The sequence below is a fragment of the Marinobacterium mangrovicola genome (assembly GCF_004339595.1).
Taxonomy (GTDB): Bacteria; Pseudomonadota; Gammaproteobacteria; order Pseudomonadales; family Balneatricaceae; genus Marinobacterium_D; species Marinobacterium_D mangrovicola.
Genome location: NZ_SMFU01000011.1, coordinates 57672 through 288357, shown reverse-complemented (window position 1 = coordinate 288357; position 230686 = coordinate 57672). Strand labels below are relative to the sequence as shown.

Sequence of the window (230686 nt, the reverse complement as noted above, 5' to 3'; positions counted from 1 at the left end):
CGCCCGGCGGCGCCGTTCGGCGTGAACCTGATCGCCCACAGTACCAACCAGCGGCTGGAGCGGGACATCGCCATTCTGGTGAAGCACGAGGTGCCGATCTGGATCACCTCTCTGGGTGCGCGCACCGAAATCAACGATGCCGCCCACTCGGTCGGCGCCGTGGTACTGCATGATGTGATCAACAATAAATTTGCCAAAAAGGCGATTGAGAAAGGCGCAGACGGCCTGGTCGCCGTAGCCGCAGGTGCCGGCGGCCATGCCGGTGTGCAGTCTCCGTTTGCTCTGGTGCAGGAGATCCGTGAATGGTTTGATGGCCCGCTGTTCCTCTCCGGCGCCATCGCCAAGGGCGACAGCATCCTTTCAGCCATGGCCATGGGGGCCGACGGCGGTTACGCCGGCACCATGTTTATCGCCACCCAAGAGGCGAATGCTGTCGACGGCTACAAAAAGATGATCTGTGACAGCAGTGCGGACGATATCACCTACACCGATCACTTCACCGGCGTAAACGGCAACTACCTCACCCCCTCTATCCTGCAGGCGGGCATGGACCCGAACGCCCTGTCCGGCGACAAGGGCGATGTCACCAAGGTTTCCTCCGGTGAAGAATCCAAGACCTGGAGAGATATCTGGGGCGCTGGCCAGGGTATAGGCGTTATCCGCGATGTGCCGACCACAGCCGCGGTCGTGGATCGCCTGGAAAGCGAGTTCAACGCGGCCTACAAAGCACTGAACGAAAAACTGGGCTGATCACCCTGAAGATCTATTGTTGATCTGAAAAAGCGGGAGGTCGGTCTAAACTCCGCCCTCCCGCTGTTTTTTAAAGCCGTTTTAAACTACCCTCTCGAACAAGTCCCATCGCCGTACCTGCCAAAATAGCCGTAACCATCTTAAAACCCACTTATCTCCGCCTCTTGAAAAATTGATTTTGTTATAAACAATAAAAATTTAAAACGTTTATAAAAATTTTACAAAAAAACCAAAAATTAAAAAATCTTCAAACCGAAAAAATATAAAACCATAAAATTAGATTTTATTTAAAATAAAACAACCCCGTTAAAAAACCCAAAATAAACAAAATAAAAACAGGCCATCATATATTGAAAAAAGATCAAATCTGTGTATATTGTTCTTTATCGAAATTTTAATGTTGCATTATCGTTAATAAATGATCGCTATAGCGGTTTCATTTAACCGATTTTGCCGCGCCGCCAGGCTCTGCTTATAGATGCCAGGCAACCAACCTAACGACCTACTTGCACCTCATTGGCTCAAGATGACGACAAACAAACTCAGCCGCGACACCTGGATAAACGCTGCCATCAAGGTTCTCGCCACTGGCGGTATTGACCAGGTTCGCGTCGACCAGTTGGCCAAGAAGCTCAAGATCACCCGCGGCAGCTTCTACCACCACTTCGACAGTCGTAAAGATCTGCTTGAAGGGATCCTGAAAAAATGGCGTCTGCGGGCCACCGAAGAGATCATAGACCGGCTGCAGCGAGGCGCTGCCAGCCCGCTTGAACAGATCATCTACCTGATGAACCTGCCGGTAAAAGGCAGCAGCGCTGTGGAGGCCGCCTCTATCGAGATATCTATTCGTGCCTGGGCCAGACGCGATTCACTGGCACGCGAATGTGTCGAGGAAGTGGACAACTACCGGCTCTCGTTCATCAAGACGATCTTCAAGGAGCTGGGGCATACGGATGTGCGCGCGGATGACCTGGCCAATCTGGTGTACGCCTATATCGTCTCCACTTCGCTGATCCACTTCGACAAAGACTACAAGCATCGCCAGGAGATGGCCGAGCGTATCGCCGAGTTCCTGGTTTCCAACTGCCCGTTGATGAAGTGCCCGAAGCGGGATGAACTGGCCAACAAGCCATAAAAGAAAAGTGAAATAAAAAACGCCCTCTATCTGAGGGCGCTTCCTGTTAACCGCTTACGCATGGTTTGTGACGGCAGCTCGCCAAAATACTCTTTATATTGCTGAGAGAAGCGGCCCGGATTACTGAATCCATATTTAAAGGCCAGGTTAGTTATATTCTCACGGGTGCTGCAGTTTGATATTTCCTTATGTGCCGCATAAACGCGGACCTGTTTAAAGTATTGCCCCGGCGTCATGCCATAAAGATCACCAAATATTGTGTAGATCTGACGGTCGCTGACACCGATATAATCGGCCAAAGCCTCCACACTGAGATCACTGGTTATATTCTTTGAGATATACTCTTTAATACTGCCGACATACTCACCACTACCCGTATCGTTAAGCCGGTTTTTATGAGAGACAAAGGATTCGAGGATCAACATGCCGATAATGGCGTTGTAATGAACGCTTATCTTGTCGAACTCCCCCTGATCAGCCCGTGACATCAGCGCGTCGATATAGCGCCCGATATCAGAGCTCTCGCCAAAAGCAACCACACCTTTCTCGATGCTCAGACTAACAACGCTGGCCAGTATATCCATCTCGGCCAGCACCCGGTTCATGCTCTCGCGTCCGAAGGAAACGAAATAACAGATTTCACTGGCGCTAAATGAGAGCTCCGCCCTCTCTCCTGGCGAAAGCAATACCGCCTGACCGGCAGCAAGTGTCTCGATGCTTCCTGAGCGTTCAAATCCCAGCTCTCCGCTACCACTCAGCAGCAGGGTATAGGTTTTGGCACGTACGGCCAGCGCATCGCTGGCGAGAGCCCCTTTTAGACACAGATGAGAAACATCACCCAGTTTACGGTAGCGAGCCTCCAAGCCGCGCCCACTGGGCGCTGCACTGATATCCAGACCCGCATACTGGCTCAACATCGAGCGTAGAGAGTCAGCAGATGCCGCTCCCCCTTTCTCAGCATTCTGGTTCAGCATAGAGATCCCTTTTTGTTATGGCATCACACGCTTCGCTGGTTAACCTCCACCGGGTACTGATCTAGCTGATCAGTACCAGGGAGACCGACGGAAACAGCACGATAATTGCCAGTCGCAGCATGTCGGAGATCACAAACGGGAACACACCCTTGAAGATCACCTTCAGATCGATATCCGGCAGCACGGACTTGAGCACGAAGACATTAAGACCGACGGGAGGAGTAATCAGACTGATCTCGGTGGCAACGACAACCACGATACCGAACCAGACCAGGTCCATGCCCATGCTGCTCACCACCGGGTAGAACACCGGCACCGTCAGCAGCAACATGGAGATTGACTCAAGTACCGCACCGAGCACCAGGTAGATCAGGATGATCACCAGCAGCACACCCAGCAGGCTGAAACCCAGGCTCTCAATCCAGTCCACGATCACGAACGGGAAGTTCGACACGTTCACCAGGTTGGCGAAAATTAGCGAGCCGATCAGAATCGCGATCAGTGACACGCTGGTCGCGGCAGAGTCTTGCAGCGCCTCGTGTATTTTCTTGATGTCGAAACGTCCACGCAGTGCGGTCAGCAGGATGGCGCCGACAACACCCACGGCCGCAGACTCGGTAGGTGAGAACAGGCCGAAGTAGATACCACCCAGCACCAGGGCTACCAGCATGGTGAAGGCCCAGATCTGGCGTACCGCAGCAAAGCGCTCGGACAGCGACTGCTTTTCACCCGAGGGGCAGGAACCCGGCCGTGCATAAGAGATCGCGATAATGGTCAGGCAGTACATCAGGATACCGAGCAGGCCCGGGATGATACCGGCGATAAACAGCTCGCCAATATCGGTCTCGGTGATAATGCCGTAGAACACCAGCGCGATGGAGGGCGGAATCAGTATCCCAAGCGTGCCGCCGGCGGCGATGGTACCGGTGGCCACATTCTGCGAATAGCCGTAGCGGATCATCGATGGATAGGCGATCTTCGACATGGTCGCAGCAGTGGCGAAGCTGGAGCCGCAGAAGGTGCTAAAACCCCCGCAAGCACCGACAGTGGTGATCGCCAGACCGCCACGCAGGTGGCCGATCAGGGCATAGGTTGCAGCGTAAAGCTCATCGGCAAGGCCTGACTTGGCAACGATATTACCCATCAGGATAAACAGCGGAATCACCGCGAATTCATAGGACAGCACGGTATCGGTGGCGATACTTCCAAGCTGGCTGAAAGCCGCCGGCCAGCCCTGATAAAAAGCCAGGCCAAACACACCCACCATGCCGGTCGCCACTGCGATAGGCACCCGCAGGAACAGCAGCATAAACAGGACAACAAAAGAGATCAGCATTATCATTTTTTTAACCCACCACTCTTATTCTTCACGCAGATGTCGCTGCGGCGCAGCCACCAGCAGGCTGATCCAGGCGATCAGGGCCAATATTGCGATGCCGAGAATCACCTTCCACTTGTAAACACCCAGGAACAGGAACACGTCCCCGAACTTGTATGACTCGTAGGACTGCATAAATACGGTCACCACCAGCGCGGTAAAGAAAACGCACTCGATCAGATAGACAAACCAGAAAACAAAACGCCCTAAACCACCGACGAAGTATTTATCCAGCAGGTCGATCGTCACATGGCTGCGTGTTTTATGGACGTGGTAGAGCCCGGAATAAAACATCACCGCCAGTGAGATAGAGACCACCTCATAAGAGAAACCCAGAGATGCGTTAAAGATATTACGTCCGATTACGTCGACCACGATGATTAGCGCCATCAGGAGCGCAGCAAGTACAGCGACCCGGGAACAGAGACTCTCGAGAAGCTTTAGCACAGAGAAAGGCATAGGCGGCCTCTTCTATAGATCCGCAGAGGAAAAATAAGTGGTTAAAAAGAGCTCCCTGCCCTGAGGCGCAGGGAGCTACACAAGCGCTGGGGCTTACTGCAGGGAATCGATCTCGTTGCGGTAGAAATCCATCACCGCTTTACCGTCGACACCGTTCTCGTTAGCGACGTTGAACCACTCTGCACGCTGAGGGGCGAAGGCCTCGGCCAGCGCATCCATCAGCTCGGGAGACGCTTCACGATACTCTTCGCCGAGCTTGGCCTTGAGGAACTCACGCCCTTTCAGGTCGTTCTCGTCCCACAGCTTGCCCATCCGTGCAGACAGTACCTCGCCGGAAATTTTCCGGATCGCGGCCTGATCTTCCGGGCTGATCTGATCCCACTTGTCTTTGTTCATGATGATGAACGCAGAGTTGGAATAGAGGCCACCAGGAATACGGGTCACGTGATTAACATATTTGTCGATTTTGAAGCCGGTCACGAACTCATCAGAGAGCGCAGTGCCATCAATCACGCCGCGGGAAAGGAATTCACGCAGCTCAACCAAAGAGCCTGAGATCGGCGATACGCCCAGTTCCTGCAGTGCATTGGAAACCACCGGTGTCTGCACACGGATTTTCTTACCACTGAGATCTTCCGGAGTAACCACCGCGTCATCCTTCATATGGATATTGCCACCAGAGGTCACATGCATCGCCAGAGTGACCACGTCTTCCTGCATGCCGGTGGGCTGGAAGTGCTCTTTGAATGTACGCCAGTAAGCAATGGAGCTTTTTTCAGCATCGACGGTATCAAAGGGGAATTCGACCATCTCGGTCAGCGGGAAGGCGCCCGGCGTATAGCCGTGCGGGCCCCAGGCCACATCCGCTATACCACTGGTTACCGCCTGGTAGTTTCGGTTTGGCGGCGCCAACGGCTTGGCAGAAGGCTGGATTTTGACACGTCCATCAGTGACGGTTTCAACCTGCCGGAAGAAGTCCAGCAGACCATCAACCTGGGACCAGTGAGAAGACGGGAACCACTGGTTGTATCTCAGCGTCAGGGTATCGTCCGCCAGTGCGTTACCACCAACGGTGAGTGAGATTGAAGCACAGAGAGCTGCGGCTAGGTTACGACATTTTTTCATGTCTATCCCTCATATTTATTATTTTCCAGGAGTAGCTTTCAACCAAAAAGATACATTAATGTATCTTTTTTTCAACTTAATGTTTCCGGTTTTTAGTTCGATTTTATGCCTAAATATAGGCAAAAACCTATTATTAAAAACCTAAAACATACAGCTGTGAATGTTTATAAACAAAACATTACCCCGCACCGAAGAACATGTTTACGGCACGGGGTATCTCGCCGTCTTATAACAAGGCCGACTCAGAGGAAGGCATCACTATGGAAATTGGCCAGGTCCAGGCCGCATTTTTCTACGAAGTCTGTCCGCGCCGAGCTGACCACGATGGGCGCGCCACAGACATAAGCCTCATAACCGGACATATCGGGGATATCATCCACCACCGCCTGATGCACAAAGCCGGTACGGCCATCCCAGTCGCCCTCCTCTTCGGACAGCACCGGCACATAGGTCAACCAGGACAACTCTTTACCCCAGTCCAGACACATCTGGTGGTAATAGAGGTCCGCCTTACGACGACCACCCCAGTAGAGCACCACGGGACGGCTGTTATCCTCACGCACCAGCTGTTCGATGATCGCCTTGATCGGCGCAAAACCGGTGCCACTGGCGGTCAGAATGATCGGAGCCTCACCCTCGCGGATATAGAAAGTCCCGAACGGCCCTTCAGCGGTGAGGATCGCCTTGGCCTTAAGCTCATCGTAGATAAAGCCGCTAACCACACCACCCGGCATCTTGCGGATATGCAGTTCGATCTGGCCACTATCATCCGTTGCCGCTACGGAGTAGCTGCGCTTGTTGCCATCTTTCATCTGCAGGTCGATGTACTGACCAGGCATGCAGCGGAACTCGATACCGGGTGCCGGACCTAAACGCAGCACCACCACGTCGTCCGACAACACCTCTTTGGCCAGCACTCGGACCGGGAACTTCTGGATACTGATCCCTTCCAGCTCGGTAACCTCGGGGGCATCCACTACCAGATCACTGCTCGGGCGCGCCTGGCACATCAGGCCAGTGACGCCATCCAGGTCGGTTTCGACCAGCTTGTCTTTCACCTCATCGGCGTAAGCGACCTGCCCGGAGACGATGGTGGTGCGGCATTCGCCGCACTGACCATCCCGGCAGCTGTGCTTGAGAGTAACGCCGGCCTTCAGGCCAGCCTCCAGCACACTCTGCCCCTCTTCGACGCTGAAGCTCTTACCAGACGGCTCGACTCTGACTTCAACAGCCATCAGACCACTCCTTTCTGCTTCGCCATGGTCAGGGCCAGATCTTCGATCATGTCTTCCTGGCCACCCACGGTGCCACGACGACCCAGCTCTACCAGAATGTCACGGGCTGAGATGCCGTATTTTTTCTCCGCGCGCTGAGCGAACAGCAGGAAGGAGGAGTAAACACCGGCGTAGCCCAGGGTCAGGGAGTCACGATCGACACGGATCGGCTGATCCATCATCGGCGTGATCAGGTCTTCCGCCACATCCATGATCTTGTAGAGATCGATACCGGTTTCGCAGCCCATGCGATCCAGCACCGCACACAGCACTTCCAGCGGGGTATTACCGGCACCGGCACCGAGGCCCGCAACGGATCCATCGATACGGGCAGCGCCGGCTTCGATCGCCGCCAGTGAGTTGGCCACACCCATCGCCATGTTGTGATGACCATGGAAGCCGATCTCAATATTGTCCGGCAGTTCGGCACGCAGCAGACCGATCTTGGCGCTGACCTCTTCCGGCAGCATGTAGCCGGCGGAGTCGGTGCAGTAGATGCAGTTGGCGCCGTAGCCGACCATCAGTTTGGCCTGTTCGAGAATCTTCTCGGCCGGAACCATGTGCGCCATCATCAGGAAGCCCACGGTGTCCATATTCATCTCACGGGCGATGGTGATGTGCTGCTGGGACACGTCCGCCTCGGTGCAGTGGGTCGCCACACGGATGGTGGAGACGCCCAGCTCCTTGGCCATTTTCAGGTGATCGACGGTGCCGATACCCGGCAGCAGCAGCGCCGAAATCTTGGCCTGCTTCATCTTCGGGATAACGGCGCCCAGGTACTCCTCGTCTGAGTGTGCCGGAAAACCGTAGTTGACCGACGAACCGCCTAGGCCATCACCGTGGGTGACTTCGATCAGCGGCATCCCCGCCTCATCCATCGCCGTGGCTACATCCACCATCTCTTTCAGGCTGATCTGGTGGCGCTTTGCATGCATGCCGTCACGCAGGCTCATGTCGTGCAGACGGACTTTCTTACCTTGCAGATTCATTGTCTGTTCTCCTCCGTCCCAGGCTTATTGGCCGCGTGCCGGCAAATCGATAGCACCGCTCGCCGCTTCTTCGGCAAACATCTCGGCGGTACGCAGGCCCGCAGCGGTCATGATGTCCAGGTTGCCGGCGTACTTCGGCAGGAAGTCACCAAGTCCTTCCACTTCCATAAACATGGAAACGCGGTTGCCATCAAAGACCGGGCCGTTTACCAGGCGATAGCCCGGCACATATTTCTGCACCTCGGCCACCATCTGATGGACCGACTCGGTGATCGCATCCTGGTTCGGCTCGCCTTCGGTCAGGCAGTGCACGGTGTCTCGCATGATCAACGGCGGCTCCGCCGGGTTGATGATGATGATCGCCTTGCCTTTCTTCGCGCCGCCTACCTTCTCCACCGCGCCGGCAGTGGTACGGGTAAACTCGTCGATGTTCTGACGTGTACCCGGGCCCACGGAACGAGATGAAACCGTGGCGATGATCTCGCCGTATTCAACCGGCTGAACTCGGGAAACAGCTGCGACCATCGGGATCGTCGCCTGGCCACCGCAGGTCACCATGTTGACGTTCATCTCCAGGTTCTTGGCGTGCGCGGCCAGGTTGACCGGCGGCACACAGAACGGGCCGATGGCGGCCGGCGTCAGATCGACCATGATCACGCCAAGCTCATTCAGCTTGCGGCTGTTTTCGGCGTGGACATAGGCAGAGGTAGCATCAAACGCGACGCGGATATCATCTTCGATCACCTTGTCGAGAATGCCGTCGACACCCTCGGCAGAGGTTTTGATGCCCATTTCACGGGCGCGCTTGAGGCCTTCGGATTCAGGGTCGATACCCACCATCCAGACCGGCTCAATCCACTCTGAACGTTTCATTTTCATCAGCAGATCAGTACCGATGTTACCGGGGCCGATAATGACTGCTTTCAGTTTTTTGCTCATTAACCTATCTCCCGGTCACTTAATTAATCTGTGAACTCATGACGAGCAGGGCTCGATCCACGCTGAACGTTTCATTTTCATCAGCAGATCTGTACCGGCTTACCCCTGAAGAGCAGCCCGGGCCGATGATCACGGCATTAAGCTTCTTAGCCATATTGTTCTCACCCATTAAATGATGCTGATAACGCTCTCATGTACATCTGCGTCATAGAGCCGTTGCACATATTCGGCGCGCGTTTCTAGCAGCCGACGCTGATTCAGGTTGCCCTTATCGGTAACCTCGCCCTGCTCCAGAGACGGCGGCGTCTCCAGGATCAGTGCGCGGCAAACCCGCTGAGCTGAGCCTCGTGACTGCTTAGCCATCACGACCAGTTCGTTCTCAAGCGCACTGCGGACCGCCGGATTCGCCATCAGTTCGCTGCCGGTCATAGTGCCGTCCTTGTCCCCTGCCAGCTTGCGCATACCCGGACCGGGTACCAGCATCAGGCCCAGGTAATCCTGGTCATGGCCGGTGACGACCGCATCGGCCACCAGGTCGCCCAGGTACTTGTGCACATTGGCGCGGATCGTGGCGACACAGACCCAGGTACCGGTGCAGAGTTTGAAGTCTTCCGATACACGGCCGTCGAACAGGATCCCCTTGGAGGCATCTTCCGGGTCCACCAGGCGACCAGCATCGCCAATGCGGTAGAAGCCCTGCTCGTCAAAGGAATCCGCGGTGGTTTCCGGGTCGTTGAGATACTCGCTGAACACGTTCGGGCCCTTGATACGCATCTCCAGCTTGGAGCCGTTGGGCACAAAGCGGATCTGCACGCCCGGCAGCGGAATACCGATATTGCCGGCCTTTTCAAGACGCCAGTGAACGTTGGTGTTGGCCGGCGCGGTCTCGGTGGAGCCCCATTCAGTGGTGAAGAAAACGTCGTTCCCGGTCTCGGCACACATCTCCTTCAACTCATCCCAGATCGGGCCCGGCAGTGCCGCTGCGGCGTAAAACAGCATGTTGACGCTGGAGAAGAAGCTCTGGCGGAAGGATTCATCCTCGCGCAGATAACCCAGCAGCACTTCAAACCCCTTGGGCACGTTGAAGTAGAGGTTCGGCTTGATCTCCTTGAGATTGCGCACGCTCTCTTCGATCAGACCCGGCACCGGTTTACCGTTATCGATATACAGGGTGCCGCCGTTTCTGAGCACCAGGTTGAAGTTATGGTTGGTACCGAAGGTGTGGCTCCACGGCAGCCAGTCGAGGACACGCGGCGTATCACTTTCCAGGAAGGAGTAATACTGGGCCACCATCTGCTGGTTGGAGCAGAGCATACGCTGGGTGTTCACCACCACCTTGGGCACGCCGGTGGAGCCGGAGGTCAGCATGTACTTGGCGTGGCTTTCCGGCGTCAACGCGTTGAAACGCTCGGTTACCGCGTCGGTGGCCTGTGTATTGAGCAGCTGCTCAAACGGCAACACACCGTCGCTCTCCAGGTGATTGCGGGATGAGATAAATGTCTCGACACCCTCACAGGCGGCGAGCGCATCGGCAAACTGCAGCGCATCATCGGCATACACAGCGCAAGGGCGCAGCCGCTCAACAATTGATGCCAGTTTCTCGTGGGTTTTGGCCACCAGAGAATAGGCCACGGAGACCGAGGTCACCGGGATGCCGATATGCATGGCCGCCATCATGATCAGCGCGTGATCCACCGAGTTACCGGACAGGATCACCAGGGGACCACGGTCGGCCAGCCCCAGATTCAACAGCCCCTGGGCAACGCGGTGTACGGAGTTACGGAACTCACGATAGCCCAGCGCGCGCCAGCCCTCTCCCTGGCGTTCACCGATAAAGATCTGGTCGCCGCGCTCTTCAGCCCAGCGCTCCAGCCAGTCGCCGACGCAACGCTCATACGGCTTGAGCTCGGTTTGCGACGCCACAATGAAGGAACCATCCGGTTCCTGGGTTACCGACGTTTGGGTAGCCGGCAGCGAAGCGTAGATATTTTCACCCATAACTTAACCCTTCTTTTTGTACTTGTGGGCTTCTCAGCGCGAAGTGAGCACCAGACGTTCAAGTCCTTCGAAGTCGAAAGCGATCTCACTGTTTGGCGTAATCGGTACCATCGGCGCCATGGCCCCAGACAGCACGATCTGTCCGCGTTTGACCGGCACATCCAGCTCGATGAGCTTTTTCACCAGCCAGTGAGTGGCGTACAGCGGATTACCGAGACAGGCCCGACCGACACCCTTGATCTCGCCCTGAGGCGCACTGATCGTCAGCGGCAGTTCGCCGAAGTCGACGCCGCGCGGGCTGAAGGTTTTGGTACCGATCATGTAACGCGCGGAGGATGCGTTATCCGCGATGGTATCGACGATGCCGATCTTCCAGTCGCGCACCACGGAATCAACGATCTCGATCACCGGGAAAAAGAAGTCGATTTCGGCCTGCAGCTCCATCAGCGTGAGGTCACTGCGGTCGATATCGTTTTTGAATGCGAAGCCGATTTCACCTTCGGCCTTGGGGGCGATCAGGCCGCTGGTATCAAGTACCTCGCCCTGGCGCAGCTCCATATCCGCGAACAGCACACCGTAGTCGGGCTGGCCGACGCCGAGCTGCTCCTGAACCGCCTTGGACGTGAGGCCGATCTTGTAGCCGACCACGCGACCACCGTCGTCAACGCGGGCGGCATTGACCAGCTTCTGGATCGCGTAGGCATCATCCATATCGAAGTGGGGGTAAGCACCCGAGATGGGATCGATAGCGCAGGCTTCGGCTCTAGCTTTAATTATCTGCTGCGCAACAGCATTGAACTCTGAACTGGACATTAGAGGTACCTTTCTGACAGCTGGTTGACTCTCTGCAGGGACTCGACAAACTCTGTGTGCATCTCGTCGACGATGTCGAGGCAGCTCTTCACCTCTTTGGTCACGCCCACACCCTGGCCGGCAGACCAGACATCTTTCCAGGCCTTGTTGGCGGTGGAGATATCGCCGGAGAAGTCGATTACCTTGTCGTCGCCCTTGTCGTCCGGGGAGATGCCACACTTCTCGAGACTTGCGGTCATCCAGTTGGCCAGCACGCCGCTGACCGCCTTGGTTTCAACCACACCTTCCATGGCGGAATCGACCAGCATCTGCTTGTACTCATCGACAGCGAAGCTTTCGTCAGCAGCGATAAAGCGGGTACCGGACACCACAAAGTCAGCGCCTGCTGCCAGCATCCCGCCGATATCGTCACCCCGAGAGATACAGCCAGCGATGCCCAGTGGCCCATCCCAGAACTCACGTACTTCAGCGATAAAGGCCAGCGGGTTATAGCGACCGGTATGACCACCGGCGCCCTGGGTCACCAGGATCAGACCATCGACACCGGCTGCGATCGATTTTTTCGCCATGGCCGGGGTAATGACATCGGCGTAAACCTGGCCGCCGTAGCCCTTCACCACCTCCATCACCCGAGCCGGGGAGCCCAGCGCCGTGGAGACGATGGAGGGCTGATACTTGCGCACCAGCTCAATCTCACGATCAAAGCGGTCGTAGGTGGAGTGGACAATCATATTGAACAGCCAGGGCAGGCCTTCACCGCTGAGCTCGGCGTGGATTTCGGACATCCACTCATCGAGGGTTTCCACGCTGCGCGCATTGGCCGCCGGCAGGCTGCCAACAACCCCGGAACGTGCTGCAGCGATAGCCAGCTGCGGCGACGATACGAGAAACATGGGTGCCACCAGCAGCGGCAGTCGGGTGGTATCGAAAATACTCATTATTGTTATGCTCCCGTTTATTTCTTATCTGGCGACCCAACCGCCGTCACTGTGGATGACGCAACCGGTGGTCATCGGTGACTGCTCGTTGGAGGCCAGAACAACATAGAAGGCTGTGTGATCAGCAGGCGACGCGATCCGCTTCAGCGGCACCGCATTGGCGGCATTATCGCGGAAGCCCTGGATATGGTTCAGCGGCTGCGCCCGGTCGGAGATTCCGTCCACCGATTTCATCTCGGTATCGGTGGCTCCCGGAGATACGCCGTTCACCCTGACATCCGGCGCCATCTCGTAGGCCAACTGCTTAATCAATCCAACCACTGCGTGCTTAGCGGTAACGTAAAGAATGCCGCCGCCGCCGGGATAGAAGCCGGAGTTGGACACGGTGAGCACCACCGCTCCCTTACTCTTTTTCAGCTCTGCCATCGCGGCGCGAACGCCGTTCATGTAGCCCATCACGTTAACGTGGAACAGCTTGTCGAAGCTCTCTTCCAGCTGTTCCGGCGCGATCTTACGCAGCGGTACGAAGTAGTCGAACAGCGCGGCGTTGCCGACAAAGATATCGAGCTTGCCAAACGCGGCCACTGTTTCGGCAACGGCGCGCTCGTTATCTTCGTAACGGGTGACATCTCCGTGCACCGTGATCAGCTCATCCGGGTACGCGGCCTTCAGAGACTCCAGTTTCTCGGCGTTGATATCGAACACCGCGACCTTGGCGCCTTCAGCGATGTAGCGCTCGACCACGGCGCGACCGATGCCATCGGCACCACCCGAGACGAGCGCAACTTTGCTTTCTAGCGTTTTCATAGCGCCCTCACAGGAAGGTGTTGATGTTTTTGCAGCTCAGTGTCGCGTTCGGGATCAGGATCAGGCGTTTCTTCAGCTTGAAGCTGCCGCCCTCCTCTACCAGCACGTCGGTACGGCGCCCGTAGATGACATACTCTTCATCCATGCCGCGGCTACGCACGCTCTGAAACACCGAGTGGACCAGGTATTCACCGTCGGTTTCGCCGTAGTACACCTCGATATTGGAGACCTGGTGCACATTACGGGTACCCGGGTTTTCCGCCCAGGCGGAAGGCTGCTGGAAGCGCGCCACACGGCGCTGCAGGTCACGCAGCTTGTCGTCGAAGTAAGCCATGTGATCGCTGGCGTAGAAACCGTGCTCAAGCAGGTTTTCACGGCGACGGTTTTCGATGCCCGGCATCCAGTAGTGGACATCCTCGTGCATCAGCGCCAGCCATTCGTCGAACTTTTCCTCATCCAGCAGGCGGTACTCGCGAGCCAGGAAGCAGGACACCTTGTGGTGCTGCTCCATGGATACCGGGCGCAGCTCAACCTGAGTCTCAGTCTGGTTTGCCATGATTATTCAACCTCCGCCTTGCCAACGTTACGATCCGGGATCTCCGACCAGCTCTTCGCATTCAGATGGTCGTACCAGTGCTGGTAGTAGGCACGGGCGTTCGCCTCGTTAAGCTGCCCCTTGTAAACGTTGGCCGGCAGGTCGGTCTGTCGCTCCAGGGTGTTCATACCCAGGCCGATATAGAGATCCTGAGCACCGGTCACCTTGCCCTTGGAGGTCCGGGTGCAGTATTCCCAGTTCTCGCCATCGTCCATCTCGAACACGCCGGTGGGCGAGAAGGTCATCATTGCGCCCTTGCGCCACTTCTCTTTGATATCGTCCGGGGCGCTCTTGTTGACCAGCACCCAGCTGAACAGCTCGATCTTGTTCGGACCGCGCGGCTGCCAGACACGGATGGTGTTCTGCCCCGCCAGGAAGGAGAAGTTCGGGAAGATGGTGCAGGAGGACACCGACGCGACCATGTTGGAGCGGAACTCGCCCAGACGCTCTGCCACAGACGGTTTGATGGTATGGACATACTTGTTCAGCGCACTCTCACCGAGTACCGCCACGTTACCGACGGTATCCAGGGCAAATTCGTAGCCGTGACCGTTCCAGTTAACGGAGTAGGACTCTTCAAAATCGCTGACCTTGGCCACCGCACCGCCGAGCATGGCACGGGCTGCGGAGTCGTGGGTCCAGCCGGCGTGCAGGATATCGCCGACGAAGTTTTCCGCCGCGATCTTCCAGTTACATTCATAGGTGGAGCGGATACAGCCACCGGCAAACTCGGTGCCGCCTTCCTGGTTGTCGAACAGCGCATCCAGGTACCAGGTCATCGGACCGAGGTACTCTTTCAGGGTCGGTGCTTCCGGATCGAAGGTGGCAAATACCAGCCCCTTCCAGGAATCGACCTGGGCAACTTCCTTCAGACCCCATTTGGACTTGTCGAAGTCGCTGGCTTCATAGATGCCGGACTCATGCTGACCCACCAGGTTACCGGCGGTATTGAACGACCAGCCGTGGTAGTTACAGATAAAGCCACGGGTGCTGCCGGACTCGGCGAAACAGACCTTGTTGCCACGGTGCGGGCAGGCGTTAAGGAAAACCTTGATACCACCATCTTTCTGGCGCACGACGATCACTTCGTCTTCACCCATGGTGGTGGTGATGTAGTCACCGGTCTTCGGAATCTGTGATTCGTGGGCGACAAACAGCCAGCAGCGGGCGAAGATTTTCTCCAGCTCCTGCTCGTAAATCGCCTTATCAGAGAAGATCTTGCCGGAGATACGGCCGTTCTCGATATCACAGAATTCGCTCAGATTTTCCAGGCTATCCGTAACGTCTACAGTTTTTATTATGTTGCTCATCAGTCTCTATCCTCTAACCTTTGGCAATCAGAGCCGCATCCGCCGCTTCGACGAGGGCGTAGATATCATCGCCTTCCACCTCAACCGGGTAGGTGCGCAGATCGATTTCACAGGGGAAACCCATCGCCTTGCCGGTCGGGATATGGAACTGACCCCAATGCACCGGGCAGACGATCAGATCATCTTCCACATCGCCTTCCGCCAGTGATGCTGTTGCGTGGGTGCACAGATCCGCCGTTGCGTAGTACTGACCACCGAGGTTATAAACGGCGATATCACCGTGCTCGCTGTTATCGATTTTCTTAACTTCGTTTTCCGCCAGGTCAGATACCTTGCAGAGAAATACCTTATCCATCTCGCCCCTCACGCTACCTTGAGTTCAATGAATCCGAGCCCGGTCACCCACTCCGGCACCGGCTGGTATTCAACCAGATCGGTACTCACCGGATTGACGGCCGCCATGGCACACAGAAAGTTGCGGATCTCCATCGCACCGTTACCGCCCTCTTCGAGAATCTCTTCATTGCTCAGAGAGGCCAGGCCATCCATATCCAGGCTGCAGCAGCTGTCGATCACGCGGCGGTCAAACGCTTCGTTGACCTTGCCGGACTCTTTGGTACCGACCCAGTGGCTGATGCCGCCACTACCGATCACCGCAACCTTGTCATCACCGGCGAAGGCTTCAATCGCCGCATTCATCTGCGCACCCAGCTCACGGGAACGCTCGGTGGTGATGTAGGGGTCCACCGCGCTGGCCAGATACACCGGAATCGCCGCGATACTGCGACCGCTCAACTCTTCAGCGCGACGCACGATCAACTGGTGCGGAATAGAGAACGAGTGATCGGTGGTGAAAGAGCGGGCTACGGACCAGTCAAAACCGTTCTCTGCACCGTGCTCGGCAATGGCCGTTGCCAGCGCTTCGTTGTTCTCGATCTGGCCACGCTTGAGGCCAGGAAGCTGATCCAGCGGACCTTCCAGGTGACCGGTCGCGATGCAGTACTTCGGCAGACAGGTAGTGCCAAACAGCATGTAGTGATCGTTGCCGACGATGATCACGGTGGTTGCACCGCTATCCGCCAGACGCTGAGCGCAGGTTTCAAACGCGCCCCATACCTTTTCAGCCTTGTCCGCGGGCGCCGCATCACCGGCGACAAACATGACCGGATCATGCGGCACCAAAAATCCGCCAACTATCTGTGCCATATCTGCTTACCCCTTGATTGACGCTGAGTACTCGGATTCAGAGCCGAGCTTTTTGTTATAAGAAGACATCTGTCGATCGGGAGACATCTCGATCCAGTAACCCATTGTCAGCATCGGATTCACGCCAACCTCCTGGAGCTTTTTGACGTCAAACTCCAGGATCATGCGGACATCCTCGGCATCCAACGGGAAGCGGCCGAGGAACTTTTCCGGGTTTTCTTTGAATTTTTCTTTTGAGAACCGGTCGATCGACAGGCTCCACAACACCCGTTCCAATACATCTCGTTTCATCAGACTTACCCGCCAATAAAGCTGGTTACGATATTGAGAAACTTCTGTTTCTGTTCCGTCTGCACCCAGTGACCGCACTGTGCGAACACGAACAGGTCGGCATTGGGAATATTCTCTGCCAGGGCAAGGCCACACTGCAGCGGCACCACGCCATCCTGACGACCGTGCAGAACCAGGGTCTGGGCCTTGATGTTGCGAACTGCCTTTTCCGGGAACGCCTTGACCATGGTTTCGCCATCTTCAGACGGCTTGGGGATCAGCTTACGCAGCGCTTCCTGGGCACCGGCACGGGCGCTGGCCTCGTAGCGGGACTGCACCAGTTCATCGGTGATCAGGCTCTTGTCGTAGGGGAAGAGCTCCATCAGCGCACGCATGTTCTCGACGGACGGCTCATACAGCCAGGCGCCAGCCAGGCCCTTGGTCTGCGGGAATGTGCCTGCAGGCGTACCCAGCAGCACCAGCTTGTCGAGACGCTCAGGATTGAACAACCCAAGACCGAGACCAACAGCACCACCGAAGGAGTTACCCACCAGGGAAGCGCGATCGATACCCAGCGCATCCATGAACTCAACCAGGTGGTTTACCCAGAACTTGATGTCGTACTCGGTACCGTCTTTGAACTCGGTAAAACCGAAGCCGGCGATATCCGGAACGATGACGTGAAAGTTCTCTGCCAGCTGGTCCATGACACCGCCCCAGTTGGTCCAGCCTGATACGCCGGGGCCTGAACCATGCAGCAACAGCAGGGGTGCACCCTGGCCACATTCGAAGTAGGCAGTCTCATGACCCGCTGCCTGAACGTACTTGCGATCCGCTTCGACCATCTCTTCCTCCACACTCAACATACACAACTGTATGGCGAATATAATCACCCTATTGATGTGCGTCAATGCCTGGAGGCTTTCGAAAAAACGGGCCGGCAGGCGCTTTAAAAACACCGGAAAAATACAAATAAAACTATATATATCAATGAGTTGAAAAATTTAAGAAGAGCGTATTAGGCTGTGTTTTTCTCATCTAATAGATGAGTTTTTTTATTTATTTTTTTATCCTGGCCAGACAGCCACTGCAAAAGTCCGACAAAAAATACACAGATGTAGCGGGTTAAGGAGATTGTTTTGAGAACATCTATCAGTCGCACCGTCCATACAGGACTGCATTCTCATGAATTTTTCGCAACCGATGGAAAGACGGGAACTCTCGCCCTGATCTTTCCCACCTGGGCGGGTATCAGCGCATTTGAAAGGGAGGTCGCAAAGCGTCTTAACGGCATGGGGCTGGATGCGGTCATTGTCGACTACCACGGCAGTCGCACAGATCTCACCTCCATGGAGGGACGCCAAGAGGCGATGCAAAACCTGGTGGCGGACTTCGAAGCGTTGCGCCAGCATCTGCAGACACTGAAGTCAGAGATCGAGCGGGAGCTTGGCGCCTACGAGAACAAACTTAGCCTGGGCTATTGCCTCGGCGGGCTCTGCACCCTGCAACTCGGGCTTATCGATAGCGAGCTGCGCGCCTCGATCAGCTTCCACGGCCTGCTCTCTTTCCCGAAAGACCTGCCCGCCCTGACGAGCGGATGCCGCTTTTTGATCCTGAACGGCAGCGCCGACCCAATGGTGACGCGCCAGGAGATCGCAGAGACGCTGGACTACTTCGATCAAAACCAGCTCGACATGTCGTTTATCAGCTTCAGCGGAACCGCACATTCGTTCGCCATACCTGGCTCGAACAACCCTGCGGCCGGAGTCGCATACAGCCCTCTCGCGGACCGGCGTTCCTGGCGACTGGCAACCGATCTGATTGCAGAGGTCAGCGAAGCCAACAAGGCCAGTGAAGGAAAAGACGCTTAAGAGGAACCTTCAAGCAGACAGGAGGCGCCACAAATGATCAATGCCCCAAATACGGCGTACGCTGAGGCCCCGCTTAAACATAAAGTAGGGCCAGGTACGCCTGAAAAGCTGATTTTTTCGCAGGGGTGAAGCACTGCCAGGCAGGGCCAAAACGACAGGGAGTTAACTGAAAAACGCCCGCAGTGCCCGGGCCGTCTCTTCCGGCGCCTCTTCGGGCACAAAGTGACCTGCAGGTAACGCCTCGCCACACAAGTCTTTTGCCCAACGCGCCCAGATCTCCAGCGGCGATGCCTTGCCGACCGCTCCTGCAGCGCCCCAGAGCGCCAGCACCGGCATTTCGAGCTTACCCTTAGCAAGACTTTCCTGGTCGTGTAAACGGTCAAACAACCAGGCTGCACGGTAGTCGTCGCAGCCCGCTCGAACCACAGCAGGATTCCGGTTACTCAGCAGGTAATCTTCCAGCGCTTCCTCATCGAACTTGAAACCAGGTTTAACCCAGCGCTGCATCAGGGCGAGCGCAAAACGGTCACCACGTCCCTCGAGCAGCATCTCCGGCAATGGATAGGGCTGCGCCAGAAAACTCCAGTGAAACATCCCCATAAACGCCTCGCCGCTGGCTGCAAACAGATCCAGTGTGGGAATGATATCGATAACGGCGAGTCGTTTGACCGCTTCCGGCTGATCGAACGCCAGCCGGTAAGCGACCCTGGCGCCGCGGTCATGGCCGGCAACATGGAAGGAATCAAAGCCAAGATGCCGCATGGTCGCCAGCTGATCCCGCGCCATCTGCCGTTTGCAGTAAAGCTCCGGCCTGGCCTCATCGAGGGGTTTCTCGGAGCGACCATAACCGCGCAGGTCGGGGATCACCAGGGTAAAAGAGCGGGCCAGAACAGGCGCCACTTTCTTCCAGATCATCCGCGTTTGCGGATAGCCGTGCAGCAGCAGTAGCGGCGGCCCCTCGCCGCCCACCAGTGCATCAACTGTAATCCCATCACCGGGCACTCGAACCCGCTCGAAGCCTGCAATCAGGCCATCCTTTTCCATACGTCCACCAGAGTATTTTTTCTTACAGGCTAAAGAGATCAAGCCGGCAATCTATACGCTGAGTGAAAGGTTCAGACACTAAGAATATGCACTTTGATATTGCACAGGTTCATTATTCCGACGAAGTGGAAAGACTGAAAAGTAAGAAACTTAAAGGAGCTAGCTAGCCAGATTTAATATGCGGATTTAAAAACCACCTCACTGGGAGGTAGCTTTCTCGATAGCGGCCGCTCTTTTTTCCGCTTCTTCATTCATGTACTCGTTCATCTGTACACCAAACTCTTTGACCTGCTGGGGTGTCGTCGGCACCTGGGGAGCATCCTGGGATGAGAGCGCGTCAACCGTTTCGGATGGCTGCACGACACCAGGACCGATCTGCTTGTAAACGAGCAGCCCCACCAGCAATACGGCACTCAGTATGATGATTAGCCTCACAGAAGCTCCTCCTGCAACCCAATCATTGATCTTGCGGTCTGATAGCAAGTCACGCGGCACGCTCCTGGGCTTTTTCCTCAAGCAGATCGATCAGCATCCGCTCAACCCGACTTCCGCCTACGCCGATACGCTGCGGCTTTGTGATCTCCCCCAATAACTGAGCCGCACGCGAGAAATCGGCGCGGGCAAAGAGACCAACGGACTCCACTAGTTGAAGCGCAAGATCACGATTGTCGCTAGACTCCTTCTCGCGAATAAGCGCCGCACAGCCATCCAGTCCGCTAAGGCCTCCTGTCGCCGCGTGAATACCCGCCACATGCAAGGCGATAAACGGGTGTGCCAACATTCCTTCGAACCGCGCTGTCAGCTCCGCTACCGCCGGGGTCAGCGGCGAGGTTTCTCCCGTTTTCAGATAATCGCGCAGCAGAAAGCCGCCGCAATCCGCCAGTGTCAGTACCGGGCCGCAGGTGGTAGTTTCCGGGGCGCTGTAACGCTGGTAGCGCGCCCAGGCTTCATCCCGCTTGCCCACCTGCCACTCGGCCAGTGCCAAATGCCACTGCAGGTGCCCATACAGAGCGCCACCCTCTGCGGTCGCTTTATGCCGATCAAGCCAGGTATGAATCAGTGTCTCGGCCTCATCCGGCACACCCAGATCATGCAGAATGTGAGCATAGCCGTGGATGGTGTAGAGGGAATGCGGCCGCAGTTTCAGCGCCCGCTCCTGAACCTCCCGCCCCTGCGCCGGATCTCCCGCTTCACTGATGGCAAAACCCAAACGCGCCAGGAACGCCCAGTCATCACCCAACGTCGTCTCGGAAGCTTGAAGAATATTTAGAACCCGGGACAGTTTTTCCGGGCCACCATAAAAAATCAGGTAGCCGGATAACTGGGAGATGATCAGCAGATCACCGGGGTTAGCGGCAACATAGGCCTCGGTTTGCGCAAGGTTTGCGTAAGGATCGGTCAACAAACCGATCAGCGCTTCGATATGAGCCTGCTCCCAGGACGTCGCCTGTTGGGCCAGGAACTGGGCCTTGGCGCGCAGGTCATCAGCGGCAGGATCGTTTCCGTCCTTGGCGAGCATGTAGCGAGCAGCCATGGCCAGCGCAAATTCCGGGTCCTGCTCCAGCGCACTATCGAGCAGCTCTTTAGCGCCAGATTCGGAGCCCAGAATCCGATCTACTGCATCCAGGTAATTCTGCGCCGCCTGCTCCGAGTCGCTAGTGATCGCCATGCCGGAACGCGGATCGTTCATACTTCGAACCTCTGGAGTTAAAGACCAACAGGATGTTAATTGGCTGTGCTCGATAGCAGTGTAGTTCCATTCACACAAAGCGGACCGGCACCGAGGTTGCGCGCCATTTCAGTTGATTCACTCCTGCCTGACCAGCAATAGGAACAACCACTTCCGCACAGCGCCCCATCCTCTTTAGGGACTCCTTTTACCCTTAATTTCAAATCACAGGCCAGTTTTTCCATAACCGCATAGGAGTCTGACTAAAAAGGTGTTTTGGCCTTTCTGCTGATCTTGTCTAAGTTTCATAGGCCCCATCATCGAGGACAACCCGCATGGCCAGCAAAGCTTACGTCCCCCTTCTTCTCGGCACCGGTCTTTTCCTTTCCGGCATAGCAGCGGCACAAGACAGTGCAGATACCATCTATATGGGTGGCTCTATCCTGACGATCAATGACGCTCAGCCGAGAGCTGATGCCGTAGCCGTGAAAGATGGCCAGATTCTGGCAGTCGGCGACCTGGCCGAGGTCACTTCGTTTCAGACCGACACAACCCAACTGATCGACCTGGAAGGTCGGGCACTGCTGCCCGGTTTTGTCGACAGCCATGGCCATGTGGTGATGGGCGGCATTCAGGCCCTGTCAGCTAACCTGCTTGCGCCGCCGGATGGCAAAGTCACCGATATCGCCAGCTTGCAGCAGAGCCTGCTCAACTGGGCTGAAACCAATGCCGAGGCGGTCAAACAGGTCAAAATGATCATCGGTTTCGGCTACGACAACGCCCAGCTCAAGGAGCTCAGACACCCTACCCGGGAGGACCTGGACGCGGTCTCCACCGAATACCCAATAATGATCGTGCACCAGTCAGGCCACCTGGGTGTGGCGAATTCGAAAGCGCTGGAGATGGCCGGCATCAACGCATCCACGGAGAATCCCGCCGGCGGTGTCATTCGCAGGGATAGTAACGGCGAGCCAAACGGCGTGCTGGAAGAGTACGCTTTTTTCACAACGCTGGTGCCGATGCTGTCTGAGCTCGGCCCCGAGGGACTCCAGGCCTTTGCCGCGGCCGGTGCAAAGATGTGGGCACAGTTCGGCTATACCACCTCTCAGGATGGCCGCTCTTCCGGCGGCGTCGTTGAAGCGCTGAAAGCGGTAGACCTGGCCGGCAAGCTGCCGATCGACGTTATCGCCTTTCCCGACGTTCTCGAAGCCAAAGACTACCTGGAAGCCAATGTTTCAAACGACTACACAGGTCATGTTCGGGTCGGCGGCTGCAAGCTGACCATCGACGGTTCCCCCCAAGGCTTCACCGCCCTGCGTGACCGCCCCTATTACGACCCGGTAGGTGATTATCCGGAAGGTTATGCTGGCTATGCTGCAGTGACCATGGAGCAGGTACAGGACTCAGTAAACTGGTGCTACCAGCACGACATACAGGTGATCACCCATGCCAACGGCGAGGGCGCATCCGATATGCTTATCGATGCGTTGAAGAACGCGCAACAAACCTATGGCGATCCGGGCAACCGCCCGGTACTGATTCACGGTCAGTTCCTGCGTGAGGACCAGGTGGACAGCTACAAGGAGCTGGGCGTATTTATGTCACTGTTCCCGATGCACACCTTTTACTGGGGCGACTGGCACCGGGACCACACCGTCGGCCCGGTTAACGCCGAGAACATCTCGCCGACCGGCTGGGTACGTGCACGCGATATGATGTTCGGCTCCCACCATGACGCACCCGTAGCCTTCCCCGACAGCATGCGCATACTCGACGCCACAGTTACCCGGCGCACCCGCTCCGGCGATATCCTGGGGCCTACGCAACGCGTTGACGTGATGACAGCACTCAAGGCGATGACCATCTGGCCCGCCTGGCAGCAGTTTGAGGAAAACAGCAAGGGCAGCATCGAGAAAGGCAAGGTCGCCGACTTTGTCATCCTGTCTGCAGACCCGACCGCCATCGACCCGGAAACCCTGGATCAACTCCAGGTACTCATGACCATCAAGGATGGCGAAGTTGTCTATCAAGCGAATGGCGAGATGGCCGCGAACGCACTGCGACGCCCACCGTTGATTGCGGACCAGGAAAACGCACATCACCTGCTGGATGCCTGGCATCAGGGAGTCAACTGAGCTGGGCCGTTCATTAACCACCCCATAACGAAAAAGGCCGCATAACGCGGCCTTTTCATCGTGCTAGACAGACTGAATCAAGCTGCCTGAGCGCTCAGCTTCTGAGCCGCCAGCTTGGCAGCCGGGTGCAGCTCTTCGCCGCCCTGCTCTACATACTCGCCCAGCATCTGTTTCATCCGGCGTGACCAGAACTTCTGAACATGGCCGGCGATCATCTCAGCCACGGCGTTTTCATCGCCGGCGCTGATGTTGTTGATAGCGATCTGGTTGATCATCTGGACCAGTCGGTCCATTTCACTCTGCGACATTATTTTGCTCTCGCTAAGCTAATTTGTTCTTCGGTTATACCGCTCTGAGCGGCCGCACTGGTGGTATAAACCACATGGCGTCCGGTGCGGGCAAAGCCTACCAGGTTCATTCCGGCCATCGATGCATGCTCCACGGCCAGCGCGGTGGGGGCCGATACCGCCACCAGCGTCGAGATACCCATGGCATTGCACTTGTTGACCATCTCGTAACTGGCGCGGCTGGAGATCAGGACGAAGCTATCCTCATTAGCAGGATAATCATCGCGATCTTCTGCACGGGCGCCGATCAGCTTGTCCAGTGCGTTATGACGACCCACATCTTCTCTGAGCAGCAGGATATTGCCGCCCAGATCACACAGGGCCGCACCATGCACCGCGCCGGTGACGGACTGCAGCGGCTGATTCTGCCGCAGCTGCGCCAGGGCGTTTTCAATGCTCTCACCGTCTGGCAACGCCAGTGCTGGGACAGGCTTGGGCGTGGCCACCGCTTGCTGCAGCGACTCGGCACCGCAGAGACCGCAGCCGGTGCGACCGGCCAGGTTACGGCGGTGCTCCTTGAGCTTTGCAAAGCACTCGCTGGCGATCTCGATATGCAGCTCGATGCCCTGTTTCTGCGGTACCTGCTCCACACCGTAGAGCTGCTCCGGCCGCTCGATGATCCCTTCCGACAGGCTGAAACCCAGCGCAAAGTCGTCCAGGTCCATCGGGCTTGCCATCATCACCACATGGGAGAGGCCGTTGTAGACAAGCGCTACCGCGACCTCTTCCGCCAGCAGGTCCTGAGCCGTTGCCGACTCAGCACCCCGACGCTGCGTGACCCTGAACGCTTTGCGGCCCGGGTTGGCGCTCATTACTGAGCTTCCGCCGCCGCGGCAGCCGCTTCCTTGAGGAAGCTCTGCTGACGTTCGTGGTTGTCGTGGAAGTTCTTCTGCCATTCAGACGGCTGAGTCACTTTCTCGACCTGCACCGCGGTCACCTTGTACTCCGGACAGTTGGTTGCCCAGTCGGAGTTATCGGTGGTGATCACGTTGGCACCACTGTGCGGGTGGTGGAAGGTGGTGTAGACCACGCCCGGCTGCATGCGCTCGCTGACGAGAGCCCGCAGTACGGTATGACCTGCACGGCTGGAGATACCCAGCCAGTCGCCATCCTTGATACCACGCTCTTCCGCATCATACGGATGCACTTCGAGAATATCCTCGTCATGCCAGGCCTGGTTGTCGGTACGACGGGTCTGCGCACCCACGTTGTACTGGCTGAGGATACGACCGGTGGTCAGCAACAGCGGGTAGCGGCGGCTTGAGCGCTCGGTGGTAGCCACGAACTCGGTAATCGCGAAGTGAGCCTTGCCATCGCCGATCGGGAAGTTTTCCACGTGCATGATCGGTGAACCCACCGGATGCTCGTCGTTACACGGCCACTGCAGGCTGCCTTCCTGTTCCAGTTTTTCGTAGCTGACGTTCTTGAAGCTCGGCGTCAGGCTGGCGATCTCGTCCATGATCTCGGACGGATGGCTGTAGTCCATCGGGTAGCCCAGGGCGTTGGACAGCTCGACGGTCACTTCCCAGTCTTCCTTACCGGCGATCGGCGGCATCACCTTGCGAACGCGGTTGATACGGCGCTCGGCGTTGGTGAATGTACCGTTCTTCTCAAGGAAGGTGGAGCCCGGCAGCAGCACGTGTGCGAACTTGGCGGTCTCGTTAAGGAAAATATCCTGCACGATCAGGCAGTCCAGCGCGCGCAGCGCCTGTTCGACGTGCTGGGTGTTCGGGTCGGACTGAGCGATATCCTCGCCCTGTACGTACATGGCGCGGAATTGACCGGCGATAGCGGCATCGAACATGTTCGGGATACGCAGGCCCGGCTCGTGATCAATCTCTACACCCCAGACCGCTTCAAAGCGGCCACGGGCAACCGGATCAGCCACGTGCTGGTAGCCCGGCAGCTCGTGCGGGAAGGAGCCCATGTCGCAGGAACCCTGCACGTTGTTCTGACCACGCAGCGGATTCACACCCACACCTTCGCGGCCGATGTTGCCGGTGGCCAGCGCCAGGTTGGCGATACCCATTACCATGGTGGAACCCTGGCTGTGCTCGGTGACGCCCAGACCGTAGTAGATCGCAGCGTTGCCGGCGGTCGCGTAGGTGCGCGCAGCCTGACGGATGTCGGCAGCAGCAACCCCGGTTACCGCTTCCATGTGCTCCGGTGAGTGGCGCTCGTCGGAGATGAAATCACGCCATTTGCTGTAGGCATCGCCTTCGCAACGCTTGGCGATGAATTCCTTGTCTTCCAGACCTTCGGTCACCACCACGTGTGCCAGCGCGTTAACCAGGGCCACGTTGGTACCCGGTCGCAGCGGCAGGTGCATGGAGTCGTTCAGGTGCGGTGTATCCAGCAGGTCGATATGACGCGGATCAGCCACGATCAGGCTGGCGCCCTCACGCAGTCGGCGACGCATCAGGGAACCGAATACCGGGTGCGCGTCGGTGGGGTTGGCACCGATCACCAGCACGCAGTCGGACTGCATCACGGAATCAAACGTCTGGGTACCCGCGGACTCACCGAGAGTCTGCTTCAGACCATAGCCGGTGGGGCTGTGGCAGACACGGGCACAGGTATCGGTGTTGTTGTTACCGAAACCGGCACGGATCAGTTTCTGAACCAGGTAGGTTTCTTCGTTGGTGCAGCGAGATGAGGTGATACCACCGATACTCTCGCGACCGTGTTCAGCCTGGATCTCTTTCAGACGACGAGCGGCGAAGCCGATGGCCTCTTCCCAGCTAACTTCCTTCCACGGCTGATCGATGGAGTCACGAATCATCGGTGCGCGGATACGATCTTTGTGAGTCGCGTAACCAAAGGCGAAACGGCCCTTGACGCAGGAGTGACCGTGGTTCGCTTCACCGCCCTTATAGGGAGTCATACGAACAACCTGGTCGCCCTTCATATCAGCCTTGAACGAGCAGCCCACACCGCAGTATGCGCAGGTAGTGACAACGCTGTGCTCCGGCTGACCCATTTCGATGACGGAGTTTTCCATCAGCGTGGCGGTCGGGCAGGCCTGGACACAGGCACCGCAGGAGACACACTCGGAGTCGAGAAAGTCTTCGTCCTGGCCAGCAGCGACCTTGGAGTCGAAACCGCGGCCATCGATGGTCAGTGCGAAGGTACCCTGAACTTCGGAGCAGGCACGCACGCAGCGTGAGCAGACGATGCATTTGCTGGCATCGAAGGTGAAGTACGGGTTAGAGGTGTCTTTCGGCGCATCCAGATGGTTCTCGCCATCGAAGCCGTAGCGCACTTCACGCAGGCCGACAGCACCCGCCATATCCTGCAGCTCGCAATCGCCGTTGGCCGGACAGGTCAAACAGTCCAGCGGATGATCGGAGATGTACAGCTCCATGATGTTGCGACGCAGCTTGGCGAGCTTTTCGTTCTGGGTGGTCACCTTCATGCCGGCTTCGGCCGGCGTGGTGCAGGACGCCGGCGTGCCGCGACGACCTTCGATCTGCACTGCGCAGATACGGCAGGAGCCGAAAGACTCCAGGTTATCGGTGGCACATAGCTTCGGAATGTTGATATCGGCCAGCGCGGCGGCACGCATGACGGAGGTGCCTTCCGGCACGCTGATCTCAACGCCGTCGATCTCCAGTGTCACCAGTTTTTCGCTCAGTGACGCCGGGGTACCGTAGTCTTTGTTCGGATCAAAATGCTGCAACATGATCAGGCCTCCTCCAGCACGCTGTTAAGGTGCTCACTGGTTGAGTGTTTAACGAAGTCTTCCCCAAAGTGCTTAACCGCACTCTGAACAGGGAAGGGAGTCATGCCGCCCATGGCACAAAGAGAACCGTCCAGCATGGTCTCGCAAAGGTCGGAAAGCAGTTCCAGATTGGCATCCACATTCTGACCGGCGCGGATACGGTCGATTACCTCGACGCCGCGGGTAGAACCGATACGGCAGGGAGTGCACTTACCGCAGGACTCGGCAACGCAGAACTCCATGGAGAAACGCGCCTGCTCGCCCATGTCGACGGTATCGTCGAACATCACCACGCCACCGTGACCGAGTACGGCGCCGACCTTGGCAAACTCTTCATAATCCAGCGGTGTATCCCACTGGCTTTCCGGCAGGTAAGCGCCCAGCGGGCCACCGACCTGAACCGCACGCAGCGGACGCCCGTTACGGGTACCGCCGGCAAAATCAAACATCAGCTCGCGCAGGGTAGGACCAAACGCCAGCTCAACCAGACCGCCCTGCTTGACGTTACCAGCCACCTGGAACGGCAGCGTACCGCGTGAACGACCCATACCGCAGTCAGCGTAGGCCTGGGCACCCTTGTCGAGGATGAACGGCACCGCCGCAAGGGACAGTACGTTGTTGACCACGGTGGGCTGACCGAACAGACCCACGATGGCCGGTAGCGGCGGCTTGGCACGGACCAGACCGCGCTTGCCTTCAAGGCTCTCCAACAGCGAGGTTTCCTCACCGCAGATGTAGGCGCCAGCACCGACACGCACTTCCAGATCGAAGTGACGACCGCTGCCGAGGATATCTTCACCCAGCAGGTTGTTGGCGTAGGCGCTTTCGATGGCCGCATTCAGGTTCTTGTCAGCCAACGGGTATTCGGAGCGCAGGTAGATGTAACCCTGGGTCGCACCCACGGCGAGACCGGCGATGGTCATGCCTTCGATCAGCATGAACGGATCGCACTCCATCACCAAGCGGTCGGCGAAGGTACCGGAGTCGCCTTCGTCAGCGTTGCAGACGATATATTTCTGCTTCTGCTGTTCCGGGGAGTTGGCATCCAGCACGGTCTGCCACTTGATACCGGTAGGGAACGCTGCACCGCCACGGCCACGCAGGCCGGAGGCTTTCACAGCATCGACGATGCCCTGGGCTTCCAGTTTCAGTGCGTTGCGCAGACCCTTGTAGCCGTCATGAGCTTCATAATCACTCAGCGACAGCGGATCGGTAACACCGGCTCGGCTAAAGGTCAGACGCTGCTGACGCTTAAGGTAGGGAATCTCTTCAACCAGACCTACAGCCAGCGGATGAGCGGTTTCACCGCTCCAGAACTCGGCCGCGAACAGGGAGTCCACGTCTTTCACCGTTACCGGGCCGTAGCCGAAACGACCTTCCGGCGTATCCACTTCAATCAGCGGATCCAGCCAGTAGAGTGCACGGGTACCGTTGCGCACGATCTCGAGCTCAACGCCCTGCTCTTTTGCCGTCGCTTCGATAACGCGGGCAACGCGATCCGCACCCAGAGCTTTCGCCGTGGTGTCGGAGGGAATATAGATACGGGTAGCAGCCATCACAGAACTCATCACAACACCTCCAGGCGTTCGGTACGCAGCTCATCGACCAGTTCGTCGAAGCTCTCCGGTGTCATGCGGGCGTAGATTTCGTCGCCTACACGCACAGATGCGCCGCAGGAGCAGTTACCCAGACAGTAGACCGGCTCCAGTGTGACCGCACGATCAGCGGTGGTGCCATGATAGTCCACACCCAGAGTCGCCTTGGCATGGGCTTCCAGCTCGCGGGATCCCTGCGCCTGGCAGGCTTCAGCACGGCAGATCTCCACCACGTGGCGCCCCGGCTGATGGGTGCGGAAGTGATGATAAAAGCTGATCACGCCGTGTACTTCAGCACGGGACAGCTTCAGCGCGGGCGCAATCAATGCCACCGCCTCTTCCGGCACATAGGCGAAACGGTTCTGAATTGCATGAAGAATCGGAAGCAGCGCTCCCGGCTTTGACTTAAGCTCATCGATGATGGCTTGCGCAGCTGTCGGCTCCCAGCTAACGCTTCCCGGTGTATTCATTGTTATTCCTCCAACCGCCAAATATGAACCACACTGCATATTTTGACGGATGTATTGCTCTTATAGTGGCGGTCAAATTACCATCAGGGGCAGATATTCCAAATATGAAAAACAATGCCTATTTCAAAAACAGCGCATAAAATCGATATCGTTCCGACCTGGTCTTTTCGTGATGATCAGGGTCGCACACTCGACCCTCAGCTATTTATCCTGCTGCGACATATAGAGAAGGATAAAAAGCTCACCAGCGCCGCCGCCAAGGCCGGAATCTCCTATCGCCACGCCTGGAACCAACTCAACAAGTGGGCCGATTTTTTCGGCACCCCACTGGTGGAGCTGGAGAAAGGCCGTGGCGCTCACCTAACCGCGCTGGGCGATAAACTGCTTTGGGCGGAGAAGCGCGTGATCGCCCGCCTGGAACCCCAGCTGGACAACATCACCTCTGAGCTCAATCTGGAACTTTCCCGACTACTAGAGGGTAGTAGGCCAAGCCTGCGTTTGCATGCCAGTCACGGTTACGCGGTGGAGCTGCTGCCGCGCTTCGCCCAGGGGTTTGAACTGGATCTGCAGTATCGCCATGGTCAGGAAGCGCTGGCATCTCTCGCCAGGGAGCAGTGCGATATGGCGGGCTTTCACCTGCCGGTGGAAGCGATCGACTCGGAGATGCGCACTCAGGCGCAGAAACTGCTCAAACCCCGCGCCCATCGCATAATCCGCTTTATCACCCGTCAGCAGGGGTTGATGGTACAGCCGGGCAACCCGCTCAATATCACCTCGATCAGCGATCTTGCCCGGGAGGATATCCGCTTTATCAACCGAGAACCGGGCTCGGGCACACGGCAACTGCTGGAAGCGCTGATGCATCGCGCATCTATAGAGGTCAACGAGTGGCTCGACAGCAGCGGTGTGGAGTACACCCACTCGGCGATCGCCGCCCATGTGGCCGCCGGCATGGCCGATACGGGGTTTGGTGTCCAGGCCGCCGCCAGCCAGTTCGGGCTCGACTTTATTCCGCTGGCACAGGAGCAGTACCTGCTCGCCTGCCATCAGCGCACTCTTTCTATGCCCGCCGTAAAGACTTTGCTGAGCAACCTGCAAAGCGAAGCCTTCAGCAACGAGGTAGATAAACTCCCTGGCTACAGGGCAGAACAAAGCGGAGAAATCTGCATGCCGGATGAGATTCTTTCCGGCGAATCCGGCATCTGATTGCTAGGCTTGGAGAAAACACGCGATTAAACGGCATAGGAGAGACCCATGATCTACCTGACCGCGCTACTGTTTCTCGCTGGCCTGGGCATAGAGTTCGCCGGCCTGCTCGGTATGGGCTGGAGCTGGATTATCGGCGGAGCCGCCATCACCCTCATTGGTGGGGTGTTTTGGGGAATTGCGCCGCGGGGCAATGAAATGGAGCACTGAGCTCTGTCTTGAACACAAAAGGTAGGAGGCGCGCCCTCACGCCGATGGAACCCGGCATAGCAGTTATTTAAAACGCCGGTGGTTAATCGCGACGGGGACGTCGCTCCTACGAATCAGCTTTAATCTTTCAACGACATCAGCCCTTCAACGACATCAAAATAGAAACCGCTTCCTGGCGCTGCTGCTGATCGTAGATATCGTTGGTAAACATCAGCTCGTTCACCGGGTAGGTCTCGATAATTTTCGACAGCTTCGACCGGAGAGTCTCAGGGCCACCGCTCACCTGCAACCCAAGGAAATCCTCCACGCCAGCGCGCTCGCGCGGATTCCAGAGATCGTCCATCGACTCGACGGGCGGCCGCAGCCAGAGCGGATCACCGCGCAACAGCGCCAGAATACGCTGCTGCGAACTGGTGCCGATAAAGCGCGCCTCTTCGTCGCTGTTCGCTGCAATTAACGGCAAACAGAGAATCGCATAGGGCTCTGGCATCGTCTCGGAGGGCGTGAAATTGGCGTGATACAGCTCCAGCGCATCGCGGGCGTACCTAGGCGAGAAGTGACCGGCAAAGGCGTAGGGCAGGCTTTTCGCCGCCGCCAGATGGGCGCTGAACATGCTGGAACCGAGAATCCAGATATCAACCTGACTCCCCTCGCCCGGCACTGCGTGCACACGGGCATCGGGATCAACAGGACCCAGAAGCTTCTGCAGCTGCTCCACTTCCTGTGGGAACTGCTCGGCGCGCATATCGTCACGGCGCAGTGCCCTTGAGGTCAGAGGATCGGTACCCGGTGCGCGCCCAAGACCCAGGTCGATCCGGCCCGGGTAGAGCGCATCCAGGGTACCGAACTGCTCGGCGACCACTAAGGGCGGATGGTTTGGCAGCATGATGCCGCCAGAGCCGACCCGCATACGCTCGGTGTAGCCTGCCACCGCGCCAATCAGCACTGAGGTGGCGGAGCTGGCGATACCGCGCATGTTATGGTGTTCTGCCAGCCAGAATCGATGCACGCCGCTCTGGTCTGCGTGGCGTGCGAACTCGAGAGTGCCTTTCAGCGTATCCCCGGCCGTATCGCCGAGCCGCATGGGCGCCAGCTCAAGCAGGGAGAAAGGCGTTTCTTGCAGTAAATTCATGGCTCGTATCCTTATCTTAGGCTGCCATGATGCCATATCGAAAAAAAACGATAAACCTAATCACCAACGCTGGCCGTTATTGGCTTTATGGACCAGACTTTCCAGAGAGCAGCTCTTCTAAGCCCTGAAACGGAGGTCAGCATGAATGAGTGGATGAATCCCTGGTGGTGGATGTTTAACTCCCCGCTGAGCGGCGATGTCGATCAGTCCATAGCGCCGGTGACGCAATGGTTTTCCCCGCAGGTTGATGTCACCCTGGCAGGTAATCCAAAGCTTGAGTCACTCATTACTCGCAGAGTCGCCAGCTATGGCAGCCAGCTGGGCACACTCACCGATGCGGTGCTTGAGTTGGTGGAGGGCAAGGATTCAGAGCCAGCACAAAAGCTCAGGGAGCTGGCAGCGAAAATCGAGGAAGAGAAGCAGCATCTGCTGCTCAAGTCACTCGGCGATCTGAAAACCGCGCTCAACGCTCTGAAGCAGAACAACCCCGAAGTCTTCGACCAACTGCTCGCAGAAATCGGGGCGGAGCCGGTTAAATGATAAAAATACGCAGTAGCACCTCGTAACTGGGTACTCGCTTCTGTGTACTGGTTTTGTGGTACTAGCCCTTGGGCCCGAACAGGAACCAAAGCAGCAGACCCAGCAACGGCAACATCAGAATCACGACGATCCATAAGACCTTGGCGCCCGTGCTGGCGTTACTCTGTACCGTTTTCACAATAGCCAGCACATCCAGTACCAGCAGAATCAAACCAAATAGTCCGGAAACTTCTACACCCATGTTGATCCCTCTTATGTAGTTTCTGACTTTGACTTTGTATTCCTGTGTTACCGGCTTTTAGACTAACACGCTGACCCGCAGGTTCAATTCGGCACAAAAGATCGATCCAGATCAGCATCTCGCCTATATTACAAACACTTATCCGGGTTACGACGAAACGGCCCAGATGCTACATTAATTGTGCAGCCTGCCGCCCTTGCGCGCAGGATCTCTACCCAAACGCTTCAAGGACCCGAGAACTTTAGGTGGATTATTAATGAAGATCTTCAGCAATAGCTTCAACAACGGCGATGCGATTCCAAGCCGTTACTGTTTTGCCAGTATTGATCCGGACACTCACGTAGCCCTGGCGGAAAATATCAATCCCCACCTTATCTGGAGCGAGTTTCCGGCTGGCACCAAATCCTTCGCACTGATCTGCCATGATCCCGATGCCCCCAGCGTTGCCGACGATGCCAACCAGGAAGGACGCACTATTCCTGCTTCCCTGCCCCGCGCTGATTTCTTTCATTGGGTGCTGTTCAACATTCCCGCTTCGGTTACGGAGATCGCCGAAGGCAGCCACTGCAGCGGCGTCACCCCCAAGGGTAAAAGCGGCCCGGATGCTCCTGGCGGCATGAGTCACGGCATCAACTCCTACACCCAGTGGTTCGCCGGCGATGCGGATATGGAAGGCAACTACTTCGGCTACGACGGTCCCTGCCCGCCCTGGAACGATGAAATTCCACATCATTACGTGTTCAGCATTTACGCGCTGGATGTGGAGAGCATCGAAGCGGAACCGGGTGTCGATGGCGAAACCCTCTACGAAGAGCTTGAGATCCACATTCTTGATGGCGCCGCGATTACCGGCACCTATACACTAAACCCGTCCGTTGCCTGAGTAACGGCTTGCGGCACGGCCATCGCCGCGCCGTGACTGACGATCCGCCACCCTCCCTGGGTGGCGACATGCTGTGAGGAATCCCGGCATTGGAAGCTATGCACCCTGTTCCGCAGCTGGTGGCTGTTATTTTCGTTTTGCTGCTGGTCGCGCTCAGTGTGAACCTGCTGGCACGGCGCAGCGGGCTGCCCTACACGGTGCTGCTGGTGCTGGTGGGTATCGGCATCAGCTTTGTCAGCGACACTGTTCCCGCGCTGGCGAATATGGAGTCGGCGCTGAGTATTTCGCCGGACCTTATTCTGTTTGTGTTCCTGCCCACTCTGATTTTCGAATCGAGCTATAACCTGGATACCGCACTATTGCGGCGCAACAGCTTACAGATATTGGCGCTGGCGATACCCGGACTGTTGCTATCTACCGGGCTTATCGGCGTTATTATCTGGCAAGCCCTGGATATAGGTCTGGTCGCCTCGCTGCTGCTGGGCGCCATTCTCAGCGCCACCGATCCAGTCGCCGTTATTGCCCTGTTCCGCCAGGTGGGTGCTCCGGGCAGGCTTTCGACGCTGATCGAGGGCGAGAGCCTTTTCAACGACGCCACCGCCCTGGTGGTTTCAAAAATCCTGCTCGGTATTCTCGCCGTCGGCACCATCTCCGGCTCTCAGCTGGCCGGGGGCGTGGTCGATTTCTTTATCCTCTTTGCCGGCGGCCTGGCCTTCGGGGTCGCGCTGGGCTATGTCTGCGGCTTGTTCATCGGCTGGCTGGATTCTAACCCGGTGTTCGAGATCAGCCTGACCATCGCCGCCGCCTACCTGGCCTTTCTGATCGCCGAAGAGGTGCTGCACATCAGTGGCGTTATGGCCACGCTGGGGGCAGGCCTGCTGCTAGGCTCCTGGGGAAGGCTGCGTATCAGTTCCTCTGTGCAGATCTCTCTCGAGCACTTCTGGGACGTGCTCTCTTTTGTCTCCAATGCTCTGCTGTTCCTGCTACTGGGTATGCAGGTTGACCTACTGGAGCTGGCCCGCTCCTGGGACCTGATTCTCTGGGTGGTACTGGCGATGCTGGTATCGCGGGCGATCGTTATCTTTGTGCTGTTGCCACTGTTTGACCGCCTGCCCGGCGTCAAACCCGTGGGGTTTGGCTACCGCTTTATCATGTTCTGGGGCGGCCTGCGCGGTGCCATCGCACTGGCCATCGTGCTCAGCCTCACCGACTACCCGTTCAAGGATCTGTTCGTTGCCCTGGTCACCGGCGCGGTGCTGTTTACCCTGTTGGTTCAGGGCCTGACAATCAAACCGGTGCTGTCGCTACTGGGCCTCGACAAGGCCTCGCTTGCAGATCGCCTGGCCCTGTTTGAACGTGATCTGGAAGCGCACCAACTGGCCATTGAACGCCTGCCTGCACTGCAGAAAGGCGGCATGTTCTCCAGCCGCATCGCCCACCGTTTCAACCTTAAAAGTCGACAGGCGATCAGCAAGGCCAAGCGCAAAATCAAACGCTTCAGGCAACGCGAGCTTGGTCATGACGAAGAACTGAACCTGTTTTTCCTGCGTGCGCTGTCTGAGGAGAAGAGCCACTACCAGGAGATGTTCAATGCCGGGCACATCAGCGAGACCAGCATGCGGCGGCTGCTGCTGGTGCTGGATCACCAGATAGATACCCTGAAATATGGCAACGGCATCGAGGATATTAACGGCCATAGCCACTATGAATTCATCGAACACTGGCTGTTCAGGCTGCTTGGCGACCATACGCCATTACAGCCGCTGGTTGAGCGCCTGCGTATCAGCCACATCAATCGCTATTACGAGGTGGTCTGGGGTCACTTTCAAGGTAGCCGTCATGTGCTCAATTCCCTGGAACAACTGGCTCAGCTGGAATCCACGCCCAGAGATATCGTTGATCAGGTGCTTGAACGCTTCCGCCACTGGAACAACCTGGCATCGGACAAGCTGCACCGCCTGAACCATGATTTTCCGGAACTTGCGCGGCTGATGCAGGTGCGCCTGGGTAAGCGGATAGTGCTGCTGGCAGAGATCGACACCACCCGGGAACAGGCTCAGCTTGGCACCCTGGCCAAGGGCGCCGCCGAGCAGATCGAGGTATCGCTTCAGCGTGAGTTGAAGGCCTTACGCGGACTGCCGATCCCTGATCTTGATGATGACCCGGCCAAGCTGCTGCGCCGGGTGCCTCTGTTTGGCCACCTTACCGAAACCGAGCTGAACCAGATCGCCGCTCAATGTGAGGCGATGACGCTGGAAAAACACGATCAGCTGGTGCAACAGGGCAATCGTAGCGACAGGCTCTATATCGTCAGCCGGGGAATTATCAAACTGCAGAGCAAGACAGAATCCGGTGAGCAGCATTTGAGTACCCTGATTGCCGGCGACTCATTTGGCGAATCCGCGCTGATGGGTGAACTACGCACGCCTGACACCTCGATGGTGGCGCAGACCCCAACCAGGCTTTATACGCTCAGTCGCAATAACCTCAATCAGTTGATGGCACAAAACCCTGCAATGGCCAGCAGACTGAAGCGCAGCGATGCGCGCCAGCGTCAGATACATGGGATTACAGAAGAAAACAGAAAAGGAACTGAGCGACCTGAAGGGTCAGACGAAGCCTGACTTTCAGATCAGCTCCCTTCGGGTGAGTAGGTCTCGAAGTCGGCGTCGATAACCCGGTCGCGCCCTGCCCGTTTAGCCTTGTAAAGCGCCTGATCCGCGCGGGCAAAAAGGGTATCGATTCTGGAGGCACTACCCGGCCAGCTGGCAACGCCCACGGACAGGGTAATACGCGGCAGGGTCTTTCCATCCATGCTCATATCGTTTGCAGCAACGGCCCGGCGCAGCTCTTCGGCACGCGCCACCGCATCAGCGCTACTCGCACCCGGCATAAGAACCACGAACTCCTCACCACCATAACGACAGGCCAGATCACTCTGGCGGAATGCCTGCTTCATTTTCAAACCGACCTGCCGCAGCGCCTCGTCACCGGCGGCGTGTCCCTGGGTGTCATTGAAGTGTTTGAACTGGTCAATATCACAGATCAGCAAGGATAGCGGACAACCCTGCCGCTTCGAACGGGAAGCTTCACGCTCGAACGATTCATCGAAGAAACGCCGATTTTTCAGCTTGGTCAGAGGGTCCTCATAGGAGAGCAGCTCAAGCTCTGCTGTGCGCGCCTTGACCTGCCGGTCCAGGGATTCGTTCAGGCTCTTGAGCTCGCGCTGAGTCTGATTGAAATGGATCACCGCAATCAGCACCACAACCACCGAGAACGCCAGCGAGCCCCAGGGTATAGGCACCTTAACCCAGGGCAGAAACTTATGCGCGACGCCCATATCCACCAGGAGCAATGCCGCGAACAGACCATAGCTCCCTAGCACCGCCCACTGCTGACGACTGAAACCGGATAAGCCCCTGAGCGCCGGCAAAAACAGCAGCACCAGCGAAATCGCAAACAAAAAATCAAAGGCGGGATAGGTATTGCTCAACTCTACCAACCCAAGCAGGCTGCCACCGATCGCCAAACCGATATAAGCGATCGATACCCAACGTACCATGCGGTACACGCGAACCGAGCGATCCTTAAACCAGGTTTCCATCAACAACGCCATCGCCACCGGCATGAGGTAATAGCCCAGCGCGCCAATGTAATCCCAGACCAGCGGCGCATTCAGCAACATCTGCGACACCGGGCTGCCGGGGATTACCATGCCAGCCGCACTCAACGAATAGAGAGCCACAGCGATAAACATACGCCGTTCGGTCTGCATGCACGCAAGCACTACCGCCAGCAACGCGATCACTAGACTGAAGACGCCAACGATGATCCCCTCCAGCGATTCATTGATCACCGACGAGATCAATTCGCTGCGCTCGGTAACCTTCACCTCGCCCCAGAGGCCGATGTTTTTGTAATCGGAGAATATACGTAGATAGATCGGCTTGCCCTGACTACCCGAGGGCAGCTCGATCATGTGCCAGGGCCAGCCTTCAAATGTGCCTTTACCCTGCTCATCGAAGTGTCCGTAACTGTAAATTTTACGGCCATCAACATAGGCTTCGACGATCAGGTCGACACTGGAGATGTATAGCACCGGATCACGCCAGTCGCCCTCGGGCAACAGCGTGCGGAACCAGATGTTCTGTTTATCGGCTCTATCGGGCGGGTCAGCAGGAAAGGCGATCGCATGCCAAGCTTGAGGATCGGATTGCTGCGTCCAGAGCGGCACCCCACTGCTATCGAACGCGGAGTCTCCCCAGCGGTAGGACCACCCACTATCAAGTTTCACTGTCTCTGCTGAAACCCAGGCAGATAGAAAGAACAGTGGAAAAAGCAGCACCCTTAGCAGCACAACGAAACCCGATATTTCGGGGCCAGGCCCCATCTTAGGATAAACCGCCCCGGCACCTCCTTTGCCGCGCCGACGGTAACTTCAGCATTCATGTTAACTCTATCCAAGGGGGTTTAGAGTCGCCATGTTTTTCTTGTGAAATCTGACACTTCGGCCAACTAAAGTGTTACTTATATGCAACAAATAAAAACAATGCAAGTGCTAATAGAGGACAAAGGGATGGAGAGACAATTGCACTGCCAAAAAAGCACCGAACGACTCTACTGAAACAGCCCATATCTCATAAATAACCGGCGGTAGCCTAGCCAGATAGGCGGCTAAGGGGACGCTGCCCCAGAAACGACGAAGCCCCATCACAATGTGACAGGGCTTCTGAATTAGATGGCAGTGAGGGATTACTTGCGCCCCTTCGGGGCCGCCGTCGCTGGCTCCGGCGTTGTTTCGCTCCGCTCTACCAACGTGGCCCGACTCGAACCCTGTCGAGGGTTCTCACCCTCCCTCTCAGGAATCGCTGCCGCCTGAAACGAAAAAGCCCTGTCCGGGTTACGAACAGGGCTTCTAAATTCGATGGCGGTGAGGGAGGGATTCGAAACCACCCTGTACAATCAAGAACTTATTCCCAGATTGCTCCCAAAACACCCGTTCAAAACAAAACAAGCCAACCATTAAGTCAGCATCTTATTGATTTAAAACGAAAATTTGATGGCGGTGAGGGAGGGATTCGAACCCTCGATGCCTTTCGACATACACACTTTCCAGGCGTGCTCCTTCGGCCACTCGGACACCTCACCGCATATCCCTGAATCGCGCCTTTGGGGGCCTCGACTCAAGTGGCTGCGCATTCTATCAGACTGATTTGAAAGAACAAGCGATGAATTAAACTTTTTTTAAATCCACGGTTAATGGCCCGAACTCCGTACTTCCAAAAGCGGTTATCTGCCGTACAGGATGATCGAAAAATACTGATACACCCGTCGAAAAATTCGTCTGCCCGGTTGCTGCCCGGCCCCTGAGAGGAGATCCTCTTAGCTGGTATAGTAGCGCGCTTGGTTTCCAACGATTTTTTTCCGGGAGTGGATAGATGTTACTGGCAATTTTGGCCGTGATTGTGGGTTTGGCGCTGCTTGTCTGGAGCGCTGACAGGTTTGTGGATGGAGCCGCCGCCACGGCCAAGCACCTGGGGATGCCGACGCTGTTGATCGGTATGGTGATTATCGGTTTTGGTACCTCTGCACCTGAGATGGTGGTCTCTGCGCTGGCCTCCTTGCAAGGCAACCCGGGCCTCGCACTGGGTAACGGTTACGGCTCCAACATTACCAATATCGCGCTGATTCTCGGTGTGACCGCCCTGCTCTGCCCCATCGCCGTTCACTCCCAGATTCTACGTAAAGAGTTGCCGGTACTGGCGGCCGTGACGCTACTCGCCGGTTATCAGTTGATCGACGGCCAGATCAGCCGCATGGATGCCATTGTCTTGCTACTGGTATTCGCACTCGCCATGGGCTGGTCGATCTGGCTCGGCATGAAGCAGCGCGGCGATTCTCTGGGCGATGACTTCGAGCATGAGATGCAGGAAGAGTTGATGCCGATGAAAAAGGCACTCATGTGGCTGTTTATCGGCCTCCTGCTACTCGTCGCCAGCTCCCGCCTGCTGGTATGGGGAGCCGTGGATATCGCTTCGGCACTGGGTGTTAGCGATCTGATTATCGGTTTGACGGTGGTAGCCATCGGCACATCGCTGCCTGAGCTCGCCTCTTCCATCGCCGCGGTACGCAAGAACGAGCATGATCTGGCACTGGGTAATGTAATTGGCTCCAACATGTTCAACACCCTGGCTGTGGTCGGTATCGCCGGCGCCATTCAGCCGATGGCGGTTGAATCGAGCGTCCTCTACCGTGACTGGATGGTGATGGCCGCGCTGACCTTCTCCCTCTTTATTCTCGGTTACGGCATGCGCAAGGCGGGCCATATCAATCGTCTGGAAGGTGGCGTATTGGTGCTGGCCTATGCAGGGTATACTGGGTACCTGATTTATACCGTTGTAGAAACCGCCCTCGGCTAACAGGATGTTGAAAAACTATCTGCGTTGCCGAACGCTGCGTTAAAAACAGGCTCAAAGTGCTCATTTAGTTCACTAAACTCCGCCTTTTCGCCTGTTTTTGCCTTGCCTCGGCTACCTCGAAAACGATTTTCAAAACCCTGTAAGGAGCCCTCCAGCATGATGCGAGCCTATTCGATCGAGCAGGAACATTTGGTCGAATGCGAACTGGAGCCCCAAACCGCCGCGTCAACACTGCGAGAGGTCGCATGGATAGACCTCCAGGAGCCGAATGACGAGGAGCGCTGGCTGGTAGAGTCACTGTATCCGGAGAGTCTGCCCGACGCCCATGAGGTGGAGGAGATCGAATCCAGTGCACGCTACTTTATCGAAGGCACGGATATCCACGTCCACTCCCTGTTTCTTTATCAGTCCGAGGGACGCCACCAGACCTGCACGGTGGCGTTTACGCTGAAAAAAGACCGCCTGCTCAGTATCCGCGATACCGAACTGGCAGACTTCCGCCTGATGCGCCTGCGCGCCCGCCGCGGCTGGATCGAAACCCATTCGCCACTGCAGGTGCTGACCTCACTGCTGGACCAGAAGGTGGACAACCTGGCGGACCAGCTGGAGGATCTGCACCGGGACCTGGAATCGGTCAGCACCCTGGTACTGGAAAAGCGCGACAGCGCCGAGATGGAAGGCTCGCTCGACAAGCTCTCACGGCTGGAGGACAGCAACGGCAAGATGCGTCTGGTGCTGATGGATACCCAGCGCTCTATCTCCTTTCTGCTGCGTCATATCCGTGAGTTTCCCCAGGAACAGGAAAGCTGCCGCGAGCTGCTGCGCGACCTGGATACACTGATGTCCCACGCCAACTTCATGTTTGAGAAGATCAACTTCTTGATGGATGCGGCGCTGGGCTTTATCAATATTCAGCAGAACCAGATCATCAAGACCTTCTCCATCGCCGCCGTGGTGTTCCTGCCACCGACTCTGGTGGCCAGCATCTACGGCATGAACTTCGAGCATATGCCGGAGCTGGAGTGGTTGCTGGGCTATCCCTGGGCGCTGGGGCTGATGGTCCTCTCCGGCATCGCGCCCTACTGGTATTTCAAACGTAAGGGGTGGCTCTGACCCAGGAGCCCTTCCCTCACCCGGTCAATTTTGGCCGGGCTGCGACAAGCCCGTCAGTTTATCTGTGAGAAAGCCAACAAACCCGACCTGAGCGGACCTTGGCGCGTTCACGACAATCCCGCTTATCCCAATGATTACAAAGTAGTTTTACCGAGACGTCGAATACGGCCACGTTCTTGCTATCCCTTATTGGCAATCGAATGAGGATAACGACGATGTTGTTGAAGACCTATGACGAACAGTCGCTGCTGTTCAATACCAACTTTTTGGAAAACACCAGCAGCGGTGGATTCGCCTACCGTGGCGAGCTGGTGATTGAGGAAGGCGAAGTCGCCGACGCCCAGGGTCGTCGCAAGCCGCCTGTTTCTCTTCTGCTTGGCGCCGTTCTGCTGGAACAGGACGAGAAGCTGAAGCTGATGGTGGGCCTGATCAATGATCTGGCACTGCTTGAACTGCTGCTGGAAAAATACGGCAAGGATCTGGCGGACGATGCTGCCTCCATGATCTTCGTACGTAACATCGGTGAGCCGATGGTACTGGGAGCTGCTGGCAAAGAGTTCATCCTGATGCCGCTGGATGAAGGCATTCCCTGGAACGAAGCGATCGATGAGCTGGCCCTGGAAAAGAGTGATTTCAAAGGCCAGTCTTCCGGCGACAAACTGGTCACTCTGTACGGTGAGATGAAAGGGTTCAAACCCAAGGGTGCGAGCAGCGTTACGCTGGAAGAAGCCCTGAGCCAGACGATCGAGGTGAAGCAGTCCGCTCGCGGTCCGGTCTAAACCACTGTCGTATAGAACAGTCTGTAAAGAGCACCGAGCGAGTGTCCCGTCGGGTGGAGGCGGAACACTCGCTCTTTTTATTTGCCCGGAGGCGCATCCTTGCGCCGATTAGCGTCGAATCTGAGCTCAGGCCTCGAACTTCGGCTTGAGCAGGTAGATATGTTCCCTGACGAGGGAGACATTGGTGTTCTTGTCAGACATGCAGATCAGCACCCGCTCACCGTTCAGCATAAAACCGCTGAGGCGCTTGCCGCCGATCTCCAGGTGCGCCTCATCATGCTTGGTACGCAGCTTGGATACATTCTGAAACACGTAGCTGAACGCTTTCTTGGCCACCGTCTCGTGGTTGCGGCTGGCAAAGGTGGATACGCTGATTTCTGCGCCCTGCAGGATGCAGCTACTCTCGACCACTCCCGCCTTGTCGACCTGTCCCAGTAATTCCTTCATTCCCCACTCCACTGCAACAGATCCTGACCTTGCTGCTTCACAACCGCCAGGCTCAACTCTTTCTCAGAACACAAGCCCAGTGCCTGGCGCTCCTCGACAAACACCGACAGCGTCTCGTGCTCAGGCCCACATAGCACGAGGTTGTCGATATGCCCAAGGAAGGCAACCTTCTTCTCCAGCGCCGCCACCAGGTTCACCATGGTCTTCAGCATCGCCTGGTTCTGCATGCTACCGATGTTAGTCTCAAGCACCTTGCGATCCGCGCCCAGGTGCATGGCACCTGTGATACCGCGAGTGTTCATCGCCGCATCCATCAGCGAAACCGCGCTGAAGAGTTTTACTTCGGGCGGTTCGCTGGTTTCTGCCGCCACCGGCGCTTCGCTGCTCTCTTCCTCTTCCTCAATCACCGGCGGACGATGCGCCATCAGGCGCTGGCCCAGTTCATCCCAGTTCAGATCGGGCTCACGCTCAGCGAGAACCGACTTAACCACTTCAAGCACTGAATCCGGGTAGCGGGCATCGATAAACAGCACGGTGGTAAAAATACCCATGCCCTTCAGCTCATTCATGTAATAAGCGTGATCGGGATGGGCCTGCTGGTCAGAGTGAGTCACGGCGATAATCAACTGGCGCTGAACCAGATAATCGCGAAACTCGTCCAGGTAGAATCTGATGTCCTTGAACGGATCATTACGGGTGTTATCCACCAGCAACACCAGCGCCTGAGCATCATGCACCAGGTCGCTCATCATCAACTGCCACATAAATCGGAAGCGTTCCTGCCCCGGTGTTCCATAGAGATGCAGCCTTGAGCTGTCAGACATCTCCAGCACGCCGTAGTCCATGGCGATGGTAGTTTTCTGCTTACGCCGGATCGCCGAGTCGCTGACACTGGCATCGGTATCGATGGTTTCGATATCACTCAGCGAACGAATGGCGGTGGTCTTGCCGGAGCAGACCGAACCGGTAAAGAGTATTTTATAGTCAGCCATTTCGCTTCCTCATTTCATCGCACTGCCCGTTCCTATTACGTCATTGAACGTGGGCTGATCTAGGAACAGGAACATCGGGATGAAACGTCTGTTTTGAACGTTTCCCGATTCTTAGCGTAAACCCACAAGGTTTCAAGCCCGCGGATCAGATAAGTTGCATATAAAACACCTGAAGCCCTGACCACCCCGCCGTGCATTGACCGGCAGCAATAGCTATGAGTTTAGGAGAACAGCGAAAAACCGTTAACCGGCGTGACCAAAATGTAAACAGGAGCTGCCAACGGCGGCTTTTAGCGGGCAACAAAAAAGCGCCTCAAAAGGCGCTTTCGGCAGGCGGAAAACGAACAGATTACTGCGCTTCCATCGCCTCACAGGCTTCCAGGGTGTTCTGCAGCAGGCAGGCGATGGTCATCGGACCGACACCACCCGGAACCGGGGTAATTGCAGAAACGCGGTCATAGGCGGCATCGAAGTCCACATCACCCACCAGCTTGCCGGTATCCAGGCGGTTGATACCCACATCGATCACCACAGCGCCCTGCTTGAGCCACTCACCCTTGATGAACTTGGGAATACCCACGGCAGCGATGACAATATCAGCCTGGGCCAGTTCAGCCGGCAGATCCTGGGTTTTGGAATGGCAGACGGTTACGGTTGCACGCTCCATCAGCAGTTCCAGCGCCACCGGACGACCGACGATGTTGGATGCACCGACAACCACCGCTTTTTTGCCCATTGGGTCGATACCGTAAGCCTTCAGCAAACGGATACAGCCGTAAGGTGTGCAGGGGCGCAGCGTCGGTGCTTTACCGGCCAGACGACCCAGGTTATACGGGTGGAAACCGTCTACGTCTTTCTTCGGATCGATGCGCTCGATCACTGACTGAACGTTGATCTGTTGCGGCAGCGGCAGCTGTACGAGGATACCGTGGATCTCCGGATCGGCGTTCAGCGTGTCGATCAGCTCCAGCAGTTCGCTTTCAGAGGTGTCCGCTTCCAGACGGTAGTTACGGGAGAGAAAACCAACCTCTTCGCAGGCTTTGACTTTGCTACCCACGTAGACCTTGGATGCAGGATCCTCACCCACCAGGACCACTGCCAGACCGGGAGCCGGCAACCCCTTCTCAAGACGCGCTGTCACCTTGCCGGCGATCTCCTTGCGCAACTCGGCGGCTACTGCCTTGCCATCGATACGTTTATCCACAGTCGTCTGTGCTTCGCTCACACCTCTCTCCCCGGGGTCAGGATTCCCCGCGCCACAAGTGAATGCCCGCCGTAAAAAACGGGCCGATATTGGCGCGCAATTCTACAGGGAACGGCGCCCGGTCGCACCCTTGTTTGTCCAGTCAGGATTCTGAAGAGGTAGATGCTGCGACAGAGCGCTCAACTCGACGCCTTTAACGACGGGCCTGCAACCCAGCGAAACAGAAACGGCAGCGCAAAACACATAACCAGCACACGCACCAATTGGTGGGTCGCCACAAACACCGGGTCCACATCGGTACTGAACGCGATCGCCACCATCACCTCGATACCGCCTGGCATGTAGGAGAGCAGCGCCTGCAACAACGGCACATCAAAGCCCAGATGCAGCACCATTGCAAAGCAGCCGCAGGTTATCAATGCCAGCGACAGCCCGCCGAGCGCGCCCATGAAGGTGTTACGCAGCAACGCCAGGTCCAGCCCCGCCATTCTCACCGCGATTGCCGTTCCAAGCACCGCCAGCACGCCGTTAAACCACTGCGGCGGTATATGCATATCGAGTCCGAACAAAAACTTTATCACCAGGGTGGTGAACAGCGAGCCGGTGAGCATGCCCGCCGGTACGCGTAGTCGTCGAGCACACCAGCCTCCCGCGAACGCGCAGGCAAAAACCAGCGCCAGCAGCGGGTAATCCGGCTGCAACTGCACCAGCTCAGCCTCAGACCGCTGAGTAATCGGAAACGCCAGGGGCAAGGCGGTTACCAGGAAAAACAGCCGGACACTATGCACCAGGGCGATACGCTTCACATCGAGCCCGGCCTGCACCGCAAACAGCATCACTACCGCCAGGTTACCAGGCACCGAACTCAGCAGCGCGTCACTTTCGCTCCAGCGGCAACGGTAGCGATAAAAACTGAACAGCATGGCAACCAGCACGCCCAGCATGCAGATCATCATCAGCAGGGTGGCGGACCAATCGATCAGATGATCGACAATATCGGCCTCAATGCCGCTGGCGATGGAAACACCGAGAAACAGCGAGATCACCGAAGTGGTCATGGCCGGCATATGCACCTTCACCCGTGCCGCAATAGCCAGCAGCACCGATAGCATGGCACCCAGCAACCAGGGAGAAGGCAGATGCAACAGCGTAGCCAGCCAGCCGCCCGCTACACCGATGGCCAGGGTTTTGAGTATCGTCAGCATAATTGATCACAACTAAAGCAAAGACAGCGCTGTGGGAGCGGCACTGCCGAAACCTTGAAGAAGCAGAAACACCCGGGCCGGAATGTTTGTAAAAAGGCGCCCGAGGGGGTATCCAAACAGGAATGAGAGTATATCGCGTTTACGCTTTCAGTTCTTGCAACACGCGAATCGACGCAAACGTTTAGTGGCCGCTGAGTGGCTGTGCAAGCTGCTCCGGCGTATCAATATCAACGACAACACCCTTATCCTCCACATCAATTGCGAACAGTGAGGCGCTGTTCGCCCTGATCACCGCGCGCGCGCCCTCCTCGCCTTCCAGGCTGAGCAACTCAGGCCAGAAATCGCGCCCAAACAGCACCGGATGACCTGGCAGCCCCTGGTATCGGGGACGAAGGATTCTATTCGGCCTGCCGGCCGCCACTAGCATCGACAGAGTTTCCGGCTGGATCGCGGGCATATCGCCCAACATAATGGCGAGGCTGTCGATGGCCGCAAAGGCGGGATCAGCCGACACGGATCGCACCGCATCGGAGATACTGCCGCCCAACCCTCGCTCAGCAGCAGGAGCCCGCAGCAACGGCAAGTCTTCGGGAATACCCAGCGCCGCTGCATCATCCTCCGGCCGAATGACCACGGCCAGTTGATAGTTAGCTGCACAAGTCCCTCGCTGCAATTGCGACAGCGTGGTTGCGAGCAGGGTACGGCCATCACTCAGCGACGCATTACGCTTGTCGGCATTACCAAAACGGCGGGAAAAACCCGCCGCCATGACAATAACCAGAACCTTCGACGGCTGCTCAGAGATCATTACGATCTCTACCACGCTGCACGCGAAGCACATCGGCCATCACCGCCAGGGCGATCTCAGCCGGGGTTTTACTACCCAGCGAAAGCCCGATCGGCATCTGGATACGCGCCAGTTGATCCGGGCTAAGCCCCCCGGTGGAGAGCAACCGAGCAGCGCGCTTGTCGGAGGTCAGGCGCGAACCCATTACACCGATGTAAAACGCATCGGTACGCACCGCCTCGATCATCGCCAGATCATCGATACGCGGATCGTGGGTCATCGCCACCACGGCGGTCTGCTGGTGACAGTTGCCGGGCTGAGCGATAAACAGCGAGGGCAGCGTTTTCTCCAGCCGTACGCCGTCGAGATTAAAGTCGCGATACTCCTCTTCACGCGGCTCACAGACAATCACCTCATAGCCAAGGCTGACCGCAAACTGCGCACAGGGAATAGCGACACTGGACAGGCCTGCAATGATCAACCGCAGCGAAGGCCCCATCCGGACGCTAACGCTCTCTGCGCCAACCTCCACACGGTCGCCACCTGCACTATCAACCGGTGACAGGGAATAGGAACCATCGGTCAGGGATACGCGGCGTAGCCTCTGCTCCCGGCCACGCATCACCGCCACCAGCTCAGACAGATGACGACAATTGTCGTCATCCGGTTCAAGCCGCTCGATCAGAACATCGAGGATGCCGCCGCAGGGCAGTTGAATCTGCGGCCGGTTATCCTCGCGGCGCTGACCGTATCGTTCGGTGCACACCCGCTGGCTGAACTCCCCCGCCTGCAGCCGCTCGAGAAAGTCCTCCTCGACACAGCCACCGGACAGCGAGCCCAGGTGCCGGCCATCGGCCTTGGCGACCATGATAGAACCCGGCTCACGGGGTGATGAACCAAAGGTGGAGAGCACAGAACAAAACCAGACGGTTTCCCCGGCGTTAAGCCAGTCCTGTGCCTGCTCCACCACCTGTAGATCGAGATGCTGCATTAAACGCTTCGATTAACCTCTCTACTTAGCTGCTTACTGAGCTATCTGGCTGCTTAGCTTTTCAGCTGATCAGCCACAGGCAAGCTGCGAATACGCTTGCCGGATGCGGCAAAGATCGCGTTGCACAGCGCCGGTGCCACCGGCGGCAAGCCAGGCTCACCAACACCGCCCATCGGCACATCCACGCTGTTATTCACGGCATGGGTGTGGATCTCCTTAGGCACCTGGTTGATGCGCGGCACACGGTAGGTATCGAAGTTGTTCTGCTCGATCACACCATCCTTCGCGGTAATCTCAGTCATCATCGCGATGCCGGTGCCCATGACACAGGCGCCTTCAAGCTGGGAGGCGACACGGTCCGGGTTGACCTGTGGACCACAGTCGAACGCGATATCGGCGCGGTGGATGATCACATCGCCAGCATCAGTCACCTCAACATCCATCACTACGGCGCAGTATGAAACGAAGCTCTGATGCACGGCCAGACCAAGACCGCGGTTAGCCGGCATCTCTTTACCCCAGCCCGCTTCCCTGGTCGCCCGCTCGATCACTGCACGGTAACGCGCGGTGTTGATCGGATACTTGTCCGGATCTTCACCGTAGTTAAACACCTCACCCTGGCTCAGCGGGTCGATCTTACGATCCGGCCCCAGCAGCTCCAGCAGGAACTCCTTGTGGTCGCGGCCCGCCTGGTGCGCCAGCTCAGCAATAAAGCTCTGGATCGCAAAGGCATGCGGAACGTTGTAAACGGCACGGAACCAGCCGATGCGGATATGTCCTTCCGCCTCACCGCTTTCCTGCTGAATCGCCGGAATATCGTAAGGCATGCTGCGGATGCCCATGCCCAGCTCCATGGCGGACTGATGCTCCGCATTGGGCGCGAATACCGAGCCGATACTCGGTGCCAGGGAGCGATGCAGCCAACCGCTGACCTTGCCCTGGTCGTCGAAGTAGGCTTCCAGGTGCTCCAGCGCAACGGTATGGAAGAAACCGTTATGCAGGTCATCCTCACGGGTCCACTGTACACGTACCGGACGACCATCCATCGCCTTGGACAGATCAGCCGCTTCAAATACGTAGTCCGGCTTGGCTTTGCGGCCAAAACCGCCGCCCATCAGACCACACTCTACGGTGACCTTTTCCGGCTCCAGGCCCAGCCGCTTGGCTACACCGTCACGGGCCGCCTGCGGGTTCTGCACCGAGGTCCAGACATCGGCGCTGTCGCCGTTGATCCGCACGATGGCAGCCATCGGTTCCATCGGTGCCTGCGCCATATGCGGGGCATAGTAGTTGACGCTGAGCGCGTCAGCCGCGCCCGCCTTTGCCGCGGCAATATCCCCGGTGGAACGGGCGACTTCACCCGGTTCCTGGGAACGCTTTTCCAGCAGTTCGCGGAAAGCCTTGGAGTCATAGCTGGCATTGGCACCGGCAGGTTCATCATCCCATTCGATGGTCAGCGCGCGGCGGCCCTTGATCGCTGCCCAGGTATTTTCCGCCAATACGGCAACACCGCCCATCGGCTCAAAACCGGACGGCTGGGTCGCGGTAGGCATCTCAATCACCTTCACCACCCCGGGTACTTCCAGGGCTGCGCTGGCGTCGTAAGACTTCACCGCAGAGCCATAAGACGGCGGGCGCGCGATTACCGCGTAGAGCATGTTGTCCCAGGTAACATCGGCCGCAAACTTGGCCCGGCCGGTCAGGATATCCATGCCGTCCGCCGCCAGCGGCTGTTTCTTCTCACCCTGAGGAAAATCCTCCGGCTTGCGCATGATGTAGCGCCATTCCTCCGGGGACTTCAGCGTCACGGTGTCACGATCCGGCACCGGCAGGTCTGCTGCTGCAGTTGCCAGTTCACCGAAGGTCAATGAGCGCTGGGTCGGTGTATGCATCACCAGATGTACGCCAGCCTTACACTCGCTGACCGGTACACCCCACTGCTTGGCAGCGGCCTGTTCCAGCATGGTTCGTGCAGCGGCGCCGGCACGACGCAGGGAGTCGAACCACTGGCGCATGGAGCGCGAACCGTCTGTATTCTGGTTGCCGTATTTCTCTTCATGGGCAATCGCCTGGGTCACCACCACCTGATCCCAGTCGGCACCGAGCTCGTCGGCCATCACCATGGCGACGCTGGTACGGATGCCTTGACCCATTTCACCACGGTGATTGATCAGCCCAACGGTGCCATCGGGCTCAATGGTGATGAAGACGTCGGGGTTATCAACGGTACCGTGGGGCATCGCATCGCCGCCGTACTTTTTCTCTTCTTCAGCAAAGGCGGGTGTCCAGCGCGCTGCGATGACCAGTGCGCCCGCTGCGGTCATGCCCTTGAGGAAGCCACGGCGACTGACGTTGGCCAGTTTCACATCCGAGGCTTTACCATCAGTGCTGTCGGCGCTATCGAATTTGCGAGGAAAAATAGAAGAATTCATGCCTTCACCTCCGTAAACAGGGACTCGTCGATGCTGGCAGTGCCATTTTCGGCCGCACGTTGAATCGCTTTGCGAATACGGGGGTAAGTACCACAACGGCAGATGTTACCGCTCATGCCGCTGTCGATCTGTTCGTCGCTGGGGGTCGGATTGCGCTTGAGTAACGATACCGCGCTCATCACCTGACCGCTCTGGCAGTAACCGCACTGAGCCACGGCTTCATCCATCCAGGCTTGCTGCACCGCCTGGCCAACCGGATCGTTTTCCATCGCTTCAATGGTGGTGATCTGCTTACCCTGGGCCTGGGAGATCGGTGTCATACAGGAGCGGATGGGGCTTCCATCCAGATGAACGGTGCAGGCACCACAGAGCGCCATACCACAACCGAAACGTGTACCGGTCAGTTTCAACGTATCGCGCAGAACCCATAGGATGGGCGTGTCCGCTGGAACATCCAGCGTTCGGGCTTCGCCATTGACTGTTACTTCTATCATCGGTTCGCTCCTTCGCTTCCCGACTCCCCTTCAGGAGCAGGCTGACAGACTTTGAATGTATTTCGTTGTTATAGATGGCTTGGTACGTGGAGAGCCCACAACTCAGACCAGTGCCAAGTCAGTTTAGACCAGTGCAACGGCATCAGACGGAAGCGAAAACTGCTGCTCCGATAAAGATACATGCCAGCCACACATTCTTTTTGTGAATAACAAAATAGTGCAGGAGGTTCCCGCTTTGAACGCCCGATTCTCGCTATTTATTGCCTAATAGTGCAGAAGCGGAGCGCACAGAACCGGACGAACAGCGGGGGAAAATATCAGGAAAGCCCGGGCTCATCGTACTCCAGGCAAGTAATCATTGCGGCCAATTGAGCTTATTTGAAACGCACCACGAGCTCATTCAATTCGTTGGCGATGCTGCCCATACGCTGGGCACTGGCGGTGGACTCCTCGCCCTCCTCCAGGTTGCGTGCGGCCAGATTGGAGATCTGCGCCACCTGCCCGTTGATCTGGTCAGAAACCTGGGACTGCTCTTCAACAGCGGCCGCCATCTGCATCGCCATCTGAGCGATATGCGCCACCGATGACTGAATCTGATGCAGGGTTTCCTCCGCTTCCAGCACGCGCTGCAAGCCGGTTTCAGCGGCAGCGTTACCATCGGCGGCAACCTGAACGGAGCGCTCGGCACGCTGGGTCAGGGACTCGATGATAGCGTGGATCTCACGGGTAGAGTTTTGTGTACGCTGCGCCAGGTTACGCACCTCTTCAGCCACCACCGCAAAGCCACGACCGTGCTCTCCGGCCCGGGCTGCTTCGATTGCCGCGTTTAATGCCAACAGGTTGGTCTGCTCGGCGATCACCTCGATGATCTTGGTCGCCTCGGCGATCACCTGGGTTTCCCCAGCCAGTTCGTTAACCGACTCACTGATATCGCGAACAGTGGAGTTCAGGTTATCGATCGCAACCCGCGTGCCTTCGATCACCGCCGATCCGCTGCTGGCGAAACTGCGCGCCTGTTCCGATTTTTCGGCGGTATCCTGCACATTGGCCGATACTTCCGCGATGGTGCTCGACATTTCTCCGATAGCACCGGATACCCGGCCAGTTTCCTGCTGCTGCTCACCGAGCGTCTGCTGCGCCTGAAGCGCAATATCCATGCCCTGCAGAGACTCGGCTCTGACCTGATCAGCGCACTCTCCCAACCGGGTTAGTACTGCATTCAGGTGGGCCTGCTGCGCCAGCACCGCGACCTTGATCCGCCCCAGTTCCAGGTTGTCATCGGTATAACTGATTGCGGCCAGATCATCGCTGAAGCTGTTTCCCATCAGCTGCATCACCGATTGCCTCATGCGGCTGGACTCAACCTTCTTCCACAGGGCATAACCGAGGGTGCCAGCGGCCAGCAACAATTCAGACCCGAGCGGGGCCCCGAGATAAAAAAGAACTGCGGCAAGAACGAATACCACCAGTAGAAACCAGGTGCTGGCAGCGGGCATATAGCCAGCAACACCTAAGGATTTTCCTTCCCGTACTCTGGCGTAAAGCTTCTCGGCGCGCGCCACATCCGCTCGCGCCGGACAAGAGCGCACCGACTCGTAGCCGACGATGTTGCCGTTTTCGGTCACCGGCGTGATATAGGCGCTAACCCAGTAGAAATCGCCGTTCTTACAGCGGTTTTTCACCAGCCCCATCCAGGGTTTACCCGCCTTCAGATAACCCCACATGGCTGCGAACGCTTCGGGCGGCATATCGGGATGGCGCACGATGTTATGCGATTTTCCCAGCAGCTCTTCTTTGGTAAAGCCACTGATATCGATAAACGCCTGGTTACAGTGGGTGATGACACCCTTGAGATCGGTTGATGAGACGAGCTTGGTACCCTGGGGAAAGGTCGCTTCGTTAGTGGTGACTGGAAAATTCTGCTTCATGCCGATGACCCGCGAAAACATCCCGGGCAACATGATCAGGGACGTGAAAAGAAACGATTAACGTTCCAGCTGCCATGCTGTTCTCATGGCGTCCCTGCATAAACCCGATCAACTACCTGGCTGAACTTTTCAGTCGAAACAGAATCCACCCAGCCGATTTTTAGTCAGAACCGACGAAAAACCGGCAAAACTGACTCAGAACAACGACTTATTATAGTAAGATGCGTGCGAAATACCACATTAAACGTATGAGAAAGAGGGTTGCAGCTATTCACTTTTACTCTCAATCCTCCTTGATGCAGCCAACGCCAGTTATCCCGTTCAGGCTGAGGCTGCCCGTCTAGGCCGCTCTGCCACCGAAGACTTCTGACGCAGTCCCTCGATATCACGCCGTGGTGGCGCACCAAACAGACGGCTGTACTCACGGCTGAACTGGGACGGGCTTTCATAACCCACCTGGAAAGCAGCCCCAGCCGCATCCAGACCATCGCTGATCATCAGTCTTCGCGCCTCGTTCAAGCGCAGCCATTTCTGATACTGCAGCGGACTTTTTGCCGTTAGTTGACGGAAATAGTGATGCAGGCTGGAGCTGCTCATCTGTACATGCGCCGCCAGGTCATCAATCCGCAAAGGCTGATCATAGTTACTTTTCAGCCAATCAATGGCGCGGCCGATTCGCTGGCTCTGACTGCCAGCCGAAACGATCTGCCAGAGACGTGCAGAAAGATCGCTCTGCAGCAGACGGTAGTGAATCTCACGCTGAATCAGCGGCGCCAGCACCGCGATATCATTCGGCGTAGCGGTCAGTTTGAGCAGCCTGCCGAACGGCTCAAGCAGGTCCGGTGTCATCGTACCCAAGTACGCACCCGCCTCGCTGGCGCGTTCCCGCACCGGTGACAACTTATTCTGCGCAATCAGCTCGGCGATGATATTCATATCGAGCTTGAACACCAGGCCCAGCGACGGCGTTTCCACCGAAGCCTCGAGCACCTGGGACTTGGCAGGAAGATCAAGGGAAGTGATCAGGAACTGTTCGGTGTTATAGACATAGCCCTGGTCGCCGATCAGCAGCTGCTTCGCGCCCTGAACAACAAGCACTATACTGGGCTCCACCATGCAATCGCAGGGATCGGTAGCTGCTTCTCTGCGAAAAAGGGCAAGGTTCGAGATCGCTGTGGGAACATCCTCCTGCCCAGCTGTCAGCCGATCAATCACCTCCACCAGCTGCATATGAATCGCTGCAAGCGCCCCGTTTCCGGACTGTTCGCTCTGTTCAACCGTCATCTCATCACCTCCCTAATTCATCCCCCACACCCTAGCTTCAAGGGTACCTGCAGTCCAGCAAAACCTCCAAAATATTGCAGAATCAGGCAAGAATACCCGCGATTCGTTATACCTGAACTTCAGCCTTTAAGCGCATCATAACAATCATGCAGAGATCGGTTGCGCCGTTAACCAGTTAGCTGAGCTCAGTTCTCTGGCGGAGTTTTCGCAGCCTTGAAGGGCAAGCAGAATCATAGCCATACACACAGTTCATAAGTGTTATGAAATTGAGAAACCTTGTTCGTCATTTGCGCACCCCCAAGTATCGATACTGTAGAGCAAGACAGGCTAAAGACCGGAACCAAGCGCAATTCGGCCCGGTCTGCAAAGGGAGCCTGAAGTAAAAGAAGTGACACTGTTCTTTTACTTCATGCGGCGAAAATTCCTTCTGGAATTCGCCAAACCTGAGTCAGCGCCGCGATAACGCGACTCGGGGTTGATTCCCTTTGGAGCAGCCATCGTTTTGCAGGGAGATGGCATCAGCAATCAACATTGAAGGAGATCGCCATGAGCGAGACAGACAAGACTTCAGAAGATATGCAGATCATTCGCGCCGGCTCTACAGCCGCTGTTCAGGGACCGAGCGACTGTTTCACAGGCACCGTACGTATCGACAAGGGGTTCAACGCTCCCGAGCCATCCCGCTTAGGAATGGCTGTCGTGAACTTTGAACCGGGCGCCCGCACCAACTGGCACACCCATCCGCTGGGTCAGATGCTTTTGGTCACCGACGGTGTTGGCTGGACTCAGTGTGAAGGTGGGCCCCGCACCGAGATCCGTCCCGGCGATATCATCTACTGCAACTGCGGCCGTCGCCACTGGCACGGCGCCACCGACACTACCTACCTGCAACATGTTGCCGTTCAGGAAGCGCTTGATGGCAGCCCCGTTACCTGGATGGAACCGGTCACCGACGAACAGTACCTGGGCGGCCCGGTGAAAAAAGACTGATAGAGAAATGGCTGGGGTGCGCAGCGCCACAGCCACTAAGTTAGAGCCACCTGCGTTTTTGACTATACATTTACCGGCGGGCGCAGCGCCGATATAAACAAGGAGACCGAACATGGGTAATTACATCTTCTCCCTTAGCGATAAAGTCACCCGCAAGCCGGTTGCGTACAAGAACCGCTTCGGCGTTGAGCTCGCAGGCGATCTTTACCTGCCTGCCGATTTCGATGAATCCAAAAGCTACCCGGCGCTGGTAATCGGCGCTCCTTATGGTGGCGTGAAGGAACAGGGCCCCGGCGTTTATGCCAACGAACTGGCGCAGCGCGGTTACGTGGCGCTGACCTTTGACCCCTCTTACAATGGCGATTCCACAGGCTTCCCGCGCCACCTGTCATCGCCGGAAATGTTTGTTGAAGACTTCCACGCCGGCGTCGACTTTGTCGGCACCCGTGCCGGTGTTGATCGCGACAAGATTGGTATTATCGGCATCTGCGGTTCCGGTGGTTTTGGCCTCAGCGCAGCCCAGGTCGATCCGCGTATCAAGGCGGTCGCCACCGTCAGCATGTACGATATATCCCGCATGCACGCCGAAGGTTTCGGTGGCACTCTGGATGCAGACACCCGCAAGGCCACACTGGATGCGATCGCGACCCAGCGCTGGGATGAATTTGAAAGCGGCCGTCCGGAACTGACCGAACGCGGCTCTCCGCTGGAGATCGGTGAAGACACCCCCGCAATCGGCTGTGAATTCGGTGAGTTCTACTCCCGCCCGCGGGGTTACCACCCGAACTCCATCACCCAGTTCACCCAGTCTTCAGTGCTGTCGTTCATGAACTTCCCTCTGCTGGACAAGCTGGAGTGGATCTCGCCGCGTCCGATTCTGCTGGTCATGGGTGAAGAAGCCCACTCTCGCTACTTCAGCGAAGATATCTATGCAGCAGCCGCCGAGCCGAAAGAGCTCTACATCGTACCCGGCGCTAACCACGTCGACCTGTACGACCGTACCGATGTAATTCCTTTCGACAAGCTGGAAAGCTTCTTCGGCGAAGCGCTCAAGTAAGCCAAACCCTCAAGCGGGCGCCCAAGACGCCCGCTCTTAAACACCTCGCCGGCGGCCTCCTCCGCCGGCATCTTCTCCCCGCTGCCCCCAGCGCCCCGCCAGAAAGAAGAGGGAGAAGAATACGGCCCGTGCGACATAACTCGTGAACACGCCACACGCTGCCACCTGCTGGCAGGCAATCACGAATGCAACGAATGACGCCTCACTCTTTTAAACGGAAACCTCATGGATAACTTCAATTTCTGGACAACCACGAAAATCATTTTCGGTGCTGGCGAAATTGCCAGCCTTAAAAACGAGATCCCGGCCGGCGCCCGCGTGCTGATCACCTATGGCGGCGGCAGTATCAAGAAAAATGGCATCTTCGAACAGGTTACCGCCGCTCTGGACCATGTGACCTGGTTTGAGTTTGGCGGAATCGAGGCCAACCCACATTACCAAACCTGTATCAGGGCGCTGGATCTGGTTAAAACCGAACATATCGACTTTATGCTTGCCGTCGGAGGCGGCTCCGTGATCGACGCCACCAAGTTCATCGCTGCCGCCGCCAAGTACGAAGGTGACCCCTGGGACATTATTTCCAGCTTCGGCGGCGTGGTCACCGACGCCCTACCGCTGGGCTGCGTGCTGACCCTGGCTGCAACCGGCTCAGAAATGAATGGAACCTCCGTGGTCACCCGTACCGAGACCCAGGACAAACTGTTCTTCCGTTCCGAACTTGTGCGTCCGAAGTTCTCGATCCTGGATCCTGAAACCACCTACTCCCTGCCGCCACGCCAGGTAGGCAACGGTGTGGTCGACTCCTTCGTACATGTGCTGGAGCAGTACGTGACCTTCCCGGCCAACGCCAAGGTGCAGGACCGCTTCTCCGAAGGGCTGCTCTCCACCATTATCGAGGAGGGCCCGAAAGCGCTGCACGACCCGGAAAACTATGATGTGCGCGCCAACCTGATGTGGAGCGCCACCATGGCCCTGAACGGCCTGCTCGCCACCGGCACGCCGGGAGACTGGGCATCCCACCTGATCGGCCAGGAACTGACCGGTCTTTACGGCCTCGACCACGGCCAGACCCTGGCGATCATGATCCCGGCGATCTGGACCTACAAACTGGAACAGAAGAGAGAGAAGCTGGTGCAGTACGGTCAGCGCGTATGGCACATCCAGGAAACCAACCCGAACCTGATCGCACAGCAGGCGATCGAACTGACCCGGGAGTTCTTTGAATCCATGGGTGTAAAAACCCGCCTGAGCGATTACGACCTGGATGAAAAAGCGATCCCTGAAGTGATCGCCAAGCTGAAAGAGCACCAGTTCGTCACCCTCGGCGAGCACGGTGATATCACCCCTGAAGATGCGGCCGAGATCCTGAAGCTGGCGTTGTAATAGCCACTCAAGCGGCCAGAACAGGCCTCAGTCAGCAAAGCGCCACAGCTTGTTACTCTGACGCTTTTTTATTGCCGCATTTAACGGCGGTGCTAGTCATCTCGTCAAGACTAAGGGCTGGTCGGGCCTGAGAAAAAAACAGGAGTTCAACTGCTTGAGCGACAGGCAATGACGACCTCGCCGCGATCAACCCCAGTGGTTTGAAATGACGTCCATATCGGGGGCATCGGCGAGGATTTTCACTCCCACCAATGCCCAAACTGCTGATCAGCCGACAACCGGATCGGCTCACCGATCATCGGCGTCAGCAGGCGGAAATCCTTGCCCTCACTGGCAGCCTCAAAGCGCTGAAACGGCTCATCCCAGGCATGTTTCGCCAGGGTAAACCGACCCACATGAGCAGGTAGCACCGCTTTGGCTCTAAGGTCTTCCGCCGCCTGGGCCGCCTCTTCCGGGTTCATATGGATGTAGGCCCAGCGCGGGTCGTACTGGCCGCTGTCCAGAGTAGCGAAGTCGAAGCTGCCAAAACGCTCGCCGATCTCGGCAAAATGGGGCCCGTAACCGGAGTCACCGCTGAACAGCCAGCGCTGTTCGGGTGTTTCCAGCACAAAGCCGGTCCAGAGGATTTTACGCCGGGTCAGCATACGCCCTGAATAGTGGCGTGCCGGAATCAGATGCACCCGCAGCCCCTCGCCCAGCTCAAAGCTCTGGTACCAGTCACCCTCATGCACGAACTCGTTGTTATAGCCCCACTGCTCAAAGTAAGCACCGATACCCAGTGGTGCGATCACTTCAGCCACCTTCGGCTTTAGACTGTCGATACTGGGGTAGTCCAGATGATCCCAGTGATCGTGCGTAATCAGCAGCAGATCAATGGGTGGCATATCCTCGGCGGTGTAATCGCTGGTACCCGCGTAGGCCTGGTTGAAGATCCCGATGGGAGCCGCGCCCTCACTGAACACGGGGTCGATCAGAATCCGGCGACCGGCGAGCTGGATATAAAACGAGGAGTGACCGAGCCAGACGATGGTGTCTTCATTAGGGTCCAGCGCCCTGAGGTCGGTTTTAACGGCGGGGATATTGTCCAGCGGGCGCAGACGTTCACCGCTGCTACGCAGGTTTTCGAACAGCACCTGCATAAAGGATTTATCCTCGGTGAACATCGGTGTATCGATCAGGTTTTGAAACTCACCATCACGATAGTTCGGTGACTGCTCAATCTGCGCCAGCCGTTTCCCCTCAGGCAAGTGACCAAACTTCGGATGCTGCAGGTAAGCGAACGCCGCCACCACCAGAACGACCACCAGCCCGACCAGCCAATAAACCATCTTCTTAATCCGTTTCCCCATGTGCACTTCCGCCTTGTACTGCCTTCTGTCACGCCCGAGAGCCACGCCCGATGACGTTCTGCGTGCATCTTTGCTCTGCCAAACAGCAAACGGGCCGCAGGGTAAAACCCTGCAGCCCGCTCACACCAACGCGTTGATCAAAACACCATTATTCAACCCGCTCTATGCGTGCCTTCAGGGAGCCTTTCACGGAGAGGGCCGCCATGCTGCCCTCAATCCGCCCCAGCTTCACCAGCCCGCTGGCGTAACCGAAGTCGCGGTAGAAGATCGCCAGATTGCCCCAGGGGGCGTAAAGGGTGATATCGCCAACGTCGGGATCGATACCGGCCGGCGCATCCTGGGTTGGCAGGCTGCCGGGAAGATCGGAAACCTTTTCAATGCCGTGATAATCATCCAGCTTGAGATCAAGCGGCAGCATTTCGGCAAACGCCTTTGCGGAGGCATTATCTTCCAGGGTTGCCGGTAGCTCCTGATCTCCCACGATAATACGTATTTTCATGAGATCCTCCGATGGACCTGAGTGAGATTGAATATCCTGGCCCTGCGCAGCCATCGCCCCCACTAGAGCGACGACACCAAGCAGGCTCGAAGCCGTGATCCGCCGGATCAACGACTTAGCGTACGGTGTAGCCACCGTCCACCGCCAGTGCATGACCCATTACAAAGGTAGAGCCCGGACCACACAGCCAGAGTACCGGATCGGCAACCTCTTCGGCGGTACCCAGGCGACGCGCCGGTACCTGCTCCATCAACAGATCCATCGCCGCTGTCTCGTTCTCTTTCATGTCGGCAACCATCGGCGTATCGGTGATACCCGGACATACCGCATTGATGCGGATACCCTGGGCCGCATACTCCAGCGCAGCGGTTTTGGTAAGACCATGCACGCCATGCTTGGCCGCATGGTAAGCGGCACGCCCCGGCACACCGACAAAGCCACCCAGAGACGAGCAGTTTACGATGGCGCCGCTGCCCTGCTTGCGCATCTGCACCAGCTCATGCTTCATGCAGTTCCAGACGCCGCCCAGGTTGATATTCACCACACGGTCGAACTCAGTACGCTCAAGGTCAGCGGTCTCGGTCGCCAGGGACTGAACGCCAGCGTTGTTGAAAGCTGCATCCAGACTGCCAAAGGTCTCGACGGTTTTCTCAACCATCGCTTTCACAGCCGCCTCGTCGGTGACATCACAGGTGATCGCCAGGGTTTTCGCACCGGTCGCAGCCAGCTCGTCGGCAACCGCCTGGGCCGCTTCACCATTGATATCGGCAATCGCAACGGCAGCACCCGCCTTGGCAAACGCCTTAACTGTCGCAAGGCCCATACCTGAAGCGCCGCCGGTGACCAAAGCTACCTTTCCAGTGAAATCGTGACTCATTACAAAACTCCTGATGTTCAATTATTAATCTATTCTACGCCGACACAACTACCCGGATTAGACGGGCTTATCAATTAAGACTCATGAGCAGGACTAATGAATATAAACCCGTTCACTTCACTGCCGGCAGACCGTTGGCAAACACCTTGGCATGGAAGATATTGGCGCCCTCACCGCCATCCTCATCACTGCTGACCGAGTAGAGGTCATTGCTGCCTGGGCTGATCGCAAGGCTGGTGGACTTGAGGTTATGCCCCTCATCCCGCCCCGGTAACAGGATCTGGCCGATGGGAATGCCGTTCGGGTTGAACGCCAGGATCCGCCCCTGCCCCGAAATCGCCACATAGACGTTGCCATCGGCATCCGCTCGCATGGAGTCCGGCTTCCAGCCGATAAAGTGATAGGGGATAGCGGAACCGATAGGCGCAATAGTGGTTGCATCGGCCAACTGGACCCGGTGCAGACGGCCACCACTCAACTCGGTCGCCCAAAGGGTCCCGCCGTCCGGGCTCAGGGTGACGCCATTAGCTTTCGCCAGATTAGGCAGCACCGGCTCAATCGATGCACCGTCAGCCGATACGTAATAGATGCCGCCGTCCGGCCGGGTCGATGTGCCCTTGAAATCGCTGAAATAGAAGCCGCCCTGAGCATCGAACACCAGGTCGTTCGGCATATACCCCGCTTCCGGTGCAATGACCGTCTCAAGGCCCGAGCCGTCCGCTTTCACAGCGAAAATAGCGCCCTTGTGAGCCGGCACATTGAGGGCAGCGATAAACACCCGACCATCGGCATGAAGCGCCAGACCGCCGGGCGACAGGCCATCCAGAGTTACCAGGGTCGAGAGCTGCTTCTCAGCAGTGGCCCGAAGTACCCGCCGCCCGCTGACATCGCAGAACAGCAGATCACCTGCGGTATCGAAAATGGCGCCCTCCAGCACCGGCCCCTCATCGGATACACGCAGCCAAGGCTTAGCAACCACCGCCTGCAGGCCACGCTCTGAGGCCGGAATCGGCGCCGGGCCCCGGATATCAGCCTGATAAACGAGACCTTCCGCTTCTGCGGCTGGTGCCTGGATTGGAGCTACCAGGGTCGCTAAACAGATAGCCGGCATCAGTCCTTTGATCAAACCTTGGCCTGGGGTGCAAAAACCCTGCAAAACACTCTTTTTCCTCATCCCTTCTCTCCCTGTTTTATTTAGCGGTCTGTGCTGGCTCTACCCCCTGGCCGGAACCTAGTTCGACGCAGGTGAAGGCAGCCCGCTGGCAAACACTTTGGCGTGGAAGATGTTGGCACCCTCGCCGCCCTCACCATCGCTGGTGACCGCATAAAGGTCATTGGTGCCAGGTTTGATCGCCATGCTGGTAGACATCAGGTTGTGGCCGGTTTCACGGCCCGGCAGCAGAATCTGGCCGATGGGGATACCGTTGCTGTTGAACGCCATCAGGCGCCCCTGACCAAAGATCGACACGTACACATTGCCATCCGTATCGACACGCATGGAGTCTGGCGCCGGGCCGATAAAGTGATAGGGAATCGCCGAGCCGATCGGGGCGATGGTGGTCGGATCCGCCAGTTGGATGCGGTGCATTACGTTGCGGCCGAACTCGGTGGTCCAGAGCACCTGGCCATCCGGACTCAGGGCGATACCGTTCGCCTTGGCGAGATCGGGAACAACCGGAATAATCTCGGAAAGATCCGGCGGCATGTAGTAAACCGCGCCATCAGCCTGGGTGGATTCACCGGCAAAATCGGTGAAGTAGAGACCTCCTTCAGCATCAAAGGTCAGATCGTCCGGCTGGTAGCCCGCCTCGGCGGGAATAACGGTCTGCAGGTCGCCACCGTTCTCATCAACCGAGTAGATAGCGCCGACACCGTTGATAAAGTCCAGCGCGGCGATAAACAGGCGCCCATCCTGACGGAACGCCAGCCCGCCCGGCGACAGGTCATCGAGCTGCACAAAAGTAGATAGCTGCTTGTCCTTGGTCAGGCGCAACACCCGTTTGTTGCTGACGTCGCTGAAGATCAGATCGCCATTGGCGTCGAAGTTCGGACCCTCCAGAATCCAGCCCTCATCGGATACCTTGAACCAGGGCTCCGCCTTGACGGTTTGCAGCCCACGCTCAGCGGCTGGAATCGGCACCGGGCCGGAGGTCATTTCGTCATAGGCAAGCGCCTGGACGCTATCCTGCGCAAACAGAGGCGCTGACAGCCCAAACGAAAGGCAGGCCAGTGCCGCAAGGCTTTTTCCCCTCGGCAGCAGGGCTTTGACCGACAACATTGCCGGCGTAGCAGACTTCACATTCAACAACTGAGACTCTCCTGAGTGCTGCAGGCTGCGCGGCTTCCGCACGCGGCCCATTCCATGGATCGAAAATACTCGCTGCGAGATTCTATGTGCGGGAGGCGCAACCTATTAGCCCGCAATGGCTATTAAGACTCATGAGCGCCATTCATCCCCGGCAGATGGGACGATGCCCTTTAAGAATAAAGAGTTTTAGTGGCTCGAATGCCCCTTGAGGGACACGGCATATAGAGAAGAAAGCGGGCACAAGGAGCACCCGCTTGGAGGGGGAGTATTACTGATCGTACTGTTCGTCGGTAACCGCTTCCAGCCAATCGACGTTTTTACCGCCTTCAAACTGCTGGATAGCGTAATGAGTCATCGCAGTTTTATCGGTAGCGCCGTGCCAGTGCTTAACACCAGGCGGGAACCAGACCACATCGCCCGGCTCAACAACCTGTCTTTCCTTACCTTCTTCCTGGACCCAACCCTTGCCATCGGTGATGACCAGCATCTGACCAGCAGGATGGGTGTGCCAGTTGGTGCGAGCGCCCGGCATAAAGGTCACCTTACCGCTATTGACCACAAACGGATCTTCATTGGCAAAGACCATTTCAACATAGACATTGCCGGTGAACTTGTCTTCAGGGCCAATAAAAGTATCGCGGCTGCCATTCTTGGTAATCTCTATCCCGTCGGCTACCGCAGCACCCGAAACCAGTGCAGTTGCCAACGCAAGCGCTCTAAGTCCAGTCATTTGGAATCTCCTATGACACTTCTAGTTTTGCGGACAAATTATCCGCGCGAATTCAACGCCGCCAATGGCGGCCAATCAAAAAACATCAGTGACGGAAAGCTCGTACGACCTCATGGCGCAGCCAGACCACGCCGCCATCCAGCACTTCACTGGAGACCAGCCGCAAGCCTTGCCCTTCGCCCGGTAACTGGTCTGCATCGCCCATCGCATCGACAATACTGGGCACCCCTTTGAGGCCGTCCAGCGTCGGGCAGATCAATACGCTGAACTCGTCGATCAGCCCCGCCGCCCAAAACGCCCCGTTGGTGACGCCGCCGCCCTCTAGCAACAGACGATCAACGCCGAACGCTTCACCAATCGCCTCAAGCGCCTGTTCGACACGATCACCATCGGGCCCGGCGAACACATAGGAGACGCCGGCCTGGGTCAGTTTAGCCAACGTGGTATTGGGTACCCGCTCGGACAGGACCAGCACCAGGTGCTCATCCTCCATATCGCCCGGTTTCGGTCGGAGCCGCCCCTGAGGATCAATGGCGATCGCCAAATGCTTACCCTGTGCATCGGCAAAGGCATTCGCTCGTGGCATCGCCGTGCCGAGCAGCTCCGGGTGTTCGTCCTGGCCGATATACTCAACCATGGTCTTGCGCCCCACGACCCAGCCCCCGGCGTTGAGCTCGCCCGCGACAGGTTCATAGTGGGCCTCGATCAGATCCCAGATCTTGGCGTCGGCGGAATCGCTCCAGCGAGACGGCAGCAGCCGCCCATCCAGGCTGGTGATCATGTGGCAGATAATCTTGGGACGCATTGTGCCTCTTGCTATATCCAGAAAACCCAAGGTCGCTATCACAGTGCTGCTAATAGCTCTGGCTTTAGTTAGTTAAGCCAACGGTAGAGAAGGCGAGCATGCCAATAAACAGCACTCCTCCTCTTTCTGTTATGAATCGGAATCATTAAAAAAGATTGAACCCTGTGCCCTTTCCCTGGCGCCAGCCAGGCTCCTCCGATCCTGAAGTAACGACTATCCGAGACGATCGAAGCGATAGACAAGCTCCGGCCCGCCGGGCTGGGAATAGGCCAGCTCTGCGGTCACCATCGCGAACGGTTCAACAAAGCGTGCGTTGCGCAAAGAACCGGTATCGAGCGGTTCAAAACCCACGTCGCTAATCAACTGACGTGCCACTTTCTTCGCCCATTCATCATCACCGTAGTAGATCAGCTGTGGACGCGGAGAACGGGTCTTGCGACCTTCGAACACCTCAAACAGCACTTCGCTCGGGCTGGTATTAAACGCTGACACCCAGCGCACATGGGGCAGGCGTTCGGCCAGCTGCTCAGCACCGGAAGTGGTTGTGCCCACCACCAGGTTGCTGTTCTCTTCATCCAACGGCACACAGCAGTTGATCACGACCTTGCCGGAGAGCTCACCCACCTGTTCCAGCACATCGTCGATTCGCGACCAGTGTACCGCCAGCAATATCACATCGGCCTGCGCGGCCTCCGCCGGCGTGCCGGCCTTAGCACCGGCATCTCGCGCCAGGCGTTCAAGTTTGGATGGATTGCGGCTGTAGCTGAACGTTACCTGGTGACCCGCCTTTGCCCAGATCGTCCCGATCTTGGCGCCCATCAGGCCTGAGCCGATTACACCTATCTTCATAGAACCTCCTTTGCCTATCTCTTTTTTATTTTTCGGTTAAACAATTAATTGTCGATAAACTGGTACAATCATCTAAATGATGAAGGAGACTCATTAATGCTTAGAGAAAACGTGACCGATCTGATGTCTTTCGTCGTCGTTGCGCGCGTCGGCAGCTTCACCCGTGCCGCTGCGCAGATCGGCGTTTCTCAATCAGCATTGAGCCACGCAGTACGCGGCCTGGAAACACGCCTCGGCGTGCGCCTGCTGACCCGTACTACCCGTAAAGTCACTCCAACCCCCGAAGGTGAGCGGGTTCTCGAGCGCATCGCCCCCCACTTCACCCAGATCGAAGAGGAGCTGGAAGCACTGGTCGAAATGCGCGACCAGCCCGCCGGTACCATCCGTATTACCACCACCGATCACGCCGCCGATACAGTTATTTGGCCCAAGCTGGCGCCGGTCCTGCTGCAATACCCCGATCTTAAAGTCGAGGTGGTCACCGACTACAGCTTGACCGATATTGTGGCGGAAAAGTTCGACGCGGGCGTGCGTCTGGGCGAACAGGTATCGGAAGGGATGATCGCCGTGCGTGTCGGGCCGGACTTTCGCATGCTCGTGGTGGCCGCTCCCTCTTATTTTGAAACCCATACCCCACCTGAATCTCCCCAGGACCTCACCGATCATAACTGCATTAACCTGCGCCTTTCGACCCATGGTGGACTTTACGCCTGGGAGTTTGAAAAAGAGGATCGCGAGGTTAACGTGCGGGTGGACGGCCAATTTACCTTCAACAACATCTATCCGGTGGTGCAGGCTGCGCTCGACGGTTATGGCCTGGGTTATGTACCTGAAGACCTGGTCCGCGAACATATCGACGCAGGCCGCCTGGTGACGGTGCTGGAAGATTGGACGCCCCCCTTCCCCGGCTACTTCTTTTATTACCCTCACCGTCGCCAATCATCTCTGGCGTTCCGCGTCATCGTCGAGGCCTTACAACACCAGGAGTGAGGCGCATTTATGATTAGCTATCATAACTGCTTTCTTCCCAAGACCATTGCCTCATGAACGCTTGCCTGAGATTGTGATCCCAGTTGTTTGAATGCCGTACTGAACAACAGTAAGGCGTACGAGACACTTTAAGGGAGATGATGATGAAACGAATAGCAGCCCCGTTGCTGACAGCCGCAATCTCGAGCACTCTGGCGATCTCTGCTCAGGCGGAAACCTACCCGGGCGTTCCGGCGCTTGAGACGCTGGGCAATGCAGCACCGGCTCTTGAGGACTACACCGAAAACCTGGTACTGGGTGAAGTCTGGAAGCGTCCGGACCTATCCCCCCGCGATCGTAGCGTCGCAACCCTGGCCGCATTGGTGGCCCGTAACCAGACCGGCGAGCTGCGCTTCCACGTCAACTTCGCCCTGGATAACGGTGTTAAGCCGGCTGAAATCTCTGAAATCATCACTCACCTGGCCTTCTATGCCGGTTGGGGCAATGCCACCTCTGCCGCAAACGTCGTCGCTAGCGTCTTTGAAGAGCGCGGCATCGGCGAAGATCAGCTGCCAGCCGCTGACATCGAACTGCTGCCGCTGGACGTAGAAACCGAAGAGGCCCGTGAAACCGCCGTGCAGAAAAACTACGGTGGTATCGCCGATGGCGTGCTGAAATACACCACCGAAGCACTGTTCCGCGATCTCTGGCTGCGTCCTGACCTGGCACCGCGTGATCGTAGCCTGGTGACCGTCAGTGCGCTGATCGCTACCGGAAAGATCGAGCAGGTTTCCTTCCACCTGGGCAAGGCGATGGATAACGGCCTCACCAAGCCGGAAGCATCCGAGCTACTGACTCACCTGGCGTTCTATGCCGGCTGGCCGAACATTTTCTCCACCCTGCCGGTGGCAGAAAAAGTGTTTGAGGCCAAGGCCGCCAACTAAGTAGATCAACGCTAATCGATAGCGCAGATAAGGTGTCGAGCCATGCACCGTTCAAGGCCTGGCTCGACACCTTTTTGTATTAAACTACGCGCCTATATACCGTTCTTTTCCCACGCCCCCCCCTTCATCTAGTCTCCGAAGCTATATCCCCGCGCGCAGATCTCCGATGCATCTGGCATTAGGTCAGGGGCTGTGATCTCATCTCCAGGTCGAGCCATTAAACCAAACTAAGCGACAACCCTCGGGAGACATGCAGGTGCCCGCACAGCCACATATTGTTTTAATACACGGACTCTACATGCGCCCCCTGGTGATGCGCCCCATGGCACGCTGGTTTGAAGAACAGGGCTACACGACCAGTTCATTTGGCTACCGCACAACCTCCGAGCCTCTGGCACTTAATATCGAGCAACTGGGCGCCCACCTGAACGCCATCTCTGCTACAGAGATTCATCTTGTCTGCCATTCCCTGGGGGGCTTGCTGGCGCGCGCTTATCTGGAATCAACGGGAAAGAATCACCCGGTCACTAAGGTGGTAACCATCGGCACCCCGCATCAGGGAGCGGCAATCGCCCAGTGGATGCAGATAAACAAGCTTGGCGTTCTGCTGGGACAAAGCCTTTCTAAAGGGCTGATTGATCAACGCTCCGACTGGGGCCTCGATGTGCCTCTGGGCAGTATTGCAGGAGATGGCGGTGTCGGTTTTCTACCGCTGATCGCGCAAAACTCAGAACCTTCAGATGGTACCGTTGCCGTTAGAGAGACCCACCTCGAAGGCGAAACCGATCATATTGTCCTGCCCTACAGCCATACCCAGCTTATTATGGTCACCGAGGTGTATCAGCAGGCGCTAAACTTCATCCAAAACGGGCGATTTACACGCTAGCGGCTCCCGCTAAAATGGCCTGACGCCAGAGGAGCAGCATGACTCAGGCCGATTGTTGGATATCCATCAAAACTCTGAAAACCGCACTTTCAGCCTCTGTCGGGTTTATAACCTTTTAAGGGAGAAAGCTTATAACCCTAGACGATTAGTTCATTTAAGATCAGCAACTTAGCCACACCTCAGACAAATTCTGGGCCAGGGAATATTTTTTGCAAACTGCTCGTACCGTTTGTTTTAGCCCAAGGAATTACGAGTATGTCTGTACAAACTATCAAAGCATTTTCGGATAAAGCACGCGAAGACGCAGAGCTTGGCGCACAGCTGAAGGCGTGTATAAAAATGAAAGAGCTCTTCGCCCTGGCTCGGGATAACGGCTTCGAGCTGGAAGAGGACTCTCTCTATCCGCCCAACGAGCCCCAGTTCACCGAAGATCAGCTCTCTGAACGTATGGTGAAAGCGCTGCTGCGTGCCTGAGTGAGCACCAGCTCTTATCGCGGTATCGACCGGACTCACCGCGATACCCTGCCAGGTTACCCATGTATCCAAACTCCCTTCTGGGGCACATGGGTAACAGGCGTCTTAAGATGCAAAACGCCCGCATATTCCCTTCCTCTCTGATATGCCTCAAAGGACAACGCAGATCCCATTGCGAGATCCCATGCATCTGCCATGCTAAACGCATCCAACATATGATTACTTAGCGAGGAAAGGATCATGAAAGCGTTCACTCGATCAACCGGTGTAGCGTCCCTCGTCTTGGGACTCGCACTGAGCCTGCCGGCAGTTGCAGATGAGTATCAACATATGCAGCCGCGCCAGGGCATGCACTACGGACAGGGCATGATGCAGGGCTATGGTCAGGGAATGATGCAGGGTTATGGCCCGATGATGGGCTACGGTATGGGAATGATGCATGGCGGCCCGATGATGACAGGCCCTGGGATGGGTTATGGCATGGGGATGATGCACGGTGGTTCTATGATGGCAGGGCCTGGTATGGGTTATGGCATGGGAATGATGCCTTGTCCGTTAATGGGCGGTGGCCAGGGTATGCCGGGCTACGGCCTGCAACTGGACGAAGATCAGCAGCAGAAACTGGCTCAGATCCGTGAGCAGTTCTGGCAACAGCACCAGGAACAGATGCAGGAGATGTGGGAACATCACAGCGAGATGCAGAAGCTATGGCTGGATGGTTCACCGGACAGCGACAAGGTACTGGATGCCCACCGTAAAATGCAGCAGGACCAACTGGAAATGCTGGAAGAACGGCTGAAACTGCAGAAAGAGATGGACGCCGTACTCACCGATGAGCAGCGCCAGCAGTTGATGCAGATGCGTCGTCGCATGTATCCGGGCGGCTAAGATCACCTTGGATCCGACCGTCTTGCCGGCGGCACGTTACCCTTAACGTAGCCGCCCGCCCCTTGCTTACGTCAAATGAAGCTTACTTAACGGTGGAGTTCTACTATTCACTGCGAAAACGGGCCCTACTCACAAAATCCGGCGTCACTGCCTGTTGCCAGCCTTAAAGCTTCCAGCCCCCTACTACCCGTTCCAAGCCCATTTTCAACCTGCCAGCAACGGACTCTCTTTGATCAGCTTCGCTCATATAACCTAGAGCCTCACCCACCTTAATCTCGACGATCAGTATTTTTAAACTCGTTGTAAAAGGTGCTTTGACGAAGCAGTGCTCCCTGAAAATAAAACCGTCCCGAAGGCTAACAGCAAGCACCGCTCCCTTTACCCCTCGCGGTGAGCGCGAACTTATTACACGCCGAATAGCTCGCCGAGCGGTACCCGGCAAAACCCATTTTTATCAGGAGGCTTCAATGTCCACACCGTCCTTTCACGATATCGTGCGCCAGCGCCGGGCCGTGCGAAAATATCTCCCCACACCCTTAACCAGCGATCAACTCAACGAAGTGCTGGAAGATGCCCAATGGTCACCTTCAAACTGCAACATGCAGCCCTGGCAGGTACATCTGGTTTCCGGCGCCACCAAGGACAAGCTGAGCGAAGCGCTTAAAGCAGAGCACCTGGCCGGCAGAACCTCCGAAGACTTCTGGTTTGATCACGAAGGCTACGAGGGCGTCTATCTGGAGCGGATGATGCACATGGGGCAGAAACGCAATGAAGCGCTGAATATTGCACGCGACGACCACGCGCGCCGGGATCGGGAGATGCTGCGCCAGTTCGAGTTCTTTGATGCACCCCACGTGGCACTGCTGTTTATGCCTGTGTTCGGTGACTCGGTGCGCACCGCCGGTGATCTGGGCATGTACGGCCAGACCCTGCTGCTGTCACTCACCGCCCATGGCTACGCCGGTATTCCGCAGACCCTGCTCGGCATGCATGCCGGTGTGATCCGTGAAGTGCTGGGTATTCCTGAAGAGATGAAGATGCTCTACGGCATCTCCTTTGGCTACGCTGACCCGGAGGCCACCGGCTACAGCGTCAACCTGGGCCGCGCACCGATCAGCGATAACGTCCGCTTTTACGACTAATCTCGTCGCACCGCCCCGGCAGCGCCCTCTACGGTGATACACCGGAGGGCGCTGCCCCCTTCCCGGCGCCTGTCTTCAGGCTCTAACCACCAGACGGTTGTTCACATCGCGACTTGCCTTGATCCGCTCGACATCATCAATCTGCAGGTCCGATTTGGCCAGTCGGTCATACAGCAGCACGTTCACCGTGGCGGCAAGATTCATGCAACCGATGGTCGGCACGTACACCACCTGACTGGCCTTATCGACCACCGCTTGTGGAATAGAGCCATCTTCCGGGCCGAACACGTAGAGCGCTTTTTCCGGGTGAGTAAAGGCCGGTAACGGAACCGCACCTTCCGCAAGTTCGACACAGATAATTGCCATATCCTCGGGTAATCCCTGGGATAGCTCATCGACCTGCAGCAGAGGAATAGAGCTACCCACGTTTTTGGTATCGGTGCTATAGCGGGAAGCGCGGGCAAAGCGCTCCCCCACGTAACGTACCTCATCGGCCTGATAACAGCCGGCAGCACGCAGAACGGCACCCACATTAGAGGGGCTTTTAGGGTTAAACAAACCGAGAACAACGGTTCCATGTTTGGACATTGCTGGGGGCTCAATCAAAAACTAACAGGCGCCAGTTTATCTTTTATTCGTCGTCATCGCCTTTAAATATCGCGGATTGTGCACCTAATATCATCTTTCTTCTCCACGTCGAGCACTAAGCCTGGTTTAGTACCGATGATGCAGACAAAAAAGGGCCGGCCACCTTCACGGCAACCAGCCCAGAGGGACTATCAACTGATCTGTTTAACCGGCGGAGCGCTCAATGGCATCCAGCACCTCATGCAGAGCAACCGCATCATCAAAGGTCGGCGCAGTCTGGGTGCCATTTTGCACATCGTCATAAAGGCGGGCATAAATGCCAGCGATATTTCTGGCCCCGGCAAACTCAGGCCTGCCTTCGTATTCACTGGCCTCCGGCATCAGCGGCCTGAGCTCGGCTTCATCGCCACGGGCACCTGTCACTGTCAGCTGAGTCAGCTGGGCATGCCCCAGATCCGCAGTGACCTGGATATCGCCTTCCGTGCCGTTGATCTCCCACAGCAGGTTAGTGCCACGACAAACGCCACCACGATAGTGCAGCGAAAACGCCGCGCCGCTGGCCAGATCGCCGTGAATCATCACCTGATCGGCAGCGGTTTTCGGCAGAGTTTCGCCGGTCTCGCTGATTTTTACGCTGTCGAAGCGGCTCAGAGTCTGTGCTGAGAGCGCACCGAAGTCACCCAGCACCTCCTTAACGGCGGCCAGAGTATGGGCCATCGGGATAGCCTCCATGGTGGCGCCATTCTTCTTATCGAACAGGTAATAGAGATCTTCAGGGGATTCGTTAGCCCAGTTTCCACCACTCCCTATCAGAGAGGTTGAGAGCACAGTGCCCACATAGCCCTCGTCGACCATTTGCTTCAGCTTCAGCACCTCAAGTGCGGCACGGGCCTGGGTTCCGCAAACAGCAACAACGCCCTTGCTTTTGGCCAGCTCCGCCAGCTGACGCGCTTCCGCCAGCCCGTTACCCAGCGGCCATTCACAATACACATGTTTGCCCGCTTCCAGCGCGGCAGTCACCAGTTGCAGATGGTTCGGCACCTTCACGGTCACCACCACCAGATCCACCTCCGGTGAGTTCGCCAACTCTTCAGCGCTGCCAAAAGCGTAGGGAAGATTCATCGCCTCTGCGGTGCGGCGGGCACTCTCGATGGAGCTGTTCGCGACCGCCACTACCTCAAACTTATCGCCCAGAGACTGAAGCGCCGGGATATGCGCGGTTGCGGCCCAGTGACTGTCGGGGTTCAAACCGATAAAACCCACACGAATAGTTTTATCTGCCATTACAAACACTCCTTGGCTGGCATGAATATCAGCACACCCGGGTTGAATCCAAGCCCTAACTTCTGGTCAACCCGGTGGTAGCTCTATTCGTTCCAGCCTACGCCTTCATCGCCGGCATCCATTTACACGATCATCGCCAAAATCTGCCTGATCCTGTCAAACCGCCTTCAAACCAACCGGACCTACTGACTGAGCCCTTGCGCTTGTCCAGGAGCGTTCTTATGATTCGACCATGCAGGCCATTATCGAAAAAGTGCGCGCTCAGGCGCAGAAACATCTGTCTCCGGGTAAAAGCGTGAGCCTCTTGCCGCGCTTCTCTCTGTTTAGCTCAACCGCCAGCACTTGCCCGATACAAGCACTGTACGAGCCTATGTTCTGCCTCGTACTCCAAGGTGCCAAAGAGGTTCTGATTGGCGAACAGCTGTTGCGTTACGACACCGGCTCCTGCTTTGTAGGCTCGGTGGAGCTGCCGGTTTCCACCCGTATTCTGGAAGCGAGCCAGGTGCAACCCTATATCGCGCTCACGCTGACGCTCGACTTGGACAAAGTCGCTACTCTGGCGGCCGAATTTCCGCCCTCCCCCCGCTTCCCGATCGACTGCAACACGCCCGGCTTTGGTGTAAAACCGGTGACATCGGAGTTGATCGAACCCTGGTCCCGACTTTTTGGCCTGTTGGATACACCAGAGGATATTCCTGCGCTTGCGCCGATGATCGAGCGCGAACTGCTCTACCGACTGCTGACCGGGCCGCACCAGAACATCGTTAGGCAGCTGGTCGGCAACGATAGCCGCATCGGCCAGGTACGCCGCGCCATCAACTGGATCCGGTCCAACTACGTGGAGCGCCTGTCCGTGAATGCGCTGGCCGACCACGCGGGTATGAGCCAGGCCTCGCTACACCGACACTTCCGTTCGGCCACCGGCATTACCCCGCTGCAGTACCAGAAGCGTCTGCGACTGCAGGAGGCACGACTGAAGCTGCTGGGCGGCGCCGACGTTAGCAAAACCGCCTATAGCGTCGGCTATGAAAGCCCTTCCCAGTTCAGCCGCGAATACGCCCGGCTATTTGGTCAAGCCCCATCCGTGGATGCACAGCGTCTGAGAAGCCTCGGCGCCAGCGCAGAGCAGATCAGCACGCCGCCCTGCTGATTAACGAAACTGCCCCAACCCGCTTGGAAAACTGAGTTTGGGCACTTGAGTCCCCGAAGGCTTGAACCGGTCCGCGCCCGCTTTTACCGTTGAACCAGGCCAACGACTCACTTTTAATCTATTCAGGAGATTCAACAAGTATGGAAACGGCACTGGTAACCGGCGCGGGTCGAGGCATCGGCCTGGCCCTGGTGCAGCAACTGATCGAGAGCGGCTACCGGGTGATCGCGACCTGCCGCGGCGAACCCTCGCCGGCACTTCGAGCGCTCGAAAGCAGCAGTCAATGTCAGATCGAACAGCTGGAAGTGACAAGCCAGAGGTCGATCGAGGATCTGGCGCAAGCGCTATCCGGTGTGACTATCGACCTGCTGATCAACAACGCAGGTATCCTCGGCCCCAATAACCAGTCTTTGCATCAACTGGACCCGACAGACTGGCTGCAGACGCTGGCGATCAATACCGTCGCGCCCAGCATGATCAGTCTCGCGCTGCTGGATAACCTGAAGCGATCAGCGAACCCACGCATCATCACCGTCTCCAGCGATATGGCCTCGTTCCATGATGGCGGCAGCAGCCTGCTGGCCTATCGCAGTTCAAAAGCAGCAGCGAATAAGGCGATGCAGGGATTGGCGCTGGAACTGAGAAGCGATGGCGTGATCGTCTGCCCGGTGTTACCCGGCTGGGTACAGACCGATATGGGAGGCGCCAGCGCCTCGGAGACACCTGAAGAGAGCGCCAGTGGCATCATCAAACTGGCGCAACGCCTGACACTAAAAGATAGTGGACACTTCTTCACCTGGCGCGGCGATGAATATCCATGGTGATAGCAGGCCTGGCGATAACAGAGAGCAACAGGCCGGGCAGCTTAGCTGTTATCCCTGCCCGCCTGACGGAACTGGGTCGGCGATGATCCGAACACCATTTTAAAGCTGTGGCTGAAGTGGGTCTGGGTGGTAAAGCCGCAGGCGATCGCCACCTCGGAAATACTGTAGTCGGTCTTGCGCAGCAGTTGACGCCCTTTATTCAGGCGCAGCTCCAGGTAGTAGCGCGACGGACTGGTGTTCACATACTTGGAGAACAACCGCTCGATCTGACGACGTGACAACGAGGTGTAATCGCTGAAGTCGGTAATATCCAGCGGCTCCTCCAGGTTGTTCTCCATCAGCTCGATGATCATCTCGAGGTTTTTCGGTATGTAGTTCACGCCGCTGGAGAACGCCGAGTTCACGGAGCGATTCTCGTCCACATTCAGAATGCCGTTCACGCCGCGTTTCATATCGGCGCCGAACAGCTGCTCGATCAGATCCTGCATCACGCGGATCGCACTGTTCGGCCCTACACAGGTGAAGCTCTTGTTTTCGATGGTGTAGGAGGTGTTGCCGATGCGGGTGTTCGGGTAGCGCTCACGAATGAGATCACGACTATCCGGATGGGTGGCACACTCTGCCAGATCGAACATACCGGCCGCCGCGAGAAAATAAGTACCGTTCCACAGGCTACCGATCCAGATTTCCTCTTCCAGCGCTTTGGCGATCAGCTTATGGATCGGCGGAGAATCGCGCAGTGGTGTTCTCAACCCGCCGCAGATCACCAGAATGTCGATATCCTTAATGTTAACCGCATCGACACGCTGGTTAACCGCCACTTCTATACCCAGGTCACTGACCACCTTCTCGCCGTCGACACTGGCGGTTTCGACATCAAAAACGGGAGATGTGGTAATCAGATTAGAGGTTACCAGCACATCCACCGCGCCGGTAAAGGAGACCATGGAGAAGTTTTCCAGCAGCACAAACAGCGCTTTTTTCTTCTTCTCGTCGGTCACTTTGATATCTTTCGAGGCTAATCGAGTGGAGTGTTTGATAGGACTGGAGAAGCGATTGCTATTCATAACGGCGGACCCGACTCGATTAATAGTACTGGTGTTACAGCCCGGAGGGCGCTTCGAATAACCTGCCAGCCACCCCGTGCGTTCCGAGCTGCCCTGCGCTAATCATCCTTTCGATGAATTTTACTTCAGCTTTCAGCGTAGATCATCCTTCCGAAGGAGTAGTCTTTTCCTGACCAAGACGTCAGCATCGCCCTTGCCACGGGCTCTACCCGACTGCTCAGACCGGGCAATGGCGGTAAAACATTCCCTGAATGAGTACACTGGCTTGGCGCTGCTTTCCCAACCACCTGCCGATACGAACAAGGAGTTCCACCCATGGCCCACGAGATGAACCGCTCCACCCGCACCCTGTCCGCTAACGAACTGGAGGCACTCCAGGCTCCCGAAGTAAAAGCGGCGCGGGAAGACCTGGCCGCCTGTTTCCAGATGGCCGCGCATCTCGAGATGGAAGAAGGGATCTGCAATCACTTTTCCGCCCTGGTGCCCGGCCGCACCGACCTGTTTCTGGTTAACCCTTACGGGCTTTCGTTTGGCGAGGTGACCGCTTCATCCCTGTTGATCTGTGACTTTGACGGCAATGTCCTGGCCGGAGAAGGCCGCCCGGAAGCGACCGCGTTTTATATCCACGCCCAGGTTCACAAGCACTGCCCCAACGCCACCGCCTGCTTTCACACCCATATGCCCTGGGCCACCTCGTTAACACTTTCCGATGAAGACCCGCTGCTTTACGCCAGCCAGAGCTCACTGAAATTTTACGGCCGCGTGGCCGTGGATACGGACTACAACGGTCTCGCGCTCGGCCCAGAGGAAGGCGTACGGATCGCGAAATCCATGGGCGATGCGGACATCCTTTTTATGCGCCACCATGGCGTGATGGTCACCGCGCCAAGCATTGCTGAAGCCTGGGACGACCTCTACTTCCTGGAGCGTGCCGCCCAGGTGCAGCAACTGGCGCTCTCCAGCGGCCGCAAACTGGTGCCCGTGAGTAACGAGATCGCTCGCAAAACCGCCGAGCAGATCCGCGAAGAAGATACCACCAGCGCCGAAATGCACCTGGCCAGCATCAAGCGCCGCCTCAGAGGCGATGTAGCGCCGTTCGACGCCTGATAACACCTTATTAGAGATAGAACGATGAAAAGGTCCCTACTTGCCAGCGCGATTTTTCTTGCCGGCACCACCACCGCCGCACAGGCGCTCGCCAGCAGCTGTGCTGATCTTGCGAGCCTTGAACTCGATGGCCTCGATATCGGTAACACCGAAGCCCAGCCGGCACAGACACTGCCGCCCGATCCTATGAGCGCCATGACCGGCAGTTCGCCGCGTCCGGTCGAGGTGGGCACTCACTGCCTGGTGGAGGGCAAGATCGATGATCGTGAAGGTGTGAACGGCCACTACGGCATCCGTTTCCAGATGCGTCTGCCGGATCAGTGGAACGGCCGCTTCCTATTCCAGGGCGGTGGTGGCATGGACGGGTTTATTGCCCCGGCGATCGGCTCCATCCCCAGCACCGGATCAACAGCAACGCCCGCGCTCAGCCGTGGCTACGCCGTGGTCAGTATGGATGGCGGCCATAACGGCCAAGGGGCTGAATTCGCCAAAGACCAGCAGGCTCGTCTTGATCTGGCCTACGCCGCCATCGGCAAAGTAGCCGACACCGCCAAGGCGTTGATCCGCGCCCGCTATGAAAAAGCCCCCGAACACTCCTTCTTTATGGGCTGCTCCAACGGCGGCCGTGAGGCGATGATGGCGGCCCAGCGATTCCCCACCGAATTCGACGGCATCGTCGCCGGCAATCCCGGCTTTCATCTCTCCCGCGCATCACTGACCCAGGCCCGGGATGTGCAGACGCTGATGTCGGTGGCACCGGAAGGTGGCCTTTCCCGGGCGCTGACGCAGTCCGACCTGGATGTCGTCTCCAGTGAGATTCTGGCCCAGTGCGATACAAAAGACGGGCTGGAAGACGGCATCGTTGCCGCCCAGTGTGACTTCAACCCTGAAGCCCTACGCGGAAAGATTACCGATAACAAACTGGATGCACTGCTGACCGTGATGGCAGGCCCCCAAGGCAAACATGGCGAAGCGCTCTACAGCGACTGGCCCTGGGATCCGGGCATCAACAGCGCCGGCTGGCGTGCCTGGAAACTGGGCAGCGAACAGCGCCCTGCCATGAACCTGTCGATCGGCCCTGCCTCGCTGACCAAACTGTTTATGACACCACCGCAGGAGAATATGCCAGAGCAACCGGACTTCAACGCCCTGGCAAGCAATGTCAGCTCCGTGGGCGGCTACTTCGATGCCGACGAGGTATTTCTCTCCACCTTCGCCCAACGGGGAGGCAAACTGGTGATATTCCAGGGCCTGGCCGACCCGGTCTTCTCCGCCAACGATATCGCCCGCTGGTACACCGAAGCCTCAGCGATCACCCCAGACACCGCCCGCCTGTTTATGGTGCCCGGCATGACCCACTGCGGCGGTGGCAATGCGAGCTTCGAGAACTTCGACCCGCTAACTCTGCTGGAGAACTGGAAGGAAACCGGCGAAGCGCCGCAGATGATGCCCGCAAGCGCTCCCTCAATGCCGGACCGGGAGATGCCGCTTTGTGCTTATCCGACCTATGCGGAATATCAGGGAGGTGACATGAATAACGCGAGCAGCTTTGCCTGTGTGGAACGTTGAATAAGGGGAAGCCGTCGCTTTGATTTGGCAGATTAGCGGCGGCTTTCGACTCTAAGCTGAAGTGGTGGAAAGGACTACTCTACCGACGGCAGCCCTTAGCGGACGTTAAGCGCTTCACTAGGAGATGGGGTCCGGCACTTTAAGAAACATTCATCCGATATGAAAAAGGCACCCGCGAATTCAACTCCTAAGTGCCCAATTCATACCCACAATCCAGTTAGGCCTCTTTCAACTTCTTGCGGCGAATAGCAGCAAGTCCAAGCAGGGCTGTACCGAAAAGCCAGGCAGCAGCGGGAACTGGCACAGCGGAAAGTCGTTCGGTGTAGGTAAAGTCATAAGTCAGAGGTACGAACTGCGTGCCGAGTGCAAAAATATCCAGATCTCCCGCATATGCCAATACTTCTACAATCCCGGAACCGATATCAAAGGAAGCCGACTGAGAAAAAATTGAAAAGCTATCCTGTGTATTGGTAATCGTGTACTCACCACTTCGAAAAAAGCTTTGTGCTATACCGTTTATAGTTAATTCTTGCTCCCAATCCAGTGCGACTGAAACACCGTCCAAACCACTCGCCCTCGTCCACACGGAGGCCGTGTCTAGCGTAGAGCTTATTGTTTCCCCATCGAGAATGTTAAATGTGTCTGATCCACCCATCAATGCAATGATGCTCGCGTCTGCGTAGTCTGTTGAGCGGGTTATGGATACATCCAAGGTTGCTGCATTAACTGTTGAATTAAAGCTTATTAATAACAAAGCAACGGCGCCCAGGATAGATTGCCTCATAATCACATTCCTTTTGTAAAAGTTGATATAATCAAATCATGAAGCAAAATACAGGCCAAAATATAAAACATTATTTTTCAAAGAGATACTTTAAGTTCAACCTTAAAAACTTAAAATTCCTAGGTAGCACTGCTGAAATGTAAGGAATACTGACGCGGTTGCTATCTTTGTGTAAATTTCTTCGACAAAATTCGTTCCTGTACCCTGCCGCTGCCGTCCCTTCGCGGACATTAGGATGCCTTACGAAGAAGCGGATATCGGCACAAAACGAACATCTAACAGCCAAATAAGAAGAGCGCTAAAAAGCGCCCTGTCATTATCTAAAGAACAATTATTTATACAGTAATCGACTTACGGCGACGAAGTCTCGTACCAGCAAATCCAAGTAACGCAGTTCCAAATAACCATGCGGCGGCTGGAACAGGCACAGCCGAAATACCACTCACCGATATATTATCCAGTGTATAGCCCTGCCTGGCGATTGATAAATCTGAAATCCACCACCATCGAAGATCTACGTTAGAAAGTCCTGCAAAAGCTGAGAGATCGTACGTTAAAGTTCCAGCTCTGAATCCGGTATGAGCCGCGAACTGGCTTCCGTTAGCATACATCCAAAGCCAGTCGAAGCCGTATTCACTCCTACCGTATAGATCGAATGACAGTACTGCAGATTCCAAGTCAGAAAAGTCCAAGCCAGAAATCTGATAGGTTACATTTTCGTTGTTACTGTAAGATCCCAACGGATCACCGAGCATCCTCGAACCGGTCCCGTAATCATAAGAAGTTGTGAGGATCCAAGCATCACCAGTCAGGCTTTCATTCGCACCCAAAGACGATTCAAAGTCCTGCTCAAACACAGTAACTGTACCCGCCGATGTATAACTTGATACAAATACCAAAGACACCGTCATTAAAATCGCTTTTAAAGCTTTCATCAATTTCCCTTTACCACGCGACTAGATCGCACCGACCCATAAACATTTCTTAGAATAAATATGCATACAAATATTGCGCCAAAATAAATATAATTCTTAAAATACAAACATAAATATCTTTTAAGCATCGAAATCCAACTAGAGTCTGTAAAATCCTCCGACTCTTGCTTAAAGAGACGTATCTGAATAGTGTAAAGAAATCCGACTTTTCAATGTCAGTGTTGATGAATTGAATCCACAGCAGCGAAGCTGCCCCTGAAGGCCTACGCTGAGAGAGTCATAGCGCCTGCTATCCACACCCAAGGCTTATCCATTCTCAACAACAGTCTTTGCCTGCAATCCAACCAATCAAAGATAGTCACGGCTTCTGTTCAGACATAGAATCGCCTGCCGTTTCTGCTTCACTTTTCTTTCCGGACACTCCCGATGACAACCTCCCGTCGTTCTGCACTGTCAGTCTGGCTGCCGGTGATCAGTATGGCTTTTGCCGCTTTTGTGTTTAATACCTCCGAATTTGCCCCCGTAGGCTTGCTGAAAGGGATTGCTGATTCCTTTGATATGCACATCGCCGATACCGGGCTGATGATCACCATCTATGCCTGGGTGGTATCGCTGGTTTCTCTGCCGGCCATGTTTATCTTCAGTCATAACGAACGTCGCAAGTTGTTGCTGGGTGTATTCTTGCTGTTTGTGATCAGCCATCTACTCTCGGCCCTGGCGTGGAACTTCACTGTGTTGATGATTTCACGGCTGGGTGTCGCCCTGGCGCATTCCGTTTTCTGGGCGATTACCGCGGCGATGGTGATGCGAGTAGCGCCTGAGGGTAAGAAAACCCAGGCGGTCAGTCTGCTGATTGCCGGTTCCTCTCTGGCCAGCATTCTTGGTCTGCCGGTGGGGCGTATCGTCAGTGAATGGTTCAGCTGGCGGATGACTCTCCTGCTGATCGGCATGGTTGCCGGCCTGATTATGCTGGTGGTGTGGCGGGTGATGCCTGTGCTACCCAGCCAGAATGCCGGGTCACTGAAAAGCCTGCCCTCGCTGATGCGCCGCCCTGCTCTGCTGGGCCTTTATGTGCTGGTGCTGCTGACCGTCACAGCTCACTTTACCGCCTACTCCTACATCGAGCCGCTGGTACAGGATGTAATGAAATTCAGCGGCGGCTTTACCACCAGTCTGCTGTTTGTGTACGGACTTGCCGGGCTGGCGGGCACGCTGGTGTTCAGCCGCTTATACGGCCGCTTTCCGCTGGCTGTTCTGTTCAGCGCCATCGGCGTGATCAGCCTGTCGATGCTGCTGTTATTACCGGCGGCAAAAAGTCACGGCTGGGTGACGCTGATCTGCGCCTTTTGGGGCCTGGGCATTACCTTTATGACCCTGGCCGGTCAGCTGAAAATTCTGGAACTGGCTTCCGATGCCACTGACGTTGCCACCGCCATGTTCTCCGGTATTTACAACATCGGTATAGGCGGCGGTGCGCTGGTTGGCAGTCAGGTGATCATTCACTCAGGCCTGACGCAGATCGGCTATTCCGGGGCGACGCTCGGAATCATGGCGCTGGCCTGGGGATTGATGTTCTGCCTCTACTTTATGCGCCGCGCGCAAATGCCAGCAGTCATGAAGGAAAACCCGGCAGTGGGGGGTCAGCCCGCCGAGTAAAATTGAAAACCCCGTGTCGAACACTGCCGCCACGGGGTTTCTTCTTGCAGTGAGATCCCAGTTCTCTTCAAACTTTTCGGGCGCTTGCCCATTTGGCTCACTTGTTTCACCTAGAATATAGCCTAAATTTCAGACCGCGCCACAAGCAGGATTGACCCGCCTCACATCCGAACAGGTCTTTCCTTTCGCGCTCATTTTACCGCTTGAAGCTAAAGACCTCAGCACGAAATCAGTGCTCGTTACTCGATGTATCCTCAGAGCACTCTCATCGCATCTATATGCCAGCAGACACGCTCAAACACGGTTAGATCCCCGCTGCTGATCAACTCCAGGGGGGATTTGCCTTCGTAGTAGGGATCCTCGTGGGGGCTGGACATATAACCGTACACCTCTTCGGCATCGTCAAAGACCGTACCCAGGGATGAATGGATATTGAGCACGAAATTAACGCGTTCACACTGTTCCTCGTTAAGAACCGCAGGAAACGGCTTTTCGGGATCTAACTTCAGGATAGCGAGCGCCTGGTTTGGCGTGCACTGCCACTGGACCAGTACATGCAGTACCTCGGTAAGACTGGTGCTCATAAACTCTCCTCAATGACTCTTTTCGACCGTACCGCCGGGGTGGTTTCCGACAACCGCGCGAACAGTTCTTATATTTTTACAGTATAGATAGAGAGCTTGAGACGGGTGTCAGGAGCTCGCAGTCAGATTCCAACTTTGCCATCGCGCCTGGGCAAGGGATCGACGATATCGCGTGCGGTGCTCAGCACTGACTCCCATAAATCCCGCCGCCTCACCCGTTGCGAACAAGGACGCACACCACAAATAAACCCAGGCATAATTAAAAGCTTATACTAATAATAGACAATATTAATTTTTACTTATCCATACCCCAAGGCAAACTACTCCTACTTGGCCAGCACGCTGGTAATCAATTTAGGAGGTTTTGCTATGTGGATACTCAACGCTGCAGACTATGACGATCAGATCGCTGCTGATTGGCCGCAGAAGCCTATCCCCCTGCCGCCGATGCCGCACCAATAAAGAAACGGGCGCTTTCACCAGGCGCCCGTTTTTTGTTTTATCTTTCTATCAACTGCCTGTTCTATCAACTGCCTGTCCCATCTTATGCCTGACCCAGCGGTCCTGGTGGCACTGGATGTCACAGAGACTTCGTCTCACCGGACGGTCTGCACACCCGCCTGCTTCATATATTTTCCGAGCAAGATAAGTGAGGTGCCGGAAGCCAGCATATGAACCCCCAGCAATGTCCCGAGCAGCAACATGGTCGCAGCAGGTGAAGAGAGGACAACACCCGCCAGCACCAGGGGAATTATGCCCGCAATCAGCAGCGGCCAGAACAGCGGAGTACCGCGCTCTCTAATTCCCAGTATGATCTGCAGCACGCCGCTGACCGCGAATAACACCAGTATCAAGGTGGTCAGCGAGATGATGCCGGACAAGGGGTTGGCGATAAAAGACCAACCCAGCAGCAGCGTCAGAATACCGATAGCCAGAGAGCCCCATTTGCGCTCCGACTTCCCCTCCATGAAATAGAGGCCCGTTTGCGCCGCCCCTCCGATTAGCAGGATCAAACCGGTAACAATGACGATGGCGCCGGAAGCCACGGCGGCATTCAGAATAACAACCAGGCCAAGCGCACAGGTCAAAACGCCCGCCCAAAATACCTTTGTAGATTTTTTCATTTCAAAAATTCCTTTTCGATAAATTAAAAATCATTGAAATTCTATTAAACCTCTCGCTCTCCTCACCTAGCCATGCTCCTTTTATCACCTGCCGGCCTCGCAGCAACAGGCTTCGAAATTAAACGGGTGGCGGTCAACGACAGACCTGCCGAAAACTGCTAAGCAAGCCACTGCTTAAAGGTTTTCTGTCTATGACCAGCCTCCCCTTACCCTAGCCCAAAGAAGCCAACACGCCACAAAAACAGATGCTTCAGAACAAACTTTGCGAGCGCCAGGCGCGGAATTCCTGGCCGACTTGATCCCTGCCCCCAGGCAGGTCGGAGACTGTTGTTAAACGACACACTCTGCCCAAGGCCCACAGCCACACCCAATAAACAGCCAGCTATAAGCTAAAAATTATACTATTCATAGACAATATTAATTTTTACTTATTCGTACGTCGATGCAAACTGCTCCTACTTAGCCAGCACGCTGGTAATCAATTTAGGAGGTTTTGCTATGTGGACACTCAACGCTGCAGACTATGATGATCAGATCGCTGCCGATTGGCCGCAGCAGCCGATTCCCCTGCCGCCGATGCCGCAGCATTAATAGACAAACGGGCGCTCAATCTGAGCGCCCGTTTTCGTTTTCTCACCGCCCAAGTCAGCCTGCCGGCTGGTAAATTGGATAATCCACATAGCCTTCGGCACCGCCGCCATAGAACGACGATCGGTTAACCGACGCCAGCGGCCAACCGTTGCGGGTACGCTCGACAAAGTCGGGGTTGGCGACAAAGGGAGTGCCAAAGGCCGCCAGGTCGAGCACTCCGTCCGCAATCATCTGGTCCGCTTGCCCTGCCGACAAACCGCCCGCCAGCATCAAGGCACCCTTCCAGCTATCGCGAATCTGCCCCAGCAGCCCGCTGGTTATCAGTGCTTCCTGCGCGGCTAGGTGAAGATAGACGACGCCCCGCGCCTGCAGCGCTTCGGTGATATGCAGATAGGTCTCGGCGATATCGGCATACAAAGGCATTTCGCCCAACTCGTTGTAGGGAGAAAGACGCACGCCTGTACTGTCAGCACCAATCTCATCCACCACGGCATCAACCACTTCCAGCAGAAAACGGCTGCGGTTTTCCAGCGTCGCACCGCCGTAGCGGTCTTCCCGGGTATTAAAAGCCGGGTTGATAAACTGCTCAATCAGGTAGCCGTTTGCCGCATGAATCTCTACACCGTCAAAACCGGCCTCTATGGCGTTAGCCGCCGCCTGACGAAACTCGTAGACCACATCTTCAATACCGGCTGCATCCAGCGCCTGTGGTTCACTTGCCGCCAGATCGCGGGCCTGGCCCTGGTCGTCGTAGGCAAACGCCTTACCGCCCGCCACCGCCACGGAGCTGACCGGGGCGCTATTGTTCGGCTGGATGCTGCGATGGGATACGCGGCCCACATGCCAGAGCTGGGCGAAGATTCTTCCGCCCTGCTCATGAACTGCGTCGGTCACCTCGCGCCAGGCATCCACCTGGCGGTCGCTGTAGATACCGGGCGTGTACAGGTAGCCCGTGCCCTGACGGGAAACCGGCACGCCCTCACTGATAATGAGTCCGGCGCTGGCACGCTGGGCGTAGTAAAGCGCGGTGTTATGATCGGGCACGCCATCGACGGCACGGGAGCGCGTCATCGGCGCCATCACTACGCGGTTGCTCAGCCGGGTAGCGCCCAATTGATAGTCGCTTAACAGGTTGTCCATTTTGTGCCTCCTGTTCAGCTCTGCGCCCAGGCCTGGCCGATCAGTTCGATGGAACGGATACGCGCTTCAGGATCATGGATCCAGGAGTTGAGCATGATCTCGTTGGCGCCGGTACGGGCAACCAGGTCGTTCAGCTTCTCGCATACCTGTTCGGCGGTGCCCCAGGCGGATTCCCGCAGCTGATTGTGGACGCGCTGCGCTTCGCTGACGTGCCACAGCTTGTTCATATCCTCCACCGGTTTGGGCAGCAGCGTATCGGTGCCGCGACCCAGGTTGAGGAACTTCTGCAGCTCCGTAGTGGCCAGGTACTCCGCCTCCTGCTGGGTGTCAGCAGCGACAGCATTGACGCAGACGATCACGTAGGGCTTATCCAGCTGCTCGGACGGCTGAAAGTTCTCGCGGTAGTAATCGATGGCCGCCTGCATCGCATCCGGCGCGAAGTGAGAGGCAAACGCCAGCGGCAGACCTTTCATCGCCGCCAACTGTGCGCTGTAGGTGCTGGAACCCAGCAGCCAGAGCGGGATATTCAGTCCCTGGCCGGGAATCGCCTTGATCTTCTGGCCGCGAGCCGCCGGCTTGAAGTAACCCTGCAGCTCTTCCACCATTTCCGGAAAGTCCAGGCCATTGGAGCGCACGTCACGGCGCAGCGCACGCACAGTCTGCATATCGGTACCCGGTGCACGGCCCAGGCCCAGATCGATGCGCTTAGGGTAGAGCGACTCCAGCGTACCGAACTGCTCGGCCACCACCAGCGGCGCATGGTTTGGCAGCATGATGCCGCCGGAGCCCAGACGGATACGGGAGGTTTTGGCGCCGATATGGCTCAGCACCACGGCGGTCGCCGCACTGGCGATATCGATCAGGTTATGGTGCTCAGCCACCCAGAAGCGGTGGAAGCCGGCCTTTTCAGCAGCCTGCGCCAGACGGGTGCTGGTTTCCAGGGCATCGGCGGCGTTAAAACCCTCGCCAATAGTGACCAGATCCAGCGCAGAAAGCGGTACGGTGTTGCGCGTCATCTTCATTCTCCTCAGCCCTGATACAGGCCGTTTAAACATCGTCGTAATTCAGGCTGCAAAGTATGATTGGTCACATAAAATCGATAAACAGGGTTACATTCCAATCAATGTAGACTTAAATTCTCCAATAGAGACCCGACTCAGCGTTTAGACTGGCTTCTTTCATTACAGTGGATTGGATTGAGGAGCACGATGAACGACAGCCGCTATTACGCCATTCGCGATATCGCCCACCGCTGGTTCGCCTTCTTTGAGGGCCAGACCGAAAGCCTGGAAGAACACCTGCAACTGTTTGCGCCGGACGTGCGCCTGATCCACGCCGGTCAGCACCTGCTGGCCGAGGGACAGTCTGCAATGGCTGACTGGCTGAAACAGGTGCCGCCGGCAACGGACTCTCACTTTATAAACGCCCTGCACTGGCAACCGACATCGGATAACCGAGCCCGGGTTGAGATGGAGATCGGCTACCAGGTGATGCAAAACGGCGAGCTGGTCGGCGGCGCGGTCATCGAATACCAGACTGAAGTGATGTTTACCAAATCCGGTGAGGCAGCATTTAGCTTTCTGCAGAAGACCCCGGTAAGCCAAAACCCGGACCGGGAGTTTAAGGATTCCTTCGCCGCCAACCGCCTTGGCGCCACCGCAGCACGGATCGACTTTCTCTTCGCCACCGGCCAGGCCGACCAGATCGCGGATGAACTGATGGAACCGGGCGCAGACGAACAGTGGCACCAACTGATAGCCCAACAAGAGGCAGAAGGTCTGAGATCCGCAAGAACTGGCGAGCAGGATGAAACCGCCCTGTCTCTGACACTGAAACTGTCTGGCACACAAAGCCTGAGCCTGTTGCTGACGGAACAGGCTGGTCGCTATTTAAAGGTGCGGGCGATAGAGTTGGATTGAACTGAATTTGATTGCGCTGAATATAAACGAGTAAGGCAGCGATAGCCGATTATGCGGAACACTGATCATCTGGGCGGGATAACCGCTTTTGTCACCACCGCCCAGCTGGGCAGTTTTACCGCAGCGGCAGAACGGCTGGGCCTGACCCGATCTGCCGTGGCCAAGAGCGTCGGCCGCCTGGAAGAGCGGCTGGGCCTGAAACTGTTCCAGCGCTCCACCCGACGACTAAGCCTGACGCCGGATGGCGAGCGCTACCTGGCCAGCTGCCAGAGCGCCCTGGATATTCTGGATGAAGCGGAAGCGGATCTGACCTCGCACACCACCCGCCCTGCCGGGCGTTTGCGTGTCGACCTGCCTGCCGCATTCGGGCGCCAGCGGATTCTGCCGCTGCTGCTGGAGATCGCGCGGGAATACCCGGAGCTATCGCTGACCGTCTCCTTCAGCGAGCGCTTTGTGGACCTGATTGAGGAAGGCATAGACCTGGTGGTGCGCATCGGTGAACTGGCCGACAGCAGCGGCCTGGTCGCCCGTCGCCTGACGACGCAGAAGCTGGTGATCTGCGCCTCGCCGGATTATCTGCACCAGAACGGCGAACCGGATTCCATCGACGCCCTTAGCCGGCATCGCTGCGTAGTCGGGGTGCGCCGTAATCAACCGGTCTCCTGGCTGATGAAGCAGTCCAATGGCGAACTGACACGGGTAACGCCTCCCGCCACCCATGAATTCGCCGATGGCGAGGCTCTGCTCGGCGCGGTACTCGGCGGATGTGGCCTATCCCAGCTGCCGTTATGGCTGGTGGGCGAACATCTCAACAGCGGCGCCCTGCAGGAGGTATTACCGGGTTATTCTGGCGGCGAAGTGCCGATCAGCGCCGTCTGGCCCCATAGCCGCCGGGTATTGCCGAAGATCCGCCATGTGGTCGACCGGCTGGTGGCAGCGTCCGAGCAGGGGTTGCTGGACTGACTGCCAGACGCCTCCAGCCCTTCCCATGTAGGTTGTCCCTGGCAAAAGCAGATGCTGTAGACGTCATTTATCCCGCTAATCCGCCGGGATATATCTGTTATGCTCAAAGCACAACAACTTAAGCCTGAGCGCGGAGGTATAGGGAATTGAACCAGGTTTGGGCGGGCCTGATGCTGATCAGCATCCTGGTTGCTGCGGTGCGCTGGGTAGGCGGCGACGCCGAGGTATTACAGAAGTTGGTCGACAGCGGTTTCGATATGGCGAAATTGTCGGTGGACATAGCCATAGGACTGGTCGGGCTGCTGACGCTCTGGTCCGGGCTGTTCCGCATCGCGGAAATGGCGGGGCTAGTAGAGAAGCTCAGCCGTGCGCTCTCTCCTCTATTTTCTAGACTGATGCCTGAGGTGCCACCAGGGCACCCGGCGCAGGGGGCGATCACCATGAACCTGGCCGCAAACATGCTGGGTCTGGATAACGCCGCCACCCCGCTCGGCATCCGCGCCATGCAGGCGCTGCAGCAGCTTAACCCGATCGCGAACACTGCCAGTAACGCGCAGATCCTCTTTCTGGTATTGAATACTTCATCGGTGACTCTGCTGCCGGTGACCATCTTTATGTACCGTGCCCGGGCCGGTGCCGCCAGCCCCACCGATGTGTTCGTACCGATTCTGCTCGCGACCACCGCCTCTACCCTAGCCGGCCTGCTGGCGGTGATGGCGATTCAGAAGATCCGTATGGACCGGGTGATTCTTGGCTCCCTGGCGGCATTTGTCGCCCTGGTGGCGAGCTTCGTTTACTGGCTTGGTCAGCTGCCGGTGGACCAGCTTTCCCAGGTGTCATCGACCATCGCCAGCGGCCTGCTGCTCGGCGTTATCGCCCTGTTTATTCTCACCGGATTGATTCGCAAGGTGCGGGTTTACGATGAATTTGTCGCAGGTGCCAAATCCGGGTTTGAAACCGCAGTGATGCTGATCCCCTATCTCGTCGCTATGCTGGTGGCGATCGGTATGTTCCGCGCCAGCGGCGCTCTGGACCTGCTGCTACAGGGAATCGGCAGCCTGCTGACGGCCATGGGCATCACCACCGCTTTTGTCGACGCCCTGCCGGTGGCCTTTATGAAACCGTTCAGTGGCAGCGGCTCGCGCGCCATGATGCTGGAGACAATCAACGCTCACGGCGTTGACTCCCTGGCCGGTCGTCTGGCAGCGATCATGCAGGGTTCCACCGAAACCACATTCTATGTGCTGACGGTTTATTTCGGCGTGGTCGGCATCACCCGTATGCGTTATGCGCTCTGGGCCGGCCTGCTCTGTGATGCGGTAGGGATCACCACCGCCATTATTATCGGCATGTGGTTTTTCGCATAAAACACCACCCATGAATGAGGTTTTGCATGAGTGACACCCTCGGCATTCTCGGCGTCGGCCACCTGGCCAGCTATGTAGTTGCCGGCCTGCGTAACGCCGGGGACAAACGCCACATCCTGCTATCCCCTCGGGGAAAAGAAACCGCCGAGCGGCTGCGGCTTGAACACGACTGTGAAATCGTCACCGATAACCAAACGCTGGTCGACCGTTGCGATACCCTGCTGATTGCAGTACGCCCGGCGCAGCTCGAATCACTGCTCAAACCACTGAGTTTCAAACCCAACCAGCTGCTGATCTCCTGCGCGGCCGGTGTGTCGCTGGCCCAGCTCAAGCCTCTTACTGCACCGGCCCTGGTTGTACGCACCCTGCCCCTGGCCTGTGCAGAGTTTGGCGCCGGAGCGGTACCGCTGTTTCCCGATAATGAAACAGCAGGCAAGCTGCTCTCACAGCTTGGCGAACTGATTGTGTTTGAGAATGAAGAGAAATTCGAGCTGGCCTCCACCGCCGCCTGCATGAACGGCTGGATCTACGATTTCCTCGATCAGCTCAGCGGCTGGTTCGCCGATCAGGGCCTGAGCCCAGAGCAGGCCCGTGCATTGGTCACCCAGCAGATCAGCGGCGCCACCGCTCTCGCTTCAGCCCGGCCAGATCTTCCACTCAGTGAGATCAGTGCATCTATAGCCACCGAGGGTACCTTTACCAAAACGGGACTGGACCTGCTGGCAGACAGGCACGCAATCGCTCCCTGGAAAGAAGCTTGTGAAGCTATTCAAAAAGCGCTTAGCGCAGGAAGCGAGTAGACACAGAACAGAGCACCATTTTCACTTCCAGTATCTGACGGCTCTCTACTTCACCAGGGAGGCAAGTATCCGGGCCTGCGGTATTAATCGCTCATAGTCCCTACGCGATTTACCACAGAGTTCTGCGGGAATCGCCCCTCCCTCTATGCCTGCTTAACTGCACTCTCCCCCTGCTCTTACACCGCATTTCTCCACACCTTTTTCCAGCCGATCAACCACCTGACCGCTGAGCCGGTGAATCGTTGGCGTGCAGGTAAACGCTATGACGGCGGCTGCAGGCCAGCACAGCAGAAACGCCTTCAGCCAGTGCGCCATGAACTGGTCATTCAGGCTGATATTCAAAAACGTAACCCATCCAGACATCGTCGATGACAACACGAATGACATCATGAAGGTGAAGACGATTCGCTGTTTCAATTTCATATAAGTTTTCTCGTTTTGCGTCTGCGTCCCAGGCCTCTGATCTCTTCCACTCTTCAGAAGGCCCGCTAAAAGTTGGCACCTAATCGGCACCCAAATAAACTTAGAGGCCTAAGATAACAAAATAACTTCCGGCGCTCCAGAGTGCAGCTCACCCCTTTCTCTCGCGTTCAAGAACTGATCATTTTTTTCTTGACGCAGATCAATCACTACCCTAGCCTCTAAAAACATTAGATATCTAATTTTATTTCAATCTGCTCTACCGTGCAGAACGAAGTCGAAGCAAAAGAGCTCTGATGAGCTCCGAAAAATAAGAACAGAAACAGGAGATATCGATGCTATCCCACCAGGACAATGAACTGCTGTGTCGCGTAGAAGGCGATGCGCCTATGGGTAAGATCATGCGCAGCCACTGGTTGCCCGCCTGCTTGAGCGAAGAGGTTGCTGAGGTCGACGGAAAGCCGGTACGCGTGCGTTTACTCGGCGAGGACCTGGTTGCATTTCGCGACAGCGACGGCCGCGTCGGCGTTGTCGATGAAAAGTGCCCGCACCGCAAGGCCTCCATGGCGCTGGGACGTAATGAAGAGTGTGGCCTGCGTTGCCTCTACCATGGCTGGAAAGTGGACGTGGAAGGTAATGTGCTGGAAATGCCTTCTGAACCTGACGGCTCATCCCTCTCTGAGAAGGTAAAGGTCAAGGCTTACAAAACACATGAGGCCGCCGGCTTTATCTGGGTCTACATGGGTGACCAGGAGAACATTCCTGAATTCGATCCCCCTGTATTCCAGCCCTCACCGGATACCAAGATCTCGATCGCAAAAACCAAGATAGACTGCAACTGGGCGCAGATTCTGGAGGGCGCGATCGACTCGGCACACTCCTCTACGCTCCACTCCACCGACATGGTGCCTGCCCGTAAAACCCAGGCCGAGGCAGACGACCAGCTCTGGTACAGACCATCCACCGATCGCGCTCCACGCATGCAGGTTGAGGAAACCCCTTTCGGCTTCCGCTACGCAGCGATTCGCCGCCCGATCAAAGATGCCAAGACCCATGATTATGTGCGTACCACGCTGTTTATCGCACCGTTTACCGTTCAGATTCCTCCAAATAACCGCTACAACATAGCCATACTTCACATACCGATCGACGATACTCACACCGCCTTCCACTTCATTGCCTGGGGCGACAAGAGCACCACACCTGATACAGAAAGCTGGCGTAAATTCCTGGCGCTGCAGGTCGGCATCGATCTCGATCAGTCGTTCAACCGTTTTAACACCTATGCCAATGATTACGGCCAGGACCGTATCATCATGAAAACCGGCGAAAGCTTCACCGGTATCAGGGGTATCCCTAACCAGGATATCGCCATGTGGGAAACCATGGGTGCTATCGCGGACCGTTCAGAAGATCGTCTCGGCGCGAGCGATCTGGCGATTGTGCAGTTCCGCCGTCAGATGGTACGCGCTGCAAAATTGGTCGCTGAGGGTGGCGCTGTTATAGGCACCAATGAACCACGTATCCGGCACAGTGAGCTGAAGTCGTTTGAGGGTATAGTGCCAAAGGATACGCAGTGGCGTAATCTGGGTCGTGCTCCAGGTGAAGAGCCGCTCGCCGAGCCGAAGGCGGAAGTCGAAGAACCAGAAGTCGTAGCCTCTTGACCTAGCGAGCCCTTGACGATGAGTAAATTGAATCTGTCTGTGGCGGTCGGCAACTACGACCGCATGCGCCCCCTGGTGGATGGCGACGTACAAATTGACGGTGTCGATCCCGTCTTCATGCTGCACGACCCTGAAGAGATCTTCTTCCGCGCCTTCAGGCATGCGGACTTTGATATCACCGAACTGTCGATGAGCAGTTATACCGTTAAAACGGCAAACAACGATTGCCCTTATGTCGGTGTGCCGGTATTCCCGTCCCGGGCCTTTCGCCACACCTCTATCTATATCCGTACAGACCGTGGCATAGACAGCCCCGAGGACCTTCGCGGCAAACGGATCGGCGTTCCCGAATATCAGCTGACTGCGAATGTGTGGGTGCGCATGTTCCTGGAGGAGGATTACGGCGTAAAACCGAATGAGATGATCTGGGTTCGCGGCGGCTACGAAGAAGCCGGTCGGGTCGAGAAGATCACGCTTAACCTGGCTGATGGCGTAGAAGTGATTAACGCCCCAGAAGGCGAAACTCTCTCCAACATGCTGGCGAATGGCGATCTGGATGCTGTTATCGGCCCACGTGCACCGAGCTGCTTCAGCAACGGGCATCCCAATGTCGGCTATCTGTTCCAGGACCCCATGGCCGAAGCCAAGGCCTGGTATCAGCGCACCGGCTTATTCCCGATCATGCACCTGTTGGGTATCCGCAAGACCCTGGTTGAGCAACACCCCTGGTTACCTTTTGCGGTGTACAAGGCTTTTGAACAATCCAAGGCTGCGGCCCTCACACGTTTATCGGACACATCGGCAACCAAAGTAACCCTGCCCTTCGTTGAAGATCAGCTCAGAGCAGCCCGTCAGCTGATGGGCGAGGATTTCTGGTCTTACGGATTCGATGCCAACCGAACAACGCTGGAACGCTTTTTAAGCCAACACCACAGGGAAGGCCTTTCCAGCCGCCTGGTGAAGCCAGAGGAACTATTTCATCCGGCCAGTATGGAGAGTTTCAAGATTTGAATAAACGGGGTCCGGCGCGAGGTCGGACACCCAGAACCCTAGGGTATACCCCAACAATACAACTAGAAAAACCAACAACAAAAACAAGAGGTTCTATGATGATTAAAACAATCAAGCATTGGCTGATTGTACTTGCAGCCGTGAGCACCCTGGCCATCTCATCTCAGGCACGCGCCGAGTCATACAACATGACCGTAGCCGGCGCTTCACCGGGAGGCCTCTGGAGTCTTCTGGGTGCCGGCATCGATGCCAGCGTCAAAAAAGCCTACCCCGGTTCTACCATCACCTACCAAACCTCTGGTGGTGGTATCGCGAACGTAGGGGTACTGGATCGTGACCAGGCCGATATGGCGCTTATCCACGATGCTGAGATGTTGCTGGCAGAATCTGGCAGCGCTCCCTTCCGCGAGCCAATCACCTCCCTGAGCGTACTCTCATACATGTATACCTGGGCGCCTATGCAGGCACTCATGCGCAACAGCTTTGCCGAAGAGTATGGCATCGAGTCTTTTGAAGATATCGCAGAAGTTAAACCGCCCATCGTGGTGGCGATAAACCGTCGCGGCAACATCGCATCCAGCGTCGCTGAAGAGATGTTTAAGGCGATCGGCGTAACGGCTGACGATATCAAAAGCTGGGGCGGCGAGCTGATTTACGCGGCCTCCGATGAGCAGATGAGCCTGATCCAGGACCGTCGCGCCGACATGATTCTGAACTCACTGTTTGTTCGCCACAGCTCCATCATGCAGGCCGGCAATAGCGTCGAACTGACGCTGCTTCCGCTTGCCCAGAGCACCATCGACACCGTGAATACCAGTAGCGGTACGATCGCCTTCACCATCCCCGCCGAGACCTATGAATGGTCACCAGCCGAGGTTAACACCGTATCACTGGGCGCAGCCCTGGCGGTGCGCGCCGATATGGATGAGCAGACCGCTTACAACCTGACCAAAGCCCTGTTTGAGAACTACCAGACCCTCGCAGGAGTGCACCCGGCCATGGCCGCACTTACCCCTGAGGTAATGGCCTCGGTTGAAGCTGTTCCTTACCACAAGGGAGCTCTGCGCTACCTGACCGAAGCCGGCCTGAAATAAGGCCTGCTCTTCAGACAATTAGGGGTGAGTGACTATGCGCCAACTGCTGAGTTCACTGGTTGAAACGGGAACCAGAAGAAAGTTAACAGGCAAACTCGGCACAACCGTTAAAACTTGTGCTGCACTGATTGCTATCGCTGTTATCTATACCACCACGGTCGTCTACATCGACCTGTTCGTCATGACAGTCGTGTTTTTGTCCGCCATTCTCGCGCTGCTGTTCCTGATGTACACCGCCGGTCCCAATGGCCGGCTGGACCGCCCAAGTGTAATGGACTGGTTATTTTCCGTAGCCAGTGTCGTCGTCGGCATCTACTTCTTTGTTGAAAGCGGTCGTATAGCCGAGCGCATCACGCTGCTGTTCCCACTGGAAACGCCTGACCTGGTCGCCGCATCTGTACTACTGGCATTGACCATTGAAGCCACACGTCGAACGGTCGGTGTGGGCCTCACCAGCGTGGTTTCTGTCTTCGTGCTGTATAACCTGTTTGGCCACAGCCTGCCTGCGGGACTTGGCTTCCGGGAAGTCAGCTACAACCACTTTCTCGACATCATGATGTTCACCACCGACGGTCTGTTCGGTGTACCTCTTCGGGTAGCGGCAACCTACGCCTTCCTGTTTGTTTTGTTCGGCACCTTTCTTTCTCGTGCGGGAGGTGCCGACTTTTTCTACAACTTCGCATCCTCACTGGCCGGACGTAAGGTCGGTGGCCCCGCGAAGATCTCGGTAATCTCTTCCGGCCTGTACGGCACCATGTCCGGCAGCCCCACCTCGGATGTGGTTACTACCGGTTCGATTACCATTCCGATCATGCAGAGGCTCGGTTACAGCAAGCCGCTCTCCGGCAGTGTTGAGGTAGCCGCATCAACAGGAGGCAGCCTGCTTCCGCCGGTGATGGGCTCGGCAGCCTTTATAATGGCCGAGTACACCGGGATCGATTACCGCGATATTGCTATCGCCGGCATCGTTCCAGCCCTGCTCTACTACCTCTGCGTATACACCCAGATACATCTGCGCTCCCGCAAGATGGGCCTTGGCGGCTTGAACGCTGACGAGATTCCGAAAATGCGCACAACACTGAGCAATGGTGGGCTCTTTATTATCCCGCTGGTAGCTCTCTCTGTTGCGCTGATTCTCGGATACTCGCCCACCTACGTGGCTGCGATCGCCACGCTGGTAGTACTCATCGTCTCCGCGGTAAAACCGTCCACCAGAATGAGCGTCCGCGATGTGTGGGATGCCCTGGGTGAGACAACATTGAGAATGGTAGCAGTGGTCGCTGCCTGTGCGGCGGCGGGCCTTGTAATCGGCGGGATTTCGATGACAGGTCTCGGCGGCAAGTTTGCCGACCTGGTATTCCTGCTGTCCGGCAACAGTACCATTCTGGTTCTGGTGATTTCTGCAGTGCTGGCGATCATTCTCGGTATGGGTATGCCAACGCCCTCAGCCTTTATACTGGCGGCCGTACTGGTCGGACCGACGCTGAACTCCCTGGATTTCAGCCTGATGCAGACCAATATGTTCATTCTGTACTTCGCCGTCCTCTCTGCGATGACTCCTCCTGTTGCCGTAGCGGCCTTTGCAGCCGCAGCGATCGCTGATGCCAAACCTTTAAGTATCGCAGTGGGTGCTGTGCGCCTGGCGATCACAGCGTTTATCGTACCTTTTGCCTTTATGTACGGGGACGGATTGCTGTTGAACGGTAGCTGGATTGATATCTCTACCGCCTGCATCACCGCCGGCATTGGGGTCATTCTGCTCAGCATCGGGATTGAGGGATTCTGGAAAGACAGCCTGACCACCCAGGCCCGGATCGGCTTCGGTGTTTCCGGCCTGCTGTTCATCTTCCCAAGTACGGCGGCCATCGTTGCGGGTGTGATTCTGTTCATCGTTTCGATGCTGATGACGCCTCACCTTCGATTTCGAATGAAGCTATCTAGCTGAATGAAGCGAATAGGAAAGGTTTAGCTTTTCGAAAAAACGAGTTGGTCCTGTAAGACCCTTTTAGCCGGTACGATGCCAAGATCGCACCGGCTTTTTTTCGTTCGAGCAGAACGTCATAACACTCTACGTTACTTCGCCAAATATCATCCTGGCGGCTGGAAAACGAAGGCCAGCCTCCCCCTCAAGCCTCCTACCTGATCCTCAAACTCTACAGCAGCTCCCCATCTGCTCACCTTCTATTAAATAGAGAGTACCCAGCCTCTTTCGAAGTCGACGCCCAGTAAAAAAGCCGGGCTCACAAGGATCATCAGACGACACGGACCGCAGCGACAGAACAGGCAGCAAAGGAGAGGCAACAAAAGAATGGGCAGTAAGACTGGAGGACGCGAGCAGGCGCGTTTAGCGATAGTGGCGGCCTGCTTTGGAGATGAAAGCGGAGAATGGACCGACCTGCTCGCTATTTACAAGCGGCTAAAACAAAAAGGAGCGGCTCCATTACGGAGCCGCTCCTGCAGGCAGAACCCTTTTTGGCACTAGCTTTCCTGCCAGCTTAACTGCGCCTTGCGGGCATTCATTCGCCAGAGCTGCCAGGGGCGCTCGACCTGGCCTTCAATGGTCTTCTGGGTAGTCTGGGTTTCACCGTCGGTCAGGAATTCAATGGGACCGAGGCGACTGGCTTCGGCCTGTAGCTTCGCATTCACTTCAACATATACCGCACGATAGACCGCCTGCTTCAGCGTTGGCGCCACAACGGTGGAACCATGGCCCCGCATCAAGACTACTGTGTTGTCAGCCAGTGTATCGGATAGCGCGGCACCCAGCTTCTGGTTGGTAATCAGCAGATCGGTCGCATCACCGGCCACATCACGAATCTCGAAATTCGGTACATGATTACCGATAAAGCCACTCATATGACACATGGGGCGAAGCGGGCTCGACTTTACGGCGCTGAACGGCACTACGGATGGTGAATGGCTATGCACCACCGCCATGACATCTGGCCTGGCGCGGTAAATCTCCCCATGTATATAGCGCTCCAGGTAGACCTTCCGGGTATCGCCATCGACCACGTTGCCGTCTAAGTCGAATTCGATAATATCTTCACGAGCCACCAGACCTGGTGCCATATTTCGCGAGAGAAAATAGTGGTGCGGTTTTTCCGGATTACGCACGCTCACATGCCCAAAGGCATCCACGACCCCCTGGTTAAACAGGATAAGATTCGCATCGACCAGGTCATCGAGCAGGCTACTGAGCAACTTCGGTTGGGTTTTCATTATTATTGGATCTCCGGCTTTGCAGGCGATCTCGCGTTCAGCCGTCGGGCTCACCTTCCGACTCGGATGACTGATTGTCGACCGCCAGGTTATCTATCATGGTAAGCAGTGTCTTACGGGTCGCTTCACTCTCGGCTTCGGATACGCCCGCCAACGCAATGTGGTTGACCTCCTCTGCCAGCGGAGTCAGCACGTCCTTGAGCTCCTTTCCCTTATCAGTCAGAAAAATATGCTGCTTGCGACGATTACCGTTTAAGTGTCTGCGCTCGATGAGGCCATTCGCCTCCATCGCTTTCAGCGCAGTAAAGGTTGTAGGCTCCATCACGCCCGCCTGATCACTGAGTTCTCTCTGAGACAGGCCTTCAGTAGCCCAGAGAATCCTCAGAAATGACCAGTGGCCAAAGCTGACTCCATGTTCGGCCAGCCTGCGCTGGAGGCTTTTGGCAAGAAGACGACTGGCGTCGCGCACCAGGTGCGCCATACGATCGTCCGGCACCTGCTGATGCCAATGCCGCAAAACACTTTCCGTTTCACGGACGTCACGCTTTGTCATAGAGTCAGGCTCCTTCTGCCCTCACCGGGCACTGATGATACAAGTCGATCGCCTGACCGGTTCGCGCTGACTCTAGCAGCGCGAAGCACACTTCCATGGTTGCTAACCCCCACTCGCCGGAATGGATTGGGGGAACATCGTTACGAACTGCGGCGATCAGTTCGTCGAGAACTTCCCGCCGTGGAATATCAGGCGCTCCCAAGGGTACAAGACGGTGTTCAGTATGACCATAAACGTCGATGCCGGCGGGGGTTGGCTTCAGATCGGCCACTTCGCAACTGGCCATGATCCAACCAAAGTGGTTATGTGCGATCCCCTCAAGCGAAGTATTTGAAAGTCCCAAGTCAGGGCCATAGGCACGCCGGTTCTTCAAAGCAGCCTCCTCCTCAGACGAGGTCACGGCTTGCAGTGCAGCACGAGCTTTGCCGTACTCCGAAGGCCCGCGAGGCTGCCCCAGCTCTCCGCTCCAGCCGTTCAGTTCATCGCTATCGAAATGGCCATAACCGCTGTAAGTGAGGGTGGCAAAACACCCATTGGCGAAAGTCAGCAATGCGGAATAAGCGCCTTCGGTAGGGCGCTTGGGATCCCACTGACCGGTTTGCGCCATAACCCGGGTGACTTCACCGCCGCCCAAAAGACGCACGATATCAACCTGGTGAGCCGCCTGGCTGTACACCACTCCGCCCCCCTGAGCTGTATCCAGTTCTTCAGGCCGACGGGGCCGGTAAAGAAAGTCGGTGTAGTTGAAAGCGTTGATCATTTTTACCCGACCATATTCACCCGAGCGGATCATTCTGGCGGCTTGGAGATAAGGGGAATCAAAGCTGTGGCTATGCCCAACGAGCAACCGACACCCCGCCTGTTGCATCGCATCGATCATTGCCCGGCAATCAGATAGCGAAAGCGCCATCGGCTTTTCAACCAGTACATGCTTGCCATAGCGCGCAGCACACTCCACCTGCTCACGATGCAGGCCGTGAGGTGACGCTATATAAACGGCTTCAACCTCAGGGTTCTGGCATAGCATCTCGAAGTCTGAATAGCCGGTGCCACCGAAATCCGCCTCAAATCTCTCCAGAGCTTCAGTTCTAGGATCTGCTGCCGCCACCAGCTTTACTCCGGGATGCGCCGCTATTGTCGGCATCAGCAGCATAAAACCGCGTCCCAGCCCCGCAACCCCCAGGCGTAATGGGTTTGATGCATTCATTCGGGCAGACCTATGACCAGCTCTTTGGTCAGAGCACGAGACACACAGGGGATAACATAACGCTCTTGCTCTTCATCACTGAGCAGAAGATCACGATGGTCAGCCTCCCCCCCCAACAGATCACAGCGACAGGTGCCGCAGGTTCCGCTTTCGCAGGAGTAAGGAACATCGACTCCGTGTTCGTTGAGCGCTTCAAGCATGGTCTGGCCCGCCCCCACGCTTACAATTTCATCGCTCCCCTGAATCCGGACGCTGAAGGGCTCGTCATCGGGGCGGTGCGCCGCATCGGCAGAGCCAAAATCCTCGAAATGCACGCTGCTCGGAGACCAGTGCCCGGTCATATCGCGCACCTCTTCCATCAACCCGCGCGAGCCGCAGCAATACAGATAAGCACCTTTCGGCTGTTCCAGCACTGGCCAGAGGTCGAGCCGGTTTTCGGGGTCACCGTGGGTGTGATGAATGACCACCTTGCCGCGGTATTCGGGTAACTCGAACTCATCAAGAAAAGCTGTTTGTTCGGGATGACGACTGAGGTAGTAGAGCTTCCAGGGCTTGCCTGCGGTCTCGATCAGTTCCTGAATCATCGCGTATAGAGGCGTTATACCTATGCCACCGGCGACAAAGATGTATCGGGTAGGATTACCGGTCAGGGGGAAGTCATTAACCGGCGCCGAGATCGCAAAGGTATCGCCAACTTCGCTTTCATCTACAAGACTGCGCGAACCGCCCTTTCCTTCGGCTTCGTACTTAACAACGATCACATAACGATCAGTTTCGCCGGAGCCCTGGCATAGCGAGTATTGGCGCTCCTGGCCACTGGGGACCTGAACCTTAATATGGGCGCCAGCTTCGCTGGGGGGGAGTTCAACGCCAGGTGCCGGAGCAAATTCAAAACGATAAATGCCTTCGGCTACGGCTTCTTTGCTAACGAGAGTCACAGACAGATCAAGCGGTGCATGGGCCATGGAATGCTAGCCTCCTATTATTCTTATATATCTAAGTTTATTGCCAGTCTGCGAAAAATACAGGATCATTGCAAGCAGGAATTACGAACTGCAATCAGCTGCAATCCACCAAAAATAAGAGTAGAGAGGTTCTATGTACCCCATCGATACGGCTCAATTGAGAATGGCCATTAGCGAAAATGTCGTGGCAGCATTGGCCGAGGATGTAGGCAGCGGTGACATAAATGCCGCTCTGATAGGCACCGACAGTCACGCCCACGCACGAATCATCACCCGCCAGGAAGCGGTGTTCTGTGGCCGTGACTGGGCCGACGAAGTATTCCGGCAGCTGGATCCTTCGGTTCAGCTGGAGTGGGAAGTATCGGATGGAGATAAAGTAGAGCCCAACGCTACGCTGGTGACTCTGCAAGGGCCAGCACGTTCGCTGCTGACCGGAGAGCGGGCCGTGCTCAATTTCCTGCAATTACTTTCAGGCACCGCAACGCGAACCGGCTGGTTCGTTAAGCAGGTGGAAGGCACTGGCGTACAACTTCTCGATACACGCAAAACCCTCCCGGGGCTTCGCCTGGCGCAGAAATACGCAGTGAGATGTGGCGGCGGTCAAAATCATCGTATGGGTCTCTACGACGCTTTCCTGATCAAGGAAAATCATATTGCCGCCTGCGGTGGACTGGCTGAAGCCGTAGAGGCCGCACACCGTTCCGCTCCCGGTAAACTTGTAGAAGTGGAAACCGAAACCCTGGAAGAGCTTGACCAGGCCCTGGATGCGGGCGCTGATGTGATTATGCTCGATAACTTTTCCTTGTCGGATACCCAAGCCGCCGTTGAGAAAAGTCGCGGCAGAGCCAAGATTGAAGCGTCCGGCGGTATCAACAACGAGACTTTGATCGCGATCGCCAGGACCGGCGTCGACTTTATCTCCATGGGCACACTGACCAAGGATGTAAGCGCCATCGATCTCTCGATGAGACTGAGTGTCATCGACTGACTCAAAAGGCGGAGCCAGATACTGTCTCCGTCGTCGTCCCTTCCATCACCACGGATGGTAGCTTTACCGAAGCGGGCCTGGATCTGCAGACAGAAACACGAGCAACTGATCCCTGGAAACAGACCAGTGAGACCGTTAAGCTCGCATCTAATAAAAGCTGCATCCTCCAAACTAGCTGCTACTCAATAGTTCCGGTCAACTAGCCTACGGCTGGTCACTGCATCGCTTTCTATATCCGCTACAAACGCAAAGATAGATAAGGAATTTACAAATGGACCTGGGAGAGAGGAATCTCACCGATATCAACCAATACCTGGCCTTTCTTGAAGCCAACAACAATTTAATTCGCGTAAAGACAGAAGTAGACCCGAAGCTGGAGATGGCGGGGATCGCCAAAAAGCTCGAGGGCACCAAGCCGATCCTTTTCGAGCGCGTTAAAGGCAGTGAGTATCCGGTATTGATCGGTTTGTACTGGAACCGGCATATTCTCGCCGACATTCTTGGCACGACCAATTCTCAGCTGCCCTTTGTCTTGCAGAACGAGATCAAGCAATGGCATCTATCACCGATGGAGCCGGTGGTGCTTAAGCAGGGGCCTGCCAATGAAGTCATTGAGCTTGATGTAGACCTCACCAGCCTGCCGATTCCTCATCATGCCGAAGGCGACGGCGGCTCCTACCTGACATCAAGCGTGGTCATCGCCAAGGACCCGGATACCGGTGTTCGCAACCTGTCCATTCACCGCATGATGGTGACCGGGAAGAATCGCCTTACCCTGCTGCTGGAAGAGCTTGGCCACTTGATGGACTACTACAAGCGCGCAGAAGCGAAAGGCGAAGCGCTGGAGATCACCGTCAACAATGGCATCGATCTTCCTTTGACCGTCGCTGCCGCCGCTCCTGCTTCAGCCGCTCCCATCGATATGGACGAGCTGGGCATCGCCTCACAGATGCGCGGCGAACCGGTTGAACTGATTGAAGCGCAGACCGTGGCGGTTGAAGCGATTGCCAATGCACAGTTTGTGATCGAGGGCCGCATTCTGCCGGAAGTGCGGGAGATCGAAGGCCCCTACGCCGAGGTGACCGGTTACTACGCCGAACAGGCCCCCCGTTGGGTGTTTGAAGCCACTGCCATTACGCGCCGAAAAAATCCCATATTCCACTCCATCCTGTCCGGCAAAGAGGTCCGCAATGCCTACGGGATGAGCGCCAGTGCCGGAGCCTTCACCAAAATCAATGCCCTGGTACCCGAAGTCACGGCGATACACTTCGCCGACGGCAGCGTCCCCTATCACCTAGTGGTGCAGATCGACAAGAAACATGAAGGCAGCCAGCGCAATGCGATGATGGCGGCTTTCGTGGCGCTCGCCTTTGTCAAAACCGTTACCGTGGTGGATACCGATGTGGATATTTACTCATCAGAAGATGTGGATTGGGCGGTAGCGACTCGCTGCTGTTATGAAAAGGATCTGCTGGTGATCCCGGACGCTATCGGACACCGGTTAAACCCGATGGTGGAAGAAGATAAATGGACCCGCCTGGGTATAGATGCCACGGTACCGCTGCCTCGACCGGACAAGTTCAGACGCACCACCAATGTCGATGTGGAGCTGAGCGATTACCAGATCGAAGGCGTGTAACGTAATTAACGAGGTCTGGCCTTTCTAACGCCTTGATGAAAACGGCGCTGGATGCCTCAGGACGACCTAAACGCAGCGATCCATCCCCTTTGGCGCTGCCGAGCATCGCAGGCTGAAAGAGATACAAGGGAAAGGCTGTTTGAGCCGCGAAGCGGTGAGTTCCCTTTCCCGCTCTTTCAGACGAGAAGCACAGGGCAGTCGGCGTAGCCGACCAAGGCATAGGGGCGGTTTGGGATTGCAAAGGGGCTTGTCCGAACAAGTCCCTTTGCTCGCCAGCAGGCGAAACCGGCCTCAAAAAATGCGGAGATCATTGATCTCGCGAGTGACCAATAGCGTGATGCCTCATAGGGAGCTTCATGTAGAACCCACTGCTATGCCAGTGGCAGCTTGACTGAGGCTATAGCGGAGCGCCATCACGCAGCGCATCCAGCACCACCCGGAAAGCGGCGGTCTGCTGACGACGGCTGGGGTAATAGAGGTAGTAGCCGGGGAAAGGCTCCGACCAGTCTGTCAGCACCTCTTGCAGTTCGCCGCTATCGAGATGCGGCTGCGCCAGCCCATCCGGTATCTGCGCCAGGCCCACTCCGGCCAAACAGGCATCCAGGATCTGAATCACGCTGTTCATGATCAGCGGACCATCCACCCGTACCCGGGATTCCTCTCCGTTTCGCTCAAACTCCCAGGCATAGAGGCCGCCGTGGGTGGGTAGGCGCAAATTGATGCAGCGATGGCTGGTGAGATCGTTCGGCGTAGCGGGTACCGAGTAGCGCGCCAGATACTTGGGTGATGCCACTGTAACCATCCGCACCTGTTTTACGATCGGCACGGCAACCATATCCGCCGCCAAAATACCGCCAAGCCGGACACCGGCGTCGCAACGCTCCGCCGCAATATCGGTCAGGCCGTAATCGGTGACCAGCTCGACGGTTATCTCGGGATATTTATCCAGCAAGGCCAACAGCCGGGGCCAGAGTACATAGCGCGCCGCGTACTCATCGGCGGTAATCCGGACGATGCCCGCTGGCCTGTCGCGCAGGTCGGCCACCGCCGACAGGTGTGCATCGATCTCATCGAGCAGTGGAGCGATCTCACGCAGCAGCTTCTCCCCTGCTTCGGTGCGCGTCACGCTGCGGGTGGTGCGCGTCAGCAACCTCACCCCCAGGCGCTCCTCGAGACCGCGCATGGTCTGGCTGACCGCAGAGGGCGAAACGCCCAGGTGTGCCGCGGCACGGGTAAAGTTGCCCTCCCGGGCAACGGTCACGAATACGGAGAGAGCATCCAGGCTTTGAGTGGTCATTGTTAAGTTTTACTTCACACTGCATTAAGGATTTAACGTATACAGAAGATAATCCTAATTTGCTAGATTGGTATTACTCAACAGGCAGTACAGAAACAAGATTCCGATCAGGAGGCACCTATGAGCGCTACAGAAAACAACCCTGACGACATGCAGGTTATCCGCGCCGGTTCGACCCCGGCGATCAAGGGGCCGGCCGACTGGTTCACCGGCACCGTACGTATCGACAAGATTTTTAACGCCCCGGAGCCGTCCCGCATTGGCATGGCCGTAGTCAACTTTGAACCGGGCGCTCGCACCAACTGGCACACCCACCCGCTGGGTCAGGCACTGCTGGTCACCGATGGCGTTGGCTGGACCCAGTGTGAAGGCGGCCCGCGCACCGAAATCCGTCCCGGCGACATCATTTACTGCAACTGCGGCCGTCGCCACTGGCATGGCGCCACCGATACCACCTACATGCAGCACGTAGCGGTGCAGGAAGCGCTGGATGGCAGCCCGGTCACCTGGATGGAGCCGGTTACCGATGAGCAGTACCTGAGCGGCCCAATCAAGAAAGACTGAACGCCGATCACGCAGTCATCGACTCCCTCATCGGTAACTTACTGGCAGCGTTGATCACTGCCGCATTTCAGCGACCGATGCAGCCCTCCCCGCTAGATACTGGCAACACCCAGTATCTAGCCTGCGCGAAAAAGCCGCAGCCAGCGTAATCCTCTACGTCGACTGCGCTGCCAACCCGCCGATCAACGCGCAGGCGAGGAGAAGGAGCTCACAACTCAAAGGAGGTTTTTCTCATGACCAACACAGCATTAACTCCCCGTCAGCAAGCACTTATCCCAATCGCAGCCTTTGCGGCAGCTGGTGATATCCCCCAGCTGAACACCGCCCTGGCACAGGGCTTGGACAACGGCGTCAGCATCAGCGATGCCAAAGAGGTGCTGGTTCAGGTTTATGCCTACGCCGGATTTCCGCGCAGCCTTAACGCCCTTGGCGCGCTGATGAAACTGGTGTCGGAGCGCAAAGAACAGGGCATAGAAGACGATCCCGGCCAGGAGTCGCCGAGTAAGACCATCCCTCAGGGAAAAGAACTGCTGGCCGCAGGCACCCGCAACCAGACAAGCCTGGCCGGCGCACCGGTTCAAGGCCCACTGTTCGATTTCGCGCCTGCCATCGACACCTATCTTAAAGCTCACCTGTTCGGCGATATCTTCGAGCGCGATAACCTGGACTGGAAAGACCGTGAGCTGGCCACCGTGAGTATGCTGTCGGCACTGACCGGTGCCGAATCTCAGGTAGGCTCCCACGTAAATATCAGTATGAATGCCGGTGTCACAGCCGATCAGCTGCGCCAGCTCGTAGAGGTGCTTAATAAGAAGGTGGATACAGCCGCCGCTAAACGTGCCGGCGATGCGCTGGAACAGGCACTGGCCTGATCTGCTGATTGAGCAGAAAGACTCCGCTGCGTTATCGCCGAATACAGAGCTACCGCAGCGGAGACGAGGACCGGCTTACGCCATACGCTTGAGCGTATCGTCCTTGTGTACAAAGTGGTGCAGCAGCGCCATGCCGATATGGCCAAAGATAAGCAGCGCCAGGGCCCAGCTCAGCGGTGAATGCAGGCTGCCCAGGCTCGCGGCCCAGGGGATATCGGTACCGCGGGCAACCAGCTCCGTACCGAAAACGGTCAGACCATAGCCATTACCCAGCATTATCGAGACACCGGTTATCGGCATCAGCAGCATACCGAGATAAAGCATGCCGTGACCCGCTTTAACCAGCTTGGCGGAAGCGGGATCCTGTTCCGGACGCTGATTGCGCTGGCTAATGCCCCAGAGTATCCGCAAGACAATCAATACCAGCAGCAAGCTGCCGAATGATACATGGGTCGGCACCAGGGTTTTCCCAACCCAATGTTCACCATCGTTAATCCGATCAAAGAACTTCAGCAACTGCAGCCCGATCAGCAGTGCCATCGCCCAGTGCATTATCCGGCTGACAATGCCGTAGCGGTCTTGCGAATCCTTCAGCATGGAATCCCTCCAAAAAGTGTATGAAATCAGATAGACCCATCACACATTCCTGGGTTCCGTGTAATAAAAACAATTGTGCTATAAAACAAAAAATCCCGGCATGCGCTTGCTGGACATGCCGGGATTGGCCCTCACGGGGAGGGAAGCTTGACGCTTAAACGCCGCAAACCTCTTTCAGCTCTACCGCACGCTCGTAGACTTTTCTCGCCGGGATGTTTTTCGCTTCCAGATCGTTGATGTACTGATTGGTGATTTCACCCAGTACCGGCTCCCAGGCTTTGCGCGCATCATCGGTGAGCGGGATCAGCTTGTCGCCCATCTCGACCGCCTCTTTCATCGACTCCTTGTCCAGGTTATCGAAGATAGCGGTCATGTACTGCGACCATTTCGCGCCGGAATATTTGTCGAGTACGGCTCTGAGATCGTCAGGCAGCTTCGCGTAGACGTTCTTGTTCATGGTGACCACAAACGCCAGCGAGTAAAGGTTGACCTGGGTGTGGTAGTTCACCAGCTCATTAAGACGGAACACCTTGGTGCCATCCCAGGAGATCGCTACGCCATCGATCACATCACGCTGCAGTGACTGGTAGATTTCCGGCGCGGGCATGCCCACCGGCTGAGCACCCAGTTTTTCCAGCAGCGTACCGACTGCAACGGTTGGGCGACGGATGCGCATCCCTTTCAGGTCATCGGGGTAAAGCATTTCTTTGTCGCGGGAGTGAAGCTGCCCCGGGCCATTGGTGTAAACAAACAGCACGTGGGAATCGTCATACTCGGAGGAGACCTGGCCTTCGTCATACAGTTTCTGCAGCATGCAGGAACCCTGGGAGCCAGAGTTGACCATCCCCGGCAGCTCGACGATCTGGCTCAGCGGAAAACGGTTGGCGGTATAGCCCTGCACCGTGGCGGTCATATCAGCGATATTATTCACCACCGCATCATAAGCGGCACCGGCCTTCACCAGCGTTTGCGAAGGGTAAAGCTCGATATCGATCCGCCCCTGCGAATCCTCATTGATCATCTTGCCCCACTCAGCAAACCCCTGGTGGATTGCTGAGTTAGCCGGCCAGGGATGGGCGAAACGCAGCGTCACATCTGCTGCCAGAGTACTCATGGAAAAGGCAGCCAACGCACTACCCATCGCAACCAGTGTTTTTAATTTCATTCGAAGTTTCCTTTTATATTTATAGTTTTACCTGAGGCGAAACTTTTCTTTATTGGGCTACTTTTCTTTTCTGTGCAACGTTTCCTTACCGCGCAACTTTCTTAGCTGCGCTAAGTTATTTACTGCGCTGCGTGGCTGTCGCCCGCGCACATCCGCTTGATGATACGACGCGCCCGGTTCGGCCCCACATCCACATGGATATCGACCATCGGCCGGTCCGCAAAGCGCTTCATGTTCTGGTACTGAGCCTCGATCACGACCTTATCCTCTTCAAAGGTCATCTCACTCTGCTCGGTAACGATTTTGTTTATCTCGTCTTTATTGGTTGCAGGGTTTGAGGCCACGGTCCAGAAGTAGTGGCTGCTCTCCGCCGTTTCCGGGGTGATCGCATGGAAACCGCGCATATGGAAACCGCCGCGGTCGGGCGAGTCCAGTGACTCAGTATTGGCGTTGACCGCACCGGTCCAGATCCGCAGATGCGACGGATGGAATTCGATCTCCTGCCAACGATCCACCTTATCCTCGAAGGGGTAAGCCATGGTGTAGGTCGGCGGCGGCGTTGAGTTGCGCATATGGCGCACTACACGGACAGTGTCGCCCTCGCCTTCCACCTTCATCTCGGCGCCCATATGTACCTTCGCATTGCCGCCGATGGTGCGCAGATGCACATAGCCCAGATGACTGAGATCCAGCAGGTTGTCGTGAATCAGCTGGTATGGCGCCTCGTAGTAGAAAACGCCGCCATCAAACACATAGCGTTCGTCCGTGTGTACTTCGTAGCGCGGCGGTTCACAGCTGGGTTTCGAGTTTTCTTCAGAACCGAACCAGATCCAGACCAGCGAGTCCTGCTCCTTCACTGAGTAAGCGGATACAAACGCTTTGCGGGGTACCCTGTCCTGCCCCGGTACTTCCAGACACTTGCCTTCGCCATCGAACAGCAGACCGTGGTAACCGCAGCGAATACCGGACTCTTCGACCGTACCATATGAAAGCGGCAGGTCGCGGTGACAGCAGCGGTTCTCCAGAGCTGCGACCTGACCATCGGGGGTGCGGAACAGCACCACGGATTGATTCAGCAGGGTGCGGCCAATGGGCTTGTCCGTCAGCTCTTTGCTGAGCGCCGCGACATACCACATATCGAGCGGAAATTCGGGTTTGGATGCGTTTTGTTGTTGGGCAAGGGTTGCAGGATCGGCCAGGCTAACGTTCATGATTGGACCTCTTATTTTTTGCTGGGTCTGTTTTTGAGATAGACGCTCAGACGCGCCATGCGGACAAACCGCAAGCCGAGAGCAAAGGTCTCGCTCCGATCGGGCTAGTGTCGGTCCGGTAAGATTTAATGGATAAAGCAGAACGGGGATATCGCCCCATCACCCCCGCACGAGCGCGGCTATGGGTACTGAACTCTCGATGGGTACTGAACTCTGGGAAAGAGGGAGTGATCCTCTCATACCCTAACGAGTGATGAGCGGGACTTTGAGCTTTAAGGACAGCTGTTCTGGCTACCGCCCTGGATAAAGGATGGCGGATAACAGGATCTAACATCGTTCAGCCTTTTGTTTTTTTAGTTGGCATGGAGCGAACTATAGAGCCGATATCGTTGATATGTCAACGATATCGGCATAACAATGTTACCACCGTTTAATTAAATCAATAATTTCAACACCTTATTAATAAAACCAACATATCCAAGCAGTTTTACCACATGCACCAATCGGCGATTGAACAAACAGGACAGGAGCTTTGGCCGGGTCTCACTCGCTTTCTTTGCCCGACTGATGGCAGTAGCATGCCCTGCTAACCCATTCACTATCCAAGCAAAACACCGGACGGTCATGACAACAAAAAGCTCCGTCACAGAGCGCAACAGCCTAAACCTGGATCGCTACGTTCCAGCGCTTGTCACCGCTCTCGCCAACAAGCTCGGCGCCGGCGCCTCCAGCTGTTATCGCAAGCACTTTGGTGTGGGTGTGGTGGACTGGCGCATCCTGGCGATGCTGGCCGTGGAATCCGATATATCCGCCAACCGCATCTGCGAAGTCACCGCTCTCGACAAGGCAGCCACCAGCCGCGCGCTCAAGCAGCTTGAGGAAAATGGCGATGTGGAATTCAGCAAAGATAAGCAGGACGCCAGGCGGATCCTGATCCGGCTGACCCCCAAGGGCAAGGCGTTGCACGACCAGGTTCTTAAAGTCGCCCTGCGCCGCGAAGCGCTGCTACTGGCGGATTTTTCCGATGAGGAGCTGGATATCTTTATCGACCTGCTACATCGGATGAAAGCACGGCTGGATGTGGTTAATGGCTATGATCCGGCTAGCGAAGGGGGCTAGCGAGGAAAAGCCGCGAAAACTCACCCTCGCCACAGACCGCGCAAAGCTCAGATACGAGATACCTGGCTCTACCCGGCCGTGACTTTGATCAGCCCAAATCAGATCAAGGCGAGCACCAGCTCAGGCATCGCTGCGAGCAATACCAGCGTCGCCAGCGTGGCGAGCAGGAACGGCAGCAGAGAGCGGAAAATACGCATCGGTGCGATACCCGTCATAGATGAGCCGATAAACAAACCGGCCCCCACTGGCGGCGTTAATAGCCCCATCACCAGCGTCAAACACACCACGACACCAAACTGGTAAGGCGAAATGCCGAACTGGTCCTGGGCGATCGGCAGCAGGATCGGCACAACCAGAATCAGCGCGGCGATCCCGTCGATCACCATGCCGACAAGGATCAGTACACCAATCACCATCAGCATGAAGACGAAGGGATCCGAGGTCTGCTCAGCGATCCACGCCGCCGCAGCCTGGGGAATCTGCTCGTACACCACCACCCAACCAAACACGCCAGCGGCGGAGATCAGCATGATCACCATACCGGCGTTCAAGGCCGTGCGACGCAGGATCTCCGGCAGCTGGGAGAATTTAAGATCTTTGTAGATATATTTTCCGATCAGCAGCGCAGCCAGTGACGCCAGCGCAGCAGACTCGGTGGGTGTCGCCAATCCGGTCAGTATGCCGCCGATAATCACCAGCGGAATCGACGCGGCCGGCAGTCCCATCAGCAGGTATTCGCGGCGCTGGGCTTTGTCCGGCCAGTCGCCTTTAGGATACTGCTGCACCAGGCCCACCAGGGCAATTACGACAAAGAACAGAAACGACATGAGCAGCCCCGGCAAAATACCGGCGATAAACATCTCTGCGATGGGAATCTGCGCCAGAACGCCAAACAGAACGAACAGCATCGAGGGAGGAATAATTGGTGACAACAGACCGCCCGCCGAGGTAATGGCCGCGGCATAGGATCCTGAGTAACCCTCTTTTTCCATCGCCGGTACCATGGCGCGGGACATAATAGCGATTTGCGACGCCGCCGACCCCATGATGGCCGCCATCATCATGTTGGCTACCAGATTGATGTAGGCCAGGCCGCCACGGAAGCCCCCCACAAGAATACGCGCAAGATTGATCAGGCGACTGGTCAGCCCTCCCTCATTCATTAACTCACCAGCCAACATGAACAGCGGAATAGCCAGCAGGCCATAGCTCTCGATGGCGCCGAACAGCTGCTGAGGATAAGAGTCGAACAGCACCGAATTGCTTGAGGTGCCGATATACCAGAGCGCCGTCAGCGCCAGCACCAGCGCGATAGGCACACTCAGAAACAGCAGAATAAAAAACACCGCGAAGGTCATGACACAGCCCCCTTCACAAAGGCCGCACTTTTAAAGCTGCCGAGCAGGTTATTCAGGGCGTGAAGGGTCAGTGATAGGGAGAAAAACGGCAGGATGAGCCAGGGCCAGATCTTTTTAACCCCCAGGGTGTTGGTCTTTTCGGAGTATACAAAGTTAAATGTATCGCCCTGAAAAGCCTTGATATCAAAGCCAACGCCTGCAAACGTGACTGGATCAAGCCAGCGCCAGCAGAGCACCAGCAGGGCAAGCGCAAAGGTCAGAATCATCAGGTCACAGAGCAACTGAATCCAGGCGCGGGTTCCTGTGCCGAGCAGATCAACCAGCAAGGTTACAGCAACGACCTGGCGCCGCTTAAGTGCCACAGAGGTTGCCAAAAAGGTGGTCCAGACCATGGCGTAGATCGCCAGTTCATCCACCCAGTAGATCGCCATTCCCAATGAGCGGCTGCCGATATTCAATAGAATCAGCAGGGTGACAGCGGCTGCCATCAGCGCCGCCAGACCCATCTCGAGCCGCACCAGGCGATCAGAAATAAATCCTAACATCATACTTCCTCGCCCTGCAGACCGGTGGTCCGCAGGGTACTGACTCAGAGGATCAGCTGCCTTTGATCTCGGCAGCGGCTTTTCTCAGGCTGGGCAGGGACTTGGCCTTTTCAGACCAGATAGTTTCCCACTCGGCGATCGCATCGGCGAAGTCTTCCTTGGTCGCTTCGTGGATGGTGATATCCAGGCCGCGCAGCTCCATCTCCTGCTCTTTCTCCAGCGCCTGGAAGTGATCAATCACTGCATCCAGCTGGGTGCGCATGCTGGTCTGCAGCAGCTCACGGTCTTCCGCACTCAGATCTTTCCAGATGCGGCCAGACACCACCCCCACCATCGGGAACATCATATGGTTGGAGATCAGCATCTTGTCAGAGCGTTCGTAGAACTTGAAAATCAGGATCGAATCGAAATCCATATCGATAGCATCGATCTGGCCGTTGGCCAGGGCGTCATAAACGGCCGGCAGCGGCATCGGGGTCGGCGCGGCGCCGGTTGCCATGTAAAAATCGCGGATCGGTTCGAACGGCGTGATGCGCAGCTTTTTACCTTCCAGATCGGCCGGGCTTTCCAGCTGGTCGCGGCTCATCACCTGACGAAGACCGGCCATGCCGTAACCCACACCAACCAGGCCCGCTTCTGCCGGCAGTTGGTCCAGCAGGTCGGTGGCGGCTTCCGACTTCAGCAGTGCTGCCGCCTGATCGATATTGTCGACCAGGTAAGGCGCATAAAGAGCACCAAAATCAGGCACCCGGTTTGAGATCTCGGCAACGGTCAGAAAAGCCATGTCCAACGCACCGGTCTGCAGCTGCTGCACCATCTGCGCTTCATTACCCAGCTGTTGAGATGGGAACACTGCGATGCTGTGCTCGCCACCGGACTTCTGTTGCACATCTTCGGCAAAGGCTTCCGCAGCCTGAGTCCAGCGATGCGGCGGCGGCGTGATCAAGCCAAGACGAAAATCCCGTGCCTGTGCCGGTATCGCCATCATCAGAGCGAGGCCACCTGCCATCACAGAAGTCATAAGAGGTTTCATCGGCATGTCTAACTCCATTTTTCTTTAGTTGTAATTGTCATCGGGTCATCCGAGAAAAAGCGGTATTCGATCTACTTCCTGGCCAGGGTCTGGCGAGTCGGCCACGAACAACCAGGGTTCAAATAATCCCGGCAGCTGTCTAATCAGCGCTGAACACTACCTAAGGAGCAATAATCGCACCACTGTGTTTTTATATTTTTATTAACAATGAATCCAGAACGATGTTGATTTTCGAAGGAAAAGCTCTGCGCGCTGTATAAGGGGGCAGCGGTTCTCTCGTTGCGCGAAGAGATATCGAGTCATGAGAGCGACCGGCCATGAGATAGTGAGACGGATGGGAGAAGGAAGGCGGGCATAAAAGGCTTTACAAGCCCAAACGAAAAACACCCCGCAAGGCGGGGTGTTATAACGCTGTAGAAGCTGGCCAGGATCACGGCCAGCTCTGAGAGACGAGAATCAGGCGTCGTCAGCCATCTCGGTCATTTTCATCACGTAACGGTGGGCAATATCACCCTTTTCCATCACTTCAAACGCTTCGTTGATCTGCTCCGGGCGGATGATTTCACAGATCGGGTGGATGTTGTGCTCGGCACAGAAATCTAGCACTTCCTGGGTCTGTTTCACGCCACCGATCAGGGAACCGGCAACACGACGACGCCCCATAATCATCGGTACCGTCATGAACTCTTTCATCGGACCGACCTGCCCGACGATGACAAGGGTAGCGTCCACATCGAGCAGCGGTGTGTAAAGCGTGACATCGTGCTCAACCGGCACCGTATCAATGATCAGATCAAATGAAGAAGCCGCTGCGTTCATGGCGTCTTCATCGGTAGAAGCCAGAATACCCTTGGCACCGATCTTTTTCGCTTCTTCCTCTTTCTGCTTGGAGCGGCTCAGCACGGTGACTTCTGCGCCCATAGCAGCGGCCAGCTGAACGGCCATGTGACCCAGGCCACCCAGACCGATGACACCCACACGGCTGCCTTCGCCGATGTTCCAGGTACGCAGCGGAGAGAAGGTGGTGATGCCGGCACAGAGAATCGGCGCTGCGCGAGACAGGTCCAGCGCTTCAGGGATGCTCAGCACGAACTCTTCGCGCACAACAATGTGCTTGGAGTAACCGCCCTGGGTGATCTCACCGGAGATGCGGTCCGGCGCACCGTAGGTCGGTGTCATGCCGTGACGGCAGAACTGCTCTTCGCCGTGGTGACACTGATCGCACTCCTGGCAGCTGTCGACCATGCAACCCACACCGACCTGATCGCCAACCTTGTAGTTGCTGACTTTTGGACCTACCTCGATAACACGACCTACAATTTCATGGCCCGGTACGATCGGTGACGGCTGGGGACCCCAGTCGCCGTTCACGGTGTGCAGATCGGAGTGGCACACACCGCTGTAGAGAATTTCAATGGCTACATCATTTGCCCGCAAGGCACGACGCTCGAAGTGGTAAGGCACCATTTCGGTATCTGCTGAATACGACGCATAACCAACCGTTTTCATGGAAACTCCTTGCTCTCTGGCTTTTACAACACATTTGAACAACAACAAAAACGGCACGACATCCTCGTGCCAAGAAGCGCCCATTGTAAAAAACCAGAGCTACGAAGCCCCTACCCGATCCTGCCTATTCCTTGCCTGATTCTTCAAACCAGCCAGATCCTCGACTCAATTCCCGACTACAAGTCTGCCTATTCCTCTTAAACAGGAAATATCCAGGTCGCAGCCGAATTACTCGCCGGGTTTATGGATAGCGATCTGATCCTGAACAATCTCGCCCAGATTGGGCAGAAACGAGCGGTCGACCCGGTATTCGCTCTCCCACAACTTGCCAACCCAAAGCGCCTTAGGGCAATGAAAGAACACGCTTTCAACGGCGACCTTGATCACCACTTTGGGCAGCTTCCCACCCTCGGCACACCGCTCAAGCAGATCCGCGTCGGTATGGATACTGGCTTTGCCTTTGACGCGGATGATCTCGTTAATACCGTTGACCATAAACAGCAGGCCAACACCGGGGTTCTCGAGAATATTCTTCAGGCCGTCGACTCGGTTATTGCCTGCCGTGTCTGGGATCAGGATCGTCTTATCATCGAGCACTTTGATAAAGCCTGGCTCGCCACCCTTGGGAGATACATCGACATTGCTCTGGCTATCGATGCTGGAGAGCAGCGCAAAGGGGCTGTGCTCGATGAAGGTGATGGTGTGAACATCCAGCGCCGGCATCACTTTTTTCTGCACGATCTCCATCGGCTCTGGATATAGCTCCCTCAATTGCTCAAGGGATGTTATCTGCGTCATGATATTGCTTCTCATTGGTATTACGTATTCTATTCACTGTACACTGTCGCTATTTCTAATCAAAGTTTGATCCTCCCGATATGCGTAAAAATCTGCGAATTATCGTCACGACGCTTGTCTGCATCGCGATCCTGCCCTTCTCCGCCGCTGCGCGCTCAGATGGGCCAAAGCAGTGGTTTCCGATCACCATCAATCACGCCTTCGGCACCACCACCATTGAGGCGAAACCTGAACGCGTCGCCACCGTGGCCTGGGCCAATCACGAGGTGCCCCTGGCACTGGGTGTGGTGCCGGTAGGCTTTGCCGCAGCGGGATTTGGTGACGATGATGGCGATGGGCTGCTGCCCTGGGTGAGCGCCCGCCTGAAGGAGCTCGGTGCACCGGTACCGGCCCTCTTCGATGAGGGGGACGGCATCGACTTTGAAGCGGTCGCCGCGACCCAACCCGATGTCATTCTGGCCGGCTACTCTGGCCTCAGTCAGGCTGACTACGACACGCTGAGCATGATCGCGCCGGTTGTCGCCTATCCGGAAGCCCCCTGGTCCACCAGCTGGCGTGAGCTGATCCGCACGAACAGCGCGGGGCTTGGCATGGCCGCCGAGGGGGAAGCTCTTATCGGACAGATCGAAGCAGAGATCGCAACAAGCGTCGCCCGCTACCCGGAGCTGGAAGATAAAACGGCGATGTTTATCACCCATCTGGATCCTACCAACCTGAGCACCCTGCACTTCTATTCCGGCAACGATGCACGGGTCAGCTTTTTCGAAGACCTGGGCCTGCATTCACCGCAGAGCGTGATCGACGCAACCCAGAAGGGTCAGTTCTCCGGCGAGGTCAGTATCGAAAAGATCGACAGCTTCGATGATGTCGATATCTTCGTCACCTACGGCGGCGAGCAGCTGCTTGGGCCCCTCAAGTCCAACCCGCTGACTTCCAGAATGCGCGCCATCGCCAAGGATGCCGTGGTGATGCTCGGCAACGGTCCTAGTGCCACCGGCGCCAACCCGACGCCGCTTTCCATCCCCTGGGTGCTGGATGACTACGTCGATACCCTGGCGGCGGCCGCTCGCAAATCAGAATGACCCCATCCACAGCCTCCACTTCGACAGCTATAGGCGCGCACGGGGCACTGAAGCCGCTCAGTCTGCTTTGCCTGCTGACTCTGTTGGCCGCGCTCTGTTTTCTGTCCGTCGCGATCGGTACCCGTGAGGTTAGCTGGGAAGAGATCTTCGCTGCGCTGAACGGCCAGGTGAACACGGTGGGTGAAGCGGCCGTGGCAATGCGGATTCCGCGCACACTGCTGGCGGTCATCGCCGGAGCCGCACTGGGCCTGGCCGGCGCGATCATGCAGGGCGTGACGCGTAACCCGCTGGCGGACCCGGGTATTCTCGGGGTCAATCTTGGCGCGACACTCGCCGTGGTGATTGGCTTGGCCTGGTTTGGCATGAGCCTGGCGTCAGCCTATGTCTGGACGGCCATTATCGGTGCCGGCGTCACCGCGGTCTTCGTGTACCTGATCGGTTCGCTGGGCCGCGGCGGCGCCACCCCGCTGAAACTGGCCCTGGCAGGGGCCGCCACGTCGATTGCCCTCTCCAGCTTTACCCTGGCCTTGGTTTTGCCGCGCAACGATATCGCCGGTGGCGTGCGCTCCTGGCAGATCGGCGGTGTGGGCGGCGCTACTTTCGATACGCTTAACTTGGTACTGCCTTTTCTGCTGGCCGGCTTTGCCATCAGCCTGCTGTCAGCTCGCAAGCTGAACACCCTGGCGCTCGGCGATGAGCTGGCCGCTGGGCTCGGCGAGAAGGTTGCACTGGCGCGGGCAACGGCAGGCATTGGCGCGATTCTGCTGTGCGGGGCAACCACAGCGGCCTGTGGCCCCATAGGTTTTGTTGGGCTGTTGGTGCCGCATCTATGCCGCCTGCTCGTCGGCGTGGATCACCGCTGGCTGCTGCCCTTTTCCGCCGTTTGCGGCGCCAGCCTGCTGCTGCTCGCCGATGTGGCTGGACGAATCCTTGCCCGCCCCAGCGAAATTGAGGTTGGCGTCGTCACCGCCTTTATCGGCGCGCCGTTTTTTATCTGGATCGTTAGACGCCAGCGGGTGCGCGACCTATGACCGCTCATATGGACAACAGCCTGATGAAGGTACGCCGCGGCCGACTGAAACGCGCGCGCAGCTGGCGAGCACTACTGGCAATCTTCGTCTTTATCCTTGCGGCGGGCTTTGCTCTGACGCTGATGCTCGGTCAGTCGTTTACACCGTTGCAGGAGGTGCTGCGCGTACTTCTGGGTGAAAACGTGCCCGGCGCCAGCTTTACCGTGGGCCAGCTGCGCCTGCCCCGCGCACTGCTGTGCATACTGGCCGGTTGCTGCTTTGGCTTGGGCGGTGTGGCTTTTCAGATCATGCTGCGTAACCCGCTGGCCAGCCCCGATATAATCGGCGTCAGTGGCGGTGCCAGCGCTGCTGCGGTATTCGCCATCGTCGTCCTGCAGATGGACGGCGTGGCGGTATCGATATTTTCGGTCTTTGTCGGGCTTGGTGTTGCACTGCTGGTCTATGGCTTCTCTTACCGCAACGGCGTTGCCGGTACCCGGCTGATCCTTATCGGCATCGGCGTCTCGGCGATGATCGAGAGCTTTATCGCCTATATTCTTGCGCGCGCACCCTCCTGGGATCTTCAGGAGGCGATGCGCTGGCTCACCGGCAGCGTCAATTCCGCCCAGCTGAGCCAGGCACTGCCGGTGCTTATCGCGCTGCTGGTGTTCGGCGGTATTCTGCTCTGCCGTGCCCGGGACCTGGAAGCTCTGCGCCTCGGGGACGACACCGCTGCCGCCCTGGGAGTGAGGGTTGGTGTGACGCGCATCACCGTGATCGTCTGCGCCGTCGGCATGATCGCCGTCGCTACCGCAGTCACCGGGCCCATCGCCTTTGTCGCTTTTCTCTCCGGCCCCATCGCTGCGCGGATTATCGGGTCGAATGGCTCACTGCTGATTCCATCTGCACTGGTCGGTGCCTGCCTGGTGCTCGTAGGCGACTATATCGGCCAATTCTTATTACCGAGCCGCTACCCTGTAGGCGTTGTCACCGGCGCACTCGGCGCACCTTACCTGATCTATCTGATTGTTCGCGTTAACCGCAACGGAGGCTCTCTATGACTGCCGCGCACTCCCTGGTTGTTGAAGATCTGTCGGCTGGTTACGGCGAGCGTACCATCCTTGATGACCTTGACCTCAGCTTCGCGGCGGGCCGGATCACATCGATCGTCGGCGCCAACGGCTGTGGCAAATCCACCCTGCTACGCACCCTGGCCCGTCTACTCGCCCCTTCCGCCGGACAGGTTCTGCTGGATGGCAAATCGGTGCACCGCAGCCCTACACGGGTACTGGCTCGCACCCTGGGCCTGCTGCCCCAGTCACCGGTGGCGCCGGAGGGGATTACCGTGGCGGACCTGGTCAGCCGAGGCCGGCATCCTCATCACGGCCTGATCTCCCGCTGGAACAGCCATGACGACGCTGCGATCGCCAAGGCGCTGGAGGTCACCCAGACCACCGACCTGGCCGACCGGGAGGTCGACGCCCTGTCCGGCGGACAGCGCCAACGGGTCTGGATCGCCATGGCGCTGGCTCAGGAGACAGACATCCTGCTGCTGGACGAACCCACCACCTTTCTCGATGTCAGCCACCAGGTCGAGGTACTGGACCTCCTCACCGACCTCAACCATCAACGCGGCATCACCGTGGTTATGGTGCTGCATGATCTCAACCTGGCGGCGCGCTATTCAGACCAGCTGGTGGCCATGACCGGTGGCAAGCTTTATGCCCATGGCGAACCGAACAGCATTCTCAATGAAGAGATGATCCAGTCCGTATTTGGCCTGCGCAGCCAGGTAATCCCCGACCCGATTTCCAGCAAGCCGATGATGCTGCCGATCGGTCGTCACCGTCTCGCCTCCGAACGCTAGAGCGACCTTTAAGCGTCGATACCTGGATCTTCGGGTAACTACTCCGGGTTTATAAAACATGCGTCACAAATGATTTAACAATAATCTACATGATTATAATTCTCATTATTGACACTAAGCTTCGCGTTCCTCAAAATGTGCGTGAATGTAGCCATCGAGCGACTGTTCAACTTTTCTTGTAAACGCGAAGGATGCAACGAATGACCGATCACAAAACCACCCTGGGATATTGCACTCCCAGGTTCCAGCGCAGCGCGGCAACGCTGATGTTCTGTGCCCCTCTGGCCATCACTCCCATGACCGTAAACGCCGAGGAAGCAGACAACGCAGAAGCCTTTCGTCTCGCACCCGTGATCGTTAACACCCAGGCCGCCGCCGATGATGACGCCAACTCCATCGTTGCTCGCGAACTCTGGGTCGGAGGCAAGGTCGCCACCAGCGTCCTCGATACCCCAGCCTCGGTGTCTGTTATCACCGAAAAAGAGATCAACCAGCGCGAAGCCGACACCACCGAGGAGGTTCTGCAGTACACCCCCGGTGTAGTCACCGACTATTACGGCACCGATGACCGCAACGACTATTTCCTGATCCGCGGATTCCAGGCAACCACCTACCGCGACGGCCTGACCCTGGGGTCCATGCGCGGCGTGCGCGAAGAGGCCTACGCTTTCGAACGCGTTGAAGTGCTGCGCGGCGCCAACTCTACCCTGTTTGGTCCTGCGGACCCGGGCGGCTCGGTCAACTTTGTCAGCAAGCGTCCAAAATTTGAACAGTTTGGCAGCGGCTACCTGACTTACGGCGCATTCGATCATGTGGAAGCAGGCCTCGATGTAGGCGACATGATCAACGACGAGCTCGCCTTCCGCATCACCGGCAAGATCAAGGACAGCGAGCGGGAATACGATCACTCCCAGGATGACAACCAGTTCTTCATGGCAGGCCTGACCTGGGAGCCAAGCGCGTTCACCACCGCCAATCTGATCGTCGATTACCTGAAACGTGACAGCAGCCCGAACAGCGGCGGCTACCCGCTGGACAAAGAGTACAGCCGCGATGACTTTTTCGGTGAGCCGGGCCACAACAACCACGAGGTTGAGCGCAGCAGCATCACCGGCCAGCTGACCCACGACTTCAACAACGGCCTGGTGCTGCGCGGCAACCTGCGCTACAGCGACCTGACCGATGACTTTGGTTACGTCTATATCTCCGACAACGCCAACCGCACCGGCAACGTCGTCAACCGTGATTACTTCGGTACCGACAGCGAAGCTCAAGAGCTGATCGGCAACGCCATCCTGCAATACGATGCCCGGTTCGACAACGTCGACAGCAGCACCCTGGTCGGTGTTGAATACCGCGACGCCTCCACCGAAAGCAGCTCGATCTACACCGCAGTAGGCCCGATCGATGTGACCGACCCGCAATACAGCGGCGTTCCGAGCGGCTTGCTGCCTTACACCGGGAACGATCAGGATTTCAAAACCAAGTCCGTGTTCCTGCAGCAGAACCTGTCGTTTGTCGATCGCTTTATCGTTACCGCCGGCGTGCGTCAGGATTCACTGGACCTATCCAGCACCGACCTCAGCGGCGTGACCGAGTCTGATGATTTCTCCGAGACTTCCGTCCGCGGCGCCCTGACCTACAAACTCACCGACGAGGTTTCCACCTACGTCAGCTTTGTTGAGTCCATCGCACCGCCATCCATCGGCGTCAAAGCCGAGCGCGGCGACCAGGTTGAGCTGGGAGTCAAATATGCACCAGCCAACACCAACGCCATCTTCTCTGCGGCGATCTACGACCTGAACAAAGACGATGTCACCATCGCCGTGGTTCAGGACAACGGCACTATCGAGCGTGAAACCATCGGTGAGTCCCGTGTTCGCGGTCTCGATCTGGAAGCCAAGGTCGACCTGACCGACAACCTGAGCCTGACCGGCGGCTACTCCTACATGGATACCGAGGTGGTTGAAGGCACACTGCGCAGCGGTGCTTCCATCAAAGACAACGAATTCACGTCGGCACCGACCCACTCGGCCTCTCTGTGGACCCACTACACCCTGCCGAAACAGGGCATGAGCTTCGGCCTGGGCGCGCGCTACACCGGCTCCTACTACTTCGATGCAGCCAACACCGCGAAGAGCGAATCGGCCACCCTGTTCGACTCCTCCTTCAGCTACCGCATCCACAAGGATACCGACCTGAAGATCAACGTCCGCAACCTGTTCGACGAGCAACACGTGGTAGGCTCCGGCACCGCCAACTACTACAACCCTGGGCGCGAAATCACCGCGACGGTTAACTACCGCTGGTAACAGCGGGTTCAGGAAAACAAAAAGAGCGGCCTCGGCCGCTCTTTTTCGTTGCTGGGCAGATCAGATCCACCCTGTCTTTAAATCAGTTTGTGGAGGGCTCAGCCTTCCATTCCGGCAGCGGGAACAGCTTGTCATAAAGCCAGTTAAAGCCGAACGCGTAGGCCATGTAGAACAGTGCAAACGACAGGTCCATCACAAACGCGGTCCACAGAGAAACACCCAGGTACCAGGCGATAAACGGCATCAGCACCAACAGCAGGCCAAGCTCAAACAGCACCACATGGGCGATCCGCATACGCGCAGACTTCTGCGTGGTACCGGTGAAGCGTTTCAGGCCGATATCGAAAAAGTAGTTGTAGGCAAAGTTCCAGCCCGTTGCCAGTGTGGCGCTAACGACACCCACCACACCAATATCGTGCATCGGCATCTGGAAGATCTGAGCCCCCAACGGGACGATAAGCAGTAGAGCAATGAGTTCAAAACTGATGGCGTGACGAAGACGATCAAGCGGGGAGCGCATGACGACAACCTCTACAAAGCGCCGGGTCGTCCCGGCCATTTAACCGATTGGGGAGGTCGTCCTCCGCGACGGATCATCACATTTGTTGAAGGTTAGTTCAAGTTATTCACGACGGCATAGCCGGCCCAAAAAAAGTCACTCCATAGCCATTCACTGCACGCAACAATCATCGGTTTATCGCTCTAGCTTGGCTGTTATAGCCAAGCCATCATGCTTAACGCCAGCGCAACCGCGAATCTCTCGAGGCAACACCTTGCTCGCACGAATAGCTTCTTCGTGAAAGATAAAGTCGATCACGGCAAGTTCAGAAAATACGCTAGACTCTCGCCTTTCCCGCAGCCCCCAGGCACTTAGCGGCCCACTCCCATACACGAGAGACCCACATGAAACACCCGAAGAATCAGGAAGCCTTCCTGGCCGGCGCCAAGGCGTTGCTGCCATTGATAGCGGGCGTCCTTCCCTTTGGCCTCGTAACCGGAATAACCGCGACCAAACAGGGGTTCTCAACGCTGGAAACCCTCGGCATGACGCTGCTTTTCTTCGCAGGTTCGGCTCAGCTGGTTGCTCTGCAACTTCTCCGTGATGGCGTGCTCCCGCTAATCATTCTGCTTACCGTGCTGGTAATTAACCTGCGTTTCATGATGTACAGCGCCTCTATCGCGCCACACATCCACTCCCTGCCGAAACCTCTTAAGTGGGTGCTCTCCTACATGCTTTCGGATCAGGCCTATGCACTCAGCATCGTCAAGTTCACCTCGACACCATCCACCAGTCATCTGCCTTACTTCTTTGCAGGTGCTGCTCTTACCATGTGGCTGTCCTGGAATGTCTCTGTGCTGCTCGGTGTCATGCTGGGTACCGGCATTCCGGAAAGCTGGTCTCTGGACTTTGCCATCCCGCTCGCCTTTCTGGCCATCCTGGTTCCGGCGATAAAGACCTCGCCCAACCTGGCCGCTGCGGCCGTTGGCGGACTGGTAGCCGTCCTCGGCATCGATGCTCCCTATAACCTGGGGATGTTGCTGGCTGCGGTCTCCGGAATCAGTGCTGGTTTGGCGGTAGAAAGCTGGCAACGTCACCAGCTAGCCAAATCTAAAAGCGGAGGTACCTATGAGTGATCTCGCACTCTGGAGCCTGTTCGTGGCGGTCGGCATCGGCACCTTTGCTCTGCGTTTTAGCTTTATAGGCCTGCATGGTCGTTTGCATATACCGCCTCTGCTCAAACGCGCCCTGGCTTATGTGCCTGCCAGTGTGCTGGCCGCTCTGGTCGTGCCTGCCGTCACCCTGACCGGGCCGGATAAAAGCTTTGCCTTCGATAACCTGCAGATACCGGCAGCAATCATCGCCGCGCTGGTAGCCTGGAAAAGTCGCAATACCCTGCTGACACTACTGGCTGGCATGGGGTCGCTCTGGTTACTGCAGGCGATTTTCTAGAACCATTGGCTTCTGAGCAAAGGCGGAGGTTCAGCGCCCCCAGCGACCAATAAAGTTAAGCACCGGACTGGACGGCTTCTCTAGCCGCGGTTACACTCGCCTCAAAGAACGTAATAGCATACTAGTACATGAATACACCCTACATAGAAGAACTGCTCGACCACCTGCTGGAACAGCGGGATCGGGCCAGCCTGGAGCAGGCTTTGGAAGAGCTGCTGACCCCTTCGGAGTTGACCGAGGTGTGCAAGCGGCTGCAGATTCTGCGCCTGCTCGATGAGGGTGTGCCCCAGCGCGAGATCGCTCGCCGGCTGGGGGTCGGTATCGCTACCGTGACCCGCGGGTCACGCGCCCGAAAATCGGAAACCTCCTGAACGGAACTGTCCAGTTTTATGAATAAGCCCGCCAGAATCGAACTGCCGCGCAAGCCTCACTATGTCACGCTAACCGCGGACACTGACTTCTTCGGCCTGTTCAAGAAGATCGAAAAGCGCTTCGACAACTGCTTTATGCTCGAATCGCTGGGCGAGGAGAGTTTTATCTCCCGCTACTCCATTATCGGTTTCGATCCGGAACAGGTGCTTTACGCCACCGAAGGCGCGCTGCACATCCAGCAGCGCGATGGCAGCACCGAGACCTGGCCCAGCGAGAATCCCTACTACCTGCTGCGCGAAATCGTGCCGCAGAACATCATCTCGCGTAAGTATGCGGGCGGCCTCACCGGCTATATCGGTTATGACTGCATGAACTACTTCGAGCCGACACTGAAGCTACAACACAGTGAGATGTTCGATGTGTTCCGCTTCGGTGTGTTCAAGGACGGTTTGATTCTCGACAAGATGACCGGTGAGGTTATCTACTTCTATTACACCGACAGCCGCATGGAGCTGATCGAATCGATCCTGGCTGAGCCTGCCGTGGAAAACGGTGACCTGAGTATCACGCCCATGGGTGAGACCATGAGCCAGGAGGAGCACGCCAGTGCGGTGATGAAGGTGAAGCAGGACATCATCGACGGCAAGATCTTCCAGTGTGAGGTGGGCTTCAAGAAGCGCTTCAAGCTGGAGGGCGACACCATCGCCATCTATGAGCAGCTGCGCGAGGTGAATCCCTCACCACAGATGTACTACGTGAAGTTTGGCGATCAGAAGCTGATTGGCGCCAGCCCGGAGCTGCTGTTCCGCCTGCGCCAGGGCGAGATGGAAACCTTCCCGCTGGCCGGTACCACCAAGCGTGGCAAGGATGAAGTGGAAGACACCCAGTACGCCCGCGCCCTGCTGAATGATCCGAAAGAGATCGCCGAGCACAATATGATCGTCGACCTGCACCGTAACGATATCGGTCGCGTGGCGCGCTTCGGTACCGTGAAAGTGCGTAGCCTGATGGATATCAAGCGGTTCAGCCATGTGCAGCACATCTCCAGCGAGATTGTCGGCATCATCGCCGAAACTGAGGATATGTTTTCAGCACTGGCGAGCAATTTCCCGGCCGGCACACTCACCGGCGCACCCAAGATCGAGGCAATGAAGATCATCGACGATCTGGAATCGGACGGCCGCGGCCCCTACGGCGGCGCGGTGGGTCACTTCTCCTTCAACGGTGATTGCACCTTCGCAATTCCGATCCGTACGGTATTTGCCAACGGTGAGGAAGCCTACGTGCAGACCTGTGGCGGCAACGTCTACGACTCCAACCCGGCCGATGAATATGAAGAGATCAACCGCAAGTTCGCCGGCACCAAGAAAGTTCTGGATACCTTTATGAAGGAGGCCACGGAATGAAGGTCTACATCATTGATAACTACGACTCCTTCACCTACAACCTTTACCAGTTTATTGGCGAGATCCTCTCCAGCGCCAAACTGACTGGCGAAATCAACGACTTCGATATCGTCGTCAAGCGCAACGACCAGGTCAGCCTGGAACAGATCAAAGCCGCAAAACCGGATCGATTGATCATCTCGCCGGGACCTGGTTCACCCGATGATCCCGAGTACTTCGGCGTCTGCGCCGATGTAATCAGTGAACTGGGACCGAAGGTTCCGCTGCTGGGTGTCTGCCTCGGTATGCAGGGCATAGTGCATGTGTTCGGTGGCAAGGTGGTGAAGGCGCCGCTGCCGATGCACGGCAAGATCAGCCCGATCAGCCACAACGGCCAGGGCGTGTTCGCCAACACTCCGGATCAACTCGAGATCATGCGCTACCACTCCTTGATTGCAGAATCGGAATCTCTGCCGGAGTGCCTGGAGGTAACCGCGGTGGTCGGTGATCTGACGGAGCCGGAGTTCTCTGATCTGGAGCGTGTTCATCAGGGCGGTGCGTTCGAGATTATGGGCGTGCGCCATCGTGAGCATCCGATCCAGGGCATTCAGTTCCACCCCGAATCCTTCGCCACAGAGGGCGGCAAAGAGCTGATCTCCAACTTCCTGTTTCAGCAGTAAACACAAACCCGCCTGTGCCGCAGGCGGGTTAAAGAAGCGATACATCCGTGTTAATGAGTGGACCGACCCGGGGTTATCGCAACCCCGGTTGAGCATCGAGAAGGGATATCACTGAAACTGATATACACAGCGCCGGGCTAAGCGACTTGGTTTCGACCGGCCTGCTTGGCTTTATACATCCCCTGATCCGCCTTGCTCACCAGCTCACGTATGGAAAGACCATCCTCGGGGTAACCTGCGAGCCCGGCACTACAGGTGATAAACAGCAGCTCCCCACCGCTGGTCAGGAACGGTCGCGCGGCCACCTCACCGATCAGCCGCTTCATCATCCCCCTGCCCTCTTCCGCGGTGACGCCTGGGCAGAGCAGTAGAAACTCCTCACCACCCCAGCGAAACAAATTATCCGTAGCGCGCAGATGAGACTTAAGGGTGCCCGCAAAATGCTGGATCGCCAAATCACCATCAAGGTGACCGTAGGTATCGTTTAACTGCTTGAACCTGTCCAGATCCAGCATCGCCACCTGCAGTGGCTCGGCACTCGTCTGGCAGCTTCGCAGGTAGCGCTCGAACAGCTCGTAACCAGCCCGGCGATTATAAAGACCGGTCAGTTCATCAACCTTTGAGCGCTGCAGCAACTCCGCGGCATGAAGCTCAGACTCGGTGATATCCAGCATAAGCCCCACCATACGCAGCGGCTCGCCATTTTCATCCCGCTTGGCAATCAGGCCGCGGTCATGTATCCAAAGGAAGTCACCGTTGCGGGTACGCAGCCGGTACTTCACTTCGTAGCGGGAGCTCTCGCCGCTAAGGTGCCCCTCTAAGGATTCCATCACCCGTTGCATATCATCCGGGTGGATCGCATCGCTCCAGGTTTCCACGGTCGGATTTTCGATCTCGTGAGGACCGTAGCCCATGATTCGGAACCACTGCGGGCTCAAAAACAGGGAGCTGTCTTCCAGGTTCCAGTCCCACAGCCCATCGCTGGATTCATTCAGGAACAGCGTACGCAGATGTTCATTTTCCAGCAGGTAATCACGGTGCCGTTCAAAGCCAGACAGATCCCTGACTACCGATACAACGATGTTCCGTCCCTCGTATCGAATGCAGTCACTCACTACTTCAACCGGGAAATCGCTACCATCCTTACGTCGATGCCGGCCCATAAAGGTGTGAGAACCGCTGCGCTGGATCGCGGCGGAAATTTCCTGCCACTGCTCCAGCCCGAGGACATCTTTGTTTAAGGTCAGCGCACTTTGGCTGACCACCTCCTCTCGTGTCATGCCCAGGGCATCACAGCCTGCAACATTGGCATCGAGAATATCGGAGGTATGTGGGTCCATCAGATACACCGCATCACTGATATGGTGGTACATCTGATAGAAAAACTCTGGCGGCAATCCTTGCTCGTCTTTGTCCATAAAGCCCAAACCCTTCAAACCAGGGGTAATTCAGATTAAATGCTAGCACGGCGCCCTCTTCGCCACCCTGCCTACGGCCACTTTCCATATCTCCGATCAAAAAGCAGCCAAGTTATGACAAGTTAGTCACAAAAGCCTCAAGATCAACCGGTGCCATTGGGCGGCCAAGCAGGTACCCCTGAAACTGCTGACAGCCATAGCCCAGCAGCGCCTCACGCTGTTCCTGGGTCTCCACACCTTCGGCAATCACCGACAGATCCAGACTCTCTCCCAGGGCGACCACCGTGCGGACGATGGCAGCGTCGTTAGGATCCGTCAGCAGATCCTGGACAAAACCCTGGTCTATTTTCAGCTGATTCAGCGGTAAACGCTTCAGGTAGGTCAGCGAGGAGTAGCCTGTACCGAAATCATCCAGCGAGAAACGCACGCCCTTTTCGCAAAGTTGCGCCATCTTCTCGATGGTTTGTTCGACGTTTCGGACCAGCAGGGACTCTGTCAGTTCCAGTTCAAGTAGTGCGGGATTAGTGCCGGTCTGCTCCAGTGCTTCAATAACCTCCGCCACAAAGGCTTTTTCATGCAGCTGGTGAGCACTGATATTCACCGATACACGTATGCCGGACAGCTGCGGATGACTCGACCAGCGCACCAGCTGCTGACAGGCTTCATTCAGTATCCAGTGTCCCAGTGGACGAATCAGGCCGGTGCTTTCGGCCACAGGGATAAACTCACCAGGGGAGACCCTCTCCCCCGAGGCCGTTGTCCAGCGCACCAGCGCTTCCAGCCCGACAAGCCGATGCTGAGCGTCGAACTGCGGCTGGTAATGTAGCTCGAACTCACCATTTTCCAGACCATGGCGGATGCCGGCTTCGAGCTTCGCGCGGGAATGCAGTTCCGCCTGCATCGCCGGGTCGTAAAAACAGGTTTTATTGCGCCCATCCAGTTTGGCCTGGTACATCGCCAGCTCGGCCCACTTGATCAGGTCTCCCGGGTGCTGGCTGGCCCCATTGAACAGCGCCGCACCAATACTCGCGGTGGGCTCAAAGCTATGATCGTCGTAATTGAACGGCACCTTGATCAGCTTGCGCAGATCGCCAGCCAGATGCTCCACCTGTGCCGCAGCGCTCTCTGCATCGCTATCCAGACCTTCAACGACCAGAACAAACTCATCACCACCGAAACGGGCCAGGGTGTCATCCTCCCGGACCCTCAACTGCATGCGGTCGGCAACCTGCACCAGTAGCCGGTCACCGGCTTTATGGCCGAGAATATCGTTCAGGTCACGGAAGTTATCCAGGTCGATAAACAGAACGGCGCCGCGGGACTCGCTCTGTTCCATCTTCTCGGCAGCCTCCTCCAGCCGCTCGGTCAACAAACGCTGATTGGGCAGCCCGGTGAGTGAATCGTAAAACGCCAAGCGATGGATCCGCTGCTCGCTTTTCAGCTGCTCGGTAATGTCCGTAGATACGCCGACCAGCCCTGTAATCACACCATCTTCATCCCGCAACGGCTGCTTAACGGTAAGAAAGGTGCGGGGGTCGGTGCTGTCCCTGCGCGTGCCGATCTCCTCTTCCATGATCCGTTCACCGGTTTTAATTACCCGCTGGTCGGTCTCGCGCAGACCAACCACCGTCTCATCGGTGAACAGGTCCTCATCACGTTTACCGAGAATCTCGGCTTTTTCCATGCCTAGAAACTCGATCATGCGCTGATTGACATAGTTGTAGCGGAAATCTGTGCCCTTCACGTAGATCAGGGAGTCCACGTTACTCAGCAGCACACTCAGGTAGTTCTCGCTCGCCTTCAGGCTGCCGGTTTTCTCCGCGACCTGACGCCTTAGCAAAGCCACGAAACCGATCGCCAGCACCAGTGCGGCCACCAATCCACCCAAAGCCCAAAGCAGAAAAGTCGGCGCCACTCTCACCTTTTCAGCGGACCAACGGCTCAGCGCCTGGTAGTAGGGTGAATCCGGTTTTTCCTTCCACTCGGTAAGCCAATAGTCGATCCGCTCTCTAAGATCCTCGCCCTGGTTCAGGGGCGTGGCATAAAACAGATCCACCGGCTGAAACACCATGGCGGTGGGCTCCAGCCCGAAGTTAGCGGCTTTGTAATCGCCGAATAACTGGTTCGCGACTGCCAAATCAGCTTCACCCGCCCGCACTGCCGCGAACGCAGCCTCCACGCTTGCCACCTCGACAAAGCGCGCATCAACCTCAAAGCCGGCAGTCAGATTGCTGAGGTAAGCCTGCTGTACCGAGTCAGCCAGCACCGCGATACTGCGCCCCTGAAGATCCATCGGCGAACTGACCTCTTCGCCTGCACGGGTATAAACCTGAGACCAGGCCAGCATCGCCGGCACCTGATGATAGGAGAAAAGACGGGTACGTTCGGGCGTAAAGGCCACATCGGGCAACAGATCGATATCGCCATCACTCAACAGATGCAGGCAATCGTCCCAGTTACAGGGTACGGCGGTGAGCTGCCAATCCTCACGCTCGGCAATCGCTTGTAGCAGGTCACCGAATATCCCACTGGGCTCTTCAGACTGGCTGTCAGACTGCATGTGAATTTTGGGTGGGTTTTCATAAACACCCACGCGAACGATCTGCTTTGCGAAAACAGCCTGAGGCGCGCCGGTAAGCCCGGCAAGCGCCAATGAAAATATAAAGTGAGGGAGCCTCGATGTCCGGCGCATGCAGCGATTCCTTAGGGCATCCTTATCCTACTGACTAGCTAAAGAATAACACTTGTGTGGCGAGCTGCTGACTTTGTGTTGATCACAACTTTGCTCGGCATCAACGACGTTTTTCACAACTTCGCTAGACTGGAGGTTTAAGGACGAGCTTGACCAGGAGGGAACAGATGGAATCTAAGCTTGTGGCTATAGCAACAGACGACAGCGGACAGGTCGCCCCTCACGCGGGACGGGCGTTACTCTGGCATGTTTATGAGGTCACCGAGGGTGACTCCCATCCGGAACTCGCCTGGGAGATACGCCTGACCGAAACCGGCTGCCTGCATGAATGGCACGTCAGTGACAACCCCGAGCGGCATCCACTGCACGCGGTGGATGTAGCCATCGCGGGGTCAGCCGGAGATGGCGTCATCCGCCGTCTGGCAGAGCGAGGCACCGAGCTGATTACCGCCGCGGAGATCGCGCCGCTGATGGCGTTGACCGACTATCTCGATGGCACTCTGGCGCCGGGAGTACCCCATGAGGAGCAGCACTGCCTCAATCCCCAGCAGCGTGCGGAAAGAATGGCCTAAGACTCGCTGAGTGCAGCCTGGAGATCCACCTCACCGGGGCGCTCATCCAGCAGCAGGTAACGTTGAATCGTGGCCATATGCTCATCCATCAGGTACTGGGCCTGACCCCTGTCACCGGCAAGAATGGCATCGACCAACGCCTGATGCTCCTCAATGGAACACTGCACATTGGGCGTTTCCTGATACAGCGCGATAATCAACGAGGTGCGGGTAATCAGCCCCGCCAGCAGTTCATCGAGCACTTCATTGCCAGCAACCTGCGCCAGCACCCGGTGAAAATTACCCGACTCACGGATCATCTCCTGGCGCTCGCCACGCTTGATGGCGCCATCCTCTTTTTCCAGCTGTTTCAGCAGGCGGTTGCGATTCTTCGCCGTCAGATTGGCGATCGCCAGCTCGACGATTGAGCGCTCGATAATACCGCGGGCGGCAAACACATCCTTGGCCTCCTTAATCGTCGGCTGGGCGACGCAGGCGCCACGGTTCGGCACGATGGTGACCACCTTGTATTCCGAGGCCAGTTTCTGCAACGCGGCGCGGACATGGTTACGGTTGGCGCCCAGCACTTCCACCAGTTTGGCTTCGGTCAGCCGCGCGCCGGGCGGTAAACGATGCTCGGATATGGCATCCGCCAGGCGCTCTACTATCCGTTTGATTTCAACCTGGGCCCGGGTCCCCATAACCTCTCCTGCTAAAAATATTGTTAGCAATTCTATCGCCAATTTATCGAAACCAACAACCCGCCCCAGAAACAGCCTATTACGCAAAAATGCACCAGATCGTTGCACAAAGGCCATTTACGGTGCACGAAGGCGGAATCTAAGTGATTAATATCGCTTGGTATATTTTGACCGATCAGACAACAAACGCAGCGCTCAATATTTTTTATCGATCAAAAATAACGGCTTATCCAATAGATCTCTGATGTGGCACAGCCCTCGCAATCCAATAGAAATAAATTGCTAACAATTTTGGATTGCTAACAGTTATGAAGAAAGGCTCTGTCGAACTGGTTGGCGTCGTAAAACGTTACGGCGAAAGCACCGCGGTAAGGAATATCGATCTTCACATCGAGGGCGGCTCCTACTGCTGTCTGCTTGGCCCGAGTGGCTGCGGAAAATCCACCACCCTGCGGATGATTGCGGGCCATGAGAGTGTCAGTGAAGGCGACATTCTTATGAATAACCGCAACGTTACTCTGCTGCCACCGCGCAAACGCGGTACCGCGCTGATGTTTCAGAACTACGCCCTGTTCCCGCACCTGAACAGCCTGGATAACGTGGCGTTCAGCCTGAAGATCGCCGGCGTCAGCAAACAGGAACGTCACGCGCGGGCACTGGAGATGCTCAAGCTGGTGAACATGGAGACGTTCACGGAAGCCTTCCCGGAGCAGCTCTCCGGCGGTCAGCAGCAGCGCGTCGCCCTGGCCCGCGCGCTGATCAACCAGCCGGAAGTGATTCTGCTGGACGAGCCGCTCTCGGCGCTCGACCCCTTCCTGCGCACCCGTATGCGGGCAGAGCTTAAGAATATCCAGCAGCAGCTGGGCATCACCTTTATCCATGTCACCCACTCCCAGGAAGAAGCGTTCGCGCTAGCCGACCAGGTGGTGGTGATGAATAACGGCTATATCGAGCAGGTGGACGAGCCGATCGGCATCTTCAGCCGCCCTCGCACCGGCTTTGTCGCCAGCTTTATCGGCGGTCACAACATCATTCAGGGCACCCTGACGGATTCCGGCCTGAGTGTCGGCAAACAGCGCATCATCGCGCTGGATCGCAGCCTTGAGACCGGAGCCGATAACAGCGCCAGCGTATCCCTGCGCTGTGACCATATTCGGATCAGCCGCGAACCTTTCGACAGCGCCCAGCCCGATCCGCTAAAGGTGGAATCGGTGGAATATCAGGGCAGTTACGTGCACCTGCGAGGCCAGTTCAGCGACGGCCTCGGGCTTTCCGTATTTCAGAGCGATGCGGACTATCTCGCCTCGCCTCTGCATGCCGGCGACCGCGCCTTTGTGGGCTGGCGCCACACCGATCTTAACCCCCTGCGGCCCGGCGGCGACGCCTTTTCCGGCCTTTGAATCGCAAACCTTTGCATCTTAGAAATCAAACTGGAGATCGATAATGAGCTTCGATGACAAGAAAGACCTTAAGGACAATCTGAGCGCCAGTACTGAACCGAAGGAAGAGCGCAGCGGCCTGAGCCGTCGCGGATTCATCAAGGCCGCCGGCGTCGCGGGCGGTGCTGCCCTGGGCTCTGGAGCCATCACCGGCTTCCCGATGATCTGGGCGCAGAACATCAAGGACATCACCCTGCGCCAGTTCGGTACCGGCGTATCCAACCTCAACGCCATCTCGCAAAAGGCGAAAGAGGACCTGGGGATCAACCTGGAGCTGACCGCACTGGATTCCGACGCCGTGGCCCAGCGCGTGGTCACTCAGCCGCGCTCCTTCGATATCGCCGATATCGAGTACTGGATCTGCAAAAAGACCTTCCCGGCCGGCACCATGCAGCCGATGGACACCTCGCGCCTGAAGAACTTCGACAAGATCTCCCAGCTGTTTATCACCGGCAAGCTGAATGATGATTCCGAGATCGCCCAGGGCACCGCGCCACACACCGTGGGCTTTGTTGAGGGCAAGGAGTCGGTCCAGTTCGCTTCCGAGCCGACCAACTGGATGACGCTGATTCCGACCATCTACAACGCCGACACCCTGGGCATCCGCCCGGACCTGGTGGGCCGCCCGATCACCAACTGGCGCGACATCATGGACCCGGCGTTCAAGGGCAAGACCTCGATCCTGAATATCCCGTCCATCGGCATCATGGATGCGGCGATGATCTGCGAATCCATGGGAGAAATTCAGTACGCCAACAAGGGCAACATGACCCGCGAAGAGATCGACGCCACCATCGAGATCCTCAAGGCCGCCAAGTCCGAAGGTCAGTTCCGCGCCTTCTGGAAGAGCTTCGATGAGTCGGTGAACCTGATGTCTTCCGGCGAGGTAGTGATCCAGTCCATGTGGTCACCGGCCGTGGCTGCCGTGCGCGCCAAGGGTATCGAGTGCAAATACCAGCCGCTGGAAGAAGGCTACCGCGCCTGGGGCGGCGGTATCGGCCTGGCCAAACACCTCTCTGGTCTGGAGCTGGATGCCGCCTATGAATATATCGACTGGTACCTGTCCGGCTGGGTCGGCGCTTACCTGAACCGTCAGGGTTACTACTCCGCCGCGCCGTCCACCTCCAAGGAGCACATGAGCGCCGACGAGTGGGGCTACTGGATCGAAGGCAAACCGGCCCAGGGCGATATCCTCAGCCCCGATGGCAAGGTGATGGAAACTGCCGGTGCCGTGCGTGATGGCGGCTCCTACTGGGATCGCATGGGCGCGGTCGCCTGCTGGAACTCCGTCATGGATGAGAACAAATACATGGTTCGCAAGTGGAACGAGTTTATCGCGTCCTGATAGCGCCATGATCCACGGGGGCGAGTCATCGCCCCCACTGTTCCGCCTCCTGTTTCAGTGAGCCTGTATTTCCGTGAGCCTATAGTTCAGTGAGCCCGTATTTCGGAGAAAAAGTTAGATGCGTTTTCTGACCGCCAACCCCAGCTACCTGCAGGTCACGCCTTTGGCGCTGGTGATTCTGCTGTTTCTGCTGTTCCCCGTTGCGACGATAGTGATCGTCAGCTTCTGGGACTACAACGCCTATCAGCTGCTACCCGACTTCATCTTTGAAAACTACGAGTTCCTGCTTACCTCGAGCGTCACGCTGAGCGCCTACCTGAAGACGTTCTTCTTCGCGATCACTTCCTGGCTGATCACCCTGACGCTGGGCTTTACCGTCGCCTATTACTTGGCCTTCTATATCAGAAGTCCGCTGCTGCAGAGCGTACTGTTTGTGCTCTGCACCGTGCCCTTTTTGACCTCCAATATTATTCGCATGATCTCCTGGATTCCGCTGCTCGGGCGCAACGGACTGGTCAACTCGACCCTGCAGGAGATCAACCTGATCGACGCGCCGATCGAATGGCTGCTCTACAGCGACTTCGCCGTGATCCTGGCGTTCGTTCACCTTTACACCCTGTTCATGGTGGTACCGATCTTCAACTCGATGATGCGTATCGACCGCAACCTGATCGAGGCCTCCATCGATGCCGGCGCCAGCGCCTTCCAGACCATCTTTCAGGTGGTGGTGCCGCTGTGTAAATCGGGTATCGCCATCGGCTCCATCTTTGTGGTCACCCTGGTGATGGGCGACTTCATCACCGTCAGCCTGATGAGCGGCGGCCTGAGCGCGTCTGTCGGCGTGCTGATCCGCAACGAGATCTCGCTGCTGCAATACCCGGCCGCCGCAGCGGGCGCGGTGGTGCTGCTGATCACCGTGCTGATCATGCTCAGCATCATGTTCCGTTTCATCAACATCAAGAAGGAGCTGTAATCATGGCAGCCCCGGACAAGGCCAAGCGCAAGGCGGGATTCATCCCTCTGACCATTATTTTTGTGCTGTTTATCATCTTTCTGTACGGCCCCACGGCGACCATCGCGATCCTCTCGTTCCAGGGGCCCGATGGTGGCCTCACCTTCCCGATGAACGGTATGTCGCTGCACTGGTTCCGCCAGCTGTTTGAAGAGCAGCAGGTGGGTGACTTCGGCGGCTCGCTGACCCGCTCAATCCTGCTCGGTATCGCGGTGATGCTCTGCACCGCCGTCTTCTCGCTGCTGGCGGGCCTGGCTTACCGACGCAGCTTCATGGGTGGCAATGTGCTGTTCTACCTGACGCTGGTGAGCCTGATCCTGCCGTCGATCCTGATCAGCCTGGGTATCGGTATCATGTTCGACCGTATCGGCCTTTCACCGGGCTGGTACAGCTCCGCCTTTGGCGCGCATCTGACCTGGACCCTGCCCTTCGGCCTGCTGATCATGTTTGCGGTCTTTAACCGCTTCAACAAAAGCTATGAAGCGGCCGCTATCGATATGGGCGCTACCTCCTGGCAGACCTTCCGTCTGGTCGTTTTCCCGCTGATTCTGCCAAGCCTGATCGGTGTCTGCCTGTTTGGCTTCACGCTTTCCTACGATGAGTTTGCCCGCACCCTGATGACCGCCGGCACCTTCAACACCCTGCCGCTGGAGATCTACGGCATGACCACCAACGTGACCACGCCGGTGCTCTACGCCCTGGGGACGCTGACCACCCTGTTCTCCTTTACGCTGATTTCCGCCGCCCTGATCTCGATCTGGGCGGTTCGTAAAAGCCGCGCACGCAAGGCGCCCACCAGCGCCTGATGCAGAAAGAGCCGGTACCCAAAAGTGCCGGCAACAATAAGTGAGAGTCGAAAACCATGAAGCTGCGTGTAATTAATCCCAATGACAGTCAGACAATGACCGAGATGATCGCCGAGAGCTGTCGCTCGGTCACCGACCTGACCCAGATCGATGCCGTTTGCGCCGGCGCAGGCGTTGCCAGCATTGAAGGCTTCTACGACGGTGCTATCGCCGCGGCAGGGGTGGTGCAGCGCGTTGCCGAAGGCGAAGCGCTCGGCTGTGATGCCTACCTGATCGCCTGCGCCGACGACACGGCGCTGCAAGGCGCCCGTGAGCGCGCCAATGGCCCGGTGATGGGGATCGGCGAAGCCGCCATGCACGCGGCCAGCCTGCTCGGCTGCGGCTTCACCATCCTCACCGCACAGCAAAAGTCGGTGCGGATTCTGGAGGCGAATGCGCGCAGCTACGGCTTTGCCGATCACTGCCTGGGCGTTCACGCGCTGCAGATGCCGGTGCTGGATCTGGAACACAGTGACGATCCCAAGCTGCTCGACAAACTGATCCGCCGTGCTGAAACGGTAATCAACCAGGACGGCTCAGAAGTACTGGTACTGGGCTGCGCGGGCCTGACTACCCAGCAGCCGATGCTGCAGCAGGCACTGGGAATCCCGGTTATCGATGGCGTGCGAATCGGCACGCTGATGCTGGAATCGCTGGTGCGGGCCGGATTGTATACCAGCAAGCGCTGCAGTTACGCCTACGCGGGCTAAGCACCGGTAACCAGTTCGCGTTACAATTCGGGCTCCTCTGATCCGCCACAAGGAGAGCCCGTGCAATCGATCATTTCCATCCAGGGCGTCGGCAAAAGCTACTCATCCGGTTTTACCGCGCTGAAATCCATCGATCTGGAGATTAAGCGCGGCGAGATTTTCGCGCTGCTCGGCCCTAACGGGGCCGGCAAAACCACCCTGATCAGCATCATTTGCGGCATCGTTAACGCCACCTCCGGCAAGGTGATCGCCGATGGCTTCGATATCGCCCGCGACTACCGCCAGGCGCGCAGCCAGATCGGCCTGGTGCCCCAGGAACTCACCACCGACTCGTTCGAGACGGTCTGGCATACGGTCGCCTTCAGCCGCGGACTGTTCGGCAAGCCGGCCAACCCGGAATACCTCGAGAAGATCCTGCGCCAGCTCTCGCTCTGGGAGAAGCGCAACGCCAAGATGCTGGAGCTTTCCGGCGGTATGAAGCGCCGCGTGATGATCGCCAAGGCACTGTCCCACGAGCCCAGCATCCTGTTCCTCGATGAGCCCACCGCGGGCGTAGACGTTGAGCTGCGTCGCGATATGTGGGAGATCGTGCGCGAACTGCGCGAAAACGGCGTCACCATCATTCTGACTACCCACTACATCGAGGAAGCAGAAGAGATGGCCGATCGCATCGGCGTGATCAACCGCGGCGAGCTGATGCTGGTGGAGCAGAAAACCGAGCTGATGCAGAAGCTGGGACAGAAACAGCTGAACCTCTACCTGCAGTCACCGCTGGAGTCCCTGCCCGCTGAGCTGGCGCAGTACAACCTGACGCCGAGCGAAGATGGCACCCAGCTCACCTATACCTTCGATGCCCATCAGGACACCACCGGCATCGCCCAGCTGATGCGCAGCCTGAGCCAGCTCGGCATCGACCTGAAAGACCTGCAGTCCAAGCAGAGCTCGCTGGAAGAGATATTTGTCAGCCTGGTTCACGGCAAAGACGCATAAGGAAGGATGAAAGATGAACCTCAATGGTGTACTGGCCATCTACAAGTTTGAAATGTCGCGTACCCGGCGCACGCTGATGCAGAGCATCCTGTCGCCGGTACTCTCCACCTCGCTCTACTTTATCGTCTTCGGCACCGCTATCGGTTCCCGCATGGGTAATATCGATGGTGTCAGCTACGGCGCCTTTATCATTCCGGGTCTGCTGATGCTGTCTCTGCTCAGCGAGAGTATCTCCAACGCCTCGTTCGGGATCTTCTTTCCCAAGTTCTCGGGCACTATCTACGAGGTGCTCTCGGCCCCGGTGTCACCGTTCGAGATTGTCGCCGGGTATGTCGGCGCGGCCGCCACCAAGTCGCTGATTATCGGGGCATTGATTCTGGCCACGGCGCGGGTGTTTGTGGACTATCAGATCGATCATCCGGTGTGGATGCTGGGCTTTCTGATACTGACGGCGCTGACCTTCAGCATGTTCGGTTTTATCATCGGTATCTGGGCGGATGACTTCCAGAAACTGCAGGTGATTCCGCTGATGGTGATCACCCCGCTGACCTTCCTTGGCGGCGCGTTCTACTCCATCAATATGCTGCCGGAGCCCTGGCAGACACTGACCCTGTTCAACCCGGTGGTGTACCTGATCAGCGGCTTCCGCTGGGCGTTCTACGGCATCTCCGATGTGAATGTGGCGGTAAGCCTCGGCATGACCTTCCTGTTCCTGCTGCTCTGCCTCACAGCGGTCTGGTGGATCTTCCGTACCGGTTACCGTATCCGTCACTGATCAATGATGAGGACGCCGTATCCTGCGGGTGCGGCGTCCTTAACCTAATCTTGAATATGCTCAATCGGCACGCGGGCGCACCTCCCTACCCTTACCTATCCTCCTTTTTACCTGCCGCACCGGTCCATTTATTGATCATATCGAGCGGCAGCGGAAAGACGATGGTATGGCTGTTCTGGCCACTGGCGATCTCGGTCAGTGTCTGCATATAACGCAGTTGAATGGCCTGCGGTTCTTCCGCCAGTCGCTGGGCGGCACCGAGCAGTTTTTCCGAAGCCTCCAGCTCACCGCTGGCGTGAATCACCTTGGCGCGACGGGCACGCTCTGCCTCCGCCTGTTTGGCGATTGCACGCACCATGCTCTCGTCGAGATCCACATGCTTGATCTCCACGTTCGCCACCTTGATGCCCCAGGCGTCGGTCTGCTTATCAAGTATTTTCTGGATATCGGCATTCAGCTGGTCGCGGCCGGAGAGCATGTCGTCCAGTTCATGCTGGCCCAGCACCGACCTCAATGTGGTCTGCGACAGCTGACTGGTAGCTTCGAGATAGTTCTCCACATGGATGATCGCCTTTTCCGGATCCACCACGCGGAAATAGATCACCGCGTTCACCTTCACCGACACGTTATCCATGGAGATCACATCCTGGGTCGGCACATCCATCACCAGGGTACGCAGATCCACCCGCACCATCTGCTGGATCACCGGCACAACGATGATCAGGCCAGGCCCCTTAACCCGGTAAAAGCGCCCCAGCAGAAAGATCACCCCACGCTCGTACTCGCGCAGGATACGAAACATCGATAGCAGCAGAAATACCACCAGCACCACGATGGTCGTCGCAAAATAGGGAAAACCGATCATTTTCAAGCCTCCTGCTTGTCGACCACAAGCGTTAATCCGTCGATTTCATGGATGCGTACCCGGTCGCCGGCCTTGAGCGGCTCGGCACAGCGGACCTCCCAAAGTTCGCCTTCGAACCGCGCCAGTACCTGATCCCCATAGACCTGCTCAATCTCCGCCTCGCGCTCTTTCATCGCTGCAGGTCCCATGACCGCCGGCCTGTGATGCGCCTTCAGCGCCATCCCCAGCACCGCAAACAGGAGCACACCGGTAGTTACCGCCAATGCAGCTACCACCGGCAGAGCAACCTGGAACGCCGGAATATCGGTATCCATCAGGATGATCGAGCCGATGACAAAGGCGATCAGGCCGCCCACGCCCAATACGCCAAAGCTCGGCATCATCGCCTCGGCGGCAATCAGCCCCAGCCCCAGCAGAATCAAACCCAGCCCCGCATAGCTGACCGGCAATACCTGAAACGCGTAGAGCGCCACCATCAGACAGATCGCGCCCAGCACACCGGGCAAACCAAATCCCGGGTTGGTGAATTCAAAGATCAGGCCGTAGAGACCAATCAGCATCAGCATGTAAGCCACGTTGGGATTGGTGATCACCGCCAGAAATTCACTGCGCCAGTCGGGGTCGGACACAAAAATGGAAGAATCACTAAAATCGAGCGCGACCTGGCGGCCATTGATCTCCACGGAACGCCCGGTAATCACCTCAAACAGTTCGCTGCGATCAGCGGCTATCAGATCGATCACGCCCAGCTCCAGCGCTTTGCTGGCGGTGAGGCTGGCACCTTCACGCACCGCTTTTTCCGCCCAATCGGCATTGCGTCCACGCAGCTCGGCCAACCCACGGATATAGGCCACCGCATCGTTGGTGACCTTGCGCTCCATGGCGCTGCCTGGCTGGGTCTTCGCAGTATCGCCTTCGCCGTCCCCTGGTTGCCCGCCACCATTGTCCGGCGTCATCGGCGTACCGATGGAAACAGGTGTTGCCGCCCCCAGATTGGTGGCTGGCGCCATCGCCGCCACATGACAGGCGTAAAGAAGGAAGGTCCCGGCACTGGCGGCACGGGCACCACCGGGGGAGACATAACAAATAACCGGTATCGGCGATGCCAGCACCGCCGAGATCATCTGTCGCATGGAGCTATCCAGGCCGCCGGGGGTATCGATGCGGATCAATACCGCTGCGGCCTGTTCTTCGGCGGCGTCCTCAAGCCCCCGCACCAGGTAGTCCGCGGTAGCAGGTCCTACGACCCCATCCAGGGTCAATTGCCAGACCGCAGCTTTTAGCGGGGGTTGAGGCGCTTCGCTTTCAGCAGCGCCCCAAGAGACAACCAGTAACAATCCGGCCAGCAGTACTACGGACCGGAGCCAACAGATATTCATCACTCCGACCTCAGGTCACATATCTTTCAGTATAGATTCCCTGCTGGCGAGGTGATGAAACTGGTTCATCTGCAATGAAAAACTTTCGTACTTGCGAGGACACTGTTATACATAAAAACGTTATGTACGCCATGTTAGGGTAAAGCTGGGGACGTTTCAGGCACAGGGCTCCACAGATCTGTGCGGCACCCGGCGCCATAAGCCGCTGTATGTCTGGCTTGTAAATTGCACATACAGATTCTGTGTAAATAGAAGTTCAGGAGTTTATTTGAGCGTCCCCCGCACCGGGCACACCCGGTCGGCCAGCAAACCTAAACTAAGGGTTCAGCACGCTTTTCCGCCGAACCTAATAACGGCCACCAGCATAAGATAGGCTCAGGCATGAGTATGGATTGGAAGAGATACGAACCTCAGGACTTTTTCGATGAACTTGTTACTCCCGCTGGCAATCCGAGGCTACCTGCCAAGCGATTGATCTCTTATCTGAGTTCTCTCAGCGAAGACGAAGTAGAAAGCCGCCGGCAGATGGCGGAAGCCACGATTCAGGAAATGGGCGTCAGTTTTACGGTCTACACCGAAGAGGGCAATATCGACCGCGCCTGGCCCTTCGACATCATACCGCGCACCATTTCAGCCAAGCAGTGGGCCAAAACGGCCGCCGGTCTCAAGCAGCGACTCAAAGCGCTGAACCTGTTTATCGACGACCTCTACCACGACCAGAAGATCATCAAAGACGGCATAGTGCCGGAGCACCTGGTCAAGAACTCCAAAAACTTCCGCCCCGAGTGCGTGGGTATATCGCCCCCATTTGGGGTTTGGGCACACATATGCGGCACTGATTTGGTGCGCGACGGTGATGGCGAGTTCTACGTTCTTGAAGATAACCTGCGCGTTCCTTCCGGCGTTTCCTACATGCTGGAAAACCGCGCCATTACCAAACGCGTACTGCCGGAGCTGTTCGAGAACGACCGCATCCTGCCGGTGGATGATTACTGCTCCAACCTGTTCGACACGCTGGTGTCATTATCGCCGCGTAAGGTGAAGAAACCGGTGATCGCCGTACTAACCCCCGGCATTTTCAACTCTGCCTACTTCGAGCATGCCTTCCTGGCACAGCAGATGGGTGTCGAACTGGTTGAGGGGTCAGACCTGGTGGTCAATGATGATGACTGCGTCTACATGCGCACCATCAGCGGCCTGGAACGGGTGGATGTGATCTATCGCCGAATCGATGACCTGTTCCTCGATCCGGAAGTGTTCCGCAAGGATTCGGTGCTGGGCGTCCCTGGCCTGATGCGAGCCTGGCAAAAAGGCAATGTGGGCCTCGCCAATGCGCCGGGTGCAGGTGTTGCCGACGACAAGGTGGTTTACGCCTATGTACCGGACATCATCCGCTACTATCTCAACGAGGAACCGATCATTCAGAACGTGAAGACCTTCCTCTGCGAAGATCCGGAGCAGCGTGAATACGTGCTGGAGAACCTGGACAAACTGGTGGTCAAACCGGCCAACGAATCCGGCGGCTACGGCATGCTGGTTGGCCCTCACTCCACCAAGAAAGATCAGGCCGCCTTCGCCAAGCTGATCAAGGAAAACCCGCGCAACTATATCGCCCAGCCCACGCTAGCGCTCTCCACCGCGCCAACCATGGTGGAGAAAAACGCGCTGGAGCCGCGCCACCTTGACCTGCGCCCGTTCATTCTTCAAGGCAAGGATATCTACGTCACCACTGGCGGATTGACCCGCGTGGCGATGCGCAAGGGTTCACTGGTGGTCAACTCGTCGCAGGGTGGCGGCAGTAAAGACACCTGGATTGTCGAGACTGGGGAGGCCTGATCATTATGTTGTCTAAAGTTGCCGAGCGCCTCTACTGGACGGCGCGTTATATAGAGCGTGTTGAGAACACCGCCCGCCTGGTCAGCGTGTACGACAAGCTGCTGTTTGACCTGCCCAAGGATATCAACATCGGCTGGTACAACCTGGTGGTTCTGAACAGCGCCACCGAGCTGTTTGAAGATCGCTACAAGGTTCAGGACGAGCGTAACGTCGTCAAGTTCATGCTCGCGGACGATACCAACCCCAGTTCCATGCTGTCTGCGTTGAAAATGGTGCGTGAGAACATCCGTACCTCTCGCGATGTGGTGCCGGCGGAAACCTGGGAACTGATCAACGAGGTTTACCTCTACGCCAAGAACAACATCCAGCTGGGGATCAACCGCAGCCGCCGTCACGATTATCTTTCCGAGGTGATCAAGGGCTGCCAGATGCTCTCCGGCCTGCTCTACGGCACCATGAGTCATGATGCCGGCTGGCAGTTTATGAAGATCGGCCGCGATCTGGAACGGGCGGATATGACCACCCGTATTCTCGATGCCGGCGCCTTCGGTCTGTTGCAGGCCAACGGCGATACCAGCGTTAACCTGCGCCAGATCGTCTGGGGTAACGTGCTGCGATCAGCCAGTGCCTACATGAGCTATCGTCGCACCATGAAAGGCGCGGTCTACGGCCCCGATGTAGCCAACTTTATGCTTGAAGACCCGCACTTCCCACGCGCGTTCCAGTTCTGCCTGATGCAGATGGATGTAGCTGCGGCCAAGCTGCCCAAGAACGACGCCGTGCGCAAGGTGATCAAAGCGATCAAACCGGAGCCGCGTCTGGCTGAAGAGGATACCGATCTGGGCCAGCCGTTCCGCGACTACCTTAATGATCTCCAGGTCCAACTGGGCGAGCTGCATGAAGCGGTCGCCGAAACCTGGTTTCCCGTACCCTGAGGGATTTAAACCGTGACTATCCGTATCGCGATCCGCCACTCGACCGAATATAACTTCGACCGAGCCGTATCTTTGTCACCCCATGTGCTGCGTCTGCGCCCGGCCGCGCATTCGCGCACCCATATCCACGGTTACACCCTGAAAATCGAGCCGGAAAACCACTTCATCAACTGGCAGCAGGATCCGTTCGGCAACTACCAGGCACGCCTGGTGTTCCCGGAAAAGACCCGCAAGTTCAAGTTTGATGTGGAAGTGATTGCCGACATGACGGTGATCAACCCGTTCGATTTTTTCGTTGAGGAGTACGCGGAGAATTACCCGTTTGAGTACGACGACACGCTGCAGAAAGAGCTGGAACCCTACCTCGAAGTCATGGAGGAAGGTGAAAAGCTCGATGCACTGGTCGCCAGCGTGCCCCGGGACGAGGTCCGCATCATCGATTTCTTGGTCGCCATCAACCAGCGCCTGGAACAAGAGATCGCCTACGGCATACGCATGGAGCCGGGTGTTCAGACCTGCGAGGAGACGCTGACCCTGGCCAAAGGCTCCTGTCGCGATACCGGCTGGCTGCTGGTACAGGTTCTTCGCAAGCTGGGCCTGGCCGCCCGTTTTGTCTCCGGTTACCTGGTGCAGTTGAAGCAGGATCAGGAAGCTCTGGATGGCCCTTCCGGCGCCGCAGAGGATTTCACCGACCTGCACGCCTGGTGCGAAGTGTATATCCCGGGCGCCGGCTGGGTTGGCCTGGACCCAACATCAGGCCTGTTCGCCGGTGAGGGCCACATTCCGCTGGCCTGCACCCCCTCCCCCGCTTCGGCGGCGCCGATCACCGGTGCTACCGACAAGTGCGAGGTGGAGTTCGCCTTCGTCAACGAGGTGTACCGCATCCATGAGGATCCGCGAGTCACCAAGCCCTACAGCGAAGAGCAGTGGGCCTGCATTGATGCACTGGGCAAGGCGATCGATGAGGAACTCACTGAGGGCGACGTACGCCTGACCATGGGTGGCGAACCCACCTTCGTCTCCATCGACGATATGGATTCTGCGCAGTGGAATATCGAGGCCCTTGGCGATGACAAGCTGAAGCTGGCCAAGGATCTGCTGCTGCGCCTGCGCGAGCGTTTCGCGCCCAAGGGGCTGCTGCATTATGGCCAGGGTAAATGGTACCCCGGCGAGGAAGTCCCACGCTGGGCGCTGGGCTGCTACTGGCGCACCGATGGCGAAGCGCTCTGGCACGATCCCAAACTGCTGGCCCGGGTCGACAAGAACTACGGCCACGGCCTGGCCGAAGCTCAGTGGTTCATGAAAACCCTGTGTGAGCGCCTGTCGCTGGATCACAAATACCTGATCGATGCCCGCGAAGACGCGCTCTACTACCTCTGGCAGGAGCAGCAGCTTCCGGTCAACGTGGATCCGAAAAAGGTCAATCTGAAGGACGATCTGGAGCGCAAGCGTCTGGCTAAACTGCTGGATCGCGGTCTGGATACACCCACCGGTTACGTGCTACCGCTGGGCTGGGACTATGGTAAACAGGGCTGGCGTTCATCTCCCTGGGAGCTGCGCCGCGATGAACTGACACTGATCCCCGGCGACTCTCCTCTGGGCTTCCGTCTGCCACTGAGCACCCTGCCCTGGGTGGCTCGTGAGAAGCAGGATATCGACCCCGAGCGCGATCCGTTCGCCGAGCAGGAACCGCTGCCGAGCTACCGTCCATTCGCCAGCATGGTGCCGCCGGCCGAGCCGCCGAACACGGCTGACCACCGCCAGATGATGGATAGTGCCGATGATGAAAATGAACCCAAGGGCGAAGGCCGCTGGGTGGATATCGTCAAAACCGCGCTCTCCATTGAGCCCCGCGACGGTCGACTCTACCTGTTCCTGCCGCCGCTTCATTACCTGGAGCATTACGTTGACCTGATCAACGCCATCGAGCACACCGCCGCTGAGCTCAATCTGCCGGTAGTGATCGAAGGCTATGAGCCGCCCAAGGATTCCCGCCTGCAGAAACTGCTGGTCACCCCGGATCCCGGCGTTATCGAGGTCAACATCCATCCGGCGGGTAGCTGGAAGGAGCTGGTGGAAAACACCAACGTTCTTTATGACGAAGCCCGCCTGTCACGCCTTGGCACCGAGAAGTTCATGATCGACGGTCGCCATGGCGGTACCGGTGGCGGTAACCATGTCACCCTTGGCGGCGTAACGCCGGCAGACAGCCCGCTGCTGCGTCGCCCGGACCTGCTGCGTTCACTGGTGACCTACTGGCAGCACCACCCGGCCCTGTCTTACCTGTTCTCCGGTATGTTTATCGGCCCGACCAGCCAGGCACCGCGTGTCGACGAGGGTCGTCATGAAGCGCTCTACGAGCTGGAGATCGCCTTCCAGCAGATGCCGGAAGGGCTGATCGACCAGCCCTGGCTGGTGGACCGCCTGATGCGCAACCTGCTGGTGGATATCACTGGTAACACCCATCGCTCCGAGTTCTGTATCGACAAGCTCTACGCACCGGGTACCGCCTCCGGACGTCAGGGGATTCTTGAATTCCGTGGCTTTGAGATGCCGCCGCATCCGCAGATGTCGCTGGTGCAGGTACTGCTGCTGCGCGCGCTGGTCGCCCGCTTCTGGAAAGAGCCGTACAAGCAGCCGCTGGTCCGCTGGGGCACCGAGCTGCACGACCGCTTCATGCTGCCGCACTATGTCTGGTCGGATCTGCGTGCCGTGGTCAACGATCTTCAGGCGCACGGCCTGCCGTTCCAGCTGGAGTGGCTGGCACCGTTCGAGGAGTTCCGCTTCCCGCACTACGGCCGCGTACAGATCGACGATATCCAGATCGAGCTGCGCTGGGCGATCGAGCCCTGGCATGTGCTCGGTGAGGAGATCTCCAGCTTCGGTACCGCCCGTTACGTGGATTCCTCCGTCGAGCGTCTGCAGGTGAAGGTCACCGGTCTTACCGACGGCCGTTACGTGCTCGCCTGTAACGGCCGCCGCGTGCCGCTAAACAACACCGGTCGCCACGGCGAATATGTCGGCGGAGTGCGTTACCGCGCCTGGAACCCGCCTTCGGCGCTGCATCCGACCATCGGCGTACATGCACCGCTGGTATTCGATCTGATCGACACCTGGAACGGTCACTCCATCGGCGGCTGTACTTACCATGTCAGCCATCCGGGCGGTCGCAGCTACGATACCCAGCCGATCAACGCCTTTGAGGCAGAATCGCGCCGGGTCAATCGTTACTGGGATCACGGCCATACACCGGGTGCAGTGACGCCACCGCCGTTCCACGAGGCGCTGCGTGAGTTCTTCCCCAACGAACAGGGGCCAAAACCCATGGCGCCACCACCGGAAGAGCCCACGGGTGAGTATCCCTACACCCTGGATCTGCGCCGTGGATTAGCCTGAATGGGGTAAATCTCCTATGATGTCGCTCCCGGTGAACAAATAAGGCTAAACAGACCACGTGGCGATACAAGAGACGACACCGCTCCCTCAGAGCGGGCTCAACTATGCCCGCCCCGACACCTTTTATGACGAGGTGTTCGGGCCGGATGGCGAGATCCGCGAGCACTGGCGTTACCTGCTCGAGGGTCTCGGCGGCATGGGCGATGCCGGTCTGCAGGAGCGGCAGCGTAAGGCCGAACGTATCCTGCGGGATGACGGCGCCACCTATAACATCTCTTCCGACACCGAGAACAACCGAACCTGGGGCCTCGATCCCGTTCCGTTGCTGATCGGCAGCGAGGAGTGGAGCCGCATCGAAACCGGTTTGATCGAACGTGCCGAACTGTTCGACCTGGTGCTCAAAGACCTTTATGGCCCGAGAGAACTGATTCGACAGCGTATCCTGCCGCCGGAACTGGTTTATTCACACCACGGTTTTCTGCGCCCCTGCCAGGACCTGCGCCTGCCCGGGGATAAACAGCTGATCTTCCATGCCGTCGATATGGTGCGCGGTGCCGATGGCAAGATGGTGGTGATCGGCGACCGTACCCAGGCGCCCAGCGGCGCTGGCTATGCGCTGGAGAACCGCACCGTGATGTCACGTGTGCTGCCCAGCCTGTTCCGTGACAGCCAGGTTCACCGCCTGTCACTCTATTTCCAGGCGCTGCGCCGCAAGATGGCCTCATTGTCACCCAACGGCGATTCGCCGCGGGTGGTGATCCTGACGCCGGGCGCCTACAGCGAAACCTATTTCGAACACACCTACCTCGCCAACTACCTGGGCTACTCGCTCGTCCAGGGTGGCGATTTGACCGTGCGCAACGGCTACGTCTGGATGAAGTCCCTGGATGGCCTGCACCGGGTTGATATCATCATGCGCCGCGTCGATGACACCTGGTGCGACCCGGTGGAACTGCGTGCAGACTCCCACCTCGGCGTACCCGGTCTGCTGGAAGTAGCCCGTGCCGGCAACGTGGTAATCACCAACCCGCTGGGTACCGGTGTGCTGGAAAATCCGGCGCTGCACAAGTTTATGCCCAAGGTCGCCGAGTTCTTCCTCGGTCACGAGCTACAGCTGCCATCGACCCAGACCTGGTGGGCCGGCGAGCCTGATGATCTCAGGTATATGCTCGACAACCTGGACAAGTTGATAATCAAGCCAACGGCGCGACGCAGCGGCGATCACAGCATCTACGGCGCGAGCCTGAGCAAGGAAAAGCTGGACGAGCTCAAGGCCCGTATCAACAGCAACCCGATGCACTTCATCGCCCAGAAAGCCAACCTGCCGGGATCGTCTCCCTCCTGGCAAAACGGTAAGCTGCAAGCCCGTTCGACGGTCTTGCGCAGCTTTGCAGTTGCCGACCAGAGCGCCTACAGCATCATGCCGGGCGGCCTGACTCGTGTTGCTAGCAGCGACGAACAGTGGATCGTTTCCAACCAGCTCGGCGCCACCAGTAAGGACACCTGGGTACTGGCATCCGAACCTCAGCGTCAGGTCAGCTACATCGAGGAACGCAGCGCTACCTTCACCGAAGACCAGACCAGTGACCTGCCCAGCCGTGTGGTGGAAAACCTGTTCTGGCTTGGCCGTTACAGCGAACGTGCCGAAGCCGGCATGCGCCTGCTGCGTACCGTGCTAATTCAGCTCAACAGCCTCAGCTATCTGCCCACCACGGTGCACGATCTGATGCTCAAGGCGGTCACCCAGGTCACCACCACCTACCCGGGCTTTACCCAGAACAACGCCAACCTGCTGGCTCAGCCGGAAAAAGAGCTGATGTCGGTGATCCTGGATCGCCGCCGCCCCGGCAGCGTAACCGCTAACCTCCACGCCATGCTCAACTGCAGCGAGGAGACCAAGGAGATGCTGTCGGCGGACAGCCACCGGGTGATCAACGACCTGCGTGATGAACTGGCGCAGCTGCCGCAGCTGCTCAGCAGCGGCCTCTCCATAGCCCCGGAAGAGGCGCTTGATCCGCTGGTCACCTCGCTGCTGGCCTTCTCCGGCCTGACCCAGGAAAGCATGATTCGTGGTTTCGGCTGGCGTTTCCTTGAACTGGGCCGACGCCTGGAGCGTACCCTGCAGAGCACCGCCCTGCTGCGCGCCATGCTGGTACCGGTACTGGAAGACTCCGAGCAAGAGCAGGTGATGGAAACCGTGCTGCTCACCTCCGAGGTGCTGATCACTTACCGCCGCCGCTATCGCATCCGACCGCAACTGGATCACGGCCTGACACTGATCATGCTCGACAAGACCAACCCGCGCTCGCTGCACTACCAGGTTGATCTGCTGCGCCAGCATATCGAGCAGCTGCAGAGCCGCGATAACTCGCCGATTTTGAGCGAAGAGCACCGCGCCATTCTTGAAGCACTGACCCTGGTACAGCTGAGCCGCCCGGCGGAGCTGGCCGTCGGCGCTGAAGACAGCGGCGTCCGTGAGGCGCTGGATAAGCGTCTGGCCCGAATTCAGACTCTGTTGAGTAACGTGGCCACCGCTATTTCTGACCGCTACTTTGATCATCGCAGCGGACCGCAGCAACTTGTTCAGACCGGCTGGAGCGAAGAGCCATGATCTACCGTATCCGCCACGTCACCCACTACGAATACGTATCGCCGGTCTCGCTTTGCTACAACCGTGCCCACCTGCTGCCGCGCAACACTCCGCGCCAGCAGTGCCTGAGTACCCAGATCCGCATTACGCCGACGCCGGTGTACAGCGTGCGCAGAGAGGACTTCTACTCCAACCTCTACTACTACTTTTCCATTCAGGAAGCGCACAAATCGCTGCAGATCGACGTCACGAGCCAGATCAAGACGCTGCAACCACAGATGAACTTCGACCTGGACCTGGGCAACAGCTGCGCCCGCGCTCTGGAACTGACCCGCATGGCGGTGGATGAAGAGACGCTGCTGGCGAGGGAGTTCTGCCTGGATTCACCGATGATCCGCGCCAGCGAACAGGTACGCGAGTATGCAGCCCCGCTTTTCACACCGGATCGCCCGCTGCTGTCGGCGGTACGGGAACTGACCAGTCGTATTTTTCAGGACTTCAAATACGATCCGGGCTTCAGCACCGTGGCGACACCGCTAAATGAGGTGCTTGAGCATAAACGCGGTGTCTGTCAGGACTTCGCCCATCTGGCAATCGCCTGCCTCAGGTCACTGGGCTACGCCGCGCGCTATGTCAGCGGCTACCTGGAAACCCTGCCGCCGCCGGGACAGGAAAAGCTGGTGGGCTCCGATGCCTCTCACGCCTGGTTTGCGGTGTACTCCCCGGGCGAAGGCTGGTTCGAGTTCGATCCGACCAACGACAATATTCCGTCCGAACAGCATATCACCACGGCCATGGGCCGGGATTATGGCGATGTGACGCCACTGCGGGGGGTTATTTTTGATGGTGGTGGTTCGCAGAAGCTGGAAGTATCCGTGGATGTGGCGGCGATGCCGGAGTCTTGAGCCGACTCTACGGCTTTGTCGGTATTCGATTTAAACTCGCAGCTATATTGATCCCGCTGCACTTTTTCGCGCAGGTTTCGCCTGCAGGCGAGTTAAGGGACTTTGCGAAAAGTCCCTTAACAATCCCTGACCGCCCCTAAGGCTTGGTCGGCTACGCCGACTACCCTGTGCTTCTCGCCTGAAAGAGAGAGATCTCCAAACTCACCGCTTCGCGGTTCAGACAGTCGATCTCTTGTTTCTCTTTCAGTCTGCGATGCTCGGCTGCACTGAAGGGGAATAAAAGCACCGCTCAGATAATTAGGTTGAAATCGTGCCCTGGCATGCCAACGCGCCCAAACGGTAAAGGCGCTAAAACGAAAAAAACCCGAGACCTAAATCTCGGGCTTTTGTTGTTGTCGGCGAATTTTTATTCGGCGTCGGTGAGCAACAGCACCCCTGCTCCTGTGTTGGAGATCGGTGCGTGGTAGTGTTTGTGCAACACGTTGACCTTGTCGTTAAGGGCGCCGCGCATCACCATCCACATGATCACTTCGATACCTTCTGTCCCAGCTTTTTCCATGATGTAGTCGTTGCTCAGACCGGTCATCCAGCTCGGTTCGTTGATGATCTTGTCCATGCACTCCAGGTCGAAATCCACGTCGATGATGCCGGCGCGTTCGCCCTGCAGCTGATGAGAAAGACCACCGGTGCCGATGACGACCACTTTCATATCTTCCGGGTAGGAATCGATCGCTTTACGCAGCGATTTACCCAGGTCGTAGCAGCGTTTGGCGCTGGTCAGCGGGTGCTGCACGGTGTTGACCGCCAGCGGGATCGCCTTCGGCCAGTTTGTGGTCGGTTTGTCGCGCCAGAACAGGTTCATCGGCACCATGAAACCGTGGTCGACCTTCATCTCCTGACAGGTGGTGATGTCGAACTCGTCGCGGATCATGGTCTCGGCGATATGCCAGGATAGCTCGGCGTCGCCCTTCACGTCGGCGCTGGCCGGGATGCCCCAACCCTCGTCGTCATTCTGGTAGCTGTCGGCGCAGCCCAGGGCAAAGGTCGGCACCTGGTTGAGGAAAAAGTTGAGGCCGTGGTCGTTGTAAACGACGATCGCCAGGTCCGGCTGTACTTCATCAAGCCACTCTTTAACCGGCTCGTAACCGTCGAAGAAACGTTTCCAGTACGGCTCCTGCTCCAGTTTGCTGTACATGGCGTTGCCGATCGCCGGGATATGAGAGGTGGTCAGGCCACCGATAATTTTAGCCATGCCAGAACCCTCCTTCCTGCTTAAGACGCTCTTCAAAACCGGATGCATTGTTCAGCAGGATCTGCTTGAACTCATCAGTAGTGATACCGTGGAATGCGGCACCTGCATCCTGCACGGTCATACCGTGGAAGACCGCGATCTTGGCCAGGTAGTAAATATTGCCACCCATCTGCAGCAACTTGAGAAATTCACCATTGAGTACAGCTTCCCGCTGCTCGTCGCTCAGCCCATATTTGCGGCAGTAAGCATCCATGTCGGCGGCAAATTCCTGGCGGTTTGCTTCGGAGTTGAAAGAAAACGCCATGCGGTTCAGGGCATAACCGGAGTGGGAACGCTTGCCATCAAAGACATAGGTACCGGGAATCTCATCGTAATCGTGTTGACGCCACGCCATGATGAATCTCCTCTTTGTTATTAGTAATGGTTTAAGGATCTGGGGTTTGCGGCTGCCCACTTACTGAGACAGCGTTATTGAACGAGGTCTATCCTCACCTTTTATCCCTTTAACAAGAAGGGACATTTAGCGGAAAAACTTGTACATTTCGAAGATAATAGATTTCGCAAACAGCAGCTGAACAACAGGAGAAGGCTATGCCGCAGAGCATCCCGACGGTGCAGCTTTACGGGGAGGAGGTGTGGCAGCAGACACCGGATTATCTGCATTGCGAGCCGCTGATCACCCGCTCCCGCGAACACCGTTTTCAGATCCGCCCCCACCGTCACCCCGGTATCACCCAGGTGTTTCACCTGCGCCGCGGTCAGGGCGAAGCCAAGATCGACGGTCGCAGACTGGAGGTCAAAGCCCCCTCCCTGATTCTGATCTCACCGATGAGCGTGCACGACTTCGCCTGGTCCGCCGATGTGTCCGGTACGGTGGTTTCGGTGGCCACGGCACGGCTTGAACGTGCGCGCCGCTCCCAGGACACTCCGGTACCGCTATCACACACTTCACTGGTAAGGCTGAAACGGCAAGACCGGGAACTGGATCTGCTGTTCGAGATGCTGCTTGAAGAGTATCGCCGCCCACCGGACAGCGCCCGCGATAGCGCCCTGCAGGCGTTTGTGAACCTGCTGACCGTGCGGGTTGAGCGGCTGGAACAGGAACAGATTGAGGAGGAGCGCCTGGGCGGCGGTGAACGCCAGCATCGCGGCCAGTTGCACCTGAAACGTTTTCTCGACGAGGTAAACCGGGACTATGTGCAGCAACGCACGGTGGAAAGCTATGCCGAAGAACTGGGTATCACTGCGCCCTATCTGAATCAGCTGTGCCGTGAGCTAACCGGTCGCAATGCGCTACAGGTCATCCATGAACGCCTGATTATCGAGGCGCGACGCAGCCTCATTTACACCGCTCTGCGTGTCAGCGAGGTCGCCTATGAGCTGGGTTTTTCCGACCCCGCCTACTTCACCCGCTTCTTTCGCCGCCACACCGGACATTCGCCGCGGGAATTCCGTCTGCTCAACACTCAGGACGGGGTTTCCAGCGGCAGTTGATCCGGCGCTACCGGGCGACCCAATAGGTAGCCCTGCACGCTGTTACAATCGTTATTACAGAGGAAGTCCAGTTGAGCCTGGGTTTCCACACCTTCGGCGAGCACCTCAATTCCCAGGGCACTGCCAAGGGCGATAATGGTCAGGATCACCGCCTCATCTCGGGAGTTCCTGCCGATATCGCGGGTAAACGCCTGATCGATCTTGAGACGATCCAGCGGCAGGTGTTTAAGACGATCCAGCGATGAGTAACCGGTACCGAAATCATCCAGCGCGATACGGTAACCCGATTCGCGCAGCTTATGCAGCTGCAGCATGGCGAGATCCGGGTCCTGCATGATCATCAGTTCGGTAATCTCCAGCTCAAAGGTATCGCGGGCGATATGGTGACTGTCCACCAGCGCGTTTAGCTTCTCAACGAAGTCCATCTGCAACAGCTGCTGAGGCGAAATATTCACCGCTACGCAGGGCATCTTCAGCCCCTGCTCGTTCCAGCTTGCGACCTGCTCGCAGGCCAGTTCGATCACCTGCCAGCCGAGCGGAATAATTAGCTGGGTCTCCTCCGCCAGTTCGATAAATTCCCCCGGCGCCAGTAGACCACGCTCGGGATGCTGCCAGCGAACCAGTGCTTCAGCGCCAAGCAGCTCGCCGGTTTTCAGGTCGAATTGGGGCTGGTAATGCAGCAACAGCTGCCGTTCACCCAGCGCAACTCGCAGATCCTGCTCCAGCGAGAATGACTGAAAGGTCTGATCGCTGAACTCTTCACTGTGTACCAGGTAACGGTTCTTGCCCTGAGCCTTGGCGCGATACATCGCGGTATCAGCGTACTTGATCAGGGTAATGAGATCGTCACCGTGTTTCGGGTAGAGGCTGATACCGATGCTGGCCGTTACCTGCAGACGGATATTATCCACATCCATCGGCATACCAGCGGCGATCAGCAGCCGGTCGGCCTCGACACAGGCGCGCTGCCTGTCACCATCAACCATCAGAATGAATTCATCACCACCCATGCGGAACAAGCGGACATCTGCGGGCAACTGCTGCTCAAGCTTACGCGCCAGCGCGACCAGCAGATGATCACCTATCTGATGTCCCAAGCTGTCGTTGATCAATTTAAAGCGGTCCAGATCGATAAACAGCAGTGCGAACGGCTCTCCACCGGGCTCGGCCAATCGCGTTCTCAGGGTTTCGAGCAGATTACTGCGGTTTGGCAGACCGGTCAGATCATCATGCCGGGCCTGATACGCCAGACTCTGGGTCTGACGACGCACCTCGGCCAGCAGTACCCGTTCACGGTCATGGGTCGCCAGTGTCAGCATGGTGCCAAGAATCGCCACCAGCGCCAGCAGCCCTTGCAGATCCACGGCGTTGCTGGACGGGTGCGCTGCCATGTAGTTCGCATTGGGGGTGGCTTCCATATGCCAGGTTCTCTGCGCCACCTCCAGATCGAAGGCGGCGATGAGCTCAGAGTTAGGCTGGGACGGGAAGTCAGAATAGAACGACTCTCGGGCTCCCTCTTCAGTCAGACGCACACTGATATCCTGAAGCCCGGCGCTACGCAGAGAGTTCTCCAGCAACTGGTTCAGGGTAAACACGCCCACCATGAAACCAACCAGGTTGCGCTGGCGATACAGCAGACTGCGGTTTCCACCCATATGGTAAACCGGCTGCAGGATCAGCAACCCCGGCTGATCCGGCGCCTGGGCCAGATTAAGAATTTCGGTGGCGACCGCGCGGCCCGTAGCCTGAGCCTGAATAACCGAGCGACGGCGATCTTCCAACGAAAGCAGGTTCAGCCCGAGCGCAGAACGATTCGATTCGCGAGGCTCCACCATCTGCACCGGGATCAGCGGGTCTTCCGGATACAGCGATTCGCCATAGATCTCATACTCCGGCTCGTCGATCAGTTCCGCGGTGTACTGCTCAAAGACCTCCCGTTCGCTCTGCTGCACGATGGGATCCCAGGAGTAGGCACGCAAGCCCGGATTGTCCTCGATAAGCTTTTCCGCCTCCTGGGCGAAATACGCGGGAGAATAGGTGCCGTTCTCGGCAAAACGTCGTCCCAGGGTCGCCAGATCAGTCAGGTTCTTTTGCATCACCGCAGAGAGGCGGGCTTCGATCAGCTGGGTGTCGCGCATGAAATCGCGGCGCAACTGATTGCTGAGTCGATCCAGGAACAGGCTGTTCAGTACCAGGGCACCGGCCATAATGATGCCCAGACGGGAAATCAGCGCCAGGCGTCGGCGGCCACTCATGCGGTTGCCGTTGAGCAGCACCAATACAACCGGCGTGATAACAATGGCGCCGAAGCTGTCGGAGATCCACCAGGTGAGCCAATCTTTCCAGTAACCGGCGCTGCCGCCGGCATCACTGAACTCGTACACCGCACTGGTACCGATACTGGCGCTGATAATACAGCTCAGCGGCCCCGCAAGAAGCACATACCAGAGCAGACTGCGCCCCATCTTTGGCGCCAGAGGGTAGGCATCGAAGCGTTTGATAAGGAAGGCCGAGGTGCCAGCCTGCAGGGCTGCTCCGGAACCGATCAGCGATGCCGTCAGTATGTTGTACGCATCGATACTGTCTTTCCAGCTCAGCGTAATCAGGAGGTTAAAAGCGAGATTACCCAGCAGGACACCGGGAAGAATACGGGGGCCAAATCTCAAAGCAGCACCCAGCGCGACACCGGCGGGCACCCAGAAAGGCATGATCTGCTCATGCAGCCCCACACCAGACGCCAAAAAGGCCGTTGTGAGGTAACACAGCGCTACCGCCAGGATAAGGCCTGACGTCCTGAAAATGGCGACCTGCACACTGCTCCTTAGGGCAACGCCAATTCAATCAAAAGATTTGCTGTAACTCCTTGATCGTGCAACTTTATATAAATACACCCTTAGTTGAAAGCTCTACACGACAGAACAATTGGAGTATCAAGACATGAGTGATGCCGATACCGGATTCCTCCGCACTCTTCCCAAGGCCGAGCTTCACCTCCACCTGGAAGGGACGCTGGAGCCTGAACTGATGTTCCAACTGGCAGAACGCAACGGCCTGGAACTGCCTTACAGCGATGTTGACGCCCTGCGCAGCGCCTATGAGTTCGGCAACCTGCAGGACTTTCTCGACCTCTACTATCAGGGCGCCGGAGTCCTGCAGACCGAACAGGATTTCTACGACCTGACCTGGGCCTACCTGGAGCGCTGTGCCGCCGACGGCGTGGTACATGTGGAGCCGTTTTTCGACCCCCAGACCCACACCGCACGCTCCATACCCATGTCGACTCAGTTCAAGGGGATCACCCGGGCACTGAGTGATGGCCAGGAAAAACTCGGCATCAGCAGCCGTCTGATTCTCTGCTTCCTGCGCCACCTGAGCGAAGAGGATGCCTTTACCACCCTGCAGCAAGCCATGCCCTGGCGCAAACATCTGGTTGCCGTGGGGCTGGATAGCGGCGAAAAAGGTAACCCGCCGGAAAAATTCCAGCGTGTTTTTGACGAGGTACACCGACTGGGCCTGGGGATCGTCGCCCACGCCGGCGAAGAGGGGCCTGCCGAGTATATCTGGCAGGCGCTGAACCTGCTCAAGGTACAGCGGGTCGATCACGGCGTTCGCTGTGTTGAAGACCCTGCGCTGGTGCAGAAGCTGATCGATGACCAGATCCCGCTGACGGTCTGCCCGCTCTCCAACACCCGCCTGAAGGTGTTCGACGACATGGCGGAGCACAACATCATGCAACTACTGGAACAAGGGATGTGCGTCACCATCAACTCCGATGATCCGGCGTACTTCGGTGGTTACCTGTTGCAGAATTATATCGCCGTACGCGATGCACTCGGCATGAACGAAGCCCAGGCGATACAGCTGGCCCGTAACAGCATCAGCGCCAGCTTCCTCAGCGAGGATGAAAAAGCCCCGCACTTGCAAGCGCTGGATCGCCTCTCCTGATCTCCACAGCGTCGGACAACTACAGGTTCTGAAAGCACCGCCGGCCCGGATAAACCCGGGCCGTATCCCGCTCACCCTCCGGTCAACATCATCCACAGCCAAGCCGCCCTCACACGGCCCTGCCACCGCTCGCAAACACGGCGGCTACGCAACTGTCGTTTCCGGTCATATCAACATGGCGATATTCTGATATATCTACTAAAAGTGTCTATGCGGCTTAACAAAAATAAACTTCCAGCAAGACCCGAATGAACTGCCCGAGCATGTCGAGGCCTGGTTCTTTTCGTGGTTTTGTTGCCTGGGCTGTTGAAACCGCCTACAGAGAGGATGGACCGTATGAAAGTGATGCCAACAACCGGGAAGGCTGTCAGCTTCCCTCCGGGCAAACAGCTTATTTCCACCACTGATCTCAAAGGTCAGATCACTTACGCCAATGCGGCCTTCTGTGAGGTTTCAGGTTTTTCCCTGGAAGAGATGCTGGGAAAACCCCATAACATCGTGCGCCATCCCGACATGCCTCCCGCCGCCTTTGGCAACATGTGGGACAGCCTGAAGACCGATACTCCCTGGCGCGGCATCGTCAAAAACCGCTGCAAGAACGGCGACCATTACTGGGTTGATGCCTACGTCACCCCTATCTATGAAGATGGCAAGAAAACCGGCTATCAATCGGTGCGCACCGTGCCGAAAGAGGCAACGGTGGCCCGCGCCGAAAAACTCTATGCTGAGCTTGCCCAGAAGCCGGCGGAAAAGCTGATCAAGCGCCGTTCCTACAACGTATTAATCGCGGTGGCCCTGGTTCTGCTCGCCCTGCTCCCGATCAGCCAATGGCTGCTGGGCGCGCCACTGGCTGCGGTGCTAGTCAGCGGAGTTCTCGCGCTGGGCCTGACGGCCCTGCCGCTGATCCTGATCAACCGCATCAGCCAGGTCAGCGCGAAAAGTCGCGCCCTGTTCGATAATCCGCTTATCCAGAAGGTCTACTGTGACGACATGAGCGAGCTCGGCCAGATCAGGCTGGCCCTGAGCATGGGTGAAGCCAGGGCCAGAACTATCCTTGGCCGTCTCGGTGATATGAGCAAAACCCTGCAAGCAGCGGTGAACCAGACCAACGAAGCCGCCGCCATGTCGAGAACGGAGATCGAAAAACAGACCCAGGAAACCGAACTGGTGGCGACCGCAGTTAACCAGCTTGCCAGCGCCACCCACGAGATCGCCAGCAACACGGTGAGGACCTCTGAGGCGAGCCAACACGCGCAAAGCATCTGCCAGGAAGGTGAAAACGTGCTGTCCGGTGTGGTCCAGTCGGTCACAGGCCTGAGCAAACGCATGAACATTGGGTTTGAAACCGCTACGGAGCTGGAAGCACAGGCCAACAAGATTGAAGCGATCATCACCGTCATCAACCAGGTGGCTGAACAGACCAACCTGCTGGCCCTGAACGCCGCCATAGAGGCTGCACGAGCCGGCGATCATGGCCGCGGCTTCTCAGTGGTCGCCGACGAGGTCCGCACCCTGGCCACACGCACCAAGGACTCCACCGAGGAGATCCGTAACATGGTGGAGGCGATCCAGGGAGCGGTGCGACGCACGGTTGAGATCATGAAGGAGAGCCAGCAGGAAACCGGACAGATCGAGCAACAGACTCTCGACACCGGCGATACCTTCCGCAACCTGATCAGCACCCTCTCCGACGTGGCTGATCGCTGCCTGCAGGTGGCCAGTGCCACCGAAGAGCAATCCTCGGTGGTCAATGAGATCGAGCAGAATATCGAGAGCCTTAACGTTCAGGCCTCGAACATCCGCAAGACCTCCACCCAGACCACCGATGCCTGCGGCAAGATGAGCAGCCTTTCCAACTCTCTGGATTCGATGGTGCAGGCGTTCTCTTCACGATAAGCTAGCGCCCGACAACTTTACTCTGAATTAGGTGTCATATTGCCGACACTTAAAACTTTGGCCTGAAGTGCGGATCTTAAATTCAGGTCTTAAATTCAGACTTACGAGTCGGGCCTTAAACTCTGGCTGCCAGGCCGTGCTTATCGGTACTGTAAGGAAGGACACCCATCGACACCGAACAACCGCGCAACGGACGCCCGCCGCTGGGACGTATCCTCGTTTTCACCGCCGTTTTTATTCTTCTGAGTGCCGCCGTTCCCTGGGCGATCCTGTCGGATCTGGAGCTGGACCGTCCGCTGCTGGACGACCGACTGCTGAAACCTGGCTTTATCGCCGCCTGCCTCGGGCTGCTGCTGGTGTACTTCGCCAGTGACGGGCTGCGCCTCTACTACACCTTGAGAGCCCTGGGTTATCGCATTCCCGCTGTCGCCCAGACACGGCTGGTATTTATCAATATTCTGATCTCCAACGTCACCCCCATGGCCACCGGCGGCGGTCTCGCGCAGATCTGGTATCTGCGCCACCAGGGCGTACATGTGGGTGCTGCCACGGCCGCAACCACACTGAGAACCCTGCTGGCAGTCTTTTTTATCTTTCTGCCCACCCCCTTTCTACTGATGTTCCTGGCGCCTCTGCGGGAGAGTGCATTGGGCGAACAGCTGGCGGTTTACCTGGCGCTTTTTGCCTTTGTCTATGTCAGCGCCTTTGCCCTGCTGATCTTTAAAATGCGCTGGATGCTGAAACTGGCCGACGGCGTGATCGCCTTGCTGCACCGGATCAAACTTATATCGGCGGAGAAAAAGCCGCGGCTGCATTTTGCCCTGCGCCGCGAAATGCTCAGGTTCCGCGCCGCCTTGAAAGCGTTTATGCGCGGCAACCTGCGCTACCGCCTGCTGGCCGTGTTCTTCACCGGGCTGTTTTTGCTGTCACTGTTTTCCTTCCCCGCGCTGCTGCTCTGGGGTCTGGAGTACGAGGTTAACTACCTGCTCACCTTGGGCCTGCTGGTGGTGACCACCTTTGTGATGTACTTCGCACCGACGCCGGGCGCAGCCGGTGTCGCCGAGGCGGTATTTGGCCTGTTTTTCTCCGCCATGCTGCAGTCCGGCGACCTGGTACTGACCATCCTGCTGTGGCGTTTTCTGACCATTCATCTGGGCATGCTGATCGGCCTGCCGGTTACCCTCCACAGTCTGTTCAAGGGGGCTCTGAGCCGTGCGTAATACCCACCCGCGCCTGCGCCTGATCTTCTACATCAACCTGCTGCTGATCCTCGCGCTGGTCGGCTACAAGATCTATCTCAATTTCTTCGAGCAGGACTACACGGCGGTGCATGCACGCCAGGTAGAGCGCATCGAGTCACGCCTCGATGGCAGGGACAGCTTCCGCTTTGCCGTGGTCGGTAATATCAAAAACTCGGTGGGGATCTTTGAGCGTCAGATACTGCCGATGTTGAACGACAGTGGCGTCGACTTTGTCGTTTCTGCCGGCAACGCGGTCAGCAGCGGCGGCGAAGACAAGTACCGTGCGCTCTACCGCACACTATCACGGCTGAATATGCCCTACCTGCTCACCTTCGGTGAGAACGAGAACAGCCGTCTCGGCGGTTTCCGCTTCTACGACCACTTCGGCCCCTACCTGTTCTCCTTTACCGCCGGTAACAGCCGCTTTATCTTCCTCGACAGCACCGGCAAGACCAATTATCAGTGGCAGCAGCGCTGGCTCGATGACCTGCTCAACGACACCGGGGAAAAGGGGGAACGGGCCCACCGCTTTGTGTTCAGTGAAAAGCCGCTGAAACCCGTACCCTCGGAAAAGCTGCTCGGTTTTGACACCCGCTACCTATTCCCGGAAGAGCAGTACCTCTACCCTAACCCGCCGCGCAGCGCCCTAGTTTCAATCATTGAAAACGCCCGGGTCGATGCGGTGTTCTCCGCCAGCCTGCCGCAGCAGTATATTCAGCGAGAAAGCGGCACCGACTTTGTCGTCACCGGCGGCGGCGGTGGCTTTGTGCCCACCAGCGAGCACGGCTTCTACCACTACACCGAGGTCAACGTTAGCGCCGAGGGTGTCAGCGTCAAACCGATCCGCCTGGATATCGCTCAGCATCCGTTCTGGCGCACAGTGGAAAGTCTCTGGTTCTTTATCCATTCGCTGTTCTACGTGGGCTACCTGAACTTCATTCTGGTGATCTGCCTGCTCAGCCTGGTCGGCCTCTGGCTCTATTCCGCGATCTTCGTGGATCGCGACTACTACCCCAACTTCGACGTGGATCCGACCCCGTTCGAGAACAAACCGCTCCGGGTCACCATGCTAACCAACAACTACCTGCCGTTTATCGGCGGCGTGCCCCTGTCCATCGAGCGACTCAGGCGCGGCCTTAAGGGGCTGGGTAACAGCGTACAGATCGTCTCACCCAGTTACAGCAAGCAGCCGAAAGATGAAGAGGATGTGGTGCGCGTGCCCTCCATTCTTCCGCTGGGCAAACACCGGGAGTTCAAACTGGCCAACATCTTCCTGCCCGGCACGCTGAAAAAGGTACGCGCCTTCAAGCCGGACCTGGTCCATGCCCATCACCCGTTCTGGCTTGGCGGCCTGGGGCCGGTCATCGCCCGCGCCCTGGATATACCGCTGGTTTACACCTATCACACCCGGCTGGAGCACTACGCCCATTACGTTCCACTGCCCGGCCCGCTGTTCCGTAACCTGGTCTCCCATGCGCTTGTGCGTCGCTTTGCCAACCGCTGCGACGGGGTGATCGTACCCACAGAGTCTGCGGAGGAGTATCTGCGCATGATCGGCGTGAAGAAGACGATCTTTGTGCAGCCCACCGGTATCGATTACCAGTCGTTCCGCGATGTCAGCGAGGAACAGGTCAGCCAGCTGCGTGACAAGCTGGAGATCAAGCCCGATGAGAAGGTGCTGATCAGCATCTGCCGCCTCAGCGCGGAAAAGAACATCGGCTTTATGATCGACGCCCTGGCAGACCTGGCCAAGCGCAATCAGGAGATCCCCTTCCGCTGCCTGATTCTCGGCGATGGCAACCAGCGCAAACCCCTGCAGAAACAGATTGATGAGAAAGGCATGACCGATCGCATCACTCTGGTGGGTTCGGTGCCACCGGAGGAGATGGCCACCTACTGCCGTCTGGGCGACCTGTTTGTGTTCGCCTCACGCTCCGAAACCCAGGGCATGGTGATCCTCGAAGCGATGGCCGGCGGCATGCCGGTGGTGGCAGTCCGCTCCAGCGGTATCGACGATATTGTCGAAGATGGCGTCAACGGTTTCAAAACGCCGCTCAACGGCAGCCAGTGGCGCAAGCGCGTCGAAACCCTGCTCACCGACGAGGAAACCTACCGGCGCTTCTCGGAAAGTGCGGTCAAAACTGCGGCCAATCACAGCACCGAAGAGTTCAGTCGCTGTGTCGGTCGGATCTACGCCACGGTACTGGCTGAAAAAGCCAGATAATGCATAATCAGGGGATGAGTAAACGCCCGAGCAAAGCCGACATACGTAAAGAACTGGAACGTCAGGTTCAGGACTACGTCCGCGATGGCGGTGAGATAAAACAGGTTCGCCAGGGTGAAAGCGGTGTCGAAGACGGCGCCGCCTTCCAGCCCCCATTCAGTGATGGGCGCCCGGTGCAACCACGTACCCCGGCACTGGATGTACTGGCGGCCATCGACGCACGGCGCAAACAATCCAAACAGAAACCCAAAACAGCCTCGCGCCAGAAGCCACGCAAGAAGATCATCTATGATGACTTCGGTGAGCCGCTGCGAGAAGTCTGGGTAGAAAACTGACCGCGCCGGATGCAACGCAAAATCATCCATATCGACATGGATGCCTTCTACGCCTCGGTAGAGATTCGCGATAACCCGAGCCTGAAAGGCAAACCGATCGCTGTCGGCGGCAAGGCTGACTCCCGTGGCGTTATTTCCACCTGCAGCTACGAGGCACGTAAGTATGGCGTCCATTCCGCCATGCCCAGCGCCGAGGCTAAACGGCTCTGCCCCGACCTGATCCTGATCCCGGGGCGGATGTCGGTCTATAAAAGTGTTTCCGCCCAGATCCGCGAGATTTTCGCCCGCTATACCGAGCTGATAGAGCCGCTGTCGCTGGACGAGGCTTACCTGGATGTCAGCGAATGTAGCGCCTGCCAGGGCAGCGCCACGCTGATCGCCCAGCAGATCCGAGCCGAGATTCTGGCGGAAACCGGTCTCACCGCTTCGGCCGGTGTTGCCCCCAACAAATTCATCGCCAAGATCGCCTCCGATGAGAACAAGCCCAACGGTCAGTGCGTGGTCACGCCCGATAAAGCGGCGGAGTTTGTCGCCGCCCTCAAGCTGCGCAAGTTTCCCGGTGTTGGACCGCGCACGGCGGAAAAGCTGGAGGAGATGGGCCTGAACTACGGCCACGACCTGCTCGGTTGGTCACTGCAGGCGCTCACCGACCGCTTCGGCAAGTTTGGTCATAGCCTTTACCAGCGCGCACGCGGCATCGACGAGCGCCCCGTGCAGCCGTCGAGAATCCGCAAGTCGGTAGGCGTCGAGACCACCCTCGCCCATGACCTGCGCACCGAAGCCCAGTGCGACCAGATTCTGCACGGCCTGCTACCGGAACTGAAGCAGCGCCTCAGGGGCCGCAGCTTCAAGGGAATTACCATCAAACTGAAATTCCACGACTTCCAGCAGACCACCGCCGCCGGTCAGTCGGACCGGCTCAGTGAAGACGTGCTGCGTTCAATCCTGCACACCGCTTTTGAACGTGCCGCCGGGCGCCGGGTGCGTCTCGTCGGCATCAGCGTCACCCTGGCGGAAGAGAGTTCGCTGCGCCAGCTGGCTCTTGATTTCGGTAACTGAGCCGATCGGCGCGGGGGCGCGTCGCCTGCAAGCCTCCCTCTAACGCCCTCGAAATAACGCCCACGAAAAAGCCGGCACACTGGCCGGCTTCTGACTCAACGCTTCGATTAAGCGAAGACGAAATACTTGCGTACGGTTTCCACCACTTCCCAGGTGCCTTTCATGCCCGGCTCGATAACGAAGACATCGCCGGCTTTCAGGTGCTTGGGCTCTTCACCTTCCGGGGTGATGATGCAGTAACCGTCGAGGAAGTGGCAGAACTCCCACTTGTCGTAGTTCACTTCGAACTTGCCCGGAGTACAGATCCAGGTGCCCATGATCTTGCTGCCATCAGCAGAGGTGTAGGCATTCAGGTTCACTGTGTGCGGCTCACCACCGATACGAGTCCACTTGGTCGCATCAACAACAGGAGTCGGGCAGGTTTCACGCATTACAGTAATAAAATCGGACATGTCAGCTCCATAAGAGTCGAAGTAAAGGACCCGCATTATGGGGCGATTAACCCGGCTGGCATTGTCTGGTTTCGACACTGGAGGGGTTATAAGCGGCAACTGGCAGGGTGCTCGTTTTGGTAGGAAATGAGATGGACCCGCCCACCCTGTGCCATGATTGAGTTCGACAAAACCAATCAAGGGTCGGCATCTAGAGAGGAGGGTCCATCCATGGCCAAGGTTAGCATTATCGGAATCGATTTGGCGAAGCATGTCTTTCAACTGCTCGGCATCGATGCCCAGGGTCGAAAGATCTTTTCCAAACGCTTAAAACGCTATCAGCTTCTCGCCTTTCTCGCTCGACAACCCGAGTGCCTTGTAGCCATTGAGGCCTGTGGCGGTGCTCACTATTGGGCACGCCAGATTTTGGCACTGGGTCACTCGGTTAAGATGATTCACCCTCGTTACGTAAAGCCCTTTGTGCAAGTTAACAAGAATGATCAGCGGGATGCTCAGGCGATAGCAGAAGCCGCTGCTCGCCCGGGTATTCCGGCTGTCGCTGTAAAAACGGTTGATCAACAGGAACTGCAGGCCTTACACCGAGTGCGCGAGCGGCTGGTCCGCGAAAAGACCTCAATAGGCAATGAGTTGCGAGGACTGCTTCACGAGTTTGGGGTCATCATTCCCCAGGGCCACAAAGCGATCCGCGAAGCGGTTCCTGAACTACTTGAAGATGCCGACAATGGCCTGGCTCCACGATCACGAGAGCTGTTAGCTGACCTGCAGCAGCAATGGCTGGAACGCGATCAGCGGATCCTCCGCTATGACCATGAGCTCAAGAGCATCGCCCGGGAAAATCCGGTGTGCCGGCGCCTGCAGACCGTTCCTGGCATTGGACCTGTGAATGCGACCTTGCTGTACAGTCATGCGGGCGATGCGTGCTATTTCGCCAGCAGCCGCCACTTTAGTGCGTCCTTGGGGCTGGTGCCGCGGCAGCACGCCAGCGGTGGCAAAGAGCGCTTACTTGGCATCAGTAAGCAGGGCAACAAGCATGTACGCAAACAGCTGGTGCATGGCGCCAGGGCGGCTTACAAAATGCTACAGAGTGATGAGCAATCACAACTAGGTCGTTGGTTGCAGCGGATGAAAGGCAAGCATCCCAACACGGTCATCACTGCGCTCGCCAACAAGCTGGCTCGGATCGTCTGGGCATTAATGGCTCGAGGGCATAGCTATCAGGCGTGATCGGTACTGGTCGATGCTCGTTATGCTGGTTGAGAACGAGTAAAACGAAGGTTACACACCTGCCGAGAGGTTGCGCAGACCGTTAAGACACGACAGATAAGATCGACTCACTGAAACCTCGGGGCGCGCCTGGCTCTTTGAAGCCGAGTAGGCGATCAGGACAGTGAGTGCACATCTCATAATGGCCCGGGGTGGATACGCCCCAACATGAGGTCGGATATAAGCGTGCAATCTCACTCTGTCAGTCAAAACGGCCTTGCAGCACCGGGCGGGTCCATATAAGCGCCCTCGTCGCGATCACCGCCGATGGGTTTATTAACCGCCGTGCCGGATTCCATCGGCGCGAGGTTATTATGCCCTTCGGGTGAGCACCCCCTACCGCGGTGCATCGGTTATGCTGGGCCTTCCCCAGGCTAATCCATAAAAAAGGCCCTCACCAGTTTCCTGATGAGGGCCAAGCTCCATTGCAACTCGTAACGAGTTTTATCTCAGGTAAAGCAAGCCTTGGGCTTTCTTACCCCTCGATTTCGATCAGCACCTCGCCCGGGGTGACGCGGTCGCCCTTGGCGACATGCACGCCCTTCACCTTGCCGGCGATCGGTGCCTGAATTTCGGTTTCCATCTTCATCGCTTCGGTGATCAGCACCGCCTGCCCGGCAGTCACCTCATCACCCGCAGCCACCAGCACATCAACAATATTGCCCGGCATACCGGTGGTCACATGACCCGGTGCGCTGGCCTGCAGACGACCGCTGGCGGTGGTGCCGCCGACGTAGGCGTTGAGCGGTTCAAACATCACCTCTTCCGGCAGACCATCGATGCTGAGGTAAACATGGCGTTTGCCGCTCTCCTTACCACCCACACCGGTGATCGCCACCTGGTAGGTCTCGCCGTGCACGTCGATCTTGAACTCGGTAGCCACGCCTTCGTCCATGGCACGACCGCCCTGAGTAGCGGGCAGCAGTTGTTCCGGCTCCAGAGTGCCGGCTTCACGCTGTTCGAGGAACTGGCGGCCGATATCCTGGAACATGGCGAAAGTCAGTACGTCCTCATCGGACTTGGCCAGTTCGCCGATCTCTTTGGTCAGGCGCGCCATCTCTGGACTCAGCAAATCTGCCGGGCGACCGTCGATCAGCTCTTCTTTACCGACCGCCTTGGTCTGCAGCTGGGCATCGACCTCGGCCGGCGGATGACCGTAACCACCCTGAAGGTAACGTTTCACCTCGTTGGTGATGGTCTTGTAACGCTCACCGGAGAGCACGTTCAGCACCGCCTGGGTACCGACGATCTGTGAGGTCGGTGTGACCAACGGCGGGTAACCCAAATCCTTGCGCACCGCCGGAATCTCGGCGAACACTTCGCGGATACGGCCCAGGGCGTTCTGCTCTTTGAGCTGGTTGGCAAGGTTGGACATCATGCCGCCCGGCACCTGGTTGATCTGAACCGATACGTCTTCACGGGTGAATTCGGATTCAAACTGGTGATACTTCTTACGCACTTCGCGGAAGTAATCGGCAATCTCGCCCAGCAACTCCAGATCCAGGCCGGTATCCCACTGGGTACCGCGCAGCGCCGCAACCTGGGATTCCGTAGCCGGGTGACTGGTGCCGGAGGCGAACGAGGAGATCGCGGTATCGATATGCTCGGCACCCGCTTCCACCGCCTTCAGCTGACACTGAGCCGCCAGGCCTGCGGTTGAGTGGCTGTGAATAAATACCGGCAGATCGACCCCGCTCTTGATCGCCTTGACCAAATCATAGGTGGCGTACGGGGTCAGCAGACCGGCCATATCCTTGATCGCGATGGAGTCGGCGCCCATCGCCTTCAGCTCTTGCGCCTGCTTCACGAACAGCGCTTCGGTATGCACCGGGCTGGTGGTGTAGCAGATAGTACCCTGCGCATGTTTGCCGGCCTTTTTAACCGCCTTGATCGCGGTTTCGAGGTTACGCAGATCGTTCAGCGCATCGAAAACACGGAACACGTCGATACCGTTCTCAGCAGCCTTGGCGACAAACGCCTCAACTACATCATCGGCATAGTGGCGGTAACCAAGCAGGTTCTGGCCGCGCAGCAGCATCTGCAGGCGGGTGTTCGGCAGCGCCTTGCGCAGCTCGCGCAGACGCTCCCAGGGATCCTCTTTCAAAAAGCGGACGCAGGCGTCAAAGGTAGCACCGCCCCAGACTTCCAGTGACCAGAAGCCCACTTTGTCGAGCTTGTCACAGATCGGCAGCATATCTTCGGTACGCATACGGGTGGCGATCAGGGACTGGTGTGCATCACGCAGGATGACGTCGGTAACGTTCACTTTGCTCATCAATTCTCTCCTTTTCGCAGCCCGTTAAACGCCGGCGTATGCCGCGATAGCTGTAGCGATAGCCAGCGCAAGTTCGCTGGGATCGCGCTTGTCCGAGTAGTTTTGCAGCTCCGGATGGGTCGGCACGAAGCTGGTATTGAATTCACCGCTACGGAAATCCGGGTTCTGCAGGATCTCCTGGTAGTAACGGGCGGTGGTTTTCACACCCTGCACCCGCATGTCCGCCAGTGCGCGGGAACCACGATCCAGCGCCTCTTCCCAGTTCAGCGCCCAGACGATGAGCTTCAGGCACATGGAGTCGAAGTACGGCGGAATGGTGTAACCGGTGTAGATCGCCGTATCGGTACGCACACCGGGACCACCCGGCGCGTAGTAACGGGTGATGCGGCCAAAACTCGGCAGAAAGTTGTTTTTCGGATCTTCGGCGTTGATACGGAACTGCAGGGCAAAACCGCGGAAGGAGATATCCTCCTGGCGATAGGCCAGCGACAGACCGGAAGCGATGCGGATCTGTTCACGCACGATATCCACGCCGGTGATCTGCTCAGAGATGGTGTGCTCAACCTGCACACGGGTGTTCATCTCCATGAAGTAGATCTCGTTACCGGTAACCAGAAACTCCACGGTACCGGCGTTCTCGTACCCCACCGCCTTGGCGGCGCGTACGGCCAGCTCACCCACGTAATGACGCTGCTCCGGCGTCAGTGACGGGCTCGGCGCGATCTCGATCAGCTTCTGATTACGGCGCTGGATGGAGCAGTCACGCTCGTAAAGGTGAATCGCATCACCCTGGCTGTCCGCCAGAACCTGGACTTCAATATGCTTCGGATCGACGATGCACTTCTCAAGAAACACTTCGGCAGAACCGAAGGCCTTGGTGGCTTCGGAGATAACACGGGGGTACTGCGCCTTGAGTTCGGTCTCGCTGTCACAGCGACGGATACCGCGGCCGCCACCGCCGGAGGTCGCTTTAAGCATCACCGGGTAACCGATCTCACCGGCGACCTTGATCGCCTCATCAAGGTCGGCCAGATTGCCTTCGGAACCGGGAGTGACCGGCACACCGGCAGCGATCATGCTGGCTCGGGCGGCAGTCTTGTCGCCCATCTTGGCGATAACCTCAGCCTTGGGGCCGATAAAGGTGATACCGCGCTCGGCACAGATACGGGCGAACTCGCTGTTTTCCGACAGGAAGCCATAACCGGGATGGATCGCATCGCAGCCGGTTTCCACCGCCAGGTTCACGATTCGACGAGCGTCGAGGTACCCCGCCAGCGGGTCTTCACCCAGGCTGTGCGCCTCGTCTGCCCGCTTCACGTGCAGCGCATAGCGGTCGGCTTCGGTGTAGATCGCAACCGAGCGGATATTCATCTCCGCACAGGCCCGCACGATGCGAACCGCAATTTCGCCCCGGTTAGCGATCAGGATCTTCTTCAGCATGGATCGTCTCCGAAAGAGTGTGTCGATCAATGCGAATCACACTAAACGAGTCGGCTTAAATGTATAAATTGATATTTCTTCTGAGTATCATAAGAAATACCTTATAGCTCTTTTTCAAACCCAAACCGACGGCCCGTCAGCACTGGATTTCGCCCATGCCTTACTCTCTGAACCAGCTCTTGAATCGGCTCTCTTTTCGTCAGTTACAGGTGTTCAAGGCGGTGGCTCACCACCTGAATTACAGCCGCGCCGCCGAGGAACTTGGCCTGACCCAGCCCGCCGTGAGCGCGCAGATAAGGCAACTGGAACAGGCGATGGGCCAGCCGGTGTTCGAATATGTGGGGAAAAAGCTGTATGTGACCGCCGCCGGCGAGCAGCTGTCGAGAACCGTAGACACCATGTTTACCGACCTGGAACGGCTGCAGATGCAGCTGGCAGAACTGGATGGCCAGGTGCGTGGCGAACTACGTCTGGCTGCGGTGAGCACGGCGCAATATTCCGTACCCTACCTGCTGGAGTCGTTTCTGGAGGCTTACCCACAAGTGGATGTAAGCCTGACCATCGTTAACCGTGCCCAGGCGGTGGAGCGTCTTAACACCAACCAGGACCACCTGGTGATCATGGGGATGGTGCCTGAGTCCCGTAACCTGAACACCCTGCCCTTCCTCGATAACATCATGGTGCCGGTTGTGCGCTCGGACGATCCGCTGCTGCAGAAGGAAAACCTCAGCACCCAGGATTTTTTCAACGCCCGTCTGCTGATGCGCGAAGCCGGCTCCGGCACTCGCCATGCGCTGGAAGTCTGGTGCGCTCAGAACCGGCTGAAACTGGCGCCGCGCCTGGAGCTGGGCTCCAACGTGGCGATCAAGCACGGGATTTTGGCGGGATTGGGCGTTGGCGTGCTGCCGCGCCTGAGCGTGACGGCGGAGATCAAGCTGGGCCAGGTTACCATCCCGGAGCTGGAAGGCTTTCCGCTGCGCCGCTCCTGGTGCGTGGTCTACCCAGCCAGCAAATACCCGACACCGGTGATGCAGGCGTTTCTCGATCATGCCCGCAGCTCCACCCGCGAGCTGGCCCGGCGGGTTTACGGTGATGAGGCTTGAGCTCGCAGTTTAAAAACGGGGTTGAAAAGAACGCCTAGAGATTGAGCCCAAAGGTAGGGGTTTTCTGATCCATGCCGGTCACCAGCTCGGTGATCAGCTCACGCACCTTGAGGATCTCCGGGCGCTCCCCCTCTTCGGTGCGTGACCAGAGCGCTATGTCACGGCGCGGCCCAGGTTTGCCTTCCACCTCGATCATCTGCTCAGGCGCGATCTCGCCGGTCATCAGCGCCAGCCGCGCCGGCAGTCGCACCAGCATGTCGGTGGTATTCAGCAGATGCAGCACCGAGCGGATACTACCGGTGAAAGCGATACGCGCCGCGGTGGGGCCGGCCAGCTCCCCCTGACCATCCAAAAAACCGGCGCTGGCACCCGCGATCATCCAGTTCTGCCGTTCCAGCTCATCCAGTGCTACTGCGCCCTTTCTGCGGATAAGTGACGACTTTTTGCCGGCAAATACGCCGGAACGGTCGCGAAACAGCAGGTCGCGCTGCAGGCTTTCCTGGGCCACAGTCAGGTGCGCCGGCGCCAGCAGGAAGTCCAGTTCGCCGGCCTGCATCAGCCCGATCTGGGCAGCAGCGGAGCCGGTACGTAGATGAAATACATAGCGCTTTTCACGCAGGAAGTGATCGCTCATCTCGCGGTAAGCGGCAAACTCCCAGAGCGGATCGATCCCCAGGGTAAATTCATTGTGATAACCGCTGTGCCACTGGCGTATCACCTCTTCGCCATGATCGGTATCCGCCAGTATCCGTTCACCGATCTGCGCCAGCCGCGCGCCGATCTCGGTGGGGATTACACCATGGCGGGAGCGCTTCAGCACCGGCGCCCCAACCTTCATCTCCAGCTGTTTTATACTTCGGGTCAGCGTTGGCTGCGTGATGTACAGCTGTTCACAGGCGCGGCTGAGCGAGCCCTGCTTCACCACGATGGCTAACTGTTTCAGAAGGTTAGGATTCATCTATTCATTTTCTTTTAGTCTGGGAATAAAAACCTATTTTTCCTGATATCTAAACCGAATTAAAGTGGTCTTCGAAATACATAATAAGCAAGAGGACGCACCCCATGCAGTTTCATCAGAATGGCTTTCACCCCGGCGATCCGCGTTTTTCTGATCCGCAGGATGCCGTTGTACCCCCGCCCATCAAGCGTCCGCTCCCTGAAGAAGTCGACGTCCTTATCGTTGGCTGTGGCCCTGCCGGCCTGAACCTGGCGGCGCAGCTGACCCAGTTTGAAGGACTCCGCGTCGCCATCATCGACCAGAAAGATGACCGCCTGCTGGTGGGCCAGGCCGACGGTATCGCCTGCCGCACCATCGAAATGTTCCAGGCCTACGGCTTTGCCGACCAGATCATTCAGGAAGCCTACCAGGTGAGCGAGGCGGCCTTCTGGAAGCCGGATGCAGACAAGCCGAACGAGATCTCACGCAGCGGCAAGGTGCCCGATGTGGCCGATGATCTGTCCGAGATGCCGCACTTGATCATCAACCAGGCGCGCGTGCACGACATGTTCCTGGATGTGATGCGCCAGAGCGCCGCCAAGCTCGAACCTCACTACCAGCGCAAGCTGCTGAGCCTGGAAGTGGGCTCCGGGGATGAAGAGTTCCCGGTGACCGTTCAGGTCGAGCGCATGGTCAACTTCTCCCAGTACACCCAGGAAGTGGAAACCATCAAAGCGCGCTACGTGGTCGGCTGCGATGGCGCGCGTTCCGCCGTGCGTACCGCCATCGGCAAGGAGCTGGTGGGTGACGCCCTGAACCAGGCCTGGGGCGTGATGGATGTGCTGCTCAACACCGACTTCCCCGATATCCGCCTGAAGTCGCTGATCCACTCCAACAACGAAGGCAACATGCTGATCATCCCGCGTGAAGGCGGCTACATGGTGCGCATGTATATCGAGCTCGACAAGCTGAAGGAAAACGAGCGCGTCGCCCGTGACCAGATGACCGCGGACGTGCTGATCGCCGGCGCCAACCGCATTCTTCAGCCCTACAGCATCGACGTAAAACAAGTGGCCTGGTGGAGCGTGTACGAGATCGGCCAGCGCATCACCACCGCGTTTGACGACTCCACCGAAGACCGTGCCGCCCGCGTCTTCCTCGCCGGCGACGCCTGTCACACCCACAGCCCGAAAGCGGGCCAGGGCCTGAACACCTCGGTGATGGATACCTGGAACCTGGGCTGGAAACTGGCCCACGTGCTCACCGGTCGCGCCGATGAGTCGCTGCTGAAAACCTACTCCGACGAGCGCCGTGAATATGGCCAGGCGCTGATCGATTTCGATCGCAAGTTCTCCGCCATGTTCAGCGCCAAGCCGAAGTCCGCCGAGAACCCGGACGGGGTCGATCCGGCCGAGTTCCAGCGCTACTTCCAGCTGTTCGGTCAGTACACCGCCGGTGTCTCCATCCAGTACCGCCCGTCATTGATGGTCAGTGAGGGCTTACATCAGGAGCTCGCCACCGGCCTCACCGTGGGCAAGCGCTTCCACTCCGCGCCGGTGGTGCGCCAGGGCGATGCCAAGCCGATGCAGCTGGGCCACTGCCATACCGCGAACGGCGCCTATCGCGTCTACGCCTTTGGCGGCAGCGCGGAGCCGATGTCCGACGAGTGCGGCGTGAAAGCCCTGTGCGAGTTCCTGGCGGAAGATGCGAAATCACCGCTGAAGCTTTACACCCCGGCCGGTGACGAGCAGGATTCGGTGATCGACCTGCGTGCTGTGTTTCAGCAGCACCATCAGTCAGTGGAAACATCCACCCTGCATCCGCTGCTGATGCCGCTGAAGGGCAGCCTTAAGCTGCGCGATTACGAGAAGGTGTTCTGCGCCGACAAACGTCCGGAATCTTCCGGCGGCGGCAAGGATATCTACGCCATGCGCGGCATCAACCGCGATCAGGGCTGTATCGTGATCGTGCGTCCGGATCAGTATGTGGCCGATGTGCTGCCGCTGAACGATTACCAGGGCCTCAGCCGCTTCTTTGCCGGCGTGCTTAAGCCTGTGCAGTAGAGCCGCTAAATTGAACGCCGATTAACTGAATACCGCTTTAGCTTTCAGCCCTCTAACGCTTGCCGTAACCGGCAGTGTTAGAGGGCTTTTTTATCGTTTATATTCAATGACCTGCCGGCCTTTTCTCTGGCCGCAACACTGAAATCCCACGCCGATTGAATACCTCAGTTGGTAGGTTCCGCCTTTTTCCCTAAAGTGACTTTACGCCTGCAGCAACCTGCCTTTATAAACAGGCAGACGAGCTTTCACTTAAGGAATGAGTAATGCGACCACTATCCTCACACCTCCCTGTTCTTCCACTGGCCCTGGCTTTTACCCTGGGCATGAACACCGCCCAGGCCGCCACTCAGGTCCACGCCCCGGCCGGCAATTTCACCGGTAAAGCGGTGGATAAAACGATCCAATACCAGGGTATTCCCTTTGCCAAGCCGCCGGTCGGTGAACTGCGCTGGGCAGCTCCCGAGCCGGTGGAGTATCTGGATGATTACCAGGCCACCCGTTTTCAATCGATCTGCACCCAACCCGGATCCATGTTTGGCGGCTCGCTGGAAAGCGTGCGTGGTAGTGAAGACTGCCTCTATCTGAACGTCTATGTGCCCCGAATTAAGGAAAAGGGCGAGGATAAGCTTGAATCCCTGCCGGTCATGGTCTGGATTCATGGCGGCGGTTTTGTCACCGGTTCCAGTGATCAGTTTGATCCCACCCGTCTGACAGAAAACCAGCAGGTTATCAGCGTCAGCATGAACTATCGCATGGGTCCGCTAGGTTACCTGTCGCACCCACAGCTGGGGGATGCCTCCGGTAACTTCGGCTCGCTGGACCAGCAGTTGGCGATGCAGTGGGTGAAAGACAATATCGAGTCCTTTGGCGGCGACCCGGACAATATCACCATTTTTGGCGAATCCGCCGGTGGTATGTCGGTAGGTACGCAGATGCTGATGCCGAGCTCCAGGGGGCTGTTCCAGAAAGCGATTCTGCAGAGTGGGCCGTTTCTCTCCGGCTCCCTGCTGAAAAAACGGGAGCAGGCGGACGCCCAGGGTGAAACCTATGCGAAAAATTCCGCCTGCCCGGAGAACAGCGCTGAGACACTCTCCTGCCTCCGCGCCCTTCCCGCCGACAAGGCGGTTATCACCAGCGGCTCGGCGAATGGCGTTCAGATCAGTGAGTGGGGGCCCACGTACGAAACCCCGCTGGTTCCAAAAACCGCCATGGACGCGCTGGCCAGTGGCGATTTCAACCAGGTGCCGGTGATCAACGGTAGCAACTCCGATGAGGGCAATCTGTTCGCCTACTACTTCGCCAAAGGCGGCATGGCGAAGGACTACGCCTCACTGAAGTCGATGCTGGAGTTCCAGTACGGCCCCGCCAAAGCGGCGGAGATACTCGAGGCCTACCCCTGGTCGCACTTCCCCTCCGCGGCCAGCCTCTATGGCCGGATCATGACCGACTCCATGTTTGCCTGCCAGGCGTATACCACCAGCAAAATGCTGGCGGACCAGGTACCGGTTTACGCCTATGAGTTCAGCGACCAGGATGCTCCAATCCTGCTGCCGCCCAGCAATGCCATCAGCCAGTTTGGCGCCTACCACGCCGCCGATATTGTCTACGTGTTCCAGACCGACTTCGATCTGGCCAAACCCGAGCAACTCACCCCGGAGCAACAGGCTCTGGCGGATCAGTTTCAGCGCTACTGGGCCAACTTCGCCAGAACAGGCACGCCGAACAGCGCCAATGATCCGCACTGGAAACAGGCCAGCAGCGAAGGGTTAACCTACATGGACCTGAACAGCTCAGGTGTCAGCAACCGTGCAGGCCAGGCTTTTAGTCAGGCGCACCGCTGCGAGCTGTGGAGCAGCCTGCGCTGATCCTGAGCCAGAACCGAAAACAAAAGGCCCGTCAGCTGCATAGAAGCTGAGGGGCCTTCTCGTTTGCCGCACAATTTAAGATTCGATTACTCAACCTGTTTCTTGAAGTCACCCAGCATATCCTGGATTCTCTGAGTCGCATCACGGGTCCGTCCGGCGAGCAGTTTGACCTCATCCGCAACAACAGAAAATCCGCGACCGGTTTCTCCAGCACGGGCCGCTTCAATCGCTGCGTTCAGTGCCAGCAGGTTGGTCTGCTCGGCGATGGCGCGGATCACATCCACCACGCCGGAGATCTGCTCATAGGTGTTCTGCATGACGCCCAGTTCGCGCTGATGCAGGGTTTCGGCACGTTTCTCCTCGCTGATATCACTGGACGCGCCGACCACCCGACACAGCTTGCCCTGCTCATCACGTAACCCTAGCCCTCGCTCACGAAACCAGATGTAGCCGTCAGTTTTGTGCTTCATCCGGTATTCAACGGTGTAGCTCGCGTTGGGGTCGGTATTGGCGGTAAATTCACCAAAGGCTTCAAACGCCTTCTTGAAATCTTCCGGGTGGCACACTGCCTCGAAAGAGTCCCAGCCATCGGGAAACTCCGCTGCGGTGTAGCCGATCAGGTCACGAAACTCCGAAGACCAGCGCAGCACGTTATCGGGGTGATCCGGGTCGCCATCGATGACCAGGTAATCCCAACTACCTTCCACCATCGCCCGTTTGATCAACCCCCAGACCTGCTCTTCCTGCTTCAGCGAATAGATTTCCGCTTGAGCATCCTGCAGCTGTGCCTGGGTCTGCTCCAGCTCCATCCGGTAACTGTCACGCTGATCAGCGAGACCCCGCAGTTCCGTTTTTAGCTCTTCGAGCTGTAGTTCCAACTGCTCTTTTTCTCTCAGCGGCGCATCGACCTGTCCCTGTAGATCCTGCCATCCGGCATTCAAACGCTGCAGCGCATTGCCCAGTGCCGGATAGGTGTCAGCTTGCTGTAAGGTGCCGGGATTACCGTCGACAATCTGATTGATTCCGTCGGCAACCTGCCCCGCCATCTCCTGAAGTCGTTTTCCGAGAAACATCCCACTCTCCCTAAGCATAGAAAGTCGGCCAGTGTCTGGACATTCACCCACGCGAAACTAAACCAGTAGACGCAAAACGCCGCCGGTTTCAGCTCAGGTAGAAGTGTCTCTGTGCGGGTTTACGGCCTTCCTGTTATGCCGGGCCCACTTTTTATAGTCGGTCGCAGGCCTATGAATACGGTGAGATCTGTGAGATTTGCAGGCACCGATTCTGGCTACGCCCGTAACACTGACGTCGATTAGCAACATCGAGGGACAGCTCAAAGATGCCTGTATTAGAGTTTTTTGTAAAGCGGATCAGTGGGTTGGGCTAACACAGCGGCACCCCAAACTGATGAGAAGCCCTAGAGGTTGATCTGGAAACGGTTGATCCAGATCTGCCCGGTGATCACGAAGGTGATAATCAGCACCCAGCCACCCCAGAACAGGATGCGCGGGCTCAGGCGTTCCTGCGCCACCAGACGGAAGCCGTATACAACAACGCCAGCGAAGACGATCTGAACTGCCAGTAGCACCAGGGCCGGGCCCTTGGCGCCGATATCCGGCACCAGCCCGAGCACCACAGCGCCAAAGCCCACCACACCGAAGGTGAGCAACAGCCAGCTGAAGATGCGTAAAAAGCTCATGACAAGCCGACCTCAGGGCGCGAAGCGCTGACGCAGGTAGTCATTGATATCGGATGACTCGTACATCCACTCGACGCGACCATCCTGATGCTCGATCTTAAGGCAGGGCACCTTCACACGGCCACCGCCATGCTCCAGCTCTGCACGCGCCTGGGCATCTTTCTGCACGTTCGCCATACCAATTGGCAGCGCCAGACGGTGGATCTCTTTTTTTACCTTGATACAGAATGGACAGGTCGCAAACTGGTACAGCGTCAGATTGCGGCACTCAGTGTCCACCTGGGTCTGCGCCTGTTGGTCACGCGTAATCGGCTTGGGTTTGGAGACAGCCGCATAGATCAGCATGAACGGCATCAGCAGCCGACGCAGCAGTCTGAAAAAGAGTCGTATTACGCAGCGCATTGAATTTCCTCGTACAGTGTTGCGGGTGTTCGTTTCAGGCGCGCAGTCTACCAAATTGGAGGCGGGAATCCTCCAGATAAAGTTGACTATTTTTCTACGTCTTTGATACGACAGAACGCTCGAAACAGAGCAACCCATTACCCGCGGTTTAGCCTGGAGATGAAACCATCATGCTCTCGGCGCATCTCAACCCAACAATCACAGCAACCCGAAAAGGAGGTCCAATGCCTGATGATAATGTGGACAACCCGCTTACCCTGAAACTCGGTCATGAGGAGCTGATCATCCGACGCCGCTACGAACTGGCCGGCATCATCAATGACTTTTTCATCGCCGTCTGGTTTCTACTCGGCAGCATCCTGTTTCTATTTCCGCAGGATGAGAAGGCAGCCGTCTGGCTGTTTATCATCGGCAGTTTCCAGTTTCTGATCCGCCCTACCCTGCGGCTGGCGAGCCATATTCACATTCAGCGGATTCCGGCGAGTAACTGGGATAGCTAGGAGGAGTGGCAGCGCCTGGCCAGGCCGCCAGACCGGCAGCGCCGGTTAGTCCCCAACCGGGAGCAGCAACTCGTGCCCAACTACTTGATTAATGTGCTGATAAGAGACCTTGTACTGCTTGCCACGGTATTTAACCACCGCATAGTCGAAACACATTTTGATTACGGTGCACTCCACGACCTGCTGACCGTCGGTGATGCGCACGATGTTGTAGTTGTTGAGTATCAGGGCCATCGTAAATCCTTTAGCGTATGAGCCTTACTGGCGACCAGAGCAGGCAGGGCCAGCGCAAAACTGCTGGCTGATAAAAGTGAAAGGCCGGCAGTATACCGGTATTTTAGCGCTATCGACTGCTAGCCACCCCGGATATCTCTTTTCAGCTTTTCACGCTGGGGCACTGATTCCTACCAGACTTCCCCTGCTGACAGCTGAGGAATTTTGCCCGGTTAAGCACCAAGAAAAGGGGCAACAGTCCCCTGCGATAGGGTGACGCCCTGCTTTTATGGTTCAGTTTCAAAAGGCTGTCACAGGCTATTGCTAGATTGGCTCCATTCAATCAAGGAGCAAGCATGTTGAAAAAGTCACTTCTGGCTGCGGCCACCCTTCTCGCCCTGAGCGCAAACCTCCACGCCGAAACCATCAGCGGGCTGGCCTACGCGGACACTGCACGTCACTCTGAGGCGATGACCCAGAAAGACGACTACACCATTAGCGGCAAGATCGACCTGATGGCGCAGCCGGCGTTCAACGAAGATGGCTCCCTGCGCGCCGTGGTCGAAATCCCCACCGGCACCTCCGCCAAGTGGGAAATGAGTAAGGAAAACCCGGAAGACGTTTACTGGGAATACAAAAAGGGCAAGCCGCGCATCGTTAACTACCTGGGCTACCCGGGGAACTACGGCGCCATCCCCGGCACTGCCCTGCCGAAAGAACTCGGCGGCGACGGCGACCCGCTGGACGTGCTGATCCTGGGCCAGGCACTACCGCGCGGTGAAGTGGTTGATGTGCGTCTGATCGGCGTGCTGAAGATGCTCGACGACGGCGAACAGGACGACAAACTGATCGCGGTGCTGACCAAAGACTCCCCGTTCGCCAACATCGAAAGCCTGGAACAGCTCGACGCCGAGTTCGGTGGCGCCAGCCAGATCGTCGATCTCTGGTTCAGCAACTACAAAGGCCCGGATGGCGGTATGGAAAGCCAGGGTTTTGCGGGGCCTGACGAAGCCAAGAAAGTGGCTGTGGCGGCGGCTAAGAGTTATCAGGATCAGCAGTAAGAGTTTGGTTATTCAGCCGGCTGGCTGAGTGGGAGCCCTGCGGATTTTTTCGCGGGGCTTTTTTGTGTTTGGCAGCACTGGCTGATTGCAGGTTTCGCCTACTGGCGAGTCAAGGATCTTGGACGGCCAAGATCCTTAACAATCCTAAGCCGCCCCGACAGCTTGATCGGCTACGCCGATTACCCTGTGCTTCTCGCCTGAAAGAGCGGGACCGACTCTCCACCTCAAAGTAAGTCGCCGCTACGCGGCTCAGACAGTCGGTCCCTTTTTCCTCTTTCAGCCTGCCATGCTCGGCTGCGCTGAAGGGGTTGTCGGTGCCATTAGATGGTTTTGGCAAGAAGTTATCACTTGGGGAGTACCTTCCATGGGTAGTCTTCATTTTCATCGGGACCTGACTTCCATTTTTTGTACTCTGCCACCATGCAGCGTCCACAAGGCCTGTAGCCGGCCTCAATCGCCGTGGCTTCATCTGCGAAAAACACACGGTGCTCCGCGTAACCTTTTGACAGCGCAGCGTTCGCTGCCGTGCAGTCCAGACGTCCATAGATACCCGCCTTGGAGTTGCCGCCCAACTTACCCGGGGTTCCACTGCGGACCGTGTTTCCATCCGCTGCCAGAAGCTCGTAGGTCTTCATCCGCTACCCTCTTAACTACCGATTAATGACGGTCATTCGACGCTTCAATTAATGTATCTATGCGTAACCAACCTTTAGGTTCTGATTGAGTATTGCATGCGATGCGATTCAGAAAATGGGACTTTTGGTTAAAGCGGGGCTGCTTGATTGCAGGTTTCGCCTGCTGGCGAGTCAAGGATCTTGGACGGCCAAGATCCTTAACAATCCTAAACCGCCCCGACAGCTTGATCGGCTGCGCCGATTACCCTGTGCTTCTCGTCTGAAAGAGCGGGATCTCCAAACTCGCCGCTACGCGGCTCAGACAGTCGGTCCCTTTTTCCTCTTTCAGCCTGCGATGCTCGGCTGCGCTGAAGGGGTTATCGGTGCCACTAGCAGGCTCAAAACCTGGAGCAGTTACTTCAGTAGCACTTTCCACGGATAGCTTTCATTGGACTCGGGCGCAGCTTTCCATTTTTTATACTCTGCCACCATCCAACGTCCACAGACCTGATCACAAACTTTCTAGAATATTTAATATCCATGTTTTAACTACCTTGCCCAGGAAGCTTCGAGATTTCCCGTTTTTTAGTAGGTTAAGCCGAGTAGATTCCGGCTAATATTCGTTGATTTTTTCAAATTATAAAAATAGTCTTCTTATAGATACTAAAATATTTGGGCTTGTACTTTTAAGGGACGTGCTTTGTGAATAATCAATGGATAAAACTGTTCATACTCTCATCAGCACTGACAGCGCTTGCTGGATGCTCTATCACCCCTGAAGGCTACAGTCAGGACTTCGCAAGAGATCTTAAGACCTACGGTGGCAACCGATATATAAAGTCACCTGTTGTGAATGATCTGGAAAAGCAGATGATCAAAATCGCAACCGCCCCAGACCCTGCTGGACCTCCTTACGAACTCCAATTCAATCCACGCCAGTTGGCTATTCTCGACAGTTTCAATAATCGATACGACCATCGGGCAATGATGAACGATATCAACCTTGTCCGCGCGGGGTTTGATAAGGCGGTCGAAGCCTACTATCCCGAGATCGGTCAGGAAGCAGCTTGTACGATCACTAACAAAAACGGCTTTTTCCCCAACTCAAACGATGAACCTAATATCTTTGATTGGCAGTTTGTACGAGGCAGCTGTCTGAATGGAATAGCGCAAGGTGTGGGTGTGGCGAGAGCGGATCAGGCGGATGCCAAGTTTGTTGGGCGTTTTGACCGCGGAGTAATGATTGAAGGGATCTTTACCATGGTGCGTTCGGACGGACGCCGTGTGATCCAGATCGGAGGTGTTCCCAATGCAGGCCGAAACGCTCGGCTTTTAACAACTGAGCTCAGAAAGAGCGGCTACCAATGGCATCGCTATGGCGACTTCGATAACAAGGGTCATTTTCAGGGGTTCGGGATCAATATATGGAACTATACAGATCAAATGTATGTGCGATCTGTCGGCGACTTCAAAAACGGTAATTTTGACGGATTGGCGGCCAAACAAATTAAGTCCGAGTATGCGAGTATGCCAACTTATCAGGTGACCCTCGGCACCTATAGTGAAGGGAGCCGGGAGGGCATATCAGGCTTTTACAATGGCTTCAACTTTATTCGTGTGGGCGAAACTAAAGATGACACCTGGAACGGCGTTGGTTATGAGATTTACAACAACATAGACTCGTTTTACACAGAATATACTGTAGGGCGATACGTTAATGGTGAAGAGCAGGGCTGGTTTAAAATCTACTATGATGACTCTTTCGATAAACCGGTCCCCATAAAATACGATGAGGGCGTTCTCGTCCAATGGGGAGACGGGAGCAGCAATATCGACTTTGGCCAGGTCTTCGCCCTGGCAGCCGGCACCGCCATTATTGGTACAGCCGACATCGACAGCATTTCCAAGATCCAAATAGGCAGTGCATTCGCCTCTGATGTGGTTGGCGGTACAAACGGCCAGGCTATGATGAACCTGCAACAGAATTTCGATACCGAGATCGGCGACCGAATCAGGAGCGACGCCGCTTTTCAGCGTTCATTCACCCCTGCTACAGCCAGCACAAACGCCAACCTCCCAGCCGGTTCATCTGCGCTGGGAGCCAATTCAAATATGCCAGACATTTCCCAAGAACAAGGAGAAGTCGAACAAGCGTCACAGGTAGTAACCTCTGGAAACCAAAACAGACAACAAGAGTCTACCTCGACTAGCACCTCTACTCAGGTAGCTGCGCGTAGTGCCTCAACGAGTGAAAGCACCCCCGCTAATGATATCGAAATGCAGACCGCGACCACTCAATCGAACCGAAGCGTGGAGCAACCTCCCAAAGAAAATCAGTATGTGGGATCAGGTCGCGACTACCCATTTACTGGCACCACCGACACATTTTTAAAATACGAATATGCTGTAGATGTAGCAAAAACAAATCTGGAAAACCAAGCGTCCAAATTTTGTGGGAGCTCTATGCGGACCGAAATTCGCTGGGCCCAACAGCCGGTTTGTAAAGAGTCGGCCTCGGCTGAGGGGGAGTATAAATGCTCTATCGATGCCAAGGTGAACTGCTATGAGAACCTGTGTAGCGAGAAGTTCTGCGGCACTGCACATTAAATCTATCACCGAACTATACAAGGCTCTGCTACGCACAATCCTTTCAGCACAGCCAGGGAAATGGAGGGCAGAGTAAAATATTGAAGTTGCGGCTTCCAACTGAGCCTTCTAAACGCACCACCCCCCTTCAGCGCAGCCGAGCATCGCAAGCTGAAAGAGAAACAAGGGACGGGCTGTCTGAGGCGAAGCCGAGTTTCCCGTCCCGCTCTTTCAGTCGAGAAGCACAGGGCAATCGGCGAAGCCGATCAAGCTGTCGGGGCGGCTTAGGATTGTTAAGGATCTTGGCCGTCCAAGATCCTTGACTCGCCAGCAGGCGAAACCTGCATCCAACCAGTGCTGCCAAGCACAAAACACCACCACAAACAAAAACGCCCAGCACAATAGCCGGGCGTTTTCATGTCTCCTAGGGACTAAACCCTAAGATCACTCCTCGCGATAAGAATCCACCGAAGGACAAGAACAGATCAGGTTACGATCCCCGTACACATTATCGATACGGTTCACGCTCGGCCAGAACTTGTTGTCGCGGCTGGCGTCGGTCGGGAACACCGCTTCAGCAATGCTGTAGACACGATCCCAGGCGCCGGTGATATCGGCCAGGGTGTGCGGTGCATGGTGCAGCGGGCTGTTCTCGGCGGTCCATTCGCCGGTTTCAACGCGGGCGATCTCACCACGGATGCAGACCATCGCTTCGATGAAGCGGTCCAGCTCCGCCTTGGACTCGGATTCGGTCGGCTCGATCATCAGCGTGCCCGGTACCGGGAACGACATGGTCGGAGCGTGGAAGCCGTAGTCCATCAGACGCTTGGCGATATCCTCTTCGGTGACACCAGTCGCTTCTTTCAGCGGACGGATATCGACGATGCACTCGTGCGCGACACGGTCGTGCTTGCCGCGGTAGAGGATCGGGTAATGCGCCGACAGCTTCTCGGTCAGGTAGTTGGCGTTCAGGATCGCCATCTGGGTCGAGCGCTTGAGGCCGTTCTTACCGAGCATGCGGATGTACATCCAGCTGATCGGCAAGATCGCGCCGGAGCCGTACGGAGAAGCGGCTACGGCACCGTTGTTCTGCTTCTGGCCCGCCACGTGGGTAACGCTGTGACCCGGCAGGAACGGCGCCAGGTGCGCTTTCACACCGATTGGGCCCATGCCCGGACCACCACCGCCATGCGGGATGGCGAAGGTTTTGTGCAGGTTCAGGTGAGACACGTCAGAGCCAATCACGCCCGGCTTGGAGATGCCGACCTGGGCGTTCATGTTGGCGCCATCCATGTAAACCTGGCCACCGAACTTGTGCACGATCTGGCAGATCTCGACGATCTCCTGCTCGTAAACACCGTGGGTACTCGGGTAGGTCACCATCAGGGCAGACAGGTTGGCGGCGTGCTCTTCAGCCTTGGCAGCCAGGTCAGCCACATCCACGTTGCCCTGCTCGTCACACTCAACGATCACCACCTTCAGGCCCATCATAGCGGCGGATGCCGGGTTGGTACCGTGAGCGGAAGACGGGATCAGGCAGATATCACGATGACCTTCACCGATCGACTCCTGGTATTTGCGGATCGCCAAGAGACCTGCGTATTCGCCCTGGGCGCCGGAGTTCGGCTGCATGGAAACCGCGTCGTATCCGGTGATCTCAACCAGCATCTCTTCGAGCTGACGAATCATCTCCAGGTAGCCTGCAGTCTGATCATGCGGCGCGAACGGATGCATGTTGGCAAACGCGGCCCAGGTGATCGGCGCCATCTCGGAGGTGGCGTTCAGCTTCATGGTGCAGGAACCCAGCGGGATCATGCCGTGCACCAGGGAGTAATCGCGGTTTTCCAGCTTCTTCAGATAGCGCAACATTTCGGTTTCGCTGTGGTAGCTGTTGAAGACCGGGTGAGTCAGGATGGCATCGGTGCGACGCAGCGCTTCCGGCAGGCCGGTGGTTTCGCCGTCAACGATGCTGGCGTCCAGCGCGTCCACAGACAGGCCGTGATCGCCACCCAGCAGCAGCGCCAGCAGGTTTTCCACATCCTTGCGGGTAGTGGTTTCATCCAGGCTGATACCGATATGCTCACCACCTACAAGACGCAGGTTGTAACCGGCCGCCAGTGCGCCTTCGATCACTTCGCCAGCGTTGGCTTCCTGAATGGTCAGGGTATCGAAGAAGGTGTCGTTGCACTTCAGGCCGCCCTGACGCAGGCCGTTGGCCAGAATCGTGGTCAAACGGTGTACGCGCTCGGCGATGCGGCGCAAACCTTCCGGGCCGTGGTAAACGGCATAGAAGGAGGACATGTTGGCCAGCAGTGCCTGGGCGGTACAGATGTTGGAAGTCGCTTTCTCGCGGCGGATATGCTGCTCGCGGGTCTGCATAGCCATACGCAGCGCCTGGTTGCCGCGGCTGTCAACGGATACACCGATGATACGGCCCGGTACGGAGCGTTTGAGCTTGTCAGAGGTGGCGAAGAACGCCGCGTGCGGGCCACCAAAGCCCATCGGCACGCCGAAACGCTGAGCTGAACCGAAAACGATGTCGGCACCCAGGTCACCCGGTGACTTCATAAGTACCAGCGCCAGCAGATCGCTCGCGATGCAGACCATGGACTTCTGCTCTTTCGCCTTGGCGATCAGGCTTTCCACATCGGCAATATCGCCGTGGGTGCCCGGGTACTGCAGCAGCACGCCGAAGCTGTCGTACTCTTCCAGCTTTTCAGCCTTGTCGACCACTACTTCATAACCGAAGTATTCGGCGCGAGTACGGATTACGTCGATGGTCTGCGGATGCACATCGTCAGCCACGAAGAAGATGTCAGTCTTCTTGCGGTTGGAGCGCTTGCACAGGGTCATCGCTTCGGCAGCGGCAGTAGCTTCATCCAACAGAGAGGCGTTGGCCAGCGCCATACCGGTCAGGTCCATCACCATCTGCTGGTAGTTCAGCAGTGCTTCCAGACGACCCTGGGCGATCTCGGGCTGGTAAGGCGTGTACGCTGTGTACCAGGCCGGGTTTTCCAGCACGTTGCGCTGAATCACGCCCGGCACCAGGGTGCCGTAGTAGCCCATACCGATCATCGAACGCTTCACCTTGTTCTTGGAGGCGATCGCTTCGAGCTCGGCCAGAGCCTCAACTTCGGTGATACCTTCCGGCATCGCCAGAGCGTCATCAAGACGGATAGAAGCTGGCACCGCCTGCTCTATCAGCTCGTCCAGGGATTTCAGTCCCAGGGTATCGAGCATGGTCTGCTCTTCCTGCCCATCGGGTCCGATGTGACGCTGGGTAAATTCGTCGTGACCTTCCAGTTCACTCAATCCGCGGAGTTCTGTTGCCATCTTGCCTGCCCTTTTTCTGACGTTGACGAGAGTTGAAGAATAATAGTCGCACCGGGCAACAACTGCCGCCCGGTGGAGGTGTGATCCGGCGTATCAGCCTTCGCTGACAGCCTTGACGTAAGCTTCAGCATCCATCAGCTTGGCCAGCTCAGAAGCGTCAGACATACGGATCTTGCAGATCCAGCCGTCACCGAAAGGTCCTTCGTTGATCAGCTCCGGGCTGTCTTCGAGCTGCTCGTTGGCTTCGATGACTTCACCACCGACTGGCGCGTAGATATCAGAGGCAGCCTTGACCGACTCAACCACGGAGAACTCTTCGCCCGCTTCCACTTCGCGGCCTACTTCCGGCAGCTCAACAAACACCACGTCACCCAGTTGTTCCTGGGCAAAGTCGCTGATACCGACAGTGACAGTGCCGTCACCGTTGTCGCGGACCCACTCGTGGGAAGATGCATATTTCAGGTCAGTCGGAAGATCGCTCATTGTTCGCTATCCATCTTTTGGTCGTTTGGATTGTGGCGCTTTACCGTTCACCGGATCGGTACCGAAAACAGCGGACGACTCTCTTACGGAGCTTGTGTCACGCCTTTCTATTACGTAGCTCTGCGCAGTTTAGCCCAGCCTTCAGTATCAACTGCCAACGCCATTAGCCCGTACCCGTCATTAATGACAGGGCCGGGATCATTGACGCCAGGCGAAGACCTGGTGAACGAGAAGTCCGCCGCTCCCCTTGTTGAGCACTGATTGCTAAGCAAGCAACCGCACCCTGGCAGAGCAGGCTGGCTTTTCTCTGACTAAACTCAACGCAAAACATCGCACACCCGATGCAGTGTAAACCAGTTGCGCCAGATGGGCGGCAGACTATCAACAGTGTCGCACTGGAGCAAGAAAAAAATTTCCTATTGGAAACAGCCGCCTGTAGAGGAACCTTCGGCGGTATCGGTAGGATGAGAAGAATTACTCGTTTAAATTTAGGCTCTTAAAGCTCCATATCGGGCAGCGAGAGAGAAAACACTGCGGAACCACGGGCCGAGATCAAGTGAAGGAAATTTGTTTCCTATCGGAAATTTTGGTTAACATAGCACCTGTTTCAAACCAGTACTTAGAGGCTTCCAATGGAAGAGACATTGCTGCATACCCCCCTGTTCGCGCTGCATGAAGAACTTGGCGCCCGCATGGTTCCCTTCGCCGGTTACGCGATGCCGGTTCAATATCCCAGCGGCGTGCGCAAAGAGCATCTGCATACCCGTGAAGCGGCCGGGTTGTTCGATGTCAGCCACATGGGCCAGGTCTATATCACGGGCGAGAACGCCGGTGCGGAGCTGGAACGCCTGGTACCGGTCGACGTTATCGACCTGCCTGTGGGCAAACAGCGTTATGCCTTCTTTACCAACGCTGAAGGCGGCATCCTCGATGATCTGATGATCACCCGCATGACCGACGGCTACTACCTGGTGGTCAACGCGGCGTGCAAAGACGCCGATATCGCTCACCTGCGCGCCAACCTGGGCGAGTCCACCGAACTGGAAGTGATGGAGAGCCACGCGCTGATCGCCATTCAGGGCCCGAAAGCGGCCGAGGTGATGATCCGCATTCAGCCGGAACTGGCCAACATGGTGTTCATGGACAACCTGGTGGTAGATATCGCCGGCATTAACTGTTTTGTCAGCCGCTCCGGCTACACCGGTGAAGATGGCTTTGAGATCTCTGTCCCGGCGGCACAGTGCGAAGAACTAACCCGCCTGCTGCTGGCCCAGGATGAAGTGGAAGCGATCGGTCTTGGCGCCCGCGATTCACTGCGTCTGGAATCCGGTCTCTGCCTCTACGGTCACGATATCGACACCGGCACCACGCCGGTGGAAGCAAGCCTGCTGTGGGCGATCTCTCCGGTACGTCGTGCCGATGGCGCCCGCGCCGGCGGATTCCCGGGTGCGGATATAATCCTCAAGCAGATGCAGGAAAAGTCAGCCACCCGCAAACGTGTCGGCCTGATCGGTGAAGGCCGCGCCCCGGTGCGTGAAGGCACCGAGCTGTTTGATGCGGACGGTAACAAAGTGGGTGAAGTAACCAGCGGTACCTTCGGCCCCAGCGCCGGTCTGTCGATCGCCATGGGTTACGTGGCCAAAGAGGTCAGCGCTCTGGATACACAGATTTTCGCGGAAGTGCGCGGCAAGCGCCTGCCGATGAAAGTCAGCCGCACCCCATTTGTGCCGCAGCGCTACTTCCGTGGTTAAAAAAACGAGGTTAAAAACGTGGATAAGAGCCGCGGTTAATAATCGACGTTAAAAGCCCAAAACAGAAAGCCCGGTCATCAAGCCGGGCTTTTTGGTATTCCGTGTGTGGCCACATCCACAAAGCGGTCATTAATACCGCAGATGGTGCGCGCCAATTCCCGGGACAGGTTCAACATAAGGATACCGAAGTCCGAAGGTAGATCCAGGTGCAGCTGGTAGAACAGGTCCGTATCCACACGCAAAATAACACTCTGTTCCAGTGCACTGGCGGAGCCCTGACGCGGCAGCAGCCCAATCATCGAAACGTAACCCAGCTCTTCACCGAAGCCCACCTCCCGCATCAGCAGCCTGTCCTGCTCTATCTCGCGGTAGTAGCCCAGCCGGCCTTCCAACACGACCACAAAGAAACCCGCTGTTTCACCGCACTTGAAGACTCTGTCGCCTTTATCCAGCGCCTGTAGCTTGCCTTTACTCAGCAGGAAAAGAATCGCCTCTTCGCTTAATGCACCGAAGGTTGAAGCGGCCTTAAAATACTCAAGACCTGACTTCTCGATGATTCTTTGTCCATCCAGATCTTTCATGTTGCACCCACTGTTCGCTTGCCAAACTCCGCGGCTACTCGAACTTTATCGATGTGTTATTCCGTTTGTTATTTCATTTGCTACTAGTACAGCGTGGACCGCCCTCGGCGCTAAAACAAGTTACACCTTGGTCCTATAGACCTCAGATTGGACCCGAGACGCAGCGCTAAAAACCCGCGGTTACTCCCCCTCTTTATCACTGCTTTCATCCTCGCGCCGTCGCCCGGTTATACGCCGCAGCATCTGCAGCTGCTGCTCACAGCGACGACAGTAGCTGCACATCATCAGGTGCGTTCGCAACGAGACACGCTCCCCCAGGGTTAATGGCCGGTCGATCTTTATCGACATCAGTTCTGTTGCCCGCTTGCATGCCATCGTCATCTGTCATCGCCCTCTTTACTGAACCAACCAGCCTCCAGACAGGCGCGTAGCTTAAGCCGTGCCCGGTGCAGGATGACCCAGCAGTTCTGTTCGCTGATCTCCAGACAGTCGCAGATCTCTTCAGTCTCCAGCCCCATCAGTTCACGCAGGGTAAACACCTGGGCACCGCTTTTCGGCAGATGAAAGACGCAGATATCAAACACCTCCCAAAAGCGGTCGTTATCGCAGGACTCCTCCGGCTGCACCCATGACTGGGGTCTCGCCCCCACCGCCCAGTGGGCGTGAGAGTCAAACATCTCTTCCAGCTCCGGCTGCTCGTTGGAATCATATTCCGCCACCACATCCCGACCACGCCGACGAATCGCATCCACCAGCTTGTGACGCAGTATGCCGAACACCCAGGTTTCAAACTGGGACTGCCCCCTGAAGCGGTGCAACGACTGCAGCGCAGACGCCAGGGTCTCCTGCACCATGTCCTCGGCGTAAACCTGATCCGACAGCTGCAGCCGGGCAAAAGCGAGAAGTCGCGGGCGCACAGCGACCAGCCGCGCCTGAAGTTCACTGATATCATCCGGTGATAAGCCATTGTCTTCCGTACTCAAATACCACCTCCTTTCCCGCTTTGTCGTTCTTGTCTGAGAAACCTTACACATGATCGACCAGCGGCAAGGGTCTGGCAAACCGGACAAGACAGCCAAAATACAATCCGCTAGTATTTTCGCCGGAAGCCACTAAACGGAAGACAGTTATGAAAGCGACGCTTAAAGGAGTAAAAAAGAGTTCATTCCTGGCCCTGCTTTTGAGTGCTGTTTTCGCACTCAGCGCCTGCTCACCCGAGGTTGGCAGCGAAGAGTGGTGCGCTGATATGAAAGAAAAACCCAAGGGGGAGTGGACCGCTAACGAGCTGGCGGACTTTACCAAGCACTGCCTGATCCCGTAATTTAGGCTTGAGAAAGTCGATGAGGCTCTGCGCTAGGATGATGTGTCAGCCTCTTTCACCTACACACTAGCTATTTTAGAGATGCCCGATACAAAAGCAGCAACGGCTGTAATGTGTCGAAAGACTCAAAACTAAAAATAATTAGTGGTGCAGATTAGAGTCACTTAGCATGTTTCTTTTCCTTAGGCTTTAAGGAAGGGTAGACGGAATCAAAGTTGTGCTGCGGTTCATTACAACAATGATGACCAGGTTCTCGCAGAGATAGCCAGAGCCCATGCGCAACCGATGTACGTTGAAGGATTAACTCGGCGCCCTCTCACTTCAGGGCCGCCGTGACACAAGGAAAGTCACAGTGTTTTACTTGCTATATAGACAGTTACTCATCATTGCGCTTCCTTTTTTTTATCTGGCAGTTCACAGCACTAATTCAAGATTCAAGTGCTCTTCACTCAACACCTCATCTTTTTTTACACCGCCAAAACCTGCATTGATCCCCCCTTCTTCAGAGATCAATGACAAGCTACTGAGCCAGGTTAACGACCTGTCTGCACGCGTAAAAGTGCTGGCTGCCTTTTCCCTTATCAATTGCATCGCTTGCGCCACCCAATCAACTCATTACCTGGCCGCTAGCAGCGCTCAGGCTACTGAAACTTAAAGCAAAACCCGATTCATCGAATATCACTAAGCGTCTTACCCACCCTCACGGGATGAATGTCGAGCCGCATACAAGAACCTGGAAAGACACAAAAATAAACAGTGTACAAATTGATACAAAAATTCAAATAAGATTGATGAACTTAAAAATAAGGAAAGTAGCCTCTCATAAACCTTAAAAAACAAGTAAGCAGACCGCTGATTCAAGGATGAATAGCAGAACTGGGCGCCTATCCTCGTGGCCAGTCATCTTTGTATCTAGCAAACGACAAGGAGTGTCGAATGAAACGTAAAACGCCAGTTCTCATCCTCGCATCGGTTGTAGCCGCTTCCGGCTGTAGCACGATGTCGCAGCAAAACAGCCTGTTCTCCAAGGAAAATATCGGTACCGTGCTTGGCTCGGGCGTAGGCATACTCGTTGGCAGCCAGGTCGGCGGGGGTAATGGCCGACGCTTAGCCATGATCGCCGGCGCTATTGCCGGTGGCATGCTTGGCAAACAGATCGGCGCAAATCTGGATGAACGAGACCGGCAAGCTCTCGCTCTAGAAACCCAAAAAGCCCTGCTAACAGCAAAAGACGGCGAAGCCCAGCACTGGAAATCTAATCATAGCGACGCTAGCGCAACGATTACTCCGGTTTCAACTCAAACCCGTAAACAGTCAGCAGGACTAAAGCGCACCGCGAAGGTCGTCAATGTCGACCAACTGACGCTAGTTAATGCTACTTACGAAGCAATCAAGGGCGTAAACATTCGCCGCGGCCCTGCGACGTCCTATGACCGTATAGGCTCTCTGGCAGCCGGCACATCTTTCACCGCTCTAGGCCGCACAGACAATGACTGGATAGCTGTAGGTCGCAAGGGGGTAGCAGTCGGATACATCTACTCGCCCCTTACCCGCCCCGTCACAGCGGTCATCGATGATTCCGCTACCGATCTAGACGCAATGGTCGTATCCAGCGAAAACGCTGAGCAAAGCGGCTTTGACCTCGACTCAATGGAAATCGTCACTGATCAGATTACCGCCTCTACCGAATGCCGCACTGTCCAATATGACGTCCGCGCGAGTGAAACTAACGAATCCAAGCAAGTTGAGCTGTGCCAGGCGGCCGACGGCGCGTGGGAACTGATCTGACAGGTACCGATATGAAACGAACGATCTTAACACTGGCGATATCCACCACACTGTTCGCGCAGGCTGAAGCAGCCGAGCACCGCCTCGCCTTCTCTAAGGCCGCGGAACTGGAAATCTTCGTTGAGCATCCGGATAACCAGCCTTGGTGTTCCGAATCCCTATCTCTCCGGTTTCAGGGAAACGGGGCCACCAATTCAAAAACGGTGACCGACATTATGCCTAAACTTGGCGTACTGATCGGCCGTGAATGCCCTCAAGCAACGGATGCCAACTGGCAAAGCGTTAATCCCACGAATGAATCCATCGCAGAAGGGTCCGCTAACGCGGCAGACCAGTGGCAACTCAACATCGCAACAGGCTATGGTGTAACCCCCAAACAACAGACTACAAATCAGCCTGCAGACGCAATAGCAAGTACAGAGCCCGCTTCACCTAACGCCTCCTCTGAGCCAGCGGTACCTGCATCACCACAAAACGTACCAGCCGTGCGTGATGACTCTACACAGCAACAAGCAGTTGCAGAAAAAATCCAGCCAGAACAACTCTCGTCGGGCTCAGAAGATGTAGCTGATGTTCGAGCCGAAAAAGATGAAACAACTCCTCCAACACCCGAGAATCAAGCCGGTCATGTGGCCGAAACGGAAGACGAGCCAGCTCAAAAACAAAAAGCAATTCAGGCAGAGAGCCAAAAACCTAGTTTTGCAATCAACGGCTGGCAACCGCGATCAAGCATCGAAACGATTAAAGAAACGAGCTTCAGCCTCCCCATCAAGGACCAAAACAACTGCATATTCAACACCAATTATGACCTAAAAGTAGATGCCGAATTCATTCGCGGCACAAGCAGTAATCTAACGTGCAACCCTCTCGGACTCATAGAAGGAGAAGGAAGCTTTCATATCTCGCGAACAGATGGTCAGAACCTGGGCACAATCGAGGCCGAGTTCAGCTACGGACTTCCCTTCATTGGGGGCAAACCTAAGTTCGAAATTCAAAAGATCACTGGACGTAACCTATATGCACATATCGGCTCTGATGAGTCAGCTAAGGTCCATTATCTTTTGGAGATTCCTAGAGCAAATAATGGTGCCTGGAACCTAAAAAGGGCTAATTTGCTGGCATTAACCGAGAACGAAGCTCTATTCAGGGACGTTAAGCTCATCGATCCGCTTGTGCGTCAAGGGATCGATTTAATGCCGAAGCCTACCAGTATAGAAACTCGCCGCGTTTCCTTTGTCGCATTAACTTCGATAGCAGAAGCACTAAAGGGAGAAACTGTCAGTAGTGACCATTTGCTCTACAGTGTGCGACTTTCGCGAAAACGGAACAGCCCCCTGTGGAGCTTTAATCTACAACAAGCGAAGAACCATCTATTCGAAAGAGAATATCGCGAGGCGCAAGCGGCTAAACGAGAACAGGAACGCTTAGAGCGGGAGGAGCGTTTAGCCAAAGAGCGGGCCCACCAACAGAAGATCCGGAAACTTCAAGAGCTGGCCCGGACCGAGCAGAATAATCTTCAACACTATGAAGAAATCGCCAAACGTCCTCCCCAAGAGCTCCGTAACAGCTGGGTGCACGAAACTGATTACGACTTCCTAGATCGTAGTGAGTACACCCGCCTTGTCCAAGGTGCCGAACGCGAATGGCGCCAAATCGTGCATATAGATGGTGAAGACGATGGTATCTGGCAGATCGACTTCCCGTATCACGCACAGCTAAACAGCGACCAACAGCTCAGTAATGGCTGGTACCAAGTTACCGGTATGGTAAGTCTGGATGCTAAACGAGCAGACTCAGATGGACTTCCTCTGACCCGGATTACTGCCTCACAAACCAAGCCATGTAATGACCGGCAATGTCTGGAAAACTTCGACCCTGTTTCAGTAATGCAGGCTCAGTTAAACGACCTTGAGTGGACGCCCCTCAAAGCCCAGGCGACCATCGATAAATTAAACAGCGGCGAACTTGACTGACAGGGTGGATATTATGAAAAAACTTTCGCTACAGCAGATGATCGCTGCTGGCGCTGGCGCCACTGTTGTCGTCATTGGTGGGGCATACTTTGGTCTAAGCACTTATGCTGGTAGCCTGGCTGAAGACAAAATCAGATCCACGCTGTCTCGCGCAGGAATCAATGATTCCAGCTATAGCTGGTCTTCACTATCAGCCAGTCCGCTAGGCGGCTCTATTAAACTGGAGGGGCTCAAAGTCAACCACGACACCTCAAACGGGCGTGGTCGACGCTTTATTGCGATTAATATCGAAGAGCTCGTGCTGGAGGGATTTAACGGAGAGGAGTTTCCTGAAGAAGCAACCATCAGCTTAGGCCAGGTAGATGTCCCCTCAATAAGCAATGAAGGTTACGAGCGCAACGAACTGAAAAAGCAACTGGATCAATCCCAATTGATGACATTAGCCAACGCAAGTGGTCGACAATCCCTACTTCCATTTGACGTTAAACTCGACTGGGAGCTAGGTGACGACGAGCTGGAACTTAACTGGTCTACAACCCAACCAGAAATGTTCAAGGCCGAGGGTCACCAGCTCATCACTGGTCCTATATCGCAATTACAAGCAATGACTACCCCTGCAAGCTTGTCCGCGACATCGCCGATGTCCCTGCTGGCCCAATACGCCCAACTGGGCAGTCAACTCGGGATCCGTGAACTAGATCTCACAATCGAAGATCTTGGTAGCATGGAGCGCGCCACTAAACTACGAACACGCTACGACATAGCCAGAGGCCAGGCTGAAAACGAGGATGAAAGCCAGGAAGAATTCATGGCCGACTTCCAGTCCGACTGTGAACAGAATCTTCAGGCTATTTTCGAGAACAGCGATGCTTGTGAGAATCTCACCGGATTTATGACTGCCGAAAACTCATCCATCGAATTTTCAGCCGAGGGCGCCCGCTCGTTAACTCTGGCGGAGCTAGTTCGGCTCAACCCTCGAAATTTCGGTTACCTGAAGACCGAGTTTCATCCCGAAATCAACTAAAAACCCAACCAATGCCCAACTTAGCAAGGCATTTTTACTAAACTAAACAAGGAAGAAGTGATGACAGAACAAGCCCCGACTGCAGCCGGAACTACTGATACCAGCAGTGTACGCCTGGTTTATATCCTCTATCTGGTTGGCCTGGTGTTCGGTATTACCGGCATCATCGGTGTGATCATGGCCTATATCAACAAGGGCGAGAGCGACGCTATTGCCGCCAGCCATTACCGGTTTCAGATCCGCACCTTCTGGATCGGCTTTCTGATGATGTTCATCGGCGCCATCACCTCGGTGTTTATCATCGGCTGGTTTGTGTTCCTGTTCTGGTTCATCTGGCTGATCGTACGCTGCGTCAAGGGAATGAAGTACCTGGAACAGCGCCAGGCTCACCCAGATCCCACCACCTGGATGTTCGGCTAAACCGAATAGCCCAGCTATCAGACGGAGGCGACCTCTGCCTCCGTCAGTGCCCTGAACTCTCCCGGAGTCAGGGCCAGATCCAGCTCGATCAACCCCATCTTTTCCCGATGCAGTTCCACCACGCGATTACCGACACGGGCAAACATCCGCTTGATCTGGTGATAGCGCCCCTCATAGATCGTCACCCGCGCCTCCCGCTCGCCCAGGCGCTCCAGCTGCGCAGGCGTGGTAGTGAGATCCTCGGTGGCAAAGTAGAACCCTTCGGCGAAGCGCTGCTCAGCATCGGCGGCTATGGGCTCAGCCGTGGTCACACGATAGACCTTGGGCAGCTTCTTACCCGGCTCGGTGAGACGACGGGACCAGAGACCATCGTTGGTCAGAATCAGCAGGCCGGTGGAGGCGCGATCCAGGCGGCCGCCGATATGCAGCTGTTCGCGCAGCAGATCAGGCATCAGCTCCATCACCGTGGGGTGCTCGGGATCACTGGTGGCGCTGAGGTAACCCGCCGGCTTGTGCAGCATAATGTAGTGCGCCTGACACTCCTGCAGCACCCGACCGTCCAGCGTCACACGCACGAAGCGGTCGATCTCCGCTCGCGGATCGGTGATCAGGCTATCGGCCACGGTGACACGCCCGGCGGCCACGGCCCAGCGGGAGTCACGGTGTGAAAGGTCGGTGTGTTTGCAGATGAATTTATCGAGGCGCATGCCGCCATTATCTCAGATCCTGCTCAATCCTTGCCAAGCTTTGTCGATATGCGGATACTTCGCGGTTTCGCAACAGGCGCAAGGTACACGCGATGACACAGATTACTGACGGCACCGTGGTGCAGTTTCACTACACCCTGACCGATGCCGATAACACCCAGATCGAAACCAACATCGGCTCTGACCCGCTGGCCTATCTGCACGGCCACGGCGGTATGATCCCGGCACTGGAAGAAGCGCTGGAAGGCAAGGCCAAGGGCGATACCCTGCACATCACCCTGACGCCGGAACAGGCCTACGGCGAGCGCAAGGAAGGCCAAGAACAGCGCGTGCCGCTGAAACACCTGCAGGGCCTGCCTAAGGGCACCCGCAAGTGGCAGGCCGGCATGGTCGCTGTCGTACAGACCGACCAGGGCATGCGTCAGGTCACCGTGATCAAGCCGGGTCTGAAGATGGTGCTGGTGGATACCAACCATCCGCTGGCCGGCAAAACGCTGACCTACGATATCGAAGTCACCGATGTCCGCGAAGCCACCGATGAAGAGATCGCTCACGGTCACGCTCACGGTGTTGGCGGCCACCACCACTGATTCACACGCCTCGGCTCTATCCGGGACGGGGCGGCGAATTGGCTGAACGGCTGAGTAAACAGCTATGCTTAAATTTTTAAACAACCTGTTAGGGAGAAAACCCATGGCACGCGCAAGCGCACGTCACATCCTCGTCGGTACCGAAGCTGAATGCCAGGCACTGAAAGATCAGATCGCAAACGGCGCCGATTTCGCAGCTCTGGCGAAAGAACACTCCCAGTGCCCGTCAGGCCGTCAGGGTGGCGAGCTGGGCAGCTTCGGCCCGGGTCAGATGGTTCCGGCTTTCGACAAAGTCGTTTTCAGCGCACCGATCAACGAAGTTCAGGGTCCGGTTCAGACCCAGTTCGGTTACCACCTGCTGGAAGTGACCAGCCGCGAAGACTGATTTCGCCTCTAGGAGGCGCGCCCTCGCGCCGATTGACGCTGGCACGGAAATGATCCGAAGCTTGCGTTGATCGCGATGAGGGCGTCGCTCCTACTTCAAACGCTTACCCCACCCAATGCCCATTTCGTTCAGATCGATCCCGTCTCCGCTGTAGTACCCAGTGCTGTAGTACCCAGATAACGCTGAATCTGCTCTCTCAGGATTCCGTACAGCCTCTGCTCCACCTCACCAAGCTCCGCCCGTGAGCGATCCAGCCTGATACCTATCTCACCCAGCGGCGGCAAAGACCCATCACTGATCACCGATAGCGATGAGGGCAAACCGAAATCAGTGCGCACGGTGACGCCAAGCCCCGCCTGTACCGCTTGCCAGACTCCGCCCAGCCCCTGGCTGGCAAATACGACCTGCCAGGGTATGCCGGCGCGATCCAGCGCTTCGGTGGCCCACTGACGCATCAGGCAGGGTTTCTCAAACATCACCAGTTTCAGCGGCTCTCCGGTCAGCAATGACCGCTGCAACTCCGTTTCAGCTGGGCCGACCCAGCGCAGCGGCAACTGCGCCAGCACCTCGCTGTAAGCGGACGATTCTCCCGCCGCCCAGCAAAGCGCCAGATCCAGCTCATCGGAACGGATTCCATCCAGCAGCACGGCGTTGCGCGCCACGTTGGCGCTAAGCTGCACCTGGGGATGCGCCCGGGTGAAACTGGCGAGCACCGACGGCAACAACGCTTCGCTGAAATCCTCCTGCATACCGAAGCGGATACGCCCCGGCAGCTGAGCACCGCCGATCGCCTGGGCGGCTTCATCATTCAACGCCAGCAGCCGCCGCGCATAGGCAAGTAGCACCTCACCCGCATCCGTCGGCTGCAGATGCCGACCCACCTTGCGCACCAGCGCCACATCGCACTGCTGCTCCAGTTTTTTCAACTGTGCGCTGGCCGCCGAAGTAGATCGGTGCAGCCGCTCCGCCGCCAGCGCGAAGCTGCCCAGCTCGATACCCAGCACAAAGGTACGCAGAGCATCCAGATCAAAGCTGATCGTCTTCAAACAATAGTCCTGAATTAGTGGATTATAGGTACCAATATTTTCGATATTCAGAACCGACAGATCATCCCACAATGGCATCCGCTTCACCAGTAATCAGCAGCCTCAGCAAGGAGCAAAGTGATGCCCAGCTTTCCACCGGAAGACCCGCTTGATCAGATCCAGTCACTGGCACCGGAGTTTGTGGAGATAACCCGCGACCTCGTCTTCGGCCAGGTCTGGCAGGAAACCACCCTGTCGCCGCGAGAGCGCAGCCTGATCACCCTGGCTGCCCTGACGGTTCTCAACCGCGTTGAGCAGCAACCCGTTCATTTGCAGAGAGCGCTCGACAACGGTCTGAGCATCGATGAGATAGCCGCTGCGATCACTCATCTGGCGTTTTATGGCGGCTGGCCTTGCAGCGTCAGCGCCTTCACCCGGCTGGCCGAATTCAAGCAGGCCAAGGAGTCAGCATGCCCCTAACACGTATTGCACTGCCCGCAGGCCGTAGCGCCGACTTTCGCCATCAGGTTTCAGTGATTCTGCAGCAAACCCTGGAGAAGACTTTTGCCGTGCCGCCCGGTGACTGCTTCCAGCTGTTTGATGAATACCCGCCGGGGATGAGAGTGCTCGAGCCCGATTACCTGAGTTCTGGTCGCAGCGAAAACTGCCTGATATTCCAGATCAGCGCCGGCAGACCACGCACCGCGCAGCAAAAAAAGGCGCTTTACCAAACCCTGTGCGGCCGTCTGAACCGGGAGCTCGGCATCAACACGGCCGATGTCATGATCCTGATTAAGTTCAACCAGGCGGAAGACTGGTCCTTTTCTGAAGGACGGGCACTGACAGAGGAGACAACCTGATGCTGGCGACACAGTACAGCTTTACCCTGCCGGCGGATTACGATATGGAGCGGATCGAACAGCGCATTCGCGATAACGGTCACCGCCTGAACGGCTTTGAGGGACTGGCGATGAAACTCTACCTCTATGCCAGAAAGGACGATCCGGAGTGCGCCAGTGAGCTTAACCTGTATGCACCGCTCTATCTCTGGCGAAACGTTAAGGGGATCAACCGCTTTCTGAAGAGCGAGGGGTTTGCCGCACTCAGCGCCCAGTTCGGTCGCCCCCGCGTCGATGTCTGGCTGGTGGAGCACGCAACGGAGCTTGGCAGGGAGGAAAACCCTGGGTTCGCCAGCCGCAGGATTATTCCTTACGAAAGCGCCCTGGCCAGCAACAAGCCACAGCTGATCGCCAACGACTACAGCGACTGGCGTCGGCTAGAAGTCACACTGGCTAATCAGCCCCAGGAAGCGTTAGCAGGTGAAGTCCAGCATTACCGGATCGGCTATATCGCCAGGGGCTGAGCCAGCCACAAAAAAACGCGCCATCACCGGCGCGTTTTTGGTTTCTGGCGTTAGACAATCAGGCCGCGTGCTCGCGAATCACCGCAGAGCGATTCATGGCGCTGATAATCGCGTTCAGCGAGGCACTGACGGTGTCGGGGTCAAAAGCCACACCGACCACACGCTCACCACCGGCATTAAGCTGCACATAGGTGATCGCTTCGGCATCGGAGCCCTCACCCAAGGCGTGCTCGGAGTAGTCAACCACGTTGATCGAGTCCCCGGTGGCACGCTGCCAGGCATCGGCGAAGGCCGAGATGGCACCGTCGCCCTCACCGGTGATGGTGCGTACCTCACCGTTAAAGATCACCTCAGCACTGATGCGTTCACCCTCTTCGCTCTCGATGCGGTAGCTCTTCAGCTGCACCGGATCCGCGTCTGCCACGAAGTTATCGCAGAACAGCTGATAGATCTCGGCACTGGTAATCTCCTTGCCCTTGGCTTCGCTGGCCTTCTGTACCAACGGGGACAGCTCAAGCTGCACCCAGCGCGGCAGGCGGATACCGTAGTCACGCTCCAGCAGGAACGACATGCCGCCCTTGCCGGACTGGCTGTTCACGCGGATCACCGCCTCGTAGCTGCGACCGATATCCCTCGGATCGATCGGCAGGTAAGCCACCTGCCAGTGCTCATCCGGCTGCTGACGGTGCAGACATTTCTGGATCGCATCCTGGTGGCTGCCAGAGAACGCGGTGTAAACCAGCTCGCCCACCCAGGGGTGACGCGGGTGCACCGGCATCTGGGTGCACTCGGTGTAGACCGCAATCATCTCGTCCGGGTTGGAAAGATCCAGCTCTGGATCTACACCCTGGCTGTAGAGGTTCATCGCCATGGTGACGATATCCATATTGCCGGTGCGCTCACCGTTACCCATCAGGGTACCTTCAACACGGTCGGCACCTGCCAGCATCGCCAGCTCCGCCGCCGCCACGGCACAGCCGCGGTCGTTGTGGGTATGCACCGATACCTGGATGCTGTCGCGCTTGCTGACCCGGTTACAGAAGTACTCGATCTGGTCGGCAAAGATGTTCGGCGTGGTGTTCTCCACGGTAGACGGCAGGTTGATAATGCACGGGCGCTCCGGCGTCGGCTGCCACACATCGATCACCGCATCACACACCTCAACGGCGTAGTCGATCTCGGTACCGGTAAAGCTTTCCGGCGAGTACTGGAACTTCCACTCGGTGTCAGGGTATGCCTCGGCGCCCTCTTTCACCCACTTCGCGCCCTGCACCGCGATGGCAGTAATGCCGTCGCAGTCCTTATTGAAGACGCGCTCACGCTGCACCGTGGAGGTGGAGTTGTAGACGTGCACGATGGCGTGCTTCACGCCCTCCAGCGCCTGGTACGTGCGGTCGATCAGCTCTTTACGCGCCTGTACCAATACCTGGATGGTCACGTCTTCGGGAATCTGGTCCTCCTCGATCAACCAACGTACGAAGTCGTAGTCCGGCTGGCTCGCGGAGGGGAAACCAACTTCGATCTCTTTCAGGCCGATCTTAACCAGCAGAGCCCAGAGACGCTTTTTCTGAGCCACGCTCATCGGGTCCAGTAGCGCCTGGTTACCGTCCCGGAGATCGACACTGGCCCAACGCGGTGCGTGGGTAAGAGTACGATCCGGCCACTGGCGATTCTGCAATTTAACGGCAGGAGCCGGCTGGTAACGCTGATGGTTAAAAACGGTCATGGGATGATCCCTTGTATCTGAATGAGTTCGATTATCTGTCCTTGTGGGCCCGTCTGTGGGCCTGTTTCCTCTCGGCTCTTGTGAAGCCTCGTCACCTTGTCACCCGGGTAGGGAGAGTTGGCGAAAAGGGTGTCGCTCCTGGATGGTGGCCCGACACCTCTACCTTTCGGTAAACATCGTCTTGGTAAGTCGATAAGGAATAGTCTACGGAAAAGGCAGGGGCAGATGATTGCAAAGTTGCGCCGATATAGATTTATTTGGCAATATCATTCCAATTAGTGGGATTAAATGAGCAATAAATAACAACACTTAAAAAATTGAAGGCAGAGTATGCGTATCGACCGACAAGACCGCCACATTCTGGAGATTCTGCAGACCGAAGGCCGCATCAGTAATCAGGAGCTCGCCGACCGCGTGGGGCTCTCTCCCTCGCCCTGCCTGCGCCGGGTGCGCGCGCTGGAGGAATCGGGCCTGATTACCGGCTATCGCGCCATTCTCGATGCGAAAGAGATGGGGCTGACCCTGATGGCACTGCTGCATATCTCCATGGACCGCCATACGCCGGAGCGCTTTGAGAACTTCGACAAAACCGTGCGCGCCATCCCCGAGGTGCTGGAGTGCCTGCTGATTACCGGCCAGGATGCGGATTACCAGATCAAGGTGATCGTGCACGATATGGAGGCGTACCAGGACCTGCTGCTGAACAAGATCACCCGCATCGAGGGGGTCACCGGTGCTCACTCCAGCTTCGTGCTGCGCACCATCGTCAACAAGACGGCGATTCCGATCCCGGAGCAGCTTTGATAGGCTCTGCGCCTTTCCCTATCAGGCTTTACCATGTACACCCTTCGCCCCTATCAACAGGACGCCGTCGACGCCACGCTGAACCACTTTCGCAAAAGCGATGCGGCGGCGGTGATCGTGCTGCCCACCGGCGCGGGCAAAAGCCTGGTCATCGCCGAGCTGACCCGACTGGCGCGGCGCCGCATCCTGGTGCTGGCCCATGTGCGCGAACTGGTGGAGCAGAACCACGCCAAATACACCGCACTGGGGATGGATGGTGGCATCTTTTCCGCGGGGCTTGGACGCCGGGACAACGAGCACCAGGTCACTTTTGCCAGTGTGCAGTCCCTGGCGCGCAACCTGGACAGTTTCGACGATCAGTTTTCCCTGTTGATCATCGACGAGTGTCACCGCGTCAGCGACGACGAGAACTCCCAGTACCAGCAGATTATTGCGCACCTGAAAGAACGGAATCCGGGACTTAAGGTACTGGGGCTCACCGCCACCCCCTATCGCCTGGGTTACGGCTGGATCTACCAATACCACCATCGCGGCATGGTGCGCGCCGAAGAGGAACGCCTGTTCCAGCACTGCATCTACGAGCTGCCGCTACCCTTTATGATCAAGCAGGGCTATCTTACCGAGCCGAAACTGATCGACGCAGCGATCGCCCACTACGACTTCTCATCCCTGCAGCCCAGCGACAGCGGCAGCTATAACGAGACCGAGCTAAACAGCCTGATCGCCAAGCACCCACGGGTCACCCGGGCGATCTGCGAGCAGATCATGGAGTTTGGCGGCCAGCGCGAAGGCGTGATGATCTTCGCCGCCACTGTGCGCCACGCCCAGGAGATCATCGGTTACCTGCCGAAGGATGAATCTGCCCTGATTATCGGTGATACCGAGTCCGATGAGCGCGAGCGACTGATCCAGGCGTTTAAACAGAAACAGATCCGTTATCTGGTTAACGTGGCGGTGCTGACCACCGGTTTCGATGCACCCCATGTGGATATGATCGCAATCCTGAGGCCCACCGCCTCGGTGAGCCTGTTCCAGCAGATCGTCGGTCGCGGCCTGCGCCTGAGCCCGGGCAAAACCGACTGCCTGATTATCGATTACGCCAGCTCCGGCTTTGATCTGTTTCACCCCGAGGTGGGTAAACCCAGGCCCGATTCAAACTCAGAGCCGGTGCAGGTGTTCTGCCCCGGCTGCGGCCACGCCAATATCTTCTGGGGCAAGACCGATGCCGAGGGCCAGGTGATCGAACACTTTGGCCGCCGTTGCCAGGGCCTGCTTGAGATGGAGGGGGAAACACCACAGCAGTGCGATTACCGGTTCCGCTTCAAGGAGTGCCCCCACTGCGGCGCCGAGAACGATATCGCCGCACGCAACTGCCACCAGTGTGGCGAAGCGGTGGTGGACCCGGATGATCTGCTCAAACGCGCCCTGCAGCTAAAGGATGCGCTGGTGATCCGCTGCGCCGGTGTCAGCTTCAGCAACACCAACGGCCGGCTGAGGATCATCTATCACGACGAGCAGGGAGAAGAGCTGAGCGAAAGCTTCGATCTGACCCATAACGGCCAGCGCGGCGTGTTCAACCGGCTGTTTGGCAGACGCTTTGGCGACGGAGCCAAGCCACAGAAGTTTCAGTCCGCCGATGAAGTGGTCAGCCAGTCAGAGGGCTTTCGAGCGCCGGACTTTGTGATTGCCCGCAAGGTGGGACGGGGCCAGAACAGCCACTGGCGGGTGCGGGAGCGGTTGTTTGATTATGAGGGGAAATATCGGAAGGCGAATCAGTTGTAGGGATTAGCTCGAACCGCCCCGACAACTTGATCGGCTGCGCCGATTCCTCTGTGCTTCTCGTCTAAAAGAGCGGGATCGACTCTTCACCTTAAGGGAAGTCGCCCCTGCGCGGCTCAGACAGCCTTTCCCTTGTTTCTCTTTCAGTCTGCGATGCTCGGCTGCGCTGAAGGGGAAAACTGGTGCGCTCAGAGAGTCAGCACTAAATTCAACCTCATCATTTTCAAGGCACAGAAAAGCACACCGCTGCACTAAGATTGAGATTTCGCTTTCTCGCGCTTGAGAGCATCGGAAAGGCTCTCCTCCGGCCCTATCAATATCGGCACATAGCGAACGGCAAACAGCACGAAAGCGATCAGCCAGGCGGTGCCGGCGAGCATCATCAGCATCAGGGAAAACTGCGGTAGCAGGGCCGAGAGGATTCGGGTCAACGCGGCCAGGTGAATGGCCAAAAAGCTCAACGACATCAGCACGCCCGCTCTCAATTCACGGTTGGTATGCCCCAACGCTGCCCGTGACGCTACGGCCAGGATCATGCCGCCCATGGCGCCCACAGCCAGGGCGTGGATTCCAGCCGTTACCGGCACAGCGGCGGTGAACGAGGATAAGCCCAGCAGTACAAAGCCGATGCCCACCCAGAGATAGCCCAGGTGCAGCGCGAACAGCAGCGGTTCGGCGATGCTGGTCAGCCCGCGCCAGCGCAGCAGACGAGCGATCTGTAGACCACCGGCCATTATTAGCAGCACGCCAGATACCGGAGGAGCCGCCTGGGTCACCCAGGCTAGCGTCGCCAACAGAGAGAACCCTACGGCGAGCCGATCTATCCAGCCAAACCCTGCCGGCATCTTCGACTTGTCGGCCTGCTGGCGTATCAACCAGTTGCGGGTAAACGCCGGCGTGATGCGACCACCGATCAGCGAGATCAGCAGCGCCATCAGCAACACCTGGGATTCCAACAGATGCAGACGATCAATGGCGCCAAGCTGGAACAGCAGGCTGAACCCCGCCATCACCGCCAGGGCCAGAATCACTACCCCGTTGCGTTTATTGCGGCTGATCAGCACCTCTCGTCCAACCAGCGTCGCCAGCAATACCCAGTAACCGGTGTTGGCCAATGTCAGCAGCCATACCGAGCCGTTACCGCTCCAAACCAAGGCCCGACCGGCGATCCATAACAGCGTCAGCGCCAGCAGCGGTGCGCCCTGAACCGGCGGTCGACTGGTCCATTTCGCCACCGCTGCCAGCAGGAAGCCGCCCACCGCCGCACCGACAAAGCCAAACAGCATCTCGTGACCATGCCAGGCAACTGGGCCCCAGCCGGGTGGCGACGCAGGCAGCAGGGCTCCGCCCAGGTAGGCGAGCCAGAGCAGCATGATGACAATCGCCTGAACAGCGCAGGCAAGAAACAGGGGCCGAAAACCGTTACTGAACAGCCGGGCCCAGGCGTTCTTTGGCTCTTGAGGGGGTGATACAAGCATCAGCTAACTCCGATCAACAGGTGCGACAACGCCGGCTTTTAGAATGCATAACTTTAATATGCATAATATTTACACCTTCGCAGCACTGCCCAGACAGCACTGACTCACATTAACCTGATCCAGGTCAGGCGTTCCCCCAGGTTATGCGGTTCTCCCGGATACAAGGCCACAACTGACGCCGGTATACTGAAGGGATACCCAGAAGCCCTGACTTCGGCCCCGGCCTGCCTCTTGCGTTTTTACAGACCTGGCTGCTTTAAGCTGCAGCAAACATCGGGACTTTCTATAGGGACTTTCGATCTGGACTGCCCATCGGGACTTCCCATCGGGGCTTCCCATCGGGGCTTCCCATCAGGCCATCGGGACCTTCCGCGCCAAAGCTTGGAGCATTGAACCATGCAACTGACCAAATATACGGATTTTGCCCTGCGCACGCTGATCTTCCTCGGCATACAACCCGCAGGAGAGCGGGTGACAATTACGCAGGTGTCGGAGCATTTCGATATTCCCCGCAACCACCTGATCAAGATCGTTCACCACCTGGCGAAAGAGGGTTTCATCGATACCGTCCGCGGCAAAGGCGGCGGCATCCGGTTGGGCATGTCCGCAGAGGAGATCAACCTGCGCGACCTGATCCAGGCCACTGAAGAAACACTGCGGCCGGTTAACTGCGCACACCCGCGCTGCCCCATCGTCGGTCAGTGTGGGCTGAGGGGAATCCTGTTCGACGCCCAGGAAGCCTTTCTTAAAGAGCTGGCAAAACACAGCCTGGCTGATCTGTGCGGCCCAGAGCGCAACCTTTCCCAGCTACTTTATCCGCCTGAGGATACCCGGATGCGGGCTCAGGCCTGATCCCGCTGGGCAATTGACTCAAGCGCGGCCGCCAGAGTTGGGGTAAAACTCAGGCGGCCCTGCTGAGGCTGGATACCAGCCCGGGCCAGCGCCCGTAAAGGCTGAAACTGCAGATCCGCCACCACCAGCTCTATTCCTCGCGCTTCGCATTCCGCTCTGAAACGAGAGAATCCGCTCAGACCGCCGGCATCCAGCAGCGGCACCGCATCCATATACAGCACCAGCCCCCGCGTATCCGTGGCCAGTTCCGCCACCTCATCAAACACACGCTCCGCCGCTGCGAAGAACAGCGGCCCGGTCACCTTGAACACCCGCCAGCCCTCCGGCAGCGCTTCCGGTACATGTTTACGCTGGGCAGAGATATCGTTCACACGGGTCATCCCGGCGATATCGCGCATGAACAGCAACGAGGCCAACACGATCCCGGTAGAAATGGCGATCACCATATCGAACAGCACCGTCAGCGAAAGACAGGTAAGCAGCACCAGAATATCGCCCAGCGGCGCGCGCCGGAACAGCGCCATCACCTTGGCCGCCTCACTCATATTCCAGGCCACGATCAGTAACAGTGCTGCCATGCTGGCCATCGGCAGCCAGGCCAGCGCCGGCGCCAGCAACAGCAAGCCCGCCAGCACCACCAGAGCATGGATGGCACTGGCAAAAGGCGAGCGCGCGCCTGCGCGATAGTTAGCCGCCGAACGCGCAATGGCGGCTGTAGCGGTAATGCCGCCAAAGAAAGGCGCCACCAGGTTACCCAACCCCTGACCGAGCAGCTCACCGTTGGCGTGGTGGCGTTTGCCAGTCATGCCGTCCAGCACCACCGCACATAGGAGTGATTCGATGGCTCCAAGCATGGCGATGGAGAACGCTGCCGGCAGCAACGCCTGCACCGTCGCCCAACTCAGCTCAAAAGGCTCGCCATTCGGCCCCGTTTGCAGCCAGGGCCACTCGAAGGCCGGCAGCATCGGCGGTATCCCCTGCCCCGTCGAGCCATCCGGCAACAGAAAGGAGAAGCGGCTGCCGATCGTATCTATGCCGGCACCCTGCTGATTCAGCCAGTACGCCAGCCCAGTACCCACCAGCAGTGCCGGCAGATGACCCGGCACCGGCAGCCGCAGACGTGGCCAGAGAATGAGCACCGCCAGGGTCAGTCCCGCCACCAGAGCATTGGCCCAATGCCACTGCGGCAGCCTGTGCAGCAGCTCGGGCAGTTTTTCCAGGTAATGCGACGGCAGCCCTTCGCTGGAAAAGCCCAGCAGGTCGGGCAATTGCAGCGTAGCGATGACGATAGCAATACCGGCGGTAAAGCCAAGGGTGACCGACTCTGGGATGTACTCGATCAGCCGCCCCAGTCGTGCCAGCGCCAGGGCGATCAGAATTAGCCCCGCCATGACTGATGCCAGCAACAGGCCAGCAAGACCAAATTGCTGGGAGACGGGATAGAGAATGACCACAAAGGCCGCGGTCGGACCGGACACACTGAACCGGGAGCCGCCGGCCAGGGCAATCAGAAAACCGGCAATGATCGCGGTATAGAGGCCGTTCTCCGGCCGCACGCCACTGGCAATCGCCAGCGCCATCGATAACGGGATGGCGATGATACCGACGGTAATGCCAGCGACCAGATCGGCGATCAGATCCCGTCCCTGATACCTGCCGGACAGCGTTTCTCTCAACGCGCTGGCAAAAGAGAGGCTGTGCAACCGGGTTCGACGGGACGACATCGCGGGGAAGTCCTTTAACTTTTTATGGAAATTGGATAAACATTACAGTTGCCTTTGATTAAAATGCAATGTTAATCAAATTAACATATGGTCTAAATGAGACCCCCGATAGACAGTTCCAAAGGACTTCACCATGGAAAAACGCACCGCACGCCTGACTCTGCTGATCGACCCGAATAAAAAGGCGGTGTTTGAAAAACTCTGTTCCGAGCAGGATGTAACGCCTTCGCAGATGGTCAGGAAGTTCATCCGTGACTTTATCGAGGAAAACCTGGGACCGGATTGGAGAGACCTGGTGCTTAACGACGATAGCGCTGATATGGACAACAAATAAACACACAATTGCAAGGTTTATTAAGCCAGCCTCGCAGAGTAGAATTCGCGCAATTTTTGATCACCCCTCGATCTTCAATTCCTAACTTTCCAACACTCCTGGAGCTATTGAATGCGTCTTGCCGAAGCAGAAAGCCTGATGCTGAACATCGGCCTGGTGATTTTCGCCGGTTTCATCTTCTTCATCATTTATGACCTGGCCAAGAAATCTAAAGCCGGCAAATTTGGCACCCTGGTACTGTTTTTTGCCCTCGGCCTGGGTCTGGCCGCTTTCCTGCTCAAGACAGTGGTTGTCGAAATGATTGAGGGCGGGCACGTCTAGACGCCCCGTCGCCGGCGGCGGTGATACTGCCACCTGCCGCCCGTCGGCTGGGGTTCGCCTCTCCCCCCTCCCTGGGTTATAGTCCCTGCAAAATAAACGCGCAGGGAGCTGTCGATGGATCCGGTTCTGATTACCCTTCTGGTTATCGTTGCACTGATCGTTATCTACACGATCTTCATCTATAACCACCTGGTGCGGCTCAAGCACAACGTCTCCCGAGCCTTCGCCAATATCGATGTGCTGCTCAAACAGCGCCATGACGAGCTGCCCAAACTGGTGGAAACCTGCAAGCAGCATATGGGCTATGAGCAGAAGACCCTGGAAGCGGTAATGAAGGCCCGTTCGGCCGTGGCCAGCGCCAGCGATCGCGGCGATATCAAGGCACTGGGCCAGGCGGAAAGCCAGCTGCGCCTTGGCCTTGGCAACCTGTTTGCCGTGGCAGAGGATTACCCGGAACTGACCGCCAGCGAATCCTTCATGCATCTGCACAGCCGCATCAGCGGGCTGGAATCCTCCATCGCCGACCGCCGTGAGTTCTATAATGAGTCGGTGAATCTCTATAACATCCGCATCGAACAGTTCCCGGATATTATCGTCGCCCGCCGCCTGGGCTTCACCGGCGCCACCCTGCTGGAGTTTACCGAAGCGGAAAAAGCCGATGTGGATATGAAGTCTCTGTTCAGCTGAGATCCCCTGAAGTCTACCGAGCTCAACTGAGGCCGCTATGCTGCTTGATCTGGATGTCGATTCTCAGGAACGGCTGTTTGGCCTGCTGTTCTGCGTTATCGGTTTTCTTGTCTGTGTGTTTTTCGGGTTTCGCCGCTTCAGCCATTACCGTTTGATCGCCGACACCCCTACCGCCCTGATCCGCTCTGCACCCCAGGGTTATGTGGAGATCAGCGGCCAGGTGATCGCCGGTGAGGGCGGCCAGCTGCGCTCGCCGCTATCCGGTCGCCCCTGCGTCTGGTATCGCATTAAAATCGACCGTTACCAGCGCAACAGCAACAATAAGGGAGGTCGCTGGCGTTCGGTACGCCGGGAAACCTCGACCCAGTGGTTCCAGATCAATGATGGCACCGGCACCTGCCTGATCGACCCGGAAGGCGCCCATGCCAGTACCCAGCATAAAAAGGTCTGGTTCGGCAGCAGCGAGATGCCGGGACCGGTGCTTTCAACTACCTCATTCCAGCAGTACAGCGCCAAGATCGTCGGCAGCGTTGGCGGCGGTCGCTACCGCTACACCGAAGAACTTATCTTTGAACATGAGCGCGTCTTCACCCTCGGTGCCTTTCGTAGCGTCGGCGGCGGCCGTGAGCGCCTGGACCTGAAAGCCGCCAGTACCGAGATCCTGCGCGACTGGAAAGCGGACCAGGCGGCATTGATTGGCCGCTTTGATGCCGATGGCGACGGCAAGATCGATCAGCAGGAGTGGAAAGAGGCGCGCAAAGAGGCGATCAAGCAGGCCAAACTACAGCAGCGGGAGATGGACAAGCGCCCCACCCTGCATGTGTTGGGGGACCCTAATGAGCAGGGTCAGCCGTTTCTGCTGACCACACACGATGAAGATGGCCTGCTGAAGCGGTTCCGCTGGCAGCTGGGTGGTTTTATGGCATGTGCTTTGCTTGCATTCTGGATAGGACTTGAGCTGCTGTTGACGACCCCGGTCTGAGCCAGAGCCCACGTCAGCCGTTGAGGAACCTGACAGCCAGAGAGGCGGCAAGCGATGACCTCAAACCGCAACCCTGTACACTATATGCAACACCCGGCAAACATCAGCCTGGAGCTGACGCCCCTGCATAAGCAGTCCTGCGCCACTCCACCGCTACCACTGGGCCTTATCTGTAACACCGACAAGCCATTTCACACCGGTGGACGCGTCACTATTGCAGCGCCGAAACAGGCGCCAGATCTGTGCATCGAGGGTGAAATCGCCTGGTGCCGTGCCCATAGCGGGGGCTACCAGGTCGGCGTTGCCTTCCACAGCTCCGATGATCTCTACAAGATCCGAATGCTGGAACAGCTCTGTCATATCGAAGACTACCGTCGCACCCATCCATCGCGAAACCATCCCGGCCAGCAGGGAGCTGCACTGGAGTGGATCGAGAAATTCGCCGCTCATTTCCCGACAGATGGCCTATAATGGGCAGTCGACGTCAACCAACTGAGTGTAGGACATGCAACAAAAAGTGGTACAGGTAGGCGATATCGCCATCGGCAACGATCAGCCCATGGTTCTTTTCGGCGGCATGAACGTGCTGGAATCGCGCGATCTGGCGATGAAAATCGCCGAGCACTATGTCGAAGTCACCAATAAGCTGAAGATCCCTTACGTCTTCAAGGCATCCTTCGACAAGGCTAACCGCTCCTCCCTGAACTCCTTCCGCGGCCCCGGCATGGAAGAGGGTCTGAAAATTCTCGAAGAGGTGAAATCCACCTTCAACGTCCCGCTGATCACCGATGTGCACGAGCCTTACCAGGCGGCACCGGTGGCCGAAGTGTGCGATATCATTCAGTTGCCCGCGTTCCTCTCCCGCCAGACCGACCTGGTCGTGGCGATGGCGGAAACCGGTGCCGCCATCAATATCAAGAAGGCTCAGTTCCTGGCTCCCCAGGAGATGCGCCACATCCTGCATAAGTGCAAGGAAGCCGGCAACGACCGACTGATCCTGTGCGAACGCGGTACCAGCTTTGGCTACAACAACCTGGTGGTCGACATGCTCGGCTTCAGCGTGATGAAAGAGTTCGGCTACCCGGTGATGTTCGACGCCACCCACGCTCTGCAGATGCCGGGTGGTCGCTCCGACTCCGCTGATGGCCGTCGTGCACTGGTGGCCCAGCTGTCCCGTGCCGGTCTTTCTCAGGGCATCGCTGGTCTGTTCCTGGAAGCACACCCGAACCCCGCCGAAGCCAAGTGCGACGGCCCCTGCGCTCTGCCGCTGGATAAACTGGAGCCGTACCTGGCCCAGATGAAAGCGATCGATGAACTGGTGAAGCAGTTCCCGGCGCTGGACACCTCCGGCTGAGGCACTAGTCAACAGGTTCAGCTAATCAGGTTCAGTCTGCTCAGGAACACAGGTTATGGACAACGCGACCGCCTCTCTTCTGGCATCCCTGAAGCCTGAACAGGTACTGGGGCCGGATCACCACAGGTTTCGACTGAAAAACCTTCAGGCGCCCCATGCCCTGGGCTCGTTCTGGGAGGCGGACGATCTGTCCACCACCCAGCCGACCCCGGTTAACCTGCTCTTCCTCGATGCATCCCTGCTGGCCCAGTCAGGGTTTGGCGATAAATTCCGCACTCTGCTGAACCAGAACCGCAACCTGAAGGACAAGCATGCTGCCCGCTGCTACGGCCTGTTCGCCTGGCGCGGCCTACTGTTTGCTTCCTGGGAAGCGATGGACGGGCTGACGCTGGCCGGCATGTTCGGCTCCGGCAGCGCTCGTAAGCTCAAGGATAAGCAGAAGCAGGGCCTGGTGACCCAGGTGGGCAGCACACTTGAGGGCGCGCTGCGCCAGAGCGGCAATTCCCACGCCACGCTCTGCCCCGAGCTTATCTACGTCAACCGCAGCAACGGCGTGCGCGTGATGGGGTTCGGCTGGCGTGAGCTAATCGATCCGATCAACGCTAAACTGCCGCAACCGCTGAGCTACCCCGCCTGGCAGTCCCCCGAAGCCTTTCATCCCTACCCGCTGACAAACACCGAAGATGTCTACGCACTCGCCTGCCTGGTCTACCAGCTATACGCCGGCCGGCCGGCCTTTACCGCCGCTGAAGACGAAAGCAGTCGTGAACGGGAGCTGAAAGCCCCCTCCGGGCTATCCAAAGATCAGTGGCGGGTACTGAAAACCGCTTTGGACGAAGATCCGGAAGTACGGCCGAAAAGTCCGCTGGAACTGGTTCGCCAGCTCTACCAGCCGGAACCGGAAAAACCGGCCGAGCCGGAGATCAGCGAAGAGGCAGAGCTGCCCGAAACGGCGGATGACGTTACCACCAAAGACAGCTCCGAAAAAAACAGGCGCTTTAGCCTGCCCCGTTTACCGGCTCTGCCGCCGTGGAGCAAACCCGCAGCCCTGGGCGCAGGACTGTTCGCAGCCGGCTTTGTGTTCGGTTACCTGCTCTCGCCCGATGACGCGCCGGACGCTGACACCCTCGCCGGTGTCACCGCCCCACTGGCAGCGGAAAACCAGCAGCTCAGAGAAGAGTTACAGCAACTTCAGGCGAGCTATCAGAACCTCGAGCAAAGCGCCCAAACAGAGTCTGCAGCGACAGAATCTGACAAAGATGATCCAACAAATAGTCAAAATCTGACACTCGAAGACGCCTCCGGCCCCGTTGTCGAGTCAGCAGAAGCGCTGCGCAACGCCGACAAACCCGCCGATAACCTCACCGTGTTCCGTGATGAATGGGATGGCGGCGGCTTTGCTCCGCAGATGGTGGTGATCCCCAAAGGGCGCTTCCAGATGGGCGATCTGCACGGCCAGGGCGACGACAACGAATACCCGGTGCATGAGGTGGTTCTCAGCACCAGCTTCGCCTTCAGCCGCCATGAGGTCACCTTTGCCGAATACGACCAGTTTGCCGAAGCCACCGGCCGCTCCCTGCCAGCCGATGAGGGCTGGGGGCGCGGCGAACTGCCGGTGGTGAATGTGAGCTGGAACGACGCCAATGCCTACGCCCGCTGGCTTACTGAGATTACCGGCCAGCCCTATCGCCTGCCCACCGAGGCTGAGTGGGAGTACGTTGCCCGTGCCGGTACCGAGACCATCTACTGGTGGGGAGATGAACTCACACCCGAGATGGCGGTCTGTGATGGATGTGGAACTCAGTGGGACGCGACCCAGCCATCGCCGGTTGGCAGCACCCCCGCCAACCCCTGGGGTATCCATGATATGAATGGCAACGTGGATGAATGGGTGGCCGACTGCTATCTGCCGAGGTACAACAGTACCCCGACAAACGGCACTGCCCATCAGTCATCCGGCTGTGACCAGCGCGTTATGCGTGGCGGCTCCTGGTTTGATATTCCCCGGGTGATCCGTTCCGCCAGCCGCTACCGCCACCCGCCGGCCACTAGTCGCAACAGCTGGGGATTCCGGGTCGCTCTTGACCTGCCGGCCTCCCCCTGACGCTGGAGACCTATCGCACGGTTCATAGCGTCTCCAGACAGCGTACAAGGAGATAGTATGTTCCACCCCAAGCCCAAGCATTTCATCCCTTTCAGCCTTGCCCCGCTGGGTCTGGCGCTGCTCAGCCAGGGCGCGCTGGCAGCCCCTGATCTTGTGCTGGATGCCGAAGATCGCAGCAGCCGTATCCTGACCATCTACCAGCAGGATCTGGCGCTGTTCAATGAAATCTACCCGCTGACTCTCGACACCACCGCTGCCGAAATCCGCCTGGACGATATCAGCAACCGGCTCCAGCCCGACTCTATTTTCGCTACCGGTATCGGCCCCCTGCGTCGCATCGAACTGGGTGGTTCCAACCCCGGCTTCAGCCAGCGTCTGCAGGATCTGCAGGGTGAAGAAATAGAGCTGATCCACCAGGATGGCGCCACCGATCCACGCCAGGTGACACTGCTGTTTGTTGAGGGCTCAGGCATTCAGGTCGCTGATAACGGCGCCACTGAATTTATTCCCTTTACCGGTCCCTGGCGCATCCGCATTCCCGGCACCGACCAACCCACCTCCGGTGCACAGCTATCGCTGATGGGCAGCGGCGAACCGGGCAATCAGCTCGAGCTGAGCTATCTAGCCAACGGATTGAGCTGGCAAGCCGGTTATCAACTTGAGATTCTGTCCGCAGGCAAACAGATTCGGCTGGAAGGACGCGCAACGCTGACCAATAACAGCGGCACCGACCTGGAAGCCGCCGAGGTGCGCCTGCTGGCGGGCAAGGTCAACCAGCCTAACAACGGCCGGGTACCGGTTTACGCCATGGCTGCCAAGCTGGAAATGGGCGCCGCTGACGCGGCTCCAAACCGGGAAACAACCCAGGACTATCAGCTCTACCCCCTGCCGGAACCGGTCAGCCTCAAACAGGGCGCCAGCATCAGCGTACCGCTACAGGCTCCCATCGAGATGGCATTGAGCAGCGACTACCGGTTTGATCAATCTGTCTACGGTGGCGCACAGGCCCAATCCCAGGTCGGACATCCGCGTCACGATATCAGTTTTACTCTACCCAACGATGAGACAGCCGATGTACCTCTGCCTGGGGGCTCTGCACGCGTCTACAGAGAAGTGGAAAATCGCGGCCTCACCTACGTGGGTGGTCAGCAGCTAGGTGACACCGCCGCCGGTGAAGAGGTGACGCTGACGCTGGGCGAAGCCTTTGACCTGACCGTAGAAACGGAGCAAACCGAGTTTCAGCGCCAGGGGGCCAATACGGTGGTCGGCTACAAAGTCAGCATCCGCAATAGCGGCAAAGAAGACCGCACGCTGGATTACCGCGCTATTTTCAATCAGCCTCGCATCATGCTGGCCAGCAGCGAACGTGGCGAAGATATCGGAGCTATTCAGTCCTGGACCCTGGATATCCCCGCCGGGGGTGAGAAGATACTGGAGTACAGCGTAAGACTGCTGCGTAACTAAGATTTTCCCACTCAAGCATGATCAGGCGGGCGAGCTGCGTTCCTGCAGCGCCCGCCAGTGTTCCGCCCTGGCCGAATCCGCGGCTTCACCCAAACCACCCTCTTCATAAACCGCACACATCCGCTTCAGCGCCAGCGGATGCCCCTGCTCGGCGGCGGCCCGGTAACAGCAAAGGCTTTCAGCGGGTTTTACCGGAAAGTAGTGTTCAAAGCCGGACTCATGAATCCGACCCATCTGATACAGCGCCTTGATATCTCCTTTTTCTGCCGCTCGCTGCAGATAGATAGCGCCCTGGATACGACTGGCGAGATCCTCGCCGCGAAAATGCAGTAGATGGCCATAAACTGAAAGCGCCCTGACACTGCCGCTTTCCGCGGCAACGCGGAACAGCTTCATCGCCAGGGTGTGACGCCAGCGCGCCCGCTTGAATAAAGGACTTCGGAAGATGGCAAAGGCGATCCAGAAAATAACCGGCGATAACCACCGCATCAACGTCCGCATCGGAACTCCATGTTGGTCGGGGAGAAAGCTGAAAAAGGTCAATCTACAGGAGCATGCTGAACTCTAAAAGCGTGAACTCCTTAGATTATATGAACTCTATTTTTTATAACCTTATTCAAAGACTGTATGAGCAAACCGCGCCAGATTGGTTACACTGTTGGCCTGTAAACCGGAATATCTGAACGAATCGATTCCGGTGCGGTTCCAACTATTCCAGGCAATAGACCTGGCGTCTAACTAGGGCAAACCGGTTAGCGCAAACCGGCTTCAAGGAACAGGAGAGCTATGAACATCTACGACGATAATTCACAGACAATCGGCAACACTCCTCTGGTGCGTCTGAAGCACCTCTGGCCCGCCGGCAACCTTTACGCAAAACTGGAATCGCGCAACCCGGCAGGCTCCGTAAAATGCCGTATCGGCGCCAGCATGATCAACGCCGCCGAAGCCAGCGGAAAGCTGAAGGAAGGCATGACCCTGGTTGAGCCCACCAGCGGCAACACCGGTATAGGCCTGGCCTTCGTCGCCGCCGCCAAAGGTTACAAGCTGATCCTCACCATGCCCTCCTCCATGTCCCTGGAGCGTCGCAAGCTGATGAAGGCACTGGGTGCCGATATTCACCTGACCGAACCGGCCAAGGGTATGAAAGGTGCTATCGAAAAAGCCAAGGAGCTGGTCGATGGCAACCCGGACCAGTTCCTGATGCTGCAGCAGTTCGAGAATCCGGCTAACCCGGAGATCCACGAAAAGACCACCGGCCCCGAGATCTGGAAAGATACCGATGGCCAGATCGACATCCTGGTGGCTGGCGTCGGTACCGGCGGCACCATCACCGGCGTCTCCCGTTACATCAAGAAGACCCAGGGCAAGGCGATCACCTCTATCGCGGTAGAGCCGACCGATTCACCGGTAATCACCCAGACCGTTAACGGTGATGAGGTGAAACCGGCTCCGCACAAGATCCAGGGGATAGGCGCAGGCTTTGTGCCGAAAAACCTGGACCTGGAGCTGGTGGATGCCATCGAACAGGTCAGCAATGACGAAGCGATGGAAACTGCCCGCGACATTATGCAGAAAGAAGGTATTCTGGCCGGTATCTCCTGCGGCGCGGCAACTGCGGCCGCCCTGCGTATCGCTGCCAAGCCGGAGAACAAGGACAAGAACATCGTGGTGATTCTGCCAGACTCCGGCGAGCGCTACCTCTCTTCTCCGCTGTTCGCCGGTATGTTCACCGAGAACGAAACCGTTCAGTAAGAGCGACGCCCCCCGTGCAGACACAAAAAAGCCGCGAATCATCGCGGCTTTTTTCATGCGAGCCCGCACTCAGTGAATCATTTCACGAATCTGCTCATGGCTCGGGAAGGCATCGAGCTTTTCAAAACGAACGCTACGGTCGTCCGACTTGGTCAGCGTATACCAGGAAGGCTTGCGCTCTTCACCGACATAAACACCGCCCACCTCGTAGTTATCGCCATCGACACCCAGAATAGCGATGGTCTTTACACGCTGTTGCATTTCCATGTGACACCCCCAGCAGTTTATTTTTGTAGTTTATTTACACAAGTATAGCCTACCCAAAGGGGATGACAACGGTGTTAACCTGGGTCAATAGATACTTGGGATGAAATTTAAACAACAAATAGGGAGCACCAGCGGTAAAACGGCACAGCGTTTGTAGCTTAATGACAGCATTGGCGCCCGGGAATAGGCTGCAGAAGGCAGTTGGCTATGAGTCGTCGCCGGTCGCTATGGGCCGGGCGGGATCGCGGATCCATTCGCTCCAGGAGCCGGCATAGAGGCGGGAACCTTTGAGCCCTGCAGCCTCCATCGCCAGCTGGTTCACACAGGCGGTCACACCCGAGCCACACATATGCACCACCTCTTCGGGTGTACGCTCACCCAGCAGCACCTGCCAGCGCTCACGCAAGATTTCCTGCGGCAGGAAGCAACCGTCCTTGAGGTTGTCGGTAAACAGCTGATTGACCGCGCCTGGCACATGGCCGGCCACGGGATCGAGGGGCTCAACGTCACCACGGAAGCGCTCCGGCGCACGGGCATCCACCAGCAGAAAGGCCTCATCGGAAAGCATCTGCTGCAAAGAATCCGCGCTGACCACCGCATCGCTGTCGACCTGAACACTAGCCTCAGCATCGGTAACGATTGGGTCCGAACCTCCTGTTTCAACAGCACCACTGGCTGCCAGCCAGGCACTCCAGCCACCGTTCAGTACCGCAGTCTCAGCATGGCCCAACCAGCGTAACAACCACCAGCCACGGGCAGCAAACGCCGCACCCGAGTCATCGTAGAGCACCACCTGACGGCCGGACCTAAGCCCTAGGGATTTCAGTTTAGCGAGCAGCAGCCCCGGATCAGGCAGAGGATGGCGACCGGAGTCGGGCGTGATCGATGACGAAAAATCATCATCCAGATGCATATAGCGGGCGCCGGGGATATGGCCCGCGGCGAAGGCACGGGCTCCGGCGCTGAGGTCATCCGGCGAGGTGGAGAGTACGAAACGGCAATCAAGAATCAGCGGATCGTCCAACGACTGCAACTGCTCAACACTTATCAGCGTATCGTACATCTCTCACTCCCTTTTCAGCGTCAGGCAAAGCCTGGATCAGAGGTAGCCAGCCAGCTCCTCTTTGAGCAGATCCAGTTCGTTCTGAGCTTTCTGCCTGGCTTTCTTCTTTAGCTGTTCCACTTCGGCGGTTTTCTCTTCCACCACGGCTACCGCCGCCGCGCCCTTATCATCGGCGCCGACAACGCGGTCGATCAGGTGCTGAACCTGCTTGAGAATAGCCCGACGCTTGCCCTCTTCTATACGGGCCAGCTCCTCTTCACTCTTCTCTTTTTTCTTGTCGTCCTGATCAACGCTGGCGGAAGGAACGTAAGTCAGCGGACGAATACCGGCGGCGATACGCACTTTTTCCAGCAGAGGCGCCGCATAAGCGCGGGCTTTCTCTGCGCCCTTGTGCAGCACCTCTTCCACGTAGCCCATGTCATTCATCAGCTCGTTGTAGCGGGTACGCGGCGCGGTCAGCTTGGCATCAAGGAACTCGAACAGTTCACGCTTGGCGTCACCCCAGGCGATCCCCTCTTCATACTGACGGCGCAGGTTGGCACGTTCGCTCTCATTCGCGAACAGGCTGTAGAGCTGGAACAGGGTGCTGCTGTCCGGGTCTTTCGGCTCACCCGGCGCACGCAGGTCGGTTTTGATCTTGTTGATCAGGCTACGCAACTCATCGCTGGAGCAGAACAGCGGAATGGTGTTGTCGTAGCTCTTGGACATCTTGCGGCCATCAAGACCCGGGATCAGCTGGGTCTCTTCATCCACCTGTGCCTGCGGCAGGGTGAACAGCGGCTCGTAGACGTGGTTGAAACGGCCAGCCACATCACGGGCCATCTCGATATGCTGGATCTGGTCCTTGCCCACCGGAATGATATCGGCGTTAAACATCAGGATATCCGCCGCCATCAGCACCGGATAGCTGAACAGACCCATGGTCACACCGTCGTCCAGATCTTCGCTCCCCGCGTCGCGGTTGGCGTCGGTGGCGGCCTTGTAGGCGTGGGCGCGGTTCATCAGTCCCTTGGAAGTCTGGCAGGTCAGAATCCAGGTCAGCTCCGGGATTTCGCGAATGTCGGTCTGACGGTAAAAAGTCGCCTTGTCGGTATCCAGCCCCAGCGCCAGCCAGGTTGCGGCGATCTCGCGGGTGGATCGTGCCACGCGCTCCGGGTCATGGCATTTGATCAGCGCATGATAGTCAGCCAGAAAGAAGTAGCTGTTGAAGTTCGGGTTCTCGCTTGCTTCGATGGCCGGTTTGATCGCGCCCAGGTAGTTGCCGATGTGCGGCGTACCCGAGGTGGTGATACCAGTCAGTACGGTCTTTTTACTCATCGTTTACTCTTTGGATCCTTCGCGTATGAGGGGCGATATCATACACGATATCGACCTTTGGAGGCTGTCTTGAGATGCAACAAGATGGTACAAAAATCGAAGCAAGGCATACACCTGTTCACCGCTTTTCCAAGGCTAACCTGCAACGAGAATAATAATGACCGAACTGCTCCCCTCATTGATCACCCTGGCCGGCTTTCTGATCCCTGCAGCGATACTGGTGAAACGCCGTAAAGCGCGCTCTGCCGGCGAGATCACGCACAGCCTGCTAATTGCCCTGTTCTGCATGTTTGGCGGGCTCGTGTTTGCCGGTGCTCTGATATCACTCCTCGGTGAGTCACCGGCTGTGCTCAATTCAATCTTTGTGGTTATCGGCGCACTAATCTGTGTGATCGGGCAACAGTGGTTCCAGCGTAAGCGTGCCTGAGGGGTCGCCTCGCCTTTTTGACATGGCGTGCTGTGGATCCATACTTAAAGCGCTTATATCAGGCCGGACGAGAAGCCGGCAATCGACAGATCGAAAACAGGAGGTTTAGAGATGATGGATACCAGTAGCCATACGTTGAATACCCTGTTCGAACAGCTGGGCCTGCCCAGCGACACTGCGGCCATCGACCGTTTTATCGAGACCCACAGGCTGTTCAGTGAAGAGGTTCCGCTGCATGAAGCGACCTTCTGGACCGACTCCCAGGCCGCATTTTTACAGGACGCCATTCAGGCCGACTCCGACTGGGCCGAAGTGGTAGACGAGCTCAATATTCGCCTGCGCAATGCGCATTGACAGGCATTAAACAAGACTTCAACAGACCGCCGCTCCTTCACGAGGTAGCGGCCGCCTTTTTCCCACCGGTCAGGTTGGGTATCATCGGGTTAACTCACCTCAAGGATTGCAGGCCCGACTCCAATGCTGACTCTGATCTCCCCCGCAAAAACTCTGGATTATGAAACCCCGCTGGCCACCGACAGGCACACCGAGCCGCGGTTTCTGGAGCACTCTGCCGAGCTGATCGAACAGCTACGTACCCTCGCCGTGCAGGATATCGCCGACCTGATGAAACTGAGCGACAAGCTCTCCAGCCTGAACGTGGCGCGCTACGAAAGCTGGGAGCGCAAGCACACGCTGGATAACGCCCGCCCCGCCGTGCTGGCGTTCAAGGGTGACGTTTACACCGGTCTGGAAGCGGAAAACTTCAGCGCCGAAGAGTTCGAGTTCGCCCAGAACCATCTGCGCATTCTGTCCGGCCTCTATGGCGTGCTGCGCCCGCTGGACCTGCTGGAACCTTACCGTCTGGAGATGGGCACCAAGCTGAAAAACAAGCGTGGCGATAACCTCTACCAGTTCTGGGGCAACATCATCACCGAATCACTGCAGGCTGAACTGAACGAGCAGAAAAACCCGGTACTGGTAAACCTGGCTTCCAACGAGTACTACAAGTCGGTTAAGCCGAAGAATCTGGATTGCGAGATTATCACTCCGGACTTCAAGGATCTGAAAAACGGTCAGTACAAGATCATCAGCTTCTACGCCAAGAAGGCGCGTGGCCTGATGAGTCGTTACATCATTGAAAACCGGATTGACGATCCGGAGGCGCTGAAGAACTTTGATCTGGAGGGTTATTACTTCAGTCCGGAGCAGTCTGAGGGGAATAAGTGGATTTTCTTGCGGGATGAGCCGCCGGCGAAGTAAGGATAGTTTTTACCCTGCATCGTTTATTTGAATGAAGCCCAGTCGCAACTAATGCTGGTTTCATCTTTACCTCAGCATTTTTCAAGCGCAGGTTTCGCCTGCTGGCGAGTTAAGGATCTTGGGCGCCCAAGATCCTTAACAATCCTAAACCGCCCCGACAGCTTGATCGGCTACGCCGATTACCCTGTGCTTCTCGCCTGAAAGAGCGTGATCTCCAAACTCGCCGCTACGCGGCTCAGACAGTCGATCCCGTTTCTCTCTTTCAGCCTGCGATGCTCGGCTGCGCTGAAGGGGATGATTGGTGCGCTTAGACGACTAGGAGCCAAAGTGAAATTAAGCGCTCTGATCAAAAGAGCAAACCTGGCACACCCGCCCCACTGAAGATGGTTGACCAAAGTAACCCGATCCAATCATAGCCTCGCTGCAGGCGCCAGTCCGCGGGTTATTTCTGAGTCTGCTCCAGCCATTATTTCGGCCAGCAGTTGGCCGGTGGTGGGTCCCAGGGTGAAGCCCTGATGGCCGTGGCCGAAGTTGAACCACATGCCTTGGTGGTTCGGCGCCGCGCCAACCAGTGGCAGCATATCGGGCATACAGGGGCGGGTGCCAAACCATTGGGGTTCGTCGATCCGTTCGCCCAGGTCCATCAGGCTGCGCAAAGCTTCGGCGCCACGCTCCAGCTGGGTCGGTTGCGCTTTTGAATCCAGCGCGACCAATGCCGCGCCTGAGGTGACTCGCATACCCTTTTCCATCGACGCCACAACCACACCGTTATCGGCATCCAGGAACGGGCGTTTCAGTACCACCGGCGCATCGAAATGGCCGTGATAGCCACGTTTGTAGATCATCGGAATACGGTAACCGAAGCGGCGCAGCAGTTGCGGTGACCAGGGGCCCAGGGCGATAACTACCTGCTCAGTCTCTATCGACCCGCCCTCGCCTTCCACACGCCAGCCTTTCGCAGACTGTTGCAGCGTTTGCGCATCGCCCTGCCGATAGCTTCCACCACGTTGTAGAAAGAGTTCGCGGTAGGCATCGGTCAGTGCGCCGGGATCACGGCAGCTCCAGCTTTCGTTCCAGTGGATCACCCCGGCGGGGGCCTGCTTTAACGCGGGTTCCTCTGCACGATAGGTTGCGCCATCAAGTATGCGGGAGCTAACGCCGTACTGTTCGTTGAAACGCTCCGCTTCCTTCGCCGCGCGTTCAAAGCCGCTTTGCTGGCGATAAACCTCCGACAGGCCATCGGTCAATATCAACGACTGCGCCCCGGCCGCAGCGACCAGGGGCGCATGATCCTCGGCAGCCCTGCTGGTGAGCTGGGAATAGATTCGGCTGATGCGGGCGTGCTCTGCGGGAGCGGAGTGACGGAAGTAACGCCAGAGCGCGGGCATCATCCGCATTAGCGCACTCGGCTGCCAGAGCACGTCGTTACTCAGGCCACAGCCGTAACGGAACAGGGTCGTCAGGGTCCTGGGCAACGCATAGGGCTCCGCTGCCTCGGTCTGAATCACACCGGCATTGCCGTAGCTGGTTTCACGACAGCTGCTGTGCCGGTCCACCAGCACTACCTGGTGCCCCTGCGCCTGCAGCGCCAGCGCGCTGGAAACACCAACCATACCGGCACCCAGAACCAGTATCTCTGACATCCGTTTCAGCCTCCCGCCGTCTTTATTTCCCAGACAATTCAGTCCTGGGCTCTTTAGTCCTGGGCAATGACAGTGATTTCAACCAGCGCATCGATCATCAGGCCAGTCTGCACCGTGGTGCGAACCGGCAGCGGATCGCGGAAAAATTCGGCGTATACGCGGTTAAATTCGGCGAAATCCTCTTTCTGGGTCAGGTAGCAGGTACAGGAGGCGACGTTCGCCAGGCTCAGCCCTTCCAGCTCGAGAGTGGCGCTGATACGGTTCAGACAGTTACGGGTCTGAGCCGCAATCCCTTCAGGGATGGAGCCGTCCGGGTTGAAGCCGATCTCGCCAGAGAGGTAAACGTTATTGCCGATACGGCGAACCTTGGAAAAGGGCAAAGCAGATACAGAGGACATTCACAGCTCCCAGATAAAAAGTTAGTTGGTGGAAAGACTCTTATCGACGAGAAACGCCCTGCTGCTGCGCCCGCAGCGTCAGGCCATCGATAATGATATCGAGCAGCAGCTCGAAGCTGCTGTCGTAGGAAACATCGGCACCGTTTTGCCAGCGCAACACGAAAATACGGTTACTGATCAGCGGCAACACGGCGTGGGTATGGGGAAAGCTTTCGGCATCGATGCTTTCGACCCGTTCAGCGAAAGTCTGCTGCCAACCGCTGGAGTCATCCGCCGGTGGCGGCGCCAGCTCCATGGTGACAAAACCGGACAAACCGCCGATCAGCACATTGAACGCATCGCGCAGACTCTCGCCTGCAAAACCCGCTTCCGCCAGTGCGGCCAGCACCGTCTCCACCCAGACCAGGTTGGCAACACCGTTGGACTTCATCTGTGCCCCCAGCAACGGCGCCACCTTCGGGTGTTGATGTACCAGATGACGATAGCGTCGGAACACCGACCGCAGGCGCTCCTGCCAGCTCTGCTCCGGCTCAAACTCATCGGCCAGTGCGGCGGTGATCACAGCAGAAACTTCGGCGAACAGATCTTCCTGCCGACCGCCCACATGCCAGTAGATTACGGCGGGCGATACGCCCAGGGTTCTGGCCAGTTCACGCATGGAGAAAGCCGCGAGGCCGCGCTGGTCGATCTGTTCTATGGCGGCATTGACGATCTGCGCTTTGTCCAGGCCCACTGTTGCCGCCCTGCCCCGCAGCCCTGTTTTCTTATCGCGTTTGCTGGTCAAGAATCTGTTTTCCCGCTGCAGACGATTGCCTTTTGGTCGTTTTGACGATACTACTTAATAGAACACCGTTCAATTAATCAATTAATCATCGTTCTATTGGCGCCAGCGGTTAAAAATCAGCGCCAGCGGTTACAAAACCGGCCGCCGCTCAGACAGAATTCGATAAGCATCAACAAAAGACATTGGAGTACACAGCATGGTCACGGGCCTTGATCCGCAGACACTGGAAGTAGGTTTTGATCTGCCGGCTCAGGTCGGAATGGACGAGAGCGAGATTCAGACGCCCTGTCTGATCCTCGATCTGGACGCCCTGGAGCGCAACATCATCAAAATGGGTGAATACGTGAAAGCCCACGGCATGCGCCACCGGGTCCACGGCAAGATGCATAAATCGGTGGATGTAGCCAAGCTGCAGGAAAGGCTCGGCGGCGCCGATGGCGTCTGCTGCCAGAAGGTCTCCGAGGCCGAGGTGTTCGCCCGCGGCGGTATCAAGGATGTGCTGATCTCCAACCAGGTACGCGATCCGTTCAAGCTGAAACGTCTGGCTGACATACCGAAGCTTGGCGCACGCACCAGCGTCTGCATCGACGATATCGCTAACGTGGCCGAGCTATCGGCAGCGGCACAAGCCGCAGGCACAGAGCTGGAGTGCCTGGTGGAGATCGACTGCGGTGCCGGCCGCTGCGGCGTGGATACGCCGGAACAGGCGGTGGCGATAGCCCAGGCGATCGACACAGCCGATAACCTGAAATTCGGTGGCATCCAGGCCTACCAGGGCGACATGCAGCACCTGCGTACCTATGCCGAGCGCAAGGAGAAACTGGATATCGCCGTGGCCAAGGCGAAGCGGGTGGTGGACGCGCTGACCGACGCAGGTCTCAAGCCTGCGCTGGTCACCGGCGGCGGCACCGGCTCCTACTACCTGGAGAGTAACTCCGGCGTTTACAACGAGCTTCAGTGCGGTTCCTACGCCTTTATGGACGCGGATTACGGCCGCAACCTGGACCAGGAAGGCCGTCGCATCGATCAGGGCGAGTGGGAAAACGCGCTGTTTATTCTCACCAGCATCATGAGCCACGCCAAGGCCGCCAAAGCGGTCTGCGACGCCGGTCTCAAGGTGCAGTCGGTGGACTCAGGCCTGCCGGTGATCTTCGGGCGCGAAGATGTGAAATACGTCAAATGTTCCGACGAGCACGGCGAGATCGAGGATCCGCACAACGTCCTGAAGATCAACGAGCGCCTGCGTCTGATCCCTGGTCACTGTGACCCCACCTGCAACATCCACGACTGGTACGTGGGCGTCCGCAACGGCAAGGTGGAAGCGCTCTGGCCTGTAAGCGCCCGTGGCAAGGCGTACTGACACGCCTCAACCTGCTAACTCATTTCACTCCAAAGCCATACAAAGGGGTTCCAGAAACGCGGCGACCCCTTTCGGCAGGGTTCGCCCGGCCATGGTCTGTACCTCGATGGTACGGGCGCTCATCTCCCGGTCCTTGATCGGCAGCGCCTTGAGCCCGGCGCCGTCATTCAAATGACGGATCGACACCTCACCAAACAGTGTGACGCCACCCTGAAAGGCAGCAAACTGAATCAGCGAGTTGACAAAGTTACACACCAGCACCGGCTCGATCAGCAGCCCCTGGCGGCTGCAGCTGACATCGAATAGCTGACGCACGGTGGTATCGCGCGTCGGCAGGGCCAGTGGGTAGCTGCTGAGCTGGGCCAGGGTCACCTGTTTTTTCGACGCCAGCGGATGATCCTTGGACATGATCGCGTAGATCGGCGCCATGATCCGCTTCTCCACCTTGATATCCTTTTCAGGCGGCGGCGAGATCGCCAGCCCTATATCGGCATTACCCTCACGCACCCGGCGCGTCACCTCCGCCGATGAACAGATCTGCAGATCGAAGTGAATCCCCCAATACTTCTTGCGAAACTCCCCGATCACATGGGGCAGCAGATAGCTCGCCAGGCCTTCAATGCTGGCGATGTGAACCATCCCCTTCTGAATCCCCTCAAGGCCGGTGATCTCATCGATAATCCTTGCCGCCTCCAGGCGCGCCTTGCGCGCGTGACCGGCCAGCAGTTCACCTGAAGGACTCAGGCGCATACCGGTGGGCAGACGCTCAAACAACTGGGTACCGAGCTCCGACTCCAGCCGCGCTATCTGCCGGCTCACCGCCGAGGGAGCCACATGCAACTCATTGGAAGCCTTATTGATTGAGCCCTGGCGAGCCACCTCAAGAAAGTATCGCAACGCATTATCAACTAGCGCCCGGTCATTCATATCTCTATCCTTTCACACCCCGAAGGGTATTGCCGAAAAGGCAATACCTCATTCGAAAAATACATCTAACTGCATGCCAAAAGCCAGCGTTAGTATCGAATGCAACAGGGTCAAAGCACGACAACAGAACAGTGCGGACCTATATAAAGTTATGCCCCTGAGATTAGACCCGCTAAGGAGTACCACACGATGTTGAAACCGAAGTTCAACCGCCGTTCGACAGGACTCGGTATGCTGGCAGCCGCTGGCATGGCCAGCGCTCTTTCCTTCGCTGCTAACGTTCAGGCTGACACCACCGTACGTGCCGTCATGCACGCTGCGCTGCGTGGTCTTGATCCGGTTGCCAGCAGTGCAACCATCACCAAGAACCACGGCTACATGATCTACGACACCCTGCTGGGTCTGGACGAAGACTACGCTCCGCAGCCGCAGATGGCGGACTGGGAAGTCTCCGAAGATGGCATGACCTACACCTTTTCCCTGCGCGACGGCCTGACCTGGCACGATGGCACGCCGGTCACCGCCGCTGACTGTATCGCTTCCCTGAAGCGCTGGGGCACCTTCGATGCCGGCGGCAAGCTGCTGATGGCCAACACCGAGAGCCTCACCGCTGTTGATGACACAACTTTCGAATTGAAGCTGGCCAAGCCGTTCGGCGAAGTGATCAGCCTGATCTCCAAGCCCTCTTCCGTTCCGGCTTTCATGATGCCGGAAGCCGTAGCCAGCGTACCTAACGGTGAGCCGCTGCCGAACCAGATCGGCTCTGGCCCGTTCAAGTTTGTCGCCGACGAGTTCCAGCCGGGCGTCAAAGTGGTTTACGAAAAGTACGATGAATACGTACCCCGTACTGAAGCACCAGAGGCCACCTCCGGTAGCAAAGAGGTATATGTGGACCGCGTCGAGTGGATCAACATGCCGGACGTACAGACCACCATCAACGCTATCAACAGCGGCGATATCGACTACATCGAGCGTACTCCTTACGATCTGATGCCGCTGCTGGAAGCCAACCCTGAAGTTCACACTGCCGTAAACGACCCGCTGGGTTGGATGTCCGTGGCACGTATGAACTTCCTGCACGCGCCGCTGAACGATGCCCGCATCCGCCGTGCCGCACTGCTGGCCGTCAGCCAGGAAGATGTGATGGCGGCGATGATCGGCGATCCGCGCTTCTATGAACTTTGCGCTTCCGTATTCGGCTGCAACCACCCGCGCTCCAGCGAAGTTGACGGTGAGTCTCTGACCTCTGGCGGCGACCTGGAAGAAGCCAAGAAACTGCTCGAAGAAGCCGGCTACGACGGCACTCCGGTAGTGATTCTGCAGCCCACCGACGTGGCCACCCTCGCTCCGCAGCCGATCGTTGTTGCCCAGGCACTGCGCAAGGCTGGCTTCGAGGTTGAACTGCGCCCGATGGACTGGCAGACCGTTGTCAGCCAGCGCGCCAGCAAGGACCTGCCGAGCGAAGGCGGTTGGAACATGTTCATCACCAACTACAGCGTCGATGCGCTCTGGTCTCCGGTGGTTAACCCGCTGCTGATCTCCAGCGGTGAAACCGGCAGCTACTTCGGCTGGCCGGATATCCCGGAAATGGAAAAACTGCGCGCAGAATATGCGGCAACAACCGATGCGGACACCCGAGCACAGCAGGTCATCGACGTGCAGAAGCTTGCCATGCAGGAGGTCAACACCATCCCGCTGGGTCAGTTCAAACTGGTTAACTCATGGCGCGATGATGTCTCCGACATCGTTCAGGGCCCGCTGACTGCCTTCTGGGGCATGAAGAAAGAGGACTAAGCTTAAGGCTTGGAACCTCGCTTCAACACTGTGTAACAAGCCCCGCCCGCCCGGGCGGGGTGCTCGATCCCGATTCACCTCTATCCGGGGGATAAACCATGCTTGGTTACTTTATCCGTCGACTGCTGGCCGCCATACCCGTCATGCTCGTCGTCGCACTATCCGTGTTTTTACTACTGCGCCTTTCACCGGGCGATCCCGCTACCATCATCGCCGGTGAAATGGCCGATGCCGAGCAGGTCAATAATATCCGTACCGCCCTCGGCCTTAACGAACCGCTCCATACCCAGTTCTTTATCTGGATCGGTAACCTGCTTCAGGGTGACTTTGGCACCTCACTGATCTCTCAGACTTCGGTGATGTCGATGATCTCCCAGCGCCTTGAGCCGACCATCAGTCTCGCTCTGGCCGCCATTACATTGACCGTTATTGTCGCTGTGCCCCTGGGCGTTATCGCTGCCTGGAAACAGGGCAAGTGGATCGACAACCTGGTGATGTCGACCTCCGTGGTTGGCTTCTCGGTACCGGTCTTCGTCATCGGCTACATCCTGATCCAGGTGTTCGCCATCGAATTGAAATGGCTGCCGGTACAGGGTTACCGCAGCATCGATGAAGGCATTGGCGAGTTCATCTCCCGCCTGATTCTACCGGCGATGACGCTCTCTTCTGTCTATATCGCCCTAATCGCCCGTATGACCCGCGCCAGCATGCTGGAAGTACTCGGCGAAGACTACATCCGTACCGCCCGCGCCAAGGGCCTGGGCCAGCGCATCGTACTGTTCCGCCATGCCCTGCGTAACGCGGCCGTGCCAATCCTCACCGTGGTTGGTGCCGGTTTCGCGCTGATGGTCTCCGGCGTGGTAGTCACCGAAACCGTGTTCAACATCCCGGGCCTTGGCCGCCTGATCGTGGATGCGGTGCTGTCACGCGACTATCCGGTGATCCAGGCGCTAATTCTGCTCACGGCCGGCCTCTACGTGGTCATCAACCTGTTGATCGACCTGTCCTACGCCATCACTGACCCGAGGATCCGTTACTAATGCACGCACAGACTGTCTCCACCGAGATGCCTGCGAGCCGCGGCATCCACAAGCTGATGAGCAAGGTGTTCCGGGTACGCCCGAAAACCGCCACCATCATTGCGGCCACCATCCTGCTGCTGATCGTGCTGATGGCGATCTTCGCACCAATGATCGCCACCCATGATCCGGTCGAACTCTCACCGGCCAACCGCCTGCAGGGAATGAGCGCCGAACATCTGCTCGGCACCGACGCCTACGGCCGCGACCTGTTCTCCCGTGTGGTTTACGGCGCGCAGGTCTCCCTCACCGTGGGCCTGGGCGTGGCTTTCCTCTGCGTCCTGATCGGTTTGCCGCTGGGGCTGCTCACCGGTTACTTCCGCACTCTCGACGCGATCCTGATGCGGTTTATGGATGGCCTGATGGCGATCCCCGGCATCCTCGCCGCCATTGCCATCGTATCGCTGACCTCGGCCAACCTCTGGACGCTGATGGTTGCGATTATGGTGCCGGAGATCCCGCAGATCGTGCGACTGGTGCGCTCCCAGGTGCTGGCCACCCGTGAGGAGGCGTTCGTGGAAGCTGCGGTGCTGATGGGTACACCGACCCGCACCATCCTCTGGCGCCACCTGATGCCGAACACCTTTGCGCCGCTGATCGTGCAGTGCACCTATATCTGCGCCGCCGCCATCCTCACCGAAGCGACCCTGTCGTTCCTGGGTGTGGGCCTGAGTTCTGAAACACCGACCTGGGGCAACATCATGTCCGAGGGCCGTATCTACTTCCAGCTCAACCCCTCGATGATTCTCTGGGCGGGTCTGCTGCTGTCACTCTGCATCCTGTCGGTCAACCTGCTTGGTGACGCCGCTCGCGATGCCCTGGATCCGAAAATGAAGCGGAGGGAAGGCTGATGAGCACTGAAAATCCCGTACTGAAAGTCGATTCCCTGGTGGTTGAAACCGACTCCAAAGATCCGAAACAGATCCTCAAAGGCATCTCCTTTGAGATCCAGCCCGGCGAGACGCTCTGCCTGGTGGGTGAGAGTGGCTCCGGCAAATCGGTCTCCTCACTGACCACCATGGGCCTGCTACCGCAGGGCGCCCTGCGCGCCGCCGGCGGTCGCATCCTGCTGGACGGTGAAGACCTGCTGCAGGCTTCTCCGAAGCGGATCAGCGAACTGCGCGGCAGCCGCATGGCGATGATCTTCCAGGAGCCGATGACGGCACTGAACCCGGTGCTGACCGTGGGCCGACAGCTCGACGAAGTGCTGGCCTGCCATACCTCAGAGCCGGCCAACAAACGCCGCGAAAGGGTGCTGGATGCGCTGGAACAGGTACACCTGCCGGATATCGAGCGGATGTACGACAGCTACCCGCACCAGCTCTCCGGTGGCCAGCGCCAGCGCATCATGATCGCCATGGCGCTGCTGCTGAAACCCAAGCTGCTGATTGCCGATGAACCAACCACGGCGCTGGATGTGACCACCCAGCACCAGATCCTCAAGCTGATCCGTGAGCTGCAGGAGAAACACGGCACCGCTGTGCTGTTTATCACCCACGATATGGGTGTGGTGGCGGATATCGCTCACCGCGTCTGTGTCATGCACTTCGGTGTGATCGTGGAACAGGGCGAGGTCAAACAGATCCTCTCCAACCCGCAGAAGCAGTACACCCGTGATCTGCTCTCGGCGGTGCCGAGCCTGACGCCGCGTGAAGCGCGTGCGCTGCGTGGCCCGCGCCTGGTGCTGGATGTGGCCGAGCTGGTGAAAGAGTACGCGCCGCCGCGCAGCCTGTTGAGCTGGTTCAAGAAGCCCAAGGCCGGCACCAAGGCGGTCAACAACATCAGCTTCAAGCTGTACGAAGGCCGAACCCTTGGCATCGTTGGCGAGTCCGGCTCCGGCAAGTCCACCCTGGCGCGCTGTGTCATGCGTCTGATCGATCCCACAGACGGCGTGATCCGTGTCGACGGCCAGCAGATCTCCGGCCTCACCGCCGTGGGCCTGAAGCCGCACCGTCACCGCATCCAGATGATCTTCCAGGATCCGTACCGCTCGCTTAACCCGCGCCGCACCGTGGGCGACAGCCTGATCGAAGGCCCGATGAACTATGGCGCCCAGCGCGAAGCCGCCCTGGGTCGTGCCGCCGAGCTTCTGCAGTTGGTCGGTCTGCCGGCAGATGCCATCGATCGCTTCCCGCATCAGTTCTCCGGTGGTCAGCGCCAGCGCATCGCCATCGCCCGTGCCCTGGCCATGGAGCCGGATGTAATCGTGGCGGACGAGGCGGTATCCGCCCTCGACGTATCGGTGCAGGCACAGGTGCTGGCCCTGCTGGATGACATTCAGGAGCGCCTCGGTATCGCGGTGCTGTTTATCACCCACGACCTGCGCGTGGCCGCACAGATCTGTGACGACGTACTGGTGATGCAGCGCGGCAAGGTGGTCGAGTACGGCCCCGCCAGCGATGTGCTGGGCAACCCGTCAGCAGAGTACACGCGCCAGCTGATCGAAGTGGCGCCGGGACGCTCCTGGGACTTTGCCAACTTTTCACCGGCCAGCTGATCACCCGCGAGTAGAACGCCTGGCAATTCAGCGCCAGGCATTTGAGACGAATTGACGATTTAGAGAGAAATTTATGAACCCTTGTGATCTGAGTGCCACAGAAGCCCGCCGTTTAATGGCTTCGAAGAAGCTGTCTGCGGTAGAACTGACCGAAAGCTGCATCGCCCGCGCCGAAGAGGTGAACCACGCCGTTAACGCTCTGGTGGTTGATGATTTCGCCAAGATGCGCAAAGCCGCCGCCGAAGCCCAGAACGCCATCGACCGTGGC

The 230686-nt window shown here is 57.2% G+C and carries 213 protein-coding genes, 1 tRNA gene and 1 pseudogene (2 of these 215 only partly in view); 108 read left to right on the top strand and 107 right to left on the bottom strand.

Annotation, left to right across the window (positions count from 1 at the left end; all coding sequences use genetic code 11):
• Together CLV83_RS18375 and CLV83_RS18370 are read left to right on the top strand one after the other, a co-directional pair.
• Positions 1–750: the 3' portion of an NAD(P)H-dependent flavin oxidoreductase gene (locus CLV83_RS18375; RefSeq protein ID WP_132295963.1), read on the top strand. It extends 225 nt beyond the left edge of the window; the window shows 750 of its 975 coding nt (coding positions 226–975); its start codon lies beyond the left edge, outside the window; the stop codon is at positions 748–750.
• 526 nt (positions 751–1276) lie between these two features.
• On the top strand, positions 1277–1885 hold the full coding sequence (locus tag CLV83_RS18370; RefSeq protein WP_207894944.1) for a TetR/AcrR family transcriptional regulator: 609 nt from the start codon (positions 1277–1279) through the stop codon (positions 1883–1885).
• Positions 1886–1911: 26 nt separating this feature from the next.
• On the opposite strand, the gene CLV83_RS18365 is transcribed toward CLV83_RS18370, so the two are convergent.
• From CLV83_RS18365 to CLV83_RS18285, 17 genes are all read right to left on the bottom strand, one after another.
• Complete coding sequence (locus CLV83_RS18365; RefSeq protein WP_132295957.1) at positions 1912–2859, bottom strand: helix-turn-helix transcriptional regulator; 948 nt, start codon at positions 2857–2859, stop codon at positions 1912–1914.
• 61 nt (positions 2860–2920) lie between these two features.
• Complete coding sequence (locus tag CLV83_RS18360) at positions 2921–4201, bottom strand: TRAP transporter large permease (RefSeq protein WP_132295954.1); 1281 nt, start codon at positions 4199–4201, stop codon at positions 2921–2923.
• An 18-nt stretch (positions 4202–4219) separates the two neighbouring features.
• Positions 4220–4696 carry a TRAP transporter small permease gene (locus tag CLV83_RS18355; RefSeq protein WP_132295951.1) on the bottom strand — a complete coding sequence of 159 codons (477 nt, stop codon included), beginning with the start codon at positions 4694–4696 and terminating at the stop codon, positions 4220–4222.
• A 93-nt stretch (positions 4697–4789) separates the two neighbouring features.
• Positions 4790–5821, bottom strand: coding sequence for a TRAP transporter substrate-binding protein (locus tag CLV83_RS18350; protein ID WP_132295949.1), 1032 nt, complete (start codon positions 5819–5821; stop codon positions 4790–4792).
• A 242-nt stretch (positions 5822–6063) separates the two neighbouring features.
• Positions 6064–7056: a 2Fe-2S iron-sulfur cluster-binding protein gene (locus CLV83_RS18345; RefSeq protein ID WP_132295946.1), complete on the bottom strand. Its 993-nt coding sequence runs from the start codon at positions 7054–7056 to the stop codon at positions 6064–6066.
• Positions 7056–8084: a 4-hydroxy-2-oxovalerate aldolase gene (gene dmpG, locus CLV83_RS18340; protein WP_132295943.1), complete on the bottom strand. Its 1029-nt coding sequence runs from the start codon at positions 8082–8084 to the stop codon at positions 7056–7058. Before dmpG ends, CLV83_RS18345 begins: the two co-directional genes overlap by 1 nt.
• 24 nt (positions 8085–8108) lie before the next feature.
• On the bottom strand, positions 8109–9023 hold the full coding sequence (locus CLV83_RS18335; protein ID WP_132295940.1) for an acetaldehyde dehydrogenase (acetylating): 915 nt from the start codon (positions 9021–9023) through the stop codon (positions 8109–8111).
• Positions 9024–9191: 168 nt separating this feature from the next.
• Complete coding sequence (locus tag CLV83_RS18330; RefSeq protein ID WP_132295937.1) at positions 9192–11021, bottom strand: feruloyl-CoA synthase; 1830 nt, start codon at positions 11019–11021, stop codon at positions 9192–9194.
• A 33-nt stretch (positions 11022–11054) separates the two neighbouring features.
• Positions 11055–11834: a 2-keto-4-pentenoate hydratase gene (locus tag CLV83_RS18325; protein WP_132295934.1), complete on the bottom strand. Its 780-nt coding sequence runs from the start codon at positions 11832–11834 to the stop codon at positions 11055–11057.
• Positions 11834–12772: an NAD(P)H-dependent flavin oxidoreductase gene (locus CLV83_RS18320; protein ID WP_132295931.1), complete on the bottom strand. Its 939-nt coding sequence runs from the start codon at positions 12770–12772 to the stop codon at positions 11834–11836. Before CLV83_RS18320 ends, CLV83_RS18325 begins: the two co-directional genes overlap by 1 nt.
• Before the next feature lie 24 nt (positions 12773–12796).
• Positions 12797–13579 (bottom strand): 3-(cis-5,6-dihydroxycyclohexa-1,3-dien-1-yl)propanoate dehydrogenase, encoded by a 783-nt coding sequence (gene hcaB / locus CLV83_RS18315; RefSeq protein ID WP_132295928.1) that lies wholly within the window; start codon positions 13577–13579, stop codon positions 12797–12799.
• A gap of 7 nt (positions 13580–13586) precedes the next feature.
• Positions 13587–14135 (bottom strand): 3-phenylpropionate/cinnamic acid dioxygenase subunit beta, encoded by a 549-nt coding sequence (locus CLV83_RS18310; protein WP_104003904.1) that lies wholly within the window; start codon positions 14133–14135, stop codon positions 13587–13589.
• A gap of 2 nt (positions 14136–14137) precedes the next feature.
• A complete protein-coding gene (locus tag CLV83_RS18305) occupies positions 14138–15484 on the bottom strand; it encodes an aromatic ring-hydroxylating oxygenase subunit alpha (protein ID WP_132295925.1) in 1347 nt (448 codons plus the stop codon).
• A gap of 13 nt (positions 15485–15497) precedes the next feature.
• Positions 15498–15839, bottom strand: a complete 342-nt coding sequence (locus CLV83_RS18300) for a non-heme iron oxygenase ferredoxin subunit (protein WP_132295922.1) — start codon at positions 15837–15839, stop codon at positions 15498–15500.
• A gap of 8 nt (positions 15840–15847) precedes the next feature.
• Entirely contained in the window at positions 15848–16690 is an 843-nt protein-coding gene (locus CLV83_RS18295; protein ID WP_104003907.1) for a DODA-type extradiol aromatic ring-opening family dioxygenase, read from the bottom strand.
• Positions 16691–16696: 6 nt separating this feature from the next.
• Complete coding sequence (locus CLV83_RS18290; RefSeq protein ID WP_104003908.1) at positions 16697–16981, bottom strand: extradiol ring-cleavage dioxygenase; 285 nt, start codon at positions 16979–16981, stop codon at positions 16697–16699.
• Between the two features lie 5 nt (positions 16982–16986).
• Positions 16987–17826: an alpha/beta fold hydrolase gene (locus CLV83_RS18285; protein ID WP_207894943.1), complete on the bottom strand. Its 840-nt coding sequence runs from the start codon at positions 17824–17826 to the stop codon at positions 16987–16989.
• A gap of 273 nt (positions 17827–18099) precedes the next feature.
• Between CLV83_RS18285 and CLV83_RS18280 the strand changes: the two genes are divergently transcribed.
• A complete protein-coding gene (locus CLV83_RS18280; RefSeq protein WP_165900348.1) occupies positions 18100–18831 on the top strand; it encodes a dienelactone hydrolase family protein in 732 nt (243 codons plus the stop codon).
• Between the two features lie 162 nt (positions 18832–18993).
• Here CLV83_RS18280 and CLV83_RS18275 read toward each other — a convergent pair whose 3' ends face one another.
• The 3 genes from CLV83_RS18275 to CLV83_RS18265 form a co-directional block, all read right to left on the bottom strand.
• Complete coding sequence (locus CLV83_RS18275) at positions 18994–19875, bottom strand: alpha/beta fold hydrolase (protein WP_132295916.1); 882 nt, start codon at positions 19873–19875, stop codon at positions 18994–18996.
• 198 nt (positions 19876–20073) lie between these two features.
• Complete coding sequence (locus tag CLV83_RS18270; RefSeq protein WP_132295913.1) at positions 20074–20310, bottom strand: hypothetical protein; 237 nt, start codon at positions 20308–20310, stop codon at positions 20074–20076.
• 49 nt (positions 20311–20359) lie between these two features.
• Positions 20360–21565, bottom strand: coding sequence for a tetratricopeptide repeat protein (locus tag CLV83_RS18265; RefSeq protein WP_207894942.1), 1206 nt, complete (start codon positions 21563–21565; stop codon positions 20360–20362).
• A 314-nt stretch (positions 21566–21879) separates the two neighbouring features.
• On the opposite strand from CLV83_RS18265, the gene CLV83_RS18260 reads away from it, so the two are divergent.
• Positions 21880–23679: an amidohydrolase gene (locus CLV83_RS18260; RefSeq protein WP_132295910.1), complete on the top strand. Its 1800-nt coding sequence runs from the start codon at positions 21880–21882 to the stop codon at positions 23677–23679.
• A gap of 77 nt (positions 23680–23756) precedes the next feature.
• On the opposite strand, the gene CLV83_RS18255 is transcribed toward CLV83_RS18260, so the two are convergent.
• Genes CLV83_RS18255 through CLV83_RS18235 form a run of 5 tightly spaced genes read right to left on the bottom strand, consistent with a single transcriptional unit; the run spans position 23757 to position 29812 of the window.
• Complete coding sequence (locus tag CLV83_RS18255; protein ID WP_132295907.1) at positions 23757–23987, bottom strand: formate dehydrogenase subunit delta; 231 nt, start codon at positions 23985–23987, stop codon at positions 23757–23759.
• Positions 23987–24838, bottom strand: a complete 852-nt coding sequence (gene fdhD / locus CLV83_RS18250) for a formate dehydrogenase accessory sulfurtransferase FdhD (RefSeq protein ID WP_132295904.1) — start codon at positions 24836–24838, stop codon at positions 23987–23989. Before fdhD ends, CLV83_RS18255 begins: the two co-directional genes overlap by 1 nt.
• Positions 24838–27708 carry a formate dehydrogenase subunit alpha gene (gene fdhF, locus CLV83_RS18245; protein ID WP_132295901.1) on the bottom strand — a complete coding sequence of 957 codons (2871 nt, stop codon included), beginning with the start codon at positions 27706–27708 and terminating at the stop codon, positions 24838–24840. The genes fdhD and fdhF overlap by 1 nt, the downstream gene beginning before the upstream one ends.
• Before the next feature lie 2 nt (positions 27709–27710).
• Entirely contained in the window at positions 27711–29315 is a 1605-nt protein-coding gene (locus tag CLV83_RS18240; RefSeq protein ID WP_243642433.1) for a formate dehydrogenase beta subunit, read from the bottom strand.
• A complete protein-coding gene (locus CLV83_RS18235; protein ID WP_132295898.1) occupies positions 29315–29812 on the bottom strand; it encodes a formate dehydrogenase subunit gamma in 498 nt (165 codons plus the stop codon). Before CLV83_RS18235 ends, CLV83_RS18240 begins: the two co-directional genes overlap by 1 nt.
• A 114-nt stretch (positions 29813–29926) precedes the next feature.
• Between CLV83_RS18235 and CLV83_RS18230 the strand changes: the two genes are divergently transcribed.
• Positions 29927–31018 (top strand): substrate-binding domain-containing protein, encoded by a 1092-nt coding sequence (locus CLV83_RS18230; protein ID WP_132295895.1) that lies wholly within the window; start codon positions 29927–29929, stop codon positions 31016–31018.
• Positions 31019–31066: 48 nt separating this feature from the next.
• A complete protein-coding gene (locus CLV83_RS22620; protein ID WP_160115525.1) occupies positions 31067–31228 on the top strand; it encodes a hypothetical protein in 162 nt (53 codons plus the stop codon).
• A gap of 136 nt (positions 31229–31364) precedes the next feature.
• Here the strand turns inward: CLV83_RS22620 and CLV83_RS18225 are convergent, their stop codons facing one another.
• Entirely contained in the window at positions 31365–32360 is a 996-nt protein-coding gene (locus CLV83_RS18225) for an LLM class flavin-dependent oxidoreductase (protein ID WP_132295892.1), read from the bottom strand.
• Between the two features lie 141 nt (positions 32361–32501).
• On the opposite strand from CLV83_RS18225, the gene CLV83_RS18220 reads away from it, so the two are divergent.
• Complete coding sequence (locus CLV83_RS18220; RefSeq protein ID WP_132295889.1) at positions 32502–32900, top strand: hypothetical protein; 399 nt, start codon at positions 32502–32504, stop codon at positions 32898–32900.
• A gap of 61 nt (positions 32901–32961) precedes the next feature.
• Here the strand turns inward: CLV83_RS18220 and CLV83_RS18215 are convergent, their stop codons facing one another.
• Entirely contained in the window at positions 32962–33141 is a 180-nt protein-coding gene (locus CLV83_RS18215) for a PLDc N-terminal domain-containing protein (RefSeq protein ID WP_132295886.1), read from the bottom strand.
• 256 nt (positions 33142–33397) lie between these two features.
• Between CLV83_RS18215 and CLV83_RS18210 the strand changes: the two genes are divergently transcribed.
• Both CLV83_RS18210 and CLV83_RS18205 read left to right on the top strand, forming a co-directional pair.
• Positions 33398–34024, top strand: coding sequence for a YbhB/YbcL family Raf kinase inhibitor-like protein (locus tag CLV83_RS18210; protein WP_132295883.1), 627 nt, complete (start codon positions 33398–33400; stop codon positions 34022–34024).
• A gap of 98 nt (positions 34025–34122) precedes the next feature.
• Entirely contained in the window at positions 34123–36648 is a 2526-nt protein-coding gene (locus CLV83_RS18205) for a cation:proton antiporter (RefSeq protein ID WP_243642439.1), read from the top strand.
• An 8-nt stretch (positions 36649–36656) separates the two neighbouring features.
• Here the strand turns inward: CLV83_RS18205 and CLV83_RS18200 are convergent, their stop codons facing one another.
• A complete protein-coding gene (locus tag CLV83_RS18200; protein ID WP_207894941.1) occupies positions 36657–38318 on the bottom strand; it encodes a GGDEF domain-containing protein in 1662 nt (553 codons plus the stop codon).
• A gap of 766 nt (positions 38319–39084) precedes the next feature.
• Positions 39085–39172, bottom strand: a tRNA-Ser gene (locus CLV83_RS18195).
• 290 nt (positions 39173–39462) lie between these two features.
• Between CLV83_RS18195 and CLV83_RS18190 the strand changes: the two genes are divergently transcribed.
• From CLV83_RS18190 to CLV83_RS18180, 3 genes are all read left to right on the top strand, one after another.
• Complete coding sequence (locus CLV83_RS18190) at positions 39463–40443, top strand: calcium/sodium antiporter (protein WP_132295874.1); 981 nt, start codon at positions 39463–39465, stop codon at positions 40441–40443.
• 156 nt (positions 40444–40599) lie between these two features.
• The gene (gene corA, locus CLV83_RS18185) at positions 40600–41556 is read left to right on the top strand and encodes a magnesium/cobalt transporter CorA (protein ID WP_132295871.1); all 957 of its coding nucleotides are present in this window, start codon (positions 40600–40602) and stop codon (positions 41554–41556) included.
• Between the two features lie 215 nt (positions 41557–41771).
• Entirely contained in the window at positions 41772–42335 is a 564-nt protein-coding gene (locus CLV83_RS18180; protein WP_132295868.1) for a hypothetical protein, read from the top strand.
• A gap of 126 nt (positions 42336–42461) precedes the next feature.
• Here CLV83_RS18180 and CLV83_RS18175 read toward each other — a convergent pair whose 3' ends face one another.
• The 10 genes from CLV83_RS18175 to CLV83_RS18130 form a co-directional block, all read right to left on the bottom strand.
• Positions 42462–42782 carry a hypothetical protein gene (locus CLV83_RS18175; protein WP_132295865.1) on the bottom strand — a complete coding sequence of 107 codons (321 nt, stop codon included), beginning with the start codon at positions 42780–42782 and terminating at the stop codon, positions 42462–42464.
• A complete protein-coding gene (locus CLV83_RS18170) occupies positions 42779–43774 on the bottom strand; it encodes a GTP-binding protein (RefSeq protein ID WP_132295862.1) in 996 nt (331 codons plus the stop codon). The genes CLV83_RS18175 and CLV83_RS18170 overlap by 4 nt, the downstream gene beginning before the upstream one ends.
• Positions 43775–44123: 349 nt before the next feature.
• Complete coding sequence (gene folD, locus CLV83_RS18165; protein WP_132295859.1) at positions 44124–44999, bottom strand: bifunctional methylenetetrahydrofolate dehydrogenase/methenyltetrahydrofolate cyclohydrolase FolD; 876 nt, start codon at positions 44997–44999, stop codon at positions 44124–44126.
• A gap of 158 nt (positions 45000–45157) precedes the next feature.
• Complete coding sequence (locus CLV83_RS18160; protein ID WP_132295856.1) at positions 45158–46183, bottom strand: AbrB family transcriptional regulator; 1026 nt, start codon at positions 46181–46183, stop codon at positions 45158–45160.
• A 181-nt stretch (positions 46184–46364) separates the two neighbouring features.
• The gene (locus tag CLV83_RS18155) at positions 46365–46991 is read right to left on the bottom strand and encodes a nucleotidyltransferase family protein (RefSeq protein ID WP_243642432.1); all 627 of its coding nucleotides are present in this window, start codon (positions 46989–46991) and stop codon (positions 46365–46367) included.
• Positions 46981–47961, bottom strand: coding sequence for an XdhC family protein (locus CLV83_RS18150; protein ID WP_132295853.1), 981 nt, complete (start codon positions 47959–47961; stop codon positions 46981–46983). The genes CLV83_RS18155 and CLV83_RS18150 overlap by 11 nt, the downstream gene beginning before the upstream one ends.
• 53 nt (positions 47962–48014) lie before the next feature.
• Positions 48015–50393 (bottom strand): xanthine dehydrogenase family protein molybdopterin-binding subunit, encoded by a 2379-nt coding sequence (locus CLV83_RS18145; RefSeq protein WP_132295850.1) that lies wholly within the window; start codon positions 50391–50393, stop codon positions 48015–48017.
• Positions 50390–50887 (bottom strand): (2Fe-2S)-binding protein, encoded by a 498-nt coding sequence (locus CLV83_RS18140; RefSeq protein ID WP_132295847.1) that lies wholly within the window; start codon positions 50885–50887, stop codon positions 50390–50392. Before CLV83_RS18140 ends, CLV83_RS18145 begins: the two co-directional genes overlap by 4 nt.
• A gap of 374 nt (positions 50888–51261) precedes the next feature.
• Positions 51262–52815, bottom strand: a complete 1554-nt coding sequence (locus CLV83_RS18135; protein WP_132295844.1) for a methyl-accepting chemotaxis protein — start codon at positions 52813–52815, stop codon at positions 51262–51264.
• 321 nt (positions 52816–53136) lie between these two features.
• Positions 53137–54099: an AraC family transcriptional regulator gene (locus CLV83_RS18130; protein WP_132295841.1), complete on the bottom strand. Its 963-nt coding sequence runs from the start codon at positions 54097–54099 to the stop codon at positions 53137–53139.
• 546 nt (positions 54100–54645) lie between these two features.
• Here CLV83_RS18130 and CLV83_RS18125 point away from each other — a divergent pair.
• The 3 genes from CLV83_RS18125 (at position 54646) to CLV83_RS18115 (ending at position 57529) form a co-directional block, all read left to right on the top strand.
• Positions 54646–55089, top strand: coding sequence for a (R)-mandelonitrile lyase (locus CLV83_RS18125; protein WP_132295838.1), 444 nt, complete (start codon positions 54646–54648; stop codon positions 55087–55089).
• A gap of 112 nt (positions 55090–55201) precedes the next feature.
• A complete protein-coding gene (locus CLV83_RS18120; protein ID WP_132295835.1) occupies positions 55202–56146 on the top strand; it encodes an alpha/beta hydrolase in 945 nt (314 codons plus the stop codon).
• A 225-nt stretch (positions 56147–56371) separates the two neighbouring features.
• Positions 56372–57529: an iron-containing alcohol dehydrogenase gene (locus CLV83_RS18115; protein ID WP_132295832.1), complete on the top strand. Its 1158-nt coding sequence runs from the start codon at positions 56372–56374 to the stop codon at positions 57527–57529.
• A 239-nt stretch (positions 57530–57768) separates the two neighbouring features.
• Here CLV83_RS18115 and CLV83_RS18110 read toward each other — a convergent pair whose 3' ends face one another.
• From CLV83_RS18110 to CLV83_RS18075, 8 genes are all read right to left on the bottom strand, one after another.
• Positions 57769–58878 carry an MBL fold metallo-hydrolase gene (locus CLV83_RS18110; RefSeq protein ID WP_132295829.1) on the bottom strand — a complete coding sequence of 370 codons (1110 nt, stop codon included), beginning with the start codon at positions 58876–58878 and terminating at the stop codon, positions 57769–57771.
• A 148-nt stretch (positions 58879–59026) separates the two neighbouring features.
• Positions 59027–59377 carry a cyclophilin-like fold protein gene (locus CLV83_RS18105; protein WP_132295826.1) on the bottom strand — a complete coding sequence of 117 codons (351 nt, stop codon included), beginning with the start codon at positions 59375–59377 and terminating at the stop codon, positions 59027–59029.
• 115 nt (positions 59378–59492) lie between these two features.
• Positions 59493–60254, bottom strand: coding sequence for an SDR family NAD(P)-dependent oxidoreductase (locus CLV83_RS18100; RefSeq protein ID WP_132295823.1), 762 nt, complete (start codon positions 60252–60254; stop codon positions 59493–59495).
• Between the two features lie 112 nt (positions 60255–60366).
• Complete coding sequence (locus CLV83_RS18095) at positions 60367–61380, bottom strand: SMP-30/gluconolactonase/LRE family protein (RefSeq protein ID WP_207894940.1); 1014 nt, start codon at positions 61378–61380, stop codon at positions 60367–60369.
• A 105-nt stretch (positions 61381–61485) separates the two neighbouring features.
• Positions 61486–62553 carry an SMP-30/gluconolactonase/LRE family protein gene (locus CLV83_RS18090; protein WP_243642438.1) on the bottom strand — a complete coding sequence of 356 codons (1068 nt, stop codon included), beginning with the start codon at positions 62551–62553 and terminating at the stop codon, positions 61486–61488.
• Between the two features lie 277 nt (positions 62554–62830).
• Positions 62831–63292 carry a (R)-mandelonitrile lyase gene (locus tag CLV83_RS18085; protein ID WP_132295820.1) on the bottom strand — a complete coding sequence of 154 codons (462 nt, stop codon included), beginning with the start codon at positions 63290–63292 and terminating at the stop codon, positions 62831–62833.
• 85 nt (positions 63293–63377) lie between these two features.
• Positions 63378–64097, bottom strand: coding sequence for a dihydrofolate reductase family protein (locus tag CLV83_RS18080; protein WP_132295817.1), 720 nt, complete (start codon positions 64095–64097; stop codon positions 63378–63380).
• Positions 64098–64310: 213 nt separating this feature from the next.
• Positions 64311–64946 (bottom strand): NADPH-dependent F420 reductase, encoded by a 636-nt coding sequence (locus CLV83_RS18075; RefSeq protein WP_132295814.1) that lies wholly within the window; start codon positions 64944–64946, stop codon positions 64311–64313.
• Between the two features lie 96 nt (positions 64947–65042).
• Between CLV83_RS18075 and CLV83_RS18070 the strand changes: the two genes are divergently transcribed.
• From CLV83_RS18070 to CLV83_RS18045, 6 genes are all read left to right on the top strand, one after another.
• Complete coding sequence (locus CLV83_RS18070; protein WP_132295811.1) at positions 65043–65936, top strand: LysR family transcriptional regulator; 894 nt, start codon at positions 65043–65045, stop codon at positions 65934–65936.
• A 143-nt stretch (positions 65937–66079) separates the two neighbouring features.
• Positions 66080–66859, top strand: coding sequence for a carboxymuconolactone decarboxylase family protein (locus CLV83_RS18065; protein WP_165900347.1), 780 nt, complete (start codon positions 66080–66082; stop codon positions 66857–66859).
• Positions 66860–67109: 250 nt separating this feature from the next.
• A complete protein-coding gene (locus CLV83_RS18060; protein WP_132295805.1) occupies positions 67110–67745 on the top strand; it encodes an alpha/beta fold hydrolase in 636 nt (211 codons plus the stop codon).
• 255 nt (positions 67746–68000) lie between these two features.
• Positions 68001–68219: a Nif11-like leader peptide family natural product precursor gene (locus tag CLV83_RS18055; protein ID WP_132295802.1), complete on the top strand. Its 219-nt coding sequence runs from the start codon at positions 68001–68003 to the stop codon at positions 68217–68219.
• Between the two features lie 240 nt (positions 68220–68459).
• Positions 68460–69107 carry a Spy/CpxP family protein refolding chaperone gene (locus CLV83_RS18050; RefSeq protein WP_132295799.1) on the top strand — a complete coding sequence of 216 codons (648 nt, stop codon included), beginning with the start codon at positions 68460–68462 and terminating at the stop codon, positions 69105–69107.
• A 467-nt stretch (positions 69108–69574) separates the two neighbouring features.
• Positions 69575–70249 (top strand): nitroreductase, encoded by a 675-nt coding sequence (locus tag CLV83_RS18045; RefSeq protein WP_132295795.1) that lies wholly within the window; start codon positions 69575–69577, stop codon positions 70247–70249.
• Positions 70250–70324: 75 nt separating this feature from the next.
• Here the strand turns inward: CLV83_RS18045 and CLV83_RS18040 are convergent, their stop codons facing one another.
• Both CLV83_RS18040 and CLV83_RS18035 read right to left on the bottom strand, forming a co-directional pair.
• Entirely contained in the window at positions 70325–70837 is a 513-nt protein-coding gene (locus CLV83_RS18040) for an RNA methyltransferase (protein WP_132295792.1), read from the bottom strand.
• A gap of 204 nt (positions 70838–71041) precedes the next feature.
• A complete protein-coding gene (locus CLV83_RS18035) occupies positions 71042–72121 on the bottom strand; it encodes a Gfo/Idh/MocA family protein (RefSeq protein WP_132295789.1) in 1080 nt (359 codons plus the stop codon).
• A gap of 232 nt (positions 72122–72353) precedes the next feature.
• Between CLV83_RS18035 and CLV83_RS18030 the strand changes: the two genes are divergently transcribed.
• Positions 72354–73271: an AraC family transcriptional regulator gene (locus CLV83_RS18030; protein ID WP_132295786.1), complete on the top strand. Its 918-nt coding sequence runs from the start codon at positions 72354–72356 to the stop codon at positions 73269–73271.
• Positions 73272–73411: 140 nt separating this feature from the next.
• A complete protein-coding gene (locus CLV83_RS18025) occupies positions 73412–74095 on the top strand; it encodes an SDR family oxidoreductase (RefSeq protein ID WP_132295783.1) in 684 nt (227 codons plus the stop codon).
• A 41-nt stretch (positions 74096–74136) separates the two neighbouring features.
• Here CLV83_RS18025 and CLV83_RS18020 read toward each other — a convergent pair whose 3' ends face one another.
• Complete coding sequence (locus tag CLV83_RS18020) at positions 74137–75162, bottom strand: GlxA family transcriptional regulator (RefSeq protein WP_132295780.1); 1026 nt, start codon at positions 75160–75162, stop codon at positions 74137–74139.
• 315 nt (positions 75163–75477) lie between these two features.
• Here CLV83_RS18020 and CLV83_RS18015 point away from each other — a divergent pair, with 315 nt between their 5' ends.
• Both CLV83_RS18015 and CLV83_RS18010 read left to right on the top strand, forming a co-directional pair.
• Positions 75478–76269, top strand: a complete 792-nt coding sequence (locus tag CLV83_RS18015) for an aldolase (protein WP_132295777.1) — start codon at positions 75478–75480, stop codon at positions 76267–76269.
• Between the two features lie 24 nt (positions 76270–76293).
• Complete coding sequence (locus CLV83_RS18010; protein WP_132295774.1) at positions 76294–77838, top strand: tannase/feruloyl esterase family alpha/beta hydrolase; 1545 nt, start codon at positions 76294–76296, stop codon at positions 77836–77838.
• A gap of 217 nt (positions 77839–78055) precedes the next feature.
• Here CLV83_RS18010 and CLV83_RS18005 read toward each other — a convergent pair whose 3' ends face one another.
• Positions 78056–78622 carry a VPLPA-CTERM sorting domain-containing protein gene (locus CLV83_RS18005; protein ID WP_207894938.1) on the bottom strand — a complete coding sequence of 189 codons (567 nt, stop codon included), beginning with the start codon at positions 78620–78622 and terminating at the stop codon, positions 78056–78058.
• A 335-nt stretch (positions 78623–78957) separates the two neighbouring features.
• Complete coding sequence (locus CLV83_RS22710) at positions 78958–79557, bottom strand: VPLPA-CTERM sorting domain-containing protein (protein WP_207894937.1); 600 nt, start codon at positions 79555–79557, stop codon at positions 78958–78960.
• A gap of 426 nt (positions 79558–79983) precedes the next feature.
• Between CLV83_RS22710 and CLV83_RS17995 the strand changes: the two genes are divergently transcribed.
• Positions 79984–81213, top strand: coding sequence for a sugar transporter (locus tag CLV83_RS17995; protein ID WP_132295771.1), 1230 nt, complete (start codon positions 79984–79986; stop codon positions 81211–81213).
• A 254-nt stretch (positions 81214–81467) separates the two neighbouring features.
• Here the strand turns inward: CLV83_RS17995 and CLV83_RS17990 are convergent, their stop codons facing one another.
• The 4 genes from CLV83_RS17990 to CLV83_RS17975 all read right to left on the bottom strand — a co-directional run bounded on the left by CLV83_RS17990 (position 81468) and on the right by CLV83_RS17975 (position 85668).
• Entirely contained in the window at positions 81468–81797 is a 330-nt protein-coding gene (locus CLV83_RS17990; RefSeq protein ID WP_132295768.1) for a DUF2384 domain-containing protein, read from the bottom strand.
• A 596-nt stretch (positions 81798–82393) separates the two neighbouring features.
• Positions 82394–82921: an HdeD family acid-resistance protein gene (locus tag CLV83_RS17985; protein ID WP_132295765.1), complete on the bottom strand. Its 528-nt coding sequence runs from the start codon at positions 82919–82921 to the stop codon at positions 82394–82396.
• Between the two features lie 645 nt (positions 82922–83566).
• On the bottom strand, positions 83567–84652 hold the full coding sequence (locus CLV83_RS17980; RefSeq protein ID WP_132295762.1) for an alkene reductase: 1086 nt from the start codon (positions 84650–84652) through the stop codon (positions 83567–83569).
• A gap of 14 nt (positions 84653–84666) precedes the next feature.
• On the bottom strand, positions 84667–85668 hold the full coding sequence (locus CLV83_RS17975) for an LLM class flavin-dependent oxidoreductase (RefSeq protein WP_132295759.1): 1002 nt from the start codon (positions 85666–85668) through the stop codon (positions 84667–84669).
• A 192-nt stretch (positions 85669–85860) separates the two neighbouring features.
• On the opposite strand from CLV83_RS17975, the gene CLV83_RS17970 reads away from it, so the two are divergent.
• From CLV83_RS17970 to CLV83_RS17955, 4 genes are all read left to right on the top strand, one after another.
• Positions 85861–86571 carry a nuclear transport factor 2-like protein gene (locus CLV83_RS17970; RefSeq protein ID WP_132295756.1) on the top strand — a complete coding sequence of 237 codons (711 nt, stop codon included), beginning with the start codon at positions 85861–85863 and terminating at the stop codon, positions 86569–86571.
• Positions 86572–86622: 51 nt separating this feature from the next.
• A complete protein-coding gene (locus tag CLV83_RS17965; protein ID WP_132295753.1) occupies positions 86623–87534 on the top strand; it encodes a LysR family transcriptional regulator in 912 nt (303 codons plus the stop codon).
• A gap of 146 nt (positions 87535–87680) precedes the next feature.
• Positions 87681–88901 carry a nucleoside recognition domain-containing protein gene (locus CLV83_RS17960; protein WP_243642431.1) on the top strand — a complete coding sequence of 407 codons (1221 nt, stop codon included), beginning with the start codon at positions 87681–87683 and terminating at the stop codon, positions 88899–88901.
• A 26-nt stretch (positions 88902–88927) separates the two neighbouring features.
• Positions 88928–89701 carry an NAD(P)-binding domain-containing protein gene (locus CLV83_RS17955; protein ID WP_165900345.1) on the top strand — a complete coding sequence of 258 codons (774 nt, stop codon included), beginning with the start codon at positions 88928–88930 and terminating at the stop codon, positions 89699–89701.
• A gap of 153 nt (positions 89702–89854) precedes the next feature.
• Here the strand turns inward: CLV83_RS17955 and CLV83_RS17950 are convergent, their stop codons facing one another.
• On the bottom strand, positions 89855–90124 hold the full coding sequence (locus CLV83_RS17950; protein WP_243642430.1) for a DUF2798 domain-containing protein: 270 nt from the start codon (positions 90122–90124) through the stop codon (positions 89855–89857).
• 332 nt (positions 90125–90456) lie between these two features.
• On the opposite strand from CLV83_RS17950, the gene CLV83_RS17945 reads away from it, so the two are divergent.
• From CLV83_RS17945 to CLV83_RS17930, 4 genes are all read left to right on the top strand, one after another.
• Entirely contained in the window at positions 90457–91785 is a 1329-nt protein-coding gene (locus CLV83_RS17945; protein ID WP_132295747.1) for a Rieske 2Fe-2S domain-containing protein, read from the top strand.
• A gap of 18 nt (positions 91786–91803) precedes the next feature.
• On the top strand, positions 91804–92796 hold the full coding sequence (locus CLV83_RS17940) for an ABC transporter substrate-binding protein (protein WP_132295744.1): 993 nt from the start codon (positions 91804–91806) through the stop codon (positions 92794–92796).
• Between the two features lie 95 nt (positions 92797–92891).
• Entirely contained in the window at positions 92892–93890 is a 999-nt protein-coding gene (locus CLV83_RS17935) for a TAXI family TRAP transporter solute-binding subunit (RefSeq protein WP_243642429.1), read from the top strand.
• 34 nt (positions 93891–93924) lie between these two features.
• The gene (locus tag CLV83_RS17930) at positions 93925–95835 is read left to right on the top strand and encodes a TRAP transporter permease (protein ID WP_132295741.1); all 1911 of its coding nucleotides are present in this window, start codon (positions 93925–93927) and stop codon (positions 95833–95835) included.
• A 533-nt stretch (positions 95836–96368) separates the two neighbouring features.
• Here CLV83_RS17930 and CLV83_RS17925 read toward each other — a convergent pair.
• From CLV83_RS17925 to CLV83_RS17910, 4 genes are read right to left on the bottom strand one after another with little or no spacing between them, the layout of a single operon-like run.
• Entirely contained in the window at positions 96369–97112 is a 744-nt protein-coding gene (locus CLV83_RS17925; protein WP_132295738.1) for a class II aldolase/adducin family protein, read from the bottom strand.
• Positions 97113–97149: 37 nt separating this feature from the next.
• A complete protein-coding gene (locus CLV83_RS17920) occupies positions 97150–97665 on the bottom strand; it encodes a MarR family winged helix-turn-helix transcriptional regulator (RefSeq protein WP_104004003.1) in 516 nt (171 codons plus the stop codon).
• A 4-nt stretch (positions 97666–97669) separates the two neighbouring features.
• Complete coding sequence (locus CLV83_RS17915; protein ID WP_132295735.1) at positions 97670–98872, bottom strand: Gfo/Idh/MocA family protein; 1203 nt, start codon at positions 98870–98872, stop codon at positions 97670–97672.
• On the bottom strand, positions 98869–99837 hold the full coding sequence (locus CLV83_RS17910; protein WP_132295732.1) for a PDR/VanB family oxidoreductase: 969 nt from the start codon (positions 99835–99837) through the stop codon (positions 98869–98871). Before CLV83_RS17910 ends, CLV83_RS17915 begins: the two co-directional genes overlap by 4 nt.
• A 133-nt stretch (positions 99838–99970) precedes the next feature.
• Between CLV83_RS17910 and nadC the strand changes: the two genes are divergently transcribed.
• Positions 99971–100825: a carboxylating nicotinate-nucleotide diphosphorylase gene (gene nadC / locus CLV83_RS17905; protein ID WP_132295729.1), complete on the top strand. Its 855-nt coding sequence runs from the start codon at positions 99971–99973 to the stop codon at positions 100823–100825.
• A gap of 271 nt (positions 100826–101096) precedes the next feature.
• A complete protein-coding gene (locus CLV83_RS17900; protein WP_132295726.1) occupies positions 101097–102464 on the top strand; it encodes a UbiD family decarboxylase in 1368 nt (455 codons plus the stop codon).
• A gap of 397 nt (positions 102465–102861) precedes the next feature.
• Here the strand turns inward: CLV83_RS17900 and CLV83_RS17895 are convergent, their stop codons facing one another.
• Positions 102862–103761, bottom strand: coding sequence for a LysR family transcriptional regulator (locus tag CLV83_RS17895; RefSeq protein WP_132295723.1), 900 nt, complete (start codon positions 103759–103761; stop codon positions 102862–102864).
• Positions 103762–103881: 120 nt separating this feature from the next.
• Between CLV83_RS17895 and CLV83_RS17890 the strand changes: the two genes are divergently transcribed.
• Entirely contained in the window at positions 103882–104325 is a 444-nt protein-coding gene (locus tag CLV83_RS17890; protein ID WP_132295720.1) for a (R)-mandelonitrile lyase, read from the top strand.
• Positions 104326–104558: 233 nt separating this feature from the next.
• A complete protein-coding gene (locus CLV83_RS17885) occupies positions 104559–105197 on the top strand; it encodes a carboxymuconolactone decarboxylase family protein (RefSeq protein WP_132295717.1) in 639 nt (212 codons plus the stop codon).
• Between the two features lie 75 nt (positions 105198–105272).
• Here CLV83_RS17885 and CLV83_RS17880 read toward each other — a convergent pair whose 3' ends face one another.
• From CLV83_RS17880 to CLV83_RS17870, 3 genes are all read right to left on the bottom strand, one after another.
• Positions 105273–105794: a cytochrome b gene (locus CLV83_RS17880; protein ID WP_132295714.1), complete on the bottom strand. Its 522-nt coding sequence runs from the start codon at positions 105792–105794 to the stop codon at positions 105273–105275.
• A 154-nt stretch (positions 105795–105948) separates the two neighbouring features.
• On the bottom strand, positions 105949–106959 hold the full coding sequence (locus CLV83_RS17875) for a TRAP transporter substrate-binding protein (RefSeq protein ID WP_132295711.1): 1011 nt from the start codon (positions 106957–106959) through the stop codon (positions 105949–105951).
• Between the two features lie 119 nt (positions 106960–107078).
• Positions 107079–108170: an aromatic ring-hydroxylating oxygenase subunit alpha gene (locus CLV83_RS17870; RefSeq protein ID WP_132295708.1), complete on the bottom strand. Its 1092-nt coding sequence runs from the start codon at positions 108168–108170 to the stop codon at positions 107079–107081.
• Positions 108171–108794: 624 nt separating this feature from the next.
• Here CLV83_RS17870 and CLV83_RS17865 point away from each other — a divergent pair.
• Complete coding sequence (locus tag CLV83_RS17865) at positions 108795–109289, top strand: MarR family winged helix-turn-helix transcriptional regulator (protein ID WP_132295705.1); 495 nt, start codon at positions 108795–108797, stop codon at positions 109287–109289.
• A 98-nt stretch (positions 109290–109387) separates the two neighbouring features.
• Here the strand turns inward: CLV83_RS17865 and CLV83_RS17860 are convergent, their stop codons facing one another.
• From CLV83_RS17860 to CLV83_RS17840, 5 genes are all read right to left on the bottom strand, one after another.
• Positions 109388–110647, bottom strand: coding sequence for a TRAP transporter large permease (locus CLV83_RS17860; RefSeq protein WP_132295702.1), 1260 nt, complete (start codon positions 110645–110647; stop codon positions 109388–109390).
• Positions 110644–111192, bottom strand: coding sequence for a TRAP transporter small permease (locus tag CLV83_RS17855; protein WP_132295699.1), 549 nt, complete (start codon positions 111190–111192; stop codon positions 110644–110646). Before CLV83_RS17855 ends, CLV83_RS17860 begins: the two co-directional genes overlap by 4 nt.
• Before the next feature lie 52 nt (positions 111193–111244).
• Positions 111245–112225: a TRAP transporter substrate-binding protein gene (locus CLV83_RS17850; protein WP_165900344.1), complete on the bottom strand. Its 981-nt coding sequence runs from the start codon at positions 112223–112225 to the stop codon at positions 111245–111247.
• Between the two features lie 456 nt (positions 112226–112681).
• Positions 112682–113734, bottom strand: coding sequence for an NAD(P)-dependent alcohol dehydrogenase (locus CLV83_RS17845; RefSeq protein ID WP_132295696.1), 1053 nt, complete (start codon positions 113732–113734; stop codon positions 112682–112684).
• 228 nt (positions 113735–113962) lie between these two features.
• Entirely contained in the window at positions 113963–114532 is a 570-nt protein-coding gene (locus CLV83_RS17840) for an MSMEG_1061 family FMN-dependent PPOX-type flavoprotein (RefSeq protein WP_132295693.1), read from the bottom strand.
• A gap of 80 nt (positions 114533–114612) precedes the next feature.
• Here CLV83_RS17840 and CLV83_RS17835 point away from each other — a divergent pair, with 80 nt between their 5' ends.
• From CLV83_RS17835 to CLV83_RS17815, 5 genes are all read left to right on the top strand, one after another.
• A complete protein-coding gene (locus CLV83_RS17835) occupies positions 114613–115614 on the top strand; it encodes an iron-siderophore ABC transporter substrate-binding protein (RefSeq protein WP_132295690.1) in 1002 nt (333 codons plus the stop codon).
• Positions 115611–116645 (top strand): FecCD family ABC transporter permease, encoded by a 1035-nt coding sequence (locus CLV83_RS17830; protein ID WP_132295687.1) that lies wholly within the window; start codon positions 115611–115613, stop codon positions 116643–116645. The genes CLV83_RS17835 and CLV83_RS17830 overlap by 4 nt, the downstream gene beginning before the upstream one ends.
• Positions 116642–117685 carry a FecCD family ABC transporter permease gene (locus CLV83_RS17825; RefSeq protein ID WP_132295684.1) on the top strand — a complete coding sequence of 348 codons (1044 nt, stop codon included), beginning with the start codon at positions 116642–116644 and terminating at the stop codon, positions 117683–117685. The genes CLV83_RS17830 and CLV83_RS17825 overlap by 4 nt, the downstream gene beginning before the upstream one ends.
• Positions 117682–118491, top strand: coding sequence for an ABC transporter ATP-binding protein (locus tag CLV83_RS17820; protein ID WP_132295681.1), 810 nt, complete (start codon positions 117682–117684; stop codon positions 118489–118491). The genes CLV83_RS17825 and CLV83_RS17820 overlap by 4 nt, the downstream gene beginning before the upstream one ends.
• Positions 118492–118757: 266 nt before the next feature.
• Entirely contained in the window at positions 118758–120803 is a 2046-nt protein-coding gene (locus CLV83_RS17815) for a TonB-dependent receptor (RefSeq protein WP_424399131.1), read from the top strand.
• Positions 120804–120885: 82 nt separating this feature from the next.
• On the opposite strand, the gene CLV83_RS17810 is transcribed toward CLV83_RS17815, so the two are convergent.
• Positions 120886–121323, bottom strand: coding sequence for a PACE efflux transporter (locus CLV83_RS17810; protein ID WP_132295678.1), 438 nt, complete (start codon positions 121321–121323; stop codon positions 120886–120888).
• Positions 121324–121706: 383 nt separating this feature from the next.
• On the opposite strand from CLV83_RS17810, the gene CLV83_RS17805 reads away from it, so the two are divergent.
• The 5 genes from CLV83_RS17805 (at position 121707) to CLV83_RS17785 (ending at position 125191) form a co-directional block, all read left to right on the top strand.
• Positions 121707–122438, top strand: coding sequence for an AzlC family ABC transporter permease (locus tag CLV83_RS17805; protein WP_132295675.1), 732 nt, complete (start codon positions 121707–121709; stop codon positions 122436–122438).
• The gene (locus CLV83_RS17800) at positions 122431–122754 is read left to right on the top strand and encodes an AzlD domain-containing protein (protein WP_132295672.1); all 324 of its coding nucleotides are present in this window, start codon (positions 122431–122433) and stop codon (positions 122752–122754) included. The genes CLV83_RS17805 and CLV83_RS17800 overlap by 8 nt, the downstream gene beginning before the upstream one ends.
• 128 nt (positions 122755–122882) lie before the next feature.
• Positions 122883–123125 carry a Trp family transcriptional regulator gene (locus CLV83_RS17795; RefSeq protein ID WP_132295669.1) on the top strand — a complete coding sequence of 81 codons (243 nt, stop codon included), beginning with the start codon at positions 122883–122885 and terminating at the stop codon, positions 123123–123125.
• A gap of 18 nt (positions 123126–123143) precedes the next feature.
• Positions 123144–124532 carry an anthranilate synthase component I family protein gene (locus CLV83_RS17790; RefSeq protein ID WP_132295666.1) on the top strand — a complete coding sequence of 463 codons (1389 nt, stop codon included), beginning with the start codon at positions 123144–123146 and terminating at the stop codon, positions 124530–124532.
• Entirely contained in the window at positions 124529–125191 is a 663-nt protein-coding gene (locus tag CLV83_RS17785) for an anthranilate synthase component II (protein ID WP_132295663.1), read from the top strand. Before CLV83_RS17790 ends, CLV83_RS17785 begins: the two co-directional genes overlap by 4 nt.
• Positions 125192–125328: 137 nt before the next feature.
• Here CLV83_RS17785 and CLV83_RS17780 read toward each other — a convergent pair whose 3' ends face one another.
• Both CLV83_RS17780 and CLV83_RS17775 read right to left on the bottom strand, forming a co-directional pair.
• Positions 125329–126609, bottom strand: coding sequence for a sensor domain-containing diguanylate cyclase (locus CLV83_RS17780; RefSeq protein WP_132295660.1), 1281 nt, complete (start codon positions 126607–126609; stop codon positions 125329–125331).
• Positions 126610–126721: 112 nt separating this feature from the next.
• Entirely contained in the window at positions 126722–129301 is a 2580-nt protein-coding gene (locus tag CLV83_RS17775) for an EAL domain-containing protein (RefSeq protein WP_132295657.1), read from the bottom strand.
• Positions 129302–129468: 167 nt separating this feature from the next.
• On the opposite strand from CLV83_RS17775, the gene CLV83_RS17770 reads away from it, so the two are divergent.
• Complete coding sequence (locus CLV83_RS17770; protein WP_132295654.1) at positions 129469–129873, top strand: NifB/NifX family molybdenum-iron cluster-binding protein; 405 nt, start codon at positions 129469–129471, stop codon at positions 129871–129873.
• Here CLV83_RS17770 and CLV83_RS17765 read toward each other — a convergent pair.
• On the bottom strand, positions 129870–130553 hold the full coding sequence (locus CLV83_RS17765) for a GntR family transcriptional regulator (RefSeq protein WP_132295651.1): 684 nt from the start codon (positions 130551–130553) through the stop codon (positions 129870–129872). The two genes, CLV83_RS17770 and CLV83_RS17765, sit on opposite strands and share 4 nt — an antisense overlap.
• A gap of 308 nt (positions 130554–130861) precedes the next feature.
• On the opposite strand from CLV83_RS17765, the gene CLV83_RS17760 reads away from it, so the two are divergent.
• From CLV83_RS17760 to CLV83_RS17730, 7 genes are all read left to right on the top strand, one after another.
• Positions 130862–131953 (top strand): ABC transporter ATP-binding protein, encoded by a 1092-nt coding sequence (locus tag CLV83_RS17760; protein ID WP_132295648.1) that lies wholly within the window; start codon positions 130862–130864, stop codon positions 131951–131953.
• A 43-nt stretch (positions 131954–131996) separates the two neighbouring features.
• The gene (locus CLV83_RS17755; protein ID WP_132295645.1) at positions 131997–133337 is read left to right on the top strand and encodes an ABC transporter substrate-binding protein; all 1341 of its coding nucleotides are present in this window, start codon (positions 131997–131999) and stop codon (positions 133335–133337) included.
• A gap of 118 nt (positions 133338–133455) precedes the next feature.
• Positions 133456–134310 carry an ABC transporter permease gene (locus tag CLV83_RS17750; protein ID WP_132295642.1) on the top strand — a complete coding sequence of 285 codons (855 nt, stop codon included), beginning with the start codon at positions 133456–133458 and terminating at the stop codon, positions 134308–134310.
• A gap of 2 nt (positions 134311–134312) precedes the next feature.
• A complete protein-coding gene (locus tag CLV83_RS17745; RefSeq protein WP_132295639.1) occupies positions 134313–135155 on the top strand; it encodes an ABC transporter permease in 843 nt (280 codons plus the stop codon).
• A 56-nt stretch (positions 135156–135211) separates the two neighbouring features.
• Entirely contained in the window at positions 135212–135904 is a 693-nt protein-coding gene (locus CLV83_RS17740) for an aspartate/glutamate racemase family protein (protein ID WP_132295636.1), read from the top strand.
• A gap of 60 nt (positions 135905–135964) precedes the next feature.
• Complete coding sequence (locus tag CLV83_RS17735; RefSeq protein WP_132295633.1) at positions 135965–136894, top strand: ABC transporter ATP-binding protein; 930 nt, start codon at positions 135965–135967, stop codon at positions 136892–136894.
• Positions 136895–136907: 13 nt separating this feature from the next.
• The gene (locus tag CLV83_RS17730) at positions 136908–137669 is read left to right on the top strand and encodes an ABC transporter permease (protein ID WP_104004040.1); all 762 of its coding nucleotides are present in this window, start codon (positions 136908–136910) and stop codon (positions 137667–137669) included.
• A gap of 91 nt (positions 137670–137760) precedes the next feature.
• Here CLV83_RS17730 and CLV83_RS17725 read toward each other — a convergent pair whose 3' ends face one another.
• Together CLV83_RS17725 and CLV83_RS17720 are read right to left on the bottom strand one after the other, a co-directional pair.
• The gene (locus tag CLV83_RS17725; protein WP_132295630.1) at positions 137761–138534 is read right to left on the bottom strand and encodes a slipin family protein; all 774 of its coding nucleotides are present in this window, start codon (positions 138532–138534) and stop codon (positions 137761–137763) included.
• A gap of 2 nt (positions 138535–138536) precedes the next feature.
• The gene (locus CLV83_RS17720) at positions 138537–139913 is read right to left on the bottom strand and encodes an NfeD family protein (RefSeq protein WP_132295627.1); all 1377 of its coding nucleotides are present in this window, start codon (positions 139911–139913) and stop codon (positions 138537–138539) included.
• 381 nt (positions 139914–140294) lie between these two features.
• Between CLV83_RS17720 and CLV83_RS17715 the strand changes: the two genes are divergently transcribed.
• Genes CLV83_RS17715 through CLV83_RS17695 form a run of 5 tightly spaced genes read left to right on the top strand, consistent with a single transcriptional unit; the run spans position 140295 to position 149575 of the window.
• On the top strand, positions 140295–141749 hold the full coding sequence (locus CLV83_RS17715) for a circularly permuted type 2 ATP-grasp protein (RefSeq protein WP_132295624.1): 1455 nt from the start codon (positions 140295–140297) through the stop codon (positions 141747–141749).
• A gap of 5 nt (positions 141750–141754) precedes the next feature.
• Positions 141755–142684, top strand: a complete 930-nt coding sequence (locus CLV83_RS17710) for an alpha-E domain-containing protein (RefSeq protein ID WP_132295621.1) — start codon at positions 141755–141757, stop codon at positions 142682–142684.
• A 12-nt stretch (positions 142685–142696) separates the two neighbouring features.
• Positions 142697–146080 (top strand): transglutaminase family protein, encoded by a 3384-nt coding sequence (locus CLV83_RS17705; protein ID WP_132295618.1) that lies wholly within the window; start codon positions 142697–142699, stop codon positions 146078–146080.
• Positions 146081–146138: 58 nt separating this feature from the next.
• Positions 146139–148691: a circularly permuted type 2 ATP-grasp protein gene (locus tag CLV83_RS17700; protein ID WP_243642428.1), complete on the top strand. Its 2553-nt coding sequence runs from the start codon at positions 146139–146141 to the stop codon at positions 148689–148691.
• The gene (locus tag CLV83_RS17695; protein ID WP_132295615.1) at positions 148688–149575 is read left to right on the top strand and encodes a transglutaminase family protein; all 888 of its coding nucleotides are present in this window, start codon (positions 148688–148690) and stop codon (positions 149573–149575) included. The genes CLV83_RS17700 and CLV83_RS17695 overlap by 4 nt, the downstream gene beginning before the upstream one ends.
• A gap of 406 nt (positions 149576–149981) precedes the next feature.
• Here the strand turns inward: CLV83_RS17695 and CLV83_RS17690 are convergent, their stop codons facing one another.
• Together CLV83_RS17690 and CLV83_RS17685 are read right to left on the bottom strand one after the other, a co-directional pair.
• Entirely contained in the window at positions 149982–150827 is an 846-nt protein-coding gene (locus tag CLV83_RS17690; RefSeq protein WP_132295612.1) for a class III extradiol dioxygenase family protein, read from the bottom strand.
• Positions 150820–151221, bottom strand: coding sequence for a protocatechuate 3,4-dioxygenase (locus tag CLV83_RS17685; RefSeq protein ID WP_104004050.1), 402 nt, complete (start codon positions 151219–151221; stop codon positions 150820–150822). Before CLV83_RS17685 ends, CLV83_RS17690 begins: the two co-directional genes overlap by 8 nt.
• Positions 151222–151418: 197 nt before the next feature.
• Between CLV83_RS17685 and CLV83_RS17680 the strand changes: the two genes are divergently transcribed.
• Positions 151419–152321: a helix-turn-helix domain-containing protein gene (locus CLV83_RS17680; protein WP_132295609.1), complete on the top strand. Its 903-nt coding sequence runs from the start codon at positions 151419–151421 to the stop codon at positions 152319–152321.
• Here the strand turns inward: CLV83_RS17680 and CLV83_RS17675 are convergent.
• Positions 152294–155134 carry a bifunctional diguanylate cyclase/phosphodiesterase gene (locus tag CLV83_RS17675; RefSeq protein ID WP_165900343.1) on the bottom strand — a complete coding sequence of 947 codons (2841 nt, stop codon included), beginning with the start codon at positions 155132–155134 and terminating at the stop codon, positions 152294–152296. The genes CLV83_RS17680 and CLV83_RS17675 overlap by 28 nt on opposite strands.
• Before the next feature lie 124 nt (positions 155135–155258).
• On the opposite strand from CLV83_RS17675, the gene CLV83_RS17670 reads away from it, so the two are divergent.
• The 6 genes from CLV83_RS17670 to dinB all read left to right on the top strand — a co-directional run bounded on the left by CLV83_RS17670 (position 155259) and on the right by dinB (position 163021).
• The gene (locus CLV83_RS17670; protein ID WP_132295603.1) at positions 155259–156266 is read left to right on the top strand and encodes an adenosine deaminase; all 1008 of its coding nucleotides are present in this window, start codon (positions 155259–155261) and stop codon (positions 156264–156266) included.
• A 336-nt stretch (positions 156267–156602) separates the two neighbouring features.
• Positions 156603–158162: a methyl-accepting chemotaxis protein gene (locus CLV83_RS17665; protein ID WP_165900342.1), complete on the top strand. Its 1560-nt coding sequence runs from the start codon at positions 156603–156605 to the stop codon at positions 158160–158162.
• Between the two features lie 167 nt (positions 158163–158329).
• Positions 158330–159382, top strand: a complete 1053-nt coding sequence (locus tag CLV83_RS17660) for a flippase-like domain-containing protein (RefSeq protein ID WP_132295597.1) — start codon at positions 158330–158332, stop codon at positions 159380–159382.
• Complete coding sequence (locus CLV83_RS17655) at positions 159375–161627, top strand: glycosyltransferase (RefSeq protein ID WP_132295595.1); 2253 nt, start codon at positions 159375–159377, stop codon at positions 161625–161627. The genes CLV83_RS17660 and CLV83_RS17655 overlap by 8 nt, the downstream gene beginning before the upstream one ends.
• Positions 161628–161641: 14 nt before the next feature.
• Positions 161642–161962: a hypothetical protein gene (locus tag CLV83_RS17650; RefSeq protein WP_207894934.1), complete on the top strand. Its 321-nt coding sequence runs from the start codon at positions 161642–161644 to the stop codon at positions 161960–161962.
• A gap of 9 nt (positions 161963–161971) precedes the next feature.
• Positions 161972–163021, top strand: coding sequence for a DNA polymerase IV (gene dinB / locus CLV83_RS17645; RefSeq protein WP_132295590.1), 1050 nt, complete (start codon positions 161972–161974; stop codon positions 163019–163021).
• A 107-nt stretch (positions 163022–163128) separates the two neighbouring features.
• On the opposite strand, the gene CLV83_RS17640 is transcribed toward dinB, so the two are convergent.
• Positions 163129–163473 (bottom strand): cupin domain-containing protein, encoded by a 345-nt coding sequence (locus tag CLV83_RS17640; protein WP_132295587.1) that lies wholly within the window; start codon positions 163471–163473, stop codon positions 163129–163131.
• A gap of 210 nt (positions 163474–163683) precedes the next feature.
• Between CLV83_RS17640 and CLV83_RS17635 the strand changes: the two genes are divergently transcribed.
• Positions 163684–164697 (top strand): IS110 family RNA-guided transposase, encoded by a 1014-nt coding sequence (locus CLV83_RS17635; RefSeq protein ID WP_165900341.1) that lies wholly within the window; start codon positions 163684–163686, stop codon positions 164695–164697.
• Between the two features lie 514 nt (positions 164698–165211).
• On the opposite strand, the gene oadA is transcribed toward CLV83_RS17635, so the two are convergent.
• The gene (oadA, locus tag CLV83_RS17630; RefSeq protein ID WP_132295581.1) at positions 165212–167011 is read right to left on the bottom strand and encodes a sodium-extruding oxaloacetate decarboxylase subunit alpha; all 1800 of its coding nucleotides are present in this window, start codon (positions 167009–167011) and stop codon (positions 165212–165214) included.
• 24 nt (positions 167012–167035) lie between these two features.
• Complete coding sequence (locus CLV83_RS17625; RefSeq protein ID WP_132295578.1) at positions 167036–168451, bottom strand: acetyl-CoA carboxylase biotin carboxylase subunit; 1416 nt, start codon at positions 168449–168451, stop codon at positions 167036–167038.
• A 155-nt stretch (positions 168452–168606) separates the two neighbouring features.
• Here CLV83_RS17625 and CLV83_RS17620 point away from each other — a divergent pair, with 155 nt between their 5' ends.
• On the top strand, positions 168607–169554 hold the full coding sequence (locus CLV83_RS17620; RefSeq protein WP_132295575.1) for a LysR family transcriptional regulator: 948 nt from the start codon (positions 168607–168609) through the stop codon (positions 169552–169554).
• A gap of 34 nt (positions 169555–169588) precedes the next feature.
• Here the strand turns inward: CLV83_RS17620 and CLV83_RS17615 are convergent, their stop codons facing one another.
• Complete coding sequence (locus CLV83_RS17615; RefSeq protein ID WP_132295572.1) at positions 169589–170512, bottom strand: LysR family transcriptional regulator; 924 nt, start codon at positions 170510–170512, stop codon at positions 169589–169591.
• 104 nt (positions 170513–170616) lie between these two features.
• On the opposite strand from CLV83_RS17615, the gene CLV83_RS17610 reads away from it, so the two are divergent.
• A complete protein-coding gene (locus CLV83_RS17610) occupies positions 170617–172554 on the top strand; it encodes an FAD-dependent monooxygenase (RefSeq protein WP_132295569.1) in 1938 nt (645 codons plus the stop codon).
• Positions 172555–172817: 263 nt separating this feature from the next.
• A complete protein-coding gene (locus CLV83_RS17605; protein ID WP_132295566.1) occupies positions 172818–174419 on the top strand; it encodes a carboxylesterase/lipase family protein in 1602 nt (533 codons plus the stop codon).
• Positions 174420–174511: 92 nt separating this feature from the next.
• On the opposite strand, the pseudogene CLV83_RS22950 reads toward CLV83_RS17605, so the two are convergent.
• From CLV83_RS22950 to CLV83_RS17590, 3 genes and pseudogenes are all read right to left on the bottom strand, one after another.
• Positions 174512–175129: pseudogene (locus CLV83_RS22950) on the bottom strand (methyl-accepting chemotaxis protein); the annotation flags it as partial.
• A gap of 707 nt (positions 175130–175836) precedes the next feature.
• Positions 175837–176118, bottom strand: coding sequence for a hypothetical protein (locus CLV83_RS17595; protein WP_132295559.1), 282 nt, complete (start codon positions 176116–176118; stop codon positions 175837–175839).
• Between the two features lie 12 nt (positions 176119–176130).
• Positions 176131–176520, bottom strand: coding sequence for a glutaredoxin family protein (locus CLV83_RS17590; protein ID WP_132295556.1), 390 nt, complete (start codon positions 176518–176520; stop codon positions 176131–176133).
• Between the two features lie 224 nt (positions 176521–176744).
• On the opposite strand from CLV83_RS17590, the gene CLV83_RS17585 reads away from it, so the two are divergent.
• On the top strand, positions 176745–177020 hold the full coding sequence (locus CLV83_RS17585) for a YrhK family protein (RefSeq protein ID WP_132295553.1): 276 nt from the start codon (positions 176745–176747) through the stop codon (positions 177018–177020).
• 45 nt (positions 177021–177065) lie between these two features.
• On the opposite strand, the gene CLV83_RS17580 is transcribed toward CLV83_RS17585, so the two are convergent.
• A complete protein-coding gene (locus CLV83_RS17580) occupies positions 177066–177254 on the bottom strand; it encodes a hypothetical protein (RefSeq protein ID WP_104004069.1) in 189 nt (62 codons plus the stop codon).
• A 335-nt stretch (positions 177255–177589) separates the two neighbouring features.
• Between CLV83_RS17580 and CLV83_RS17575 the strand changes: the two genes are divergently transcribed.
• On the top strand, positions 177590–178294 hold the full coding sequence (locus CLV83_RS17575) for an inorganic diphosphatase (RefSeq protein WP_132295550.1): 705 nt from the start codon (positions 177590–177592) through the stop codon (positions 178292–178294).
• 344 nt (positions 178295–178638) lie between these two features.
• On the opposite strand, the gene CLV83_RS17570 is transcribed toward CLV83_RS17575, so the two are convergent.
• Positions 178639–178929 carry an Ada metal-binding domain-containing protein gene (locus CLV83_RS17570; protein ID WP_132295547.1) on the bottom strand — a complete coding sequence of 97 codons (291 nt, stop codon included), beginning with the start codon at positions 178927–178929 and terminating at the stop codon, positions 178639–178641.
• 681 nt (positions 178930–179610) lie between these two features.
• Between CLV83_RS17570 and CLV83_RS17565 the strand changes: the two genes are divergently transcribed.
• The gene (locus CLV83_RS17565; RefSeq protein ID WP_132295544.1) at positions 179611–181515 is read left to right on the top strand and encodes an MORN repeat-containing protein; all 1905 of its coding nucleotides are present in this window, start codon (positions 179611–179613) and stop codon (positions 181513–181515) included.
• A gap of 423 nt (positions 181516–181938) precedes the next feature.
• Here CLV83_RS17565 and gcvP read toward each other — a convergent pair whose 3' ends face one another.
• Together gcvP and gcvH are read right to left on the bottom strand one after the other, a co-directional pair.
• Positions 181939–184827: an aminomethyl-transferring glycine dehydrogenase gene (gene gcvP, locus CLV83_RS17560; protein ID WP_132295542.1), complete on the bottom strand. Its 2889-nt coding sequence runs from the start codon at positions 184825–184827 to the stop codon at positions 181939–181941.
• A 93-nt stretch (positions 184828–184920) separates the two neighbouring features.
• Positions 184921–185310, bottom strand: a complete 390-nt coding sequence (gene gcvH, locus CLV83_RS17555; protein ID WP_132295540.1) for a glycine cleavage system protein GcvH — start codon at positions 185308–185310, stop codon at positions 184921–184923.
• 632 nt (positions 185311–185942) lie between these two features.
• On the opposite strand from gcvH, the gene gcvT reads away from it, so the two are divergent.
• Positions 185943–187061, top strand: coding sequence for a glycine cleavage system aminomethyltransferase GcvT (gcvT, locus tag CLV83_RS17550; RefSeq protein WP_132295538.1), 1119 nt, complete (start codon positions 185943–185945; stop codon positions 187059–187061).
• A gap of 77 nt (positions 187062–187138) precedes the next feature.
• Here the strand turns inward: gcvT and CLV83_RS17545 are convergent, their stop codons facing one another.
• From CLV83_RS17545 to CLV83_RS17535, 3 genes are all read right to left on the bottom strand, one after another.
• Positions 187139–187642, bottom strand: coding sequence for a Crp/Fnr family transcriptional regulator (locus CLV83_RS17545; RefSeq protein ID WP_132295536.1), 504 nt, complete (start codon positions 187640–187642; stop codon positions 187139–187141).
• Between the two features lie 180 nt (positions 187643–187822).
• Entirely contained in the window at positions 187823–188023 is a 201-nt protein-coding gene (locus CLV83_RS17540; protein ID WP_132295533.1) for a zf-HC2 domain-containing protein, read from the bottom strand.
• Positions 188020–188625, bottom strand: coding sequence for a sigma-70 family RNA polymerase sigma factor (locus tag CLV83_RS17535; protein WP_243642427.1), 606 nt, complete (start codon positions 188623–188625; stop codon positions 188020–188022). Before CLV83_RS17535 ends, CLV83_RS17540 begins: the two co-directional genes overlap by 4 nt.
• Positions 188626–188771: 146 nt before the next feature.
• Here CLV83_RS17535 and CLV83_RS17530 point away from each other — a divergent pair, with 146 nt between their 5' ends.
• Positions 188772–188963 carry a DUF3012 domain-containing protein gene (locus CLV83_RS17530; RefSeq protein ID WP_132295527.1) on the top strand — a complete coding sequence of 64 codons (192 nt, stop codon included), beginning with the start codon at positions 188772–188774 and terminating at the stop codon, positions 188961–188963.
• A gap of 414 nt (positions 188964–189377) precedes the next feature.
• Here the strand turns inward: CLV83_RS17530 and CLV83_RS17525 are convergent, their stop codons facing one another.
• A complete protein-coding gene (locus tag CLV83_RS17525; RefSeq protein ID WP_132295524.1) occupies positions 189378–189566 on the bottom strand; it encodes a hypothetical protein in 189 nt (62 codons plus the stop codon).
• Positions 189567–189899: 333 nt separating this feature from the next.
• On the opposite strand from CLV83_RS17525, the gene CLV83_RS17520 reads away from it, so the two are divergent.
• Genes CLV83_RS17520 through CLV83_RS17505 form a run of 4 tightly spaced genes read left to right on the top strand, consistent with a single transcriptional unit; the run spans position 189900 to position 194168 of the window.
• On the top strand, positions 189900–190751 hold the full coding sequence (locus CLV83_RS17520) for an SH3 domain-containing protein (protein ID WP_132295521.1): 852 nt from the start codon (positions 189900–189902) through the stop codon (positions 190749–190751).
• Positions 190752–190762: 11 nt separating this feature from the next.
• Positions 190763–192724, top strand: coding sequence for a hypothetical protein (locus tag CLV83_RS17515; protein WP_132295518.1), 1962 nt, complete (start codon positions 190763–190765; stop codon positions 192722–192724).
• A gap of 13 nt (positions 192725–192737) precedes the next feature.
• On the top strand, positions 192738–193748 hold the full coding sequence (locus tag CLV83_RS17510) for a hypothetical protein (protein WP_132295515.1): 1011 nt from the start codon (positions 192738–192740) through the stop codon (positions 193746–193748).
• Between the two features lie 60 nt (positions 193749–193808).
• Positions 193809–194168 carry a DUF4870 family protein gene (locus tag CLV83_RS17505; protein ID WP_132295512.1) on the top strand — a complete coding sequence of 120 codons (360 nt, stop codon included), beginning with the start codon at positions 193809–193811 and terminating at the stop codon, positions 194166–194168.
• A gap of 17 nt (positions 194169–194185) precedes the next feature.
• Here the strand turns inward: CLV83_RS17505 and CLV83_RS17500 are convergent, their stop codons facing one another.
• The gene (locus CLV83_RS17500; RefSeq protein ID WP_132295509.1) at positions 194186–194875 is read right to left on the bottom strand and encodes a pseudouridine synthase; all 690 of its coding nucleotides are present in this window, start codon (positions 194873–194875) and stop codon (positions 194186–194188) included.
• A 92-nt stretch (positions 194876–194967) separates the two neighbouring features.
• Here CLV83_RS17500 and CLV83_RS17495 point away from each other — a divergent pair, with 92 nt between their 5' ends.
• Both CLV83_RS17495 and CLV83_RS17490 read left to right on the top strand, forming a co-directional pair.
• Positions 194968–195465 (top strand): FKBP-type peptidyl-prolyl cis-trans isomerase, encoded by a 498-nt coding sequence (locus CLV83_RS17495; RefSeq protein WP_132295506.1) that lies wholly within the window; start codon positions 194968–194970, stop codon positions 195463–195465.
• Positions 195466–195568: 103 nt separating this feature from the next.
• A complete protein-coding gene (locus tag CLV83_RS17490) occupies positions 195569–195850 on the top strand; it encodes a peptidylprolyl isomerase (RefSeq protein WP_104004084.1) in 282 nt (93 codons plus the stop codon).
• A gap of 128 nt (positions 195851–195978) precedes the next feature.
• Here CLV83_RS17490 and CLV83_RS17485 read toward each other — a convergent pair whose 3' ends face one another.
• Positions 195979–196896, bottom strand: a complete 918-nt coding sequence (locus CLV83_RS17485; protein WP_132295503.1) for a LysR substrate-binding domain-containing protein — start codon at positions 196894–196896, stop codon at positions 195979–195981.
• 120 nt (positions 196897–197016) lie between these two features.
• Here CLV83_RS17485 and CLV83_RS17480 point away from each other — a divergent pair, with 120 nt between their 5' ends.
• Genes CLV83_RS17480 through CLV83_RS17470 form a run of 3 tightly spaced genes read left to right on the top strand, consistent with a single transcriptional unit; the run spans position 197017 to position 198238 of the window.
• The gene (locus tag CLV83_RS17480) at positions 197017–197355 is read left to right on the top strand and encodes a carboxymuconolactone decarboxylase family protein (protein WP_132295500.1); all 339 of its coding nucleotides are present in this window, start codon (positions 197017–197019) and stop codon (positions 197353–197355) included.
• The gene (locus CLV83_RS17475) at positions 197346–197735 is read left to right on the top strand and encodes a tautomerase family protein (RefSeq protein WP_132295497.1); all 390 of its coding nucleotides are present in this window, start codon (positions 197346–197348) and stop codon (positions 197733–197735) included. The genes CLV83_RS17480 and CLV83_RS17475 overlap by 10 nt, the downstream gene beginning before the upstream one ends.
• Positions 197735–198238, top strand: coding sequence for a DUF4865 family protein (locus CLV83_RS17470; RefSeq protein ID WP_132295495.1), 504 nt, complete (start codon positions 197735–197737; stop codon positions 198236–198238). The genes CLV83_RS17475 and CLV83_RS17470 overlap by 1 nt, the downstream gene beginning before the upstream one ends.
• Before the next feature lie 58 nt (positions 198239–198296).
• Here the strand turns inward: CLV83_RS17470 and leuA are convergent, their stop codons facing one another.
• On the bottom strand, positions 198297–199964 hold the full coding sequence (gene leuA, locus CLV83_RS17465) for a 2-isopropylmalate synthase (RefSeq protein ID WP_132295493.1): 1668 nt from the start codon (positions 199962–199964) through the stop codon (positions 198297–198299).
• A 330-nt stretch (positions 199965–200294) separates the two neighbouring features.
• Here leuA and CLV83_RS17460 point away from each other — a divergent pair, with 330 nt between their 5' ends.
• Positions 200295–200768 (top strand): Lrp/AsnC family transcriptional regulator, encoded by a 474-nt coding sequence (locus CLV83_RS17460; RefSeq protein ID WP_132295491.1) that lies wholly within the window; start codon positions 200295–200297, stop codon positions 200766–200768.
• A 33-nt stretch (positions 200769–200801) separates the two neighbouring features.
• A complete protein-coding gene (radD, locus tag CLV83_RS17455) occupies positions 200802–202550 on the top strand; it encodes a DNA repair helicase RadD (protein ID WP_132295489.1) in 1749 nt (582 codons plus the stop codon).
• Positions 202551–202798: 248 nt separating this feature from the next.
• On the opposite strand, the gene CLV83_RS17450 is transcribed toward radD, so the two are convergent.
• A complete protein-coding gene (locus CLV83_RS17450; RefSeq protein ID WP_132295487.1) occupies positions 202799–204025 on the bottom strand; it encodes an NnrS family protein in 1227 nt (408 codons plus the stop codon).
• A 396-nt stretch (positions 204026–204421) separates the two neighbouring features.
• On the opposite strand from CLV83_RS17450, the gene CLV83_RS17445 reads away from it, so the two are divergent.
• The gene (locus CLV83_RS17445) at positions 204422–204877 is read left to right on the top strand and encodes an Rrf2 family transcriptional regulator (RefSeq protein ID WP_104004092.1); all 456 of its coding nucleotides are present in this window, start codon (positions 204422–204424) and stop codon (positions 204875–204877) included.
• On the opposite strand, the gene dauA is transcribed toward CLV83_RS17445, so the two are convergent.
• A complete protein-coding gene (gene dauA, locus CLV83_RS17440; protein WP_132295485.1) occupies positions 204868–206601 on the bottom strand; it encodes a C4-dicarboxylic acid transporter DauA in 1734 nt (577 codons plus the stop codon). The two genes, CLV83_RS17445 and dauA, sit on opposite strands and share 10 nt — an antisense overlap.
• A 133-nt stretch (positions 206602–206734) precedes the next feature.
• Here dauA and CLV83_RS17435 point away from each other — a divergent pair, with 133 nt between their 5' ends.
• The 8 genes from CLV83_RS17435 (at position 206735) to CLV83_RS17400 (ending at position 213847) form a co-directional block, all read left to right on the top strand.
• Entirely contained in the window at positions 206735–206935 is a 201-nt protein-coding gene (locus tag CLV83_RS17435; RefSeq protein ID WP_132295482.1) for a CopG family transcriptional regulator, read from the top strand.
• Between the two features lie 111 nt (positions 206936–207046).
• On the top strand, positions 207047–207256 hold the full coding sequence (locus CLV83_RS17430) for a DUF2788 domain-containing protein (RefSeq protein ID WP_104004095.1): 210 nt from the start codon (positions 207047–207049) through the stop codon (positions 207254–207256).
• 114 nt (positions 207257–207370) lie between these two features.
• Positions 207371–207943, top strand: coding sequence for a LemA family protein (locus CLV83_RS17425; protein WP_132295480.1), 573 nt, complete (start codon positions 207371–207373; stop codon positions 207941–207943).
• Positions 207944–207980: 37 nt separating this feature from the next.
• Positions 207981–208925, top strand: a complete 945-nt coding sequence (locus CLV83_RS17420) for a GIDE domain-containing protein (RefSeq protein ID WP_132295477.1) — start codon at positions 207981–207983, stop codon at positions 208923–208925.
• A 54-nt stretch (positions 208926–208979) separates the two neighbouring features.
• On the top strand, positions 208980–209396 hold the full coding sequence (locus CLV83_RS17415) for a PilZ domain-containing protein (RefSeq protein WP_132295474.1): 417 nt from the start codon (positions 208980–208982) through the stop codon (positions 209394–209396).
• Positions 209397–209430: 34 nt separating this feature from the next.
• Positions 209431–210279, top strand: a complete 849-nt coding sequence (gene kdsA / locus CLV83_RS17410) for a 3-deoxy-8-phosphooctulonate synthase (protein WP_132295471.1) — start codon at positions 209431–209433, stop codon at positions 210277–210279.
• A gap of 55 nt (positions 210280–210334) precedes the next feature.
• Entirely contained in the window at positions 210335–212383 is a 2049-nt protein-coding gene (locus CLV83_RS17405) for an SUMF1/EgtB/PvdO family nonheme iron enzyme (protein ID WP_132295468.1), read from the top strand.
• A gap of 57 nt (positions 212384–212440) precedes the next feature.
• Positions 212441–213847, top strand: coding sequence for a DUF4139 domain-containing protein (locus tag CLV83_RS17400; RefSeq protein ID WP_132295465.1), 1407 nt, complete (start codon positions 212441–212443; stop codon positions 213845–213847).
• Positions 213848–213868: 21 nt separating this feature from the next.
• On the opposite strand, the gene CLV83_RS17395 is transcribed toward CLV83_RS17400, so the two are convergent.
• On the bottom strand, positions 213869–214348 hold the full coding sequence (locus CLV83_RS17395) for a tetratricopeptide repeat protein (protein WP_132295462.1): 480 nt from the start codon (positions 214346–214348) through the stop codon (positions 213869–213871).
• 285 nt (positions 214349–214633) lie between these two features.
• On the opposite strand from CLV83_RS17395, the gene cysK reads away from it, so the two are divergent.
• On the top strand, positions 214634–215602 hold the full coding sequence (gene cysK / locus CLV83_RS17390) for a cysteine synthase A (RefSeq protein WP_132295459.1): 969 nt from the start codon (positions 214634–214636) through the stop codon (positions 215600–215602).
• Positions 215603–215671: 69 nt separating this feature from the next.
• Here the strand turns inward: cysK and CLV83_RS17385 are convergent, their stop codons facing one another.
• The 3 genes from CLV83_RS17385 to CLV83_RS17375 all read right to left on the bottom strand — a co-directional run bounded on the left by CLV83_RS17385 (position 215672) and on the right by CLV83_RS17375 (position 218249).
• Positions 215672–215869: a hypothetical protein gene (locus tag CLV83_RS17385; RefSeq protein ID WP_104004104.1), complete on the bottom strand. Its 198-nt coding sequence runs from the start codon at positions 215867–215869 to the stop codon at positions 215672–215674.
• A 205-nt stretch (positions 215870–216074) separates the two neighbouring features.
• Positions 216075–216932 (bottom strand): sulfurtransferase, encoded by an 858-nt coding sequence (locus CLV83_RS17380; protein WP_132295456.1) that lies wholly within the window; start codon positions 216930–216932, stop codon positions 216075–216077.
• A 36-nt stretch (positions 216933–216968) separates the two neighbouring features.
• Complete coding sequence (locus tag CLV83_RS17375) at positions 216969–218249, bottom strand: tryptophan--tRNA ligase (RefSeq protein ID WP_132295453.1); 1281 nt, start codon at positions 218247–218249, stop codon at positions 216969–216971.
• Positions 218250–218406: 157 nt separating this feature from the next.
• On the opposite strand from CLV83_RS17375, the gene CLV83_RS17370 reads away from it, so the two are divergent.
• The 3 genes from CLV83_RS17370 to yaaA all read left to right on the top strand — a co-directional run bounded on the left by CLV83_RS17370 (position 218407) and on the right by yaaA (position 219936).
• Positions 218407–218676 (top strand): hypothetical protein, encoded by a 270-nt coding sequence (locus CLV83_RS17370; RefSeq protein ID WP_132295450.1) that lies wholly within the window; start codon positions 218407–218409, stop codon positions 218674–218676.
• Between the two features lie 111 nt (positions 218677–218787).
• Positions 218788–219030 carry a DUF2789 domain-containing protein gene (locus tag CLV83_RS17365; protein WP_341540386.1) on the top strand — a complete coding sequence of 81 codons (243 nt, stop codon included), beginning with the start codon at positions 218788–218790 and terminating at the stop codon, positions 219028–219030.
• Between the two features lie 123 nt (positions 219031–219153).
• Positions 219154–219936: a peroxide stress protein YaaA gene (yaaA, locus tag CLV83_RS17360; RefSeq protein WP_132295447.1), complete on the top strand. Its 783-nt coding sequence runs from the start codon at positions 219154–219156 to the stop codon at positions 219934–219936.
• Between the two features lie 410 nt (positions 219937–220346).
• Here yaaA and CLV83_RS17355 read toward each other — a convergent pair whose 3' ends face one another.
• The 3 genes from CLV83_RS17355 to CLV83_RS17345 are packed head-to-tail and all read right to left on the bottom strand — an operon-like array spanning position 220347 to position 222761.
• Positions 220347–221579 carry an NAD(P)/FAD-dependent oxidoreductase gene (locus CLV83_RS17355; protein WP_132295444.1) on the bottom strand — a complete coding sequence of 411 codons (1233 nt, stop codon included), beginning with the start codon at positions 221577–221579 and terminating at the stop codon, positions 220347–220349.
• A 53-nt stretch (positions 221580–221632) separates the two neighbouring features.
• Positions 221633–221977 (bottom strand): RidA family protein, encoded by a 345-nt coding sequence (locus CLV83_RS17350; protein WP_132295441.1) that lies wholly within the window; start codon positions 221975–221977, stop codon positions 221633–221635.
• A gap of 40 nt (positions 221978–222017) precedes the next feature.
• The gene (locus CLV83_RS17345; RefSeq protein WP_132295438.1) at positions 222018–222761 is read right to left on the bottom strand and encodes a TetR/AcrR family transcriptional regulator; all 744 of its coding nucleotides are present in this window, start codon (positions 222759–222761) and stop codon (positions 222018–222020) included.
• A 196-nt stretch (positions 222762–222957) separates the two neighbouring features.
• Here CLV83_RS17345 and bhcC point away from each other — a divergent pair, with 196 nt between their 5' ends.
• Positions 222958–224121 (top strand): 3-hydroxy-D-aspartate aldolase BhcC, encoded by a 1164-nt coding sequence (gene bhcC / locus CLV83_RS17340; RefSeq protein WP_132295435.1) that lies wholly within the window; start codon positions 222958–222960, stop codon positions 224119–224121.
• A 24-nt stretch (positions 224122–224145) separates the two neighbouring features.
• Here bhcC and CLV83_RS17335 read toward each other — a convergent pair whose 3' ends face one another.
• Complete coding sequence (locus CLV83_RS17335) at positions 224146–225048, bottom strand: LysR family transcriptional regulator (RefSeq protein ID WP_132295432.1); 903 nt, start codon at positions 225046–225048, stop codon at positions 224146–224148.
• 189 nt (positions 225049–225237) lie between these two features.
• Here CLV83_RS17335 and CLV83_RS17330 point away from each other — a divergent pair, with 189 nt between their 5' ends.
• The 5 genes from CLV83_RS17330 to CLV83_RS17310 all read left to right on the top strand — a co-directional run.
• Positions 225238–226842, top strand: a complete 1605-nt coding sequence (locus CLV83_RS17330; protein WP_207894932.1) for an ABC transporter substrate-binding protein — start codon at positions 225238–225240, stop codon at positions 226840–226842.
• A gap of 98 nt (positions 226843–226940) precedes the next feature.
• On the top strand, positions 226941–227882 hold the full coding sequence (locus CLV83_RS17325; RefSeq protein ID WP_132295429.1) for an ABC transporter permease: 942 nt from the start codon (positions 226941–226943) through the stop codon (positions 227880–227882).
• Positions 227882–228772, top strand: coding sequence for an ABC transporter permease (locus CLV83_RS17320; protein WP_207894931.1), 891 nt, complete (start codon positions 227882–227884; stop codon positions 228770–228772). The genes CLV83_RS17325 and CLV83_RS17320 overlap by 1 nt, the downstream gene beginning before the upstream one ends.
• Positions 228772–230418: an ABC transporter ATP-binding protein gene (locus CLV83_RS17315; protein ID WP_132295426.1), complete on the top strand. Its 1647-nt coding sequence runs from the start codon at positions 228772–228774 to the stop codon at positions 230416–230418. Before CLV83_RS17320 ends, CLV83_RS17315 begins: the two co-directional genes overlap by 1 nt.
• A 73-nt stretch (positions 230419–230491) precedes the next feature.
• A protein-coding gene (locus tag CLV83_RS17310) for an amidase (RefSeq protein WP_132295423.1) crosses the window boundary here: on the top strand, positions 230492–230686 show its 5' portion. Its footprint extends 1296 nt past the window's final position; 195 of the gene's 1491 nt are visible here — the first part of the coding sequence; the start codon lies at positions 230492–230494; the stop codon falls past the right edge of the window.

What these genes read in the sequence shown, in the direction of transcription:
- CLV83_RS18370 (WP_207894944.1), top strand. Translation starts at nt 1,277, where the DNA reads ATGACGACAAACAAACTCAGCCGCGACACCTGGATAAACGCTGCCATC.
- CLV83_RS18365 (WP_132295957.1), bottom strand. Translation starts at nt 2,859, where the DNA reads ATGCTGAACCAGAATGCTGAGAAAGGGGGAGCGGCATCTGCTGACTCT.
- CLV83_RS18360 (WP_132295954.1), bottom strand. Translation starts at nt 4,201, where the DNA reads ATGATAATGCTGATCTCTTTTGTTGTCCTGTTTATGCTGCTGTTCCTG.
- CLV83_RS18355 (WP_132295951.1), bottom strand. Translation starts at nt 4,696, where the DNA reads ATGCCTTTCTCTGTGCTAAAGCTTCTCGAGAGTCTCTGTTCCCGGGTC.
- CLV83_RS18350 (WP_132295949.1), bottom strand. Translation starts at nt 5,821, where the DNA reads ATGAAAAAATGTCGTAACCTAGCCGCAGCTCTCTGTGCTTCAATCTCA.
- CLV83_RS18345 (WP_132295946.1), bottom strand. Translation starts at nt 7,056, where the DNA reads ATGGCTGTTGAAGTCAGAGTCGAGCCGTCTGGTAAGAGCTTCAGCGTC.
- dmpG (WP_132295943.1), bottom strand. Translation starts at nt 8,084, where the DNA reads ATGAATCTGCAAGGTAAGAAAGTCCGTCTGCACGACATGAGCCTGCGT.
- CLV83_RS18335 (WP_132295940.1), bottom strand. Translation starts at nt 9,023, where the DNA reads ATGAGCAAAAAACTGAAAGCAGTCATTATCGGCCCCGGTAACATCGGT.
- CLV83_RS18330 (WP_132295937.1), bottom strand. Translation starts at nt 11,021, where the DNA reads ATGGGTGAAAATATCTACGCTTCGCTGCCGGCTACCCAAACGTCGGTA.
- CLV83_RS18325 (WP_132295934.1), bottom strand. Translation starts at nt 11,834, where the DNA reads ATGTCCAGTTCAGAGTTCAATGCTGTTGCGCAGCAGATAATTAAAGCT.
- CLV83_RS18320 (WP_132295931.1), bottom strand. Translation starts at nt 12,772, where the DNA reads ATGAGTATTTTCGATACCACCCGACTGCCGCTGCTGGTGGCACCCATG.
- hcaB (WP_132295928.1), bottom strand. Translation starts at nt 13,579, where the DNA reads ATGAAAACGCTAGAAAGCAAAGTTGCGCTCGTCTCGGGTGGTGCCGAT.
- CLV83_RS18310 (WP_104003904.1), bottom strand. Translation starts at nt 14,135, where the DNA reads ATGGCAAACCAGACTGAGACTCAGGTTGAGCTGCGCCCGGTATCCATG.
- CLV83_RS18305 (WP_132295925.1), bottom strand. Translation starts at nt 15,484, where the DNA reads ATGAGCAACATAATAAAAACTGTAGACGTTACGGATAGCCTGGAAAAT.
- CLV83_RS18300 (WP_132295922.1), bottom strand. Translation starts at nt 15,839, where the DNA reads ATGGATAAGGTATTTCTCTGCAAGGTATCTGACCTGGCGGAAAACGAA.
- CLV83_RS18295 (WP_104003907.1), bottom strand. Translation starts at nt 16,690, where the DNA reads ATGGCACAGATAGTTGGCGGATTTTTGGTGCCGCATGATCCGGTCATG.
- CLV83_RS18290 (WP_104003908.1), bottom strand. Translation starts at nt 16,981, where the DNA reads ATGAAACGAGATGTATTGGAACGGGTGTTGTGGAGCCTGTCGATCGAC.
- CLV83_RS18285 (WP_207894943.1), bottom strand. Translation starts at nt 17,826, where the DNA reads ATGTTGAGTGTGGAGGAAGAGATGGTCGAAGCGGATCGCAAGTACGTT.
- CLV83_RS18275 (WP_132295916.1), bottom strand. Translation starts at nt 19,875, where the DNA reads ATGGAAAAGGATGGCCTGATTGCAGGCTTCGAGCGGGTTCGAGTGCCC.
- CLV83_RS18265 (WP_207894942.1), bottom strand. Translation starts at nt 21,565, where the DNA reads ATGAACGATCCGCGTTCCGGCATGGCGATCACTAGCGACTCGGAGCAG.
- CLV83_RS18260 (WP_132295910.1), top strand. Translation starts at nt 21,880, where the DNA reads ATGGCCAGCAAAGCTTACGTCCCCCTTCTTCTCGGCACCGGTCTTTTC.
- CLV83_RS18255 (WP_132295907.1), bottom strand. Translation starts at nt 23,987, where the DNA reads ATGTCGCAGAGTGAAATGGACCGACTGGTCCAGATGATCAACCAGATC.
- fdhD (WP_132295904.1), bottom strand. Translation starts at nt 24,838, where the DNA reads ATGAGCGCCAACCCGGGCCGCAAAGCGTTCAGGGTCACGCAGCGTCGG.
- fdhF (WP_132295901.1), bottom strand. Translation starts at nt 27,708, where the DNA reads ATGTTGCAGCATTTTGATCCGAACAAAGACTACGGTACCCCGGCGTCA.
- CLV83_RS18240 (WP_243642433.1), bottom strand. Translation starts at nt 29,315, where the DNA reads ATGAGTTCTGTGATGGCTGCTACCCGTATCTATATTCCCTCCGACACC.
- CLV83_RS18235 (WP_132295898.1), bottom strand. Translation starts at nt 29,812, where the DNA reads ATGAATACACCGGGAAGCGTTAGCTGGGAGCCGACAGCTGCGCAAGCC.
- CLV83_RS18230 (WP_132295895.1), top strand. Translation starts at nt 29,927, where the DNA reads ATGCCTATTTCAAAAACAGCGCATAAAATCGATATCGTTCCGACCTGG.
- CLV83_RS22620 (WP_160115525.1), top strand. Translation starts at nt 31,067, where the DNA reads ATGATCTACCTGACCGCGCTACTGTTTCTCGCTGGCCTGGGCATAGAG.
- CLV83_RS18225 (WP_132295892.1), bottom strand. Translation starts at nt 32,360, where the DNA reads ATGAATTTACTGCAAGAAACGCCTTTCTCCCTGCTTGAGCTGGCGCCC.
- CLV83_RS18220 (WP_132295889.1), top strand. Translation starts at nt 32,502, where the DNA reads ATGAATGAGTGGATGAATCCCTGGTGGTGGATGTTTAACTCCCCGCTG.
- CLV83_RS18215 (WP_132295886.1), bottom strand. Translation starts at nt 33,141, where the DNA reads ATGGGTGTAGAAGTTTCCGGACTATTTGGTTTGATTCTGCTGGTACTG.
- CLV83_RS18210 (WP_132295883.1), top strand. Translation starts at nt 33,398, where the DNA reads ATGAAGATCTTCAGCAATAGCTTCAACAACGGCGATGCGATTCCAAGC.
- CLV83_RS18205 (WP_243642439.1), top strand. Translation starts at nt 34,123, where the DNA reads ATGCACCCTGTTCCGCAGCTGGTGGCTGTTATTTTCGTTTTGCTGCTG.
- CLV83_RS18190 (WP_132295874.1), top strand. Translation starts at nt 39,463, where the DNA reads ATGTTACTGGCAATTTTGGCCGTGATTGTGGGTTTGGCGCTGCTTGTC.
- corA (WP_132295871.1), top strand. Translation starts at nt 40,600, where the DNA reads ATGATGCGAGCCTATTCGATCGAGCAGGAACATTTGGTCGAATGCGAA.
- CLV83_RS18180 (WP_132295868.1), top strand. Translation starts at nt 41,772, where the DNA reads ATGTTGTTGAAGACCTATGACGAACAGTCGCTGCTGTTCAATACCAAC.
- CLV83_RS18175 (WP_132295865.1), bottom strand. Translation starts at nt 42,782, where the DNA reads ATGAAGGAATTACTGGGACAGGTCGACAAGGCGGGAGTGGTCGAGAGT.
- CLV83_RS18170 (WP_132295862.1), bottom strand. Translation starts at nt 43,774, where the DNA reads ATGGCTGACTATAAAATACTCTTTACCGGTTCGGTCTGCTCCGGCAAG.
- CLV83_RS18160 (WP_132295856.1), bottom strand. Translation starts at nt 46,183, where the DNA reads ATGCTGACGATACTCAAAACCCTGGCCATCGGTGTAGCGGGCGGCTGG.
- CLV83_RS18155 (WP_243642432.1), bottom strand. Translation starts at nt 46,991, where the DNA reads ATGATCTCTGAGCAGCCGTCGAAGGTTCTGGTTATTGTCATGGCGGCG.
- CLV83_RS18150 (WP_132295853.1), bottom strand. Translation starts at nt 47,961, where the DNA reads ATGCAGCATCTCGATCTACAGGTGGTGGAGCAGGCACAGGACTGGCTT.
- CLV83_RS18145 (WP_132295850.1), bottom strand. Translation starts at nt 50,393, where the DNA reads ATGAATTCTTCTATTTTTCCTCGCAAATTCGATAGCGCCGACAGCACT.
- CLV83_RS18140 (WP_132295847.1), bottom strand. Translation starts at nt 50,887, where the DNA reads ATGATAGAAGTAACAGTCAATGGCGAAGCCCGAACGCTGGATGTTCCA.
- CLV83_RS18135 (WP_132295844.1), bottom strand. Translation starts at nt 52,815, where the DNA reads ATGAAGCAGAATTTTCCAGTCACCACTAACGAAGCGACCTTTCCCCAG.
- CLV83_RS18130 (WP_132295841.1), bottom strand. Translation starts at nt 54,099, where the DNA reads ATGACGGTTGAACAGAGCGAACAGTCCGGAAACGGGGCGCTTGCAGCG.
- CLV83_RS18125 (WP_132295838.1), top strand. Translation starts at nt 54,646, where the DNA reads ATGAGCGAGACAGACAAGACTTCAGAAGATATGCAGATCATTCGCGCC.
- CLV83_RS18120 (WP_132295835.1), top strand. Translation starts at nt 55,202, where the DNA reads ATGGGTAATTACATCTTCTCCCTTAGCGATAAAGTCACCCGCAAGCCG.
- CLV83_RS18115 (WP_132295832.1), top strand. Translation starts at nt 56,372, where the DNA reads ATGGATAACTTCAATTTCTGGACAACCACGAAAATCATTTTCGGTGCT.
- CLV83_RS18110 (WP_132295829.1), bottom strand. Translation starts at nt 58,878, where the DNA reads ATGGGGAAACGGATTAAGAAGATGGTTTATTGGCTGGTCGGGCTGGTG.
- CLV83_RS18105 (WP_132295826.1), bottom strand. Translation starts at nt 59,377, where the DNA reads ATGAAAATACGTATTATCGTGGGAGATCAGGAGCTACCGGCAACCCTG.
- CLV83_RS18100 (WP_132295823.1), bottom strand. Translation starts at nt 60,254, where the DNA reads ATGAGTCACGATTTCACTGGAAAGGTAGCTTTGGTCACCGGCGGCGCT.
- CLV83_RS18085 (WP_132295820.1), bottom strand. Translation starts at nt 63,292, where the DNA reads ATGACTGGACTTAGAGCGCTTGCGTTGGCAACTGCACTGGTTTCGGGT.
- CLV83_RS18080 (WP_132295817.1), bottom strand. Translation starts at nt 64,097, where the DNA reads ATGCGTCCCAAGATTATCTGCCACATGATCACCAGCCTGGATGGGCGG.
- CLV83_RS18075 (WP_132295814.1), bottom strand. Translation starts at nt 64,946, where the DNA reads ATGAAGATAGGTGTAATCGGCTCAGGCCTGATGGGCGCCAAGATCGGG.
- CLV83_RS18070 (WP_132295811.1), top strand. Translation starts at nt 65,043, where the DNA reads ATGCTTAGAGAAAACGTGACCGATCTGATGTCTTTCGTCGTCGTTGCG.
- CLV83_RS18065 (WP_165900347.1), top strand. Translation starts at nt 66,080, where the DNA reads ATGAAACGAATAGCAGCCCCGTTGCTGACAGCCGCAATCTCGAGCACT.
- CLV83_RS18060 (WP_132295805.1), top strand. Translation starts at nt 67,110, where the DNA reads ATGCAGGTGCCCGCACAGCCACATATTGTTTTAATACACGGACTCTAC.
- CLV83_RS18055 (WP_132295802.1), top strand. Translation starts at nt 68,001, where the DNA reads ATGTCTGTACAAACTATCAAAGCATTTTCGGATAAAGCACGCGAAGAC.
- CLV83_RS18050 (WP_132295799.1), top strand. Translation starts at nt 68,460, where the DNA reads ATGAAAGCGTTCACTCGATCAACCGGTGTAGCGTCCCTCGTCTTGGGA.
- CLV83_RS18045 (WP_132295795.1), top strand. Translation starts at nt 69,575, where the DNA reads ATGTCCACACCGTCCTTTCACGATATCGTGCGCCAGCGCCGGGCCGTG.
- CLV83_RS18040 (WP_132295792.1), bottom strand. Translation starts at nt 70,837, where the DNA reads ATGTCCAAACATGGAACCGTTGTTCTCGGTTTGTTTAACCCTAAAAGC.
- CLV83_RS18035 (WP_132295789.1), bottom strand. Translation starts at nt 72,121, where the DNA reads ATGGCAGATAAAACTATTCGTGTGGGTTTTATCGGTTTGAACCCCGAC.
- CLV83_RS18030 (WP_132295786.1), top strand. Translation starts at nt 72,354, where the DNA reads ATGCAGGCCATTATCGAAAAAGTGCGCGCTCAGGCGCAGAAACATCTG.
- CLV83_RS18025 (WP_132295783.1), top strand. Translation starts at nt 73,412, where the DNA reads ATGGAAACGGCACTGGTAACCGGCGCGGGTCGAGGCATCGGCCTGGCC.
- CLV83_RS18020 (WP_132295780.1), bottom strand. Translation starts at nt 75,162, where the DNA reads ATGAATAGCAATCGCTTCTCCAGTCCTATCAAACACTCCACTCGATTA.
- CLV83_RS18015 (WP_132295777.1), top strand. Translation starts at nt 75,478, where the DNA reads ATGGCCCACGAGATGAACCGCTCCACCCGCACCCTGTCCGCTAACGAA.
- CLV83_RS18010 (WP_132295774.1), top strand. Translation starts at nt 76,294, where the DNA reads ATGAAAAGGTCCCTACTTGCCAGCGCGATTTTTCTTGCCGGCACCACC.
- CLV83_RS18005 (WP_207894938.1), bottom strand. Translation starts at nt 78,622, where the DNA reads ATGAGGCAATCTATCCTGGGCGCCGTTGCTTTGTTATTAATAAGCTTT.
- CLV83_RS22710 (WP_207894937.1), bottom strand. Translation starts at nt 79,557, where the DNA reads ATGAAAGCTTTAAAAGCGATTTTAATGACGGTGTCTTTGGTATTTGTA.
- CLV83_RS17995 (WP_132295771.1), top strand. Translation starts at nt 79,984, where the DNA reads ATGACAACCTCCCGTCGTTCTGCACTGTCAGTCTGGCTGCCGGTGATC.
- CLV83_RS17990 (WP_132295768.1), bottom strand. Translation starts at nt 81,797, where the DNA reads ATGAGCACCAGTCTTACCGAGGTACTGCATGTACTGGTCCAGTGGCAG.
- CLV83_RS17985 (WP_132295765.1), bottom strand. Translation starts at nt 82,921, where the DNA reads ATGAAAAAATCTACAAAGGTATTTTGGGCGGGCGTTTTGACCTGTGCG.
- CLV83_RS17980 (WP_132295762.1), bottom strand. Translation starts at nt 84,652, where the DNA reads ATGGACAACCTGTTAAGCGACTATCAATTGGGCGCTACCCGGCTGAGC.
- CLV83_RS17975 (WP_132295759.1), bottom strand. Translation starts at nt 85,668, where the DNA reads ATGACGCGCAACACCGTACCGCTTTCTGCGCTGGATCTGGTCACTATT.
- CLV83_RS17970 (WP_132295756.1), top strand. Translation starts at nt 85,861, where the DNA reads ATGAACGACAGCCGCTATTACGCCATTCGCGATATCGCCCACCGCTGG.
- CLV83_RS17965 (WP_132295753.1), top strand. Translation starts at nt 86,623, where the DNA reads ATGCGGAACACTGATCATCTGGGCGGGATAACCGCTTTTGTCACCACC.
- CLV83_RS17955 (WP_165900345.1), top strand. Translation starts at nt 88,928, where the DNA reads ATGAGTGACACCCTCGGCATTCTCGGCGTCGGCCACCTGGCCAGCTAT.
- CLV83_RS17950 (WP_243642430.1), bottom strand. Translation starts at nt 90,124, where the DNA reads ATGAAATTGAAACAGCGAATCGTCTTCACCTTCATGATGTCATTCGTG.
- CLV83_RS17945 (WP_132295747.1), top strand. Translation starts at nt 90,457, where the DNA reads ATGCTATCCCACCAGGACAATGAACTGCTGTGTCGCGTAGAAGGCGAT.
- CLV83_RS17940 (WP_132295744.1), top strand. Translation starts at nt 91,804, where the DNA reads ATGAGTAAATTGAATCTGTCTGTGGCGGTCGGCAACTACGACCGCATG.
- CLV83_RS17935 (WP_243642429.1), top strand. Translation starts at nt 92,892, where the DNA reads ATGATGATTAAAACAATCAAGCATTGGCTGATTGTACTTGCAGCCGTG.
- CLV83_RS17930 (WP_132295741.1), top strand. Translation starts at nt 93,925, where the DNA reads ATGCGCCAACTGCTGAGTTCACTGGTTGAAACGGGAACCAGAAGAAAG.
- CLV83_RS17925 (WP_132295738.1), bottom strand. Translation starts at nt 97,112, where the DNA reads ATGAAAACCCAACCGAAGTTGCTCAGTAGCCTGCTCGATGACCTGGTC.
- CLV83_RS17920 (WP_104004003.1), bottom strand. Translation starts at nt 97,665, where the DNA reads ATGACAAAGCGTGACGTCCGTGAAACGGAAAGTGTTTTGCGGCATTGG.
- CLV83_RS17915 (WP_132295735.1), bottom strand. Translation starts at nt 98,872, where the DNA reads ATGAATGCATCAAACCCATTACGCCTGGGGGTTGCGGGGCTGGGACGC.
- CLV83_RS17910 (WP_132295732.1), bottom strand. Translation starts at nt 99,837, where the DNA reads ATGGCCCATGCACCGCTTGATCTGTCTGTGACTCTCGTTAGCAAAGAA.
- nadC (WP_132295729.1), top strand. Translation starts at nt 99,971, where the DNA reads ATGTACCCCATCGATACGGCTCAATTGAGAATGGCCATTAGCGAAAAT.
- CLV83_RS17900 (WP_132295726.1), top strand. Translation starts at nt 101,097, where the DNA reads ATGGACCTGGGAGAGAGGAATCTCACCGATATCAACCAATACCTGGCC.
- CLV83_RS17895 (WP_132295723.1), bottom strand. Translation starts at nt 103,761, where the DNA reads ATGACCACTCAAAGCCTGGATGCTCTCTCCGTATTCGTGACCGTTGCC.
- CLV83_RS17890 (WP_132295720.1), top strand. Translation starts at nt 103,882, where the DNA reads ATGAGCGCTACAGAAAACAACCCTGACGACATGCAGGTTATCCGCGCC.
- CLV83_RS17885 (WP_132295717.1), top strand. Translation starts at nt 104,559, where the DNA reads ATGACCAACACAGCATTAACTCCCCGTCAGCAAGCACTTATCCCAATC.
- CLV83_RS17880 (WP_132295714.1), bottom strand. Translation starts at nt 105,794, where the DNA reads ATGCTGAAGGATTCGCAAGACCGCTACGGCATTGTCAGCCGGATAATG.
- CLV83_RS17875 (WP_132295711.1), bottom strand. Translation starts at nt 106,959, where the DNA reads ATGAAATTAAAAACACTGGTTGCGATGGGTAGTGCGTTGGCTGCCTTT.
- CLV83_RS17870 (WP_132295708.1), bottom strand. Translation starts at nt 108,170, where the DNA reads ATGAACGTTAGCCTGGCCGATCCTGCAACCCTTGCCCAACAACAAAAC.
- CLV83_RS17865 (WP_132295705.1), top strand. Translation starts at nt 108,795, where the DNA reads ATGACAACAAAAAGCTCCGTCACAGAGCGCAACAGCCTAAACCTGGAT.
- CLV83_RS17860 (WP_132295702.1), bottom strand. Translation starts at nt 110,647, where the DNA reads ATGACCTTCGCGGTGTTTTTTATTCTGCTGTTTCTGAGTGTGCCTATC.
- CLV83_RS17855 (WP_132295699.1), bottom strand. Translation starts at nt 111,192, where the DNA reads ATGTTAGGATTTATTTCTGATCGCCTGGTGCGGCTCGAGATGGGTCTG.
- CLV83_RS17850 (WP_165900344.1), bottom strand. Translation starts at nt 112,225, where the DNA reads ATGAAACCTCTTATGACTTCTGTGATGGCAGGTGGCCTCGCTCTGATG.
- CLV83_RS17845 (WP_132295696.1), bottom strand. Translation starts at nt 113,734, where the DNA reads ATGAAAACGGTTGGTTATGCGTCGTATTCAGCAGATACCGAAATGGTG.
- CLV83_RS17840 (WP_132295693.1), bottom strand. Translation starts at nt 114,532, where the DNA reads ATGACGCAGATAACATCCCTTGAGCAATTGAGGGAGCTATATCCAGAG.
- CLV83_RS17835 (WP_132295690.1), top strand. Translation starts at nt 114,613, where the DNA reads ATGCGTAAAAATCTGCGAATTATCGTCACGACGCTTGTCTGCATCGCG.
- CLV83_RS17830 (WP_132295687.1), top strand. Translation starts at nt 115,611, where the DNA reads ATGACCCCATCCACAGCCTCCACTTCGACAGCTATAGGCGCGCACGGG.
- CLV83_RS17825 (WP_132295684.1), top strand. Translation starts at nt 116,642, where the DNA reads ATGACCGCTCATATGGACAACAGCCTGATGAAGGTACGCCGCGGCCGA.
- CLV83_RS17820 (WP_132295681.1), top strand. Translation starts at nt 117,682, where the DNA reads ATGACTGCCGCGCACTCCCTGGTTGTTGAAGATCTGTCGGCTGGTTAC.
- CLV83_RS17815 (WP_424399131.1), top strand. Translation starts at nt 118,758, where the DNA reads ATGTTCTGTGCCCCTCTGGCCATCACTCCCATGACCGTAAACGCCGAG.
- CLV83_RS17810 (WP_132295678.1), bottom strand. Translation starts at nt 121,323, where the DNA reads ATGCGCTCCCCGCTTGATCGTCTTCGTCACGCCATCAGTTTTGAACTC.
- CLV83_RS17805 (WP_132295675.1), top strand. Translation starts at nt 121,707, where the DNA reads ATGAAACACCCGAAGAATCAGGAAGCCTTCCTGGCCGGCGCCAAGGCG.
- CLV83_RS17800 (WP_132295672.1), top strand. Translation starts at nt 122,431, where the DNA reads ATGAGTGATCTCGCACTCTGGAGCCTGTTCGTGGCGGTCGGCATCGGC.
- CLV83_RS17795 (WP_132295669.1), top strand. Translation starts at nt 122,883, where the DNA reads ATGAATACACCCTACATAGAAGAACTGCTCGACCACCTGCTGGAACAG.
- CLV83_RS17790 (WP_132295666.1), top strand. Translation starts at nt 123,144, where the DNA reads ATGAATAAGCCCGCCAGAATCGAACTGCCGCGCAAGCCTCACTATGTC.
- CLV83_RS17785 (WP_132295663.1), top strand. Translation starts at nt 124,529, where the DNA reads ATGAAGGTCTACATCATTGATAACTACGACTCCTTCACCTACAACCTT.
- CLV83_RS17780 (WP_132295660.1), bottom strand. Translation starts at nt 126,609, where the DNA reads ATGGACAAAGACGAGCAAGGATTGCCGCCAGAGTTTTTCTATCAGATG.
- CLV83_RS17775 (WP_132295657.1), bottom strand. Translation starts at nt 129,301, where the DNA reads ATGCGCCGGACATCGAGGCTCCCTCACTTTATATTTTCATTGGCGCTT.
- CLV83_RS17770 (WP_132295654.1), top strand. Translation starts at nt 129,469, where the DNA reads ATGGAATCTAAGCTTGTGGCTATAGCAACAGACGACAGCGGACAGGTC.
- CLV83_RS17765 (WP_132295651.1), bottom strand. Translation starts at nt 130,553, where the DNA reads ATGGGGACCCGGGCCCAGGTTGAAATCAAACGGATAGTAGAGCGCCTG.
- CLV83_RS17760 (WP_132295648.1), top strand. Translation starts at nt 130,862, where the DNA reads ATGAAGAAAGGCTCTGTCGAACTGGTTGGCGTCGTAAAACGTTACGGC.
- CLV83_RS17755 (WP_132295645.1), top strand. Translation starts at nt 131,997, where the DNA reads ATGAGCTTCGATGACAAGAAAGACCTTAAGGACAATCTGAGCGCCAGT.
- CLV83_RS17750 (WP_132295642.1), top strand. Translation starts at nt 133,456, where the DNA reads ATGCGTTTTCTGACCGCCAACCCCAGCTACCTGCAGGTCACGCCTTTG.
- CLV83_RS17745 (WP_132295639.1), top strand. Translation starts at nt 134,313, where the DNA reads ATGGCAGCCCCGGACAAGGCCAAGCGCAAGGCGGGATTCATCCCTCTG.
- CLV83_RS17740 (WP_132295636.1), top strand. Translation starts at nt 135,212, where the DNA reads ATGAAGCTGCGTGTAATTAATCCCAATGACAGTCAGACAATGACCGAG.
- CLV83_RS17730 (WP_104004040.1), top strand. Translation starts at nt 136,908, where the DNA reads ATGAACCTCAATGGTGTACTGGCCATCTACAAGTTTGAAATGTCGCGT.
- CLV83_RS17725 (WP_132295630.1), bottom strand. Translation starts at nt 138,534, where the DNA reads ATGATCGGTTTTCCCTATTTTGCGACGACCATCGTGGTGCTGGTGGTA.
- CLV83_RS17720 (WP_132295627.1), bottom strand. Translation starts at nt 139,913, where the DNA reads ATGAATATCTGTTGGCTCCGGTCCGTAGTACTGCTGGCCGGATTGTTA.
- CLV83_RS17715 (WP_132295624.1), top strand. Translation starts at nt 140,295, where the DNA reads ATGAGTATGGATTGGAAGAGATACGAACCTCAGGACTTTTTCGATGAA.
- CLV83_RS17710 (WP_132295621.1), top strand. Translation starts at nt 141,755, where the DNA reads ATGTTGTCTAAAGTTGCCGAGCGCCTCTACTGGACGGCGCGTTATATA.
- CLV83_RS17695 (WP_132295615.1), top strand. Translation starts at nt 148,688, where the DNA reads ATGATCTACCGTATCCGCCACGTCACCCACTACGAATACGTATCGCCG.
- CLV83_RS17690 (WP_132295612.1), bottom strand. Translation starts at nt 150,827, where the DNA reads ATGGCTAAAATTATCGGTGGCCTGACCACCTCTCATATCCCGGCGATC.
- CLV83_RS17685 (WP_104004050.1), bottom strand. Translation starts at nt 151,221, where the DNA reads ATGGCGTGGCGTCAACACGATTACGATGAGATTCCCGGTACCTATGTC.
- CLV83_RS17680 (WP_132295609.1), top strand. Translation starts at nt 151,419, where the DNA reads ATGCCGCAGAGCATCCCGACGGTGCAGCTTTACGGGGAGGAGGTGTGG.
- CLV83_RS17670 (WP_132295603.1), top strand. Translation starts at nt 155,259, where the DNA reads ATGAGTGATGCCGATACCGGATTCCTCCGCACTCTTCCCAAGGCCGAG.
- CLV83_RS17665 (WP_165900342.1), top strand. Translation starts at nt 156,603, where the DNA reads ATGAAAGTGATGCCAACAACCGGGAAGGCTGTCAGCTTCCCTCCGGGC.
- CLV83_RS17650 (WP_207894934.1), top strand. Translation starts at nt 161,642, where the DNA reads ATGAGTAAACGCCCGAGCAAAGCCGACATACGTAAAGAACTGGAACGT.
- dinB (WP_132295590.1), top strand. Translation starts at nt 161,972, where the DNA reads ATGCAACGCAAAATCATCCATATCGACATGGATGCCTTCTACGCCTCG.
- CLV83_RS17640 (WP_132295587.1), bottom strand. Translation starts at nt 163,473, where the DNA reads ATGTCCGATTTTATTACTGTAATGCGTGAAACCTGCCCGACTCCTGTT.
- CLV83_RS17635 (WP_165900341.1), top strand. Translation starts at nt 163,684, where the DNA reads ATGGCCAAGGTTAGCATTATCGGAATCGATTTGGCGAAGCATGTCTTT.
- oadA (WP_132295581.1), bottom strand. Translation starts at nt 167,011, where the DNA reads ATGAGCAAAGTGAACGTTACCGACGTCATCCTGCGTGATGCACACCAG.
- CLV83_RS17625 (WP_132295578.1), bottom strand. Translation starts at nt 168,451, where the DNA reads ATGCTGAAGAAGATCCTGATCGCTAACCGGGGCGAAATTGCGGTTCGC.
- CLV83_RS17620 (WP_132295575.1), top strand. Translation starts at nt 168,607, where the DNA reads ATGCCTTACTCTCTGAACCAGCTCTTGAATCGGCTCTCTTTTCGTCAG.
- CLV83_RS17615 (WP_132295572.1), bottom strand. Translation starts at nt 170,512, where the DNA reads ATGAATCCTAACCTTCTGAAACAGTTAGCCATCGTGGTGAAGCAGGGC.
- CLV83_RS17610 (WP_132295569.1), top strand. Translation starts at nt 170,617, where the DNA reads ATGCAGTTTCATCAGAATGGCTTTCACCCCGGCGATCCGCGTTTTTCT.
- CLV83_RS17605 (WP_132295566.1), top strand. Translation starts at nt 172,818, where the DNA reads ATGCGACCACTATCCTCACACCTCCCTGTTCTTCCACTGGCCCTGGCT.
- CLV83_RS17595 (WP_132295559.1), bottom strand. Translation starts at nt 176,118, where the DNA reads ATGAGCTTTTTACGCATCTTCAGCTGGCTGTTGCTCACCTTCGGTGTG.
- CLV83_RS17590 (WP_132295556.1), bottom strand. Translation starts at nt 176,520, where the DNA reads ATGCGCTGCGTAATACGACTCTTTTTCAGACTGCTGCGTCGGCTGCTG.
- CLV83_RS17585 (WP_132295553.1), top strand. Translation starts at nt 176,745, where the DNA reads ATGCCTGATGATAATGTGGACAACCCGCTTACCCTGAAACTCGGTCAT.
- CLV83_RS17580 (WP_104004069.1), bottom strand. Translation starts at nt 177,254, where the DNA reads ATGGCCCTGATACTCAACAACTACAACATCGTGCGCATCACCGACGGT.
- CLV83_RS17575 (WP_132295550.1), top strand. Translation starts at nt 177,590, where the DNA reads ATGTTGAAAAAGTCACTTCTGGCTGCGGCCACCCTTCTCGCCCTGAGC.
- CLV83_RS17570 (WP_132295547.1), bottom strand. Translation starts at nt 178,929, where the DNA reads ATGAAGACCTACGAGCTTCTGGCAGCGGATGGAAACACGGTCCGCAGT.
- gcvP (WP_132295542.1), bottom strand. Translation starts at nt 184,827, where the DNA reads ATGGCAACAGAACTCCGCGGATTGAGTGAACTGGAAGGTCACGACGAA.
- gcvH (WP_132295540.1), bottom strand. Translation starts at nt 185,310, where the DNA reads ATGAGCGATCTTCCGACTGACCTGAAATATGCATCTTCCCACGAGTGG.
- gcvT (WP_132295538.1), top strand. Translation starts at nt 185,943, where the DNA reads ATGGAAGAGACATTGCTGCATACCCCCCTGTTCGCGCTGCATGAAGAA.
- CLV83_RS17545 (WP_132295536.1), bottom strand. Translation starts at nt 187,642, where the DNA reads ATGAAAGATCTGGATGGACAAAGAATCATCGAGAAGTCAGGTCTTGAG.
- CLV83_RS17540 (WP_132295533.1), bottom strand. Translation starts at nt 188,023, where the DNA reads ATGACGATGGCATGCAAGCGGGCAACAGAACTGATGTCGATAAAGATC.
- CLV83_RS17530 (WP_132295527.1), top strand. Translation starts at nt 188,772, where the DNA reads ATGAAAGCGACGCTTAAAGGAGTAAAAAAGAGTTCATTCCTGGCCCTG.
- CLV83_RS17520 (WP_132295521.1), top strand. Translation starts at nt 189,900, where the DNA reads ATGAAACGTAAAACGCCAGTTCTCATCCTCGCATCGGTTGTAGCCGCT.
- CLV83_RS17515 (WP_132295518.1), top strand. Translation starts at nt 190,763, where the DNA reads ATGAAACGAACGATCTTAACACTGGCGATATCCACCACACTGTTCGCG.
- CLV83_RS17510 (WP_132295515.1), top strand. Translation starts at nt 192,738, where the DNA reads ATGAAAAAACTTTCGCTACAGCAGATGATCGCTGCTGGCGCTGGCGCC.
- CLV83_RS17505 (WP_132295512.1), top strand. Translation starts at nt 193,809, where the DNA reads ATGACAGAACAAGCCCCGACTGCAGCCGGAACTACTGATACCAGCAGT.
- CLV83_RS17500 (WP_132295509.1), bottom strand. Translation starts at nt 194,875, where the DNA reads ATGCGCCTCGATAAATTCATCTGCAAACACACCGACCTTTCACACCGT.
- CLV83_RS17495 (WP_132295506.1), top strand. Translation starts at nt 194,968, where the DNA reads ATGACACAGATTACTGACGGCACCGTGGTGCAGTTTCACTACACCCTG.
- CLV83_RS17490 (WP_104004084.1), top strand. Translation starts at nt 195,569, where the DNA reads ATGGCACGCGCAAGCGCACGTCACATCCTCGTCGGTACCGAAGCTGAA.
- CLV83_RS17480 (WP_132295500.1), top strand. Translation starts at nt 197,017, where the DNA reads ATGCCCAGCTTTCCACCGGAAGACCCGCTTGATCAGATCCAGTCACTG.
- CLV83_RS17475 (WP_132295497.1), top strand. Translation starts at nt 197,346, where the DNA reads ATGCCCCTAACACGTATTGCACTGCCCGCAGGCCGTAGCGCCGACTTT.
- CLV83_RS17470 (WP_132295495.1), top strand. Translation starts at nt 197,735, where the DNA reads ATGCTGGCGACACAGTACAGCTTTACCCTGCCGGCGGATTACGATATG.
- leuA (WP_132295493.1), bottom strand. Translation starts at nt 199,964, where the DNA reads ATGACCGTTTTTAACCATCAGCGTTACCAGCCGGCTCCTGCCGTTAAA.
- CLV83_RS17460 (WP_132295491.1), top strand. Translation starts at nt 200,295, where the DNA reads ATGCGTATCGACCGACAAGACCGCCACATTCTGGAGATTCTGCAGACC.
- radD (WP_132295489.1), top strand. Translation starts at nt 200,802, where the DNA reads ATGTACACCCTTCGCCCCTATCAACAGGACGCCGTCGACGCCACGCTG.
- CLV83_RS17450 (WP_132295487.1), bottom strand. Translation starts at nt 204,025, where the DNA reads ATGCTTGTATCACCCCCTCAAGAGCCAAAGAACGCCTGGGCCCGGCTG.
- CLV83_RS17445 (WP_104004092.1), top strand. Translation starts at nt 204,422, where the DNA reads ATGCAACTGACCAAATATACGGATTTTGCCCTGCGCACGCTGATCTTC.
- dauA (WP_132295485.1), bottom strand. Translation starts at nt 206,601, where the DNA reads ATGTCGTCCCGTCGAACCCGGTTGCACAGCCTCTCTTTTGCCAGCGCG.
- CLV83_RS17435 (WP_132295482.1), top strand. Translation starts at nt 206,735, where the DNA reads ATGGAAAAACGCACCGCACGCCTGACTCTGCTGATCGACCCGAATAAA.
- CLV83_RS17430 (WP_104004095.1), top strand. Translation starts at nt 207,047, where the DNA reads ATGCGTCTTGCCGAAGCAGAAAGCCTGATGCTGAACATCGGCCTGGTG.
- CLV83_RS17425 (WP_132295480.1), top strand. Translation starts at nt 207,371, where the DNA reads ATGGATCCGGTTCTGATTACCCTTCTGGTTATCGTTGCACTGATCGTT.
- CLV83_RS17420 (WP_132295477.1), top strand. Translation starts at nt 207,981, where the DNA reads ATGCTGCTTGATCTGGATGTCGATTCTCAGGAACGGCTGTTTGGCCTG.
- CLV83_RS17415 (WP_132295474.1), top strand. Translation starts at nt 208,980, where the DNA reads ATGACCTCAAACCGCAACCCTGTACACTATATGCAACACCCGGCAAAC.
- kdsA (WP_132295471.1), top strand. Translation starts at nt 209,431, where the DNA reads ATGCAACAAAAAGTGGTACAGGTAGGCGATATCGCCATCGGCAACGAT.
- CLV83_RS17405 (WP_132295468.1), top strand. Translation starts at nt 210,335, where the DNA reads ATGGACAACGCGACCGCCTCTCTTCTGGCATCCCTGAAGCCTGAACAG.
- CLV83_RS17400 (WP_132295465.1), top strand. Translation starts at nt 212,441, where the DNA reads ATGTTCCACCCCAAGCCCAAGCATTTCATCCCTTTCAGCCTTGCCCCG.
- CLV83_RS17395 (WP_132295462.1), bottom strand. Translation starts at nt 214,348, where the DNA reads ATGCGGACGTTGATGCGGTGGTTATCGCCGGTTATTTTCTGGATCGCC.
- cysK (WP_132295459.1), top strand. Translation starts at nt 214,634, where the DNA reads ATGAACATCTACGACGATAATTCACAGACAATCGGCAACACTCCTCTG.
- CLV83_RS17385 (WP_104004104.1), bottom strand. Translation starts at nt 215,869, where the DNA reads ATGGAAATGCAACAGCGTGTAAAGACCATCGCTATTCTGGGTGTCGAT.
- CLV83_RS17380 (WP_132295456.1), bottom strand. Translation starts at nt 216,932, where the DNA reads ATGTACGATACGCTGATAAGTGTTGAGCAGTTGCAGTCGTTGGACGAT.
- CLV83_RS17375 (WP_132295453.1), bottom strand. Translation starts at nt 218,249, where the DNA reads ATGAGTAAAAAGACCGTACTGACTGGTATCACCACCTCGGGTACGCCG.
- CLV83_RS17370 (WP_132295450.1), top strand. Translation starts at nt 218,407, where the DNA reads ATGACCGAACTGCTCCCCTCATTGATCACCCTGGCCGGCTTTCTGATC.
- CLV83_RS17365 (WP_341540386.1), top strand. Translation starts at nt 218,788, where the DNA reads ATGATGGATACCAGTAGCCATACGTTGAATACCCTGTTCGAACAGCTG.
- yaaA (WP_132295447.1), top strand. Translation starts at nt 219,154, where the DNA reads ATGCTGACTCTGATCTCCCCCGCAAAAACTCTGGATTATGAAACCCCG.
- CLV83_RS17355 (WP_132295444.1), bottom strand. Translation starts at nt 221,579, where the DNA reads ATGTCAGAGATACTGGTTCTGGGTGCCGGTATGGTTGGTGTTTCCAGC.
- CLV83_RS17350 (WP_132295441.1), bottom strand. Translation starts at nt 221,977, where the DNA reads ATGTCCTCTGTATCTGCTTTGCCCTTTTCCAAGGTTCGCCGTATCGGC.
- bhcC (WP_132295435.1), top strand. Translation starts at nt 222,958, where the DNA reads ATGGTCACGGGCCTTGATCCGCAGACACTGGAAGTAGGTTTTGATCTG.
- CLV83_RS17335 (WP_132295432.1), bottom strand. Translation starts at nt 225,048, where the DNA reads ATGAATGACCGGGCGCTAGTTGATAATGCGTTGCGATACTTTCTTGAG.
- CLV83_RS17330 (WP_207894932.1), top strand. Translation starts at nt 225,238, where the DNA reads ATGTTGAAACCGAAGTTCAACCGCCGTTCGACAGGACTCGGTATGCTG.
- CLV83_RS17325 (WP_132295429.1), top strand. Translation starts at nt 226,941, where the DNA reads ATGCTTGGTTACTTTATCCGTCGACTGCTGGCCGCCATACCCGTCATG.
- CLV83_RS17320 (WP_207894931.1), top strand. Translation starts at nt 227,882, where the DNA reads ATGCACGCACAGACTGTCTCCACCGAGATGCCTGCGAGCCGCGGCATC.
- CLV83_RS17315 (WP_132295426.1), top strand. Translation starts at nt 228,772, where the DNA reads ATGAGCACTGAAAATCCCGTACTGAAAGTCGATTCCCTGGTGGTTGAA.